Below are 230,686 nucleotides of genomic sequence, written 5' to 3'. Positions count from 1 at the left end.
AGCCACAGCTGGCTGTAAAATAGAATTGATATGGTATAAGTCATTGCCGTATGGCGTAATATCCTGCGTTGTAATCGGGAAGGTCACGGGCAGCTGCCCTGTGGTCATCTCCATAATTCGGAGCAAATCATCGCTCACCCGTAAAATATATCCCTCTTTCACCGTTGGCGAAATGGCGATGCCTTTATGGTTAATCACCCGGTTTCCTTTGGTTGTATCGATGGACAAAATAGCTTCCATCTCAGGCAGAACCTCATGTTCGTTCATCTGTAAAATGTCGACCGGAGAGTCCATAAAATCAACCGGTTCATGCGGAAGAGTCGGGGCATCTGGACAGATATGCGTAGTCACAATGACATCACCTTTGAGCGAATCACCCTTGGTCTGCATATCGGCGAGTTTCAGTCCTGCTGCAACAGCAGCGACGGCGCCATCGGCATCCGAAACGAGTCCGATGCGTGTTGGACGGGCGCCAATTCCACCCAGTCGTCCGACAATCCCCATGGTCGGAGCCTGCCCTCCTGACAACTTGCCGTTTGTACCAGGGATGATGATTTTAACAAAATCCGTGCTCCCCTTTTCCCCTTGTACGGTCAGCACTTCAACGGAAACCTGTGGATATTGAACAAATAGTTGCTTTACACTTTCACCATTTACATAAGCGCTGTCCAGCGCGTCCAGTGCCAATAACGTTTTTTGAAGTGGCATCGTACACATCCTCCTCTTAGCTGTTGATCTTGAGATCAAGTCTATCGCAGTTCAGAAGAGGGTCACAATGTACTGCCTTGCCAAAATGAGCATCGTTTTATTGTGCGACAAGTATAAATGGGAGTGAAAATAACGCTTTCACCCCGTTTATCTAACTGTATGTGTAATATAATTTAACATTTTATTATCGAGTACACTGAATATTGTATATTTCTTGGAACGCATACTCTGTTTTTCACTTACCTTCTCTTCATTTGCCATTCCACAAGCAGCGAAGCTGTTTCTTCTGCATGAAATAGTGGGAATTGGTGTCCATAGGGAAGTTCCACACGTTGAACGGATGAATGGATATTTTCGGGGCGCGAGTATCCCTTATCGTTCGTCCCCCACACCATGAGTGTGCGCTGCGCATCTGCACTTGTCTGTGACACTTTATCGTTTGAATGAGACTGTATCCAGTGGAGCAAATCAGCATTCGCTCCTGCAATGCGGGGAGACTTCAAACCAGAAGAGGCTCTCCTCGCATAGCCTTCCAGCAGGGTTGGATCGATCTCCGAAGCTTCTGCTCTTTTTAACTGTCCAGCCACTTGCTGTGGAGTCATCCGAGATAACAGTCCTTGCACCATTCTTCTCGGAAACCTTGATATCAGTCGCTGCATTCCGGCCTTCGGAGCCCCCCATACAGGTTGCAGCATGGCAAGCTGGATATCTTCACGTCCACTCCCCTGCATGACCCCAGCGACTATCGCTGCCCCAATGGAATGTCCTATCAATTTGATTGGCCCTTGTATCTCATCCAGCACACTTCGCACCGCTTCGACCTGCCCTTTGAAGGCCGCCCCTCTTGCCTTGTTCCGATGAACCGGAGAACGCCCAAATCCGGCTAGATCCACAAGCCATATCGGGTTTCCCGTCATACTCCATAACGCTTCTCCCAGCGGGATCATATCGTCAGCACTGCTCATCAAACCATGAACTATCACCCAGGGCTCCCCTTGACCCTCATGGACCAGCACCGCAAGACTGCCCTTACGTGTCCGAGTCCAGCTCTTAGGCAGATCCTCCTGTGAAGGATAGCTGAAACGATAGTCCAAATCGGCTATTACGTAAGGTAATAACTCGCTAACTTCAGGCAACTTTTGGTCCATTCGCTGAAACAATCGTTCCGTTTGCTGAACTTCAAACTCCTGTTTGGTAATAAACGCGATTGATTCAGGCGGTATCCCGCTGATCTTTGTGCCACCAGCCTTCATCGCTGCATGAATCATGGGCAGGGGCACTGACCATCGAGGTGCAGATACATCCAACTCAGCCGCCAGTAAACGAATCAGTTCCTTCATATCCGGACTGTCCGCTTTTCTGGACAACAGGGGATATGTGCCGCCAGACGGATTGCTGTCTTGAGTCAGAAAAACAAGGGTCTGGGCAACCACGTCATTCGATACGAGTGGCAGCCAGTGCTCTCGACCACCAGGAATCACCGGCATTCTGCGCCTTCTCATCGCCTGTATCATCATGCCAATTCCGCCCGTTTGTTCGGTTGCCCCTGTAGGATATGGACCCACGATTGTACTCGGATTAACAACAGATAAGACATACGAATGCTGCTCAGCGTGCTGTCGAATATAGCGGTCCGCTTCGAATTTCATATGTTCATAAGCACTTTCCGAATGGAACACTTTACTAATCAATGAGTTCTTCCCGCTCGACTTATCCCCAACACCTTCATTGGATGATGATATGGACGGATAATCCTTCCTCCCATACGGACTCATAAAACCAACCACGTGGATAAAATGTCTTAATCCGTGTGTACGCTGGATATCTTCCGCCAGTTCGGCCATGCCTCTTGCTCCATTCATAAAAATCTGTTCTGCCACCTTCGGTTGCAATGTGACATCCATCGTCCCACCTGCATGAATTATGATATTGGCCTGAAGAGCACGTTCACGATCAGCTTTGGTTAGACCGAGGCCTGGAGCTGACAAATCCCCCTGAATATACGTTATTCGGCTGAAATCCGTTACTCCATATGCATTCAGAACCATCCTCGCTTTTGATTCCGAGCGTACAAGCAGTAATAACTGCGCTTCACTGTTCCCAAGTTGTTTTATTGCCTCTTTGCCTATAAATCCGGTACTGCCCGTCATCAAAATAGTGGTTGATTCAGTCGCCATGTTGTTCTTAGCTGGATTGGGGTCAGTCTCACGTTCTGCGTTTAATGATGATGATGAATTATGTATACTCATTTCTAATCTCTCTCCCTTTTTAGTATTATTTATTTTAGTACTATATAGTACTAATTTCGATCAAAAAAAGAGCTTCGTTTACCGAAGCATCTGACAAAAGGTACGTGCTGATTGTTCAATAATCCCTATATCACGCGCAGTCTCCGCGAGTACAAGTGAACCCTCGAATGCAGCGATAAATAATGCAGCCGCGGGTCCCGGCTCAATCCCTTTACGAAATTCGCCACGATCCACCCCTTGCTGCAACAGCTTTTCCATCATCGGCTGCAGCTCACGAAAGAAACGGGCTATGTTTTCTTTCACTTCGGGTGCGCTGGCTGGTGTCTGCATATACAATGTAATAAACGGACAACTTCCTTTATAATCGCGCCCTTCCATGCCTGCGGACAGTAACGCCATGAACGAATAGATCCGTTCTGTGACCTCTCGTTCACGCTGACTGAGCAGCAAGTAGAGCTCCGATTCATACTGGGCAATCCAGTACTGCACCACGGCTTGGAGCAATTCCTCCTTGTTTTTGAAATGGTAATAGATATTCGATTTGGATACCCCGCTTGCCCGCACGACCTCATCCATGCTGACATAGCTGTATCCCTGACGCAAAAATAACTGAGCAGCCACTTCGACTGCCTTGGTCCGATTAACCGGATTGGAACTTTTGGATTTCACAGAACCTGAGATCGATTTTTGATTTGTCATAAATAGAACTATACAGTACTAGTTAAACAAACACAAGTTATGTGGCTAACAAAAGATGATCTTTGCCCCAATTTTCTCGAACTTGTCCACATTTAGAACACTGTACTCACAGGATATCCACATATAGTATTAACTCTGTGTTAAATAACTTATAGGGCCACTACATATGATGGAGTTATCCACATTTCAGGAGCAGTATCTCATGTTATTCTTTCGATCTGCGCTAGCGGAGTCCCAAAACTAAAAAATAGGTCAACCAGAATACAATTCTGATTGACCTATTTGAGTTGACGACTCATCCAAATCATGTGCGAATGGCTCCATTAGCCTGTGGATACTAGTATGTGGATAACCATTCAAGGATGAGACAGCACTATTTTACTTATACGGATAGCTATTCCGAGTAATTATTTTTTCAGACTATCCCAGTTTTGCTGCAATGCATCAAGCAAAGCTTTTTTGTCCGACTTGCCTGCCACATATGCCTGAATCGTGCTACCAAATTCTTGTGGAACACCTTCAGGGAAACGGTTGAAGTTCCAGCTTAACGCTTTGTTTTCTTGGCTGTACTTCATGATATCGGTTGCGAGGTCACCCAGATCCTCTTCAGATGCCTGAATGGAACTAAACGCCGGGATAAACTTGAATTCTTTGGTCATATACTGTTTTCCGGTATCGGATGTCACGAGCCATTCCAGAAACTCTTTTGCTTCCGGTTTCACTTGCGAATTCTTGTTCACTACCCAGTAGTTCGGTACGCCAACAAACAATTTGTCGTTCGGTTCATTCGTGATTGGCATCGGCAGAATGCCCAGATTCAGATTAGGATCGATTCCATCAATTTGTACTTGTGTCCAGTTCCCTTGCTGCATCATCGCTGCTTCCCCACTTGCAAACAGGGTTACCTGAGTGTTGTAGTCGGTTGTGAGCGGGTTTTTGTTGCTGTATTTCAGCGTCAAGTCGAGCAGGTTCATCCAGTCCGTAAACACCTGATTGCCAGGGATTTTCTCCGTACCTTCGTTAAGACCTTGAATAAATTTCACCGGATCTGCCTGATTCGCAAATGCTACGTTTACGTTATGATTGCCGAGCACCCACCATTCCTGATATCCATTGGAGAACGGGGTAATGCCTGCGGCTTGAAGTTTCTGTGCAGCCTGATCCAATTGTTCCAGTGTCGTCGGAATTTCGGTGATGCCTGCTTTTTGGAAAAGATCTTTGTTATAGATGAAACCATAGCCTTCCAGTGCCAGCGGCTGTCCATACAGTTTGCCGTCTTTGATCATCGGCTCTTTGGCAACATCAAGCACATCTTTTGCCCACGCTTCACCTGACAGATCTTCCAGGTATTCGAGCCATGTGTCCAGCTCACGATAACCACCAACGTTGAAAATGTCCGGTTGCTCGCCAGCAGCGAACTTGGCTTTCAATGCAGCGCCGTAGTCACTGCCGCCGCCCACGGTCTGAATGTCCAGCTTAATTCCTGGATGGGAGGACTCATATTCCGCTTTGAGACGGTTAAACGCTTCCGCAATTTCGACTTTGTACTGGAATATTTTAATCGTTTTGTCGCCTGCAGCAGCCTCTCCGCCACCTTGGGTGTCTGTGTTGACAGGACTTCCACTCTTATCTCCGTTGCCACAACCCGCAAGCATTACAGAAAAAGCAATCAGCATAAGCAACGTCAACTTGGTCATTCTTTTCATACATACACTCTCCCTATAGTAGTTTCAGTATAACAGCTTCGTTGCATTTTTTATTCGGGCCACCAAGGAGCAGCAGCGACCGAAAGCGCACATGATTCCGGAGCGGCTCCTACCCCGCACTTACCCTTTAACAGATCCCGCGGTAATTCCCTGAATGATGTATTTCTGCATCAGCAGGAAGAAGATGATAATTGGCATGATGCCAAGCACCAGTGCAGGCAGGGCAAGATCCCATTGCTTCGTATATTGTCCGAAGAGCGCAAAGGTCGCAATCGGAATTGTACGCAAATTGGAGCTTTGCAGAATCAGGGATGGCAGCAGATAGTCATTCCAGATCCAGAGTGTATTCAGGATGATGACGGTAACATACATCGGCTTCATGAGTGGGAATACAATCCGGAAGAACACGCCGTAAGCGGAGCTTCCATCCACCCGAGCTGCCTCTTCAATTTCGAGCGGAACCGATTTGACGAATCCGTGGAACAGGAAGATGGACATCGGTGCGCCAAAACCGAGATAACAGATGATGAGTCCGAAGAGACTGTCGATCAGTCCAAGATTACTGGTTACGGTAACGAGTGGAATCATGATAGACTGAAACGGAATCACCATGGCGGCAATGAACACGCCGAACAAAATCCGGTTGAAGAGCGTATCGCTGCGTACCATTCGGTAGGCGGCCATGGAGCTGATCAACACGAGCAGCAGGTTGCTGACTACGGTGACGATAAGCGAGTTCATCAGCGCTGAAGGGAATTTGATTTTCTCCCAGGCGTTTGCATAGTTGCCCCATTGGAACACCTCCGGCCATGCGGCCGAATTGGTAAGCAGGTCACCGAATGTTTTGACCGAATTGACAAACAGGAAGTAAAACGGAACCAGGAACAATAATCCAATGAGCACCATAACAATCTCAGTTACAATGGTACTGAAGCGGTAATTTTTTGACGTTTCCATCTATGCCTCCACCTCCTTGCTCTTCGTCACACGTACCTGAATCATGGTGATAATGGCAACGATTACGAAGAACACAAGTGCTTTGGCTGTACCGATGCCGTACCGATTATTCACAAAAGCCTCATTGTAAATATTCAGTGCTACCGATTCTGTTGATCCAAACGGTCCGCCTTTAGTCAGCGACAGATTGAGATCAAACATTTTGAATGACCAGGAGATTGCAAGGAACAGACAGATTGTGACTCCCGGCATAATGAGCGGGAAAATAATGCTGCGCAGTACCTGCCAGCGGCTGGCACCATCAATTTCGGCAGCTTCCAGCAGATCAGGTGATACGTTGGTCAAGGACGAGATGTAGATGACCATCAGATACCCTGCGGTCTGCCAAACAAATACAATGACGATACCCCAGAAGGCCGTTGGCTCGTCTCCCAACCAAGGGAGGTTGAAGAAGGACCAACCTGTTACGTCGCCTACTGCTGAAAACCCTTTCACAAATATGAACTGCCAGATAAAGCCGAGCAACAATCCACCGATCACGTTAGGCATAAAAAAGATCGTGCGCAGAAAGTTTCTCGTCTTGAGCGGCTTGGTCAGGAAATACGCCAGAAAAAAACCGATAACATTGGTCAAAATTACACCAACCACGGTGAAGCGCACCGTAAACCAAAACGCAGATAGAAACTTGGGATCATTCGAAAAAATTTGCTTGAAATTGTCGAATCCTACCCAATGAATGTTCGCCGACACCCCGTTCCAGTCGGTAAAGGAATATACCATGCCAAGCAGGAAAGGGACCACGATAATGAGAATAAAAAAGACGATGGAGGGACCCACGAACACAAGCTGCTGTAACAGCTGTGAAGATTTGCGATGCTTCATATCGTTCTCCCCTTCTATAGATGGATGAAATTGGTCTCTTGTTCTATTAAACCCCATTCTCGCACAGGGAAACACCGACCCTGGTGAACAGTTGGGTGTAAAATATTGTCCTTTCTTAACCTGCAACCAGAAGGGGTGTCACGATGTCAAAATACTACAGCATTCGTACCAAACTAATCGCTTTTATGCTCATTGCCACAACGATCCCGCTGCTGGCATCCATCAGCATGACGTTTATCCAGACCAAGACCGCCCTGCGTGAGCAGGCCGTGGCGGAGAACAAACGTCTGATCTTTCAGGCGTCTACCAATCTGAACAATTACGTGGATAACGTGGCAAGGGCTTCGCTTGCTGTGTACAATGATCCGAATTTCCTGCGAAATCTGGCGAAAATCCCTGGCGACTATCGTGCAGTTGCCGAGGTATACACCACTCTGCAGACGATACGTTCGGCTGTACCCGATGTATTCCAGCTGTATCTGCACTCTTTTGCTGCCAATCAATCGACATTAATTGCGAATCCTTTCCCGAAGCGGGAAGAACGCAAACAGGCCTACTCTGACTCACTTCATGGAAAATCGGACGAAAAAAGCCCGGATATCTGGGTCGAATCGGCGCACCTTAGTCATTCCTACGGCTTCAAGGCAGCGTCAGCGGATGATCCTCCAAGAACGGTGATTACCCTTCACCGTGTGATCAAGGATGTGCCATCGACAGAACGATTGGGCGTGCTCGCCATTGATTTGAATATGGATACCATTGCCGAGATCTGCAGCAGACTGTATGATCCAGCAAAGGAACAGATCTATGTCATCGACAATAAGAACCAGATCATTTTCGAAGGAAAGTCGGAAGTAACCGGAACGGATGCATTACGGCAGGAAGCAGCGACTGAGCTGAATTCAGCACGTTCCGGTGAAGGGACAGTACAGACCGCTGCAGGGCATTTTGAACAAGATCATTCAATGTATGTGTATCAACAGTTAGGAAGCCAATTTGCAGACTGGACCATTGTAAAACAGATTCCAAATGAAACGCTGTACGCGAGTGCCACCACTTTAACTTGGAATAATGCCATGATCGCTATTGCTGCGCTATTATTAGTCATTGTGGCAACCCTGTTCATCTCGATCCGAATCACCGGACCGCTCAAGCAATTAATGCGTTATATGAACCAGATTCAGGCAGGACGCCTGCATGTGGATATCCGTTTAACGAGTCGGGACGAGATCGGTGTGCTGGCCCGTCATTTCCGGGATATGATGGATACGGTGAACAACTTGATTTTACGGGAATATCGCCTTGAAATTGCGAATAAAACGAATCAGCTCAAAGCGTTGCAAGCCCAGATTCATCCCCATTTTCTGTATAATACGTTGCAATCCATCGGTACACTTGCGCTTCAACAGCAAGGACAACGGGTGTATGTGCTGCTCTCTTCCCTATCCAAAATGCTGCGCTATAGCATGCGTGACCAGACAAGAGTCACTTTGAACGAAGAAGCCGAGCATGCACGGCTCTATCTGGAACTACAAAAAGAGCGGTTCGGTGACCGCCTGGAGGTTGAACTGGATTTTGCCGAAGATACCCTGCGCGCCGAAATGCCGAGGATGACCTTGCAGCCTTTGATTGAGAATTACTTCAAGCATGGAGCGGATGTCCGGCCTGGCAAAGGCAGGATACGAATATCCAGTCAGCGAACGTCTGACGATTGGATTCAGATTCGGCTGGAAAATAACGGACCGTGCATTCCGGAAGACAAGTTGTCCGAAATACAGCGTTGGTTGCATCCGGCATCTATATCTTCCGAGTCCTCACAGGAACCGGACGAAAGCGATTCGATTGGACTGCGTAATGTGATGCGCCGACTCCAACTGAACTCCCCTCCGGGATACAATGCAACGCTTACGATTGGCAATCTTGAACCGAATGGCGTGCAGATCATAGTCAAAATATACGCGGGAGAGTGAACAACATGAAAGCCTTGATTGTCGATGATGAAAAACACGTCCGCGATGCGATTAAGCTGCTTGGTCAATGGGAAGCCGCAGGAATTGATACCTTGTATGAAGCGGCAGATGGTCACGAAGCGGTCGCTGCCATTACGGCTCATCAACCGCAAATTGTACTCAGCGATATGCGAATGCCTGGCAAGGATGGTATGGCTCTGCTTGAATGGATATCTGTGCATGCCCCGCACAGCAAGGTACTGGTCATCAGCGGGTATGATGATTTTGAACTGGTCAGACATGCGATTCGATATGGAGGTACGGACTACCTGCTCAAACCAGTCGAAGCAGACGAACTGAATTCTTCCTTATTTAGAGCAGTCGAAGCCTGGAAAGAAGACGATGCTGTTCGTGTGCAGTCCACAAGACAATCCATGGTGGTCAATCAGATGCGTCCGCATTATCATGACAGACTGCTCACAGAGCTTGTCGTGGGACGCGGAAGCAACAATACCCAATTCCAGCGGCTGCGGGATGAATTAAATCTGCCCAAGCAGATCGACAGTTGCAGTGTGGCAGTCACCAGCCTTTCCCATCTCGATGCTCAATGCTTGGCAAAGTATCGCAGCCAGCCTGATTTGCTCGTATTCTCTGTGCTAAATATTTGTGCGGAGATGTTATCCCCACCTGCCGAAGGTGTCGTATTCCGCCAGCTTGATCAGCCGGATGAAGTGGTTCTCCTATACTGGGGTCAGTGCTCGACACTTCAAAACATTCTTGAAAAAGTGAACGATGGTTTGGAGCAGACCATTCAACGCCGTCTTCATTTCGGTATCTCCAGCTGTGAGTTTTATCCTACCGGAACCTCGGGAGCCTATCAGGAAGCTAGTATTCGGTTGTGGCGACGCAATGCCTTGCAAACGAAACAGTGCATTCACGATACAATGGAGTCCTCCAACGGAAACAAAGGGCTGCGGTTATCTACCTTTGAGGAGTCCTTACGACTGGCATCTATGAGTGGGCGCGCTTCCAGCGTGTCCAATGCGGTTGCAGAATGGATGGATCCCATCACCCGGCTCGATGTCATAACAGCGGAGCAGATACAGCAATGGATGGATGAAATGGAATGGATGATTGGCCGTTGGCTCGACGATGCCGCAGGCGCCCCACCGAAGGATGAAGATGAAGCGATAGATGAACAATCCATTCCATTCGCCGAGTTGCCTTTGGACCGTGACGGACTATTATCGCTGCCCTTGCTCCGCTCCCTGCTGGAACAGCGGTTGCTCGCAGCCGGAAAGGCCCTCACTGCACATCATCATGCAACACCGGATCCAATGAGTGAGATTGCACGTTATATGGATGCTCATTATCAGGAGGACCTGTCTCTGCAGCAGATTGCTGCACGGTTCTATCTGAGTCGCGAGTATATATCTCGCAAATTCAAACAGCAGTTCGGATTGAACTGGTCCGAGTATTTGGGCAAACTGCGAATCAATAACGCCAAGCTGCTGTTACAGAACCCTTCCCTACGAATTGCCAAAATCTCGGAGATGGTCGGCTATCAGGACGAGAAGTATTTTAGTAAAGTGTTCAAAAAAATGGAGGGCATCACACCGGGGGAATACCGTAAAACATTATCTGACGGAAATGCTTAATTGAGCCGCTGGATCTGTGGAAATTCGTCTAATAGAACGTGCTCGATTCGTTAAACGATAAAAGGGGCATCCCATCATGTTCATGACTCCGGGAACAGCCCCTTTCCTTTTTACATATATGGATGAATCTTAATGGATACACCCTGACTTCTTTTCTAAAGGAATCAGCGATCCCGTAGTACGACGGAAGGAATAATACGAATATAGATTAATTCTCCCGCCAGCTCAACGATCGTCTGGGTTACAATCACTGCGGCAGCAAATGTGGCCCACTCTTGCGGCAATGCAAGTGCCAATGGCAGAACAACAAGCGAATTTCGGGTTCCTGCACTGAAAATAACGGCCCTGCCTGCGCCTGTGTCCAATCGGAATAGAGCCACTATGATTCGTGAGATGAGGGGCATAGCAATCAGAAAAATAATATAGATGGGCAGAACATCCACAATTACAGCAAAATCATTGTAGACCTTCCCGATTTGCGACGCGACGACCACTATCAAGGCCAAAGCCATCATGGGTACAGGCAGCCAGGCGGTTGCGTTCATCACCCGTTCTCCTCCGGTCTTGCCTTTGGTCACAACTTGCGTAAGAATAGCCAACAGCAACGGAATAACGATCAGGAACAGAAAAGCCTCCACGAAAGGCCCCACTTGCATGACCTGTACCGCTTCCTTCCCTATGAACAGCCACAAATATACTGGCAATAAAACCATTTGTATAACAAACAGAATTGGCGTTGCAGCCAGCATCAGTTTCTCATTGCCCCGACCCAACTGTGTAAAAACAATGACGTAATCAATGCAGGGCGTTAGCAGTACCAGATAAACGCCAATGAGCACGGCAGGAGGTTGCGGAAACGCCAGTGTTAACAACCACACGACCACAGGCACTACGATAAAATTAGCCACTAGCAAAGCTCCAATAAATCGCAGGTTGGATAAGGATTCTTTAAGCTGTAAAAAAGGAATCTGTGCAAACATGCTATATAGCAAAATGGCAAGCACAGGTGAAACCGTATAATGCAGCGCTGCTCCCCATTCAGGAGTGCCCAGCCCGATCGCTGCTCCCACGAATAGGACAACGACATATAACCATGTTTGTTGCTTCTCCATCGTTTCTCTCGTAAACAACCTTCTTCCTCTCCCTCTGAGAATTAGCATTTTATCACAATATCAAAATGATAATTGTACGTATGTAGTGAGTTGTAGTGAATTGAAGTATATGTTATTGTCATATTAGATAGCAGTTCTGGGTAATATGAAAATATCCGCAATGCGCTAACATTGCGGATATCCAGACAAAAGACCGATGGGTGACCACGGCGCGAATTTCAAATGCATGAAAAACCACCGAATTAAGGGGCCAACCTATCGTCGGTGGTTTTTCTTGTTCTTACGTGTCTTCTTAACACTGAATAAAGTCCTCAGGCCAGTACAAATACTGACGATCTTTAATAAAGCGTCCAGAATTTTCACGATCAAATCAAGGGACACGGCTCCACCTCCTTTCGGAGCAGCTTCGCCGTGTCTTCCCACCGATTACATTTGTCCTAAATTTGAGTATAGCAGAACGTTGTGAACGAATATAGATAAAATTACCAGACAAATGAATAAGAAAGAAGTTCATATGCTATTAACATATTTCTGCTTCAACCAGCGTACATTGAGACGTAGCACAGCGGATAAGAGAGCGGCAAAGCGCAGGGTATCCAGACAACGATCCTGTGAATTTTTTGCGGCTTCTTATTAGAATGCGAAAGAACTGGGTATATTCATTGTAGACTGACCCGTGGTTCATTCATTTTTGTAAAACCAAGGAGGAAACACAATGTCACGTAACAATCCGTACAAGTGGTTAAACGCGATTGGATTCATCGCTGTTATCGTAGTAAACTACCTTTCCAACGCGCTGCCTATTGGGGGCAGAACCAACAAGGAAGTATCGGATATGTACCCTGTATTGCTCACCCCTTCGGGCTATGCTTTCTCCATATGGGGACTGATCTATCTGCTGCTCGCTGGCTTTGTCATCTATCAGTTCGTTCCCTCTTCTTGGAAAAGGGACTCTATTACCCGCCTCGGTTACTGGTTTTTAGCAAGCTGTGCCTTTAATGTAGCGTGGATCTTTGCTTTTCAAAATCTCAAAATCGGTCTCGCCCTAGTCGTCATCGTTCTGCTTCTGTTGTCCCTGATCATGTTATATCTAAAAACGCGTGCAATCACCCTTCCCACAACTGCCGAAATCTGGCTCGTGAAGCTGCCGTTCAGCATATATCTTGGCTGGGTTAGCGTGGCAACCATTATCAATGCGGCTGTTTTATTATATAAAATCGGCTGGGATGGCTTTGGACTCAGTGAACCTACTTGGACCATCATCATGTTAATTGTAGGCCTGGTGCTGGCTGTACTGGTAAGCTTCCCTTACCGGGATAGTGTATACCCACTTGTCTTTACATGGGCATACATTGCCATCGCACTCAAACAAAAAGACGTTACCTCCGTATATTATACGGCAATTATCATTGCAATCGTGCTAGCCATTTATGCGGTATGGCTGTTCTTCGCCCGTAATCAGGATCGGGATTGACCCGCCTCTGTTCATATAAAAAAAAGCCGATTTCGGTCATCTGACCAGAAATCGGCTTTTTATGTAACTTTCCTTGCTTGGCAAGTATCAGTCTTCCCTATTTGAGGGCAATAACCTCGATCTCCACAAGTGCATCCTTCGGCAGACGAGCGACTTCAACCGCGCTGCGTGCTGGATAAGGCTGTTCGAAGAACGTGCTGTACACTTCATTCACCGGAACAAAATCATTCATGTCTTTCAGAAAAACCGTCGTTTTCACGATTTTGTCCATACTCGTGCCTGCTGCTTCAAGAATGGCCTTTACATTGCTCAGGGACAAACGAGTCTGCTCCTGTACATCGGCTCCGAACTCTCCTGTTTGCGGGTTCAGGCCAAGCTGACCGGAAGTATAGATGAAATCGCCTGCTTCAACAGCTTGGCTGTATGGACCAATGGCGCCTGGCGCCTGATCGGTAGAGATTGGTTTTTTCATGGATGAGTTCTCCTTCATGTTCGCTGTCCTGCCGCCGCGAGGAGACAAGCCTCGAACTCATTTTTGAAGCTTATTATACCACGATCCCGCCCAGGCAAGAAACGGCTATCCTTACCTCTCATTCCGATAGGGACAAACCATGAATTCTCAGGACTCATCCAATCCCAACACGTGAATAACGTCATTGGAATACACATGATTTCCTCTGGTTTGAACAAGTGCAATGTTCATCATGGCCCGAGCTATGGTTGAAGCCTGGATTGCCCGGTATTTATCCACTCTGCCTTTCATCCAGCGATCCAGAAACTTCATGGCATGAGCTGCCAATTGCTCACCCAACCGTTTTTCTTTGCGATCTCCAAGGATTAACGACGGACGGAATATATGCAGTGAAACGAAACCGATAGCCGATAATGCCTCTTCCATCTCTCCCTTGGTCCGACTATAAAATATACGTGACCCGGCATCGGCTCCCATGGAAGAAATGACGAGCATTTGGGATACCCCATGCTCCTTGGCAAGTATGGCGGCTTTTAGGGGGTAGTGAAAATCCACTTGGCGGAAGTTTTCCTGACTGCCAGCTTTTTTAATCGTTGTACCCAAGCAACAGTATAGGTCATCAACATCGCGAAATAGATCTTTTTGCTCTTCATGTTGTTCCCAGTCCACGACATACTGCTCCAGCTTTGCATGTTCCAATTCGAGTGGTCGTCTGACCAATACACGAATCCGGCCATAAGCCGGGTTCTGGAGCAAGCTGCGTACCAGTAGTCCACCCACAAGCCCGGTAGCTCCAATCACAAGGGCTTGCCGTTCGTGATTTTCCAAGTACATCCCTCCACATATCTCTATTTCAGAAGCACACGACGTCCAAGCGTAAACGTAAGAACCAGCATCGCTGCACCAACACCCACTTGGAAGCCATAGGCGGAAACCCAATTCATCGCTTCCGGCCAGGTTTCCATTCTCTCATACAACCAACCACCGATCAGCGGTCCAAGAAACGAGGTCACTCCGGTCATAGCCGAATACACGGCGACAAACATCGGTCTTTCGCTTTTTGGTGTATCTCCGATTGTGAAGTTGAAAGCAAGCTGGTTGAATCCACCCACACCAATACCGAGAAAAATATGGGATAAAAAAAGCGCTATCAAAACAGGCATAAACGACATCAATCCCCATGACAGACAGGAGAGTGCGATGATCGGTAATGTCCAAAATAATAAGGTTTTGTTGCTGAATCTCGCGTTCAGATTTCCCCAGATATAGAATCCGGCCATCATAACGAGTGTCTGCACCACGGTAATTATGGATATAGTCTGATAATTAATGTTAAGCAGGTCAAGCATCACGTAGGAAAATAGCGGAACGATCAACGTCTGGATCAGTAACCAGGCCGCGAGGAACAGTGCAGCCCTCAGAAAGGAAGGATCCTGAAACGGCTTCTTGAACATCCCCCAAAAAACCTTTTCAGTTGAACGTTCAAAAGGTACATCCGGGTAAAAGCAATAAATAATCGTATTAGCTATGGCGCAGATCCACACAGGTATGAACAGGATTAAGAAACCCATCTCCCCAGGAAAACGGTCCAAAACGATGCCTCCCGCAAATAAGCATACGCTTCCAAGTGCGTTCAGAATCGTATTTCGAATCCCGAAATAACGTCCTCTCACCTTGGCAGGAACGATATCTCCAATCAACGAGGTCCAGATCATACCACCAATGGTATTGGCTATGAATGCAACCGTATACACACCAATATAAATGCCTACCCACCACTCCTTGGGGAACAGGAACGGTATCAGTCCCGTCGAACTCCACAGGATGCGATGTATCCCCACAAACAATACAAGCATGCGTTTGCGGCTGCGAATGCGCTGCATCCAGTAAGCCGCTCCAATCTGAGCGATATTGACAAACGTCGTAATGGCGAGCACAAAGCCAATATGTCTTGACCCGGCCCCAAGGTACAGCAGAAATCCGGTTAAAAATGGGCCTCCCAGCAACGTCTGCAAAATAATTGCCGGTACACCCTCCCATGTTGCAATGGATAAATTCGTGCGTTGTGTCGAACCCTTGCGCCGTGGTTTGCCTGCAAACGGAGGAGGGTTAACGTTGACCGTCTTCTGTATGGGGATACACTCCTTAGACCGGGTTTCAAGTGCCGGTCGATGCTAGTTGTCACCCCAAATTCTACTCACAGCGTGATGGTTGTCAACTCATTTTTTCACGGTTCAACGGGAGATAGAGGTAGAAGGTACTGCCCTTGCCCTCAGCGCTTTCAAGTTCAATCGATCCGTCTAGCAATCTGGCCAAATCCCGACTGATAGACAGGCCGAGTCCTGTTCCCCCAAATTTGCGGCTAATGGACCCGTCCGCCTGTTGAAATGCTTCAAAAATGGATTGATGTTTGTCTTCAGCAATGCCAATTCCCGTATCTTGCACCGAGAAAACAATCCATTGGCTCAGAATACCTGACTTCTTCATTTGCTTGGTGCTTACGGTCAGTGTGACCTTCCCCTGATGTGTAAACTTGATGGCATTGGACATGAGATTACGCAAGATCTGTTGGACTCGTTGGGGATCAGACCATAGGGTCTCTGGTAGCCCTGGCTTCTTGTCCAACTTCAGCTCTACTCCCTTTTTCTCGGCAACCAACTGGAAATGAGCCATGGCATCTTCCGTGAGTTGTGCAACACTGATATCCTCCAAGACGATATCCAGTCTGCCCGCTTCCACTTTGGACAGATCGAGAATGTCATTGATTAACGTTAGCAACTCCTGACCAGAATGCTCAATCATTGTGGCAAAATGTACGATATCCTCCTGTTCCATCGTATCTCCGTTCTCGCTGATCATCTGAGCAAAGTTAATGACACTATTCAGCGGTGTCCGCAGTTCATGCGACATATTCGCCAGAAATTCCGATTTGTACTGTGAAGCAATCATCAACTGCTTGGCACGATCCTCCAGCACAATCTGAGCCTTCTGCAATTCTTCTTTTTGCACAGACAATAAACGATTGGTACTCTGGATGAGCAAAATCCGATTTTGTTCATTCTGGAAGTCTCGTAAAATAAATGCAAAAATAAGACTAAGCAAAATACCAACAGGAAGGGTATACGGCATAATATGAGAGAAAAAATATGTAGCCGGGATAACGCCGACAATAGCTATGTTCACACTATTGACCACATTTACAATCAATATGACGATAACACCTTTAATAATTAACCTATAGTCACTGCGTCTCATCCATATATTCAACCCTGCACACACCACGCCCAAAATGGACATATTAATCAGTGCAGCCACCGTAGCATCATTGATACCAAAAGTTAGCCGGGTCAGTCCAATCCCAACACCCACGATAATAACGCTATAGGGTTGTCTATACGTCAAAACGGCAACAATTAAAGGAACAAAACGAAGATCAAAGACAACTTCATCATTAAGCTGAAATCCAAATACCGTGCTGATCCAGCCTGCAAAAATAAGTACGAACAACGAACATATCTGTTTTACTCGTGATGAAGCTCGTATTACGATGTATTTATAGAACACACTAGCAAGGTAAGCGATGGTTATGAGCATCCCCATATTTAATACGAACATTTTTGAAAATTGCATTCACTCACTCCTGTTGTCGTGTATTCATTGACAGAAAACCTATAGTCCGTATACATCTCTATCATATCATGCCCATTCAACCTTCGACATTCCTTCGTCGTCAAAAAAATGCACAAAAATACACAAATCAGGATTCAATTTGTGCGCTGAACGTAGTAGAATATATTGTTGTTCGATTTTATTTGCTGTGATCCAGTTCCTTGCGAACCTGGATGAAAGGAGAAACGGTGTTGTGCACGTATTAAAAAGCAAATCCTACTGGCTGTCGTTAAGCTTGATGCTTTCCTTGGCTGTCATGGGGATGTTCTATGATATTTTGAATAGTCCGGAGCGCGGGTTCTATGTTCTTAATTCCCCGTTGGACCGGATCATCCCTTATGTACCTTCCATGTCCATACCCTATCTGGGTTGGTATCCGTTTGTCTTCGGCGTCTTGGCTTATTTATGTGCCAAAGATCGGCTCACTTATTATCGCGTCCTGTTATCCATGAACATCTGTGTCTGGATCTGTTACCTGATCTATTTTAATTTTCAGACCATGGTGCCGCGTCCCGAATTAACAAGTACAGGTCTCGGCGCATCTCTCCTTGGATGGCTCTACGGCCAGGACCGTCCATATAATTGTTTTCCAAGTATTCATGCCCTTCATTCTTATCTGGTTATGCGTGCTGTTCTCTCCGTTCAGAGTATTCGCAAACATGTTAAGGTGTTAGTTGCTGCTGGTGCAGCATTAATTATATTGTCCACCTTAATGATTAAACAACATGTAATCTATGACGCCCTGGGTGCGGTCGTACTCGGCGAATGCGTTTTCACAATTATCACCGGGCTCTCGCTGCACCGTCGTCGCAGAAAGGAATCGAAGTGGACAGAGGGGATCAGCTGACCCCTCGCTCCGACGTTTTCTGGAGATGCTGTTGCCTTCTCCACTCATCAATAAACAAACTTGCAAAATAGGGATCCCACTGGGTCCCTTTTCCTTCTTCCAAAATAGATAGCGCTTTCTCATGACTCATCCCATTCCGATATGGACGATCAGACGTCATGGCATCAAAGGCATCAGCCACGGCAATGATACGACCAAACAGCGGAATCTCTTGGCCTGCTATGCCATCAGGATATCCTTTGCCATCATATCTTTCATGATGAGACCTTACACCCGGTAGGAAGTCTGCCATCGCATCAATCGGTTCAATCTGTAACAAAATACTCTCCCCAAGAACAGGATGTGTGCGAATGATGGCGAATTCCTCATCGGTGAGTTTCCCATCTTTCAACAACACCTCATCAGGTATGCCGATTTTTCCAATATCATGCAGCAGTGCTGACTTGTATAACAGATCGGCTTGTTCTTCATTCATGCCACTCAGCTTACCAATCATTATGGAATACTCCGCGACTCGCATGGAATGACCGGCCGTGTATTTGTCCCGTGCGTCCAATGCAGCCGCCAGGGTGGAAAAATAACTTTGCAGCAACTGCCGATTACGTTCCTGCCTCATTTCCAGCCGATTAATCATCATATTGAATCCAGAGATGAGCGCAGAAAATTCGTCCGCGTACAAATCAGGCGTTCTTCTGCCCAGATCTCCCTCTTGAATTCGGTTCATCTCCTCAGTCAGCTCCGCAACCGGTCCGCGTACATCCCGAATCAGCAGCCAGCTTCCCACAAGGGCGAAGCCCCCGCCTAACACAACGATAAGAACTGCCCACAGAATATACTCTTTCGCAAACTCACTATCCATATACTGAAGACGGATCGATGTAGCCAGAAAGAACAGAAATAATGGAAATAAACCGATTAGCGCTGTACTCAGCTGAAATTTACGCTGAATGGACACCAGGACACGTCCTCCAAGCGATGGCTCCATGCCATGCTGTTCTTTGCCTCTGCGGCGAACTTCCAGCAGCAACGGTCGAACGGTTCGAACGGTCAGAAAATATTCAATCAGGGCATGCATCACAGCGATCAATAAGGCGCACGCAGCTGCAACTGCGACGTATCCATATGGGAATTCCAGCCATCCTGTAGAGATCATCCATAGCGTTAATCCGGCAGCAGGTAAGGAAAACCCAAGCATATGCGGACCGAGAATGCGATAGATCGTTTTTCCCGGAAATCGGTGAATGCTTTCATACATCTTTGTCAATTCGGCCTTCTCATGATGCTCGGCGGCAAAAAACTGCCGGATGGGGCCAAGTTGAGCCCATAGCGTCATCAGTTCAGCAACAAGCATAAACAATAGTGAAATCAACACAATGATAATGAGTCGTACAAATTGAATGTTTGGTATTTGTAAGGTAGACACCATAACGACTGTACCTACCACAAAAACAGCTCCCAATGAACCGATAAGATAATTTCGCATCAGACGAAAGATAAATGAACGGTATACTTCCACCCTAACCCCTCACTCTCTAGCTGCAAACCAGTTCTCCCCATTGATGATGACAGAGGGAGATTAAGGGTACAGCCTCCTATTTGTTATCGGTTACTCGGACTGAAAAAATTAATTCATTTCACGGATGGGAAACCTCCATCCTGGAATGAACTATGAATCGCTCATTTAACTTATATGTACGCGTACAACCATACAAAAAAGACTGCTCCCCGTAGGAAACAGCCTGATATGGCAAGACATTTCTTATCCTTTAATCTTGGCAGCCAGAATCATTGTACCACGCGGCTCATCACCCATCGCATCCGGTTCAAGTGTGATGGCGACCGTGTCGTAATCGTTGGCAGAGTCTAACGTATAGTATACCGCTCCCGTTCCATTATGACTTAGGAAGGTCCCCGCATTCTGAGGTGTATCGCCCTTGATCAGCCAAACCTGGAACGCCTCATTCCCTTCCAAAGTAGGCAAATTCTCCGCCTGTACGACCAGGTGAGTGCCTTTGCTGTCAATAACGATGGTAGCCAGACCTTGGGCCACAATGTCCTGTGTTGCAGGACTAAGCTTAACGGCTTCGCCTGTCTGCATTCCCTGTGCAGGCTGCAGGGATGAAGCAAGCTGCTCTTGCAGCTGAGCATTCTGTGCCTGCGCCTGAGCAAGCTGCTCTTGCACCGTCGATGAGCCCGCAGCTTGCTTCTTCAGCGAATCGACCTGGCCTTGCAGCTGCCCGGCGTAGATGCCGAGCACGAGCGCCGCTGCCGCGAGGGCTGCGCTCGCTATGCGCCAGGCGCGGCTGCTGCGCGCACGCGCGCGCCCTTGAGGCTGCCACGGCTGTGCCCGTGCAGCCTCTTCTGCCCGGGCTGCAGGCACCACCGTCTCCGGCGGCAAGCCTTGCCCGGGCTGCGCCGCTCCATGCTGCGGCGCAAGGTCCCCCTGAAGCACCGCGGGTGCTTCAGGCTGCGCAGGAGCAGCCGCCGGCTTCGTTCCGGCGCTCTCCTGCGCATGTCCGAGCACGTTGCCCAGCACACGTGCTCGCATGCCAGGCGGCGGTGCAACGGGTTCCGCCGCGAGTGGCAGGAAGCCTGTTACTTCCTGCAATTCCCTCACCTCCAGGCGACAAGACTCGCAATTGGCCAAATGCGCTTCGAATGCTGCCACTTCCTCCGCTTCGAGTCCTCCCAGCACATACACCGGTGCCAGATCAGACCATTCCTCATGTCGTTCTATCATGGATGTATGCCCTCCCTTCCCGCGTCCGGATGCATTTCAGCATCGGCGAGCAGCTTCTGAAGCTGTCGCATCGCAAGCCTGACACGGCTCTTTACCGTACCCAGCGGAATCCCGAATCTGCTGGATACCTCCTGTTGCGTTAAACCTGCATAATAGATCGATTCAATGACCTGTTGTTGGTCACCATTCAACTGGGACAAGGCTTCTTTAATTCGGACACCTTCCCATTTACGCTCTATTTCTTCTTCTGTATTTGTATGTTCATCGGCATATGCCGCCAGTGCTTCGTTTTCCATTGAGGTCGTAGCTGCGCTTTTGGATTTTCGCCTCAGCATGTCCACTGCAATGTTGCGCGTAATGGCGAACATCCACGTGGTCAGCTTCCCCTGTGAGGCCTCATATCGTTCAGCATTGTTCCAGACCCGCAGGAATAATTCCTGGACAGTCTCTTCTGCTGTCATTGGATCACCAACGATCCGATAAGCAAAAGAATACACCGCCCGCTCGTAGCGGTCATATAAAAGCTCCAGTGCGGAAGCATCTCGCTCTGCAATCTGCCGCATTAACCTGCTGTCCTCTATTGGTTCAGTCATGCGAGGGCCCCTTTCCGTGTCATCCCTCTTATTATAACCTACGCAGAATCATTTGAAGAGGATTACCTTATTGAAGAAAAAATCTGAAATGTTTCCGCAATTGTTTTCAAAAAAAGCTTCAACCTTCCTTTTTATTGCAAAAAATTACAGCCTGTGGTATACTCTAAGAGTTGGTATTTAAACAACCTCATATGATTTTCTGTCTTCTTTAAACCCCGGAATATTTTCTTCATGCTGCGACCGCAGCGAACATGCACATTAACCTATGAAGATTGAAGAACCTGAATCACAATAACCCGGTAGTACAGAGTTTCACAAGATGTTCCCATTCACACTGGCGCGGTCATCGGAGCCGCAAGGACAAAAGAGAGGTAGGGCTTTTGTTGTTTTGGATGTCACTTATTCTTGAGAAGATTGAAAACATACACAAAGCACCCGGAATTGGGTTCCGGGTGTTTTTCCATGTCCACTTTTAATAAAAAGATGGACAGACAGCCAAAAGGCGCCGATACAATCTCGGCGCCTTTCATCGGAGTTGTATGGATCAACTCCCTGATACAGTTGCTATTGTAAGATCTAGATAAACATCGTTTTGGAGATGATGACCAACAGGATGAACAGTACAAGAATCGTACCCATGGATCCCCAGCTTCCTCCGCTATGTCCATAGGAAGTTCCACAACCATGGTGATACCCGTGCAGCACTGGAGCATGATTGGGATGATGAGCGTAGCCGTAGCCATACCCCGTTGGCATTGTACAACCATATCCGTACCCATGCATTTCATGACCTGTGTATTGGTATCCTTGCATATGCTCATACCCTCCCATATGTCCGTATACGTGTCCCTGTCCGTTCGGTGAATTCGGTTTTACTTCGCTCATTGTTCATTCCTCCTTAACATTTGCCTACACCCCTAAGCTATGTATTTTGCCTACCTCTGGACCGGGCTATGGCCCTACTTTGACAAAATAGGCGTTTTCACTATTCCTGTAGGCTTGTCCCCAAACCAAAAAAAACCCCACCGGTTACCCGGCGGAGTTCAAACATATTATACCCAGAAAGATTTAGTGATGATAACGAGAAGAATGAACAGAACCAAGATGGCACCAGTTGATGTCCAGCCGCCGTATCCTGTGCCTCCAAGTACTTCGCTCATGGAGATTCCTCCTTTACCAATGGTTTAGGTGTTAAGGGTCTATTAGATGAGGAATGCTTTGGAAATGATAACCAACAAAATGAAGAGAACCAAAATGGCACCAGTCGATGTCCATGCGCCGCCGTATCCACCTACAACTCCACTCATGCAAAACCCTCCTTTTATTTGAGGTACAGTTCACTATATGCAAAAGTCACTCGCGAGACCGGGCTCTTGTTAAAAATGGGCCAGGGTACAATTGAGGTATGACTATGAACCGAAATACACATCCAGTTTCCCTGTTGGCTGTGTTGTCGCCATCCAAACGGCGGCCAAGCTATCAGGTGACTGTGTATAGGCTGTGATGTAGTCACCAATGAGCACTGTTGGTACGGGTGAATTCCCATTCGGATTGAAGGATGTCGTTGTGAGTCTTCTGTTCGTAAATGTCGCTCCCCCATTAGAGGACTCAGCTACATATACATCTAGCAAAAATCCATTTATCTGGTTGGAATAATAGATGACTCGGATTACTCCCGTAAATGGTGATACGGAAATCGAAGGAAAGAAATTCTGTGATCCTACAGGTGCTCCCGTTATACTTACCGGTTCGCTCCAAAGCAAACCATCTGGCGATTGACACATGAGTACATCCGTATATCCATTTCGGGCGTCATTCCAGACTGCATAGACTGTCCCACTGTAGATACTGTTGGAAATATCTGCACCCAGACTCAGATTCGTTTGAACACGGAACGCATAATTGGGTACAGGTAAGGGAGAAGGTGCAGGTACCACCGAAGAAATTAGGGTCGACTGATTATTTACTGGAGGCTGAAATGTCGCACCTCCGTCGTAAGATATCCTTAACAAGGCATACGGGCTCGTCGGACCCGTGGTTATATACCCGGCATAGACTTCACCCGTAAATCCAATTGCGATTGCCGCCCGATCATGGAAGCCTCTCGGACTGGAAATCCGGCTTGGCGATTGCCAGGTCGCAGCCTGATCCAGAGACCTTTGCAAAAAGATTGATGATGCCGCTGTTGCCAGCGGCGTGTATCCAACATAAGCATTACCACGATACGGGCTACCAGGTGTTCGATCACACGCTATATACGGTTCATCATTGTGAACGATGAGACCATATCCTCTGTTTACAAACACCGGGGGAGCCCATGTGAGACCGTCATCCATTGAAGTATAACTAATAATGGTCCCGTCATTATCCCCATTAAAAACATGAACCGTTACAATAAACGTACTGGGGAATGTGTAATCAATCGTGGGGGCTTCAGCTCCGGCGTAACCCGCAGGTTGAGGCAAGGTAGTCGTTGACCAGGTCTGCCCTCCGTCAATGGAGCGATATAATCCAGTAAGTGTTGGCCCAGTACTTGTATCGACTGCCACAACACACATTATATTGGGTAACAATTCATTTACTGCAATCGACGGTTCAAACTGGTTCCCACCCAATGCTCCTGTAATATTTACAACCGGCATTTCATTCACCTCCGTTATATTTGGGTTATGGAATATTTGTGAATCGGTCTACCCATACCATCTCCGATTGCAACACACGCTGCAGGATATTTCCGGTGGAGTCCAAACTGAACACCTGAATAACCGTGCTTGTTGCACTGAAATAATCGCTCTGAACCTCAAAATAATCTGCTGTGTTTAGCGTATATAACAACGTTCTAGATGCCTGGGGAGTCAATTGGAACAGATCATGACCAATAGGGATTCGGGTTGTCTGGGAAGTATCCCAGCGAAAGACCTGAAGCTCGATATTGGCTGGAATATTGAGAGAATCATTCAAACAGGTGACAATTAATTGAGTAGCTCGATCACTCCCATTAGGAGAGTTAAAGAGGAGACCTGTAGTGTAAGGCATTGTAATCCCTCCATTCCTCTATACATCTGCCGACAAAGGTTGTCAGTTTAATGTAAAATATGTAACCCCCAGATAAATGCCACGGCAAAACTCACGTATGTCCTACAAAAATCCGCCCTTGTTGAGCCAATGAAATGCGAAAAACTGCAAGTCCCAGATACAGGACTTACAGTAATATATAAAACTATTTTCTATTCTCTATTCTCTATTCTCTGCTGACTTCCATTAATTGGGCCGTGTCTGACGGGATACCAGTTTCTCCTGAACAGATTGCAACTTCTGCACACTGGAAGCGTCGGGTTTGTCACGACGATCGTCAATCTTGACAGAAGTGGAGACACGCTGGGCCCCGGATAGAAACGGAGCTTCGTGCAAGGCCGCAATTGCTGTAAATACTTCATTGAGCGGGCCTTCGATAATGGTACTCATGGAGGTCAACTGATATGTAATGCCCCGCTGTTTTTCCAATACTTTCTGCATGTCTGCCACATAACTGCTCAAGCTGGTCGTCCCGGTGCCAATTGGAATTACGGTCACTTCTGCTATTGCCATTTCGCTCGGCCTCCCTTGGGCCCCGCAAGATACCGGTGCCGCTCATTTTTAGTCGATTTTTGCCTATTTTTATTCTACCAGTTGAAGGAACCACAATTCAAACTGACGTGATAACGTCATCTGATTTGAACAAAAATTTTTTTTGATAAATCTTCAAATCTTCCAGTCCTTTTCCTTTGCGGAATCCTGGCTTAAATGGTATACTCGGAATTACGTTTTACTGTGTTGACCCTGTTTACAAACACTATATGTTGGGTTACAGTAAGAGAACAGCAACAAAATGTAGTAAAATTAAATCACCCCACTTCTATTAGTCATCTTCTGAAATCTCGCGAAAAACAGGATGAAATCACCTCCAAAGGCACGTCCCTGTAGGTGTAAATCGCTTTCTCGAAACAGACTTGACTCGGAGGTTAACGGGGCTATTTGGACTGCACCGGTATCCTCTAATTACAGGCGTGTCTGCTATAGACAAAAGATTACATAAGCACCCTTTTCTGTCTTTTTTTGAATCATTATAGACAGCAAGGAACTCAGGGCATCCATGGGCATTTTCAGCCGCGAGGCAAGGGGAATGCTTTTTATGTGACCATGTTCTGAGTGCTGCTCCTATGTGCAATATGATGCAAGACTCGCTACTACCGCCGTTCAGTCCATAATATGCAGCTTATATCTTTATCTCACCGTAAGAAGACACTCAATTCTTTATATAAAGAATTTCTCCAATTTATCTCTTAAACATGCGAAAGCGAGGAATATTCATGCCACAAGTTGTGACCAAGCCGAACAACCGCCAGCTTGCCTTTGATGATATGCGCATCTCGGTATATGCAGATCGTATTCTGGAAGGACTGGACATGCTCGACAAGGAACGTCTGGTACGCGGGGTAAACAGCAAGCTCCGTCGTGACGAAGTTACCGGAGACGAGATCAGCAACGCTTTTATGATGAGCGCTCTGGAACTGGTAACGAAGGAAGAGCCTAACTGGAAATTCGCAGCGGCACGCTCCCTGCTTACTTCCCTTTACAAGAAAGCGGCAACCAACCGCAGATACAAATCATACCCGGAAGAGCCTTACGGTGCTTTCCACCCCCTTCTAGTGGATCTTGTGAAGAAAGGTATCTACCGCGAAGAACTGCTGGAATGTTACACCAAAGAGCAGATCGACGAACTTGCTGAATGCATCGATTACCGAAACGATCTGTTGTTCGACTACATCGGTTTGCTCACACTGGCAGAACGTTACCTCGCTCACGACTTTGACGGAAAAGTCATGGAATTGCCCCAAGAGCGTTACATGGTTATCGCGATGTACCTGATGCATCAGGAGCCTGCTGAGAGACGTATGGATCTCGTTAAGGAAGCTTACTGGGCAATGAGCAACATGTACATGACAGCAGCTACACCTACAATGTCCAATGCGGGTAAAAAAGTGGCTGGACAACTCTCCAGCTGCTTCATCGATACCGTGGATGATTCCCTTGAGGGCATCTTTGACTCCAACACAGATGTAGCACGTCTCAGCAAAATGGGTGGCGGCATCGGCGTTTATCTCGGTAAAGTCAGAGCTCGTGGTTCGGACATCCGGGGTCACAAAAATACAAGTTCTGGTGTAATCCCTTGGATTCGCCAACTAAATAACACTGCGGTCAGCGTAGACCAACTCGGAACACGTAAAGGTGCGATCGCTGTTTATCTGGACGTTTTCCACAAAGACATTCTGGCATTCCTCGACCTGAAGCTGAACAATGGTGACGAGCGGATGCGTGCGCATGACGTATTCCACGGCATCTGCCTGCCTGACCTGTTCATGGAGCGAGTAGCGAGCCGCGGCGAATGGAGCCTGTTCTGCCCGCATGAAACGAAAAAAGTGATGGGCTGGAAAGATGAGAACGGTCGTCCACTCGGACTGGAAGATTTCTATGATGAGTCCGTAGGCGAAGGCGCGTTCCGTGAGAAATATGAAGAAGCGGTCAACCACCCGCTGTTGTCCCGTATCACGGTTCAGGCGATTGACATCATGAAACGTGTTATGAAATCCCAACTGGAAACCGGTACGCCTTACATGTTCTACCGGGATACGGTTAACCGTTCGAACCCGAACAGTGCACACGGCATGGTATACTCTTCCAACCTTTGTACCGAAATCATGCAGAACCAATCTGCAACTGTAGTTGAAAAGGAAGAGCTCGTAACCAAAGATGGACAAACCCGCATCGTGATTTCCAAAGTGCCGGGCGATTTCGTAGTCTGCAACCTGAACTCCATTCACTTGGCACGTGCTGTGCCTCATGATGTATTAGAGCGTCTGGTACCGATTCAAGTTCGTATGCTGGACAACGTTATCGATATCAACAACATTGAAGTGCTGCAAGCCCAATACACCAACAGTCAATACCGTGCGGTTGGTCTGGGAACATTCGGACTTCATCACCTGCTTGCTCTCGAAGGCATTCGTTGGGAATCGGAAGAAGCAGTCACATATAACGATAATCTGTATGAAAAAATTAACTATCTGCTCGTGAAAGCCAGCATGGAACTGTCCAAGGAAAAAGGACATTATCCGAAATTCCAAGGCTCCGATTGGCAAACAGGCAAATACTTCGACCAACGGGATTACACTACAGGTGAGCGCGTAGGCGAATTCGTTACAACTGAACAATGGAAAGAACTGCAAGCCCAAGTACAGCAAAACGGTGTACGTAACGCTTGGTTGTTCGCTATTGCACCAAATGGTTCAACGTCCATCATTGCAGGTTCAACAGCCAGCATTGATCCGCTTTATGAACTGTTGTCCTATGAAGAGAAAACGACATACAAGATTGCCAACCCGGCACCTGACCTGTCCGAAAAAACGATCTGGTATTACAAAACAGCGTTCATGGTGGACCAACATGCTTCCATCAATATGGCCGCTGCCCGTCAACGCCACGTCGATCAGGGACAAAGCTTCAACTTGTATGTTCGTCCAGATATCAAAGCAACGGAGTTCCTGGAACTGCATCTGCACGCCTGGAGAGCCGGCATTAAATCAACTTATTATGTCCGCAGTCGGGCATTGACTATTGAAGAATGCGATTCTTGCGCAAGCTAAGTTTTATCGTGATGCTGAAAGCTCACTAGATCTACGATGACTACCAGGGCATCCTGTTTTGAATGCAAAATGGCGTTGCCCTGGTACTTTTTTGCCCAAAACACGATCACAACATCATGAGATGTTGATATAGATGCCACATTATACAACCCTAATATATAAAAGAATTAATGATTACACGATAACGAAGAGGACAGAACAAAGCTGAAGATGCGGAGCTAAAAGCTTTCTGAAAGAAAGCTGCATCGGAAGCATACGCTTCGCCTTTATCACCGGATTTCCCCTTATAAAAGAGGGAATCAAAAAATCAGGGGATAACAGCGATCGGAAGGTTGTTCTGTCATCGTAGTTATACAGTGTAAATTCATTCAAGGAGTGAACGGATTATGCAATTGCAGAAAATTTTTAATACCGAAGCGCCTAACCAGTCTACCCGTATCATTGAAGGGGAATGCTCAGGCATTCTGAACTGGAACGATATTCGTATGCCTCATATGTACAAACTGTACAAAGTACTGCTGCTCAACCACTGGATCGCGGATGAAATTCCTATGTCCAAGGATGCTTCCCAATTTGCCCAATTGGACCCGGAAGAACAGCGTACATTCAAAGTCAACATCTCCCTGCTCGCTGTATTGGACTCCATGCAAACGATGTTTGTAGGTGACGTGAAACGTTATTTCACGGATTCTTCACTGGAAGCGATCTCGGCAATCATCGGACAACAGGAAGTTGTACACAACCAATCGTACTCTTACGTCCTGTCCTCCATCGTATCCGATCGGGAGCAAAAGGAAATCTTTGAATACTGGAAACATGATCCGGTGTTGCTTGACCGTAACCGGTTCATCGCCGACATCTACCAAACCTTCCGGGATAACCCGTCTCCACAGACGTTCTTCCAGGCCATGGTAGCCGATCTGGTACTTGAAGGTATCTTCTTCTATAGTACATTTGCCTTCTTCTACAACCTGGCCCGTGACCAGAAGATGATGGCAACCAGCCAAATGATCTCTTATATTCAGCGCGACGAGAACCAACACTGCTACTTCTTCGCTGAAGTGTACAAACAGCTGCTGGTAGACTTCCCTGAACTGAACACACCAGAGAACATGGACTATGTGTACAAAACAATCAACCGTGCCGTTGAACTCGAAACCAACTGGGCGCACTACACTCTCAGCAACGTACGCGGGATTGACCTGAACGAGTTGGAAGACTACATCAAGTACATTGCTAACAAACGCTTGCGTCTGATGGGAATGGAAAAAGCATACGAAGGCGTGGATGTAAACTGCATGCCTTGGATCAAACCTTTCTCCGACGAAGCACTGAATGCTACGAAAACAGACTTCTTCGAAGCCAAATCCCGTAACTACGGCAAAGTCGGCGACGATAACGGATTTGACGATCTGTAAGTTGATTGATACAGTAAGCTTAATTTAATGAACGCAATCTAATAAAAATTGTACAACACTCCCCTTATTGAAATGTCTTGATGGCTTTCTGCTTGTGGGAGTGTTTTTTCTATACGACTGGATAGGATACTGTACCCATCCATCCTGCAAGTTTGTAAGATATAATGGAAAAAGGTTCACATTCCCCTATTGAAATGAGGCATAGTGATGGAAAGAGAACTGCTGGAGCAACTAAACAAATGGCATGAACAGGACCAGTTCCGTCTCATTATTGAACGTATTCAACAAATCCCCGAATTCGAGCGGGATTATGAGTTAATTGGACAACTTTCCAGAGCGTATAACAATGAAGGACGTTACCGTGAGGCTGTCCAACAGTTACTATCCGTCCATGAACAGGGGGCAAGAGACCCTCTCTGGCAGTACCGGTTGGGTTACGCTTATTATCATATGGCAATGTATGAGCAAGCACTCAAAGCTTTTGAGATGGCAAACGAGCTCTTGCCCCATGACGAATCGACTATCGAATTTCTCGAATGGACACGGCCCAAAGCAGAAAAAATGCAACAGGATCGACAGCGCCATCAAGAGATATTGTTGGAGTTAGAGCACAGTGGCAGGCTGAACAACCTTAGAGCCGCTTCCGGGTCCTACGATCCATTTTCATTCTGGGAACAGAGTGAATATGCGTTGGAAAGTTATGTATCTCCACCGTTTGACGAGGAGATGATCCAAACCATGGAACAAGAGCTAGGCTACAAATTACCTGCCTCCTATATCCATTTAATGAACACACAGAACGGTGGAATCCCTGCACACACCGTTTTCCCAACCAAAGAAGCCACTTCATGGGCCGAAGACCATATCGCCATTACGGGGATTATGGGCATTGCACGGGACAAGTCCAATACACTGGGCGGAGAATTTGGAAGTCGTTTCATGATTGAAGATTGGGGATATCCTGATCTCGGTATTGTGATCTGTGATTGTCCATCTGCCGGACATGATGTGGTGATGCTGGATTATCGATTCTGTGGCCCTGAAGGCGAACCTGCGGTGGTTCATGTGGATCAGGAAGACGATTATGAGATTACATATCTGGCGCCTAATTTTGAAGCTTTTATTCGCGGATTGGTTGATGCTGATACGTTTGATCTATCTGACGAAGAGGATGAAGACTGAGAGCGCAGGAGGGGCTTATGACAACCCGTATTTATTTTGGCTCCAATAAACTTGGTGAGATTGAGCGAGTATCCTTGCAAAAGGCGCTTCATGACTTTAATTTGGGAACGCTTATGGATTATAAGCGAACCGATGAGGGTGTGATGGGTCAGACACTTCTTATTCGCTCTTCAGAGGGAGAATATATTCTGAAAGGCAACCCATTATATGCGGGACAACTTCAGGAAGAGCAATTCTTTGTAGAACAGCTGAGAACTCACACCAACATTCCTGTACCTGATCCATATTTATTACATGAAGATACCGATATATTGGGCTGGAGCTATGCCATCATGCCCCGATTACCTGGAATGCACCTGCATGATCCGTCATTCCAGGCTTCACTTTCACAGGAGGATCAGGAAAAGATCGCTACGATGCTTGCCCAGTCGTTAGCAGAACTTCACCGCTGGAAGGTCCCTGATGCGGGAGAGTATGATCCTGTAGCAAAGCAAATCGTTCCCTTTGCAGGCAAATATCTGGACTGGCTCTATGGCACAATCCATCACTGGCTGCAAGATGCTGCAAAGTACTCCATGATAACAGACGAGGATACACAGTGGGTGGACGAGCAATTAAAAAACGCTGAATCTGCATTTCAATCCATGCCTGTTCCTGGATTTGTGATGGGTGATTTTAAGGTCGAGAACTTTGTGATTCAGAGGAATGATGATAGCCTTACTTCGGACTGGGAGATTAGTGGTCTGTTTGATTTTACAACGGCCTATTTTGGAGATGGCACAGCCGACCTAACCAAAATGACAGCCATGTATGTACGCGAAGGTCAACCCGAACTTGCCAAACGATTCCTTCACGGTTACCGGGAGGTTGTATGTGCAGCGGATTCGGAGCGATACCAGCACTTTGCCACACGTCTTAGGGTGCATCTGCTCTATCAGCGTATTTTGTTATGGGGTGAATGCAAAGCAACAGGCCGAGTGACCTGGGCAGCGGATATGCCTTTTGCAGATTGGGCGGAGCAGTACATGGATTCGGTAATTGCTTTGCTAAATTAGCACAACAAAAAACCGCCAGAAGGATGAGATACACTCACTCCTGGCGGTTTTCTCAAACCATCATATATTTAAATCGGATACGATCCTATGAATTAAGGTTGTGCAATCGGCAATTCTTGATGTTTCTGCAAAAACTCCAGCATCCGCCGATAAACGAGAATCTCATTCGTTTTTCTGGAGAAGCCATGGCCTTCATCATCCAGAACGATGTATTCCACGTCTACCCCTTTCCCCTGCAACGCGGCCACAATCTGATCCGATTCCGCCTTCACGACCCTTGGATCATTGGCACCTTGAATAACCAGCATCGGGTTGACCATCTTGTCCAGATACGTAATCGGAGAATCCTTCGTTAATCGTTCGCGATCACGGACCGGATCACCCAGCCAGTTGTCCATCATCGGTTTCCAGTCTTCCGGTACGGATTCCAGGAAGGTAAACAGGTTGCTTGGTCCAAAAATATCAACCGCAGCGCGGAATAATTCCGGATGACGTCCTGCCAGCAGCAAGGTCATATACCCGCCGTAACTGCCCCCCACCACGAACAGCCGATCCGGTGATGAGATGCCCTCGTCAAACAGCCAGTTTATACCGGCAACACAATCTAGCCTTGGGCCCTCACCCCAATCCCTCTCAACCATTTTGCCAAACTCGGCGCCATATCCAGTGCTTCCCCGGAAGTTCGGAGCAAAAATATGATAGCCCTGAGCCAGCATCATTTGGAACATCGGACGAAAGAATTTCGCTTCCGATGCCTGTGGCCCGCCATGCGGCCAAAATACCGTGTAACCATTAGCCTGTTCCGGTTTTGCTTTGAAAAAAAGCGCCTCGATCTCCAGTCCATCGTAGGAGTTATATCGAATGACATCCGGGTAGACAAGATCGCTCGGATCAAGCCCTGTTACCCGATTCGCAGTCAGTGGTTCCCAGGACTCATTACCTGCCATCAACCGATAGATATTATGCGGCTGGATAGCTCCACGCCCCAAGATATACACATTTCCAGCTTTGGTGACTGTCACATCCTCCACCGTATCGAGCGGCATGTCTACACGTCGAGGCTGCTCAGAGCCTTTGTCCAGCGCGTACATCCGATTCTCGGGACCTGTAAACGTCCAGAAGTATAACGTCTCGGAATCCTTGTGCCAGCGGATGATATCCACGTCTTCTCCCTCCACTTTGCACAGCGGACGAAATTCATGAGTATCCAACCGATATTCAGCCACATAGGTGTACGGCTCGTTATCATTGGTGATCATCAGCAGCCGATTATGGTCTGCAAACAGAACATATGAGACCTGACTCTGCCGCTCAGAGACCGGAATAATGGATTCTGACTCACCGTTCCGGTACACGTATGCTGTCTGGTAGGTATTGGAATATACATTCAGGATTACGTAGGCTTGTTCATCCGGGCTCACAGCAGCCAGATTGCTTGTCACCTCTTCCCCCTGATGCAGAAGCTCATCCTCTCCCGTTTCAAGGTTAATTCGGCGTGAATTGAGATAGCTCGGGTTATCCCTGCTTGTCATATAATAAAGACGCTGTCCATCCTCGGACAGATAGGAGAAATAACAACGATCATCGGGCTCTGCCGGCACAACAGGAAATGGAACCCCACCTTCCGGTTGAAGGGCATACAGATGATAATTCTCATCGCCATCCCGATCAAACGCCGTGAGAATATGACGTCCTTCCAGGTCTGGTTTGATAAACTGGCTGCTCTGATTCAAATACGTCAAAGGATACGGGTAGCCACCCGGCAGATCCATCGCCCAGATATTGGGCTGTCCATTCAGATTGCTGTCAAAAAACAAACGTTTCTCGTCGGCTGATACGGCAAAATGGGAAATCCGATACGTCTGGAAATATTGTTCCACATCCGGTTTGGGAAACTGAATCATGACAAACCTCCTTGAGTATGAACGAAGTATCAAACAGTGGTAAATTAAGGGTGTATTTGTCCATATTATATGTACATCCATTGTTTGCACAATAGATATGTCATATTTTTTCCATTTCAGATCATTCGATTACGTATAAAAGGTCATATGGGGTTTATCCTCACGGTAATAGTCAAGTCTCTGCTTCATATTTCCGGTATGTAGCTCGAACAGATGACCATCGGGATCGGTAAAATAAATGGATAATGCATCCTTCGGATCGCGTGGTCTTCCGGGAAGAATGTGAGCCCCGGCTGCTCGCAGCTGCTGTACAGACTCGTCGAATTCATCTTCTTTTACGGTAAATGCAATATGTGTATACGTTCGTTCCGTATAATTGCGAATGACATCTTCCTGATTCAAAGCAATCCATAGTCCGGCAAGTTCGAAATATGCCAGCTTCCGGCCTTTCACCTGAATACGGGCACCGAGAGCCTGCTCATAAAAGGTAATGGACCGTTCCAGATTGGATACGGAAAAGCACAGATGATTAATCCCCTGAATATTCATTGGGCTCCTGACACCTCCACATTTTAATGAACTGTTGTAATAGCTACATCCTTATTATGGTATATTTTGCACCAAAAACAAATGCCCTTCTTCCTCCTTGCGCACCTTCTTCTGGGCGAATGCATAGTTTAGGCGTATGAATGAATGTGCGAGGAGGATGTAAATCGAATGAATCCTGTCTATCCTTTTTACGGTGAGAAAACGGTGTGCAAGCCACAAAAGCTGGCTTTCCCACCCCAGCATCAGGACCAGCAGCCTGGTCTGGAAACCCTGATGGTGCCTGAACCGATCAGCGAAGATCCTGCTTATATTGGCAGCTGCAAGCTGAAAGGCAAGGTTGCGATTATTACCGGTGGTGACAGTGGAATCGGCAGAGCGGCAGCTATTGCTTTTGCCAAGGAAGGTGCAGATATCACCATCGCTTATCTATATGAACGGACCGACGCCGAAAGGACACGTGAACGCATTGAAGAGCTCGGACAACGGTGTCTGTTAATCGAGATTGATCTGCGGTTGAAGAAAAACTGCGAGGCTGTCATCCGTACGACCATGGAAACCTTCGGAAAGATCGATGTCCTTGTAAACAATCATGGCGTGCAGTATGTACAGCCAAGCATTGTCGATATTACGGAAGAACAGCTGTACCATACGTTCCAGACGAATGTGTTTGCCTATTTCTTTCTTATTCAGGCGGCTCTCCCACATCTGTGTAAGGGTGCTTCCATTATTAATACAGCTTCCATTACGGCCTATAAAGGTAACGTGCAGCTGATTGATTACTCCTCCACCAAAGGGGCTGTGGTTTCTCTGACACGGGTACTCGCCAAATCACTCGCATCCGAAGGAATCCGGGTGAATTGCGTGGCTCCGGGACCCATATGGACACCACTCATTCCATCCAGCTTCTCCGCTGAAGACGTGCAGGTATTTGGAACCGAGACGCCGATGGGCCGGGCAGGCCAACCTTATGAACTTGCGGCTGCCTACGTTTATCTCGCTTCCCGCGACTCCTCCTATGTCACTGGTGAGTGCATTCATGTCAATGGCGGCGACATGGTAACGACCTAGTCATCTGGAGAACACCTTAAATCTTTGAGAAAGATATAATGGCACTGAAATGAATGCAACTGTATCATCCCCGTTCACGGGCTATGTTAGGTTTGATTTCGCGTTGGCAGCAGGAGATCACGTTACCTGTTCCGAAGAGGGTTAGGAGTAATTGATCCGGCGAGCCGGAACCTGACATCTTGCGACAAGGAGCTGAACAACCTGATGAACTACGATCCACTCTACCAACCGTATCCGTCTTATCGCGTGCCCGTTTATGCCAAACAAGGCATGGTCGCCACTTCACAGCCTTTGGCTGCACAAGCGGGTCTGGACGTGTTAAAAAAGGGCGGCAACGCCATTGATGCCGCTATCGCCACCGCTGCTGCGCTCACCGTGCTGGAGCCAACGTCTAATGGCATTGGGGGCGATGCCTTTGCCCTCGTCTGGACCGAGGGCAAGCTGCATGGCCTGAATGCCAGTGGGCCTGCGCCTCAAGGTATATCGATTGAGGCTCTCAAAGCGGCAGGCCACTCGGAGATGCCGAAGCTGGGGGTCATCCCGGTGACGGTGCCTGGCGCACCGGCGGGTTGGGCTGAGCTGAGCCGCCGATTCGGACGGCTCACGCTGGCGGAAGCGCTGGAACCGGCTGTCCGCTACGCGGAAGAAGGTTACCCGCTTGCGCCGGGACTGGCCCGCCATTGGGCACGGGCAGCCGACATATATGCACGTCAAGGCGATGCGGAAGCCGGGCGGGCATGGTTTGAGACGTTTGCCCCAGGCGGGCGTGTTCCGGCCGTGGGCGAGATGTGGCGTTCGCCGGATCATGCGTCTACACTGCGCCGGATTGGCGAGAGCGACGCGCGAGACTTCTATGAAGGCGAACTCGCGGAGCGTATTCACTCTTTTATGGCAGAACACGGAGGTTACCTGACCAAAGAAGATCTGGCTGCATTCCAGCCTGAATGGGTTGATCCGATCTCGGTCTCCTATCGCGGATATGACGTGTGGGAGATCCCACCGAACGGTCAGGGGCTGATTGCTCTGGCTACGCTCAATCTGCTGAAGGGCTTTGATTTTGAAGAAAAGGAATCCGTCCTGGCATACCACAGGCAGCTGGAAGCCATGAAGCTTGCGTTTGCCGATGGGGAGAAATACATTACCGAGGAACGCAAGATGGGCGTAACGGTGCAGGAATTATTATCCGAAGCGTATGCAGACGAACGGCGCAAGCTCATTGGTGATATGGCACTTCCGCCTGAAGCAGGCGACCCAAGGGCAAGCGGAACGGTGTATCTTGCAACGGCAGATGGTGAGGGCAACATGGTTTCCTTCATTCAGAGCAACTATATGGGCTTCGGCTCAGGGCTAGTTGTGCCAGACACAGGCATTGCCCTCCAAAACCGGGGACATAATTTCTCGCTTGATCCCAATCACGCCAACGCACTGGAGCCGGGCAAACGGACATTTCATACAATCATTCCGGGTTTCCTCACTCGCGGTGATGAAGCGGTCGGACCATTCGGGGTCATGGGCGGTTTCATGCAGCCCCAGGGCCATGTGCAGGTCGTCATGAATACGGTGGACTTCCACCTCAATCCACAGGCTGCGCTCGATTCTCCGCGCTGGCAGTGGACCAAAGGCAAAACGATCCTGGTTGAGCCCGGATTCCCTCAGCATATTGCACAAGCGCTTGCCCGCAAAGGGCATGATATACAGAACGCCCTCGATCCATCGATGTTTGGACGAGGCCAGATCATCTGGCGCAACCCGGACAACGGCGTATTGTGCGGCGGCACGGAAAGCCGGGCAGATGGCTCAGTAGCAGCGTGGTAATACGCGCTGCAAGTGCAGCTGAATGAGAGCGGGAACCCTACGCTCAGGAGTATTGCATATGCTGCGGGAATCGGGAAAACTGTTCATATATATGAATGTATTTATTCATGATATGTAGTCATTCATCATTCGTTTGGTTTCAAGGAAAGGGTAAAGAAGAGATCTAATCGGTCTCTTCTTTACCCTTTTTTTGTCTTTCTTTTTTCCGTTGACCAGCAAGACGTAGTACAGGTTGTGTATAGAATTCATGCCTCTTCAGATGTAAATTCTATGTGTAATTTATGGGTTTCATTGGAATTTCATTGAGTTTTCGTAAATTTTCATCCTTACCCATTATGGAGACTCTGCTCTCATCCGATATACATATAGAGGAATTGCTCACCTCACACGTCATCTCCATCTTATAGAAAAGAGGGCATACGCACATGAAAACACAATGGAAAATCAAATTTGGGTTCACCATGATGATGGTTCTGGTTGTTCTGATGCTGGGAGCATGTTCGGCAACCGATAAGGTGTCCCCCGCAGATCAGCGAACCAAAGTCGGAATCGTTCTTACGGATGTCGGGCTAGGTGATCATTCTTTCAGTGACGCATCTTTTGAGGGATTGGTACAGGCAAGAAACGAGAACAGTATTGTTTTTGATTACAAGGAACCGGGAAAGGATTTGACATCCGAGGCAGCTTTTGAGCAATTTGCGAAGGATAAAGTTGATCTGATTATTGGTCTAAGCGACACGATAAAAACCGATCTGGAGAAGGTTGCTCAGAAGTATCCCGATCAGCACTTTCTCATCATTGACGGGCATTCCGATCTCCCCAATGTGACCTCCATGTCCTTCAAAGCAGAAGAAGGCAGCTATCTTGCAGGTACCATTGCTGGCTTTGCAACAAACGATGACCATGTTGGCTTCTTGGGTGGAATGGATATTCCGGTGCTTCACGATTTCCAGCAAGGTTTTGAGCAAGGTGTAAAGGCAGCCAATCCGGATGCCACAGTCCATGTCGTATACGCCGGGGATTTCGGCAATCCTGATCTTGGAGGAAAGCTCGCGGCGCAGATGATTCAGGAACAGCGTGTTGATGTCATTTACGTTGCTGCTGGACTGACAGGCATAGGCTCAATTTCGGAGATTCAGCGATTGGGTAAATACGCTATTGGCGTGGACCAGGATCAGTTCTTTTTAGCAGAAAAAGCAATACTCACTTCCATGCTCAAAAATGTAGATGTCTCTCTTCATAACGCCATTAATACGTTCATTCAGAACCAACATTCATTTCCCGAAAAAGAAATGTTCTATGGTCTGGCAGAAAACGGCGTAGGTTTAACCGCCCTACATAACATCACACTCACGGACGAACAAGAGCAAACATTCGAAGATTTGAAAGCACAGATCGCTTCCGGCAAAACCAAAATTACCCTAGATCAATAAACCAATTGCTAATATGGAGGCACGCTTATGAAATTGCAGGGAAAGCTGATATTGAATGCTATAGTATCGTTGCTGTTATGCCTTTTGCTTGTAGCCTATATCATTATTCAATTGCTAAACATGAATGCCAAAAATCAAAATCTGGTGCCTGCCATGCTAAAGGTCACGGAGCTGAACGCTAACCAGATACAGACCGAGCAGGCGCTCGATGTGTACTCGTTCTCCATGACAGCTGGCAATCAGGATAATGTAGCACGCTTGCTGAATGAAGGTAAAACCATGGTAAAGCAGCTCACAGAAGGCTTGCTGGAAACGGATGAACAGCTTCGCCTGATTCAATCGATCCAAACCAAATTAACGGCTCTGGACACGGGCGCCACCGAAGCCATCACAGCCATGAACAGTTCGGACGCCAAACGTTTCAGCTCACGGGTCAAAGGCATACAAAATGATATTTATATGCTGGATGAGGTGACCCGGGATAGATATGACCAATATACAGTAGATCTTGAACAAGATATTCAGCGGACCTGGCAGATTGCTCTCGCCGGAGCCATCATCCTGCTTGTCGCTGTTCTGCTGTTCAATATGTACACTTCACGCAAATTGGCGAGACGCATCCGCACCTTAAAGGAAGCCGCAGGACAAATTGCGAACGGCGATCTTACGCAGCAGCTTCCGGAGACACGAGGCAAGGATGAACTGGATGACTTAAACCGCTCCTTCCGTCTTATGACTGGGAACATACGCAGTATCATTCAATCCATTGGTGCCGCAGGAAACCGTGTGGACGGGATGGCGCAGGACATTGACCGCGGTAATGATACCGTGCAGGCCATTGTGCAGCAAGTATCCAGAACAACCGAAGAGCTATCGATCGGCAGTCAGAAAATTGCTGAGGATCTAAGTGACACGGTAATGGTCGTGGACAAGATGCAGCATATGTTTGAAAGCAACCTTCAGGCAACTTCACAATCGGCCATCTATGGTAACGAAGTTTTGACTTCTGTGCAGGAGGGACACATTGCCGTACAGGAACAGCTTCGACTAGCTGAAGTAAACCGGATTGCCATGTCTGAGGTAGAAAGGACTGTCCAGGAATTGGAGGAGAGTGCCTCCCGGATCGCAACGATGACTGCTTATGTATCAAGCATCGCTACACAGACAACCCTTCTGTCTCTGAACGCCTCCATCGAAGCGGCACGTGCAGGTGAAGCCGGACGCGGCTTTGCTGTCGTCGCGGGGGAAGTGAAGAAACTGGCGGAGCAATCGGAGCAATCGGTACAGCATATCTTTGGGGCTGTCGGCGAAATCACAGCAGCTATGGGTAAAGTGAAAAACTCTGTGACACAGAGCATTCAGCTCTTTGCAGAACAGGAGCAGGCCACCGGAAAAACCGGTGAATCCTTCTCCGGCATTCGTCACAGTGTAGAGCGAATTAGCACAAGCATTAACCAACTTACGGAAGACATGCAGCAGTCCAGTGAACTAAGTGCACAGGTTCAGCAGGCGATTGAAAGTATAAGTGCCATTACGGAACAATCTGCTGCAAGCAGTGAGGAAATTACAGCTTCAACGGCCGAACAGCAACGTTCGTTCGCCGAAGCAAGCACTAAAGTGAAAACTCTGCGGGATATCAGTGCAGAGATGCATCAGGAACTTTTACGGTTCCGGTTGTAGTTGAACCATGATAAAAGAATGAAGGGAAGCGGCTGTACCGGAGGTTGGAAGGGACTTCCTTTCTCGGGTCGAAGCGCTAATCCATTCTAACGAATCGACCACACCTTAATTGGAGGATTTGGGTTGAATGCACATATTAATGAACTTCAATCACGTTATTCTCGTTATAATGGTACAAACTTAGGCCAGAACCTGCCGATCAGTGAAATCACGTCGCTGGGATTCGTTAAAGCGCAGATTAATGGATAATGCAGCTCATAGCGTGTGTTTGATTCGTTAAAAGTTAATACCACTAAAAAGGGATGTCCTCGTCATGTTTATGACTATGGGACATCCCTTGCTTTATGTTATGAGTGGTTTATATCTTTGTGCTGTGTGCAGAGGCATGCAGCACATGAAGGATATGTACTCTCTAACTGCACCTATCACACGAGCTCAAAGCAGTGTACATGCAGCTTATGAAGTAACGATTTACCAAGAGTGCTGCACCAATCATGCCAGAGATTTATAGGGCATCCACGATATCCCCGGCGAGCAGGGATGCCGGATCACCTCGCAGCAGCGCGGCTCTCTCCCCTGCCTGGCCGTGGAGGAACACGCCAAAGGCTGCAGCCTGCTCCGCGCTGAGCCCTTGGGCGAGAAGACCGGCGATGATGCCGGTCAATACGTCTCCTGCACCGCCGGTTGCCATGCCGGCGTGCCCCGTGGTGTTGATATACGCCTCGCCGGATGGCGTTGCGATGACCGTTCGTGCTCCCTTGAGCACCAGGGTCACGCCCTGCTCGCGGGCGTACCGTGCAGCGTGTTCGATTCGGTCACGCTGCACTTCGGGGGTCGACATGCCCAGCAGTCGGCCCATCTCCCCGGGGTGCGGCGTCAGGATAGTCGCCGCACTTCGTTTGCCCCAGTCGCGAGGCGCTGTTGGGCCAGCGTCTGCCAGCATGTTGAGGGCGTCCGCGTCGATGACGAGCGGGCGATCCGAATGTTGCCACAGACGGCGCAGCCAGTCTGTGTCGCCTTTGAAGCGGCCGAGGCCCGGGCCGGTCGCGAGCACGTCGCGGCTTTCCGCGAGACGCAGCACAGCGTCTGCGGAAGCCGCGTTCCACTCGCCGCTATCGCCATCTGCGGCGGCAGCAAGCATGAGCTCGGGCACGGTGCCGATGACATGCGGCAGCAGTGCCGCTGGCAGCGCCCATGTGGCGAGCCCGCAGCCAGCGCGCAGCGCGGCTTTGGCCGAGAGCAAGCCTGCGCCGCTCATCGGCAGACTGCCTGCGGCCAGCAGCACGTGGCCGTAGGTGCCCTTGTGGCCGTCCGGTGCCCGGAGACGGCCAGTGTCCACGCGCAGCGCACTGCGCAGCACCTCTTCCGTCAGCAGACGGACCGAGGGGCCATGCTCCGGCGCAAGCCGCGCGGGTATGCCGATGGAGCGCACCACGATGCGCCCCGCCGCAGATGCGCCCGGGTACTGCACCAACCCGCGCTTAAGCAGCGCGAGACATACGGTCACCCGGGCTTGAATACAGGGCTCATATACCTCTCCGGTGTCGGCATTCAGCCCACTTGGCACATCGGCGGACACGACCGGCTTGCCGCTGTCGTTCGCCGCCGCAATCAGCGCCGCGTATGATCCACGCGGCGCCCCACGCGAGCCGGTGCCCAGTAGCGCATCTACGATGCCTGTGCACCGGCTGAAGTCCACGGCTTCGCGCCCATGGACCAGAGCAGGGATGCCGAGCTGCGCGGCGGCATCCCGCTGCACTGCGGCTTCGCCCCGCAACGCATCAGGCGCATCGGCGTAAACCAAAGTCACGCCGAGCCCCGCTTCAACCAAATGGCGCGCCGCAACCAGCCCGTCGCCGCCATTATTACCCTTGCCGATCAGCATGTACCACTGCTGATCGCCGGGCTGCTCCATCACGAGCGCCGGATCGGCGATGATGTCACCACCATGAGCAGGCCGATCCCCGGGCCCGGTGTGCGCCCGCTTTCCGTTTTTGTTCCAGCAGCCATGCTGCTCCGAACGGCGGTTAGCATCGTCTTCCCGGCACAGCCGGATAACTTCCTCGGCGATGGATCTTCCTGCATTTTCCATCAAACTAGCAGCAGGAATGCCAAGCTTGTGAATCGTATGCTCATCCACAGCTCTCATCTGTTCAGCGGTTACGATAAACAATGCGCATCCCTCCCCGGGGGTCTCTTCGGAAATTCACAGAAATATTGCTAGCTTACCTACAACTCTTAATAACCTACTGTAAAGCGGGATTGAATAAATTGCGGATCGTCCAGCTCATCCACCAATGCCGCTGCAAAATCACCAACGGAAATCGAACTCTCTCCAAGATCATCTGTAATCACACGATTCATACCAACCCGGAATAGGCCTGTCCGTCTTCCTGTTGTGATCGTAGCCGCAGGACTCATGTAAGTCCAGTTAATATCCGATGCCTCGATCAGGTTATACGCATCGACATGAGCCTTCGCTAGTGGTTTAACTTCTTCAGGGAATCCTGGTGTGTCCATCAGCATTTCTCCAGAATCCGTAAGTAAGCTTCCTGCTCCGCCAACAACAACCAAACGTCCTGCTTTTGCACGGCGAACACCCTCAATTAATGAACGTGTAACTTCCAGCATCTCTTCCTCCGCACCAAACTTCGGTCCATAGGCACTCACAACAGCTTCCTGTCCTGCTGTAAAATCGGCAACCTGGTCTGGGTTAAGCAAATCCCCCTGTACCACACGCAAACGCTCATGCTCCATCTCCACCTTCGAAGGATCACGAACAATCGCCGTTACCTCATGTCCACGGTCCATTAACTCCCATAGTATCGTCTTTCCAATCGCTCCGGTTGCTCCAAAAATGGCAACTTTCATATCAAATCCCTCTTTTCAGTAGATATCATCTTGTCAACTTACCGTTATTTTAATACTTAATCCCATTGTTATATACCTTAAACGGCTCACGCCATCTTAAACCGTCTTCACCTACTTGTAAACCATTGTGAAAAAATCTCTTCCAGCTCTTACTCCATACTAAAAAAGCCGCATATGCGGCTCAGCATCAATTACTTCATATTAGTTTGAGGTTATACATACTTCCCTCATTTCACTTTACAACGAACTGCGATTTATTCCTGCCCTATTCCCCTTGCCTCCACCACATACCTTCCGATTTCGGACTGGTGTAGGTGAAGCCAAATTGAGCGTACAGACGATCGGCAGGGACATCAGCCAACAGGCTTACCAAGCCACGAGCAGGCACATGTGCACGCAAATAATTCATGATCTCGCTCATGATCAATTTGCCATATCCTCTTCCCTGCTGGTCCGGGCGCACGGCGATATCCACCACCTGAAAGAAGCAACCTCCGTCCCCGATGACCCGGCCCATGCCTACGATTTCATTCTCTTCACGCAGACATACGGCAAAAAGACTATTGGGCAGCCCAATCTCCGCCCCCTCCTTGCTCATCGCACTAAGACCTGCGCTTTTCCGTAACGCTAGGTATTCTGCTGCTGAGGGCGGTGTATGTTCAATGTGGATCTGGTCCATAGATCATGCTCCTTTCCTATTAAACCAATGATTATGTGCAGAATTTAAAATTCATGGAAATTACATCTTCTTTGCTTGGGTGCTCAGGTCCTTCTTATAACAGTAAATTCCTACTGTTCCTGCTTGAATTCACGCAATTCCTGTGTAATAGTGAGAGAAAGCTTATGTGAACCGTGTTTCATGCTACACTACAGTTTTTGCAAAGGAGGAACCATTGTGCTTCAACGCTGGATGCTTGCTCTATTCTCATATCCGGGCTTCGTGGCGGTACTACTCGGAATGATCGCTGTGCTGCTTGGACTCTACATATGGTCAGCAACTGAGGTCAGACGAAGCCGTGACAGACGAATGCACGCGATACGAGATACATTATACATAAGTACCACCCTATTGGGACAACTCACAGCCAAAGAACATCGGAATATTGCCCTTACGGAACATGAACATCATGAATTATTAACGGCCATGCTATCCTGCAGAGCCGCAGTGCATCTGTCTCCACAGCTTCAGGATCAGATCCGCAGCTGTATCATCGATGTTGATCCCGCTCGTCTCGCATTGATGCACAGGGCTCTGGAACGAGAGAGTGCAGCATTGTCTGATGAATTGAATCGATACGCACATCCTGACCATTGGGGAAAATCAATCTGGAATGTCATTCGTCCAGCTGCTGAACCTGCCGCTGTCGCGGCTGTACTGTACCTGATCGCTGATTTTGTGTTTCGTCAACAAGGTCTGTTGTATCCTTTCTGGCATTCCTGGTTCGATGCTTTGCCATGGATACGCTTCGTTTCTTTGATCATCACGGTGTTCTATGGTTATTTGCTCTGGTCCAGCCCAAGACAGGGTTCATCGGGCACAGTAACCAGAGCACTTGTTACGCTAATTGCCATGTGCTCCCTACTTCATCTGATTGGACTGGCTGCTGCTCCCTACGCATTGGGATTGCAACTCATTCTGTTCATCTCTGGCTTCAGCCTGACAGGAACGCCTTCTCGCAGTGATCGCCCCTATGCGGGACACACCGATTCGGATAAGGAATTGAATAGCAGTGCAGAAGCACATGAGGATGAGAACCTGGATATGGAGCTAAACCTCTATAAACCACGCACATCCGGAGCCATTTCCGAAAAATAAACCTTCTTTTAACTTGGTTTGCCTGCATCATCAGACTCAGTTCATTCAACACCAAAAAGAGAAGCCCGCAAAATCGGCGGCTTCTCTTTTTGGTTTCTACTATTTTTTGCATTATGCCTAATTCAACCCTGGATTACATGATGCCTATCCCTTCGCGCTTGCATTCGATGAGCGCAATGAACGGGGTGAGCTGCTTCGTGCAGTGCTGCCGGATTTGGAGGCGCTGCCGGAGGGCGTATTTTCAAAACGCTTGCGTTCGGTGCGCTCCATCTGCACAATCTGGCCTTCGTGTACAACGATGTGTAATGAGCCAAACTCCATGTCATTCAGTTGTCCGGCAATTCGATCCATCCATACCTCATCCACTTTTAACGGCTTAGCCATAGAGCCGCCTCCTCTTCTCGGGCTACTGCCCGCTATATTCCTCAAGTGCGCTGTCATCCAACCCGACTTATAATTCATTCTTATCCAACCTATATACTTGGTTTATACATTAGCAGGGCTTCCAGTAGCTGTCAATCCGAATTTTCATGAAGTTTAAACAAAATCCATTTTCATTCGGAACCCTCTTCAAAACCAAGATGATCGGCATGGATACAGGAGTGTTACATCACTTTTCGGGAATCGTTTTATGACCCAACCAGCTCTTGAGCAGCAACGTTGCCAGAGCCAAAATCAGCAACAAGGAGGCGACGGCAAACGAAGCGGAGAATTGATATTCGTTATACAGGATCTCGACATGCAGCGGCAAGGTGTTAGTCTCCCCGCGAATATGTCCCGATACAACAGACACGGCCCCAAACTCGCCCATCGCCCGCGCATTACACAGAATAATGCCATACAGCAGTCCCCACTTGATGTTGGGAAGTGTCACATTCCAGAAAATCCGCCACCCCGAGGCCCCAAGCGTAACCGCCGCTTCTTCCTCCCTCGTGCCCTGATCTTCCATTAGCGGAATCAGTTCTCTGGCAACGAAGGGAAACGTAATGAACAACGTTGCGATGACAATGCCGGGCAGGGCAAAAATAATTTTGATATCATGCTCGGCCAGCCAAGGTCCAAACCATCCATTCGACCCAAAGACGAGGACAAAGATCAACCCGCCTACCACAGGCGAAATCGAAAAAGGAAGATCGATCAGGGTGATCATGAGTCCTTTGCCCCTGAATTGGAACTTAGTAATGACCCACGCAGCCGCCACACCAAATATCGTATTGAGCGGTACGGTGATTCCGGCAACCAGCAGCGTAAGTTTCAATGCCGACATCGCGTCCGGCTCGGTAAGCGCGGCGATGTAGACACCCCAGCCTTGTTTTAACGCCTCCATCAGCACGATCACCAGCGGCAAGATGAGCAGCCAGAGCAGCACCAGACTTGCCAACCCGATCAACAACCATTTAACCCACGGTGCTTCCGTCGTTGCTCGGTTTGGCCCCGGCCCGGTTCTTACACGGGAAGCAGGCGTTAATGGAACGGAACCCGCCATATTCTGTACCTCCTTTTGGTTTAGGTTGGTTCACTGCTCACTAAGCTCTGCCTGCCTTACGGCTCCAGCGTTGAAGTGAATTAATGATCAAGAGCAGGACAAAAGAGACCAGCAGCAGCAGCAAGGCTACCGCCGTAGCTCCCGCATAATCGAACTGCTCCAGCTTCGCCATGATCAGCAGGGGCGCAATCTCCGTTTTCATCGGCATATTGCCTGAGATAAACACCACTGAACCATATTCGCCAATACCTCGGGCAAAGGCTAACGCAAAACCGGTCAGCAGCGGCGGGATCAGATCCGGAAGCAGGATCTTTCGGAATATCCGCCATCTTCCCGCTCCGAGCGTAGCCGCAGCTTCCTCCACCTCGGTCTCCAATTCCTGCAATACCGGCTGCACCGTACGCACCACAAACGGAATCCCAATAAACATCAGCGCGAGCGTAATGCCCGCCTGTGAATAGGCCAGCTTGATGCCCAGAGGTTCCACAAACTGCCCAATCCAGCCATTCCCGGCATACAGCGCCGTTAAGGCAACCCCCGCCACTGCTGTCGGCAAGGCAAAAGGCAGATCAATGACGGCATCAAACAGCCGTTTTCCAGGGAACTCATACCGGACAAGTACCCAAGCCAGGAGCAGCCCAAGGACCAGATCGATCAGGGCTGCTGCACCTGCAGTCAGAAAACTCACCTGGAAAGAAGCCAGTACCCGGGGATTGGTCGCCACCTCAATCAGTGTGGACCAGGTCAGCCCCGTCGAGTTAAACAAGAGCGCTGCGAGTGGAATAAGTACAACCAGGCTCAGGTAAAGCACACTGTAACCCATCGTTAATCCGAATCCCGGCAGTGTGCGACTCCGGGCCACCATCACCTTGCTCATGCACGTTCATCCTCTCTGCCTTCAGTCGGTCGGACTGGTTGGCCGCTTACATGGTCATGCAACATCATCGACGTCAGATGCATTAGCTGCCCGGAACATAAATCTGGTCAAAGATACCGCCGTCATTAAAGTGCTTGGCCTGGGTATCGCGCCATGTACCAAATACATCGTTCAATGTGAACAGCTCAAGCTGCGGGAACTGATCCTTGAACTTTTCCTTTACGCTGTCCAGGGTTGGACGGTAATAGTTCTCGGCAGCAATGGTTTGCCCCTCTTCGCTGTACAAATATTTCAGATAGGCATCAGCCACTTCGCGGCTGCCTTTTTTGTCTGCATTTTTATCTACAATCGCTACAGGTGGTTCAGCCAAAATACTGACCGAAGGCACAACAATATCGAATTTGTCCGGTCCCAACTCTTTAACTGACAAGAAAGCCTCATTCTCCCATGCAAGCAGTACATCACCAATACCGCGCTCTACAAACGTAGTCGTCGCCCCACGTGCTCCAGAGTCAAGGACAGGCGCATGTTTGAACAGCTCTGCAACAAACGCTTTGGCTTTCTCTTCATCATTGTTGTTATGTTTGAGCGCATATCCCCACGCCGCCAGATAATTCCAACGTGCCCCGCCGGACGTTTTTGGATTCGGGGTAATGACTTGGGTATCTCCCTTGATAAGATCATCCCAGTCCTTAATACCTTTCGGATTGCCTTTGCGTACCAAAAATACGATCGTTGAAGTATACGGGGAGCTGTTGTGCTCGTATTTGTCCTGCCAACCCGCATTGATCAGACCTTTATCTTCAATAGCATCGATATCGTATCCCAATGCCAGAGTAACCACATCCGCGTCCAGCCCATCGATAACAGAACGACTTTGTTTACCTGACCCACCATGAGACTGCTTAACCGTTACTTCCTGACCTTTCTCTTTCAGCCAATACGCCGCAAACGCCTTGTTATATTGCTCATAGAGTTCACGTGTCGGATCATAGGATACATTCAGCAGCTCGATCGCTTTTGCCCCTTCTTTGCCACCTTCCGTTCCCCCCGATGTTCCTGTCGCATTCGTGCCACCGCTATCCGATCCGCATGCCGCCAGTACCCCTGTTAACACCAATGCCAGACCAACCAGAATACCCTTATGAATTCTCTTTTTCATAGATAACACTCCCCCCGAATGGATCTGCAAGATTACCCCAGGCAGGCTGAACAGCATGGAACGCACCGAAAAAAAACAAAAAACGGAGGAACCCCCGCGCACTTCTCCCTCATAAAGTCATGCCGACCCAAAGGCCGTGTATGCTTCATCCAGAAATGATGCGCTGCGGTGTTCCTCCGTCTATACGGTGAGAACGTTATTCTGTTCACGTTACGATCTCTCATGTGACTGTAAATGACTGCTCCCGCAAATAGAGCAAGGTCATTTTTATTATTCCTACCTGTTTAGTGAGTTATATACGTATCATAAGGGCAGTACATATGACTGTCAAACGTTTTTTTCCGATTTCTACCGAATATCTGTGTAAATGGCAGAAAAAGAAGAACAACGAATCAAAGTCCGTTGTTCCTTATCAGCGGTAAGTTTTATTCGCTGTAACATCATTCCTGGGGTTGGCATGAGTCCATGCCCTTTCCCTCTTATTTGCCTGCGTACCGGATATTCGGTACGGGAGGTGTGCTCATGCCATCTCCCAAATAAAAGCCCGTGTGTGGCGGTTGGTTATAGGCTACATTTTGCCAAGCTACGCCAAGACGGTATACCGGATCATGCATCAGGGTGTAGATCCGTTTGTCCGTAATGGCTGTTGTTGTGTAGATGCGCAGTGCAGAGCTATCATTGGTCCGCCATACCACTTCTTCTCTCCAGTCGCCAAACAGGTCAGCCTGCAGATTCGGTGTGGATTTCGTTCCATTATTGGAAGAAACACCGGATGCGGTCAACAGATTAACCGTTTTGCTATTGGCGTAGTCCCATTTATCAATCCTGTTGCTGTCCAACAACTCGCGGAGCAGGTCACCGTCCCACCAGATGCCAAAATTCGTGGAGGAAGGCAGGGTTGTCCCAATTTTCTGCCCTTTGGCTGTATACAAACCACCATCTGCCCACACTTCGGCACCCTTATAACGTGGATCAATATCGGCTGCCATGCCGCGTCCAATATCTTTTGTCGTAGGTATGCCCCAGATCAACTGACCTGTACGCGCATCACGGAATTCCACTCCGGCATTGGACGCTGTTTCATGCACCTGGAATACTTCAAGTCCCGCACGATCGGGGTCCAGATCACTTAGATGCATCGCATCCCCATGATGAAGCCCTGTCGTGTAAAGTCCTTTGCCGTTATCATCCACCGCCATCGCTCCGTAAACGATTTCGTCTTTGCCATCGCCATCTACGTCCGCAACGCTCAGATTATGGTTGCCCTGTCCTGCATAACCTGAATTACCTGACGTGTTGGAGTCAAACGTCCACTGCTTGGCTAGTTGTCCATCCCGCCAGTTGTACGCCACCAGCACGGTTCGAGTGTAGTATCCACGCGCCATGACCAGACTTGGCCGTTCACCATCCAAATACGCAATCGCGGCAAGGAACCGATCGACCCGGTTGCCATAGTTGTCTCCCCAATCGGACACATTACCGCGCGCCGGTTCGTAGTTCACCGTGGAAAGTGCTTTGCCGGTCTGTCCATTGAAGATCGTAAGGAACTCCGGTCCGGACAGAACGTATCCGCTGGAGTTACGATAATCCTTGCTGGCATCCCCGATGACAACGCCCGTACCATCCTTGGTACCATCAGCCGTTTTCATCGCGACTTCCGCCTTGCCGTCTCCGTCCAGATCGTACACCATGAACTGGGTGTAATGGGCACCCGCACGGATATTTTTACCCAGACTGATACGCCATAAGCGCGTTCCATTCAATTTGTAGGCATCGATAAATACTTCACCCGTGTAGCCGCTTTGGGAATTATCCTTGGAGTTGGACGGGTCCCACTTTACAATCAGTTCATACTCGCCGTCCCCGTCCACATCGCCTGCACTCGCATCATTGGCACTGTACGTGTAGGCTACACCATCCGGTGTTGTGCCTCCTGCGGGTACACTGAGAGGTACAGACAAATAATTATTGCCCCATACGCTCGCTGCCGTCGAAGCAGCCTGTTCGGTTCCACTGACTACGGCTCGAACCGTATATTTGGAACTGCTTGTCCCGCTTGTATCCTGGAGGTTGGTGCTGTTCGTTATGGGCGATGCGTTTACCTTGGTTCCATCCCGATAGACATTAAACGATACATTCGACCCTTCCGTACCCAGAAGCCGCCAGCTAACGAACACACCTGTGCCTGTCTTCACTGCAACTACACCTCGGTCCAGAAACTCCATCTGACGGGCACCCGCAGCATGAGTGACCGACGTGTCTCCAAGACCCAGCGAAGTAACCAGTAGCGCAGAACTCAGCAGTGACACACCTGCGGTCCGCAATGTACGCTTCCATAACGATCGTTTTCCCATAAAGCCATTGCCTCCCCAATCGAATTGGTAAGCCCGATGCCCTTGGTAGCGCCATCTCGCATCCATGTAAGCGCTTTAATATATTCATTTTAAATTAAACATATAATTCCATCTATAGGTCTAATTTAGTAATTTTATGTATGAAAAAAAGGAAAAAAGCCGAAAGATGAATCTTTCGACTTGGATGCTTCTTTCTCACAAGCTCGATCGGAATTTGAACGTAACAAAGAATGTTGTGTCATCCCACCTTATACTACCGGAGCAATACACACTGGGCGGGGTATCTCCAGCTTGAATCCGTTGTGTGTTAGACGTCCATCTTCACCATTGATCTGGAAAGCAACCAGGTTGTTGCTGTCCTGATTGGCCACCAGCAGAATACCACCGGGAAGCAGGTTGAAGTTACGCGGAGTCTGACCGATAGTGGAAGTCCACTCTATAGCCTCCAGCTCACCGGATTCCTGGTCAATGTGATACAGCACAATGCTGTCGTCCCCACGATTGGAAGCATACAGGAAACGGCCACATGGGGAGACACGGATATCCGCTCCCGTACCTTCACCAGAATGTCCTTCAGGCAGTGTGGTGATATGCTGCAACGTAGTGAACTCACCTCTGCGTTGATCATACATGAATGCCGTAACGGTGTTACTCATTTCATTAATCACATAGGCCCATTTCGAGCTTGGGTGGAAGACGAGATGTCTCGGTCCAGAGCCTGGAGGCTGATTCATCTCACGATGCGTTACCAGGCGACCTTCTTCCTGACGATACACAATAATCTGATCCAGACCCAGATCACAGACAACGGCATACTGACCGGAAGGGTCTGGTTGGATCGAGTGGGCGTGCGGCCCTTCCTGACGGTCATCATTCTGCCCTCTTCCGGTATGCTCAATCAACGCACTCATCTCTTCAAGCGTGCCTTGATCTCCTACCGGAAATACGTTCACACTGCCGCTGCTGTAGTTTGAAGTCAGCACCCACTCGCCATCCTCCGTGACAGATACATAACAAGGCGATGCGCCCTTCGTCAATTTGCGATCCATCAAGTGCAGCTCACCCGTTGCGGCATCCCTGCGATAGACCAGCACCTCTCCCTCATCCGTCTCACTTACCACGTACAGACCATTCCCATCCGGAGATAAAGCCAGATAAGACGGATTATCCACCCCATCCATATGATTTACAATCCGCAACTCGCCTGTTTCCTTGTTCAACGCACATAGAAAAATTCCTGGTTGATCTGCTGATGCATAAGTACCTGTATAGAAAAAAGCTTCATTCGTTGCTGTTGGTTCCATCGTTTCATTCTCTCCTTATTGATTCAAATGATTGATCTCACACTCTAATTACATGCAATTATAAGAAGTTGTAACCCGAATAGTTGATTCCACTGTTATGTACTTACCCAATTCACAGACTTTTGCTTCAGTGGTTATCTACCCTCAAGATAATACAAAGTGTAAGGCCTTACAATAGTCCATTCCCTTTGTACATATTCCAACGGAATATGTCGTGGAGAAACAATGGAAAATTACAGCAACCTTTTGAGGAATAGGGTCGTCTATAGGGACAAATAACTTTTATACAAAGGGATACTCCCTGGAAAAGTGAGGCGAATCTGATATGAAAAAAAATATATTGGCTACATTAACAGCCGGAGCTTTACTTACCTTATCTCTGAGCGCTGGTCCGATTCATGCCGCTCAAGCGGAATTCACTGATATTCAAGGTATTGCAGGGGCAGATAAGATTGAATCCCTACATCAGGATGGTTTAATCAAAGGCGTAAGTGATAGCTTGTTCAAACCGGAACAGGAGCTAAACACGGCTCAGGGTATACAGCTCATTGCAGATGGTCTGAATCTGAATTTGGACACGATTCGTTTTATTAAGCAGCCGCTGCCAAGTGACTACTTTTCCAACGTAAAAGATGGCGTATGGTACAGTGATGCTTTTGTCCGTGCCCAGTTCAATGGTATTAAGATGACCAACGATATCGACCCTTCCAAGGCGTTGACCCGTGAACAGTTTACCCTTTTCTTGATGCAGGGCATTGAAGCCAAAGGTGGCTTGCCAATGATTAACATCAAACCTGTAGATATCACGGACGATAAAGAGCTGACTCCAGAATTTCAAGGTGCTGTTCAACGCTCCCTTGTCTTGAAGATTAACACGCTCGATGGAGAGGGCAACTTCAATCCGAAGGAAACGATTACCCGCGCCGAAGCTGCGGTTATGATGTATAACGCAATTGAGTATCTGGAAGATTTCAATGCACCGAAAATCCCGGAAACACCAGAGAAATAATGACCTCCTTCATCATTTAAATACCAAATAGCCGCATGTTCCCTTTAGAGGGGACATGCGGCTATTTATGTTATATCTATTGATACCTATAACAATAACTGATCCAAAATCAGTCTCAGAAAGAACCTTTAACAACAACCTCAGACAGTGGGAAACGACCTGATGGACGAGCTGGAACTGCAGCTTTACCTACAGTGATCAACAACGTTGGCAAATAACGCGCAGGGATGTTGAACGTTTCGATCAATTGTTGCGGGTTGTAACCACCCATTGGGCAAGTATCATATCCCAGGGAACGTGCAGCAAGCATAATGTTCTGTGAAGCAAACGATGCATTGCGGATCGCTTCATCGCGGGCGATTTGCGGATTTTTGTAAGCACCATTGATCTGTCCAACCAATGCGTCACGAACTTCAGCCGGGATAGCACCCGCTTCAACAGCCTGATCATAAATCACGGCGTTGCGGTTCGCTTCCAGATCCCCGAGTACAGCGATCGTAACGGAGCTGTCTGTGATTTGACTTTGGCCGTAAGCGATTGGCAGCAACTTGGCTTTGTCTGCTTCGGATTCGATCACGAGGAATTTCCAGTGTTGCAGGTTCCATGAAGACGGAGCTTCGGAAGCGGCAGTCAGAATAGCGTTCAGATCCGCTTCAGGCATAACAAAACCACTTTCGTACTTTTTGACAGCGTGACGTTCGTTAATCACGCGAAGTGTTTCATTGTTTTCAATGCTGGACATGCGTTCCACTCCCCAAGTTCTTTTTTATTTTTTTACGTTCGCAAGGCCAAACTCTACCGAGTACTCACCTTCCGAAAATAACATCAGCGCAGACGATCGCTTCCATCTGTGTTCACGTTATGCCCGGAATCGCCTGAAACATCAACGGATCTTACAACCGGAGCAAACGCCCTTATATAGCCTGTCCACCATGCCTGACAGCAACAGTCCAAGGCCAGGTCATGAAGAGCTGTTAACGATCAGTTCTGTCACGACCTATCCTTCATGGACAAGGGTTCCATAGACAAAGAACATTCTTCCCCATTACCGATACGATGCTTCACATCCTCAATGGATATACGGTCAAAATAAGCACTCAGTGCCTCTTCGCCTCCATCGTAGATGCTTCCCATCACACCCTGCATATTGGAAGAAACAACGCATGTTGAACCGGATTCTCCCGAACACCAGCTGGGACCAAGTGATCCACCCGCTACCAGTCTGTACAGTTCTCCAAGCTTGATTTCATCACTCGGACGGCTGAGCAGATATCCACCGTGAGCACCTTCCTTGGTTGTTAGGTATCCATGCTTCCGCAGCACACTAAGCACCTTGCGTACTCTGGCTGGATGCGTACCCACACTTTGAGACAAGTCTTCACTATTGGCCATACACTCATCCTTCATGGACAGAAAGACCAGACAGTGCACAGCAATGGTAAATTCACTGTTCATTACTTACTCCCTTCCCGGCATATCGTTCACCGATGAAAATTCAATCCAAGGTAAGTATAACTGTTATTATAGGAATAACAGTTATGTTTGTCAACACTCTCAACTTAGGGGTTAGAAAACCCAATATCCCCTGTCATACCAGTATATACAGGCCCTTCACAGGCTTAGTAAAAAGGTTGAGTTCCTCCGTGTTTTGAGGGAACAGAACAAAAAAAGTGAGCCTATCGCTTCGCGAAAGGCTCCAATAAGATAGACATATGAAAGGGCTTACGAGATTATTATAATCGGTTATTCCTATTTTGAAAACGCTTTTTTTGTAAAGTGTTTTGGGATTTTAAAATATCCTATTTTTTAAGCAAATCTACATGGGGTATTGCAAAAACTAATGCTATTAGTTATATTACTAACAACATTAGTTTTAAGGAGGATTTAATGATGCGAATTACACGTGAGCATGATGTTGTCCAAGTTTCATTCCTTCCGCGCCTCTTTCCTGTGAACGTATATCTTGTTGAAGAAAAAGATGGGTTTACCCTTATTGATGCTGGAATGCCATTCAGTCTGAAGGGGATTCTGTCTACTGCACAATCCCTGGGTAAACCGATTACCAGAATCATTCTGACTCACGCCCATGGCGACCATGTTGGTGCACTGGATGGCCTTAAGGATGCGCTGCCTAAAGCCGAGGTCTGCATCTCCAGAAGAGATGCCCCGCTGCTGGCCGGAGACGCCTCCCTGCTTCCCGGCGAGCCGCAGACTCCGGTACGCGGCAGTGTACCCAAAGCGATCCGCACCCGGCCGGATCGCTTGCTCGATGACGGCGACCGGATCGGATCCCTGGTCGCCATTGCTACCCCAGGCCATACGCCGGGCCATATGGCCTTCATGGATACGCGCAGCCGCGTGCTCATCGCAGGCGACGCGTATCAGCTGCACGGTGGCCTCGCCGTATCCGGCCGCCTGCGCCCGCTCTTTCCGTTCCCCGCGCTGGCGACGTGGAACCGTGAACTTGCTCTTGCCAGCGCCAAGCGCCTGGCTGAGCTGGAGCCGTCCGTGCTCGCTGTAGGGCACGGACGAATGCTGCGTCAGCCCGCCGCGGCTATGCGCGCAGCTACGGCAGACGCAGAGCAGCGGCTGCGCCCTGCCGGGGGGCATCTGTGAGCCCCCGCCAAGGGCTGGATCGCGGCGCTCTGTTAAGTGCCGCCGCCCAGCTTGCCGACAGCGACGGATTCCATTCGCTAACACTGGCCGCTCTGGCCCAGCGGCTGGACGTGCGCTCCCCGTCGCTTTATAACCACATCAACGGTCTTCCCGGGCTTCGCCAGGAAATGGCGTTGATGTCCGCACAGCAGCTCAGGCTTGCATTAACTGAGGCTTCTGTCGGCCGTTCGGGTGACGAAGCCATTCAGGAGGTCGCTGCCGCATATATCGGCTTCGTCCGCAAGCATCCAGGGCTATACGAAGCCTTTTTCCATGCCCCGGACCGTCAGGAACCGCAGCTCGTTGTGGAGAGTACAGCTGCCCTAGATCTGCTGCTCCGCCTGTTGCAGCCCTATACGCTAAGTGAAGCGGAAACGCTCCATGCCGTTCGCGGTTTACGCAGTCTTTGCCACGGCTTCGCCTCCATGGGTGAAAAAGGTGGCTTCGGTATGAACTTTGACCCGGATGAGAGCCTGCAACTGTCCGTGGCCGCTTTCCTGAATGGGCTGCGACATCTTCATTCTTAAAACCTGATATATCTTGATGCCAAATGGAAGAGGGCTGCAGATGATCTGCAGCCCTCCTTATGTATCCTACCGTCCCGCTACCAAAGGAACGGTTTTTCTATTGCCAGGGTGCTTGCCCTGTCTGGACTTCCTGCAAAATCTTCTTCATCACGGGTACATATACTTTCCAGTAAAACCGATCCGGGACGCCCTTTTGATCCGGTGTGAGCCTCGTTTTCACCACATCCCACCCCTTAATACGGCGCCAGAACGAATAATGCTCCAGCTCACCGAAGGACCCTGCCATATAATATGTCCGATTATATCCCTCATGCCGGATAAGAGCAGCGAATTCCACCGGAATACCTGCGTCCATCAGTTTCTGCTGACCATTCTCCGTTAGATCCGTCTTATACCAGGCCAGTACAGTAGCCTGTTGCTCGGGCACAATGATGTCAAACCATTCGCTGTAATGGATATCCCGGGTAATTCCACTCCATTTCCCACCTTCCTGTGTAAAGGAGAGCTTTATGTCACCGGTTTTTACATCACGGCCTTGCTTCAGTACAATCACACGTCCATCCTCATGAATCAGTACAATACCTGCTCCATGATAGGGCCACTCCTTTTTCTCCCTAAGCTCATAGTTCATTCGTACCTTCTGTGGCACTTCATCCAAGCTCTGCAGATCCGATACCGATCTCCCCTGCCATCCGCTGCTTTTCATGCCCAGAATCGGATACAATTGCTCTCTTGTCATGTTCGAAACAGAATTCGACAAGGCGCTAAACTCAGCGACAATCGTTACGCCTTTGGTTGCAGCTTCACGAATTTTGTGCGCATCATATATCGTAAGACCTTCATAAGCTTTGCCTTGTATACGTTCATTCGTATCTGTAGATGAAATATGATGATTCGCCGTCAGATAGATCAGGTCCGTGTCGGTCACCTCATCCGGCAATTTCCGTTCAATCCGGGAGATTCCGTTCTGTATATCATATCCGTAGTAGTCTTCTTCATACGTATAATGTTCCCCTGTCTGTTGGACAATCTTCTGCTGATTCAGAATCCAGACTAGTCCCTTATGCCCTACATAGGACAAGTCCGGTTTACTTTTGTCAACAATCATGATGTTAAGCGGTGTCGGTGCCTGTGATTGCCACAAAATCCAGGGGATAACCAGGACCACTGATACCACGGTCAGACAAGCCAATGTCCATCCCGTGAGCGGCCTGCGACTTCTATTCATGAAGCGTATTCCTCCTTGCTCTGTTCCAAGGTATTACTATGATCGGCATAATACTCCTTTCCCTTATTACTGTCGTTCCTTCTGTAGCCCATCCACCCATAGACCGGATCGGGAATGTATATAATACGTCCACGCCCTTTCATCTGTTTCATATGTTTGTGCATTCGCATGACAAGCTCTATATGACCCACGTGGTTATCTGTCTTGTAACCGTCGATTTTTATGACCCTACATGTTCGTTCATTTCCTGAATTCCCTTACTCGAATAAACCGCCTCACACTGGGTACAATAATACAAATTTTTCAAATGAACCCTCTATATACAAACCGGGTAAATGATACACTAAGCATTCTATCGGCTTTCTTCGTTTGTGATATAATAGAAACAGAAAATTCCGGTAATTCGCATCATATTCCGGATGTCCGGATAACATATTATTCCAGAAAGAGGGAGTTTTACGTGGCTCAAATCAGTCCGTCTTACCTTCAGATCGGTGCAACTCTGGGTATGCTCGTCATGGCCCTACTTGCCATTTTTATTCGAATGAAAGCCAGCCACCGTCCGGTGACCATTCGCAAAATACTTATTCCTCCGTTAGGAATGAGTACGGGTTTTCTCATGTTTGTTGTACCTGAGACACATGTTCCGCTTCTATGGGCACTTATCGCGCTGTTGGTGGGCTGGTTTATATTCTCGTATCCCCTCATTCGCAGTACTCGCTTTGAACGAGTTAATGAAGAAATTTTTGCCACCCGTTCACGAAGCTTCGCGTTCATTCTGCTTGGATTGCTTGCAATACGTCTAATCCTGCATGAAGTCATTCAGCGTTATGTGAGCATTCCTCAAACGGGTGGATTGTTCTTCCTTCTGGCCTTCGGTATGATCGTACGCTGGCGGGTATATATGTACAAGCACTATAAGGAAGTTGTTGCTGCCGAATCTTAGCTTCATCGCAACATCCTAACAACTAAAAAGACACGTTCTTTGCACTTCACCGTGCGGAACGTGTCTTTTCCTGTTCTGGCATATATTCAAGGAATTCTATATCTATTCGGGGTCCGCAACCTTTACAAGCTGTTTGCCCAGGTTATCTCCAGAGAAGAGGCCCATAAATGCTTCAGGCGTCTGGTCAAAACCTTCCACAATGTTTTCTTCAAACTGAATGTGGCCTTCCTTGATCCATTTTGCTAGTTTGGCTCGGCCTTCCTTAAAGGACTTAGCATAGTCACCCACCAGAAAGCCTTTCATTAACGCTGTATTCGTTAACAGTAACGTCTGCGGGCGCATGCCTATGTCAGGTTTCTCCAGATTATATGACGAAATCTGTCCACAGAGTGGAATACGTGCATTCCGATTAATATGGCGCAATACTGCATCGGAGATTTCACCGCCAACATTGTCGAAATAAACGTCTACCCCAGCCGGGCAAGCCCGTTCAATGGCAGCGGACATATCCTCTTCGTGCTTATAGTTTAACACCACATCGAATCCTAGTTTTTCTTTCAGATAAGCACATTTTTCGTCAGAACCTGCAATCCCGATTACACGCGCACCTACAATCTTGGCGATCTGGCCCGCAATCATACCTACCGCTCCGGCTGCTCCCGATACAACTACCGTTTCGCCGTCCTTTGGCTTACCGATGTCTTCCATGCCAAAATAAGCGGTCAAACCGGTCATGCCAAGCGCGCCCAGGTAAGCCGTAATTGGAGCCTCTTCTGTATCAATCAGTGAAATATCCCCTGTATTTACGGCTGCATACTGCTGCCAGCCCCACATGCCGGATACCAAATCCCCTTTGCGCAGATTGGGTTCTGAAGACTCCACCACCTGCCCAATCGTTCCGCCCTTAATCACTTCATTCAACGCATAGGGGGGAGCATAGGATTTTGTATCTTTCATGCGGCCCCGCATGTATGGATCTACAGACAAATATAGCGTACGTACCAGGACTTGTCCTGCATCCGGTTCAGGAAGCGGTGCATCAATGAATTTAAAGTCTTCTCTGGATGGGGCACCTTCGGGACGAGACGCAAGTACGATCTGTTTATTTTCAGACACCAAAATGACCTCCTTCTTGCCAGTGGACAGGGGTTAACCCTCTGTCAGCTGATATCATTCACCACCGGCTCTATGTGTATCGCCTCTAAATAGTTTAAACCGAAACAGGCGGATCACAAACGTGGGCCGCCTTGAAATATGCAAATATCATCACATTGGAGACATTTGGAGCCATTATTGAGCAGTCAGAATGACAGGACCATCTGCTGTAATGGCAATCGTATGCTCATATTGGGCTGACAGACTCCCATCCTGAGTACGCGCTGTCCAACCATCCGAGTCCAGCTTGCTACGGTACGTACCAATGTTCAGCATCGGCTCAATCGTAATAACCATGCCTTCCTTGAGACGTGGACCACGATGTGGTGGGCCGTAGTGAGGCACCTGTGGTTCCTCATGCATTTTCTCTCCAATTCCGTGACCGATAAATTCACGGACAACCGATAGACCTTCACCTTCCGCATACGTCTGAATCGCATTGGAGATATCACCGATCCGGTTGCCGATCACAGCCAGTTCAATCCCTTTGTAGAGAGATGTTTTGGTAACGTCCAATAGATGTTGTGCTTCCGGAGTCACCTGACCCACCGCATACGACCACGCGGAATCGGCCAGCCAGCCGTTCAGATTCACGACCATATCAATCGTAACGATGTCTCCATCCTGCAGTACATATTTCCCCGGAAATCCATGACAGATCACATCATTAACCGACGCACATGTCGCATATTGGTACCCGTTGTATCCCTTTTGTTCCGGCGTGGCGCCATTTTTCTTCATAAAAGCTTCTGCAAACTGATCAATTTCCTGTGTCGTGATCCCTGGACGGATCATTCCAGCGATTTCTCTATGGCATGCGGCAAGAATTTCTCCGGCCTTCTTCATAAGTTCGATTTGTTCTTTGGTCTTCAACGTAATCATTACAACTACTCCTGTCCGTTAAAATCTCATCCTGTCTTCTATTGTAACGCGAAATGCTCAAAATAAAAAATTCCGTGTAATCCTCGAGCATCCTATTATACGCCTAGCCCCTGTCCAATGAATATAATCCCTTAAAAAAACCGAAACCCACTCCAACAGAGCCCCGTATATGCTTAAAACGGTTGAAGACGAAAGGATGAACTTTCATGTTCAAAAAGATTATCGGCAAACTCCTCGATTCTAAATCTTCATCTCATCATAGGCGTAACAGCTCATCGGATAGACACTCATATAAACGTCACAGCAGTTCCTCAGGCAAGCGTGCCTATCAACGCTATTCATCTTCGGATGCGAAGCGTCGGGATAGCCGCCACGGCTCCGGTTATTATAAAAGCAGGAAATACAGCTCCAGCTAGACTGGCGCTAAGTCATCGTATATGTATTAAAAGGGTTGTTCTGCCAGCCGTTTTCACGGTTAGCAAAACAACCCTTATTTATTTCTTCAGCACAATTTCATCAGCACACGGTCAATATCCGCCTGTAATTCCAGCGCCCCACCTTCATAGCCTGGACGAAGTCCAAGTAGTCGTTCCAGCATATTGCGAACTTCCGGCGTGAGCTTGAGCTCTTCCTGCCAACTGGCCGGTTTGCGGCCCTTCTCTGGCTCGTAAGCGGAATACAGCATGAACAAAAGAAAATGACCGAGATCCTGCAAATCCTGGTCAGGTGCAGCCAGTTCATATTCAGGCTCAGGTAATTCACGCATCCGACGTTTCAGCTCAGGCAACAACGGCTCCCCCATGCGCCTTGCCAGGCCAAAATCAATCAGGTGCATCTGCCCGTCACGTAAAATGACATTCGGAATACGGACATCCCCATGAATATATCCCTGCTCATGAACATGCATAATGGGAGCCAGCAGTTGTTTTACCAGCTCCAGACAATCCTGTTCCGTATATTTGCAGCCTTGCTCGAATATGCACTGTTCCAGTGTCTCCCCAAGGATATACTCGGTGACAATGTAACTGCGCGCCCGGTATGTGAACACGTCCAGCAACTTAGGGATAGCCGGATGATCCATCCGATTCACCACATCTGCCTCCCTGTTCAGCAACTGTACAGCGAGTCTACCTTTGCTGGGTTTGGATTCTTTTAACGCCACATCCTTGCCGGTCTGTTCATCGGTACACAGGTATGTCAGTCCATAACTCCCCATGCCGAGCAAGTCATATATCGTATAACGTCCGGCGATCTTCGTACCTTTCCGCCGGGGACGATCAGTCCATAGGCCGAGCAGTCTTTGCCAGCTTCGTCGCAGCTCCACAGATCCTCCCACGCCAGCCATCTGATCTCCTGTTCCCCGTTTAAGCAAAGCAGATCAGTAGCCAGTCTTGTTGTTGTATGGGCTCATTATATCAAGCTATCTGTGTAAAATCACGACGAGCATGGGCCGAGTTCTCAGGCTTCTTTGTGCTTTTTGGGCAGCAGCCCAAACAACATTCGGAGCGATGTTCCTTTGGGTTTGCGTTTTCTTCCCTGAAAGCTGCGCAGATTGGTGACCAGTTCACGGTCCCGCTCTTCTTCCAGCTTCTCATTCATCCATAGGCGCTGCTTCTCCATCTGCTCCTGGAGAGCAAGATGGGTATCCGCCAGATGTTGCAGCGTTAACTCCAGTTCGTCCACCCGATGCTGCAGCAGCTGGACCTGATCATCCTGCTGTCCGACAGCACCGTAAGTCACTTCACTCACCAGTTGTCCCAGACCTTCATAAGATCTCAATGCTCCAGTTGGTTCAGGTTCCTCAGGAAATATTGCAGGCATCACTGTTGCCGCACATTCCGCCACTGAGGCCTCCTCCATTACCATCACAGGCACGTCTGGAGTCAGTACGGTCACCACAGCATCTGCAAGTGGCAGGTTATGTTCCCTAAGTTCTGTCATCAGGCGTTCTATGCACTCGATATCGTCCGACTTGAACAATCTGGATTTGTTGGCGGAACGCTCGAATCGATACCCTTGTTCCTCCAGCGCTGCCGCATATTTACGAAGAGTACTGGCACCAATGCCCAGGCTCTTGGCCGTTTCCGTCGTTGCTCCCACTTCTTCAATCATTATTATTCCCTCCCGGAATGAAGTCTTTTTGATACAAGGTAGTGGCTTCAGCGTTCCCTTCTGGAACTGTCATCGGATCGGGTTAACCTGTCTCATAGATCAAGTACGCATATTTCATTTGCTTGTCGGTATGTATTCGTCAGTCTCTTGGCAGATCCCTTTGACGCTTTTCTTCTGTTTCTGCGGATTCATAAGAACTTTTGTCAGTTGCCTCATTCGTAAAAATAACCCTTCATCCGACAATGAGCATGAATGCTGTCATGTCGAAATTCGTTGGTGCAAATGCCGTCACTTTTTATGAGGATGAATTATTCATGTCAATTTTGTTAACTCCATTGCTCCAATACGCTCCCGCGACAGAGGAAATCATTGCTGCACAGCTTTTCCATGTGTTATCTTATGTAACGTAGAAGCAGTTATTCGCATAAAATAAAGGACTATACTTAACATATGTATCATTATGAACGGATAAATTAAATGTAAATGGGGGCTGAACGGCAGTGTTAGGTAAATCAGGTAAAGTAGCGGTGATCGGGGCGGGACTTGTCGGTTCAAGTTGTGCGTATTCCATGATTAATCAATCGATATGCAGAGAAATTATGATGGTTGACCGGACGTATGATCGCGCGGTTGCACAGGCGCTGGATTTTTCCCATTGCATGGATTTCACACATAACCGCACGAAGGTATATGCTGGCACTTATGCAGATTGCGGCAGCATGGACGTCATTGTCCTAACTGCCGGAGCGAATCCGAAGCCAGGGCAGACTCGTCTGGATATTCTGGAAGAAGCGGAGTCTATTGCTAAAGATATCGTTGTTCCCATCATGAATAGCGGATTCCGGGGGATTTTTGTCGTCGCGGCCAATCCGGTTGACATAGTAACTTATATGGTATGGAAGCTGTCCGGTCTTCCGCGTGAACGAGTCATCGGTACAGGTACGTCTATTGATTCCTCCCGGCTCAAAACGCTGTTGTCCGAAGTCTTCTCCATCGATCCACGCAGCGTGCACGGATATGCTCTAGGGGAACATGGGGAATCCCAGTTCGTGGCATGGTCCCATGTCACCATCGGAGGTAAACCGATTATGCACATTATGGAGCAGCATAAGGAACGCTTCAAACATCTGGACCTGGAAGATATCGCTCGCAAAACAAAAGATGCCGGTTGGGAAATTTTCACCCGTAAAGGTTCCACTCAATTCGGAATCGGTAACGCACTCGCACATATTACCCGTTCGATTCTCAACGATGAACACAAGATCATTGCTGTCTCCGCGATTCTCGATGGCGAGTATGGACAGAGCAACGTCTGTGCAGGTGTTCCAGCCATTATTGGCGGCGATGGGATCCAGGAGATTATCGAATTGAATCTGGATGCATCTGAACGTGAGAAATTCGAGCGTTCCTGTGAAGTTTTGTCAGGCAACATCAATCGTCTTACCCTGGTTTGATCTATCCATTCAAAGACGGTCCATAACAAAATAATTAAAAATACAAAAACGCCAATAACCTCCTGATTCAGAAGTGTCATTGGCATTTTTGTGTTTGTTTGTTTTTTTCCACCTTGGTAGTACGGGTTTCAGCTTGGTGCAAGCTGAGGTTCATCTGCTGGCCCCCATTGCTGCAATACCCGCTTTAATTCACTTAGCATGATTGGTTTGCTGATGAAGTCACGCATCCCAATTTCCAAACAAGCTTCCTTGTCTTCACGTTTGGCATTTCCGGTTACCGCTATAATAGCTGGAATACGCTCCTGTGGAATTAATCGATGTACAAGGTCTGTCGCTTTGAGTCCATCCATAACAGGCATCTGAAGATCCATAAGGACAATATCATAGGCATTTTGCGAAATGGCTTCAATCGCTTCAACGCCATTGGTACATACATCTGCTTGGTAACCAAGCTTCTCCAGATACTCTGTCAAAATCTTTCGGTTGACCGGGTGGTCCTCGGCAACGAGAATACGGATCGCCACCTTGTCCCCCTGGCGAGTTCGATCATGGCTGAATTGACGTGCAGATTGCTCTGCAGTCGCATCTACGCTTGTAGCAGGCACGGCGAAGCGGAAGGTTGATCCTTTTCCATCTTCACTCTCTACACTGATACTGCCACCCATAATCTCCACGAGCCGCTTCGAGATGACCAATCCAAGACCAGTCCCGCCATATTTGCGGTTAATGACAGGATGCAGTTGAGAGAATGACTGGAACAACTGATCCAGCTTATCTTCTGGAATACCGATCCCCGTATCCTTCACAGCAAAGTCCAGCACACTCGCTTCCGGTCTGCTGCCGCGAATAATATCCACGGTAACATCAATGCTCCCCTGATCCGTAAACTTCAAGGCATTGCTCACCAGATTGACGAGAATTTGCCGAATACGCATCGCATCGCCCACCATAAACTCAGGAATGTCGGGATTGAGACGATATCGGATCTTCAACTGCTTCTCCTCCGCCTTAGACGAGAAAAGTTCTGCAACCTGTTCCAACATGATGCGCAGCGAGAACGGTTCGTAGGCCAGAGCCATTTTCCCGGACTCCAATTTACTGAAATCAAGGATGTCATTCAGGATATTCAAGAGTGCATCGCCGCTCTCACGGATAATCTCGGCGTATTCTCGCTGTTCCTCTGATAAATCCGTTCCAATGAGTAATTCAGTCATGCCTACGATGCCATTCATTGGTGTGCGAATTTCATGACTGACCATGGACAGGAATTCCGACTTAGCCTGCGCCGCAAGTTCAGCAGTTTCCTTTGCGCGCACAATTTCGCGATCACCAGTCACATCATTGAACACGATAACGGCACCACGAATCTGACCTTCATCGATAATCGGTGTAACCTGATATTCCACCAGAAAGCTGGTTCCATCTTTGCGCCAGAACACATCCTCCTTCACTGTACGGCGCTGCCCATCCATCACCGTCATATGAATAGGGCATTCACTTTTTGGAAAATAGCTGCCGTCTGCACGTGAATGATGAATGATAGGATGCGAGTTTTTGCCGACAAACTCTTCCGCTTCGTAGCCGAACATGGAAGCAGCAGCCGGATTCATAAACCTGGTGATGCCATCTGCGTCCAGTCCATAGATGCCCTCTGTAACCGAGTTAAGAATCAGGGCATGCTGTTTGCTAAGCTCCTGGATCTGCTCTGTATAATCCTTACGCTCCGTAATATCAGACAAGATCCCATACACACCCACGAGTTCCTGGTCCACAATGATGGGAACATTAATGATAGACACATCAACCTTACGGCCACTGGAATTCACGATCCGCGTTTCATAATGTTGGGGTTTCCCCTGCTTCACCAGTTCGAAATATGCTTGCCCGCCGTGCACTTCACATTTATCCAAATGCGAAAGAAAGGACTGCCCGATCAATTTGCTTCGAGGTACATCCAGCATTTTGACCAGATTGCGGTTCACTGCCGTATATTTGCCTTCGAGATTCAGCGAGTACACCGCTGCCGGATTATGTTCGAAGAGAGATTTGTAACGTTGACGACTCTCTCTAAGACGTCTTTCTGCATTTTTATGCTGGGTAATATCCCGGCTGACACTGACGATCTGAGTATTCTTGCCCTCTTCTCCGGCCACCGGCTTTGCCAGCGTTTCCATCCAGATGTAGTGCCCCTTCTTATGAAGCACTCGCATCTTGCAGCCATTCCCACTCGACGACATCTCTAGAAGTTCAGGGTAATCCTCAGGATAACAGTAATCCTTCAGGAACTTTCCCGTTACCTCTTCCGGACGATAGCCCAGCAATGAATAGACGGAAGGAGAAACATAAAGCAGCTTGCCGTCCATCGAACTTGTGGTGATTAGATCCTGGGCATGATCAGCCAACATCTGATATTTCTCTTGCGTTTCGTGCAATTTACGTTCGACTTCTACGATTTCGGTTACGTCTCTGGCAATACCGTATATCCCCACGATAACTTCTTGTTCCGTTATGGGTACATACGTAATCTCGGCCTGTTTCAGAGAACCGTCTCTATGATAAAACGTGATCGACTTACTGACTGAATGTCCAGCCAGTACTTCACGAATGTATTCTTTACGTGACTCCTCACTCTCGGGAGGGCAAATCCTATCTCGATTCAAGTTGCGAAGTTCTTCAAATGTATATCCTGAAATCCTCTCAATCGAGGGATTGGCATCAATATAATTTCCATGGATGTCCATCACATATATGGCATCTGGGTGATTAAAAAACAATGATTGGTAAGAACTTCCTTCAGAAATAATGCGCTTCAGGGTTTCCGTTTTATTAATATCCAAGGCTTACCCCTCTTTTCTCAGCCTATATCTTCATCTAACAACCAAAAAATATAATTTCCGGCGAAATGGGCCTACCCTCGAATAACCATGTAAGCCTTCCTAGAAACAGCTTTTTTTATTTTACCAGATTCCAGTTCGAATTTGCTTACAATCTCTTCACCAAAACCATGTATAAACGACAAAAAATCCCCTTTAAGCGACATAGCCCGTCAATAACTGAGGTCTATGTTTGCTTAAAAGGAATTTATTCACAACCAATTTGTGAGAAAATTAAATTTCTTTTTTTCTAAAGTATAACACTCCGATTAAAATGAAAAGAACTGCACTGCCCCCGACCACTGCCAGCATAGTCCCAAGCGGAACATTGTAAGCTCCGAAACCTCCACCTTCAAACGGTGTCATTAGAATCATCGGTTGCGCCCAAGGATAATACGGGCCAAATGTAGCCGAGTTCACGATCAGAATGTTCGGTACGGTCAACGCAAAATTCAATGCCAGCGGTGCGGCAAAGCTGCTCCATACCAAGGAAACGAACATTTGTAGTGCAGCGAGCGGCACACAAGCGAATAGCCCCAGCAGCAGCTTACCTGTAAGCAATCCCCATGGGATGGGATCCGTCATGCCCTGGATCATACCCGCCAACAGGATGGACCCGAGCAACAATAATTGCGTGCCTGCCAGAAGCAAGATCACGATGGTCAGTTTACCTGCATATACGCCCGTACGGGTGAGCGGCAGCACCAGCATTTGTTTCCATCCTCCACCCGCATGCTCGAACCGACAGACGAATGACGTAAATACGCCGGTCAGGATGGGCAGCAATAACAAACCATGCAGAAAGACCATTGAACCCATAAGCACATTCCATTGACCTGATGGTGTGGATAGCAGCCCGATAAGCAGTGCGATCAATGGACTAAGCAGAATCAGAAGCCAGACAGGAGATTTGCCCATTTTTAGTCGTTCAGAGGATAGGATTCGAAAATAAGTAGTTGCAAAACTCATCTTAGGCCACATCCTTCCGGCTAAAGTGCACCATCCCCAGCAGCATGATCAAGAGACCCGAACCTACGCCCAAACCGACATACACGAATGGTGTCGGGCTGGCCCAAGCCATCTGTGCCCAAGCAAGCGGAAAGTACGGTGAGATACTGAGTGCGAACATCCCCATTACTGCGAGTACAATCCCAAGCGTGACGGGAAGAGCCTGATTTTTGTTTACCATTGTAAGCCATAGCTCCAGAGATAACACCGGAAGTGCGCCAGCCAGCGGCAATAAACCCAGCTTGATTGCATGTATCCAAGGGATCTCACCAGCGTCGAATCCAAGCACCAATCCCAGACCAATAATTCCCGCTGTTAATAACAAACAGGAGATGATGAGCAGCATACAAGCGAGCAGGAACTTGGCCAGGTAGACCGCAGGTCTTGTGATCGGCATCGCCAGCAGCTGCTTCCACGAACCCTGTTCATGCTCCACATTTGCGATCATTGAGCTGAGAATCGTCGCCCCCAGCATCAAGGCAAGCGGTACAAAAACAACCACATTATCCAGCAAACTCTCCCACAGATGACCCCCATACTGTTCTTTCAGATAGTCCAAACGAAGCCCGAAATTCAAAGCTTGCATCGCTGTTAGTCCAATGGGTGCCAGGAAAACGAGAAACCAGATACCTTTGCCACGAATTTTGAGCCAATCGGACGATAACGCACGGCCCGTCATACCGTTGCCCCCTCACCGATGACTCGCATGAACAAGTCTTCTAGAGATTGACGGTGCTCTTCCACACGATAGACCGCGTGATCCTGCTCAACCAATCGGCGAACCAGCAATGCAATCGCGCTATTATCCATATACGGGAACGTGAGCGCGGCTCCTTCACGTTGACCGAACTGTCCCTGCTCTCTTGCCAGCTTCATCGCCTCTTCCGGCTCGGAAACCGTCAGTCGAATGGAGCTGCCCGTCTGGCTATGCAGATTGGCGATCGTATCCTGAAGGACCATTTTCCCCTCACGAATAATGCCAACCCGGCTTGCCATCTGTTCCACTTCACTCAGCAAATGGCTCGACACCAGTACGGTGATACCGTGTTCCAGCGGCATGCGTTTGATTAATTCCCGGATCTCCTGGATGCCTGCTGGATCAAGACCGTTCGTCGGCTCGTCCAAAATCAGCAGCTCCGGCTGACCCAACAAGGCACTTGCAATCCCCAGACGCTGTTTCATCCCAAGCGAGTAACCTTTTACGGAACGTTTGGCATCCCGGGTCAGATCCACGATGGAAAGCACTTCGGCAATCCTCGATTTGGGTACATTTAATATCCGGCGCAAGGTTTCCAGATTCTCCACCGCGTTCAGATGTCCATAGTATGATGGATATTCAACCAACGAACCTACACGTCGCAGAATGTCCATGCGATCCTTGCGGATATCCTTGTCGAATACACGGATGACACCTTTGGTTGGCTTGATTAAGCCAAGAAGCATACGAATAGTTGTTGTTTTGCCAGCGCCGTTGGGACCAAGGAAGCCATAAATATCTCCCTTTTTAATATGCAGATCAAGTTCACGGACCGCCGCACGGTCCCGGTATGTTTTCCATAAGTTAGCGGTTTGAATAATGTTGTCTGTCACTGTTTAATCACCTCGGATATCATCGTAACCTTCCAAGGTTAAAGCTGAAGTCGGCTGAAGTTTAAGTTTAGTTTAAAAAAAGGTTAGGGCCTTGGTTTTCCAATACCCACACCACTATAGAGGCACACCCGCAGTCCGTTCTCGGAACTGTCCATCCTCTTCCGCAGACCCATCTCACGAATCAGTAGATCCACGATAGATAACCCCAGACCTGTTCCCTTGGTATCCGAATCTGCCTGCAATCCTGGTCCCCTATCCTGAATAACAAGAGATATCTCCCCATGAATCTGTTCTGTCGATATGCCAATATATTTCCCACTCGCTGCATGACGGATGACATTCTGGAACAGGTTATCGAGAACACGACGCAATCCCTGTTCATCCACCTGCCAAATCAATGGTTCATCCGGCAGATCAATATCAATCTCAAACTGCTCTTTCTCCCACACAGGATACCAGGCTGCTGCCGTTTCTCTGACAATTCGAAGGACGTCCTTCTGTTCCAGCTTCAATGTATATTTTCCGCTGGTGAGCAGGTTGTACGACAACATGTTATCGATCAGTCCGCTCAAGTCATCCATCTTGGCTTCCATACGACGCAATGAAGTATCCGCAGCCGTGCTTAGGGGTTCTTTGTGAAGGGAATGCATATGTCCACGAATGACAGTCAACGGCGTACGCAAATCATGCGATAAGCCTGCGACAAGACGTTTGCGGAGCTGCTCTTCCTCCCGCTCCCGATGACGACTATCTGTCAACTGATGCACCATTTCGTTGAACGATTCCTCCAGATGTCCAATCTCGTCCGATCTGCGAATCTCCACAGGAAGTGGAATGCCTTCCTTGCCCGGCGTGATCATCGCCGTCTGGAGACGGATGAGCCGCTTGCGAATTCGCGCAAAGAACAGGATCGACATGATAATAAATAAGAGGAAAATGATCATCATTAATCCACCCAAATACAAAAGTTCCATAGGCCAGTTGTTCTGCGGCTTTTGCATAAGATACCTCGGAACCTCAATCACCATAAAGCCTTGTCCCTTGTTTTCGCTATCTCCCCCTACAAAAGAAACCACCGTTAGCGGATCACGATAGGACGCTTCCTTCATAAATTCCAGGGTAGTGTTTGAATTCCATATCGCTGGAATCTGGGTCTCTGTTCTCTGATGATTCAACGTCCACTTCAATGTTGTCATTGTTGTTCCATCCACGGTGGTTTCAGACACATCAACATCCTCTCCAGCGAGAATAAATGCCGTTTCACCGTTTTGGTCCACACGGTACATCGAAGATTTGGGATATTTACGGTGCAGCTGTTCCATACGTTGTTTGATTTTTTCAGATGTCGCCCCATCCAGCTTCTCGGATTCCCGGGTCCACAGGTTGCTAATTTTCGTGCTATCGCCATAAGGTGCCGTATTTTCTTTATTTGTATTGTTCACCACCACCACATAGATGATGGATGTAATGGGGAGAACGACCGGTACAAACAAAACCGCTGCCAAGATCAAGAGGATATACCGGGACATCAGGGTCCGTCCAAAACGCATTTTCCGTTTGCCTGTAAGGCTACGTTTCACTACCCTATTCCTATCGGATGGATCGCGCATCGTCGCTTTTTTGCTCATGGCTTCTTCACACGATACCCAACACCGCGAACGGTTTGAATGATAGTTGGGTTCGCCGGATCACGCTCCAGCTTCTCGCGCAGATGCCGAATATGTACCATTAATGTCTTGTCCCCATCCAGATAAGGCTCGTTCCAAACGGCTTCGTAGATCTGTTCCTTGGTTCGAATCATGCCCATATGCCTGAGCAGGTAGGCGAAGATATGAAACTGTTTGCCTGATAAAATAATTTCTTCCCCCGTCTCCTCATTCACGATCCGGTGATCCTTCTCGTAGATGGACAAGTGGTCCAGTTTTACCACAGTATCGGCCGAGATTGCAGTTCCTGCCTTTCGAAGCTGGACTTCAATCCGTGCGGCGAGTTCATCGGGATGGAATGGCTTGGTTACATAATCATCGGCAAAATCAAGCCCATGCAGCTTATCGTCAATGGACGTTCTGGCCGAAAGCATGACAATGGGTACTTCGGGATGTTCCTTTTTGAGTCGCTGTCCTACCGTAAATCCATCCAGCCCCGGCAGCATGACATCCAGAATAACCAACGAACAACCCCCGGCAGCCTCAGCCGCACCTTCACCACTTCCGAGCCATACCACTTCATATCCGCGCTCCTCCAAGTCGGCCCTAACCCATGTAGCAATTTCCGTATCGTCTTCAATGTATAACAGTTTCGTTTTCATGCGCGCATTCGTTTCCTTTCTGCACCCTTTGGGTTAATTATATATTTGAAACATAATGAAGTATCTTGTTTATATAAAATGTACGAATGATAATCACACGGCCATTGATATCCTTTTATTTTAAATTATACCTTAATCATCCGCTTCGCATAATTCTGCATCGAATGCTGCGACTTGCTCACATAATACATGTGTATACGACGGGAGGAAATTCATTATGCTGCTGGAAGCCATCTTTCATCAACCGAAACGGAACTGGGCCTACGCCTACGATAAGGATACCATTCGTCTGCGTTTGCGTGCCAAAAAGAATGATCTCACCGAGGTATATGCCCTGACTGGCGACAAATACGCCTGGGATCGCACCAAAGAGCTGGTTCCTTTAACCAAATATACATCCGATTCCATGTTCGATTATTATGAGGGGCAAGTAAAACCTCCGTATCATCGGCTGAAGTATTCCTTCCTGCTGAAAAGCGGTACAGAACAGATCTGGATGACCGAGACGGATTTCCAAACGCATGAACCCGACGATCCTGGTCACATGTTCCAGTTTCCATATATCCACCCCGGAGCTGTATTTACACCGCCTGCATGGGTGAAGGATGCGATCTTCTATCAGATCTTCCCTGAACGATTCGCAAATGGCAACCCTGACCTCAATCCAGAACATGTGGAACCCTGGGGTGGTGAGCCAACCCCGTTTAACTTCTTCGGAGGTGATCTGCAGGGCGTCATCGACCATCTGGATTACCTTGAAGAGTTAGGCATTAATGCCATTTATTTTACACCGATCTTCGAGGCAACTACCAATCACAAATACGATACCGAAGATTATCTGCGAGTAGATCGTCATTTTGGTGATGCAGATACGGTTAAACGGCTTGTTGAGCTGTGCCATGCACGCGGAATCCGGGTGCTATTGGATGCGGTGTTCAATCATTCTGGTAAGACCTTTGCGCCGTTTGTCGATGTGCAGAAGAACGGGGAGAAGTCCAAATATAAGGACTGGTTCCATGTGCATGAATTCCCGCTGGACGTGAAGGATGGCATTCCTACGTATGAAACTTTTGGATTCGAAGCTCATATGCCGAAGCTGAACACGGAAAATCCGGAGGTGAAGGCGTATTTGCTAGAGGTGGCCGAATACTGGATCAAGGAAGTGGGTACCGACGGCTGGCGGCTGGATGTCGCGGATGAAGTGGATAATGCGTTCTGGCGCGACTTCCGCCGTGTAGTGAAGGCTGCGAATCCGGATGCCTATATCTTGGGTGAGGTATGGAATGAGTCCTCCTCCTGGCTGCAAGGTGATCAGTTCGATGCCTCGATGAACTATCCATTTACGGAAGCCGTAAATCGTTTCTTTATAAAAGATGCCATGCACGCCGAACAGTTTGCGAACTCGATCGGTCGACAACTGTCCCGCTATCCGCTGCAAGCCAGCGAAGTGGCGTTCAATCTGCTGGACAGCCACGATACACCACGGCTACTCACCTTATGTGAGGGCGACCAGCGGAAGATGAAACTGGCTGCGCTGTTCCAATTCACTTATATGGGTACTCCGTGCATCTATTACGGAGACGAGATTGGGCTGGACGGAGAGCATGATCCCGGTTGTCGGAAATGTATGGAGTGGGATGAGACGAAGCAGGATCGCGAGCTGTTCACCTTTTATCAAAAGCTAATTGCACTTCGCCATGCCCATCCTGCCCTGCGTGCAGAAGGCAGCATTCGATTCCTGCAGGCCCGTGAAGGCGGAAGCCAGCTTGTGATGGAACGACAGGATGAGGAGGAGCGTATTCTGATCCTCTTCAATCGTTCGGAAGAAACAGCTATCGTCGAGCTCGAAGCGGGTGCCGGGGAATGGACGGAGTTATTTGGCGAGAATTATCGTACAGCCAAGGAAGAGGGAATCCTCGCCGTTGAGCTGCCCGCATATGGATATGTTGTACTAAGTACAGATATCACGTAGCTTCTTAATTTTATTGTTTCCTTACAATTCCAACGCATTGCAAGCAACGCCGAATAAGCGCTCACAGACCTGTTACTGATCTGTAGAGCGCTTTTCTGTGTTATGGATGGATCGTCAATTGATTTAATGACACGGATACTATAGAAAGCTACTGAGGGGCGGCCAGCTGTTCCTTGAGCAATCGGATGGTAGCCTCATATTGCACAAGCCCCACTTGCATACACAAACGCTGTGCAGGTGAGATCTGTTCACCAAATTGCCTCATCTGGCGCTGCAGCTCGGCATACAGCAATTCTTTACGATTCAGCTCCGACCGGACCCACCCTGCGACAGTATCTTCATCCGCCAGCTCTCCGAAATACAGACGCATCAGAAAATCAGAACGGAACACCTCTGCTTCCAAGGGACTCATCAAATAGGTATTGAACTCCGCAGACCCTTCCGGGGTTAAGGTATACACATTTTTGTCAGGTTTCCCTTCCTGTCTAACGGATTCTTTGGTCAATAACCCCGACTTTTCCATCTTCGCAAGTGTGGGATAAATGGTGCCAAAGCTGGCATCGAAGAAAAATGAAAAATATTGTTCAAAGTACTGCTTGATCTCATATCCGGAACATGGCTGATTGTGCAGTATTCCGAGGATGACATGCTGCGTGTTCATCGGTGTACCGCTCCTTTCCAATTGCTCTTAACGTATCACATCCTCCCTTATACGTTCAACATCATCAGACGTTCACGGATTGGCTAATCCGGCAAAAGGATGCTTATCTTTATCCATGTTATCCACGATCAGGTGAAGGCAGGTTTCCAGTCAGAGGGACAGGTGTCGCAGCAGACTTGGACTCCAAAGGTATGCCGGATTGTGCAGGACCTGAGCGTTTGATCCACGTGCACACCGCTCCCAGAACCAACGTCGCCGCTCCAATCACTACGAGAAGCAGAACATCATGACTAATCCCATCTCCGCCAAGCACCAGGTTCATCATGCCCTCCACCGCGTAGGTTGCCGGCAGATAATGACCGATCTGTTGATAGAAGTCAGGCATGACATCGCGCGGAATGGTTGCCCCTGATGACAACATCAGCAGAGGCAACAAGGCACTGTTTAACCATGCTCCAGCATTTCCAAGCAGCAGCAAGCTCAATTGCGCCACGAATAGAAAAGATAAAGTAATCAACAACTGAAATAGCCATAATATCCACCAGCCATCTGCTGAAGATACACCCATAACATGCATCATCCCTGCTCCAACGAGCGATACGATAAATGCAGCACCAACATTGATGATATTGCGCGCCCAAAAGCGTTCCCATTTTCCTACCCTGCTACTGAGTTCACCAGAAACCTTTTGCAGATTCATGCCAAGCAGCATTGCACCTGTAAACGTAGCTGTCACAATCAACATTGGTACCATGGAAAAAGCAAAATTGTTAACTGGATTCAGCCGTTCCACTTCTGCCTCCACCCGGGAAGATAACCCCACTGCCATCGTATTCGCCTGATCGGCAGCCATACCTGATTGATTCAGCACTCCCCGAATGCTGTTTTGCTGTACTTCACGGTTCAACGTCGCTGTGACTTGTGCGGATACGGTTTGCATCACACTTTTTACGGTAGCCACGTTGGATTCATTCATCACATACTTCACCGCTACTGGACCCGACAAGTCTCCCGCCTGCTGCATGAAACCGGATGGAATCTCGATAATCATGTATACATCCCGGTCCGTTAACATCTGTCTGGCTTCTTCCATAGTTGACGAAGGTTTAATCTCGAAATGAAGACCCGTTGCAAGAGACTTTGCCACTGGCTCCGCCGCAGCGCCATCTTCATTTACGATAGTTACTGCAAGCTGATTCATCCGTGCATTTACCTGATCATACCCACTAAGCCAAATGGTATTAAAAAAAACCTGGAACAATACGGCTGTAATTAACCCGACTACTGTAGCTCCATTTTTCAAAAACAGAAGACTCGTTTTAAAAACACTTTTCATGTTACCCATCTCCTTAAGTTCTATAACTTTTTCTCTGTCCTATATATATCGTATTGATATATGACAATTAATAATATATCTAATCGATATATAAACGTCAATACCTATTTTTCTTTGTGGCAAAAGCAAAAAAAGCCGATACGCTTCTTCACCAGGAAGAATTCGTATCGGCTTTTCGTATCAAGATGGGAGCTCATCACCTTTTTTTATATTAAAAGGCACACCAAGTTAAAATTGATTTCAGGCCAAAGGCGTTATGCCTTGGCTTCTGGCTCATTTTCAGCAGGAGACTCAGCTTCAGTCTCAGGCTCCGCACGCTTCGCCTTCGGTTTAGCAAGCTTCTCCATCATTTTCCGTCCTGTCGGTGTTTGGGCAAGCCCACCTTGGGCCGTTTCACGGTGCCTACTCGGCATCGCACTGCCCACTTCCAGCATGACATCAATGACTTCGTCAGAAGGAATGGCACTTCGTACCCCGGCCAGCGCCATGTCGGCCGCAGCCAGCGCAGTTACGGCACCCAGTCCGTTACGGACGATGCAAGGGATTTCCACGAGGCCTGCGACAGGATCGCAGATGAGCCCTAGTGTATTTTTTAACGCGAGGCCAACTGCATGAACCACTTGCTCCGGCGTCCCTCCACGCAGCTCCACCATGGCTCCAGCGGCCATACCGATGGCAGAACCCACTTCAGCCTGACAGCCACCCTCGGCACCCGAGATAAATGAATTGTTGGCAATCACATAACCGATCGCTCCCGCACAGAACAGACCGTTCACCAGATGCTCGTCACTCCAGCCAAAACGCTCCTGTGAGCTGATAAACACACCCGGAATGATGCCGCAGGAGCCAGCTGTCGGTGTGGCTACAATCCGGCCCATCGAGGCATTCACTTCCGATACACAAAGGGCATACGCCATGGCCAGTGCAGAGGCATCTCCAGAACAAGTCTCGCCTTTACGAATGTACTCAGCCATTTTTTTGCCGTCTCCGCCAGTCAAGCCGCTACGTGATGTCGTATCTTCTGTCAGCCCTTTGTGTACAGCTTCCTTCATCACCTGATAGTAATCCGACATCTGCCGTACAACATCCGCTTTCGGGATATTCGTCTCCTGAACCTGCTCTTCGATCATCAGCTCGGCAATGGTCTTGGACTCTGCTGTGCAGATGGTATTCAGTTCATGTAGATGTTTAAACCGCATCAGGCTCGACCCCTCTCTTCAAATCAATCACGCGAATGTCCAGCATATGATCCAGCGACCGCAGACGGTTCAACATCTCAGGATTCGGCACACCATCCATCTCCATCGCTGTCAGTGCTTCACCATCCCGGGCTTTCCGATCCACTTGCATGTACCCGATGTTCACCCCGGACGAACTGATAGTGGAGGTTACCGAAGCGAGCACCCCTGCTTTGTCCGAATGGCGCAGTACAAGTGTGGGGAACTCTCCGCTGATCTGTACACGAAAATCATTCAATGCATGCACCGATACACTACCACCGCCGATGGAAGCACCGATTAGTGAGCATTGACGGTCTCCATGCCAGAGTTCAATCTTGACCGTATTCGGATGAGGAGCAGGCAGGCCGCTTGTGAAAAACTCTACCTCCATACCCGCTTCCTCTGCATATTGTTCTGCATCCGGTATACGTGGATCATCAGTCACATAATCAAGCAGGCCACCGATCAACGCAAGATCCGTACCATGCCCCTGATACGTATCAGCAAACGAGCCGTACAGAGTTAAACGGGCGCGTTCAGGCGTGCATCCCAGCCACTGACGGGCAATTCGCCCCAATCTTGCCGCTCCAGCCGTATGTGAACTTGATGGACCTGTCATGGACGGACCAATAATTGAAAAAACGTCTTTAAAACGCATCGCAAACCCTCCATTTATAATCGTCATTTTCATCCAGACGTACACCCATAATGTTCCTTTATTACTGAATGATGACATAAGAAAAGGACAGAAGAAGGCCCTAGGCCCTCTCTCTGTCCTCGATACCTGAGAGTTTCATGATAAGCAGCGCGGCGAATCGATGCATCCCTGTATTCACAGGTGATGTCACCCTGCACACCGTGCTGCTTGATCATATACCCCTTGGGTGGCGCAGTTCGCGCACTCTCCAGAGTTGCGTCCAACGATGGTACATTTACCTGAGAGATTAACCGCTGCGCCGGGTGCGTAGCAGCTTGCTCCTTCGGTGCCCGACAGCTGCCATTTTACTCGACATGCCCAGGTCTCTCCCGCTCGCTATCATTCGCTGTATGGAACCATTCTGATCTTGTACCAGAACGATAATTGAAGTTTTTAATACTTTCTCATTAAGATTAATCGACCGGAAGATCAGTGTCAACAAACTTAACGATTTCTTTGCGAATATTTGCTTATTCCCATTTTATACACAAGATAAACGAATAAACTGTAAACTTTCATCACATGAATGTGTTAATGCGTTTCATCTCGAAAGCGTATACATTTTTCATTTTCTATCAGCCATTATCTGTGTTTAATACTATTTATGTTATGTTCCACTGAACGGTTCGGGTATTCAGGCAACCTTTATTCTGTACTAGAATTGCCGTATTTCTGCCTGTCACCCCACCATCGCCTTGGGCTTCGCCGGTTCATCGTAATACCTGCTTCGGGAAGGAAACATGCTCGTCACCCACAATCCCAACGCAGCTAACAGCATGACCCCAGATACAACTGTATATACCATACGAAGCGACAACTGCTCTGCTATTACCCCTGCAATCAAAATGGAAGCCACCTGCAACACACTTAACACAAGTCCAAGTACACTACTCATTCGCCCCATCAGATCGACAGGGATATTATTTTGATAAAAGGTAACCAGGCCGGTATTCGCCAGTGCGGAGCACAGACCGAGCAGAATAAAGGCAACAGCCGCCAGTTCAAACGAGAATGAACGGGCGAACAGGAAATAACCAAGCGCAACCAGAAGTACACCGCCACCCATCATGTGACGGACCGGCAAATGTTTGGCGAACATCCAAACCAGCATGGAACCTGCCAAATAACCGATTCCGGTGATACTCATTAATGCTCCGTACTGTGATTCAGGCAGGTTCATCACCTGACGGATAAACACCACTTCCTGAGCATCCAGCGACATGCCGACCACCAGAATAATCTGGAACAGGGCATATATACCGACAACGTAGCCCGACTTTCGGCTGAAGCTCAGTACAGCTCTCCAATCCTGGGCAATCATCCGAGGTGTCAGTCTGCTTCCCGTCCCTATATTCTGTTCTCCAAAGCCCAGTTTGGGAAGAAACATTAGAATCAACGCAGAAGCAGCAAAGGAAACCGCATTGGCATAAATGGCTGCTGCCGGAGATAAATATATCAGCATCACTCCTGCAACTGCCGGGCCGGTAATAAATGCCCCTGAGCTGATCAAAGCTTGTAGGGAATTAAAGCGCTTGCGCCGTTCAGCAGGTACCAGCCGGGTAATGTATACCTGAGAGGAAGGGACAAATATAGATGAGGACATGCTGATCAGAAACATCACTGCGTACATCATCCATAGACTGGACATCAGTGGCAGCATCGCCACCAGCATCGCCCGTAGCATATCGGCACCAATCATCAACTGCCGCTGATCATAACGATCAATCAGGCTGCCTGACCAAAACTTAGTGCACACCGAAGCAATCGGCGAGATAATCCACAACCCTGCGACTGCCGCTGGAGACTGTGTCATATTCAATACCATCAGGTTAATCGCCACAATATATATGAAATCACCCAGATTGGATATGCCCACTCCGCTAAGTAGCAATCCGGCATGCTTCCAGCCACCACACTGCCCTTTCGATGCAACTCTCTTTGCACGAATGTTCTTCATAGCGCTACCCACCCACTAGAAATCACAATTATAACTCATAGAAAATACTCTCGTTCTGTACATATGGTTTGCAAAATTTGCTGCATATAAGAGGCATTCGCTCTTTCATCCATTCGTACCTGGACTCATTCTCCATCTGGAATGCAAAATAGCCAAACGTAAAAATCAGCATGAATCCTTCTATTAATCGAATATCACGCTTCGTTAGTGGTCCTGTCTGCTCCGTATAACCCGATAGGAAGACACCCCGTTCCTCCCGATTGAAAATCGTAGCCGCACCTCCGGCATCAAAGAGATAGTAGCCATAACCGTATAAACAAAAATCAATCATGGAAATGCCCTGATCCGTAACTAACAGATTGCCGCGGGTAATATCTCCGTGAATTACTCCCCATGTCTCGGCATTGTGCGGATACGTTTCGAGTTGTCTGTTAATGTTCTCAAACGTCTCACGAATCAGATCGAAATCCTCAGGAGTAAAGATGCCACGTCTAACGCCTTCCTCCAATTGCTCCAGCATGACCAGATTCTCTTTGATCGAACCATAGGCTGGTCGTACTTCCGTTTGCTTCAAGGTAGGGTTATCGCTATCGGTATACATCTCTGAGATGATCGCCTTATCAGCATGCTGTTCACGGTCATTCATCTGCTGCCCGCTTTCAGACTTCAGTGAACCCACCTGTGGCTCAGGAGCTCCCGTTGGTCGTCGTCCATATTGGTGCAATATCTGCAACTGTACACCCAAATCATGAATCTGCGCTGTCGTCAGATGTTCTCCCTGCTTGATATCCCTGCCCTCAATCCATTCCAGAACGGTACAACAGATCTCTTCTCCTGTTTCGTCCAAACAGACAGTGACCCAATCATCCAATGTATTGCGTACAGGTATCTGCACTCGCAATGGGCTGGTAGCCCGTAATTCATGAAGTAGATTCATCTCCGCTTCAAGTGCAGGTCGTGTATGCTGGATTCCCGTCATGCTTGCAAAAGCGGCTTTATGTATTCGCAATAGATACTTCTGTCCGGTTGATTCATCAACCACCTGATACGTTAGATTTTCATTATGTCGGATAAAGGAAATTGCAGGCTTTTCTATGGAATAATGCGAGATAATTTCAGTTGCCATGGTGTCATGGGAAATCTTATGGGTAGTTATGATCCACATCTCCTTCTCTTATCAAATTAAAGGCAGTGTTTACAAATATCGTAGCATGATTGTTTTTATTTTGGCAAACTATTCCATATGTAGAATGATGTAAAAAAGCATAACCCCCGAACGACCTCGCCCGAGTGTTATGCTTCCTTCTATCTCTATAAATCTATCTCGATCTCATACTCCATCCAATGTAACAATTAACCGAAACGTCCCATAATATATTCTTGTGTCAGACGATTGTCCGGGTTGGTGAAAATATGTTCCGTATCTCCGTGCTCAATCATGCTTCCCAGATAAAAATAAGCCGTATAATCCGAGATGCGTGCCGCCTGCTGCATATTATGGGTAACAATCACGATCCGCAACTCCTTCTTGAGCTCCGAGATCAACTCCTCCACCTTACCCGTAGATACCGGGTCAAGCGCAGATGCCGGCTCATCGAGCAGCAAAATCTGCGGATCAACCGACAACGCGCGGGCGATACAGAGCCGTTGCTGTTGTCCACCCGAAAGGGCCAGGGCAGATTCATTCAGTCTGTCCTTCACTTCGTCCCAGAGCGCAGCGCGGCGCAAGCTTTTTTCCACAATTTCATCTAGTGCCTTCTTGTTCTTGATACCGCGGTAGCGGGGGCCAAACGCGATATTGTTGTAGATAGACTTGTGGAAAGGATTCGGCTTCTGCCAAACCATGCCGATCTTCTGGCGAAGCTTGATTACATCTGTGCCCGGCTCATTCAGATCATTGCCATCCATCCAGATATGTCCCTCCGTGCGAGAACCGGCAATCTCGTCGTTCATTCGGTTGAGCGATCGTAGGAACGTGGATTTACCACAGCCGGATGGTCCAATGAGTGCCGTTACACTGGCTTCGGGAAAAGTCAGGCTGATCTGCTTAACTGCCTGAAAATGCCCATAATATATGCTTAACTGTTCCGTACCAAAAGGTATGGCCATGTTGGTTCCTCCTTATTTCGAAGCTGTCATGCGGCGGTAAACCACCCGACCGATCCAGCGTGCACTTAGATTGAACGCCAGTACAAGAAGTACAAGCACGGCTGAAGCGCCAGCTGCTACTTCTTTGGAATCCGGGCCAATGCCTTCACTGTTTACTTTCCAGATGTGCACAGCCAGTGTCTCTGCCGGACGCAATGGATTGATCGGCGACCTAGGACTCGTTGGATTCCAGTCCGTGAAGTCCAGCGGTGGACTACTCATACCCGCTGTGAACATCAGGGCTGCTGCTTCACCGAAGATCCGGCCCGATGCCAGGATCGTACCCGTGATCAAGCTTGGCAATGCCACAGGCAGCAGAATGGAGGTAATAATTTTCCATTTTGACAATCCGAGTGCAAGACCCGCTTCCTTCTGCTCTTTCGGAACGGCCCGGAACGCTTGCTCTGTTGTCCGCACCATAAGTGGAAGATTGAATATAGCCAAGGCCATGGCACCCGATAATAAGGAGAATCCAAGACCAAATGTATTAACAATTAACAAGAGTCCGAACAAACCAATAACGATAGATGGGAACGAGGATAACACTTCGACAACGAGTCGAATAAAACTTGTGATCCGGCCCGGCTTGGCGTACTCAGCCATATAAATACCGCCGCCCCATCCGAGCGGAATTGTAATAATCAAGGTCAGAACAAGCAGGAATATTGAGTTGAATAATTGCGGTCCAATCCCGCCTCCACCTTTGAGCAGCTGTGGTGCACTGGTCAGGAAGTGCCAGTTAATCTGTCCGATCCCACGTACCAGAATGAAGCCAAGCAAACCGAGCAAGAGAACAACAATGAACAGCGCCAGAACAACGATAACGGATGTGGCAACTTTATCTACCGTTTTAGCCTTCATTTTCATACTCGGTTCCTCCTTTCAAGCAGGCGAACCAGAATGACGAAGACAAAGGTCATCACCAGCAGGACAAGCGCCATACTCCACAGTGCATTATTATGAACAGATCCCATGGTGGTGTTACCCATACTCAGGGTGATTACACTCGTTAACGTTGAAGCGGATTCGAGCAGTGATGTCGGTACATGCGGTGCATTCCCGATGACCATCTGTACGGCAAGAGCTTCACCAAATGCGCGAGCCATACCGAGTACAATCCCTGTCAATAAAGCTGGAAGAACGGTCGGGATAATGACACGGTAGATCGTTTGCCAGCGAGTTGCCCCCAATGCGTAGGAGGATTCACGCAGACCTTTCGGCAGTGCAGACAGCGCATCTGCCATAATGCTTGTTACGGTAGGCAAAATCATAACAGACAGAACCAAACATCCGGCTGCAATCCCGACGCCGGCTCCGCCAAACATGCTGCGCAATAAAGGAACGATCACACTGAGACCGATAAACCCGTATACAACGGAAGGAATACCGGACAGCAGCTCAATCGCAGGTTGCAATATCTTTTTACCTTTACCCGGTACAATCTCGGTCATGAAGAGCGCTGCACACAAGCTAAGTGGACTTGCAATCAGAGCTGCAAGCAATGTTGTTATGAATGAACCGGTAATGAACGGCAACGCTCCGTAGGCAGCGGGTTCCCCCGTTGGATTCCACGTTTTTCCGGATAAAAATTCGCGTAAACTTACGCCATTCTGGAAAAAGGTCGACAAGCCTTTGGACGCTACAAAATAAACGATGGAAAACATGACAACGATCAGGAAAACGACACAAATCGACGTATAGATCCGTCCCGTCCACTCTTCCCAATAATGCTTCTCTCTCAAGGGCCGGCGTGGTTTCAACTTGTTGTTCATTACCGTTCCCCCTTCGGTCTGTTCCATAACAACCATCCTTCTATAGTAGAATTCATGCAAAATATGGGATTAATCCAGAGCAAACCGCGCAAAGAGGCAGGACCTGGGTCCGCCTCTCTCGCTGTATGCGCAAGTTCAAAGATTATTGAGTCACAGTGCCTGCTGCGTCACGTTTTACTTTCATGCCGGATACCGGGATGTAGCCAAGCTCCGTCACGTCGTTTTGTTGAATTTCGTCACTCAGGATGTAGTCGAGGAATGCTTTTGTTGCTGCATCCGGATCACCTTTAGTGTACATGTGCTCGTAAGCCCATACCGGATAAGTTCCTGCTTCTACGTTCTCAACCGTTGCTTCTACACCTTCGTATTTCAAAACTTGCAGGCTGTCATCCAGATAGGACAGAGCCAGGTAACCAATAGCGCCAGGCGTTTCAGCTACGAGCTTTTTAACTGTACCAGAGGAATCTTCCTGAATGGAACCTTGGATATCTTCTACTTTTGTTCCCAGAGCAAAGTTCTCGAATGTTGCACGAGTACCGGAGCTGCTAGGACGGTTTACGATAACGATCGCTTGATCTGCACCGCCAACATCTTTCCAGTTTGTGATTTTACCAGAGAAAATGTCGATCAGTTGTTGCTTCGTCAAATCTTGTACACCCGCATCTTTGTTGCTTACTGGAGCAATGGCTACAACAGCCACTTGGTGATCTTTCAGTTCGCTTACTTTTGCTGCGTCATCGATTTTCTCTTCTGCAAATACGTCAGAGTTACCGATTGTAGCTTGTCCGTCAGATACTTGTGTCAAACCAGTACCACTACCGCCGCCTTGCACTTGTACTGTTACGTTCTTATATTCATCAACTGCCATAAATTTTTGTCCAGCTTGCTCTACCAGAGGTTGCAGTGCTGTTGAACCAACAGCCAGAATGTTACCGCTAAGTTCAGTAGCAGTTTCTCCTGCGGAATTATTGCTTCCCTCTGTACCAGCGTCATTTTTTGATCCGCATGCTGCGAGAACCAGTACGAACGTTAAGGTCATCAAAATGAACGGCAACTTTTTAAACATGTTTTGTTTTCCTCCCCCAATTTAGTGACGGTGATTTGGCTTTTATTTTTGTTCACCATCAACTCTTTATTCATTGTAGTTTCGTTATGTCATCTCAAAATCAATGTTTTGTAAACGCAATGTTAAAAATGTTTACTGTGGATTGAAATACATCTGGGACAAATTGCGCTGAAGTGGCAGCTCCGGAAACGGACGTTGTTTCAAACCGTATTGTGTCCAGATTTTCATGAAGATTTTACACATTACTAAAATAAATTTTAAATAAATCACTCTGAGTGGCCGTTCCGGTTACGGATCGTTCTTCCGATCGCTGTTGTCTCCAATTTTTTTTTATCTGATATGTCTAATGTTAAAACTCGGAGACAAAGGCGAACGCTCCCGCTTCTTCAGAATCGATTCCGTCCCCTCCACTACGTTCGGTGTTTTAAAATTCTTACACAGAATACGCTTCGCTTTTACACAATCGTTCCGTTCCCTGCGCTGTGTCAGCGCTGGTTGTGTCTCAGGCATTTTAATCCTCAGCCTGGGGGAAGGTAAAAAAAGAAGGCCAGCTCTATAGAAGGCTGGCCTTTATGTACATGCTTTAATGTAGAAAGAGAATTTGTTTCTTCTATAGAAGAAACAAAAAAACTGCCTCATAGCTAGTAGGTAGCACCAGCGTATGAGAGCAGCTTTTTACAATAAGTTAGATCATATCATAATTGTGAATGTAAAATGCGATTTTACTAACCCAGAATCCATAGCCATAACGCTAATCCGGCCAAGGTGATTAATAGTGTGGGGATAGTTAAGATGATGCCTGCCTTGAAATAATATCCCCAAGTAATTTTTACACCTTTGCGGGACAGCACATGCAGCCACAGTAATGTGGCAAGTGAACCAATTGGCGTCATTTTGGGACCCAGATCGGAACCAATCACATTGGCATAGATCAGCGCCTCACGCACAATACCTTCGGTGTGTGCACCCTGAATCGCGAGTGCGTTAATTAACACGGTGGGCAGATTGTTCATTACAGATGATAATATCGCAGCGATCATGCCCATTCCCACTGAGGCAGCCAACAAACCATGGTCTGCGATGGCATCTAGCCAACGGCTCAAATGATCGGTTAAGCCGGCATTACGCAGCCCATACACCACGATATACATGCCCACCGAGAACACGACAATGGACCATGGTGCTTCTTTGATCACGCGTTTCAGATCCACAGCTTCGCTCTTTCTTGCCAATATAGCGAACAAAAGAGCTACGGCACCTACGATAACCGATACGGGAATCGGCAAAAACTCACTGGAAGCATAGGCCACGAGCAGCAGCACCAGCATGAACCAGGCGATGCGGAACATCCGCGGATCACGAATAGCTTCCCTGGGATCACGTGCTGCAGAGATATCGTAGCGAAGCGGGATGCTTTTGCGATAAAACAAGAACAACATCCCTGTACTTGCCACGATGGAAAAGAGATTGGGTACGATCATCCGCACCGCATATTCCACAAATGTAATACCAAAATAATCCGCAGATACGATATTCACCAGGTTGCTGACGACCAGCGGCAACGACGTTGTATCCGCAATAAATCCACTAGCCATAACAAAAGCAAGCACCATGCGCTCATCGAACTTCAATGCACGTACCATCGCAAGCACAATCGGGGTAAGGATTAGCGCTGCACCATCATTAGCGAAGAGAGCCGACACCGCCGCTCCGAGCAAAATGGAATAGATAAAGAGCCTAAGTCCATTTCCTCCTGCCAACCTTGCCATATGAAGAGCGGCCCATTCGAAGAAACCTGTCTCATCGAGTATTAATGAAATCATAATAATGCCGACAAAAGCGAGCGTTGCATTCCATACAATGGATGCCACATCAGAGGCGTCATTCAGACTGACGACACCACACATCAATGCTAGCAAAGCCCCACCCATGGCGGACCAACCAATACCTAATTCACGTGGTTGCCAGATAACCAATGTGATGGTCAGTACAAAAATCAGAATTGCTACATATGTCATAAAGCCTCCTGCGCCGATATATTCATCATGTTTTGGAGCATGATATGAGAATGGCCTGCCAGATATGATTACACCGCAATTCCTGCGGATAAACCAGACGCTATAGTTATACATGGCTGCAGGAGAAATGTCTATCTTTATTTCCTTCTAATTTCTATAAAAACTGCGATAAAAGATATCACTAATGATTTAGGACTTATCCTCATCCTTCGGCGTGTTCTCCACCATTTTGAACATACCCAACAATCCTTGTAATTGCTCCGCCATACTGTTCAGATGTGCTGAAGACGAAGCGATCTCCTCCACAGATGCCAGCTGTTCCTGAGAGGATGCCGAGACGGATTCCGTATTCGCAGCAGATTCTTGAGTCACGATCGAAATATCGTTCATTGCTCTGGCAACATGGGAAGCACCACTCTCCAATTGCTTCGTTGTTTCGGACAAATCATCCAGCGTATGAACAGCATCCTCTACAGCCTCCCGAATCTGTGCAAAGGATTGCCCAGACGTATTCACGGCCTGAATCCCGTCTCCAACCCGAGTCTGAGCTGAATTCATAGCTTTCAGGGCAGCATCCATATCCTGACGGATATTATGAACGAGTTCACCGATCTGCGCAGCGGAGCTCCCCGATTCCTCTGCAAGCTTCCGCACCTCACCCGCAACGACTGCGAAACCACGGCCAGCATCTCCCGCTCTTGCCGCTTCAATGGAAGCATTCAGAGCTAGCAGATTGGTCTGCTTGGAGATGGTAGCAATCACATCTACCATGCTGCCGATCTCAACAGACCGTGCATTCAATGACTGAACCACCGTCGCCAGCTGTTCCACCGTTTCCTGAATGCTATTCATCTGCTCTACTGCCTGACCTGCAGCCTCATTACCTGAATAAGCCGCTCCGGATGTATGACGCATATTCGTTGTAATGGATTGCACACGCTCAGACATCATGCGAACATCTTCCGCCATTCGGCTCATTTGTCCTGATCCATCCGATACACTCTTCACTTGCTGCTCGGCACCCTCGGCAAGTTCCTGAATAGCCAGCGTTGAATGCTCAATGGCTTTGGTTGTTTGATCTGCACTGGCGGACAATTCCTGCGAAGAGGCAGATACCTGCTCTGCCGTTTCCTGCACACCCAGAATCATCATGCGCAGATTGTCGACCATCCGTTCAAAGTACTTCGCCAGATCGCCTACCTCATCTTTGCGCCCTGTGTCCAATTTTACCGTAAGGTCGCCTTTACTTACGGATCTGGCGGATTCCTGCAGACGTTTAATCGGACGCAGCATCGAACGTGTAAACCAAATAATAAATATCAACGTTAGGAAGGTTGCCGTCAGAAGGACCAACAGGGTAGCCATCCGAATGTCTTTACTTGCATTTAATATTTCACCCTTGAACATTGTACCGCCAATTTTCCACCCGGTTTCCTCATTAGTAGAGAAAATCATGGTCTTTGAATCACCATTATAGATATAACTAAATTCGCCTTCCTTGCTCTCGAACATCGCATCCAAGGTAGTCGACTGCTCCTGTGTACCAGCTTCCACGACTGGAGATACGATATAATTTTTGTCCGCATCCATAATGATGACGTACCCGTCCCTGCCCACTTTAATCGAAGCCTGCTCACGCAGTTCGGTCAGATCCAGGGAGAGACCTACTACACCGGATTGATCATCAAGCGTTTTGGAGACAAATACAACTGCAATGCCGTCCGTATTCTTGGATACAGGTGACACTACTGGAGTACCCGGTTTCTCCATCGCGAGCTTGTACCATTCTCGTTCCCGAGGATCATAAGCGGACCCTTGTGAGCTTCCCGCAGATTCCTTGCCACGAACCATGACTCCCTCTTTGGTCCCCACAAAGATATTTACAGCATCCGGATGCATCCCAAGATACTCTTTCAATTTCGTCTCAAGCTCGGGGCTTTCATCTTGCCCTCTAATCATGTCAGTCACAATCACACTGGCAAAATAATTGATATCATGGATCTTTGCATCCACTTGTGTTCCAATAATTGAATTTGTTGTGTCTACACTTTCTTTGGCACTATCCATCAGCTGGTTTTCCACCGTATGATCAGCGATAAGCATCGTAACGATCCCAATGGTTAGACTCGGCAAAAGTAGTACCCCCAGGAAGGATACCAATAATTTGTTCCTTATGCTCCAGACGAAGCCTTTTTTCTTTTTGTTTTTCTTCTTCGGTTTATTATCTTTTGGCTTGGCTGGCTTGATTGCTGCCTTTTCTTGCTCATTCCCCCGAATGTTCGCCATCTTGCTTCTCCCCCTCCAAATATACATCTGACCTTTTTCTTTTTTTATGTAGGACCTCTCCAACCTGACTAAATAAGGTGTCACATAGACCCCCATCTAATCTAAAGGCCTATCCTATATATCGGCTGAGGGAGCGTATTTATAAATTTACATAGCATGTTAAACAAGCCACTCCAATCATACGAAGTGACTTGTTGGTACAACTATATTTTATTGCATTCACGCAGAGGTTTTTCCATAGGGACCTTGTGGTGGATATGCGGTTGGCTTACCAAAATAATACCCTTGTGCCAAATCAATACCCACGGATCGACAGAATTCAAATTCCTCGATTCGTTCAATGCCTTCAGCAAGTACCCGCCCGCCAAATCGACGCGACATCTCAACAATATCGATAATTTGCTGCTGTTTGTTCAAATCATGATCACAATGATCAATGAGGCTCCGATCTATTTTGACAAAATCCGGCTTCAGCCGATTCATTACTTCGATCGTCGAGAATCCGGCCCCCACGTCATCCAAGGCAACCGACATTCCATGAGAACGATACACCTCAAAAATATGCTGCAAGATGGACATATGCTGAATCTGTTCCGTTTCCACCACTTCAAACACAAAATCCTTAGGGTCTAGCGAAAGGCGTTCAATCGTCTCAAATGTGTGTGTCAGGCAATATTCGGGGTTATAGATAGAGGAAGGCAGGAAATTCACGAAACGTTTGACACCATGCGGTAAAAGAACGGCACTTGTCTCGATAGCAGCAACACGTGCTGTCCGATCCAGAAAAGAATGCAGTCCGGTATCCCGTGCAACTTCAAATAATTCATACACACTGAAGGGTCTACCCTGTTCAGCAGGACGAAGTAAAAATTCAAATCCGATAATCTGCTCCGATGCATCTACGATCGGCTGCATATGACTGCTGAATTGATGCTCCAGGATAATGGAGACCAGATCCGCATGTTTGAGTCGAGCTGCCTGCATGGAGAGACTAATCCAGCTATCAGCATCTGCCTGGCCATACAGTGGAGTGATCTGAACCGTTAACTTCTCTGGCAGGGTTGCTTCAATCTTGAGAATGTCCTCAATACAATGTTGTGCAGATTCAAGATTCATAAAATGCATCCAGATGAGTTCATCCGAATGTTCGACATGTCTTCCCTGCTTTTGCAGTGCTTCAAGCAAAGCGGGGGAGATGGGACGCATATACAGGGTACCTTGATCCTCTATAGGATGAATTGGACTGCAGCCACTGCAATTCATGTAGAACCCCCTTGCCAGTTTGTGATTCTATCTCATTAATGTTTACTGGTATATACCCAAAGTTTGTAAATATTATAGCATGGGTCTTAAAATTTATCTCTACTGTTTTGGTGACTTCAACTATGACGGTTACTGAAGCATTAACGTATCAGCATAGCATGAAAAAGACCGACAGTCTGATGACTGTCGGTCTTCATTTACCGCTAAATAATCTTAAGAAGCGGGAATTACGATTTTCTGTCCAACTTTAAGGTTGTGCACATTTGTAATTTTATTTACGGAAACCAGCTTGCGCCAGTCCACACCGTATTTCAAGCCAATGCGGTAGAGGTTATCTCCTTTTTTCACTACATGTACCACTTTGCCACCAGCTGGTTTCTCAGGTTGTGGTTTGGTTGTAGGTTTAGTTGGAGTTGGGTCTGGTTTCGTAGGCGTTGGAGTTGGCTCCGTACCTGTTTCTGGAGTCGTTGTTGCTTCTCCTGTCAATTTCAAACCATACTCAGCAAAACCATCATCGTTCGTACCGATGAAGGACATCGCCGGGTTCGCTTCAACCAGCGCTTTGGCATCTGGGGAAGAAGCGAATACCACTTCAAGATCGTTAATTGCAGCTGCCGTTACTCCTGCTGAAGGCTTAATTGGTGCAAGCGACCAGTTGCCGTCTGCTGTCGGGTTAATCGTTTTGTTCTCACGGATGTAATCAATGATAACTTGACGGTTCTCATCCGGTGCAGCCAAGACGATACGTTTACCGTCCGGGTTAGCCAGTTTGGACGAAGAAGCACGATAGTTATTCGTTGCCACGATGAATTTTTGTGCTGGATCAACCGGTTTACCATTGAAGCTCAGGTCTTTAATCCGGTTAGCTGATGCATTTACAATCGTTGCTTTACCATCGTATTTCGCTGGTTGAGTTACATCAATTTGGTACGTAACACCATCGATAACGTCGAAGTTATACGTTGGGAAGTCCATATTGACCAATTGTTGCTGTCCACCTTTTGCCGGATCGATCTGGTTAAATTGGCCAGCAGACCATTCCAACCATTCTTTCAGCTCAGCGCCATTAACCAACACAGCATGTACCGTATTTGGATACACGTACAAGTCAGCTACGTTTTTAATCGCAATGGTGCCTTTAGGGATATTCGTGTAGTACGAAGCACCTGAACGTCCGCCTGCTTTGAACGGAGCTCCTGCAGACAATACAGGGATATCTTCGTATTCTGTTCCTTGCATATGTTTTTCGACATACCATTTCTGTGCATTGGTTACGATCTGGATGGATGGATCATCCTGAACCAGTGCAAAGAAGCTGTTGATTGGAGCTGTCGTTTCGCCGACTGGGCCACGCACATACTCAAGCGTACCTTCATGTTCGTCATGAACAGCGTCAACGATCTCTTGATCAGCATCTACCAGAGCTTTTTTGTTAGCTGTGTCATAGATAGGGCGTGCCTCCACTTTGGAGTCTGCCACTTTCCACTTACCGTCTACCAGTTCCAGATCCAGATCGATAATTCCAAGATGGTCACCCCAGAAGCCTGGTTCAACGGAAGGAACACCATTGATTGTACCTTTTTCAAGGTCTACACCTTTTTTACCAGCAAAATCAGCGCTTGGGAATACTTTATGGGCATGTCCGAACAGAATGGCATTAATGCCTTCAACCTGGCTCAGATACAATACCGAGTTTTCCATCAGATCCGTTTGCGGAATATCTTCAAAACCGGAGTGAGGAATAGCTACAATAATGTCGGCACCTTCAGCCTTCATTTTAGGAATGAATTTCTTCGCAGTAGCGATAATGTCTTTGGCAATGACTTTGCCTTCCAGATTAGCGCTGTCCCACTGCATTACTTGTGGTGGGACAAATCCGATCACACCCACCTTGATCGTGTGCTCTTTGCCACTCTCGTCGGTAACTTTTTTGTCTAAAATTTTATACGGGGTAAAGTAGTTCTTGTCATTCGTCTCATCGTCGTCACCGTCATCTACATAAACGTTGGCATTGATGTAAGGGAAATTCGCACCTTCCAACGTCATGTCGAGGAAGTCCAAACCATAGTTAAACTCATGGTTACCGATGTTTCCTGCATCATAATCGAGCAGGTTCATCGCTTTATATACAGGGTGAGTCTCACCCTTTTTGAGTGGATCAATCTTCGCTACATAATCCCCGAGCGGGTTACCCTGGATCAGGTCACCGTTGTCGAACAGTAAGCTATTCTTCGCTTCGTCACGGGCTTTTTTGATCAGTGTAGCTGTCTTCGCCAGACCATACTGGTCTGTCTCTTTGTCGGAATAGTAGTCATAGTTAATCAGGTTGTCGTGAATGTCCGTTGTTTCCATGATCCGCAATTTAACCTTGGTAGCGTCCGCAGCCGATACAGGTACCGGAAATACCGCAAGCACGTTTAATGCAACCAAAGCGGCAGTCAGGCTCGATAATACTTTTTTACTCTTTCTCAAAATAACCCCTCCCGGTTATGTACATTGAATCATGCATTAGTGGGCAAACGAATAAGCGCAGAAATGCGAAAGATCTCATGGGTTGTGCGTACTGATTTTCCGATCGCTTGGTTCAGAATCTCAGGTTAGTTTATCTCACATGAACATCTATTCATATCTGTGCGTATCGTTTACATTCCAAATCATAACGCAATGTTCAGCCATTGAAAAGCATTATTTTTTACGTTATCCGCACATACCTGCCCAAGTTTACAATAACATGCGTGATTTCGACATCTTTTGCATGTTTTTGGATGAAAATAGATTACTCACGCTGTTAAAAACGTATATTACATGTGGCTTACATCTATATCCATATTAGCTGAATCGACCCATATTAAAAAACCGTGAAGCCTGGCGTTCACGGTTAGCTATATCTTTTCCAAATAGTTGGCATGGCCTTCCTCTCAGAAAAGGTGATTTTCAATATGCGAAGTTACTGCTCCCACACCTGATGCTCATGATCCTTGCCGGTGTATTCAATCCGATTTGGGGTAATGTCCAGAATGACATAATTGGGATCGTTCGGGCCGTCAAACCAAGCTTTTAGTTCATCATTCCATACCTGTTCACGCAAACCTTCATTTTTTGTCACTTCACACGTTCCTTCAATCTCGACCACTTCCTTGGAGCCACCTGCTTCATAACCTAACAAAAGGCTGACGTTCGGATTATTCTCCAGCTCCTCAACCTTGTGCGTACGGCGGTTTGTCGCCAGATGAATGTTCATTCCGTCGTTGAAAAGTGCCATATAGCGAGATTTCGGTTTACCATTCTCTACCGTGGAGAAACTGCAAAAAGGGTTGTTTTCCAATGCTTTTACAATGTTTTGTTCCAATTCAGTCTGGTTCATGGGAAGTGCTCCTTTCGATTTGGGGGATATTCGAAGAACGTTGTAGGCGGCCGTTACGGGTACGGATCGTTCTTTCGATCGCTGTTATCCCCAGATTTTTTGATTCCCTTTTCTCAAGGGAAAATCCGGTGATAAAGGCGAACGCTGCCGCTTCTACAGAATCGATTCCGTTCCCTCCACTACGTCTACAGTTCTTTCAAATGAAGGAGTGGGTAAGTTAAAGTTCAAACCGAAACCTATCAACGCCTAAAATTTTGAAGGTTTTGCTTCTTTAATTTTTATCCGCTCCATTGTTGTGTATAAGTACTGTCAGCTTACCTTAGGTATAATAAGCCTGTACTTATAGTGTACCCACCTCATCTATGGTGAATCCATGAACCCGTTCGTAAACGTGACGGTTTTAATTCAAATCTCCAAGATAAATGCGTGATGTATTCTTATTCTGCAACAACTCACCAATTGTTTTCGGATATAGGCGAACCTTGGACAGCTCTTCAAGTGGAATCCATTCTACAGCTACCTGATGGTCATCAGGACTGGAGCCTTCGAAGATCGTAGCTTTCTGATCAATCAATCTGCATTCAAAATAAAATTCAACCTGGTGGACATCGGCATCCCACTCGGCAAATTCATGGTTTTTTCCGATATACTCCCGGATATGCAGCAGCTCTCCCACCGTCACCGCCTGTCCAATCTCCTCCAGACATTCACGGGCAACGGCATCCTTAAGTTCTTCGCCTTTCTCTTGTCCTCCGCCGGGGAAAACATAAGCGTCACCATATTGATCCTCCAACCGGATCACCAGCAAACGTCCATCCTGTACAATAACAGCCTTCGCCGAATTACGTATCGGTTTCATGCTCTACTTTCACTCCTTACGGACTCGTATAGTTCGATCTCTGGCCCTCGAATACTGTAGCAATCATCTAGCAATTCCAGGAGCAAACAGATTAACTCCCTCAGATTCAAGCAACGTGCGTATCTCTTGAGCAAATGCTAGTGCATAAGCTCCGTCACCGTGGATGCAAATCGTCTCTGCCTTTATGGATACAGGTGTACCTTCCGTCGACACAACAATGCCCTCTTTCACCATACGCAGCACTTGAGCAAGAGCTTGTTCCGTCTGCTGAATGACAGCTCCTGGATGACTGCGTGGGGTTAGCTTCCCATACGGGCCGTAGGTTCGATCTGCAAAAACTTCACTGACGCTGCGCAGTCCAATTCGATCCGCTGCTTCTATCATTGCACTTCCAGCAAGGCCATAGAGATACAGTTCCGGCTGCACCTTATAAATCGCCTCTGCGATCCCCTCAGCAAGCCGATCATCTTCAGCAGCCATATTATACAAGGCTCCATGAGGTTTTACATGATGCATACGCCCCCCGTATGAACGGACAAAAGCATCCAGCGCACCCATTTGATACACAACCATGTCATAGGCTTCCCTTGGTGTAATGTCCATACGTCTTCTGCCAAAACCCTGCAAATCCGGCAGACCGGGATGGGCGCCTATAGCGACTTGATGCTCCAATGCTTGCTGCACCGTTTGTCGCATCGTTGCCGGGTCACCCGCATGAAACCCACAAGCGATGTTGGCTGAAGTGATTAGCGGCAGAATCGACTCATCCGACTCCATCCGGTACACCCCGTAACTTTCGCCAAGGTCACAGTTGATATCCACCGTGTTCATTAATGGTCCCCCATTTCTACCAATCTCTTGCGAATCAACTGATCGGTTAGCCGCCACTCCAACTCCTGCTCTATAAATAGTTGCTGTGCTTCTTCATATGTAATCCGTTCAAAAGCAACCCGTGTCCCCGGCCTAGCCTGTGCCAGTATCGGCAAATCTACCCGGGCCACCTGTGCAATCACAGGATAGCCCCCAATGGTCTGATGATCGGCCATCAATATGATGGGCTGACCATCTGCTGGCACCTAACTGTACCATAGGTGACAGCTTCGGACAGCCGATCCATTGGTTGACCGAGTTCCAGCTTCAGCTTTGCACCCTCCAATCGATACCCCATCCGATCCGATTGAGGAGAGATCACATATCGTTCTTTATGGAATCGTTCCAGGCTATCTTCATTAAACGCTGCGCTGTCTTTGCCCGGCATGACACGAATAACAGGTTCAGCATGATATGCTGGCCATTCCCTGCTGGACAAGTACCAGGCAGGTGCATACATCCGACGGTTGCTCTTCTCGGCTTCTACACTCCATCCATGCAACGCCGCTTGCGCTTCCCAAGAGGCTTCTCCCGCAGACAACCTGTCTCCCCCCTTCAGGGCACGACCTTCAAACCCACCAAAACCTGTCTTAAGATCCGTGCTTCTACTGCCCATGATCTCAGGTACTGCGATTCCACCAGCAATCGCCAGATAAGACCGCAAACCGGAACGGCATCGCCCAAATCTCAGCAAACTTCCAGCAAGCAACGCGACCGGACGCCATAGCGGAACAGGCAGGCCATCCACCGTTGCCGTAAGATCGGCACCACATAAAGAGATCAGCAGATTGTCATGAAAACGAAGCTCCGGTCCTGTCATCGTCATCTCCAGCACAGCTGCATCACGGGAATTCCCAACCAGTGCATTGGCTACTCTGGCTGCAAAGGTATCCATAACCCCACCCGGATGAATTCCATACCGGCGAAATCCCATTCTTCCTTCGTCCTGAACGGTGGATAACAAACCTGGGCGAATGACTTCAATACTCATCGTTCGCCCTCCTTTTGTTCCAGATACTCCTGAAGTGATATCGATGCAAAACGAACTCGATCCCCTGCTGCCAACAGGCTTGGTGGATTTTCCGTCGGACGAAATAGCGCCAGCGGTGTGCGGCCGATACATTGCCATCCGCCGGGAGTCGTCACCGGATAAACTCCCGTTTGTTTGCCACCAATGCCCACCGTTCCCGCCTCAACTCGAAGCCGAGGTGTAGATCGTCTGGGCGTAGCGATCTTATCCGATAACCCGCCCAGATAAGGAAAACCCGGTGCGAATCCAATCATGTGAACCAGGTAATCGCCGGATGTGTGAATAGCTATGACCTCATCTGGCGTAAGCCCATGTTCAGTAGCGACATATTCCAGATCGGGACCCAGTTCACCACCATAACATACGGGAATAATAATCGTTGTGGGTTCATCCAACGTTGCCTCTTCCATCTTGCTCAACTCATGAAGCAGCATTCCACATATCTCGTGGTACGGGGAAATCAACGGATCATAGAACAGTGTGACCGATGCAAACGAAGGTAGCCACTCCAAGATGCCCTGCGGTTGGCTCTTTTCCAGCAAAGCACATACCGACATCACCCTCCGGTGCACCGCTTCCGATATGGTATCCCCACAACGAATCATAACCCCTGTTTCGCCCAGAGGAGACAGCACATCCTCAGTCCATGAATACGACAGTCCAGTCATGCTATCACCCTCCTTGTCCACAAGTTTATAGTCCCTTGATCATTTTTTCTCCAAAGCCTGCAAAATAAGTGAACGGACAGCCGGAAAGGGCTCTGCTTCTTCTGTCCGTATGGCAAGATAGAGCGTCTGTAGAAAGACGCGCACATTCAAGCTCATCTGGCTGATCTCCAGAAGAGATTTCCCCTCCGTCTTGTCGTTTGGATTCAGTGAATCGAACCAAGACGAAATATCGTTTTGCTCCAGCAGATTGCGACGAAGGATGGTGACCACTGCATGAGCAATCCGCTGATCCTCATCATGGATGTAGACTACACTTGATTCGGTAATTTTCACAGTGAGCGCATGCAAAAGCTCCAGCAAGGCTGCCCGCTCCATATAAGGTGACTGTGCAAGATCTTCAACCGCATCTGCCGCGTGTGCCGGAGCGTGCGCCCAGCCCTTTTCATCGGCATAGCCACGAACATCTTTTTCATGCTCCAGATACGTGGTCAACCGATGATGAATAACCTCGATATCTTCCTTTTTCAGAAAAGGCCTCTGACGATCTACACTCAGAATTGGAGGCAGGAGCAGCACAGAGAAGGTTCGGGTAAACACACTGTCCGTGCCTTGTTCTCCAATACCATGAAAAAGGTGCTGATCATCCAGCGCCATCTGCAACAGCTGACTGAGCTGTTCTTCCGAAAATACGCCCTGTCCAATCCAGGTCGCAAACGTAACATAGATCAGTTCATCCCGCAGAACCGGGTCTGGACTGCCAATATGCTGCATCATATGTAGAGCCAATTCGTAAGGATGTTCCACTTCATGGGCGGATAGGTTAGCCGACTGAATCTGCCGCAATTTCTGTTTTAATGCCAGAGCGTCCATCGATCACAACTCCTTGGAGGAATTCAGATGCACGCTGCAATTGTATAGCTCGCATTGCCAAGAATTCGTTTCCCAAGAAATCCGGGTGATCGACGTGTTGGACAGCTTTGCGCTCACATCAAGTTCAGGCACCAAACCTCGCAGTGTATTACGGAGAATGGCACCATGGCTGACAACGATCACTCTTCCATTGGGATGCTGACATACAATATCTTCTATCGCGGCTCTACCCCGAATCGTACCTGCATCCGCAAGCTCCCGACCTAAATCCAGAGTGTTCCAATCCGCTCCCCATTTGGCTAGACGTTCAGCTTCGGTCGTACCCTCCACCTGCCCACCGCCCATTTCACGCAACCTCGGGTCCAAATGAATCTCCTGTATTCCCAATCGATCTCCAATGATACGAGCCGTCTCACTTGCACGCTCCAGGTCACTTGCATAGACGGCATCCCACGTTTCCTCACTCAGTCTTGCAGCAAGCAATAGTGCCTGTTCTCTTCCTTCCTGATCCAGTGGATTATCCGTTTGTCCCTGCGAACGTTTTTCCTTATTCCACGCCGTGCTTCCATGGCGAATCAATGCGATCTTTGTCATTGCTGTTCCTCACCTTTACCTTTTTCTATGCTTAATTCATCATCTGTAAAATATTTTCGTGCCTTCGGCTTGGCAAATTTGCCGCCATTATATTGGTCCGAACCATTTCTCGGAATGGAAAGACTGTTCCATGCGGTTTCTTTGAGCATTTTGGCTGCATAGATAATCTGCCCCACATGATAGGGGTAATGCGCCAATTGCCGGATAATCGCTTCCATGACGGTATGTCCTTCATTGCGAATATATATAATATGAGACAATTGCTCCGGTGTAAAAGAACGAATGGCTCCAAATAGACAGTTCCAGCCTTCCTCCCATTTGGCGAGTAGCTCTTCCCGGGTCGAGATATCATTCACAAATTCCGCATCACGTTCACGCCATGGCTTTTCTCCATCAGTTGTCAGCGCATCCGTCCAACGGGACAGCATATTGCCCCATAGATGCTTAACAATAACCGCAATGCTGTTGGCATCTTCATTCCAGGATTGAAATAACTGCTCGGATTCCAGTTGCTCCATGGCCTTCTCCCCAAGCTGCTTGTAATACAAAAATTGCTTTTCGGCTGTATCCAGAAACACCTGATTCATATCCACACGTTCACAACCCTTCGCAAAATGTGTTTATTCAGGAAAAGAAAACGTCCCGTCATCATTCGGTTCAAAGGAAATAACTTTCCGCACGGCATCCAAATTAAGTTCACCATAAATATGTGGAAATAGTTCATTCAACTCATACAGGTCCTCATACACCAGTTCCGGCTTCAAGGCTCTCTCATCAATGCCAATCAATAACAAATCCGTACGTCCTTGATAAAATTGAGCGGCTACCCATGGAATCTGTTCTTTAGTGGAACAATGAATGAAACCGTCCGTCTCCAGGCTATCCGGTGCATACACGCTCTGCTTGGATACCTGCTCCCATACCGCTTGGGGAATAATACTGTAGATCATTGTTCCGCCTCCTTCAATTTCTTCTATGTATCGTGCAAGTCATTGGAAGTATTATAGATCATCCCGGATACGGGAGTACAATTTTTGATCTGTAAACACACCTTTGATCTTCAATTGTTTACGCATCAAACCTTCATATGACATGCCCAACTTCTCCATCACTCGTGCAGAACCGATGTTGCCTGCATTGCATTTCCCCTCCAGCCGATTGCAGTCCAGTTCTTGAAAACAGTATTCAACAATCGGTTGCATCGCTTCTGCGGCAAGGCCTTTGCCCCAGCAACTGCTGGCAATCGCGTACCCCAGTTCAGCACTTTGCATGGATTCATTCAGATGAAAAATGCCACCTCGCCCGATCAGCTTCCCCGTTTCCTTCAGAATAAAGGCCCATATATAGATCGTTTTCTTCTCATAATTGTCTAACACTCTTTGAATATATTGGACAGAATCATCCAACGTCTCATGACAGTTCCACAGACTTTGCTGACTCACTTTAGGATCGGAGGCAAACCTAAAATAATCATCGAGGTCGTTGAGCGTAAGACGTCTCAGTACCAACCGATCTGTCTCAAATTCGGGTGATTCCGTAAAAAGCTTATCTACATTCACTTAAGTCCCTCCCCATTATCAAGCCTTCTTATTTCTCAGGAAATAACGATCCATCCCATACACGCACAGAATGCCAACAGCATACCGCAATAGATCCATTACCAGAAATCCACGTCCCAAAATAAGCGCACCCAGTACCGTTGAACGCACTTCGTTCAGCAAAGGGGTCTGAATCATTTGCGAACATTCGACGGCCCAGCTAAAAATCAGGCTCACGATTAACGCCAACTCTTTGCTGCGATTAATCCAAACCATGCGTACCCCAAAATAAATCATAGCCGCCCACAAGGCATCTCCAAAATGCTCATGCACAAAATTCGGTAAAAGTTCTCCAAAGCGTCTGGACGCCAGTCCTGCCGCCATGGTTATGATCACTGCGATGAAATAAATCAGCCTCTCTTTGAAAAATGCCTTCATAATGGATCAAACGCCTTCATCAAGCACTTGTAAAATAAAATCTGTTTTGGCAGCGGTATACGCTTCTCTGTCATCCTTATTCTCATCAGCAAGTTTAGCTTTCAAGGCCGCGTAAACCTCTACCAGATCCGGACGCTGTCTCAGCACATCCCGGAACTGGATTTGGCGATCCCAACGTTCCTCGCCTGGGCGCATCAAATGAAGATGTACAGCCCTCTTATCATCCTTCACTCTGACCCAGAAACGTCTATATTCCCGACCATCCAGTTCAGGCGGAACGTAGTTCCAGCCTACCGGATTCAGCTGATCGGCAATCAAGTCCATGTCCTCCCACGACTGCACCTCTCCCATCAAATCAATAATGGGCTTGGCGGGCAATCCGGGAATGGACGTGCTTCCGATATGTTCAAATCGATGAATATTGAGCTGCTGTAATAGTTCTCTGAGCTGGCGAATCTCTTCCTGAGCCTGTAGGCCCCACATAGGGTTGGCTTCAACAATCTCTACCGATTCTGTCGCCCATTTAGGCCAATTTTCCGGTTGCAGATGAACTGTCATTCAGATTTTCCCTCCTTTGCAGGACTGAATTTCAATCGATATTGTTCCAGGTACTTCATATGGGATCGTTTCTTCGCGTCCTCAACTGTGGCAATCCTCCCAAGTGTCAGTATCGAAAGTAGGGTCAGAAGAAGATACTTCATGTAAGCCAACCCACTGAGATCGGTATCTGAGCTTATAATTGAAGAATTCAGTTTTCATCACATCCAATTTTTTATACTTAAAAGGGGCGTATATCTACGCCCCATCTGTTTCTGTTCACGATGATGAATTTACCTCAATTGATATATTTCATTCGTTGAAACTTTATTTTACCGTCACCGGTATAGTAACTTTTTTATTGCCCCATTTGGCGGTAATGGATGTTTTGCCCTTACCCACGGCCACAATCTTACCACCTGTTACTGTGGCTACACTTGGTTTGGTGCTGCTCCACACGGCACTGCTCGTTACAACCGTGGTTTTGCCTGTATCATACTGCGCCATCACACTCAGTGTTGTACTTGCTTGTGGCGATAAGACGAGTGTTTTCTGGCCTGTGATCAGCTTTTTGAGCAAAGGAACAACGGTAACCTCTGCCTTTATTGTCTGATTTTGATAAGTTCCTGTCAAGGTGGCTTGTCCTTCCGTCAGTGTTTTGACTGTACCATTCTTGACGATGGCTACATTATTGTTGGAAGAGGTCCACGTTACCTGTTTCGAAAGATTAATCGTTTTCCCATTGGCATATGTACCGATTACCTTCAACGCTTTCGATTTCTTAATATTCAGCTGCATGATAGCAGGAGTTACTTCGACTTTGGTAATCTCGTCCGTGATTGCTACGGGAACTTTAACTGTCTCTGAGCCATATTTGCCTTGTAACAGCACTCTGCCAGGCGTGATTCCTTTGATTTTACCACTCTCCAGCACAGCGGAAGCACTCGATACCGTCCATACAATCTCAGATGTCACGTCTTCTTCCTTGCCGTTTGCACGCACAATGCTTACTTTAGGCAGCGTACTTTCACTACCTTTGACAAAATTATAGGAACTTGGCGAAGCTTTGATGCTTTTAATTTTATCCTGAACCTTAACCACCAATTGCGCTTTGGCGCCATCTACCTGTGCATATATCGTTGCTTCTCCTGCTGCCACAGCCTTCACTTTGCCTTTAATAATGGTGGCAACAGCTTCGTTACTCGTGGACCACGTGACGCCTCCCGTAACATCCTGCTTGTTATCAAACCCTTCAATCACCGCCATCACTTGAAGTGTAGTTGTCTGGGATACACTCATCTGTTGCGGACTACTGTTGGTAATCTCGATAGATGTCACGTCACCCATGGCTGCTAGGGCAAACGAAGGAGCCAGTAATGCCAATACTAAAATAAAGGCCAAGCTGCCTCGTATTGCTAATTTCATTCCACTCATTGCAATTTTCATCTCCTGTAATCCAATATTTTACTTCTATTATATTATATCGGAAACTCATTACATAAAAATGAATCAGGTTGGAGCAGAATCGCGGATAAGAGGAACTTTCGACATTTGTTACTTGCTACAGCCCTCCCCTAAATTCCGAAATAAGTAGAGGCATTCTTCAAGTCATATGGAAGTGACTGAAGAATGCCTATTTATTCAGAATAAGAACGGGATTGTAACAGGCTGCAATCCTAGTTTAATACAATAAATGTTTTGAGATAATCAGGATAGATACGATGAGCAAAAAGAACATGACCAGCAGCAGCTCGGGAAATCTTTTACTCATGTTCAGCTCTTTCTACCGAAGAAACCGTTGTACGAATAAGCTGCAGAACCTTGTCAACGGCGTTGTCCGTTCCACTCGCCCTCATATGGCCCACCATACGATCCCTCTCCATATATACAAGGTTAATATCTCGCAGGAATGTCTGAGCAGTCAACTCCTCTTCCTGGAGGACCCTTGCATAACCTCGCTCCTGAAAATACTTCGCGTTCAGCGTCTGTCCAACACGTGACCCGCCGTTGGCATGGGGAATCAGGAGCATCGGCTTCCGTAGCAACAACCACTCATGGATCGCATTGGAGCCAGCACGTGACACGACCATATCCGCCATAACCATTAAATCCGCAAGTTCTTCATGCACATATTCAAATGCCTTGTAGCCTGCAAAACTTGGGAAGGATGAGTTCAATTTACCTGTACCACATATATGAATGATTTGATAACGCTTGAGCAGTTCCGGCAGTGTTTCAAGTACCATACGATTAAGCTTTTCCGAGCCCTGACTGCCACCCATAATCAACAGAATAGGTCTGTCGGAGACAAATCGGCAAAAATGAATCCCCCGTGCTCGGCTGCCAAGCTTCAACTCCTCCCTGATTACAGGTCCCACGTACATCGTCTTTCCTGAACCTTTCGTGGAGGCGAACGTCGCGGTATCCATAAACGTAGTACACATCATTTGGGCGTATCGCCGTGACAGCCTGTTGGCCAGACCCGGATGTAGATCCGGCTCCAGAATCAGCACCGGAACCCGGTTCCACCTGGCACCCACTACAGCAGGAACAGCTACGAATCCCCCTAACGAAAAGCAAACATGAGGTTTAATTCGTAAAATGAGCAGATAAGCTTGCAGCACTCCAAGTATAATTTTGAATACATCGGAAACGTTCGCCCATGCCCAATACCTTCTCAACTTGCCTGTTGCAACCGCATGATAGTGAACAGCCGGGATTTTGCCGATTAATTGACGTTCGATGCCATGCTTGGAACCGATATAATGGATCTCCCATTGCTCCTGAAGCAATCTGGAGATCAGAATGAGATTAGCTGTTACATGACCGGCGGAGCCGCCTCCTGTAAATATGATCCTCCGCTTGAACACAGAAATCCCCCTCTCCACAGCATATCGCGAACCTCTGCCTTGGTCATGATGACATCCTCCGAATGATATCCTCTGCCAGGAAGAATAGATGTCCCACAACCCTCTTTATCCGCTAATTCGGGTGCAGGAGAGGCGGTGACAACAAAGTAGGACTTCTCCGCTTCCACTTCCCTAACGTTTTCCCAATCTGAAATCAGCGTTTCATAAAGCCGTTCACCCGGACGGGCACCGATAAAATGTATCGGGACATCCTTTTGTCCAGCATCCTCTGCCAAAACCCGTGCGATATCCGTTATTTTGCAGGATGGCATTCGGGGTACAATAATCTCACCGCTCTCACATTGCTCCATGGCCGACAGGAGAATTTCCACGGCGTCACCAAGAGGAAGAAAAAAACGTGTCATTCTGGAATCGGTAACGCTAAGTGGCTGCTTCAACTCAAGCTGGCGTTTGAATAACGGTACTACGCTCCCCGTGGATCCAAGAACATTCCCGCTTCGTACACAAGCAAAGCTTGTAGCGGAACGACTGTCAGCCATTAAAATCAGTTTTTCTCCGATGGCTTTGGTCATCCCGTACATACTGGAAGGATTCGCTGCCTTGTCCGTAGAGACATATACCACCTTCCGCACGCCATACTCGATTGCAGCATCAATGACGTTCTGCGTTCCGATAATATTGGTTTTAACCGCACAATCCGGTTGGTCCTCGCAGACCGGAACATGTTTAAGCGCCGCAAGATGAAAGACATAGTCTACATCCTTGCAGGCACCTGCAAGCTCCCATCGGTCTCTGATATCCCCCAGTACAAACTTCACTCTCGGGTCAGGGATGGCTTGTCTCATTTGAGCCTGAAGTGACTCATTTCGTGAGAAAATACGTATCTCTTTTGGCTCCTGAACGAGCAATTGTTTGACCAATTCTTCTCCCCATGAGCCTGTGCCTCCCGTTATTAAAAAGGTTTTATTGAACATCGGATATCCCTCCATGAATTAAGTTCTGATTTGGTGATAGGCCTATCCTAAGGCAATTGTGTTACATCAGTATGACAGGGGAACAATCGGCTTCTCGCAACGTGAACAAGCTCTAATTCAGGTTGCTTCTCACACAAAAAAAACCACCATTTGCATGGCGGCTCCTTCATTAACGTTGTATTAAAGGTAAAGAAAAATAAAGCATAACTTTTCCATCGGCTACACTAAGGCCATAGTCAGCATGGTGATTCTCCAGAATCGTCCGGGCAATAGACAAGCCCAGTCCCGTGCCGCTAAACTTTTTGCTGCGCGAACTATCCATTACATAGAAGGGCTCCCAAACCTGATCCCACTGTTCATGCTCTTCCTTATCCGTTTCATTGGCGATACCGAAATGTGCCGCTTCCCCTTTCAGTTCAAGTGTAATGGTTATTCGGTCACCGCTTGTATATTTCACCGCGTTGGTCATCCAATTGTGCAGAACAGACTCCAGCTTCCGTCGATCAGCCAGCACCCATGTCTCGGCAGTCCATCGATCCTCCACTTCCACATGCAAGCCATGCTGCTGAAATACGGTTTCATAGGTATGAAGTGTCTCCGTGAGCAGTTGGCGAAGATCAACAGGTTCAAAATCATATACTTCGGCCTGCAGACGGGATAACTCCAACAGACGGTCAATTAAACCAGCCAGCTCTTCGCTCTGTTGCTGGATTACCCTAGCATAGGTTCCGTCATCCAGGCCATCTTGAATGCCAGAGGCATAAACTCGAATCAGGGAGAGCGGTGTTTTCAACTCATGCGAGATGTCCGAGATGAACGTTCGCAGGTTAGCATTTTTCATTTCCAAAGAATGTTGCGCCTGCTGCAATTTGTCGCTCATCACATTGATGCTGCGTCCTAAAGACTCTATCTCATCACCTGTCTTTATATCCACCTTTGTAAACGATAAATTGGAAATGGCTTCAGCCGTTTCGCTTAGTTTTCCGAGCGGTTTAACGATCCGGGCGGTATACAGCACGGAAAGCAGGATAAGCAACAGCAGCATGCCGAGCCATATGTACGCATTGAACTGATTAATAATTCGAATCGTCTCCGATGAATGGGAGATGGATTCGCCAACAGCAAACACGGTATCCCCCACCTTCACAAAGTTCACCAGAAAGCTTGATTTCAACTTGGTCTGATCATAGAATTTATTAACCCGGGCACCCTCACGCAGCGCAGAGATACTCTCTTCTGTCAGCCAAAATTTACTGAGGGCAATGCCCTTGCGGTTATATTGAAATAACAATTGATCGTTAATATCATCCACACTATCCTTCAACGATGCATAAGCGATAGCGACCTCGTATTGCGTTTCAAGGCTCTCAATCTGTGATATTGGAACGCCGTGTTCTGAAGCAGAGATTTCGGTCGTTAACTCGGCCAACTTCTGCTTTTTCTGATACAAAAAATAGCTAGGCAGGAAAAACGTATTGACGATAAAGGATAGGAAAAAGACAACACACAATGCACCGATAATGCGCACGAGCAGTTTTCGGGTCAGTTTACTCATTTTGATCCTCTAGGCAGTAGCCCATTCCCCGGTAGGTTTTGATCGAATCTTCTCCAATTTTCTCACGCAGTCTGCGGATATGAGTGTCTACGGTGCGTTCCTCGCCGAAATAATCGAAACCCCACACCTGATCCAGCAAAATTTTACGGGTTACAATCTGCCCCTTATTCATTCCCAGTACCTTCATTAATTCGAATTCCTTATGGGTAGCTCCTACATCCACTCCACCACGGTAGATCTTCTGGCCTTCCAGATCCACGGTCAGCTCCCCCACAATGATCTTGGAGGAAAGTTGCAGCAGCTTCTTTACACGCAATAGCAGGATACGCGAATCAAACGGCTTGCGCAGATAATCATCCGCCCCGGCCTTCAAGGCAACAAACTCATCATCCGATTCCCCTTTGGCTGTCAGCAGCAGTACCTTCGCCCGACTCGTACGCTTGATTTCCCGACATACCTCGACACCGCTATGTCCTGGCATCATCCAATCCAAAACCGCCAAATCGATTTGATTATTATAAAAAAGATTCAGGGCTGCTTCCCCATCCTCGGCCAAAAACACTTGAAAGCCCTCTTTAACGAAATAGGCTTTTAATATTTGCAGCATCAGCGGCTCATCATCCGCGAGCAGCAGGTTCATATCTGCGCCTCCTTTCCAAACTGGATTCTACTATACAATCTGTACGTTACAGCTGTGTGACATACCCTTCTGGTTTTTCCCTTTTCCACATCCTATACTGCGGCCTCCGTAACACAAAAGCGCTGAACACTCTCCACTGGTCCCAACATCACAGGCAAAACAAAAAGGAACCCCCACAAGGGTTCCACTTTTTACTTCTCCACACAGCTTGTAATCTGTTTAATTCTCTTCATCCTGGTGAGGCAAAACCAAATATTCAGCACCGCCCATATAAGGCTGAAGTGCAGCTGGAATACGAATGCTTCCATCCGCCTGCTGATGATTCTCCAGCAATGGGATCAGTATACGTGGCGAAGCCACAGCCGTATTGTTCAACGTATGGCAGTATGCAAGCTTACCTTGGGCATCACGACAACGAATATTCGAACGCCGAGCCTGGAAGTCATGCAGATTCGACGACGAATGTGTCTCCCCGTACGCATTGCGGCTTGGCATCCAGGTCTCAATATCGTACTGTTTGTACGTTTTCTGCGACATATCCCCTGTACACACAGCCACTACACGATAAGGCAGTTCCAGCAATTGCAGTAATTCCTCGGCGTGTCCCGTAATTTCCTGTAGCATTCGCTCCGATTCTTTCGCATCCGGTGCACAGATAATGACTTGTTCCACTTTGGCAAATTGATGCACCCGGTACAATCCGCGTACATCCCGCCCGCCTGAGCCAACCTCACTGCGGAAACATGTCGATGTGGCTGCCAGCTTGATTGGCTCCTGTACATCCACAATCTCATCCGCATAATACGAAACCAGCGGCACTTCCGATGTTCCCACCAGCCACTTGTTCTCGCCCACTAATTCATAGACCTGATCCCGTCCTGTGGGGAAGAACCCCGTGTTCAAAAGGGTATTCTCCCTCACCATCAGAGGAACTTCCATTGGCGTAAATCCATGCTTGAGCAGCAGATCAAGCGCAAGTTGCTGTACAGCCCGGTGCAGGAGCAGCCCTGCTCCTTTGAGCACATAGCTTCGTGTTCCGCCGATTTTCACCCCACGTGGGATGTCGATTAGGTCATGCCGTTCACCGAGCTCTACGTGATCCTTGGCCTCATAATCGAATACCGGCAGCTCACCCACACGTCTCAGCTCCACATTATCCTCATCCGATGCACCCACTGGCGTGTCCGGCGATACAACATTGGGTACCAACCATTGCAGCCTTGTCACTTCCTCTTGCACAACGGCAAGCTTGGCTTCAACTTGCTCTAACTGACCATTCAGCTGTTTCACCTGTTCCCTTAAACCCTCGGCTTGTTCACGCTCACCAGCTTGCATCAGTCTGCCAATATCTGCAGATAACGAATTACGTACTCTACGTCCTTCTTCCGTTTCCAGTAAAAGTGCTCTGCGTTCCTCGTCCCGTTCCAACAATTCGCGAATACTGATATTCATTCTCTTGCCAACTGCCGCAGCTTGCACCTCTTCTGCATGCTCCCGAATCCACTTCATTTCCAACATGGTCACCGTCTCCTTTGGCTGTAAAAATACAAAGAGCGCCCTCATCCCTTGGGACGAGGAGCGCTCTGCTCGCGGTGCCACCCAACTTGCCAAACCAGAATATTCTGGTTCAGCCTCTTGGTCCGCGATAACGGGCGGTTCCGGTTAACTTGGGGAATGGTTCGCTCCCCTGGCGAAAACGCCTCCGAGTTGGATGCTCTTCAACGGCATGGTCCGATCTGTAATTGTTGTTTTTCAGTATATACGAACTTTAGCCTCCATTGCAAGTTATCCGTGCACACCCTTACATGTCCTGTTATGATAGAGATTGTTTGTTTTTAGGAAATACTCCTGAATGGCAGACTTACTACATAACATAATATCTAGAAGGAGTTTTTCTTCATGAAAAAATTGCTTTGGATTGGATGCTTATCCTATTTCCTCATCGGACTTGCCCATGTGGTTCTCGGCTCCATCCTACCCGTTGCTCTTGAACATTATGGCAAGGATTATAGTCAGGGAGGCACACTGATATTTGCCCAATTTGCCGGGTTCCTGGGTGGTGTATTGTTATCTCCGTGGTTGAATAAACGCTTCGGGAAACGAGGCGGTCTATTAATTGCCGCAGCTCTGCTCTGCATCGCAGAGTTATCCTATATGCTGCTGCCTCCTTGGGGCTGGATGTTCGTCATTGCACCTGCAGCCGGATTCGGATTCGGTATGATAGAAGCTGTCATCGGTACAATCATCATTGCTGCAATTAAAGATAATACGGCGGTTGCCATGAGCCGACTTGAAGTGTTATTTGGTATCGGCGCCATGGTCATGCCTCTCATTGCAAGCGGTCTGATTTCTGCCGGGTACTGGCGCATGTCGTTCCTCGTGGTTGCCGTCTGTGCAGCGATGACTTTTATCTTCTGGGCCAAAAGTTCATTCGGTGAGCTGGACAACGAGCTGAGTCGCCGTAGCTCAGACCAGACTCCTGTACACACTCACGCTGCTGAATTGCCAAATGGAACGAATCCTGAAGACATTAAACCAACTCGTTCAACCTATCACGGCCGTAATTTGGCTCTTCTGTCTTTATTTGTTTTATTTTTCTTTCTCTATGTCGGCACTGAAATGAGCCTTGCCAACTTCATGCCAGCCATTCTGATTGAGAAAATGAACATGAAGGAAGCAGGTGCTGCACTTAGTGTTACCTGCTTCTGGATCACCATGTCTGTTGGACGACTGTTTGCCGGATATATTGCGGAGAAATTCCAATATCGCGTCTACGTTCTGTACAGTTGCCTTGCAGCAGTTGTACTGCTGATGATCTTTCCTTTTACCAACCAGATCTGGTCGGCATTTCTGATCATTCTGTTGCTCGGGCTCGCATTATCGGGCGTATTCTCCATTGCCCTCGTCTTCGCCAGCAAAATGCTGCCTGGAACAGAAGAATCGACGCCCAGCATCCTGATTGCATCAGGTGGGGTTGGTGGTGCCATTCTGCCTTTGGTTACAGGCTGGAGTCTCGATCATCTGGAGGTTAACCAGTCAGCATGGATGCTTGCCATTTTTGCAGTTGGTCTGCTGATTATCAGCGTGATTGCGTATCAATGGCAGCGCAGGCATACTGTGAGTTCAGCATCGTAATATCTACCGAACAGAAGATAAATTAAATTCAATGAATCATAGCTGTAAAAAGTTAGGCGTCGTAGCGTGAATGCTACGACGCCTTTTTTGATTTAAAAATGCACAATTACTTCTTTATCCTAGACCAGTGGACGATTGCCCAGGAAATACTTTCAGATGCTCTAAATCGGAACTAACGTTATTAGGTTGAAGGGACTACACTCCCTTTATCCTTAATGAATTTACCAAATACATATCGAACGAGTGGTCCCAGAATAATGATTTGGTAAGGAAGCGCCAGGCTGAAATTACGAGCAATCGTATGAAGATACGTATTTAGTACGGATGCTCCACTTAACTGATTCGCAAGGTAAGCGGAAATCATTCCGTACAAGGACATGATCAGAACCATTCCAATGACCATGAAAAATGACATAGCGAGCACGCCCAAAATTTTATTGGATTTGTCAAAAGGTAAGGAAAATGCAATTTTTCTCGCTACAGGTCCAACAATGAAGGACTCCACCAGGAACGCAATGACAAAACACAATATGAATTGAAACAGTATTTCAAGCGCGGACATCTTGCTCAATAACCCATTGTGCCATAAATTGAAAGTCATCATGACGACGACCATCCCTGTGCACATCATCATTCCAAAAATAATCTGTTCTTTCTTCGTTGTTGGCAATTCTCTCATCCTCTCTGTTTACCTTCGTAATTATAGAGATAATGACCCCCTCCTCATAAGTGAACATTCTGTGAACAATTATAATTTTTCCAAATTAAAATCTTATTTGACAACCTCGTAGTACAGCCCTATCATATCCCTTAAAATGGTAGAAAATATTCGCTACATATAAGGAGGATTTTGATTATGAGTTTTCAAAAGCGCATTGACCACGTCGGCATTGCCGTTCGTGATCTGGAGACCACGCTGCGTTTCTATACGGAGATTGTTGGTCTTGAATTGAAAGACCGGGTAACCCATACCAACGGTGTCATTCAGCTCGCCTTTCTCGGCTTCAACGGAAGCGATGAGACCGAGATTGAGTTGATTCAGGGATACAGCGACAAGCTGCCTTCCGAAGGTACGGTGCACCATTTTGCCATCCATGTCGATGACCTTGATTCTGAGTACAACCGCATTAAGGCAACTGAGGCCGAATTTATTGATGGAGAGATGATTACACTGCCTAACGGTTACCGTTATTTCTTCATCTATGGACCTGAAAAGGAATGGATTGAGTTCTTCCAGCGCTAAGAATTGGAGCTGATTTATGAACATTTTAATTACCGGCGCAGCCGGAAAAATTGGACGTGACTTGTCCCAACACTTGTCAGAAGCATTTCACCTTCGACTAACGGATTTGAATATCAACAGACTACATACGTATCAAGGGACAGCCATGAGATCATGACACTTGATGTGACAGATCCCGAAGCCTGTCAGCACGCTTGCGAAGGCATGGATGTGGTTGTTCATCTGGCGGGAGATCCTTCCCCGCATGCCGGATTCTATGAATCGTTGTTGGATATTAATATCAAGGGTACATTTAATGTATTCCGTGCAGCTAAGGACCAAGGTGTGCGGAGAGTCATTCTGGCAAGCAGTGCACAGACGATCGAGGGGTATCCCATTGATGCTCAAGTCTATCCGGACATGCCGACACGCCCACGGAATTTGTACGGAGTTAGCAAATGTTTTGGTGAATCGCTCGCTTCCTATTTTGCGTATACCGAAGGTTTACAAAGTGTAGCAGTACGTATAGGTGCATATGATGATTTTCAACCAGACGGACCCGCGCTGGAGGCAAGGGATATGAGCGCGTATATTAGTCCGGCTGACTTGTGTGATTTGATGTTCAAAACAATTACAGCTACAGATCTGGAGCCCTTCACCATACTGCATGGGATCTCGAATAATCGATTTAAACGATTAAATCTGGAAACCACTCAGAAACAGGTAGGCTATGACCCGAAATCCGATGCTTTTGCACTCAGTCAGATTTCCTTATATGATTCGCCAAGATAATTGTTAAAAACCACACATCTAGAGAGGCCGTTATACGCATGTATAATGGCCTTTTTGATTCATTCATACGTGCCCCTATCCAGTTCCTGACTGGACATGCATGGGCCTCTGGCCTATAATTACACCTAGTAATGCCCGTAACTTCATAGTTTCCCAGGGGAGTCGGAATAGGCCGGCTGAGAGTGTATCCCACCAAGATACTGACCCTTAGACCTGATCTGGATCATGCCAGCGTAGGAATCGGAGTATATCGAATTGGCCCAGCCTCTTTGCTGAGTGCCACATCTCTAACGCCTGCACGCGTCCCGGATTAACGGGGCGCTTTTTTAATGTTCTTTTATATAGCCAGAGAGCTAAAAAAAGTGACGTCATCCGGATCATAGCTGGTATAAATCTGTCGATTTATGCAAGAAGCTTGGATATGAAGCCAAGGAGTACCCCGCGCCACTGGCCGGACAACATGAAGGAGAGAAATGAAGATGAGATGGCGTAAAATGATGGGCCTAATGCTCTTGTGCGTCCTACTAGTGGCTGTGGCCGCATGTGGCGGCAAAGAAGCTGCACCTTCAGGAGAAAATGGCAACAGCAACACCGAAAACAGCAATGAAGGTGACAACGCAGCCCTCAAGGACGTTAAAGTGGTGCTGGACTGGACACCAAATACAAATCATACCGGCCTGTATGCGGCCGTAGATCAAGGTTTTTACAAAGCCGAAGGCTTAAATGTCGAGATTGTACAGCCAGGTGCTGGAGGCGCGGATACGATGGTAGCTTCGAACGAAGTGCCTTTTGGCGTAAGTTATCAGGAGAGTGTAACCCAGGCCCGCACACAGGGCGTACCGCTCGTGTCTATCGCTGCAGTCATTCAGCATAACACGTCCGGATTTGCCGCTCCGGCGGATCGGAACATCAAATCTCCCAAAGATTTTGAAGGTAAAACCTATGGTGGCTGGGGCTCTCCAGTGGAAGAAGCTGTGATGCAATCCATTATGGAAGGCGAAGGCGCCGATGTATCCAAAGTAAAAAATATTAGCATGGGCGATGCAGACTTCTTCACCGCTGTGAAACGCGATATCGACTTTGCATGGATTTTCTACGCATGGACGGGTATCGAAGCCGAACTGCGCGGCGAACCGATCGACATGCTGTATGTAAAAGATTATTCCGAAGCTCTGGACTACTACACACCGGTACTCGTTACCAATGAAAAGACGATTCAGAACGATCCCGAGCTGGTTAAAGCGTTCTTGAAAGCGACTTCCGAAGGATATCAATATGCGATTGAACATCCCGAAGACGCTGCCAACATTCTGATCAAGGCCGTACCGGATCTGGATAAGGATCTTGTACTCGCAAGCCAGAAGTGGCTGAGTCCGAAATACCAGGATGACGCACCACGCTGGGGTGAGCAGAAGCAGGAAGTATGGCAGAACTACACGGATTGGATGTTTAGCAAAAAACTGCTCGATGAGCAGGTAGATGTATCCAAAGCGTATACAAACGAGTTTCTACCCCAATAAAATTATCCATATAAAATGAACTTAGTATTTATACGAGGACGAAGAGGACAGAAATAACGTGAAAAAGCGAAGCGTTCGCCTTTATCACCGGATTTTCCCTTTGGAGAAGGGAATCAAAAAAATCTGGGGATAACAGCGATTGGAAGGTTATTCTGTCATCGAAGTGGCAAGTGTAACAGTCATTAGTTCATTTTATACATTTCGAAAGGAAACGTGATCTCTCATGGCAAGCACACTACTTAGCATTCAAGTCATTCCCAAAACGCCAAATGGCGAAAATTCCTATCCTTATGTTGATCGTGCCATTGAAGTTATTCAGCAGTCCGGCTTGAAATATCAGGTTAATCCACTGGATACCACGATGGAGGGAGAACTGGAGGAACTGCTCGAGGTTGTCCGCAAAATGCACGAAGTTCTCGTGCAAGCTGGCAGCCCAAGCATCATCTCACAGATCAAGATCGCCCATAGCCCAAGCGGCTTCAGCATGGACACCCTGACGGAGAAATATCGCTAATGCATGCCTATTGGAAAAGTGTATGGCCGCCCTTTGTGGCGGTTATTCTCTTTATAGCGATATGGCAGGGAGCTGTCTCCCTGTTCCATATTGAGAAATGGATGCTGCCTGCGCCTTCAGACATCGCCCATGAAGCAGCGTCCCAGGCCGAGCGACTTGGCATGCATGCATGGGCAACAATCCAGCTGACATTGATTGGGTTTGCAGCAGGTACACTTGTGGGATTACTGATTGCGATGGTGCTGCATCTGATTCCATTTTTGAAATCTGCACTCTATCCATTACTTATTCTTAGTCAAAATATACCGACCATTGCGCTTGCTCCGCTCTTGCTGATCTGGTTCGGATTTGGGCTGCTGCCCAAACTGATTACCATCATCTTGGTCTGCTTCTTCCCGGTGGCTGTAGCTGCCATGGACGGATTGACCCGCACCGATGCGGCCATGATGAACTATATGCGCATGGCTGGTGCAAAACGCGGCCAAATTTTCTGGAAACTCGAACTTCCACATGCATTGCCCTCGGTGTTCTCGGGGATTAAAATTGCCGCTACGTACAGCGTCATGGGTGCGATTATCGCCGAATGGATCGGTGCAGATAAGGGCATCGGCTATTATATGATGCTGCAAAAATCAGCCTATCGGACGGATCGTCTGTTCGTGGCAATCATGATTATTGTGGCATTGAGTCTGCTGCTCTTCCTGCTCATTGCGCTACTGGAAAAGCTGCTCGTACGCTGGCGTCCACAAAAGCGATAACTTTGAAATATGCACCATATAAAGGTTAGGAAGTGATGACAAGATGACACCCGAACACAACGAGCGGGTAGCTGCTGCGCCGGATGAAGGTGCAACCACTCCAACGAGTAGCGGAAGTCCTGAGTATGAAACCGTGGCCTTACCTGCACATCATTCATCACCAGCGTTGGAAGTTCTGAACGTGAATGCTTCGTTCCGAGAGCGACGCAGCACATTGCCCGTTCTGGATGGCCTGTCCCTGACCGTGGGACAAGGAGAATTCGTAGCCATCGTCGGTCCTTCCGGCTGCGGTAAAAGCACCCTGTTTCACATCATCGGCGGTCTGCTGAAACCTCAGGAGGGCCAAATCCTGATGAATGGTCAGGATGTTACCGGACAACGCGGCAAGATTAGTTATATGCCACAGCAGCCTGCACTATTTCCATGGCGTACCATCGAGGACAATGTGCTGCTTGCAGGTGAAGTGTCTGCGGACGCACCACCCCGAGCAGAAGCGCTTGCAGATGCCCGGAAGTGGCTGAGCAGTGTCGGTCTGGCCGGATTTGAACAAGCCTATCCGCATATGTTATCGGGCGGCATGCAGCAGCGGGTTGCCTTTCTGCGCGCCCTGCTCAGTCCGCAGGAGTTGATGCTGCTGGACGAGCCTTTTAGTGCGCTGGATGCACTGACCCGTAGCGACATGCAGCGCTGGCTGCTCGATATCTGGGAACAGAACCGCCGCTCGGTGCTGTTCATCACGCATAATATCGAGGAAGCATTATTGCTTGCTGACCGTATCTATGTTTTATCGAATCGGCCTGCAGCTGTACTTCACGAAGTCGATGTTCCCTTTGATCGTCCACGTCACGAAGCGATCACGGAGGACTCTGCTTTTCTTGAACGGAAACGGCAGATTTCCCAGTGGATGAGAGAAGAACAGCAGAAAACCCGCCTATCCAAATAGCGCGGGTTTTTGAGTTATTTTTTCCCTAAAATGGGTGATCCAAGACAAACTACGCTGCGTATCATTGGTAAAAGACAAAAAGGAGGGATCCATCCATGCAATCAACCGCTTTTGCACCCTTGATCGATGCTCATCTTCACCTGGACAAATATACACCTGAAGAACAACGTGAGATGCTGCATTCCTTCCCATCCCAACAGGTTGAGGCGGTCATCGCCGTTTCCATGAATCTGGCATCTGCCCAGACTAACCTGGAACTAGCATCACAATACCCTCGTACCGTATATCCAGCCTTTGGGTTCCATCCTGAGCAGCCCATGCCTACCCTGGCAGAGCAGAATCTGTTCTTCGAATGGATCGAAAAGCATATGGGACAAGCCACAGCGATTGGGGAAGTTGGATTGCCCTATTACAACCGACAGGAAGCCGAACAGGCAGGACACCAATTTGATCAGAGCGCCTATATCGATCTGTTAGAAAGATTTATCCAGCTAGCCAAGCAACATGGAAAACCGATTGTACTGCACGCTGTATATGAGGATGCCGATATCGCCTGTGACCTATTGGAACAATATCATCATCGTCGGGCTCACTTTCACTGGTTCAAAGGTTCCAAGCGGACCGTCCAGCGAATGGCTGACAATGGTTACTTCGTCTCATTCACACCTGATATTGTGTACGAAGAGGAAATTCGTGAATTAGCGCGCCAGTATCCTTCCGAGCAGGTTATGGCAGAGACCGATGGGCCTTGGCCTTTCGAGGGACCTTTCCAGGGAAGAATGACGCATCCGGCCATGACGAGACAGGTTATTCAGGCATGGAGTGAAGTGACCGGTATGGGAACGGAGCGGGCAGCGCGTCTCTTTTATCAGAATACGAAACGCTTCTACGGTCTTCCTTAGGTCCAAATTGGCATCCAGTCTTGTAATGATTCCTTAACTAAATAGGTACAGTTTACAAAAAAAGAAGTCAGTCGGCATCCGCCAAACTGACTTCTTTTGAATTCACGCTTAACGTTTCAAGAATCCTTTGCCTTCGAGGAATGGCTTCATCTGTAGACGTACCGGTTCAGTGAGGCGTTTCGCCATCATTTCGGACCACGGTGTAGAACGTTCCCCTTGGGTGCGCTCCTTCATGTATGCAGCGGTCGTTTCGTCATAGATCTCGACGCCTTTGAGGGTCTGCTCAGCGTTATAGCGGCCATGGTGTAAGACGGCTTCCAGCGGTAGACGCGGACGAATACCCGTCTCCTGATCAGCAACACCAATGCACATACCATATACTGGATAGACGCCGTCAGGCAAGCCCAATACTTCGCTAACTTCCTCAATGCGATTGCGCAGCCCACCAATATATACAATTCCGAAACCTAGTGACTCTGCTGCAAGCGCAGCATTTTGCGATGCGAGTGCAACATCAATTGTGGCCACCATAAAGTTTTCAGTGGAGTCCTCATAGGATTCTTTTTCAGGCAAATAACGCTTGGCAGCATCACTCAAGCGATAAAGGTCAGCACACCATACAAGAAACACAGGGCATTCGTTGACGTAAGACTGATTACCTGCCAATTCAGCCATTTTGGCCTTCTGCTCCTGTTCGGTTACAGCAATTATAGTATAGGCCTGCACACTACTTGAAGAGGAAGCCATCTGCCCAGCCGCCACGATTGCTGCCAGCTGCTCCTTACTTACCGGGTCTGGCTTGAATTTCCGCACAGAGCGGTGCTTCATCATCAATTCAATGGTTTCGTTCATTGCTATTCACTCCCAATCCTCGTAGTACGAATTCAATGGTCTGCTCAGCCAGCTCATCTGTGTTCATATCCTGATAGTCAAAGCTAAATCGTGAGTTTTTGGCCCGTTTGTGCGCCAAAGCTACACCCATGACCTGAAGCATCGCATAAGATACGGATTCGATCTGAAATACGCCCTGCTCCTTGCCTTCTTGCAGTAGTTCTCTCACTCTGGTCCAGACGGGGTCCAAAAAACGAAACACGGTATCTGTGCGATGGGTACGCAGCGTAATTTCAAGCTGCACAATATCGCTCATCTCCCGGTCCGTCATTGTGAACTTTACAACTTCACCTATGATTCGTCGGATACCCTCCACGGGGGAGGACATGGACTCTTCAGCCAACTCATTCATCATATGATCAGGAAAAAAGTGCTCAAATAATGCTTCGAACACCTTTTCTTTTCCGCCAAAATGATACGAGACAAGCGATACATTCGCACCCGCCTCATCACAGATTTGACGAACACTCGTCCCGTCATACCCCTGCTGTGCAAAAAGTTTCTTGGCTGCAAGCAATATCCTCGTTTTTATATCCAATTCCGGTTCCGTCATTCCGTCCGCTCCTCTTGTCCGTTCTATTCATTTGCTCCAGCTCACCGGGCTGCAGCGAGACTACTCTATCGTTTCATTATGAAAGTTTGTGCATCAAAGCGCAAGGTGTGCCGCCTGTGTTCCTGCAAAGCTAGCCACCTCAACCTACTATTAAACCAAGCACCCCGGTGAAAATCACCGGGGTGCTTGGCCATATCCTATGAAGAACAACCATGATGACAGGAATATTAGCTGTTCATTTGTGCCGGGCTTGGTGCCCCAGCTGGCATGCGTTGTTTTTTCAACAACGTCACCACCAGGGAGAGGGCTACAGCAACCAGCAAAACAATAACAATCGAGCCAGCAGCGGATTGAACTCCTGGTCCGCCCAGTTGAGCGCTCAGAACACCTTGAACGGCATATGTGGCTGGCAGATACTGACCAATACCACTGTAGAAACTGTTCAGCAATTCACGTGGCACCATTGCACCGGAAGATACCAGTTGCAGCGACAGTGAGATGATGTTGAACAAGCTTCCTGCTGGTCCAAAGCAGATCAGGAAGAACTGGGAGAAGAACATGAATGTGCAGAGGAACAGCGCCTGGAACAACCAGAATGCGATAAATCCTTGCTGGATCTGTCCGCCCAGCGACACAATCAGTGATGATCCCAGCAGAGAAACCACAAGAGCAGACCCCAAATTAATGACTACTCTGGCACCAAACAATGTCCAGCGGGAGTGAGTAGCAGACAGCATACCCATCGCGGTCTGCAGATTCATCCCCATAATCATGGCTCCCACATAAGAAGCGAGTACCATCATCATCGGAACCATCTGGTTGTTCATGCCGTTAACCGGATTCATGGAAGTGGTTGTACCTTCCACTCGTGTAGTCAGGTTGGCAGCAGCTTCAGCTGCCTGATCTGCAGGCGCTCCGGAAGCCGTCAACACAGCTTGCACACCTTGAGCGGTTGCTTGCTTGTTAATCGTGTTCGTCACGCTTTGCGATACACCTTGCATCATGCTTTTGATCGTAACCGGATTCGCCTCGTTGATGGTGTACTTGATTTCGGCAGTGGAACCGGCTGTCTGAATCAGCTGGTTAAAACCTGCAGGAATATTGAGCACCATATGAATCTTACGATGATTTAACTGGTCAAGTGCTTCGGCAGCACTCAGATTCGTTACGGTATGAAAAGGAAGCGTCTCAGCCATACGATCTGCGATCCCTTTGGACTGTTCTCCATCCTCATTGACAACGGCAACCGTCAATTCATTCATCCGGTCATTCACTCCGGAATATGCTGTCATCCAGATCACGCTGAAGATCACTTGGAACATAAGTGCCGTCACGATCCCCACAATTACTGGCGGTTTTTTCAACAATATACGTAAAGCCTGCAACATAAATGATGTCCTCCATTACTAATTAGTTCGAATTTGATGTAAACGATTGTTTAAATCAAACGATCGTTTTAAATTTTAAGTCTATATGTCTATATTGTCAATCTATTTCTGAAAGGTTCAGAAATATAAAGATGTGTTTCGCAAACAATGAATTCCATTTCATAAGAGGACATCACTTCACACGCTCACCTTCCATTAACAAGGAAAGGACCATTCCTTTAACATATTTCAAACACCTTTTATCAACAAAAAAGGCACGATCCGCCGTAGCGTACCGCACCCTATGCTTACTCTTGAGTATAATGCAAAGTTGAATTACGTCCCTCAATGGACATCAGTCATTGCTTTTAAGTTTCATTCGTTGCAGACGCAGCGAATTCAGTACAACCGACACGGAGCTGAACGCCATGGCCGCACCTGCTAACCAAGGAGCCAGGAAGCCCACTGCTGCAATTGGAATACCAATCACGTTATAGCCAAGTGCCCAGAACAGGTTCTGCTTAATATTGCCCATCGTACGCCGGCTCATCTCGATTGCATCTGCAATACTGTTCAGATCGCCGCGCATTAACGTAATATCCGCTGCTTCCATCGCTACATCAGTTCCGGTTCCAATGGCCATACCGATATCGGCTGTAGCAAGGGCCGGAGCATCGTTGATACCATCTCCAACCATCGCTACCTTGAGGCCACTCTCCTGAAGTTTTTTCACTTCTGCCGCTTTGCCCTCTGGCAGTACCTCAGCCAGAACTTTATTAATTCCGGCTTGCTCTGCTACAGCGCGTGCTGTCCGCTCATTATCTCCCGTAATCATGATGACATCGATTCCCATAGCATGAAGCCGCTGAATGGCTTCCCGTGAAGTATCCTTGATGGTGTCCGCCACGGCAACAAGCCCAGCCCATTGACCATCCACCGCGACCAGCATCGCTGTGCGCCCTTGTTCTTCAAGGTTGTTCATCTGTTGCATGGTTTCCTCGGAGACATTCACCTTCGCATCTGTAAGCAGTCGGCGTGTCCCGACCAGGACCTCTTGTCCCTGAACCCGAGCTCGCACACCATATCCCGGTATGTTCTCGAATTGCTCTGATTGGGTTAACTCCAGACCTTTACCTCGGATTCCTTCCACAATCGCCTCAGCCAAAGGATGCTCCGAACTCTGCTCTGCCGCTCCCACCCGTTGCAGCAGCTCTGCCTCCGTCCATTCTGGAGCCGTCACCACATCCGTAAGCACGGGCTTGCCTTGGGTAACTGTGCCTGTTTTGTCCAGTACAACGGTCTGGATCTGCTGTGCCGATTCCAGATGTTCGCCGCCTTTGAACAACACACCATATTCCGCCGCGCGCCCTGATCCAGCCATTATGGACGTTGGTGTTGCGAGTCCAAGCGCACAAGGACAGGCAATAACAAGTACAGCAATCGCCTTCTCCAGCGAACCAGCAAAGTCACCAGGACTGGCGAACAGATACCAGATTAGGAACGTGACTACCGCGATGCCTACAACAATTGGAACAAAGATGCCTGAGATCACATCGGCAATCCGCTGAATAGGGGCCTTGGAACCTTGCGCTTGTTCAACCACTTTAATGATCTGCGATAACGCCGTGTCCGAGCCCACGCGGGTCGCACGCAGTCTTAATACTCCATTTTTGTTCAGCGTAGCGCCTGTAACGGCATCCCCTGGTTTTTTATCCACGGGCAGGCTCTCTCCGCTTAACATGGATTCGTCGACAGAAGATTGCCCTTCCTCCACGATGCCATCCACAGGAATGCTGTCTCCGGGTTTTACCAGAACAAGATCACCTACCGCAACATATGCCGACGGTACAATAACTTCCTGTCCATCACGAATCACTCTGGCTTCACGCGGAGCCAGTTCGATGAGGCTTTTAATCGCCTGAGAGGAGCGCCCTTTAGCTACGGCCTCAAACCATTTTCCCAATAGGATCAACGTAATCAGGATTGCACTCGTCTCATAATAAAGCTCCACGGTTGGCATGGCTGTTGTAGCCATTCCCGTCCCACCATGATCCATCATGGTCGAAGCTGCATTGCCACTGGTCAGGGTCAGATACAGACTGTAGAAGAACGCCGCACTTGTACCCAAAGCAACCAGTACATCCATATTGGCACTGCCATTACGAAGTGCTTTATAGGCTCCCACATAGAACTGCCATCCGATGACAAACTGTACCGGCGTTGCCAACACCAGTTGGAACCATGGGTTCATGAAAAGATCCGGTACCCAGATCCACGAGGTGAATGAGAAGTGGCCCACCATGGCCCAAAGCAGCGGCAAAGATAACAGGGCGGAGATCATCCACTTCCACTTTTTGCGCTGTAATTCACGCTCACGCACCGACTGGGTATCTTCCTGTGTCTGCTGCAATTCCGCACCATAACCGAGCTGCTTGATCTTCGCCGTAATATCGGTTGCCTTCAATACTCCTGCTGCAAATTCCACATGTCCCGTTTCCAGCGCCAAGTTCACGTTTGCACGGGATACACCTGGCAACCGGGAAAGACCTTTTTCGATTCGGGTAGAACAAGCGGCACAGGTCATGCCTGTAATGTCCAGATCCACGGATTCCGTTACTGTACCATAACCAAGTGCTTCCACTTTATCCCGCAAAGCATTGATGTTCGTTGTCTTCGGATCATAGGATACCGTCGCTTGTTCTATAGCGAGGTTAACATTCGCCTGATTGACCCCTTCCATTCGGGACAATCCCTTCTCAATCCGGGTAGAGCAGGCAGCACAGGTCATCCCTGTAATTTGCAGTGTTGTCTGTAATCCCGCCGTTTCCGGTGATGGTACGGGTTCTGATGCAGTTGTGTTGTCCGTTGTTGATGACTTAACCATGTTGTTAGCTCCTTTCTCTATGAAATATTTTTATCTATCCAATACCCCCAAGGGGTATATAAAAGACAGAAAATCAGGCTTAAACAATGAACTCATTTATTGGAAAAGAGATCTATTGAATTCCTTTCCATGCTAAGGGAAGTTCAGTTTAAGCCTGCGATGATTAGACTACGTCATACCCTTGATCTTCAATGGCTGCCTTGATCTGATCCACATTGACTTTTTGCTCGTCATATTCAACTGCGACAGTTCCTGCTGCCAGATCAACCTGACCATTCGCTCCTGCATTCTTCACGGCTTCTTCAACCGATTTCACACAGTGATTGCAAGACATTCCTGTAACGTTTAACGTAATATTTGACATGGGTAGTTCCTCCTTAGATATATAAATGATGAGTTCATTCAAAAATAGTTACTTCATTAACTTCCTTACCGTTACCAATAATTCATCCACAACCTCATGCTCTCCGGCCTGAATGCGCTCAACGATACAGCTCTTCATATGACCTTCCAGCAATAGCTTGCCTACTGAATTAAGAGCAGACTGAGCCGCCGCGATCTGCGTCAGCACATCATCACAATAGGTGTCCTTCTCGATCAATCCCTTAATCCCGCGAATCTGTCCTTCAACACGGTTCAAGCGAGAAATCAGGTTGCCCTTCATCTCTTGGGAGTGATGGCTCTTGCGCACATGCTTTCCATCACTGCCTGACGTATGACAAGAATTGGCTTGCTGATCATCTGTCTGTGAGACTTCGCTAACCTCTGTTACGGATGACTCCAAAGGTTCCTTGGGATGGCTCTGATGTTCCATCGCGAACACCCCTTTTCTTTCGTTCTGTTATAAGAGTAGCATACCCCATGGGGGTATGCAAGTCTGTTTTATTTTTTTCTCAAAATGGATGTTTTCCATCCTTCTTGAGCTGACTATCTCGCCAGACATCCCATTAGTCTTCGTAGAGGCTTATTATAGTATGTATTCCATTCTGCTGCTGCGGACAGCCAGACCTAGTTGCTCATAGAAAGCTTGAGCACCAATATTAAATGTAGACACGGTCAGTTCAACACTGTCGACCTGTATTTCTTTGCCTAGTTCGATTAATTCGTGCATCAACAGTTTGCCTGTCCCATGTCCGCGATGTTTGCTGCCAACGATGATCTCATTGATATATAACATCTTTCGATCCTTTAACAAATCCACATTCTGAATAACATTCAACTGTGCGCTCGCATATCCAACAATCTCACCCCGATCCAGCAATTCCGCAACATAGAGATAACGATGATCGGCTTCCAGCAGTTGTTCATATTCCTTATAACTCATTCTCGTTTGTAACTCTCTGTATACGTCTGGCCTGGCCTCTACATGCAAGTGATGAAGCTCATCCATTAATGCAGATACTCCCGTGTAATCTCCGATGACAGCCCGTCTAATATTGATTCCACTCATCTTTACATTCTCCCCCCACAAATGTTTCCATGATTATACAATAAATAAACATCTATCGATGTGATTCATGAACCCAGACTGCGTGTAGCGGATATTTCCCTTAAATATCAGAACGATGATACTCCAAAGCATATCCTTTCTTATTTTATAAAAAAAGCAGATACCTTAACGGTACCCGCTTCTTATTAAGCTATATCTGGTTTCTCTTATTCTTTGGATGATTTACCTTCATCAAATGCTACAGGTGACGGTTTGGCAGACCACTCGTCCGCTTGCGGCTCAATATCTACACCGCTCAAAATTTTCTTTTTCTCCATCAAGGAATCCCCGTCTTCATCCAGTTTGTTGCGAATTGCCGCCTCATCCTGAGGTTGATTGTTCTGTGTCATGTTGGAGTCCTCCTCTTCGTAATCATGGTGATGTTCCTATATATAACTTACCCATTTTTTGCATTGTCATTCTGAATGTATACAAGGTTCATCAACCACTTGAAGAAAGTTCACCACATAACTTTATATTTTCGCTACCTTGCTACCCTTCACTTTAACATTCACAAGCAGGATGCTGGCAATAATCATGACCAGACCTGCGATCAGATTGACCGTCACCGACTCTCCGAGGAACAGCACACTGCATAACAAGGCGATCAGCGGAATCAGGAACGTGAACGATCCTACTTTACTGGCTTCGCCGGAGCTGACCAGTTTGAAGAACGCGAGCCAGCCCATCGCAATAACAAACACCGAAATAAACAACGTATCCAGTATAAAAGGAAGCACCCACTGCACATCAGCCCAGCTCTCTGTGACCGTACCTGTCAACGTCAGAACAACTCCGCCGATCAAAATAGGAATGGCTGTCATCCAGATTCCATCGACCTTCATTGAATTTCGCTTCATATATACGGTCCCGATCGCCCAGCTAATTGCACTGAACAGCCCAAGCATAACCCCTTCAGGGGATACTTTGCCTGTCATGCCGCCAATACTGATCGTAGCCACCCCTGCAAAACCGAGCACCAATCCGGCAATTTTCAGTCCATACATGGACTCACCCAGCCACAACCATGCCCCGATTCCGAGCAGCACAGGCTGTAGGAACACGATGGATGAAAATAAGCCTGCCGGCACTTCCGTCAGCCCGACGGTCTGAAAGCCGTAGAAGAAGATGATATTAAGCACCGCCGATATGGCATAAATATGCCAGGTTTGCTTTAGTCGTAGCGTTTTGTAGCGGGGAAAAGCATACAACCCTAGCACCAGACCCCCAATTAACAGGCGCATGCCTGCGAATATGAGTGGCGGTGTAAAATTTAACGCGTATTTGGTCAGGGGCCAGTTTACTCCCCACATGAGTACCAGAAAAGCCAGGACCCAGCCTGCTTTTGCACGTGATAAAGCCATATGTTTATTCTCCTATCCGGCACACATCTACAGCTGCAGTTTAATCAACCGTACACATTATCCTGCGCTCTTTCTGTGCCTGCAAACCATTTGGAATTCGATCCAGAACCATTTTACATTCATTCTTTGATCGTTCCGTTTCTTCATGATACAATAATGATTGAAATAATTGAAATGCATGTTAATCATAAGGAGCATACCATATTTGTTATGAACAACTCACAGTTGCAGTTATTTGTGAAAATTGCAGAGACGGGAAGTTTCACCCGCGCAGGCCAGGAACTGAATATGACACAGCCCGCAGTCAGTCGGGCCATCTCTTCGCTGGAGAATGAACTGGATGTCACTCTAATCATACGGGATCGTAGGAACGGCATCGTGCTTACGGATGTGGGACAGCGAATTCTGGTCATTTTCCGCCGCATTTTACAGCAATTTGATAAGGTACAGCAGGTCGTTGCCGCCGAAAAAGGGTTGGAGATTGGTACGATTCGTATTGGCTCTTTTCCCATGTCATCTGCCCATCTGCTGCCGAAAATCATCCGCTCCATTCGGGACCGCTATCCTCAGATTCAGTTTGAACTGCACGAGGGAAACATCCTTGAAATTCAGGAGTGGCTAAGCTCACGCGCTATTGATGTAGCTCTCATTATTGCCACAGACAAAGAGTCAGTAGATGTGGCTTATGAGACGCTTCCACTCTATAGCGAGGAGATGCTTGCGGTGTTTCGGGACGATGAACCTTTTGCGAATCAGGAAATTCTGCCCGTACAAATGCTGGACAAACACCCCATGATTATTTGCAAAGGCGGCTATGAGGTACCGATTGTTGATCTGTTCAATCGAGCAGATGCAGAATTACATTTTGGATTTGTCGTGTATAACGTAAACACTTGCCTTAGCATGATAGAGCAGGGACTCGGAACAGCCATGCTACCTGCAATCTCTCTATCCTGGCTGCCTCCGGGTGTCAAAGCACTTCCCACAGAGCCGAAAGCCTACCGCAATATTGAGATTGCTGTTCCTTCACTTGTCGATGCTTCTCCCGCATCCCGGTTATTTATTGAGACGGCGCAGCAGTTGTTCGGACAACGCTAACCAATTGATTGCACCTTCCAATCTAGCGCCAGTCGCTTCTATCTCAAACTCAAAAGGGCGTCCCAAAGTCATGAACATGACCTTATGGGACGCCCTTTTATATTGTCCACCTCAGATGGACATCATTTGCTTATTTTGCAATTTTACCAGCAGTAGTGCTACAAAATGCCCTGATGATCTCAGCTTTACGCCTGATCCTGACGAGCGAGTGCAGCCAGTGCACGCAGTGCCGCTTCGATCTCACGCTCAACTGCATCAGCTACCGCATTTGTGTGCGGATCATATTCGGCCGCCAGGTCGCTATCTGCGAATCCATCGATAGCGACAATAGCTCCAGCACGAGCGCCGCGCAGTGTGCTGACGATGTAAAGCGCGGCAATTTCCATCTCAGCGGCAAGAGCACCCGCCTGCTTGTACTTGCGGTGAGGAATCTCTTCAACCCCAGTGAAGAAAGCATCTAGGGTTACGGTAATGCCTACGCCAACTTTACCCGCACTTGTAGCTTTCGCTCCACTTGTATGCTCACGAGTCGCTTCAATTAACGCTTGCGTAACACCAAGGTCCGCAACCGCAGGGAAACCATCCGGTACCAGCTGACGTGTCAGCCCGTCCGTACGAACAGCAGCCGTGCTGACGATTACACTGCCCGCTGGGTAATCCGCTGTATACGAGCCAGCTGTACCTACACGAATCAAGGTCGTTACCCCTGCCCGAATCAGCTCTTCGAAGCAGACGGCTGCTCCCGGTGATCCTACGCCATGGCTGACCACGGCCATTTGTACACCTTCATACAATCCTACAAACGTGCGATACTCCCGGCTGAACGCCAGTTCTCTCGCCTGCTCCAGCTTGCGGGAAATTTTCTCCGCACGTGCCGGATCACCACAAACAATGGCATACGCAGGCATATCTTCGGAATGAATTTGCAAAATAGGCATCAACATCTTAATCAAACTCCTTCTTCGTCCATTCGTCTTCTGGAATCGGAATATCTTCACCAGAGAAGCGCTGCTCCTTGAACGGATCGGCAAAATGATGGAAACCATTGACTTCCCAGAAGCCATTGCGATCTTCTTTCATGAATTCCAGACCGCGTATCCACTTCGCACTCTTCCAGAAGTAGAGTTGTGGAACAACCAAGCGCAGCGGATAACCGTGCTTCGGTGTGAGCGGCTCACCGTTAAATTTAAAAGCAAGCAATACATCGTCATGCATCAATTCTTCGAGCGGAACATTTGTCTCGTAATCATGATCTGCGTGGATCATGACGTATTTCGCTTCCGGTTTAACGCCAAGAAGCTTGATAAAATCCGAAAACCGGATGCCTTCCCACGGCGTGTCGAACTTGGACCAGCGGGTAACACAATGAATATCGCTCACCGTGTTCACTTGAGGCATCGCCTGAAGCTCGGCGAAGGAGAATACCTTCTCCTCTTCAACTTCACCGAATACCTTCAAATCCCAAGTGGAAAGGTCGTATTCCGGCACTTCACCTTCATGCAGAATCGGGAATTTCTCGGTCAGTACCTGCCCCGGCGGCAGCCGGTCTCCGTGCTCAGCACCCGCTTTGGATGCCGGGATTTTCGTTTTTTTCAGACGTTCAGCCTTATTATGCAAGCGTGATTCCTCCTTCTTTATATGCTTCCAGCATAACATTCAGGAATTAACGCGAGCTTCCGCCCGCTTTCAGTGCGTCTTGTGCATAGGTACGGTCCTTGAAGAAGAACATCGCCACCAGTGTCACAATATACGGCAGCATCATGGTAAAGTGAGTTGGTAGCGCAAAGCCCTGCAATCGGATACTAAGAGCTTCCATGAACCCGAACAGCACACTGGACCCCATAACGCCAAGCGGATTCGCTTGACCCAGCATCGTTGCTACTAATGCGATGAAGCCGCGACCTGCGGTCATGCCTTCGGTAAACATCGTAACCTGACCGAGCGATAACTGTGCACCCGCCAGGGCGCACAATACGCCACACATCAGAACTGCACCATATTGAATACCGCGCACCTTGATGCCGATACTCTGTGCCGCTACCGGATTCTCGCCAACCGAACGAAGGCGGAAACCGGAGACACTTTTGAACAGATAAAATTGCAAGGCAATTACGATAATAATCCCGAGATACACGAGCGGGCTGTGCCCTGAGATGACATCACCTACCCACGGAATGTCCTTAATAAGAGGAATGTCCCATTTGGGGAGTCCCACCATATCCTTGTCATAGTAAGCACCTTTTACATCAAAAATCGCACGAAGCGCAAAAGTCGTCAGTCCTGTCGCCAGAAAATTAAGCGAGATCCCGACCACAATGGCGTTGGCCTTCAGATTAATACTGATAAAGGCAAATAGCGCAGAGAACAACATGACGATCACAATCGAGAATAGTACGGCCAATAGTACATTGCCGAACAGATAGTTACCGACAATAGCGGAGAAAGCACCGATCAGTACGAGTCCTTCCAGACCCACGTTGAACAGACCGACACGAGAGCATAAAGCCCCACCGAGCGCTGCAAGCAGGATCGGCGTCATAATCCGCAAGGTAGAGCCAAACATGGCTGCATCAAACAGTTGTTGCATTGGACTTTTTCTCCTTTCTCCGCTTCAGGAATGAATATCCGATCTGAGCCGATACAAATAACGTCAATACCGCTTGGATGACACTGCCGACTTCCAGCGGTACATCCGTATTACGTTCCATCCCCATAGCACCTGTCTGCAACGCTGCAAGCAGGATTGCCGCCACAGCTGTTCCTAGCGGATGCGACCGGGCAAGCAAAGTCGCCATAATGCCGCTCCATGCATAACTTGCCGATGACAACGACCCATCAAGGAAACGGTACTGTGTACCCAGCACTTCCCCTGCACCCGCAAGGCCTGCAAGTCCACCACTGATGATCATGGACAGCATCATCATGCGGATACGGCGCACACCGCCATACGTTGCAAACGAAGGATTGCTTCCCAACATGCGAATCTCATAACCGGTTACTGTCTTGTGTGTGAACCAGTAGATGAGAATCGCTGCCACAATAGCAATGATGAAGCCGGCATGCAGTCCCATGCCCTGGAACAGCTTCGGCAGCCAGACACTCTGATCAATCATAGGCGTCTGAGCCATTGCCGCCGATCCCGTGCGGTCTTTAAACGGGTAGGATACCATGTATCCTCCAAAATATATTGCAATATAGTTGAGCAGCAGCGTTGTGATCAACAGATTCATGCCAAAGCGCGCATCCAACCAGCCTGCAAACAGTGACCAGACTCCACCGGCGATGATTCCTGCCACAATAGCTGCAATACAGACAAACCAGCCTGGACCCGGCAGGTAGAGCGCCGTCAGCGCTGCACTAAGTCCGCCAAGAACCATCTGTCCTTCTGCACCCATGTTGAAAAATCCGGCACGGAACGCCAGGGCTACGCCCAACCCCGCAAGAATAATGGGCGTCGAACGTGCCAATGTGTTGGTGAAGAAGTAGAAGTTACCGAAGGCTCCTTTCCACATCTCCGCATACGTATCCACCACAGACCCGCCAACGACCAGAATGGCTACAGCACCTGCCAGCAAACCGATGAATACGGCGAGCAGCGGCTGTACGAGTCCGCGAAGTGTTTCTTTTACCCGATTCATATCCGCTCTTTCCCTCCTGCCATCAACAAGCTGATCTGTTCTTCTGTTGCTTCATCTGCCTTCAGTTCCCCGGCGATTCCGCCTTCATACATAACAATGATCCGATCCGATAATTGCAAAATCTCAGACAATTCCGAGGAAACGAGCAGAATACCCGCACCTTCATTCCGTTTGCGCAGCAATTCAGCGTGGATGGTCTCCATCGCTCCGATGTCTACACCCCGTGTAGGTTCAGCCGCAATCAGAAACGGCGTATCCTGGGCAAATTCACGCGCAGCAATCAGCTTCTGCAAGTTACCGCCGGAAAGGAACTGCGCCTTCGTTTCTGCAGAACCCGTTTTGATGCTAAACTGCTTGATCCAGTTCTCCACCATGTTCCGTGCTGCCTTCGCTTTAATGATACCTTTTGATTGAAGCCGGTGATGGTGGCCCATCAGTCCATTTTCACGAACGCTCGCATCCTTCGCCGCTCCCCACATATAGCGGTCTTCTGGGATATGGGCAAGTCCATGCTCCCGAATGCGCCGCACTGGCCAATTGGTTGTATCCTGCCCTGACAGCAGGACGCGGCCACTATCTGCCTTTCGCAGTCCCGCAATGATCTGGATCAGTTCAGATTGACCGTTTCCGGAAATACCCGCGATTCCAACGACCTCGCCGTTCCGAACTTGCAAATGGATATCCTTGAGCGCAGAACGATCCTCTGCTCCTGACAGATTTACCGCTTCCACCTGAAGCACAGCTTCTCCCGGAACGGATGGCTGCTTGTTCATGCGAACCAGCTCACGACCTACCATCAGGCGGGACAGTTCCTCTACATTCGTGTCTTTTGCTTCCAATGTACCTGTCACCTGACCATCACGAAGAACCGTAATCCGGTCTGCTACATCCATGACTTCCTGCAGCTTGTGCGTGATCAATACAAAGGTTTTGCCCAACTTGGCAAGGGATTTCATATTCGCGAGCAGTTCTTTCACTTCCAGCGGTGTCAGTACTGCTGATGGTTCATCCAATATAATGATATCTGCGCCCTGATGCAGCACCTTGAGAATTTCAACACGCTGCTGCATGCCCAGAGGGCATTCGAATACTTTTTTCCACGGATCAACTGGCATACCATACGTTCTGCCCAATTCATTCACCTGGGCCGCCGCTTGTTTGCGGTCAAATACCCCTGCCGCAGACGGCTCACGGCCAATCACGATGTTCTCGGCAACCGTAAAGGAAGGAAACAGCATGAAATGCTGATGCACCATGCCGATACCACTTGCCATGGCCTGAGACGGAGTTGCGAAGCTTACCTCGCGTCCACGAACTTTGATTGTGCCTGATGTCGGTTGCTCCATACCATACAACATACGCATCAGGGTTGTCTTACCAGCGCCGTTCTCACCCACGAGGGCATGAATCTCTCCTTCTCGCAAATTAAAACGGATGTCCCGGTTAGCGGTGAAGCCGCCGTATTTCTTCGTAATCTGCTCCATCTCCAACAGCATATCTCGCGTTCTCTCCTCTCGGTCTTAAATAGCAGCAAAACCGGCTGCCTGATCGGGCAGCCGGCTGATCAACTCAATCACTCAGTCCTATGGGACAAAGAATACTATTGTTGCAATGGATCTTTCACAACGATTTTGCCAGATACGATATCATCCTTGATCGCTTTAACCTTGTCGATAACCTCTTGTCCAACAAAAGCACTCAATGGAGATTCGCTGTCACGTGTTACATACGTCAGGCCTACGCCATCTTCTTTCAAGCCATAGTTCACAGCGCCTGCTTTGAAGTTTCCTTCTACAAAATCCTTCACTGTTTGATAAGCAACCGTATCGGTCGACTTCAATTGAGACAATACAATATGTTCCGGATCTTCAACGGTACGGTCTGTATCCTGACCGGAAGTATAGAAGCCTTTTTCCTTCGCGGCTTCGAACACGCCCAGATCACCTACAGCAGATGCTCCAGCGATGAAGTCAGCACCTTTGCCGAATTGTACCAACGCAAGTTCTTTTGCTTTGGCCGGGTCGTTAAATCCACCAACGTAGTTCACAAGGAATTCCGCTTTCGGGTTAACTGATTCCAGACCAGCTTTGAAACCTTCTGTATATTTCTTGATCAATGGAACGTCCATCGCGGCAATCATACCGACTTTGTCTGTTTTCGTAGACAGTCCGGCAGCTGCACCAAGCAGGTACGCTCCTTCATATTCATGGAAACCAACGCTACGAACGTTAGGCAGATCAACCGTTGTGTCCACAATAGCAAAGGACTTGTCCGGATTTTCAGCAGCCACTTTTTTCAATGCATCTTCTGCCTGGAATGTCGCTGTAATGATCAAATCATAGTTCTCAGCAACTGCAGCACGCAGGTTTTGCTCAAATGCGGCCGGGTCAGTCGATTCAATTGTTTTGGTATCTACCTTGAATTCCTCGCCTGCTTTTTTGAAACCTTCATCCATCTGTACGAAGAACGGGTTTACCCCGATTTTTTCAGGAAGTACAAGCGCCATGCGCAGTGATTTTTCACTGTCGCCACCTTGGGCCGATTGTTCGTCTTTGGAAGCAGAATTTCCACAAGCCGCCAGCAATATAGCCAACATGATGATCGATAAGACGAACGATAAACCTCTTTTCATTTTGAAAATTCCCCTTTTCACTATTCTTTTTTTATAATCCTAGCGGATACTGTCGATCCTTGTCAATAAATCTTTGAGCAGATACACTAAATGGAATATAATAGTTGATTTGCCTTCGGCAGAGTCTCCGAAGCCTCTCTATACCAAGGTTTTTTCCGTTGACATCCAGAGCTGCTCCATGCTAAAGTCAATCCAATTATTATATTCATATAGGATTTGTCAGAATTATAACGCAATCTTATTTATTTTCCAACCCTATTTTAAGGAGGCTATTCATTTGAAAAAAATCACCCAGATCACACTGGCCGCTCTGCTCGCCGCTCCGGTTACACTCGGCAGCCTCAGCTTGCCCGCTTCGGTATCCGCAGCATCCGCCACTCCCGCAGGACAAACGACCTCACAGGCTGTTAAAGGACCGGTAGCACAAGCTCCTTCAGTCTATACCGAGAGTGCAGCCGATTACGCGCAATTCCTGCAAGCCAAATACAATATCCAATTACCGAAACAATTAACGAAGGGTGACTTCATCAAGGCGATTGCTACCATTCTTGAAGCCGATCAAGCTGCTCCTGCTACAGATGAAGCAAGTAACAGTGAAGTTAAGGCCCCAGCCTTTACTGATCTGAACTCGAATGATTCTACTTATAAAGCTGCCGTTTCCTTATATAACAACGGCATCCTATCCGGTACGGAAGTGCGTGCCAATGACCAACTGAGCACTTATGCTGCTGTCTTCATCGCAGTCAAAGCAGCCGGATTCAAAGAGCTGGCCTATACATATCCTGAAAACAAAACAGCAAAGGCACTTGCGAAACTGGGCATTAGCTCAAGCCGAGTTCAGGGACAAGCCGCGCAGGAACTGGCCGCTGCCATTGATACAGGTCTGATTCCTGAAAGTCTTTACCCCGCTCTCCGTAAGGGTGGCGAAGCGAGTTCCGATTTTGCCAACATTTTGCTTGGACGGGTATTAACCAGTCAGGGTAAATATAAAAATGAAATTGGCCGTTCCGGCGACGCTGACATTTACTCCAAATTGTACGCTGCCTATCGCACTGCTGATTTAATAGAAGCACCGGAGCTTCGAACCATTGTGGATCAAGCTCTGCGGAATGATCTCGTCACAGGTTACAATCTTAAGGATAGTCGCTTTGATTCCAACTTCATCGATGAACTGACTTTAACTTACGGTCATGATGATATTAAACATGCGGTGCAGTTGATTGGACTGTTGCGTAGTGAAGGCATCGATGCTGACGTACAGTTCCAACCGAAAACATCTGCCTTCATCTATTTGAAGGAATGGGGAGAGCCCAAAGAAACACCGGATTACAAAGTAACCCAGATCGAGAATGGCAACTACATCGCCTACGCCAAAGAATATGACATTCAGTTCGAGTTCAATAACACAGCGGACAAAGCCCGTTTCAACGACATTATATTGAAGTATGCCAAAAAGAATAGCGATGACACCTCTGCCTTGATCCATGCCTCCTGGTGGCAGCCGCTCTATTATTCACCGACTGCTCTCGCGGAATATCCGGTCATTGCCAACAATAAAATATCACTTGGCAACTATTACGCACAATCCTTCTCCCTTAAGGAGAATTCCAAGGCAATTCAGGAAGGTTTCCGTAAGCTGGCCCCTGATGCGGACATCTCCAGTTATACCTTCTGGGTTGACCACCCGTTCTTCAATTATCTCAACGGGGAATCGGAATAAACTGAACATATGCTAGGTGCATTAAAGCTCGCAATTTGACATAATATAAAGCCGTCTTTACCGAACTTTACAATGGATTCGACCCATTGGTTCGTAGAGACGGTTTTTTATTTATCTTTTTACAAATTTCTTCTCAAAAAATTATATTCCATTGCAGGATTTACCAGTAAAAGGTCGAATAACATAGGTACACAAACACGCAATCACGTTTACACATATCTGTAAGACAGGAGTTAATCATGGTATACGACGGCATTCTGCTTGGCTTGATCGTTGGACTGTTCCGGGGAGGATTTCGGTATGGTCTCCACCAGTTTGCAGCACTCAAGCTGCGAGGCGGATGGATTTTTCCGCTATTGCTGCTGGCCCAGTTCTTCATCTTTTTCTTGCAGGAAAGGCTTGATTGGGTTGCATCTATCAACGGGTACCTGTTTGCTGCCGTTTATGTCACAGGTTTAGCATTTTTGTGGCTTAATCGACATTACAAAGGTTTTACGTTGATCTGGATCGGTGTATTTCTCAATTTCATCGTCATGGCGGTGAACGGTGGGCGTATGCCAGTTTCTGTGGAAGCCTCTGCTGTTCTTGGTCCCTATTATGTGGATATGCTGCGCGAAGGTGGAGCGGTATCGAAGCACTATATGATGGATGCTTCCACACATCTTTCATTCCTAGGTGATATCATCCCACTGTCCAGCCCTTATCCACGGACTCAAGTGATCAGCATTGGTGATGTGGTCATGAACATTGGCATATTCCTGTTTATCCAGTACATGATGGTGAATCGAACCGGAGAAGCTTTGCAGCCAGTGAATTCCATCAGGCCTGAAGAGATTCGGACAGACTCCAAGGAAGGGAGGTCTTTTCCATGAAAAAATTCGAAGGCATTAAATATTCCCGTCTCGTCATCAACGCAATCATCGTAGCTTCTGTCGTTGTTGCTTTGACTTCGGGATACAAGCTGGGTGGCTAGTACATATACTTCGCCAACCAAGACAAACAGGCTGCCAGCGGCCTGTTTTTTCTTTCTGGATTTTTGGGAGGTAACTTGTTATGTTATACATCAATATAGTACAAGCCGATATATTCACATCAAGAGCAGACTAAACCAAGCAGGAGAATTTTTATGAACTTTATTCGTAACCTTATCCATAAAGCAGATCGGAGCAGCATGTATGTCGTCTTGCTTAGCTGCACCGGCATCGGTATTTTTCTGTATATGAACAAGTGGTCTTATCTCCATCTATCCTCTGACGAATGGGTAATGGTATACACGATGCTCGGTGCGGCGCTGATTTTGGATTATTTCACGTTTCAAATTCCGCCCAAAGGCAATCAGCAATCCATGGACTCTTCCGTGTACCTCGCCTGTATCTTCATGTTTGGTGGTGCATTCAGTCTGTCTGTACTGCTGCCGGTTTCCCTCATTCTGTTAATCAAGGATCGCAAACTCACCTGGTGGAAACATATCGTCAATTTCAGCATTTATAGCCTTATGATTGCTGGAGCGGCTTATGTATTTACTTGGACTGGAGGAATTCCGGGAGCACTGGATGGATATAACTTGCTGCCCTATTTTGCGGCACTTGCAGCCTACTTCATCATCAATACAATCACGCTTGGCCTGTTTTTTCATTTCTCAACCAAGGATGCATTACAGCAGATGAAGCGTGTGTTTGTTACCGAATCGCTGCTGGTCTATTTATGTACATTGATTTTGGCGCTCGTGCTGACCATTCTCGTTGTGCATAACGGCGTTCTCGGCCTGCTGCTCTACCTCAGTCTTAGCATTTTGCTATCGCATGCGTTCAAACAGCTGTTTGTGATGTATCAAAGTATTGAGGAAAAGGCCAATACGGATCAACGCACAGGTTTATTTAACCACAGCCATTTTGAAAGTATGCTGGAAACCGAGCTTGGTAACGCCCGTTCTCAGGGAACCCCGCTTTCACTGGGTCTCATCGATATTGATGATTTCAAAAAGTATAACGACCGCTTCGGTCATCTCCAGGGTGACAGCCTGCTGGCTCTTCTCGGAGATTTCCTCAGTCGGAAGACAGAAGGCACTCCCGTTACCGCCTTTCGTTACGGCGGAGAAGAGTTCACCTTACTCATGCCAGGTATGGACCTGGACGAGGCCTATGCGTTCATGAACAAGCTGCGCAAGCAGCTGAACGATACACCTTTTGAAGGAGTGGAAGTTTTTCCGCACGGTTGTCTCTCGTTCTCCGCAGGTGTTGCTCGTTATGAGATCGATATGTACAACAAGTCACAACTTGTGGATCAGGCGGATAAAGCACTGTATTATGCCAAAAAACAGGGCAAAAACAATGTGCATCGCCACGGCAGTAACGACGGTATGGAGCAAGAGATTGATCTGGTGCAGGATGTGCGCGACATTGAGCAGCAGCTCAACTTGTTCAGATATAAGGATATGGATACATTCAAACATTCCAAACGCGTATATAAGTATGCTCTCGATTTAAGTGAGTTGCTGGAACTCGATAATGTGGAGAAGCGAAATTTTGTACTGGGCGCACTAATTCATGATATCGGGAAGCTGGAGATTCCGTGGTCCATCCTGAATAAGAAAGAGAAACTTACCGCTGAAGAGTGGGAAACGATCAAGGGACATGTCATTTGGGGCAAAAAGATGGCCATGACCAACGAGCGTTTTGCCGATCTCATTCCCTATATCGAATTGCATCATGAACGGTATGACGGGGCAGGCTACCCTTATGGTCTGAAAGGCAGTGAGATTCCAAGGTTGTGCCGGATGCTCACGGTGATTGATTCCTTTGACGCAATGACGACAGAGCGACCGTATCAGGAAACGAAAAATGTGGACGAAGCAATCAAGGAACTACAGCTGTGCTCCGGTTCTCAGTTTGATCCCGAGCTAGCCGAATTGTTCATCCGATATATTCAGAAACGAACGGTGCAGCAACAACTTGTGTAACACCCGTAGAATCACCCCTTACAAAGCCAAAAGCGCTACCCCCGGCCTAATCGGGGATAGCGCCATTTTCATGTTCATCATGGAATGAATCATGCACCAGACTATTTCATTCTTGTGCAGATTCTGCGTTATCGAGTGGTATTCATTTCGTGTGAAGTCTGATGCAGCTCTTTAATCATCTGCTGCAAAAACATGTTATCCTGACGACTGATTCCGTGCTGATTGTCTTGAAGAAGCATTTGATGAATGTTCTTCTTAAGCAACTCGCTGCGACGTTCCAATACCTCTTGATTCATGTTGTTGCGTTCACTCCTTAACATCTTTTGTAATGAATTTGTGTTCTATATAAGTATAGAGGACCTTCTTCAATAGGGAAAATGGATACAGCTCCACTCATCTGTACTCATCAAGGCTCACCCTGCGTGACATAATTTCACCCCATGTTGTTCTTAGATATCCTTCTAAATGCTCCCTTATCCACCCGAACTTCCTCCGAAGAAAGACAGACTAGGGTCTGAAGCAAGCATGCGTTATAATGGTGCCAACCCTTGAAACAGATACATATAATTGGACCTTATCTCAAAGGAGTTCTGTATTCATGTCATACAAACAGATTAAATGGATGATTCTGTTGGTCCCCACATTCACGGTGGGACTCTGGGAATACATCCGTCATCAATTCCTGATGCCCTACCTTTCCATGGATGCAGGCAACTGGCTTACCCCCCTTATCCTTTACCTCATAAGTGTCACCTTGCTAAGTCGCTTATTTAAAATGCTGGAAAGTGCCAGGGCTGCTCTGGAGCAGGAGCGCGCTTCCAAAGTGGCACTCGAAGCTCGGGACCAACTGGCCCGTGAGCTTCACGATGGCATCTCGCAGTCTCTTTTTCTCCTGTCGGTAAAAACAGACAAGGCCGAGCGCAGTATGGCTGGAAGCGGCCACGAGAATGACATTCGGGAAATACGCAAAACCGTACATGAGGTCAACGCTTACGTACGGCAGGCCATCGCCCAGCTCCGCTACGTGCCTGGACAAGTGGCAGTACCGGAAGGAACCTCCCTGCTGTCACAGGTGGAATTACTTATAGAGGAGACGGTTCCTTCGGCGCGTCTGGAATGGAATCTGGAGAGCACCTTCTTCTCCCCAAAGGAGCAGGTAGAGCTGCTCGCCTGCATTCGGGAAGCACTACTTAACGTTCGTAAACATGCCCGGGCTACAGATATTCAAGTGATTGCAGATGGGACTCCTTTTGTCTGGTCGATCTTCATTCAGGATAACGGTGTTGGTGTGAGCGGGGATCCACTGCATCTGAAGGATCGGTACGGCTTGAGAATTACGAAGGAACGTGCAGTTCAGATGGGCTGGTCTTTCGCCCTTGATTCAAGGCCAGGTTACACACGAATAACCATTGGGAAGGGGCATGCTTAATATGGAACTTGTACGGGTATTGGTTGTCGATGATCACGCGCATGCGCGTGAGGCGATCTGCAGTATTTTATCCGAGGACAGCCTATTTGAAGTTATTGGTACCGCTTCGACTGGACTCGAGGCACTGGAGCTTACCGGGCAATGGATGCCCGATCTTATTTTGATGGACGTGCAGATGCCGGATATGGATGGGCTGGAAGCCACCCGCCAGATCAAACTGCGCTTTCCTTATGTCATTATCGTCATGGTCACTGTATCGGATGATGTCACGTACCTGTTCGAAGCACTGAAGCAGGGAGCTCAAGGATATTTGCTCAAAAATCTGGCTCCTTCCACCTGGCTTGAATACCTTCGCGCCATCGTCAGTGATGATGCACCCTTGAGCAAGGAACTTGCCTATCGAATCCTTCAGGAATTCCCTGCACCTCGCACGGAAGATGTACCCGATAATCCCCTGACTACGCGGGAGCTAGAGATCCTGCAATGGGTATCTGCGGGTTATACCAATCGTGAGATTGCCGACCAACTTGGCATTTCGGATCAAACGGTGAAAAATCATCTGAAGAATATTTTACAGAAACTACATCTCGAAAATCGTGTGCAATTAACCCGCTATGCATTGGAAAGCGGACTAGCAGGGCGTAAGCTGCGTAAATAGCGGCACATTCATGTTTTTGTCACAATTCTATGGATCATTTCGTTTTTTTATAGCCCAATGTAGTCATACGGTGTTATTTTGGACAAAGTTATAATGGTATAGATTGTGCTCGGATAACAAAGAATGACTTACAATTCTAGACCTAAGGGTGATGATTTTTTGATTTTGAGTAGGTTCACCACGAAATTGGGCAAACGGCACTGGGCATTGATGGGCGCCCTGATGTTATTATTTTGCCTTGTTATGCCACAATGGGCATCGGCCCATGCTTATATCGTGCAGGCCTCACCAGGTGAAAATGAACTGGTTGCGACTGCACCTGAACGCCTGACTCTCGAGTTCAACGAGTCTTTGCAGACGGCCTTTTTTGATATTAAAATCACCGGACCTGACGGAACACAAGCAGATGACGGCAATGTGCATGTCGATGAGGATCGTCCTCATATTCTGGAGACCGGACTGCGGACCGGACTTGGAAACGGAACCTACGCCGTGAATTGGAAGGCTGTATCTGCGGATGGCCACCCCATTCAGGGAGCCTATGTGTTTCATATTGGGGAACCATCTGGCGCTCCTGCCGGTCTCGCGGATTTAACCTCAGGTTCAGGCCAGGTTGGCGGACCGTTAAAATGGATTTTGTCGCTGACCGACTGGATTCAATATCTGGGGTTGTCTGTGATTCTGGGCACACTTGCTTTCCTGCTGTTTCGAATTGCGCCTGCTTCCATGGCGAGAGAACCACTGGAAGTGCCAAGAAGCTATAGGTTGTTATGGATCAGTTATGGCGCCGCTTCTGTTGCCGCTCTGATCAGCCTGCCTCTGAACACATTGTATGAATCAGGCGTTTCCATCGGGGAGTTCAGCTGGGCACTGATGGGCAGTGCACTTAAATTGACGTCATTTGGCCAGATCTGGATGGTACAGATACTCATTGTGATGTTGCTGGCGGTTACCATCCTCTCGGGATATGACCGGGATCGCTCGCTGCGTATCCGGATCTGGTCATCATACGGATCACTGATTCTCGTTCTTGGCTGGTTGTTCACTCATGCGATGACAGGACATCCAGCTGCAGCGGAACAACGCACACTCGCCATTGCAATGGACTTCGTTCATCTGATCGGAGCCGCTTTCTGGATCGGCGCTTTAACCGCCATGGCTGTGTGTCTACCTCCGCTCGCGGATAAACTGCCTTCCACGGTGCGAGGAGAAGTCTATTGGACGGCGATCCGACGATTTACAGCTTGGGGTATCGGTGCTGTTGCTGCTCTCGTCGCTACAGGGATATATAGCAGCCTGATCATTTTGCCTGCACCTATACTTACGTCCCTGTTCACAACGGGATATGGTCTCGTGCTTATCGCTAAAGTTGTCTTGCTTGTTGTAATGCTTGTATTGGCTGGGCGTCATGCCAGAATGGCACGTGCAAGCAGCGGCAACCGACTCGCTGGCAGTCTCAAGGCCGAACTGATTGCTGGAGCCGTCGTGCTTGCGCTGGCTGCCGTGCTGACACACTTGTCTCCCGGACAACCGGCAGCCGCAGGACCTTATAAAGAAGTACAGACTACGGATGACGGGACCACAATTACACTTCAGGTAAGCCCAAATCGTACCGGAGAGAATCAGTTCAAAGTCGACGTGAAAAAACCGGACGGCACTACAGTTAACGATCTGGAACAGATCACACTTTCACTGACCCACCTGGATATGGATATGGGCATTTACGAGATCACGATTCCGAAAAATGATACTGGCGTGTACGAAGCAGAAGAATATATCTCCATGCCAGGACGCTGGAACATCAAGGTACATCTGCTAACCCGATCTCTGGATTCGCTGGATACCGAATTTGAGATCGACACCGCTAATCCGTAGGTATAGACCGATTCAGATTTGAAACGCGACTCAATCTAAAATCAGTGTCTCAATAAGCTGCAATTGTAGTGAAGGGGACGAAATCGATTCTGGAAAAGTGTAACGTTCGCATTTATTCCCGGATTTTCACTTATAAAGTGAATCAAAAAAATCTGGAAATAACAGCGATTGAAAGAACGATTCGTAACCGGAACGGTGACTTTGCAGCACATCAGGCACTTATTTTAGAAAATGGGCCGAAACATAAATGATAAGAATTGAGAGGGGTAAATTATTTTGAAGAAAACATCATGGACTTCCAAACTGACATCCAGCCTTACTGCTGGAGCTGCTGCACTAATGCTGTTTGCTGGATTCGCCAGCGCACACGTTACCGTTAACCCAACCGTGGCACAGACAGGTGCATGGCAGACGTATAGCATCAAGATTCCATCCGAAAAAGAGCTGCCTACCACCAAAGTCACGCTGAAAGTACCGCAAGGCGTTGCATTCAAGCAATACCAACCACTGGCAGGCTGGAAAATCACTACTGAAAAAAATGATTCCAATGAAGTGACGTCAATTACTTGGGAAGTGGACGCAGATAACGAAGGAATTCTGGCTGGTCAATTCCAGCAGTTCAACTTTGTAGCACAGAATCCGGATGCCGAAACGGAAGTAGCCTGGGATGCGTTCCAATATTATAGCGATGGCAGCATCGTGGAATGGACAGGCGGACCAAGTGACAGCAACCCGCACAGTATCACGGCAATCAGCCAAGATCCTGCTGCTGCAGGTAATGCCGCTGCAGGCGGAGGTCATGATAGCGCAGGTACAGCCGGCAATGCGGGTCATGATGATGAAGCAACGGGTGATGATACGAAGGCAAACGACGATACCACACTGGGTGATGCGTTGAACGACACCGTTACTGGTGAGCCAAACAACACGGATTCAGACCCCGGCACATTGAAGCTGCAACAGGCAACACTGATCGTATCCATTCTGGCGTTGATCCTGTCCTTCCTGGGTATCGCTCTGGCAACACGCCGCAAAAAACGTTAAGAACTAACATGCAGTCTTGTATGTAGACATAAAAAGAAAGGAGCCTTTGGCGAACGGGGTCTATCCCGATGTGCCGAGGCTCCTTTTTGTTATCTGTATACATACGCTAACTCGATTTCAAACTCATGCTTACGATCACTGATGATGAACAGCGTCACTTACCGCCCTTTGCTCTACCGTTCCTGATCCGTCTGGATCATGATTTCAATGTATTGCAGCAAGCTCTTCTTCTGTTGTTCAATCGACTGTATCCGTCCAGACAGACCTGCGAAGAACGCTTCGATCTGCTGCCTTGTAAAATCAGCCGATTGTCCCTTCCAGTCGTCGAGACGATTGTATAGGCTTCTCGCCTCCTGCTCATCTGCCTGGAGACGGGCAAGCAACTGAGTCAATTCTTTTTCAGCAATCCGAAGATCATTCAACTCTACCAGCAATTGTCCGCTCACTCGTGATCCCTCCCTTTATGTAAGTTCCAATCGCCAGGCCCTTCATGCAAAATTCTAGTTAAAACTGACTTGACTCTCATCTGCCTGACGGAAGGCTTCCGCCTTCTCTTCGATAAAGTTCAAGAACTGACCCGTATGCTTCATATGCCATGTGCTCAGCTCGTTAATAGACGCATCCAGATGAGTGACGATAGGCTCAAGTCTGCGACTGCGGCTGGAATGCAAGTATTGAGCCATCCGGCTCCGTACTATGTTCAACTCTGCATTACACTGTTGTGCATTTTGCTTCCACCGAGCAGCGACACTTTTGAGTTCCTCAGGCGTTACCTGAATCAGGCCAGACGCTCCTGCTGCCGCGGCCATACCTCTTGCAAGACTGCCCGCTTGCCCACCCAAGTTCCGCATGAATGCTGCGAGATCAGACAGGACATTGGACGGCTGACGCGGGGAATAACCGATGTGCTCGCCTGTAACCGGATCGTAAAGATCGTTGGAAACATAGCCATTCTCGAACTCATACTGCTTCAGACTGTGGTACTCCTCGCCACCAAAGGTGTTACTGATTTTATCCCACATGCCCATGTCATCATTCATATCCTTGTAGTTGGAATTGATGTAATACATGGAACCTACATGACGATCATATCCACCAAAAAATCCGCTGGTCACAAAATCTCCGGGATGTCCATAGTTAATGATTTGGCTATCAAACCCACCCTCTTCAGCCTTTCGCTTCGCCTCTGGTGTGAGACTGGAGATCACAGAAGGCGCGCTGAAGGTCACTGCGGAGAGTCCCGTGTATGCGGCCGCATATTGGGCATTTCCCCCTCCAAGCGAATGCCCTGTCAGCGAGAAATCCAGATCCTTGTATTTTTTCTGCATATCATTGGCGTAGTCTTCCGCCTCATACATCTGGTTTGGTCCCAGACTGAACGTTTTATCCAGCTTTTTATCCAGTTCTCCCACAGCATTCTCGACTGTAGTGATCCCCGTAACATCTCTTACCTTCTGAATGCCATTTGCCAACCAATCCGGTGTAAAATCCGTACTTTGTTCGATCTTTCGACCAAGCTCAGGCAAACCGATTTGAGCGTCTGCATAATAATCGGGGGCGCTACGATCCAACGAAGCACTTCCCTCCGTGCCACGATAAGCGATAACCGCCTGTTTGGTCTCCGAATTGTAGAAGGTCACCGCATCAAAACCGGATTTTTTGTTTCCATGCGTGTCCTCAAGAACTTGCCATCCAGGAAGATTCTCAAACTCCATACCTGATTTCAGATTCTCATATGCTAATTCAGACATCTTGTTGTATGTCTCATCATCAATTTTTGGTGAATTACTCACAACCTCTGCACCTCCAAGAAAATCAATCCTGAATTATGATTTATTTGTTAAACGGATCATATCCCTTAGCTATAATCGCTTCCTTAATTGCCGGACTCATGCCAAAATTTTTGATCTTTTTATCCTCATAGTCGTACGAGATTGTAAACTCTTGCTCTTCATGTTCAACCACATGTCCTTCCATAGCTATAGAATCAAGCGCCATCTCGGGTAACAACTCTTTATTTGTGATGACTACATTTAGTTCATATTTATTTTTCAGATATTTTACGGCTTCTGCTTCCGCTTCTTTAAAATAGGCCTGTTTTTCACTTTCCTTCATGTTCTGACACCCTCCCAAAATAAAAGTGGATAGTATGATCAAAAAAAATATACTTGCGAATCGCCGCTTCAATCTCATTATCAATCACCTTTTCTTTTTCATTAATCATTAAAATATATTCCTGTATCCACTCTATTCTCCTGTTAACTGCATCATAGTACAAAATCAACATGATCACATCGGCTGTTGGCATCGTTTTTATGTAACTTTGTTCCTAAATGATTCCATTAGAGCATTCGGGTGTACATTACCCAATTCAACTGTTTTTGCATCAGTTGTCTATTCATAAATTTCCCAGACGAAAAAGAGCCTGCTCCAGAGAGCGGCCCTAATCTTGCCATTTCAATGATTTACTCCAATACCATCCGCAGGGCGGTCAGTGCAATCCCGATTATAAATCCGGTAACGGCCCCGTTAATCCGAATCCACTGCAGATCCTGCCCTACTTTATCCTCAATCAAGGAGATCAGTGAGGCATTATCCATTTTGTCGACATTTTCGCGCACGAGGTTGCCGATTTTGGAATGGTTTTTCTCCAGCAGCGTCGTTACACCTTCCACAATCTTGGCATTCAATCCTGCCAATAAAGCATCGTCTGACCGCAAATCAGACAACACCCGCTCAATCGCAGGTAAAGCAAACGTCTCCACATATTGACCATCTTCCATCGCAGCGAGCGCCTTATCCCTCAATTCTATGAGTTTGTTCAGCACGGTTTCCTCTGCGTTCCATCCATCCAGCATGTTGTTTTTCCAGCCGTTGACTCCATCCTGCACACTTTCACTCATCGCCAGCCGGATAGCTTGTGTTCGCAACAGATCGAGCACTTTGTAACGAAGAGCGCTGCCCTCTCGCTTCATGTCCTCTACTCGGTCAAACAGATACCCTTGCAAAATGCTGCCCAGACGCTCCTCGTTCAGATAACCCATGAACGCATTCATCGCAAATTGCATTAATCCATTCATCTGGATGCCACTGATCGCCTTTAAGCCACTTTCACCCAAAAACATAATGGTCTCTGGCTTCACCAGCCATTCTTCTGCCTGCTTCAAACCGTAGTCCAGTGCTTTGGCATCATATCCACGCTCACTCATCTGGATCGAAGCCCGTTCCAGAATCGGACCCAGGTCGAAGGCTCCCGCCTGTGATTTGATCTCACCCGCGACCAGTGGAGCAATCTGCTCCAACGGAAGGCCTGCAAGGATTCGTTTGCAGAGCGTATCGATCATGGTCTTGACTCCATCGTTGTGAAGTTCTCTTGTCATGGTATCCAGAACGATTTCTGCCGCCTTGAAACCCGCAATTTTCTCGGTGATGCTATCCTTGTTCAGCAAGTTATTTTCGACTGCGGAGACAAGGCCTTCGGTCAATTTGTCCCGATTTTTGGGCAGCAATGCCGTGTGGGGAATCGGAATACCCAGTGGATGACGGAACAACGCTGTTACGGCGAACCAGTCCGCAAGTCCACCTACCAACCCCGCTTCAAATGACCCTACGAGCAGTTTGCCTACAACACCGCCCTGAAACGGCAATGATGCGGCAAATCCTGCTCCCATAACAACGAGAGACCAGGCTGCTGCTTTTTTGGTTTGTTTAGGTTTAGCCATTGTATTCTTACTCCTTTATCGTTAATCACACGGGTTCAATGACACCCAACTTTCCCGTGCTCCTCTGTTCTTCATGTGATCCATTCCATAGGAAAGCTTCTCTTTCCATATTTCGTATACTTCATCTTATCACCCGTAAGCGTCAAAACCAAACCTCTGGCTGGCCAAAAAGGATAAAAGAGGGGTTTTTCCTATCGAAATGGTCGTATTCTTTTCCATTACCAAAAAGGTTTTAGTATAATCAATACAGACGGCCCTCCATTCAGGATTGGCCGGCGGTCAACAGGGTAATTACATAATGGAATAATGAATGAATCAGAGGAGGAATTTCGGACCATGAAACACGTGCAGGACACAACGACACTTTATAACGGAGTCAAAATGCCTTGGCTGGGTTTTGGTGTATTCAAAGTTAAAGATGGAGAAGAAGTGGTTGATGCCGTCAAAACGGCCATTCAAGCAGGTTATCGCAGTATCGATACAGCAAAAGCGTATAACAACGAAACGGGTGTAGCTCAGGGTATTCGTGAATCCGGAATCGCCCGCGAGGATCTGTTCATTACCACCAAAGTGTGGAACGGGGACCAAGGTTACGAATCCACACTGGCGGCTTTTGAAGCAAGCATGGAACGACTCGAACTGGAATATCTGGATCTCTATCTAATCCACTGGCCTGTCAAAGGCAAGTACAAGGATACCTGGAGAGCGCTGGAGAAGCTGCATAAGGAAGGACGCATCCGCGCCATTGGGGTGAGTAACTTCCAGATTCACCATCTGGAGGACCTGATGACCGATGCCACCATTAAACCTGCTGTGAATCAGGTCGAACTGCATCCGCTGTTGATCCAAACGGAGCTAAGGGAGTACTGCAGCAAACATCAGATCCAGATTGAAGCCTGGTCTCCACTGGGTCAGGGACACCTGCTGGAGCATCCGCTTCTGCAGGACATCGCGTCCAAGTACAGCAAATCTCCGGCACAGGTCATTCTTCGTTGGGATCTGCAAAATGGTATTGTGACCATACCTAAATCCGTTACACCACAGCGCATTCGCGATAACGCGGACCTGTTCGATTTTGAGTTGACTACAGAAGAAATCGAACGCATTAATCAATTGAACGAGAATAAGCGCTTTGGTTCCGATCCGGACAACTTTAACTTTTAACATCAATATATAATCAAAGCTAGAAAACATCAAAAAATCCCGATCCGGATGCACACGCACTCGGATCGGGATTTTGCTTGTTCATTTATGGTTATATTAGCCTTTGGAAACCAGTTTGAAATCATCAAAGTGGAAACCTGGAGCTACAACACACGTTACCAGTACAGGCTCATCACCCAGTGGACGTGCGGTTTGCCATACTCCGGCTGGAACGAGTACCTGCGGCGATTGCCCCGCAGCAATATCCATTCCCAGCACAAGCACTTCTTCATTTTCCGGGTTTTCCCCGTTGCCGCCCAATTTCAATTCAATCGGACTGCCGCTATGCCACAACCAGAGCTCATCAGACAAAACAGTATGCCATTCCGAGACTTCATGCGAGTGCAGCAGGAAGTATGTCGAACTTGCCGAGAATCGAGGGCCTGAGTATGTATCCGGCAGTACGGATTGTGGAATTTGATACGATGCCTTCCATTCTTCCTTATACCAACCGCCTTCAACGTGTGGCTGCATATTCAATGCAGCAACGAGTGGCGATAATTCATGTGTCGTCATATTCTGTTTCCTTCCTTCCAAATCGAATTGGAGACACCCCTATCCAGAGGTTAGCCTCACTCCCCCTACTGTAAAACATGAATAGACTTTTGTCACCTTTACACCATATCTAAGCTTGCCGAAAATCATTCTACCCGCATTCTATTCATTTCGTCTGGTCGGACCCACACACAAATGATAGCGTTTACAACAAACTGGATTTTCCGTTATGATATGGATATTAACCGTAAATCAGCTGGCGCAGAGGGGAGACGTGTTATGAGTGTTATAGAGGATCGGATTGGACCCAAATATCGAATTGGCGAGAGTTCATTCACCATTGAACACATGAGCAGACACGACGGGAACGCCATGCCACAGCCTCATGCACACCCTTTTTACGAACTGTATTATCTGCTTGAAGGAGAACGCGTCTATTCCATGAATGGTCAGCTTCTTACCGCCCGCAAAGGTGATTTGATCCTGATCAATCCCCATGATGTACATTCGACGTCCAAAGGTAGCCTTCCCGGCTTTGAACGAATCCTGATCGGATTCTCACCTTCTTTTGCAACCGGGATGGAGCTTGGAATATGTGGTCTACTTCCCTTCGATCGTTCAAGGCTGCTGCACTTTCCTGATGCGGAACAGCCCGAGATCGAACGAATGCTGTGGCAGATGCTGCAAGAATGCCGGGAGCGGCGCTCTCATTATGAAATCGTGGTGAGAAGCCTGCTTGCCCAGATCCTGATTCAGATCCACCGGGTTGAAGAAGATACCCGGAAATCTTCTCCAGTCCCGCATCATCCCATGCAGGATAAGATCAGTGAAATCGTCACTTATGTGAACAATCATTATACCGAGCCCCTCACATTAGAAGAGGCCGCAGCGCGATTTTATATCAGTCCATCCTATTTGAGCCGGATGTTCAGCCGTTTTACCGGATTTCGCTTCAGCGAATATTTACGTGTTACCCGGGTTCGGGAGGCACAGAGACGTTTACTGTCCACTCAGGAACGGGTGCAATTGATTGCGGAGAAGGTAGGATTTGAGCATACAGCCCATTTTAATAAAACGTTTAAACAGGTGACCGGGACCACGCCGCTTCGCTATCGCAAAGAACATCGATAGATCTTCAAAACGACTGGTCGAAGCCAGACGTCTGTCATGCGACGACCTGTCAGGACACCGCGAGCCAGGAGATGCCCGCGGTGATATGCTAAGCGTATACTAGTTTGGCCCCTTTTTACCTGCGGATAATTACACCACTTCTTACTTCAGGACCAACGGAGATTTGGCGTCCCTCTGTATCTGCATCACTTTCCCGGCATACGATCCCTGCCGATTCATGTCCTGTCACCATTAGAAGCCGACCATCCGCGCCCACTCCCTCAATCGCTTCCAGCTCCGCACCCTTACACTGATGCAAATGAATCAACGATCCTTCAGTAATATGTGCGTTCATTTCGGCGATTCGCAGGTGCTTCGCATGGGCGCATTGCACCCCGTTACGAGCCGTCACCGTATATCCCTGAATGACCAGACCATCCAGCGGCATTTCCGGCAGTCCACTCACCAATAACGCGGTTTCCGCTCCTGCACAGACCACATCCGATATCTGAATATCCCGGAACACCGGAGTTTCCTCACTGACCTCCTGAGTCAAGTCGCTACCACGAGCGGAACCCTCCTGATTGGCATAGAAAAAGGAAAACGAGATAGCTTCCATTATGATATCTTTCATATAAATGCGCTCCACCTGAATATCCTCAACGACCCCGCCGCGCCCACGCGCGCTTTTGAAGCGAAGCCCAATATCCGTTCCAATAAACGTACAATCCGAGACCCGGACATGCCGCACGCCACCGGACATTTCACTGCCAATGACAAAACCGCCATGGCCGTGATACACAGTGCAATTGCGGATCGTAATATATTCCGAAGGCAGACTGAGTTCACGGCCTTCTGCATCCTTGCCGGATTTCAGGCAGATCGCATCATCACCAACATCGAATACACTCTGCTCCACAAGGACATGACGGCAAGATTCAATGTCAAGCCCATCACCATTCTGGGAAAACCATGGATTCCGTACACTCACATTACGAATTGTGACATGCTCGGATGCCCACGGATGCAGATTCCATGCAGGCGAGTTCTGGAACGTCGGGCCGTCCAAAAGCACTCGTTTACATTGACGTAAGCTGACCATGTTAGGACGCAAGAAGTCTCTGACTTCCTCATAAGCAGCCACATCACACACTTGCTCCAGATGCAGACGATTCGCAATCGCACCACCTTCAAGAGCAGAAGTCGATGGCCACCAGATGGCTTCGTCTCCGCCAGCATGATCCACTACACCACCCGATGAGACCAGTCGATTCCACTGCGAGGCGGTCATCTTGGATCGTTTTACCGGACGCCATGCCTCTCCACCGCCATCCCAAATCCCCTCACCCGTGATCGCAATATCCTCCAACTGCTCACCATCAATGGGCGACTGACATCGCACTGCCTGCCAGCCTTCGAAGCTGGACGCAATCAGGGGATATTGATCGAAATTACGGCTGAACGTAACCAGAGCCCCCGCCTGGACATGAAGCTCAATTCGACTGCGGAGAACAATTGGACCCGTTAACCAAACACCCGCTGGAATGACAATTCGGCCACCTCCCGCTTCTGCACAAGCTGCTATAGCCAGTCGGAACATCTCGGTATTATCCGTCAAGCCATCCCCTACCGCACCATAATCCGTAATCTGAAAATCCCGTGCAGGGATGACAGGTAAACTCACTTCATAAGCCTTCGTATCGGATTCAACACCTTCTCCTGTACCAAGTGGGGAGTAATATGTATTCATCGTTCAGAACATCCTCTCTACCTATAATTGGATCGGACTATTTTTAGTAATGTATCGCTTACTGGAAAGCGCATTCTCGCTCCATCATATCAATGCCATAGGGCATAAGGTTGAGCTTTTTTGCCATGTACGATTCAGAATTTGATGTTATTTGTTTTTATGATCAGAGTCATAAAGTAAACATCTCTTCCAGTATACTCTATACATCTATTCCAATGGTTGTAAAACAACTAGGAGAATGGATTCATTTTTCTGTCAGGATTCGTCACAAAGAGGCTGTCAATATAACAAATATATAACATAATTACTGGCTATGGCCCTATAAAACCCATTACTTATGTCATGTTTTATCACAAACTAATTGCCTTTAGCAGGATGAGTATGTATGATTAAATAACTAGTTTCAATTTATTCCTTAATATTCCTTTTACAAACAGACGTTGCAGAAAGGATGGGGTCTCTTGATTGAATTTAGGGGTGTCCAGAAACATTTTGGCCATTTTCATGTCCTCAAAGATATTCATCTTCATATTAAAGAAGGAGAAGTCGTTGTCATTATCGGCCCTTCCGGCTCAGGCAAAAGCACACTGCTCCGCTGCATCAATCGTCTGGAGACGATTACCGAAGGTGAACTTGTCGTCAGTGGTGTCCCTTTACATCAGAAAAAGGTAGACATCAACCTCTTCCGCCGTGACATCGGCATGGTATTTCAACACTTCAATCTCTACCCTCACAAAAAAGTCATCGACAACATTACCCTTGCACCCATGAAGGTGCGTAAACAACCCAAAGCACAGGCAGCCTCTACGGCGATGAAGTATCTGACCCGTGTAGGCATTGCCGACAAGGCAGACAGTTATCCTTCCCAGTTGTCCGGTGGACAACAGCAGCGTGTAGCCATCGCAAGAGGTCTTGCCATGGAGCCCAAAATCATGCTTTTTGACGAACCCACCTCTGCACTGGACCCCGAAATGATCGGGGAAGTTCTGGATGTTATGAGGTCTCTTGCCCACAATGGGATGACGATGGTCGTCGTTACACATGAGATGGGATTTGCGCGCGAGGTCGCAGACCGAGTCATCTTTATGGATGAAGGCCGAATTGTGGAAGAAGCCTCCGCCGCTGAATTTTTCGACAACCCGAGAGAAGAACGGGCCAAGCAATTCCTGAGTCGTCTGATTCACCACTGAGAATAATCCATTTTGAAAGGGGTCTTTACCAAATGAAAAATGTATTAAAGTGGCCGTCGTTTATGCTTGTTTTGATTCTATCCCTTGTATTGTCCGGTTGTAGCACCGGAGAGGAAAGTAGCAGCAGCGGTGGTTCTGGTGGGAGTAGCGAAGCCAAAGGCACGATTGAACAAATTAAAGAGCGCGGTAAGCTCATTGCCGGCGTGAAATACGACACCAAATTGTTCGGTTTGAAAGACCCCGCAAGTGGCGAAGTCGAAGGATTCGATATTGATATCGCCAAGGCACTCGCCAAACAGATTCTTGGAGACGAAACGAAGGTAGAACTGAAGGAAGTAACGTCCAAAACGCGCATTCCGATGCTGCAAAACGGCGACATTGATCTCATCATCGCAACGATGACGATTACGGATGAACGCAAGGAACAAGTGGATTTCAGCGATGTCTATTTTGAAGCCGGGCAATCCCTGCTTGTGAAAAACGATAGCGCGATTACCGGTCTGGAAAGTCTCGACGGTGTGAAGGTTCTTGCCGTCAAAGGCTCGACTTCTGCGCAAAATATTCGCGAAAAAGCCCCGGATGCCGAGGTGCTCGAATTCGATAACTATCAGGATGCCTTCACAGCCCTCAAGGCGGGTAAAGGCGAAGCTCTGACGACCGATAACATCATCCTAATCGGCATGCAGCAGACGGATAACAACTACAAGCTGGTTGGTGGCAATTTCACGAGTGAACCTTACGGCATAGCGATTCGCAAAGGCGACACAGCCTTCGTCGAAGAAGTAAACAACCTGCTCAAAAACCTGAAGGACAGCGGTGAATATGATACGTTGCATGAAAAATGGCTGGGCAGCAAGCCAGAGTAACCCCGATTAATGATGGTGAAGCGGCGACTTAGCCTGTGATATGCAATGTATGAGCTGACGCAATCGCCGCTTCTACACTGGAGAACGGAGGCTTCGCCTACATGGGCAAATTGGACTTCAGCGTACTGATCAAACATTCGGATCGATTCCTGGAAGGGTTCCTCAACACCATCCAGGTGAGCATCATGGCCTTGATTGGCAGCTTTATTCTAGGTGCAATCATGGCTATCTTTCGGATATCCCCCATCAAACCACTTAACTGGATCGGCACCGCTTTTGTGGAGTTTATCCGTAACATCCCGCTGCTGCTCGTCGTGTTTTTCTTCTATCTCGGATTGCCGGCACTCGGCATTTCACTGGATGGGTTCATCTCGGGTACACTCGGTCTGACCATCTATACGGCCGCTTTCATTGCCGAAGCGATCCGGGCGGGCATTCAGACGGTCCCTCGCGGGCAGTTAGAAGCTGCGAGATCTTCCGGTCTATCCTACGTACAGGCCATGAACCTGATCATACTGCCACAAGCGATCAAGATTGTATTGCCGTCCATTGGCAACCAGTTTATCAATCTGGTCAAAAATTCATCCATCCTTGCGGTCGTAGCGGGCATGGATCTGATGTATTTTGCCGATCTGATCAACTCGGATACATTCCTGCCGCTGAGTGTCTACACCATTGTTGCGCTGTTCTACCTGGTGCTGACTTTGCCGCTCAGCTTCCTGGTTCACTATATGGAGCGCCGTTTTGGACAAAGTGATGCGGACGCCAGCCGTGCCAAAGGCAAACCAAAGAAGACCAAACCAACGGGCCAGGTCACCATGTAAACAGACATTCATTCTAACCCTTGTCCTACTCACAGAAGGAGGCCGATGATCCATGGACTTTAGCGGGGCCTATGCCTGGCCCAACCTTCGTTTCCTGCTGCACGGATTCCTGATTACCCTGCAAGTGGCAGGGTTGTCGATTGTATTCAGCTTTGTTCTCGGCACTGTGCTCGGAACCGTTCGATACACGCGAATTCCGGTACTGTCACAGATTGTGGCCGTTATCGTGGATACGATCCGGAATCTGCCGCTGCTGCTGATCATTTTCTTCATTCATATCGTACTTCCCCAGCTCGGAATCAAGATGTCTGGCTTCTGGTCCACGGTCGTTGGACTGAGTCTGTTCGAAGGCGCCATGATCGCAGAGATCGTCCGCAGCGGACTCAAATCGATTGAACGTGGTCAAGTGGAAGCCGCCCGTTCCTCCGGCCTAAGCTATATGCAGACACTTGGCGGCATCATCATGCCCCAGGCTTTGCGGCGCATGTCGCCACCGATGGTGAGTCAGTTCATCTCTTTGCTGAAGGATACTTCACTGGCGATCATCATCTCCCTGCCGGAACTGATGCACAATGTGCAGATCCTCGGGGGGCAGAGCTTCGATTACGTCATCCCTGCCCTGCTACTCGCAGCCGTATTATACTTCGTCATCAACTACACGTTGTCCATTGTGGCACGGCGGCTTGAAGCACGAATGACTTGATGATCGGATGATTGATGCTTCTATCACAACCCCCATTACAACCCAAAGAAGACTCCAGCTCCACTTCAATAGTGGTTTTGGAGTCTTCTTTGGATTTCATCATAGTCTGCTCGCACGGGAATCATTCCTCAAATCGCTGCTCCGTTACGGCGTAGTTCCTTTTGCAGCACCGATACCGGCAGCTCCAACGGATCTAGCTTCAACTGAACAGCTAAAGCCGCTGCCGTTCCTGCCGCCTGGCCTGTAGCCATGCAGCTTGGCGTCAGCCTTGTCGTTGCGTGCGCCTCATGTGTGGTGGATATGCAGCGTCCTGCCGCAAGCAGATTGCGGATATTTCGGGAAATCAGAGAGCGATACGGAATATCGTATGCTCCGTCCCCTTCAATAAAAGCCGCTACGACGCCTTGCCCCGAAGGATCATGAATATCAATCGGATAGCCACTTCTGGCGATTACATCATCAAACTTCCGACCTGCAACCACATCGTCCTTGGTCAACGCATAATGCCCGATGATTCGCCTGGATTCACGGATACCAATCTGTGGCGCTATCGCTGAGATCGAGGCCCGCTCGAATCCAGGCACGTCACGCTGCAGAAACTCAGCAATCATCAGCACCTGCTTCCTGCCTTCCTGTTCAGCAGAGGTCAGATCTTCTGCATCTGTAGCATCCAACCCCTGCACCCGGGTGCAGTTAATCAATACCTCATCTTCAGCCGGGCCGGTAAAAAACAATACCTGATCACGGTTAATCGGTACACCTGCTTTTTTCCATTGGGAATAGAAGCCGCTCACCCCGGTTAACGGAATACTGTCCAGTTCGGAGAAAGGGGTTTTGGCATAGAAATCCTCCGGGTGCTCCTGCATGTATTGTTTCACTCGTCCAAGGTCCACACCACGCATTCGAAATTTCATGGTCATCGGCTGTGACTGGTGATCGCCATCTCGCCCCTTTGCAATAGAAGCTCCCGCAAGATAAGCCGCATCCGCATCACCGCTGGCATCCACAAATACGTTCGCTCTTAGCTCCATTCGGCCAGACTTGTTCGTCAGACGTACCGCCTCTACCCGATCATTCACCATAACCACTTCATCCACGAAGCTGTGCAATAACAATCGCACACCTGCTTCCTGCAGCATCTCCGCCGCAACCACTTGATAGATCGCCGGATGGTAAGGCGTAACCGTATGCACAAATCCAACCGTATCCCGAAGATGCCCCGGAGAGCCGCCGCGCGCCTGTAGTCGGTCAACAATTTCCTGGGCGATACCCTGAATCACCTGCTCACCACTCTCCGTATGGAAGGTCATCCAAGGATAGACCATGGCGGCAGTCGACATTCCACCAACGAATCCGTACCGTTCCACCAGTACTACTCGAACACCTTGTCGTCCAGCAGCGATGGCTGCCGCTATACCCGCCGGACCCCCTCCCACAACAACCACATCCGCTTCTTCCTTTTTCATACTCATACTTATCCGTTCACTCAAGCTATCACTCCTTCCGTTCTATTGCAGGGGTTACTCTTTCAGTCCTGTCATGGCAACTCCCTCAATGAAGCGCCGTTGTGCCAGGAAAAAGACAATCAGCAGCGGCAGGGTCGCCATGACGGTGGCACTCATCAGATATTGCCAGGCTGTGCCCACTTCATCCGTGAACAAGGATAATCCAAGCGGCAGCGTCATCAGTTCTCGCGAGTTAATGAAAATCAACGGATCGAAAAACTCATTCCAGATCGTCACAAACGTAAAGATCGTCAGCGTAGCCATACCGGGCTTGGCAATCGGGAGCATAATACGAGCATAGATCCGGAAGCGGTTGCAACCGTCAATCATCGCCGCTTCTTCCAGCTCGGTGGGTACCGTAATGAAGAACTGCCGCATCACAAAGATGCCAAACACGCCGCCCGCCCCAAAGATCGGGAGTAAAATCAGCGGAAGATGTGTATCAATCCACCCCAGCTGCCGCATGAACAGAAACATGGGAATAGCCGTCACCTCATGGGGAATCATCATCGCACTCAGCAGGATGAGAAATACCACATTACGTCCCTTGAACGGAATTTTGGCAAATGCGTACCCGGCGAGAGATGCAAAGAACACCGTACCCAGCACAACCACAGCAGCAATATATACACTGTTAAAATAAAAACGATGAAACGGAATTAATCGAAAAACATCGATGTAGTTCTGAAATCGGAAGGTATCCGGTATCCACTGTGGTGGATAGGTAAATATGCTCTGAGGTTCCTTGAATGACGTCGATATCATCCAGATAAATGGAACAAGCATGATCAGCGAGATCAGTGTCAGCAGCAAGTACGTCCCCAGGGCACTGCCTGTCTTGCGAATCGAAGGATTAGGCATCGCCTTCATTGAATACCCACCTCTTTCGAAGCTGCCATTGCAGCAGCGTCAGGATTAGCACGATAAAGAACAACACATACGCAAGCGAAGAGGCGTAGCCGAACTGAAATAATTTGAATGCTTTTTCCCAGATATAATAGACCAATACCTTCGTGCTGTTGCTCGGCCCTCCCTGTGTCATGACGTAGATCTGTCCAAACACCTTGAGCGAGCCAATCACAGTCATGACCATGGTTAAAAACACCGTTGGCGTAATCATGGGCAGTGTGACGTGAAAGAAGGTTCCTCTTCTGCCCGCTCCGTCCAGTGTTGCCGCTTCGTAAAGTGAACGCGGTACCTGCTGAATGGCTGCAATGAACAACACCATATTCAGACCCACATTTTTCAGTACACTCGTCACAATAACCGCAGGCATCGCCAGATCCTGATTGTAGAGCCAGGCCGGACCCTTGATGCCTATCATTAACAGAAGCTGATTGATCAGTCCCGACTCTGTGGCATACATCAGCTTCCATACGATGGACCATACAATCAGCGAGGTCATGACCGGAACAAAGATGGCTGTTCGAAAAATCCCGATGCCGCGCAAACTTCTGGATAGCAGCAACGCGAGCAGCAGCGCGAGCACAATATTAAGCGGCACAAGCCCCGCAGTGAAATAGACCGTATTGGCAAGCACCTTCCAGAACATGGCGTCTGTCATCACATTCCGGTAATTCTCCAGTCCAATAAAATGATGATCCCCCAGCAGCGGCCAGTCGGTCAGGCTCATGTACAGAGCCAAACCCATGGGAAACAGCAGCAGCAGGGTAAACCCGAGCACCATTGGCGATACAAACAGCCATCCCGCGATCTGGGCCTCTCTGGCGAGCGGACCTCTTCCTGTACGCTTGCGTGAATGGGTCACAGTCAGGCCCTCCCCTTTATCAAATTTCTTCCCTTGAAACGAATATTTACACTTGCCACTCCAATGACAGAACAACCTTCCGATCGCTGTTATCCCCAGATTTTTTTAATTCAATTTTACAAAGGGGAAAATCCGGGGATAAAGGCGAACACTCCGTTTCTTCAGGTTATTTCTGTCCTCTACGTTCTCTTGTAAATGTTTAGTTCAACTTATATAGTCTGAACGGTTCAGATTGTCCACCGCATTACGGAAGGCGTTAACAGCCCTTCGCAGCTGCTCCTCCGCTCTGCATGTTACGACCGCTCCAAGCATGATCGCCTTGACCCCGGTATCGTGCAGCACCCGAACATCCTCCGGCACCAGCTTACGCTGAGAAGGAACCAAAACCGGAATTTGCGCCTGCAAGACCAGACGGCGATACTTGAGCACGTCCGCAAAGCTTAGCGGTGTACCATATTCATTCCCAGGCACAATGGATGCCTCCAGGGCTGTGAATCTGTAATGAGCGGCTGACGATACAAGGGAAGGTTCATATTCGTCATTGATCGCAAACGTTCGGTCCAGCCCCAGGTCATCCAGCATGAAGGACGGCAAGTGATGTGCATAGATGGAATAGAAGTCAAAACCCAGCCCGGAGAGACGCTCCACGTCCTCCCTCCGTGCTCCATCTATACTACCGGATGGTACGACCCCAAGCGGGCCGCCAAACTCGCTACGGATCGCCTGAAAAACTTCGGCATAGTTGTCCAGTGGACCAAAATGATTCCCGCTGGCGCGATGGCCGACATTATAATGCACCTTCAGTGCATCAGCGCCCTCTTCGATTGCTGCCCGGGCCAAAGATAGATCGTTCTCGGGTAAGCTGACCACAAGTGACAGCGATTTCTGATCAAGCAATTCCTTGAATTTGCCCATCATGCTCACCTCCTGTTTCTATGAAATTATTTATTGTTGCAGCACGCCTTGGATTTCTTCCTGCATTTGCTTCAGATTATCCTCAGGTGTCGCTGAACGGGCGAACAATCGGTCAAATCCCTGCAACACCGCATTGTCGATATCCTGCCAACGGATATGACCGGGAATTAAGCGCGCTTTTGGCATTTCATTAATCACCGCCTGCACAATATGCTCCTTGCTCGGATTATTCGGCTGATTAATGAACGCATCGGAGTTCAGCACAGAGGTACGCGGAGGCACAAAATAGGTGGCCGTCGCCTGAATACCCTGCTCGCTGGCAAAATACTTCAACAGCTTCTTGGTTTCCTCCGGATGTTTGCTATCGTTGAACATGGCATATCCAGCCTGCCCTAGCATCGGTACGCTGCCCTGTGAGCCGGAAGGCATGGGAGCGATACTCCACTCAAAATCGGTAATCTCTCTTGCTTTGGAAACATAGCTGTAGTTATCGAAGAACATGCCTACATTGCCAGCATCGAAGCTGACCTGCTCACCTGCTTTTGGATGCGATTCATCAGTGAACATCATGCGCTCCAGCAGTTCAAAAGTCTGTACTCCATAGGCATCGTTCCAAGTGAACTTCGTCATGCCTTCGTCGAACGGACCACTGCCATTGGACCATGAATACGAGGAGAGCACTGCCCAGGTCTTCCAGTCGCGAAAAAAGTTGGCGCCATAGATCCGGTTGGTAGCCTCCTTGCTGGTAATCGCCTTGGCAGAATTCTCGAACTGTTCCCATCTCCATTGTCCTTGGCTGGCAAGTGTATTGGGGTCGGTCAGGCCGGCTTTGTCGAACAGCGTTTTATTGTAGAACATGACCACCGGAGGTGTGGAAAAAGGCAGCCCCAGCAGCTGATCTCCATCACGGAACAAATCCAATGTACTTGGTATATAATCATCCAGCTTGAACTGGGCATCATCCTTGAACTCGGATACATCAGCCAGGATGTGATTGGATTTGAACTGTGGCACCATCCGCTCCGATACCCATGCGATATCTGGGAGAGAGCCGCCAGCGGCAAGCACCGAAATTTTTTGCTGGTATTCTGCGAAAGGAACGGATTCCATCGTCACCTTGATGCCTGGATTTTCCTGCGTGAAGCTATCAATCAGCTTGTTGTATACATCCATATGTGCCTGATTGCCCCACATCATGAATTTCAGCTCAACCTCTCCATTCTCCCCGGCTGCTTGCCCAGGATCACTTCCGGAATTGGAGCTTGTGCACCCGATTGAAGCAATCATCATGAGTAAGAGTATCAATATCAGTCCTGCTTTTTTCATGAAAATCCCCCTTATGGACTTAGTGGTATACATGTGCAACCAAAGTATAACGAAGGCATCGCCCGCTCATAAATCACGTCAATTACAGAAATGGTATGGTATTTCAAGAAATGCTGAATCGGTCACGATATTCCCCTGCTGTCCATCCCACCTGCTGCTTGAAGACCAGCATGAAGTGCTTGGGACTCTGATGCCCGGATAACCTTGCAACATCATAGATTTTGAGTCCTGTGTTAACCAGCAGCCACTTGGCCCGCTCCATACGAGCCTCAGCGATGTATTCGGAGTAATTGGTTCCTGTTTCGTTCTTGAACAGTTGGCTTAGATAGGTGGGATTCAGATGAACCAGTGCTGCTATGGTCTGAAGTCGCAGATCCCCATCGGGGTGCTGCTTGATGTGCTCCTTCACATCTCGGATAATCTTCCGCGTATCTCCGCCGGAGTGCTCTGCTTTCCCAGATGGCTCAGTGACTGGAAGGGTTGAAATGCCGTACCTGCGATCCAGCAGCAATTGAATTTTTTGGATGCATAATGCCAGTTCATGACGTTCAATCGGCTTCAGCAGATAGTTCAACACTCCGTATTCCATCGCTCTACGTGCATATTCAAACTCTCCGTACCCGCTAATGATGATCATCAGCAGTTCAGGGTACATATCTCTTGCTTTGGATACGAGTGTCAGCCCGTCCATTTCACGCATGCGAATATCTGTGATTAACACATCCGGCACTTCACACCTCAGAAAATCCAGTGCCTCGGCTCCGCTCGAAGCTTCACCTGTTATCTCGAACTGAGGAGCCGCCTGTACAATCAGCTCTCTCAGTCCCTGGCGGATGACCGTCTCATCCTCCACAAGCAATACTTTATACATGCGCTTCATTCTCCTTTCGGTTGAAGTTGAATGGATATCGTGACCGCCAGGCCCTGCCCTGGACTGCCATCGACGCTCAGGCTGCCACCTTCTCCATACATGAGGCGGAGCCTTTGGGCGATATTGTTAAGTCCCAGCCTGTCCCCCGCATGACAGCGCAATGCCTCATTGGAAGGCTGCCGAGCAATGGATTCATTTAATTCATCAATCTCCGCCTGAGCCATGCCTTTGCCATTGTCACGCACAATAATCAGCAGCTCATCATCGAAATTCAATGCAGATACCCAGATCACCCCGCCATCCGCCTGCCCTTCAATGCCATGATAGACAGCGTTCTCCACCAGCGGTTGCAATACCAGCTTGGGAATCAGACACTCTGTAATGGCTTCATCGATGTCATAGATTACCTCCAGCTTGCCGTCATAACGTACTTGTTGAATGCGTACATAGGATTGTACAAAAGCCAATTCTTCCTGAAGTGGAACCCTCCGGTCCACCTTATCAATCGTATAACGCAGCAGCTTGCCAAGTGCCGTCACCATATCAGACACCTCAGCGTGTTTCTGGCGGACCGCCATCATGTTGATGGACTCCAATGTGTTGTATATAAAATGGGGATTGATCTGGCTCTGCAATGCTGACAACTCCGCCTCTCGCTCTTGAATGCCCAACAGAAATACCTCGTTGAACAGTCGATTGATCTCTTCCATCATTCGGTTAAAACCCCGGCTAATCTGTCCGAACTCATTATTGCTAAAGTGCGCTACGCGCTGGCTAAAATCTCCCTGCTCCACCCGAATCATATTGTGCTTCAGTCGGATTAGCGGCCTCGTTATGCGATAGGATAAGAGCACCGCGAGAACTGCTACAGCCGCCATACATAACACAGCGAATCCAAACGTAAACGTGAGCATCTCGCCCGACTCCTTCTGAATAACGGCAATAGGCGTAAGGCTGATCACCGAAAGTCCTGAATAGCTGGAATGGTGCTGTACGTAGAGATAGGGCTTCCCATCAAGGACAACCTTCTGGTTGCCTGCGTAGCCTTGAAGCTGGCCATGTTTTAACAGCTTGTCGTATGCGGATAGGCCTCCAGCAGAGGTCCGTTCGAACAAGAGACGCTGCTTGCTGTCGACAATCATCAGACTCGCATTTTGCTCAAAATTCAGATTGGACAGGAGCTGACCGAAAGCTTCCAGCCGGATGTCGATCAGAATATAGCCCAGTCGCTGGAGTGTACCCGGATCACGTATCTCACGGGCAACCGATATATACGGCTCTTCATGACTGCCCGTGTAATAGCTTGGTTCGTGTGGAGGAAGCAGACGCCATTCCCCTTCCGAGCCGTTAAGCTCTGCAAACCAGTCATCCTGCCTGCTGTCCCATACCGGATTCACTGCCAGTGAATCCAGATTGGAGAACAAAATGCCGCTGTTGCTGATCAGATGGATGCCACGAATTTCAGGTCGGTCATACGCCTGACCGGATGTGTAGAGCTTCATTTTCAGATAATCATCGGATCTCGCCCATGTACCCGATCCCATCGGAGCGTTGTATTTGCCCAGAATGCCAAGCACCATCTGATCGTAGAGCGGCAAGAGCGACAACCGCTCGAAGTCCTTGAGCAGCCTATTCAGATTGGTATTAATCTGGCGAACAATATCAATGGTGAACTGCTCCGTCTTGCGATCAATCGTCTGCGAGAAATGCAGGTAATTCACTACTCCCTGCAAGCTCAGCGGCAGCAAGGTCAACGCCAGGAACAACAGAAGCAGCTTGGTGCGCAGATTCATATTTCTTCCGAAATAACCCTGTACCTTGTCCATCATTTCCGTTCATCCCTCCCCCTCCGATCATTGTATGATCCCCCTTCACAGATCAATCTGGATATAACTGGGGTTCATCATATCCAGTTTTAATGATCATTGACTATCCTGCCAACCATGGGATTGGTACGGAATTTCAAGATTGAAGCGCAGGTCTCGGGGAAACACAAAAAAAGCCGACTGTATCGCTACAGTCGACTACTCTTCTATTGCATCAAAAAACCGACTGCATTATGCAATCGGTTGTCTTTTCATAAAGTGTTTTTTATATTTGAAGCGATTATATTCATTAATTAACTCGTCCAATACCATCGATTGTTGAAGGACTTTGTAGTCTTGCATGCCATGATATTCCGCCAAACGACTTAACTCATGCCTGTTCTGTTCGATTTGGTCTCTAATCTGCTTCGGTTCTCTCACAGCATGCACCCCCTCTTTTTAAAACATTTTAGGATACATTGCCAAAAAATTCATATTTTATTCCTTTGCAAAATAAAATGTTTGTTTACAGAGGAATACTTTCATAACACTACATTTTGCATTAATCCGTGAAAATCGTCACAACTACAATATATAGATGTGTATTCCTCACACCCAGCTACATATCGAACTCTCGAAGAAATAGAGACTCTTAACCCAGAAGCAAAAGACAGAAACACGTTATAAATTATGTTCCAATCGTATGCTGAACTTTACTCACTCTGGAGCGGAATAGAATGCCTGCTACTCGCACCAACACCATAGCAGCAGTCATGAATATAAATGCTGGACCGATATTCTGAAGATCCAATTGATGCTCAATGGCATACTGATATGCTTGCTGCGGATGATGCGTGATCCATTCCACCGGAATGATGCGTAGCAGGAATGCTGCCCCCCAAACGACCACACTGCCTATCCCCACTCGGGTATACCATTTACCTGCCGTTGCATCGAATTCCATACGTGTTATTCCCAGCACAATTATTCCGAACAATGCCCCTACAATCACGGCCACCAACAAAAACAGCACGTTGTTGCCCGTAAAAGTCATGTCTTTAAGGAATTTGGCTGCATAATAACCCATAATAACGAAAGGCAGCAATAAACGATAATAACGTACTGGCTTTCGTCCAATTGAAGTCAATACTAATACCGCAAACATGATGATCATCTGAACCCACATGCTCGTCGTCATACGTTGTTCCCCCTGTATTTGCTTGATTTGATGCTTTAAGCATAGCAGGGAGAACGTCGCTCTAGCGTCCACAACCTGGTGGATAAAGAGGTCCACCTATAGGTGGATTTTAGAAGAGGGTACTAGCTTTTATCATTAGTATTTCTCTATTAGTCGAGTATATTTATTAATCAGTTCATCCAGTAGCATAGACTGCTTGAGGACCTTATCATCATGCATGCCATGTCTCTCTACCAACCGACGCAAATGTTGCCGATTCTGCTCGATTTGATCTTTGATCTGCTTGATTTCTCTCACAGCATGCACCCCTTTTTCAACCTATTTTAGGGTACTTTTATCTAAAAATTCATAATGGAATGCTTTGCAAAATTGTTGTATTAGGTCTTTTAGAAAAGGTGGTAATGTTGAGCCATATTAGCTCCCAGTAGTTATACACTTTTAATTCTAATTCCAAAATTTTGTGAGCTCAGGCCCTCTATTAACCTAGTGTACTGCTCGTCCTGCTGGTTCGTTACATACATTCTGAATTTCCCATATAAATCAATAGATTTAATAGACATTAGGTCATCGTTACTTGAAGATGAGAGCTCCAGGCTCATGAGTAACGTGTCAATCCCCGTTGCGTATCTTTGTTGGTTGAGCCTATACTTCCCTAATTCATAATAAAAACGTATATATCTATGATTCAACATTTGCATATTGTACGTCCCTTTTAAATGCATATCCGTGTTGAATTGTTTAATATAAGGTTCGAATCTATCCAATACAGAATCAATATCCAGTGAGTGCTGGTTAGCTGCTTGCACAATATTCACGAATGCTATTAAAATCTCATGTGGATTAGCATCCAGGTAATTCAGATAAGGTTCAATAACCTCATGGTTCCCATTCATCAAATGGTATAAATACCGATTTCCCTCCGCCCATCCTTTGAAACGTTCTATTAATTCTTGCTCTTCTTCTGTTGGATTAGAGATTTCAATAACAGTCACGTAAACATCTGTATATTCCAGAGCTTTTTCATATTGCTTACACGCTTCACAGACACTTGCCTTCAATAAATTCGCATATGCCTTATACGTAAATATGGGGTAAAAGGCGGTTCTTTTTCTATTTTTACGTCTTCGAGATTGAAGTTCAAGTTGAAAATCAACTTTTCGTTCCAGTTCTTCGGCCAATTCATAAACCTTATCCCAATGATGTATTGTATTATATACATTTGCTAAATCTTTAACAGCATCCAGTTGTATTTCTTCATCCAATTTCTCAATATAGGGTTCCAATTGGACCGCTGCTGCCAGATTATCGAATTTGCTCATTGTTTTATGAAGCAAAAAAATACGGTACTGGCATAACGCCAACCGTTCCGAGTGCTGATATTTCTCACCTGCGGCTACGCATTCATATAAAATAAGCGCCGCTTCATTCATTTCTTTGGAATACCAATTCTCTGCCATTTCAAACAGTTCTGAAATATAGGATCGATCATCTGTTACCTGATAGACTACCTTTTTAATACAGCCTAGCTTGTTAAGTTCAGCGCAGCGATACAGGAACGGTTCCAAACGCCTCCAATGAGGTGCGGATTCCACAAAACATTCCACACTGTACATTTCGTAGAAGTATCCCTTCTCCAACCCCATACCAGATGTAATTTGATCCAACTGATTCATAGCTAGAGGTCTGCTACCCTTGAGGATGGCACTTAAAGTGCCAACGTTGACACCCGTAACATCTGAGAATTGCTGAAGTTTATATCCTCTTTCTCTTATGTGATTCTCTATATATGTGCGTATCGTAGGTGCAAGTTTCAATTCTCCCACCCCCATCAACCAAACTAACTTAAGGATTGTTCAGTTCTTAATAAATGTAATTTTAATCCTGAATTTTACAATGGTCAATGTGCGCAAAATAAAAAGCAGTATAGTCCTTAGATAGGATCAATACCGCTTGCCTAGTTTGGAGATTGGAGTATAGTGCAATTACAATCCTGCACCACCATGAGTGCTTGGACTATACATCATAGTATTACTGGGAATAGGTTGAGGATACAAACTAAATAATAAAACAGCACTAAACAAAACTACGATCAAAACTGCTTTTTTTCTCATAATTACTGTAGACCTCCTCAATTAAAGTTTTATATTTAATTTCTAAATCTATTGAAGCTCTGACTCTATGTCTTTCAAATAGAGCTACACACTGTATAATGATGGATTCACTCTTCATACTTTTGGCTAGAGCCAAACAGTTTAACAAGTACTGAAATCCTATTGTGTATCTTTCTCTCTGAAGTTGATATATCGCTACCTCTTTAAGGAATTGCACGTATCTTCCACTCGTAATCTGTTCCGTATAACTCCCGATATCCCCATAAGTTTTGGCGTACATTGAAATGTATGACTCCAACCGATTGAGAACTGCATCAACATCTATATTATGATGATTTGCTGCTTCCATTATTTTGACTAATGCAGGCAAAATCTCTGCCTCATTCTTTTCAATAAAGGCAATATAAGGCCGTATGACCTCAGAATCACCCATCATAAGTCTGTATAAGTAATGGTTTACCTCAGCCCATCCACTAAACTTATTAATGAATATGAGATCTTCTTCATTTGGTTGTTCAATTCTAATTAATTTAGAGTACGCTTCAGTATATCGGAGGGCTTCAGAGTATTCTTCCCTTCCATCACATGCGGCTGCCCGTAGCAAATTTGAATATGCGGAATATACAAAAATAGGATAAGCTGCGATTCTTAGAGTTTCCGACTTTCTCTTTTTATAAGAGTTCAAGAAACTTGTTTTCTGTTCCAACTCTCCCCCAAGATCGGACACCTTGTCCCAATATCTCAAAGCCAAATATGTATTCGCTAGATCCTTGATCGCATCCAGTTGCCGCTCTTCATCCAGCCGATTAATATATGGCTCGAAGTGCACGGCTGCCCTGAGATTTTCATGCTGATCCTGACCCAGAGATAGTGTGAAAATACGATACTGGCACAACGCGAGACGTTCCGAGTGTTGGTACTTCTCACACTCCGCAACGCATTCATATAACATGCGGGCCGCTTTCTTTTGTCCTCGCTCGAGCATGCCTTCTGCCATCTCGAACAATTCGGAAATATAGGATCGATCATCCGTCACTTGCTGGATCACCCTCTGAATACATTCGAGCTTGTCCAGCTCGGCGCAACGTTGCAGAAAAGGCTCCAGTCTTCTCCAATGTGGTGCAGACTCCACAAAACACTCAGCGCCGTAAATTTCGTAGAAATGACCTTCTTCCAGCTTCATGCCTTTGGTAATCAGATCCAGTTGAGCCATGGCGATTGGCCGCGTCCCTTTGATGATCGCACTTAACGTTCCAGCGTTCACACCCGATATATCGGCAAAGTATTGCAGGGTATAGCCCTGTTTCCTGATGTAGTCCTCAATAAAGGAGCGTATCGTAGTTGTAGGTCCCATGTCTCCCACCTCCACAATGAAAATCCATAAATTTGAATTTATATGATATGTACAATTTTAATCCTAAATTTTACAGCGGTCAATAAAAATCGTGGCAATTTTCTGCCCTTATGCCCAAGGTTGAGCGGCTTTAATCCGCCTTATAGAAAAAATCCATTAGAAGAATGCATGGCAACATGGTAAAGTTAGTTTCAGCTTGAATATCCTACTATTTCCATAGGATTAGACAACCCAGGTGCTTTTCCAATCCAATCCAAGGGGATGGTTAGATGAAATTTGCCCTATTTAGTCTCATGATGAATCTTCCAAATGCCGTAACTGGTGAATCACTAACGACACAACAGAAGTTCCACAATATTTTGGAACAAGCCAAACTGGCCGAACGGCTGGGATTCGATGCATACGGGATCGGCGAGCGGCATGGTGCACCTTTTCTGTCTTCCTCACCTCCCGTCGTGCTGACCGCCGTCGCTACTGCGACTTCACGTATCCGGTTGCTAACGACAGTAACTGTTCTTAGTATACTTGATCCGGTACGGGTTGCCGAGGATTATGCCACGCTGGATCAATTATCGGGTGGGCGGCTGGAGATGATCATCGGGAAAGGCAATGATCCTCGGCACTATCCCCTGTTTGGCATTAGCGAAGAGGAACAATGGGATTCACTCGGTGAACGCTACGAACTGCTGAAACGGCTGTGGACTGAAGAGAATGTAACCTGGCAGGGAACGTATCGCCCTCCCCTTCAAGAGGTTACCACTCAGCCGAGACCACTCCAGCAATCCATTCCGATCTGGCATGGCAGCGCATCGAGCACCCGCTCTACCGAGCTTGCAGCTAAGTATGGCGAACCGATATTTAGCTCGAATTCCTTCCACCCGCAGGCAAAATACAAAGCGTTAATTGACCATTACCGGGAGCGTCTCGATTATTATGGTCATGATGCGAACCGAGCGGTGGTTGGCTCCGGGGCAGGTAGCCTATACCTCGCGAATACACGCGAAGAAGCGATCCGGCGTTATACGCCTTATTATGAGGCCTTTCATGCTACGGCCGCTGCGCAGCACAACCAGTCGCCTTTTAAGGACCTGGAGGATAACATTGCGCATGGCCCTGTACTGATTGGTAGTCCAGAGCAGGTCATTGAGAAAATCCTCAATTACCATGCCGCATATGGACATCAGGTACTGAGTATCAGCGTGGATGGACTCAGCCATGCGGAGCAGCTGGAGCAGGTAGAACGCTTCGCCCAGGATGTAGCGCCAGTGTTACGACGCGAAATCCCCAGTTTCATTTGGAACGAGCCTCCGCTCTTGAACGAATCTCTTCCTTCTTCCACTTCGCATTCTCCTGATTCATGGCCCCCAGCCATCTCACCGATCTTCCAGGTATAGTTCTCAGTTCTCCACACATTCCCCATTCATCCACAAGCCTTTTGCATCTAGGGTGATTCTTGCGAATCGCCCTATCCCTCCCTCAAGATGTCTTTCTCTATGATCCAGATTTAATACCTTCAAATAAGGAAATCAACGAACGCTGCACGAATTCAGTATCTATCGGTTCGCCAGTCACCAACATGCGATAGAACATCGCTCCATAGACGAGGTCTATGCACAGTCCGATGTCACAATCCTTTTTCAACTGTCCCCGTTCTATACCTTTTTCAAAAATCCCCCACGCTTCGCGTCGACGAGGCTGAATGTATCTGGTTCGGTATTCTTCTGCAAGCCCTGGATCAGACTGTCCCTCTCCGACAATCTGTGTAATCACTTTTCCTTCCCGGCTGCTCAAAAAATCAACCAGATTGCTCGCATGAATACGCACATCCTCAAATACCGATCCTGTATCCGGTACAGGCAATCTTGCCGTTGCCGCAGACATGTACCCATCCATAATGACAGCACCTTTATTAGGCCACCATTTATATATCGTTGCTTTGCTCACCTTAGCACGTTCAGCAATTTTTTCGATCGTAACCGCTCCGAAGCCATGTTCCAGTAATAATTCATAGGAAGCTGCAAGAATCGCATTCTGGGTTTCCACATTGCGGGGACGCCCTCTTTTGGCTGTCATCATAAGCCCTCCTTGGTGTAACAAATGCATCTGTAATTCATAAAAACTGTACGTTCATTATACTAAAACATCGATACATTAAACAATTTCGTCCTTACCATTCTTCGACATAAAAAAATCTCATGTCTATTTACAATACTAAACGTTTAGTTTATTATATGTTTGTGATTAGTAAACGCACCGTTTAGTAATTAACAAGTTCAATACAAGTGTACTTTAATAAAATATAATTTGAGATCAAGTGGAGGGTGAAACTTATGGATATGCAACCTGATGTGAAGGCAAATTCAGTTCCAAGCTGGTTGATTTTACTTTTGGCTGCGGCGTGCGGGCTGATTGCGGCAAACCTGTATTATGCACAGACGGTTATAGGACCAATCGGCGTTACAACAGGGCTTTCCTCTGCTGCTGCGGGACTGATTGTGACGTTAACACAGATCGGTTATGTTATTGGCCTGCTGTTTATCGTTCCGCTTAGTGACATTCTGGAGAATAAGCGACTGGTAACTTTTTTTCTCATCATTCTAGTCGTTGCATTGATTGCCGCTGCCTTCTCTTCCCATGCCGTATTATTTCTGACTGCTTCCCTCGTCATCGGGATCAGTTCAGTCGTTGCGCAAATTCTGGTTCCTTATGCCACCTACCTCACTTCTGAGGAGCAACGCGGACGGGTTGTCGGCAATGTGATGAGTGGTCTGCTGTTGGGCATCATGCTGGCTCGGCCTGTCGCCAGTTTTATTACGAGCCTGCTCGGCTGGCAAGCGGTCTTTGTCTTCTCGGCAATCGTTATCGGATTGCTTACACTGCTCCTGTCACGCGCACTTCCTGCACGTCAGCCACAACCCGCGATGAAGTACGGACAATTAATTCTGTCATTGGGCTCCCTGCTCAAAACATTTCCCATGCTTCGCCGCCGAGCCCTCTATCAGGCCAGTCTGTTTGGCGCCTTCAGCTTGTTCTGGACTACAGTTCCCTTGCAGCTCGCCAATGAGTACGGCATGTCCCAACAGGGAATTGCCTGGTTTGCACTGGCTGGTGTTGGGGGTGCCATCGCAGCACCTATTGCCGGAAGATGGGCGGATAAAGGTTTAACCCGCATATTAACCGGACTCGCCATGGTTATCGCAGTTGCATCTTTTGGGCTCGCCTATCTGTTCCAGGGTCACTCTACCGCTACCCTTATTTTGCTTGTGGTCGTTGCCATCACGCTGGATATGGCGGTTTCGGGTAATTTGGTGCTGGGACAGCGCATTATCTATTCGTTGAGCGAAGCAAGAGGACGCGTAAACGGGATATTTATGTCGATCTTTTTTGTAGGGGGCGCAATTGGATCATCTCTTGGCAGTTGGTCCTACGCGCATGGAGGTTGGAGTCTCACGACATTGATTGGTCTGTTAATGCCTCTGCTTGCACTCGTATACTACTTAACGGAAAAGAAAGTCACCGTCGTCAGTAACCCATAACCATCCTTCCATACGTAAACAAAGGGCAGAGTGATCTTTAAGATCAGCTTCTGCCCTTTTCTTTCTACATTCACACCAACACAGTCAGATGTGCATTGGCATCATACTTGATCAACTGCTGCCCCGTACGCAATTTTTGCACCAGATCAGGATTGGCGATAAACGGTCTGCCGAACGCTGCCAAATCAATGCTCGAATTTTGCACTGCCTGTTCTGCGGTTGTTGCCTCAAGATCCCCTACGCCAATGATGATTCCATCCCACTGCTGGCGAATCGCCTCATGGAAATTCTGTTCCCCATCCCAGACTCTGGTATATCGATCTGTTGAAGGATGTAGGATTGTAATGCCTGTCTCGCGGAAAAGACTCAGATAGGCATTCAGCACTCCAGCCTTGTCTGACCAGACATAGGAAGGGTCATCATCTTTTTTCTCGGAAAATCGTACCGAAATGCGATCCACGCTGATTTCTTTTTGAACTGCAATAATGATCTCCTTCAGAAAACGCAATCGTCCCTGGATATCGCCTCCGTATTCGTCTGTTCTGTGGTTCGTCTTCTCATTGATAAACTGGTCGATGAGATAACCATGTGCTGCATGCAGCTCAATTCCGTCGAATCCAGCCAGTACCGCATTGCGGGCAGCCGTTTGAAATTGTTGAATGCTATCCTTGATATCCTGCGCACTCATGGCTTGAGGTATCTGATATGGCTTATGCAATTTATGAACTCTTCCTTGAGCCGGGATGCTTGAAGGTGCCAGTGGCAGGGTACCGATCAGATCGGAGTGAGACAGCCTGCCCACATGCCACAACTGAGCGATGATGGTCCCTCCGTGTTTATGGACGGCATTTGTTACCTTTTTCCATGAGTCGGTCTGTTCAGCCGTATATAATCCGGGAATACCATATGTTCCTTTGCCTGCCAGCGAGGGATTAATCCCTTCTGTAATGATCAACCCCACCCCATCCTGGGCACGTCGCTCATAATACGCCACCATCTCTTCCGTCGCGGTCCCATCCTGATCACTGGCAAACCCTCGGGTAAGAGGTGCCATCACCAATCTGTTTCTCAAATGCCACTCGTTGATCGTCACCGGGCTCAGTAATGTAGACATATTTTTCATCACAACTCCTTCTCCAATATCAGCGTTTTGCATGATTCCATGCGCTGTAAAAGCTCTTGATAACGATATTGTAAGCTGGCATATATATATCGTAAAATGATTGAAATATATAGATGTATCTCTCATAGAGATACCTAACACTTCATTTCATTACAGCTCAGGAGGCCAGAGCCATGGAACTCTCAGATATCGATATTATTCTCGCAGTGGCACGGTCCGGCAAAATCTCACAGGCCGCCAAAGAATTGAATTACGCACAATCCAACGTCACCACACGCATCAAAAAGCTGGAGCAGGAATATCAGGTGCAGTTGTTCAACCGTTTTCCCAAAGGGGTGGTGCTGACTTCCAAAGGAGAACAGTTTGTCCAGTATGCAACACGCATCCGTGACCTGTTAAACGATCTGGAGCAGGATATGACTGATCCCGGTGAGCCTTCAGGTACGTTGAAAATCGGGATTGTGGAGACGGCAGCATCCAGCCGGTTCATGGAAATTCTCAATGAATACCAGGTGACCTATCCCGAGGTCTCCATCTCACTTGTTAATGCCACTTCACCCAAAGTGCTGCGCAAGAAAATACAGGAGTATGAGATCGACGGTGCTTTTATTAGTGGTGCGTGTGTAAAAGAGGGCCTGAAAGTGGAATATGAAATGCAAGACACGGTGCATATCATCTCCAAACGAATGGACGTACCACCCGAAAGCCTGTGTCAGGTTTCGTGGGTCGTTTTCCCAAAAGGCTGCCCATACCGTGAAATTACGGAGGAATATTTGCAGGAAGAAGGTTTGTCTGCTCGCAATATAATTGAAGTCAGCACGATGGATAACCTGCTTAGCTGTGTGGAGTCGGGGGTTGCTTTTACCATTATGCCTTGCAGCGTTATTCACAAGAAACCGGATGAGTTCTCTGTATATGATCTGGCCGAACGATTCACACATACCACAACAACCTTTGTCCGTGGCGAAGATCGATACGTCAGCAGCGCGCTGGATCGATTTGTGAAGCTGCTGAATCAGAAGTGTATTACATTTTGAAATAACATTTCGTTGCTCTCGGGTTATAAGAATTTTTAATATTAGCCGAGCCATACGATGAACGCCTTACAAGAAAATCTTTAAACTCAAAGAGAAGGCAGGCATCCATTGCATTGCACTGCACCTCCTCTCTAACAAATGGGGTGCAGTTCACCATGGGGATGCCTGCCTTTAGCTGTTTTACATTTTATTGTAATGTGAATCCTTAAAATTTACCCGCGCAGTCTGCGGGAACTCAGCGCGTGATGACCATTTTGCAGAAACGTGCTGCGTGTATTTTTCATCAGTTCAATGCGGCGTTCAGCCAGACGATCCGCAGCAATATACGTTGCGATGCCTTCGGTCCGCGACGTGTCGAAGATTTTCTCCAGATTATTGTAGATCTCCCCAACCTTGCTCCACGCACGATCTGCATTATAGCCGTTCAGCTCATCCGCAATATTAATTACGCCACCTGCATTGATCACATAGTCTGGTGCGTATACGATTCCCATCTCATGCAGCTTGTCACCATGACGCGGCTCCAGCAGTTGGTTGTTGGCACAGCCTGCCACAACCTTGGCCTTAAGCTGTTTCAGCGTATCGTCATTAATTGTACCGCCCAGTGCACATGGAGCATAAATATCACAATCCACCCCAGTAATGTCGGCAGGGTCTACCGCTTTTGCACCGAATTGATCCACAGCCTGTTTCACGGAATCCTTATGGATATCGGTAACGATCAGATGCGCACCTTCTTCGTACAAATATTTGCACAGACGCATCGCCACGTTGCCCACACCCTGTACAGCCACGGTTTTGCCTTCCAGCAGATCCGTGCCGAATGCTTCTTTCGCTGCGGCCTTTATGCCCCGATATACACCCCAGGCTGTTGCCGGGGAAGGATTACCGGAGGAGCCGTAGCTTGGCGATATGCCTGTAACATAGTCGGTTTCCTGATAGATCAGATTCATATCTTCTTCTGTCGTTCCCACATCCTCGGCGGTGACATAACGTCCGTTCAGTCCCTGAATGTATCGGCCAAAAGCCCGGAACATCGCTTCATTTTTGTCACGGCGCGGATCCCCGATAATTACGGCTTTGCCTCCGCCCAGATTCAGTCCGGATACAGCATGTTTATATGTCATTCCCCGCGCAAGGCGCAAGGCATCTTCAATGGCCGCTTCCTCAGAAGCATAGGTCCACATCCGTGTGCCTCCCAGCGCAGGACCGAGTGTTGTATCGTGAATAGCAATAATTGCTTTTAAACCAGAGGCTCTATCCTGGCACAGTACCAGTTCCTCATAATCGTGATGTTCCATTGCTTCAAACCAGCTCATGTGTTAACCGTCTCCTCCAACCATTTTTGCGATCAATTCGCCTTCTTCAGTTCGTCTTCCATCCTCTATTGTACCCATGATGATCAAGTTTGTGCAAAATCACATCACGATGTAACAAAAAAGACCTTTCTCTCTTCACAGGGAAAAAGGTTCATTTACTCCAGCATGAAATCGGTAAAAAAATCTAGCAATGAGTGATCATGGCAAGGTTTCAACCACGTTGATAGGATGCAGATCCCCACCCACGGCGAACGAAGCTTGACCGGTCTCTTCCGAGACAACCAGCACAACCGCATCCGTCAGCTCACTCAATCCAAGAGCAGCCCTATGCCGTGTGCCAATCTTCCGTTCATGTGCAATGGCCTGCGACAAAGGCAATACATTGCCCGCGGATACAATCTGATTGCCCCGAATCAGCACCGCTCCATCATGCAGAGGTGCACCCGGTATAAACAGCGATTCCAGCAACGCATGCGTGACTCTGGCATCCACTGCAACCCCTGAGTGAATAATCGGTTCAAGCGGTACTTCCCGTTCAATTACAATGAGCGCACCATATCTGCGATCCGACAAATGCTGTACACTGGCAGTCAGCTCGGCAAATTTCTCCGTGAAGGGAGACAGATAACAATCCAGATAGAAGGAAGACGCCAGCACCTCGATCTGCTTGATCTCGGCCCGAATTTCCGCAAATTGGCCCAGCAGACACACACTGTCATGATCAAAGGTGGATAACGTCTGGTTCATTCGATCTGCCACACGATGGAGGTCCCCTTTGAGTTTGTGCCTCATGGTCGAGCTGTCGCAGTCTGCTTGCCGATTCATCATCATTGTCTTCCTCCTCACCTTGGCATCTCACTCATCATTTCATAATTATCCATACGTTTCCCTCTGCTCCGGGCATTTATGCAAAATAAAGCCTGTCCGCAATCGTGGCGGACAAGCCGATTATCCGTATATTTTCCTTACTACTTATCTTATTGAGCTTTGCCGTACGAACCTGCCTTAAACGTTGTAGGATCGTACCATTTATAGCCTGCAGCCGGTACAGCCCATGGCTCGGTTTGCGGCTCGGTAGAAGAAGCCGGAGCTTCAATAGCGAGCAGACTTGTCGGCGTATCCAATGTCAATCCAGATACCTGAGACAGACTTGTGTAGCTCTCTTTTAGTGCAAGCCATTTCACGGTATTCACAAGGAATACACCGTCATTCACTTCTTTGAAGCCATCATACGTTGTTTTGGCAGCGCCTGTTTCTTCACGTAGATATTTTGGCGTAGCATCCTCAACTGGTGAGGAGTCACCGATAAACGCTGCTTTACCTGCCCCGATCTTGGCGATCGCTGCGTAGGCTCCTTCAGCTCGTCCGCCGCCATTGTATACGCCCTGATCTACCGCGTTGCCCCATTTGGATACACCGCTAGGCACATACACCAGACCTTTAGCTTTGTTCGGGTCAATAATGGCGAGTGTGGAACCAGCATGCATGGCCACTGCGCTCACTCCAGTTGTAATGCCGAACGACTGCGAAGGTGCAACGATATCTGTGGCATTAACATCTCCAAGTGCATTGTAGCGGAAACGAATACCGAAATTGGATGCCAACCAGTCGGAACTGGTCACGCCTTGCATGGCTGGAGATTCGGCTTCTGCTGACGACATGCCTTTGGCTGGATTCAAGAATGCACCACGGCGATAGCCGTTGAATACTTCGGAGGAATCCCAGCGGTTTTTGTTCCGGTCTGCGTTATAGTGGTCCGCAATGAAGAAGACACTGCCACCATTCTGTACATATTGCAGCAGCGCAGCCTGCTCTGTCGCTTTGAAAGGCACGTTCGCTTCGCCGATAACGAAGACATCATAATCTTTCAATTTATTAAAGGTGATGGCTTGCTCACCAAAGGTATACGGGATGCTGCGATTCAGCTGATCCACGGTAAAGCCTGCGTTTCGCAAACCATTCGCAAAGTCCGAAAATGCCCCATCAATAACCCAGTCCGCAGCCCCGGCTGTCTGAGCATGCGTGTTATCAAACAATACTTTCTTCCCTGTACCATCTGGCAGCGTTGTGCCTGGATCAGGATCAGGATTAGTTGTTCCAGAGGAGAGAGCGATTGAGGTAGGATTCTTAACTCCGGCATAACTGTTGTATGCGCCAAGTGTTCCGGTTACGATAACCTTCTGCCCCACAAGATTCGGGTTGGTGGCCAGTCCATATTGCGAACGGTACGACGCTGGAATCTGCACGTCGAGCAGTTTCGCGTTGGTCTTCTCTGTTGCTGAATCTGCAATCAGGAAGTTAAAATCATTGGCGTAAGGAGATGTAAACTTGGCTGTAAGCGAACCGGTGGCATGTCCAACAATATATCCTTCCACCGTTGCCGTTGCTCCGCCACTCTGGGCAGCGATGGCCTGCGATACCGTAATGGGTGCTGCAGCGGCCTGTACCGGACCTTGTGAACCAGGTTGAAGCAATGCCGTCGCCATCATGATGAAGATCAGGAATCCCCCGATCCAATGCTGCCATATCGCTTTCTTCATACTTGCCTTCTCCTCCTCGTAATTACCTGATAATGGGTTATCCACCTTTAATTTAATCGTTCATATGATGAATTCCTCTTTCTTTTTGTAAAATGTTTGCAAAAACTTTTGGAAATTCTACCAATTGCCCATACTGGTTAACAAAAGTATTCCAAAGGAGACCTGTATGATGAAATTGCTATTTCTTCTGCTCCTGCTGATTATTCCACTGATTATGGTTTTTGTTGCGCTTCGCTCCCGGATGGTAACCCGCATTTTCCATGTACTTGCCCTGCTATGTTTTTATAGTGCGGCGACTGTCATTGCCGGTGATGTGTACGCTACGAATGCCCATATGACGACGTTCACCACAGAAATTCACCATTTCCTGTTGAATGGATGGTTCCTTTATCCCTCTGCATACCTGGGTGTGTACGTTCCCTATCTACTGTGGATGAGCCTTTTTTCAAAAAAAGTTGAGTACATTCGAGCCTTGGCATTGCATTTTGCCATCGTTCATTGCATAATGATAATATACTGTGATAATGATTATCATTCTTGAGCCTGTCTCAAGTCTTCTGCCTACTGTACATGACTTAACGATTTTATAGATAAAGGGGAACGAACATCGAATGAATACAACTCTGCAAAAGGCTGATCTGCAGCTTGACGATTATTTGGATCTTCTGAACCTGGCAACCAACCTGGGTGACACCAAATGGCAAAAGGAAATTATTCGCAAGCTGGCTTATACTTATCCCGCAGTTCAATGTAAACAACCACAATAGCATGCTTATACTTACATAGCTCGTAACCCATTCTTTACACGAATCGGTTATTGGGCTATTTTTGTTTTACTATATAATTGAACTAAACATTTACACGAGAAACGGAGAGGACAGAAAAAACCTGAAGAAGCGGAGCGTTCGCCTTTATCCCCGGATTTTCTCCTTTGAAAAAGGGAATCAAAAAAATCTGGGGATCACAGCGATCGGAAGGTTGTTCTGTCATCGAAGTGGCAAGTGTAAATATTCTTTAGTTCACTTTATATAGGAGGGAATAGCTATGCAATTGGAGACCGAACGACTCATCATCCGGGATATTCTGGAGACAGACTGGGAAAGTATACATAGCTACACATCCATGACAGAAGTTACTCAGCATACGGCATGGGGACCGAATACGGAAGAAGATACGCGAGATTATGTGGAATTTGTGCTAAATTCACAGCAAACACAACCACGAGAGGGCTTCGAACTGGCGATATGCTTGAAAAAGGAGGGCATCCTGATCGGTGGTGTTGGCCTTCACATCGAAAAGACGAACGCAGAAATCGGTTATGTGCTCAATCCCGTTTATCAGGGAAAAGGGTATGCTGCCGAAGCAGCCCGAGCCATGCTTGGCTTTGGCTTCAATACACTTGGTGTACACCGCATTTATGCAAAATGCCGCCCGAATAACAAGGCTTCAGAGAACGTTATGCAGAAGATAGGTATGCAGCGTGAAGGTTTGATGCGAGAGCATTGGTTTTACAAAGGGGAATATCATGATTCGTGTCTATATTCGATTCTTGCAAAGGAATATGCAGGTGAGTGAATACCATGGGTATAATGCAGGAGGGCGTTAACACGTCCTCTTTTGTATCATGGATTAGTTATCTTGGATGGGAGTCTCTAGATATAAAAAAACCACCTAATGATTAGGTGGCTAATACTTCTATCGATTCCCGTTACTTCAATGACGCTTCTCTCTGCATGATTTCTTCCAATATTTTTATACCTGTAGAGTCTATCATCGTTCCTTGTGAAGGCTCTTTTTTTGTCATCCATTTTCTGATTTGAGCAAGATAATGATCCATAAGAGAATTTGAGAAAAAAGAATAATTGGATAGCAATACAACTCCTACACGGAGTTCCTTATTGAAAGCTAGATAACTATTAAAACCAGCTGAACCCCCGTTATGCCAGAGGATAACTTTATCTAGAAGATTATCCTCACCCCAGCCAAAATAACGGTTTGAATTTCCGATCGATATAGGGAGATGACTTTTTTGTAGTGTAGAGGCTATCGGATTATCATCATTTAGATTAGCTTGGACAAATAAACTCAAATCGCTAACAGATGACTTAATCCCCCCAGCTCCTACATGTATAGAAAGATCCCAATGAGGGACTCTTTTCCCAGATGAAGCATGTCCATTCAAAAACCTGCTATTCTTTTCTGCATCAAGCATAACGGCTGTCTCATTCATCTTTAATGGACTTGTTATATATTTTTTTAACAGTTCGTCATACGTACTTCCTGACACCTTACATAGTATGTATCCCAGTAAACCCACAGCGATATTGGAATATCCAAACGAACCAATGCTATCCGTGTAATCAGCAGTAGATAAAAAAGCAGTTAAATCTTGCTCGGTATACATTGAATAAGGATTCGATCTTTTTTTAGCCAAATTGTGGTTGGTTGCCAATATAGGTAATCCAGAGGTATGAGTAGCAAGGCTTCTCAAGGTAATCTTATTCAAATAATCGTTTTCAACGTTTTGCACAAACTTACCAACACTGTCATCCGAGGATAGCAGTTTTTCTTTTTCCATTTCTAATAAAAGTATGGATGTAAAAACTTTGGTTATGGAGCCGATCTCAAATAACTTATGCTCAGGAGGAATCATGCTTTTCTTATTATTATTATCAAATGAATAGTATTCAACATCTCCCTCCCTAACAATCCCGATAACAAGCTGTAAATGCTTCTTATCTTTTGTGTAATCTGAAACTAAACTTTGTATATCCTTCATAGTAAAAATTACTCCTTTTTATGATTCATTTATTACTCGAATGTTGAAATTACGTTGATCAACCTATTTTGGGTAAACCAAACTATGTATTCGTTTCCATTTCTTGATTTCCTACCCCGTTAACTGAACCCTCTAAACTTTTTATTCAATACCACTTCTTCAAGCCGCTCATATCACGCCAAAAAAACTGATCCCGAGTAAATCGGACATCAGCTTTTTTGAATTCTCCGTAACGACCCCAATCGCCATGGAAGGAAACAACCCTATTCAACTTGATTTCATTACAATCGGCACAACTCTACCGGGCAGCTTGGAAATGTAGGACATCCGCACATGCAGCGCAAGGCTGCCAGGTCACGAATCATCAGCTTTCCATCCACGGTGTCCAGCGTCCCCTGTTCTTTCCAGGCTCCCAACATACGCGTTACACTCTCCCGCGTGGCACCAATCATTTCCGACAACTCGGTATGATTCAGCTTCATGTCGAGCACGATGCCATCCGGCGTAATTCTGCCATACGAGTTGCTGGCACGAATGAGCGTCGATGCGAGTGCACCTGCCTTGCCATAGAGCAAGAGGTCACGGAAACGCGACTGGGTGATACGCTGAGCGAGCGCCATCCATTGCAGGAATTTCAAGGCAAGGTCACCGTGTTTGCTGAGCACACTTTCCAAGTCGCTGAGCGAGATGATCCCCAGCTCCCCTTTTTCTGCCATCTCAGCACTGTAGCTATGGGATAATCCACCGATGCCGCCAAACTCTCCAATTAGATCGCCGGTTTGCTGAATCGATAAAATGATTTCTTTCCCATCCTCAGTCGACTTGGTCAGCTTCACTCTTCCCGAGCGAATGTAGTACAGGTATCCGGCTTCATCGCCTTCCAGAAAGAGACTGTACCCCGACTTTACCCGTTTCGGCTGCATCTTCGCTTCGATCAAGCCCCATTGTTCAGCTGTCACGAACGAAAGGATTCCACCTGTCTCCCGTGTCATCTTGCTCGCCTCCGTCTGTTCTTGTTGTGTCGCCTGGGTTGTTCTTTCTGTAAATACCGTACCCATTACCTTCGTCCCCCTCGGTGTTTCCTTATGTATCCATCATACCGCGAATATAGCATGGGGGTTATCGGGGGATTACCTGAACCTCACGAAGAAACTCCCTGAATTTGCTGTGAGATAAATCACACTTATGAGGTGCCTTTACGACTCTGCAATCGAAAAAAGCCTTGCTGTTCCTGGCCAGAATACCTGTCCATACACAGGATCAGCAAATTGCAGAACGGAAATAGGGGTTTTCCCTGAATTACAATACTTAAAAAAGGGGCTACAATAGAAGCAGCAGCGAAATACCCTTATTTTAAGATTTCCCTGACCACAGGTTAACGATATTGATATTGATTACACCGTAACGTACGGTATGATTCCAAAAAAGGAAGTGTCCTCTCATGCATGATGAACTGCCATCTGGCATTCAGGAGATGATCGACGGCCTGCGCCTGAGTACCTCCAGCGATTTTTGCGGACTGGCCTGTCTGTCCGGTACGATGCTGCGCTGGAAGTATACATCCGGCACCAGCAACGAACGGGTGAAACGCATGGAGATGCGTCCCGGACAAGATCTGGTTGGCATAGCGCTTCGAACTGGACGCACCGCTCTATCTGATGCACAATCCACCGGGAAGCATACACCCGGCCGTTGCCCGTTAATGCTTGCGGAGCGGTTGGTATGTGCCATAGCAGTGCCTGTGTTCCAGCAAGGAAGTGTTCCTGGCGCAGTGTTGCTCCTTGGCAGCAGATTACCCTGCACGTTCTCACAGGAGATGGTCCGTCAGACCGAACAGGTCGCTATACAGCTGCAGCCAAAAGTGTACGGATAAAGACAGCTGTCTGGAATACGCTAAAAAGTCTTGTTATTTCCTAATGGGAGTAACAAGACTTTTTTTGATTATGGTTTATTCTTAGTTGGACAAGCGTTAATTAGTCACCTTGCCATCACTACTCTGTGTACGTCGACGTCTCTCTCACAGATTGATATAATCGAGTCCATACATCGATATGTTCAAGATAGAACATACGGCTAGGAGGCTACAGATATGCTTGTACTGACAAATGCCAGTGTGATTCCTTGGGAAGCTGCACAGCAAACCGGATTTATTTCCATAGAATCTCCTTCCCTGGTGACTTGTACAGCCACGGTGAACTTCCAATATGGGCAGGTACATGGCGTTTTACATAAAGGCCAGACCCTTTTCCTCTATCCCCCATGCTCCCTGGAGCTTATACATACTCCGGCTTCTGCCTTCACGGTATATCATATAGGCTTTCTGGAATACGGATTAACGAAAGAGTCCCATGAGAAGCGTGTCTATGAACTTACATCAGAGAACTTGCCTGCACATGGGGCAAAGACTGGAGCCAGTTCACAAGGGTTCCGGATTCTTGCCATTATCCAGGAACTTACCGACAAACGTTCAGGTAGCATCCAGACCGAAGAAGCCCGATCCCATTTTCTACTGTGTGAGCTGCTTGAGTTATTCAGGCTGGCGGTGAAACCTGCCACAGAAATGGTGGACAGTGTAATTCGGGATGCTCTTTACTATATTAATCATCACTATGGCGATCATCTCACCCGGGAAGACATTGCCCGCATGACCGGATTTAACGCAAGCTATTTCTCTAGATTTTTTCAAAAACAGGTGGGGCGCAGCTTCCAGGCTCATCTGACCCGAGTTCGGATGGATAAGGCAAAGCAATACCTCCTATCCACACAGGCCACATTGAAGGAAATTGCCTTGCTAGTAGGCTATGCTGACGGTTTATATTTAAGCCGCAAGTTTAAGCAGTCCACCGGGATCAGCCCAAGTGAGTATCGATTGCAGCCACGTGCGAGACGGATTGCAACGGTTCAGTATACAGGGGATCTGCTTGCCCTCGGCGTTCAACCCGTTGCGGCCTCCTTTCTTCCCTGGGCCCTTTCTCCATTGATCCAGGATGAGCTGCATGACGTAATTGATCTGGATGAACATGGCGTGGAAGAATTACTGCGCGCTGAACCGATTGATTTGATCATCGCACCAGATTATCTGTACTATTTGCCACACAAGCTTGAGCAACTTGAACGTATATCCCAGGTTATTGTTCTCCCTTGGAACCAACTGGATCGACTGGAGACGGTCCGTCTGATTGGCCGAATTGTAGGACGAGAACAGGCAGCTGAAGATTGGATCGAACACTACACAACACGGGCCAGAACCGAATCTGATCGACTAAAAGATTTTATAAAACCCGGAGAAACCGTTGGTCTGTATGAGCTGTGGGAAGACGGCACCATTTGTATCTGGAATGCAACCGCCAGAGCAGCCTATAACGTGTATTATGGACTTCATCTTACTCCCCACCCCAACATCCTCCGTGATGTTTTGGAACCTGACAATCATCAATACATTGAAGAAGACCAATTAACAGAATATGCAGCAGATCATATGTTTCTTGTTCTTCCGGCACATGAAGGTGGCCTGTATCACGATTCAGCAGATAAACTTAGCGAGCGCCCAGGCTGGCACAAGGTTATGAATAACGGAAATCGTCGCATATACCCTCTGCAACTGGAACAATTCTGGTGTAATGATGCCTTGTCTCTGGAGAAGCAACTTGAACTTATGGTAGAAATCCTGATTCGGGAGAATAGCGTTAAGGACAGGTAACATTTGTCCATGCTCAATGGGTCACATTTTGAGATAGACGATACTTGTGCACAAAAGCTACGATACATAGGAGGTTTTATTGAGAAAGATAATCATTATTGATTGGGGAGAAGCAGAATGACAGGGGTTAAATCAAAATGGTGGGCCGGGCTCATAATCCTTTTACTTGTGATAGGAATTATTGGCTGCTCAGGTCAAGCGGAAGAAACGACAGAAAATAAAGCCTCCGCACCTGCCGTAACAGAAGAACAACCAGCGACCAGCGAAGCAGAAACACAGGTCATATCGACGGTTAACGGAGATGTTGAAATCCCCGTGAATCCTCAGCGTATCGTTACGCAAGGTTACCTTGCTGATTTTCTGGCACTTGGCGTCAAGCCTGTAGGCGCGCCAGATTATGAGCTAGAAAGCCCGTATGTGCTTGATCTCGTTGAGGGCGTGGCAGACATTGGCCGGATTGACGGCGGATCAGTAGAGAAAATTTTGGCACTTCAGCCTGACCTGATCGTTACTGTGGGTGGAGATGAGAAACTGAACGAGCAATATCGTAAAATCGCACCCACACTCATCATCCCTTACGGAACATACGACAATGTCCATGAGGAAATCACCGCTTTTGGTGAAATCATTAACAAACAGAAGGAAGCCAAAGATTGGTTATCCCAATTCGAAGTAAAAGTGAAGGCCGCCAAAGAGTCCATTCAAGGACTGGTCAAAGAAGGCACAACCTTCTCCAACTTCAGTCTGTTCGGCAAAGAATGGTACATCAATGGGGATGGTGTCAATCGCGGTGGACAGGCCATCTATCAACAGCTCGGACTGAAAGCACCAGACATTGTACAGAAAGAGCTCATTGATCAGGATAAAGATACTGTAGCGATATCCGAGGAAAAGTTGGCAGATTACGCAGGTGACTATATCTTCCTGGATTTGTCCAACGGAGGTTCACTGGATGAGGGCTCAGCAGTTTGGTCATCCCTGGACGCAGTGAAGAACAATCGCGTGTTCAAGCTTGACGGAGAACGCTTCTGGCCCTATGATCCACTTGCCGTGGAAGCACAGGTTCAGGAAATTGCAGACATGATTAAGGAGCGTTTCGGTAAAACAGAGAACTAAAGTTTAATTCCTCTTGTGCGATATACAGAGAAAAGAAGCTATTCAGAGATTCCCCTCTGAATGGCTTTCTTTTTTGGTATGATAAAGACAGAACTGTGGAACCGGACAGGAGGAAAATGATGTGATTCAATTATTAGTTGTCGATGATCATGTAGTTGTACGCTCCGGGCTGATCGCCCTGCTCGACGGAAAGAATGATATACATATTGTTGGAGATGCAGCCGATGGCGATGAAGCTATTGCCAAAGCACAAGAACTGAAGCCGGATGTGGTCTTAATGGATTTCAGCATGCCGCCAGGCAAAGACGGTCTGACCGCTACTGCTGAACTGAAGAAATTGATGCCGGATGTCTCCATTTTGATCCTGACCATGCATGACGATGAAGAATATCTGTTCCGCGCTATCCACGCTGGAGCATCCGGATATATTCTCAAGAGCGCGCCGCATGAAGAATTGCTTGCCGCTATTCGTTCTGTAGCAGAGGGTAGCGCCTATCTGTACCCAAGTGCGACCAAGCGGCTGATGAGTGAATACCTGGACAAAGCGAAGCAGGAGAACGCCGGTCCGTACGACACGTTATCTGAGCGGGAGAAAGAGATTTTGTCCTGGATTGCCAAGGGTTACGCCAACAAGGAAATCGCTGAACATCTGGTGATTAGTGTCAAAACAGTCGAATCCCACAAAAGCAATCTGATGGAGAAGCTCGGCCTTCGAACCAGACCGGAACTGGTGAAGTTTGCGATGAAAAAGGGGTTGCTGAACTTTGAGTAGCACACGTAAAAACAGACTTAGCGGATTTGCCGACCAACCTGTGCGTCAGTTATTAGAGGAAATCGACAGTCACATTACAGATAATGAATTCCGCAGCAGACTGAAAGGCTCCCTGCATCAGCTCAGTGATCTGAAATTTGCCCTGGATGAGTCGTCCATTGTAGCCCTCACGGACCGCAAAGGAAAAATCCAGTATGTAAACGATAAGTTCTGCGAAATTTCACAATATAATCGGGAAGAATTGATCGGTCAGGATCATCGGATCATTAATTCGGGTTATCACGGCAAGAACTTTATGAAAAACCTGTGGGAAACGATCTCTTCCGGACGAGTGTGGAACGGAGAGATTCGTAACCGTGCCAGAGATGGCAGCCATTATTGGGTGAATACAACCATTGTGCCTTTTCTCGATAACGATGGTGAGCCCTATCAGTATTTGGCTGTTCGTAGTGAGGTAACCAAGTTGAAGCGGGTCGAAGCCGAGTTACAGACGATGATGACCCAGGTCATGAACATCCAGGAAGAGGAACGGCGTCGCATCTCACGCGAGCTGCATGACGGCATTGGACAGAGTCTCTTCTCCCTCGTCATTCAGATGGATCGTCTGCTGGCGGACCAACCTCATTCTGGTGTGGAAGCACTGCGGAAACAAGTTACGGGCATTATGGAGGATGTACGCGGCATGGCATGGGAGTTGAGACCCTCCGTACTGGATGACCTTGGTGTCGTTCCGGCCATTCGCACGTATATCGAGAACTATACCCGGCACTACGGGATTGAAGTGGAGCTGGAATGTAATCTGCGAAAACGGCTGGAGATGAACCGGGAGATCGCCATGTATCGCATTATCCAGGAGGCGTTAACCAATGTAGCCAAGTACGCCGATGTGTCAGAAGCTCATGTGACGGTGGAAGATTCGGAAGAGGCAACCGTTGTGAGAATAGAGGACCGAGGCGCAGGGTTCAACAGTACGACGGCTGGTAACGGCGTTGGTCTATTTAGCATGGAGGAGCGAGCTCGTGGAGCCGGAGGTACACTTGTAGTATCTTCGGAGCCTGGCGAAGGAACTGTTGTTACCTTTTGTCTACCCAAAACTGTTCATTAAGTCGCTTCAACCTGTACTTTATATAGAAGACTGTTTACGGATGTGCTCCGTGAACAGTCTCTTTTTCGATCCATGCCTGTATCCTGCTCCCATTCATCATCTCTATTGGTAAAAATGACAAAATGAAAGCTCTGAATCGGATAAATTCAACATTTACAATAAATATATTGACTCCAATTACGATTCGTCATTAAAATATGAATGCTGCATACAAATTGTACGTAGATTATATCGAAATTTTTTATTCTATATAGTTAAAAAAAGGATGGTCAATCATGTCAGAGAAACGCTCCTCCAAAGGGGTAGAAATCCCGCAAATGCACAATCTGGATGCAATCGATCGTAAAATCATTGCCGCCCTTCACCAAAATAGCCGGATATCCTACACCGATCTGGGTGCACAGATCGGTTTGTCCCGTGTGGCCGTTCAGGCCCGCATTAATGCTTTATCCGAAAAAGGAATCATTGAACGCTTCACCGTGGTTATCAATCCGGGCAAAGTTGGACTTCAGGTCTCTGCCTTTTTCAATGTCGATGTAGAACCGCTATTCCTGGATGAAGTGGCCGCGAAACTGGACGAAGAACCCGCAGTAACCAGCCTCTATCATATGACAGGCCCGAGTACCCTGCACATGCATGGTATTTTTGCAGATATGGAAGAGATGGAGCAGTTCCTGCTGGAGAAGCTCTACAAGATGCCCGGCATCGTCAAGGTAGAATCACAGCTGTTGTTAAAACGATATAAAAGCCGAATGGGCATGAGACTCTAGGAGGAAATCAGCATGAGTTGGAAAGATTACAACGGTCTCGTCATTGGGATGGTACGAACCGGAATTTTGGGATATGGCGGCGGCCCCTCAGTTATTCCGCTGATTCGTTATGAAGCCGTTACCCGCTATAAGTGGGTGAGCGATGATGAGTTTGGCGAGATTTTGGCCATTGCCAACGCTCTGCCTGGTCCCATTGCGACCAAGATGGCCGCGTATCTCGGGTATAAAACGAAGGGCGTGCTGGGCGCTATTGTGTCCGTCCTGGCCCACATTTTGCCGACGAGCATTGCTATCATTGCGCTTCTTGGTTCCATGTACGCACTCCGCGAATCGAAAATCGTAGCAGGCATGGTGGCAGCTGTTCGCCCGGTCATTTTTGTTATGCTCGGCATGATGGCATACGAATTCGCCAAGAAAGCATGGAAGGGACTGGGTACAACCTTTGCCGCCCTGTTCGGTGTCCTTGCATTTGTACTGCTGCAGCTGCTGGATATTCACCCCGGTATTGTGATTGCCGTCTTCCTCGGATATGGCGTCTTCCATCTGGATGTGGTCAAGCGTTTCAAATCCAAACGCGATTCCGACAAGGGGGTGTCCTAAGCGATGCTTCAGACATGGTGGGAATTGTTTTGGGGATTTTTTGTAGCCAATATCTTGGGATACGGGGGCGGCCCTGCCTCCATTCCATTAATGCAGGAGGAAGTCGTCAACCACTACAAATGGATGACCACCGAGCAATTCGGTGATGTACTGGCCATCGGCAATGCTCTTCCCGGTCCAATTGCGACCAAAATTGCCGCATTTGTCGGTTATCAGGTAGCTGGCTGGTTTGGCGCATTTATCGCCAGTTTTGCCACAGTTGTACCTTCGGCTGTCGCGTTAATTCTGCTGCTTCGTTTACTGAACAAGCATCGTACTTCACCAAAGGTGAAAGGGATGACGCTGCTCGTACAACCGGTTATTGCTGTACTTATGATCTTACTTACATGGGAATTCGGTCAGGTATCCACTAATTCCATCGGCATTTGGCAGACATTGATCATTGCAGGGATCTCGCTTTGGGTCATGACCAAGACTAAGCTGCATCCAGCCATCCTCATCGTCATTGCTTTTGCATACGGAGCGCTTGTTCTGTCTCATACGATGTAATTCATTGATTATTTAGATTCGGTGAACGTCTTGGAACAATGTGTTTTATATCCAAAGTGGATATATGCACATGTTTCAGGGCGTTTCTTTTTTTGTATTGTTAGTTCTCTTGTATTTTTCCCATTAAAAAAAAACGGTGATGCCAGCATTTAAGCTGTCATCACCGCACATAGAATTGCTTGTTTTATCTTCGTACTTGAAGATATTATTTCGCTTCAACGACTACAGTCACTTTGGTTTTCACACCTGCATAAGTCACGGTAATGGTTGCTTTACCCTTACCATTAGCCTGAATGATGCCATCTTTCACCGATGCTGTCGCAATACGGGAAGATTTCCACAGTGCCGGCTTGGATACGTTCGCTTCGCTGCCATCGGCATACGTTGCTGTAGCAACCAGGGTTGCTTTGTCACCAGGCTTCATGGTCAGGGTTACTTTATCGGTTTGCAAATATTTCAGTGTATCTACATCGACTGCAATCGTTACCGTCTTGCTGCCGTACTTCGCTGTAATTTTTGCTTTACCTGAACCTGTAGCTTTTACTTTACCTTTGGTTACCTGAGCTACTTTGTAGCTGTTGGTTTTCCATTCCGCTTTGTCCGTGACATCACGCTCACTGCCATCGCTCAAATATGCAGTAACCGTAAGATCAGCGGAATCACCGGTTTTCAGGGAAAGAGCCGGTTCGGATGCTTCAATGCGTGAAATAACGTCCACTTCAACCTGAATGGTCACTTTGTTGGAACCATATTCAGCCGTGATATTGGCTTTACCGCTGCTGTTCGCAGTGATAACCCCTTTTTTCACATCGGCTACGCGGGAGTTGCTTGATTTCCATGTTGCATCGGATGACACGTCCTTGGTCAAGCCATCTTCATCCGTTGCTGTGAGTACGATTTGCTGTGTTTCCTTGGAGGACAACACCACAAAGTTCACATCTGCCTCCAGCCCACTAGCCATGCCTACTTCAACAGGCAGAGTTAACGTTTTACCTTCAATTTTGGCTGTGATGGTTACTTTACCTGTTGCAATACCTGTCACGACACCTTTGCTGTCCACTTCAGCGAGTTTCTCACTGCTGCTGCTCCAATCCGCATCTTCGGACACATCTTTGGATGTATCACCGTATACAGCCAATACTTTCACAGACAATGTACCACCAACGGCTACAGAACCTTTTTTCTTGTCCATTTCATACTTGTCCGGAACATCTACATTCACTGTGAATTTAACGGTTTTGCCGCCGTATGCCGCAGTGATGGTTGCTGTTCCCGATTTATAAGCGATCAACTCGCCGCCAGATACATATACAACATCCGCATTGCTGGATGTCCATGTTGCTTTGGAAGTTACGTCTTCTGTACTTGCATCAATATATTCTGCATTGGCTACCAGTTTCTTGGTTTTGTTATCACCTGTAACGCTCATAGCCAGTTTATCCTCGACACCCGCAATATCCAGATATCTTGCCGTATCAACATCCACAGTGATTTCCACTGTTTTGCCGCTATACGTTGCTTTGATCGTCGTAGAACCCGCACCAATCGCAGTGACTTGTCCCTTAAATACCGTCGCTACCTTCTCGTTGCTGGATGTCCATGTTGCTTGATCCGTTACATTCACATCAGCACTGCTCGGGTAAGAGGCAGTCAAGACTACATTTGCTGTTTTATTGGACTCACTCAAACGGAAGAAAATGCTCTGTTTCTCCACACTCAGTTTGCTTGTCAGATCGACATCCACATCTATGGATACGGATTTCGTTCCGTATTTGGCTGTGATCTTAGCAGAACCTGCGGAGTATCCTGTAATTTCACCTTTTAATGCATCTGCTACTTTTTCATTACTTGACGTCCACTCTGCCAGATCCGTTACATCTTTGGTTGTGCCATCTGGATAGGTGGCTGTCAATTTTACAGTTTCGCTTTTGTTCAAGAGCAGATTGACCTGCTTCTTGTCCACATCCACACGCTTAACAACCTCAACGTTAACATCCACAGTCACACTTTGACTGCCGACTTTACCTGTGATGACAGCTGTACCGGCGCTTTGTCCAGTAACTTTACCATTCACAACCGTTGCCACTTTCTCGTCATCGGATGACCATTCGGCTACTTTGGATGCATCTGCATTCGTCGTATTATCACTGTAAGTTGCTGTCAAAATAATGTCTTTGCTATCCCCTGTGCGCAAGTCCAGCGACTGTACGTTTTTGGATAGGGCTTTGACCTTTTTGGTTACATTCACTTGAACCGTTTGACTCTGAGACAGATACGAAGTTGTAATGGTTGCCGTACCTTCCTTTTTGGCAGTAATGGCACCATTATATACAGTCGCTATCGAAGTATCACTGCTACTCCATGAAGAACTGATTGTTACGTTAGCCGATGTATTATCGGTATATACTCCTGTCACCGTAACCGAACTGGAATCACCCACTTCGAGCGACAGCTCATTTTTGGAAACTACAATTTTGGACAGTTCTTTATCTGCCGCAGCGGCCAAGCCTACGTTGGAAATACTCAGCACCAATACCAGCATCATCACCATGTACTTGGTCAATCTTGGCTTTAACATCATTTCCCCCCGATTCTTATCATTTTGTTCCTTAGTTTAATGTCGGCAAGTTCTTTCCAGATGTTTAGACTTTCAGGGAATTTTCAGGGGAATTCGTGGGAATTCATTCATCCGATCTATCGATTTTCAAATGATTCATACCTGCAAATATTACGCATAACCTATGTATAGTCACTATTTTGAATTCATTTATATGATCGGGGGAGAAACATGAGTCAGCCTTTTGACTACAAAGGATATTGGGAACAAACGTATAGCTCAGGCGAGACATCCGGAAGGGGTTCGTATGGCGTATTGGCTGAATTCAAGGCAGAGGTGGTAAATGGACTGATTCAGCGTGAGGGTATTTCCAGTGTCATTGAATTTGGATGCGGGGATGGCAATCAACTGCAATATATGAATTATAATACGTATCTAGGTGTCGATGTAGCCGGCTCGTCGGTGCGTCTATGCGCCTCCAAGTTTGCTAACGATACCTCCAAGAGTTTCATGTTATATACACCCGGTCTGTGGATTAATCGCGGCTTCCTGCAAGCTGATCTCACCGTCTGTCTGGATGTACTCTATCATATTACGGATGAAACGGATTTTCGCAATACACTCTACGACATTCTGCACTCTACGTCAGAGTGGGTTGTGTTGTACACTCGTTTGAAAGAAAACGGTAATCCAGGGGTTAGCACCATTCAGGACCGAAATATTTTTAATTATCTCTTCGACTATCCCGAATTCAAAGTACATGAAATTATCCCTCAGCGATATCCCGACCAATCCTCGGCCGATTTTGTCATCTTAAGACGCAAACCCGGCATTGAAAATAAAACAGACTGATACCGAGGGTGTGCTCCGCCTCCAAAACAGGAATACCCTTTCCCATTAGGAGGCAGGCACACTCGAACGGCTGTATGGTAGGTTGCATACTCATGCCCCCTAACGCATACTCGCCGCTTGAAGTGTAACATTCCTGATTCCCTGATTCTCGTTTCCCTAAAATAAACCCGGGCGGCCACGCAGCTTCGCCAGCGCCTCCATATAGAAATAATCGCCATATATAATCGGCACATTTAAGCCACGACCCTCTGGATAATGCACCGTGCCCTGCATGATTAGACCTTCTTCCGCTGCCGTATCACCGGAGCTGTAGTTCTCATGCAGCCCGCGAAGGATACGCTCTGCCGCAGCTGCATATTCCTCGCCGCGCGGCGACAGCTTCGCCAGCTCCAACAGTCCGCTTGCGGCAATTGCCGAAGCGGACGAGTCCCACGCCACCTGATGCTCGGCAGGTGCGCGGAAATCCCACACCGGCACGATCTCTTCGCCAAGCATGGCGAGGAAGAAATCGGCCGCCCGCTCCGCTGTCTCCAGATAGCGGGCTTCGCCCGTATACCGGAAAGACAGCGCAAACCCGTGCAACGCCCAGGCGGTACCCCGCGCCCAGGCTGAACCTGGCGCATGGCCCTGCCCGCCATGCTCCTGCAGCTTCTGCCCCGTGAGTGGATCGAACTCCACCACGTGGCAGATGGACCCGTCAGCGCGGACGAATTCGCGCGCCACGGTGTCCGCATGCGCTTCCGCCAGGCAGCGGAAGCGCGGGTCGCCGCTCTGCTCGGATGCCCAGTAGAGCAGCGGCAGGTTCATCATGCTGTCAATGATGGCTACGCCGCGCGTATCCATGGTTGACGAGCTGAAGTTCCAGGCGCGGATGAATTCACCGCGCACGTTAAAGCGGGCAGCGAGCAGATTGGCGGCGAGCATGCCCCGCCGCCGGCCATCCGCGCTGCCGGTCTGGCGGTAGTTAGCTACGCCACTAAGCAGCCAGATGAACCCAAGATCGTGATCCACCGATTCGGGATCACGCAGACAACCTTCCAATTGCCGCTCACAACTTTCGGCAATGCGGGATAACGAAGCGACAGCTTCGTTTTCCGGCGACTCGCCATAGACAAGCCATAACAGCCCTGGCCAGAAGCCAGCGGTCCACCATTCGGGATCATTTCGGTCATATATGCCCTGCGGGGCCGTGTGCGGAAATGTATCCTTGATGCGCTGCGCGTTGCGAACCGTTTTGGCCGCTCCTTGCCGCCAGGCTTCCTCCAGCCATTTCACAGATGTTGATGTATTCATAAACCTATCCCTCCTCTAATTGATACCCAATCTGATCGTAAACGTTATACTTCGCACGCCGCTTAATTCCATCCTTGCTTCCTTCAGCAGCCCGTTGCGGGATGCTACAGGCTGTTCCTTGAGATGAATAGTGGCTCCTTCATCCAGCACTGTGGATTCCACATAAGCTCCCCGGTACTCGCTGCGCACAGCCTGCTTGGAAGGAGTGATGACAGCCTGCTCGCGTCCATCACTGAACATCAATGGAATGAGTGCCCCGACAGCCTCAAGCTCACCATCGAATTCATATGTTACAGTAAGCAAATCCGCCTGCTGTACATAGCGGGTACGCAGTGAATCGAGCCCGGTTAGTGGGCCAAGCCATGTCACTGTAAATGCATTGGCCTGATCCTGATGCTTCCCGTCATATCCCTCTGGGGAGGCTGAATCATCTCGGACCTCTTGATCTACCGTTTCAAATAAAATCGAACCTCCGCCCTCGGCAGGATCAATCCCCGCATCCCGGTCATAATCAGCACCTGACGGAATGCCCCCGGCAAGACTGTGCCAGTTTCCATCTGCCGTCTTCCAGACAGGACAATAGCTCAGCGGACCAACTTCCCCTTCCGCAAACTCCGTGAATCCGGATTGCACATGTCCAGCAGCAGAAGGACCGATCAGCCCTGGCAATCCCACCTGTTGTATGCGCACAAGACCGGGAACCGTGTATGGATCATTCATGGCCGTATGCAGAATCATTTGTTGACCTGGTACAGAGGCGATAATCGTTTCAAACCATCCATCGACCTGCAATACACGGTTACCCACCTCGGAAGGAAGGTATATCTCCGTTACATCTTCACCAGGATCGCTAAGGCAGGCATGGGCCAGCGCTGCTGCCGTCCACAGATTATAACCCGTATGATTCGTATAGATTTCGTAGCCATGACGTGCCTCAGGTGCATACTCGTTGCGAACTATTTTCAGACGTCCATCATCCATCTTCCAACGCTCCACCGCTTCGAAACACCGATTGGCCGCACGAGCGAACGCTCCAGCCATCACCCGATCTCCAGCCTGTAAGGCCTGTGTTGCATGGGCAGAACATACGTAGGCTGCTGCCGCTTCATTCCATTGATGTTGGGAGCTGCGTCCACGCGGAGGAATCTCCCCCAGCGGTGACAGTGTAAGCAGGGTACTGAATGCACCATGACGTAATTGTTCCTTTAACTCACCAGCGCAGGCCCCGTCATATCCCGCTTCAAGCATGACATCCAGATGATAGCGGGTTGCAATATCATAGGAAAATGGACAATTCGGTCGATCCAGCGGTCCGTCTTGATATAATCCAAGCGGCGTAAATCGTGGCAGATGATACAGATTCAGATACCGATCCATCCAATCCGTACCCTCACTTGCAAGCTGCTCCCTCAAGCGCAGATATTCTCCGGAGATCATGATGGCGTTCCAGTTGATCATGCGATTGGGATTGTTCATTTTGCTCATTGTAAAAACATAATCTTGTTCTGGCTGTATCTTCTTAAGAGCCTCTGCCCAGACCTTTGCTTGCTCAGGCATATGCGGCTTCAACAGGATGTAAGCTCTCATCATCAACACAGGGAAAAAGTCAGGATGATGATCCGGTGCACAACCCTTCACAACAACATCGATACTGTGTGATAGGGCCGATGCGGCCGAAGCAAGCAGGTCCATATGTCCCGCTTGAACAAGAACCGATGCAGCCATTGCATAAGCTGGTGTGGAATAATATCGCTCGACCTCCGAGAACGGATCGATAATGGCGCCGCTACTATCCTCGTAAGGGGTATAAGCCCGAACAACACTCTCCACAAGGGCCAATTTGCGAGCCTGATTCCAACCATCTGACGGGGCAGGTCCCGCCTCTTCCGCCAATTTACGGTACTTATCGAGTGCATCTTTCCATGGATACGTTGATGCGGCTGTATACTCACTCACGTATGCTCACCTCCATCTTTCACTTTGGTTCAATCGTGAACTTCAGCTCACACACCGTCTCCAGCAGATCGGTTTCATCACTTCCCGCACCGGAGTTATCCGACTGCTCTCGCCATTCAAGTGATGTCCGATAGAATGTAACTGGAACATTGCCATGATCAACCGTATTAATGATCTCTATATCCGCCTGCCACTGGTTTGCATCGTACGTCATACATACCGTTGCTCTCTCGCCATGCCATTGAATCTGCCCCTCATGTACCTTCTCAGGTACCTTTCTGCTCACAAACCGCTCCGTCACACTCGGCCGTTGCAATTCTCCCACCGAATGTAACGTGCTTGATGAAGACGCTGCTCTGTTTTTCCATTGAAATCGATCCTTCAGACGAAGTTCTGCCACGCTCCCGACATCATTAGCAGGAACGCTCCAATGCAGCTGGCGTGTATAACAAGCGAGCGAAGTTGCTTCAGGATAAGCTGCTGTCAGTTCCAAGCAGGCATCCAGTATACGGTCATCGTCCGAAACCTTCGCCTCAAGAATCTGTGCTTGCGCCTCGCGCCCTGAGCTCTGCTCCTTCCCCTCAATCCGGGGCACGCTATGCCCGGACGAACTAATGTGAAACAACTGCTCTCTACCCGGAGCAAAATAGGCTTGTGTGTACAGCCCTGCTCCCGGATCACAAAGAATGTTTTCGCCACCACAATGGATCATAAATTGCCCAAGATCATTATGGTTATGGGGTTCATCGTTATGCCCGGCCTTGACGGAAAAAGCAATAGCTAGAGGTTCATCTCTGGTAAGATCTGAGCTTGGAGAATCAAGTTCTCCCTTTCCAATCATCCAGCCCAAATCTTCGAAAATGATCACTCGTTCCGCGGGAACAGCCCGCACTTCTTGAAGGTACATTGCCGGACTACTCCACATCACGTTACGCAGCAGGTGAGCCCAACGATGACAGGGATCATCGGTAAACAATGGAATATGAAACGGCAGATCCACCTGTATACCGAAACGAGATGCCAGAAGTGAGAGCAAACCCGAAGGAACCTCTTGCTGCTCCGCACTATCCGAATAATTCACGAAGGTTCCTCCTGACAGATGAACCCGTAGTGGGAAGGCTGCTATTGCCGCTATTTTCGAATCACTCAGCAGCAGATCCAACTTACCTTCACTGTATTCACGCAGCATGTCGGCATAATAGACGAAATAGCCGAACCCATACACCCAGTAACCAATGCCTTCTGCACAGCCGCCATCCATGCCATATCCACTCAGAAATGCCTGCATGGAACGAATTGTCTGACCAACCGATTCCGTCAGAATCGCTTCTTCTTCCAGCAGTAATAGTCCAGCCATGCCACAACATCCGCTGCACACAGCAGACCAGTTATGCTCTGCATCTTGCCAGTGATAGGTACGTTGTTCCCGATAGAGAGGTGTGAAGATGCGGCGCTCGGCCTCGGACCTAATCCGCTGGATGATACGTGGATCCAGTCGATCCGCGTGAATCGTCACGATTTCGGCCAGCATATGTACCGTCTCCGCGGCAAACAGATCAATATTACCGGTGACCTGTTCCACTCCCCCCGAACCCAAATGTGCAGGCAAACACCATGTATACTCACCACATACATCCCACAACATATCTTCCAATGTCTCTATCCATTTCGGCGCATTCGAATCCACAGCAAGCAACGCTATTGCCGCCAGACGTCCCCTGCGTTCAAAGTACGCATCCTCATACAACTTTCGTTCCCCTGTATCCCCAAACTTCCGATAAAGACCGAATGACAGCGAAGGCAAACTTTCGTTCAAGGCACGTTCCCCATAGCTGCTCAGATCTGTGTAAAAAGAAGTTAGCTCTGGTTGCAATAATGCCTTCCCAATGGCCTCGATAGAGTAGATTGAGGGTGTTGAAGCAAGCAGAACCTGCTGGCTCCTCTTTCTGCCTTGTACCATCTGATGTACTGCCTGTTGAATGACCGTAGAATCCGGTATGGAGATGGAGCTGACCTTACTTTGATTGGTGTTTTCCATTGAATTCACCCTAATCTATATGGAATACGAAACCTTCATTATATGTAACCGATTTCATTTTACCGGATAATGCTGTACATTTGAAGAGTTATCCATCATATCCATCCAAATTAACCACACAATTCCTGTCCCAAATATAAAAAAACGAAGAACCCACCTGGGTTCCTCGTTACAATCAGCTTTTTAGCGCAAACTGGATATTTCCAATTCTATTAACCAATCGCAAGTGGAGAATTCTGTACAACGGACAGCCACTGACGTGCAATCAGCTCATGGCCGGCTGCGGTTGGATGCACACCATCCCATAACCAGTAGGCTGCGTCAGCCTGTTCAAGAGCATCGTTGAATGTTTGCTGCAAAGGTACCCAGACCGCACCGAACTCACTGGCGAGTTCACGGACCAGATTCTGATACTGCCCGATACGCTCCTGCCAAGTGTCCCAACGCTCCACTGTAGCTCCGGTTTTAAGAATGAACGGCTCCATTAAAACCAGCCCGGTATTCGGCATCACTTCGCGTGTCTCCTCCAGCAAATGACGATATGCACGTCCAAGACGATCTGTCACTCCACTGGGTTCTTCATTCACGGTACGCCATGCATCATTAACACCGATTAGAATGCTGATTAGATTCGGCTTCAAACTAAAAGTATCCTCGTTCCAGCGTGCATAGAGATCGGAAGCGCGGTCCCCGCTAATTCCTCTGTTATAGAACGTTGGCTGTTTGGCTGCCAGTTCCACACCCAGTTTGCTTGAGATCAGATACGCATAGCCATGCCCGAGAAAATGATTCGGATCATCATTGCGCGATCTTCCCCCGTCTGTAATGGAATCTCCCTGAAAAAGTATAACGGATGAATGTGTACTCATAATCAGAACCGTTCCTTCCTGTATGTAAAATGAAAACATCAACCCTTTAGTCTCCATTTTATCCCTTTCGGGCGCAATAGAAAATAGCGTTTTCAGAACGATAGTTATCAGTTAACTCTCCGCGCTGTACTGCCCACAATGTCACCCGCAGTTCTCTCCGTCTATGAGACGTTTCAGATCTTTAAGATTCGATGATTTCAGGATTTCAGGATTTCGGGTCCTTCGCAACATATCCTCCGCCCTGATATTCCGTCTCATCCTGCTTATCCGGCGCTCCCTTACGTTTCGCTTCTTCCCATAGTTCTGCTGCGTCGTCCTCCGGCCGGTACCCAATCTTCTGTGCCAGATACCCAATATCATAATAATTGTCCGTATTCGCTGATGTTCCATATAGATTAACATACTTCATGCTCGAATCCGCCTCAATGCAGCACTCGGCAAGCTGGACCATATCTCTGGGAGAGATCCAAATGTGTGCGGAACGCTCAGAGTGTGGATGTGCATCGCCCGAGAAGTTGCCTATTCGAATATTGAATGACGACAAGTCATATTTATCCACGTAATATCGCCCAAGCAGCTCTATATAACATTTGCTGAGCCCATAGAAACTGTCTGGCCGATATGGATCATCCACTTCGATATCTTCTCCTGTTGGATAAAACCCTGTCGCATGATTTGAACTCGCAAAAATGACCCGCTGTACACCGTTTAACCGTGCAGCTTCATACACATGGTAGGCCCCTGTTACGTTGATCGGCAGGACTTTGCCCAGAAAATCTTCTTCATCCTTGGCCCATGCAATATGCAGCACCGTCTGAACCCCCTGCATTAGCTCTTTCAGTCGTTCTCCGTCGGTCACATCCATCGCTACAATGCCTGCTTGAGGATCATCATGAAGATCGGCAGCCACAATGTCATACTTGCCCTTTCCCCTCAGTCCCTCCAGCAGACTGCGACCAATGATTCCCGCTGCTCCCGTAATCAATATTCTGTGCTTCGAGTTGCTCATGGATTTAGCTCCCTTCGCTCTATTACGATCCTATAGAACATTATTAACCGTTAGAGCGAAGGATTTACCTGATCCAATAAAGGCCCCGTATATTATCCCATCAAGTACCGCAAAATCATCATTGCCACAATACCGACAAGTACGGTTCCGAGCAGACTTCGTGTCCAGATGGCTACTGCAATCGTAGGCAGTGCTGCCCACAGAGCTGGATTGTGTGTAATCGGCACCAACTGGTTTTCCGCCATAAACAGTTCCTGACCAATCAGTGCCGCCATGACCGCCACGGGTACATACTCAAGCCAGCGTAATAGCCATATCGGAATCTGTATTTTACTGAACAGCATGAGCGGCAATACGCGCGGGATGAACGTTAACAAAGCCGAGCCCATAATAATCCAGAATACATCCCATCTTACTTCCATCGTTCCATCACTACTCCCATCGTTGCCGCAATGACCGCAGCCACAATGACACTCATGCTGCCAAGCGAAGCCATGCTGGCGAAGATTACACAGATCACGGCGATGATCGCCACATTGATGTGCAATTTTTTATTTTTACGCTGCATCAGTTGAAGCACTACCAGACCAATAAACATTGCAGGCAGGGCAAAATCAAGTCCAAGCCGCTCGGGATTGGTTATCCAGCGTCCAAAGTACGCCCCCGCCATATTCGCCACAAACCAATTCAGATATGCTGTAATATTCAGACCGTGCATCCAGCGCTCACTCAGCGTTTTCCGGCCAATCGCTCGCGTCATCGCCACGCCAAAGGACTCGTCGGTAAGCAGCGAACCGATCCACATATTTTTAAGCGGCGTCAGATGACGAAAGTACGGTGATACGGCTGCACTCAGCAGCAGATGGCGAAGATTCACGAAGAATATGGTGAAAATGATAGCAGTCGCTGAACCACTCGAGGCAAGCATGCCTGCGGCGATAAACTGAGCCGATCCGGCGTATACAATCAGACTGAGCAGAGCCGTTTCCGCCAAACTTAAGCCTGCCGTCATTTCAATGACACCCGCTGCAAACCCAATACTTAAATATCCAAGCAGTGTTGGGATACAGTCCTTAACCCCTTGCATAAATGAAGCATCATCCAACACCTCTTCGGTATTTGCGGGCCCGGATGTCAGTGGTATGGATTTATCCAAATCCGGTTCATCCCCTCTCCATGTCATCCACATCTTGCGGATTACTTTTAATTTAGAAATATACCACAGGATAAGACATTCAGGGAGAGACAGATTCACTTTTACAGAACAGATGCGTTTCGAGTCTTCATAAAACGTTGATTAACGAAGAACACCAACGAGAAAAAGACTGCAGGGTTTACAACCCCACAGTCTCCTTCGAGAAATGCTATTCAACTATAACTTGAATTTCTCAATCATGCTTTGCAGATCTTCAGCCATACGGGACAATGCCGCAGAAGAAGCTGCAACCTCTTCCATTGTAGCGAGCTGCTCCTGAGCAGCAGCTGAACCATCCTCGGTTCCTGAAGCAATCTGATTGGATAATTCAATGGTGGCGTTCACTTCCTTGGACACATGACTCATGCCTCCATCAATCTGACGGGAAGCTGCCGACACTTCTCCAGCTTGTGCAGCAACCAACTGCACGGCACTACGGATATTTTTGAAGGCCTCTCCAGCCTCCGTAATCATTTGCGTACCTTTAATCATGCCTTCTCCTGTAAGGGCAAAGGTAGACTGTACCGCATTTGTCTTCTCTTGCATCTCACGCATAAGTTCATTAATACGTTCGGCAGCACTGCCCGAATTGTTGGCTAGCGATTTTACTTCATTGGCCACGACAGCAAAGCCTCGACCTTGTTCGCCTGCTCTTGAAGCTTCAATGGATGCGTTCAAGGCAAGGATATTGGTCTGTTTGGCGATGTTGGTAATCTCGGCCACAATCTCAACAATCTCTTCATTTTTCGCTCGAAGATCCTGAATGACAGCAGCCATGGCCTCACTCTCATTATTCACCTTCTGAATATGAGCAACCGCCTCTTCCACCGTAACCATACCCGCTTCGGACTTGGAAGATGCTTCTACAGCTATGCGAGCCGTGTCTTCAGCACTCGATGAGATTTCTTTGACACCTATGGACATTTCTCCGACGAGTTGACCCGTTGCAGCAAGACTGGCGTTTTGTTTGTTCGTTCCTGACGCTGCATCCTGCATCAATTCGGCAACCTGTTCCGTCGCTCTGGATGTCTGTTCAGAACTCGCCATCAGCTCCTCAGAGGATGCTGCTAGCTGGCTCGATGTATCATGTACTTCGCCCAGAACGTTACGAAGCGATGAGGTCATGGTATCGAAGCTTGCCCCGAGTTGTCCAAACTCGTCACGGCGCTGTAAACCTACACGAACTGTCAGATCACCCGCGCTTACTTTGGATGCCGCTTGCGTTAGTTGCAACAATGGACGATGAATACTGCGAATAATGAACACGAGCAGAATAATACCAATGATCAACGAGGTCCCTACTAGAGTGTAGGCACGAATCAAGATCGGTCTTACTGCATCCGCTGCTTCAGAAGGAACCATCTCACCGACAATTTTCCAGCCTGTTTCGGGATTCGTGTAGAATACGGCTTCCAATTCTTGTCCATCATACGTGTACTTTACAGTTCCTTGTTCTTTTGTATACATCTCATTAATGTAGCTCTCATTGGACTGCACACCGGATTCGATATTGTAATGGAACAGGAACTTCCCGCCGTTATCCAACATATACAGTTTTCCCTTTTCACCAATATGTATCTTATCAACGGATTCTTTCAAATGATTGAGACTTACATTGGCTCCAATTACCCCTTTACCATCGGCCAGCTTGGCAGCGGCGGTGACAACCCATTCACCTGTGGTTACCGACTGGAACGTGTCGGAGATAATTGGTTCATCCTGTGACATGCCCATCGTATACCAGCTGCGTTCCCGTGGATCATAGATCTGCGCTCCGGGATCAGGTGATTTCATCCAGCTGCCATCTTCAGCACCTACTGTTATTACACCCAATTCTTTGTGAGCTTTGGACATACGATCCATTTGTCTCTGAACAGCTGGTGATTTATTGATAATATCTGTTGAAGTAATACCCGCTGCAAACTGTGCTGCGTTATCCTTCTCCATATCCAGCATTTGAGTAATCTGCAGACTGAGCATTTCCGTTTTGGCCTGTGCAGAATGAATGATTTCTTCTCTGACCTGGTCTGCTGCTTTTAAATAAGACAACCATCCCACACTAATGCTCGGTACAATCAGGAACAAGAGCAACGAAGCGATCAGACGTTTCTTAACCGTTAATGTAAACCAATTGCGAATCCTTTTCTTCATTTAAATATCCCCCATCATCATCTTCACCCCTTTTTTATCGGACAAACGTAGTAAAAATATTATGTATGGATACTAAAATGAATCGAAATTACATTATTTTTGTTAGGATAATAGAAAATGATGCTCATTCCCCGTTTTGACCCCCTCTTCGAGATCGTTTACAATATCTCATAAGCTGGTTATCCATGAAACGACTGGAAGGAGAGGATTCGAATCTTACGCAAGTCACATGTGCAACAACCTGTTACCAGATTATATTCATCTATGTTCCGTATTCTGTTAGCCCTCATTCTTTGTGCAGGCCCCATTATGGGTCAAGGCAGTTTCACGGCATCTGCAGCACAAGAGGCGCAAACAGTTCACATTGAAGTAAACGGTCAAGAGCAATCGTGGAAAAATGCTCCCCTTGTATACAAAGGTACAACGTATGTTCCATTGCGAGATGTGGTTACCTCTGTAAATGGCACCTTGAAGTGGGAAGCTCGTACCAAAACGGCTACGATTACCGTTGGTCGAGACAAGCTGGTTCATCAGGCTGGCAGTGACTTCATCAAGGTTAATCAGGTTCGTCTGTCCTCCGGTGTGCAATCTCGCACTATTAATGGCACCCTAATGTTACCTGTCCGTGCGCTTGCCAATGCACTCAAGGCGGATATTAAAGTACAACGTATAGCCTCAGGGCAGATGAGTGTTAATATTGAGACGGACAAAGTAAGCCTATTAAATAGTCAAGTCGCCAGTGTAGACAGCTATTTGCGCGAAATTAATTTTCCCGGCATGGCTCTGATTGCCCGCAATGGAAAAGTCCTGCTTCGCCAAGGCTACGGACTAGCGGATGAACAGACGCTGAATCGTCCGGATCAGAAGACCAGAATCGCCTCTCTGAGCAAATCCTTCACCGCAGCTTCCATTCTCAGCTTGGTGGAAAAAGGAAAGCTCGATGTGCAAGATCCAATATCCAAGTACATTTCCGGTATACCGAAGGGAGATCAGATCACGCTCCATATGCTGTTATCCCAGACTTCAGGTCTTCCATCCGCCTTTGGCAGGGGTGAAGGCACTTCATTGGAAGAAACGGTAGAGGAAATCCGGCACAAAACATTGAAATTTGAACCGGGTAGTGCTTATTTGTACAGTAACAGCGGTTATGTTCTGCTGGCCTATGTTATTGAACAGGTGTCTGGCATGAGTTATGCCGATTATGTACAACAGACCATTCTGAAGCCGCTCGGCATGAAAAACTCCGGAGAAGCTTCCCGCAAGGTCCATACAAATAGCGGATTCGTTGCGGAGAATAAACAGTGGGTGACTGCCCCTTATTATGTTTCACAATCAGGTTCAGGGACGATCTACTCCACTGTGGACGATTTGCTGAAGTGGGATCGGGCACTGTACACGGACAAAATTTTGAGCCAGGATACGATTGAACAGATGTATGAGCCGTATTCGGATAAAAATTATGGCTACGGCTGGATTCTCAAGGAAAACGATCAGAATCGTACCGTCTTCCATAACGGTAGCGGCGGTGGTTTTGCCACAGCGTTCTCACGCAATTTAACAGACGATGTTACCATTATTCTGCTTGGTAATCATGCGGGTATGGATATGACTTCGCTCATGGATGAAGTCGAGGCTAAGACAGCTCAGGCACTGAATCTGCAATAATTTTGTAATTATTCATTAGATATAGCAGAAGGGACGGTCCATTATAGGATCGTCCCTTCTGCTATATTGGTCTTCATAATCCGGATTATACTTTCGCTCGTTCGTCATTTAACGCCTGTCTACTTAATAGATACAGGAAGTTTCCCGGCAAAAGGAATATGCCCCATTAACGCCCGAGCGGCGCTATCCATGGCAAGCGGCCTGCTCTCGTACGCTGCCACATACACCTGTACCTCCGGGATCGCAAGCAGATCATAGGGACTGCGGAGCGCCACAACAGCGAGTGGCTTGCCCAATTGCTGCAGCCAGCCGATCAATCTGCACTGCGGATCACCAGAGGCACTGCCTGCATTATACGTCCCCACCACAATCTGGCGAACGTCATCCTCTTCGGCAGCTTGAAGCAGACGGGCAGAACGAATGGCAACCTCCTCTGGCGTGACTGTTACTTCGACCACATCCAGACCGCAGTGCGACAATGCCGAACCTAGAGTAACCGTCTGAGTCAGCTGTTCGTCGGCAATCGTTGTCACAGATGTAGCAACTGTTATGACCAATGTGCGTTCCGGCTTCAAAGGCAGCATGTTCAGTTGATCACGCACCAGCGTGATGCTGTTCTCACTGATTCGTCGAGCCACGGCTTGGTGTGCCGGTTGGTTACGCTCTTGACGCTTTAATGAAGCCGGGGCAGTTGATACCTCAGCGGAGAATGAAGTCGACACCGCACCGCGCACTTCATCTTCACCTGTGCTTATTCCCTTCTCCAGCAGGCCTCGTTTTGCCTTGTACTTCAGCAACCGGGTTACAGATTCGTCAATGCGAGCCTCGCTGATTCGCCCGCTCTGCACGGCTGCCAGCAGCGCTTCAAACGCTCCTGCCTGAAGATGAGCTGTGTGGCTGATTAACACCAGATCTGCGCCTGCCTCTACCGCCATCACAGCTGCATCGACCGTGCCATAGTTGGCGGCAATCGCGTCCATCTCCATACAGTCCGTTACAATCATGCCGTCATACCCTAGCTCCTGACGAAGCAATCCACTTAACACGGTTCGCGATAGTGTCACAGGCAGACGCTCCGCTTCCAGAGCCGGAAAATAAATATGTGCCGACATCATTGCATCAACACCTGCTGCTATGGCAGCCCGGAACGGAATCAGCTCCACATGCTCTACCCGTTCCCGATCATGGGTGATGACCGGGAGATCCAGATGCGAATCGGTATCCGTATCCCCGTGACCCGGGAAATGTTTGGCTGTCGCAGAAATGCCAGCATCTTGTACTCCCGCAATGCTGCTGGCCCCGTACGCTGCCACGGTCTGCGGTGATTCTCCAAATGAACGCACACCAATTACCGGATTGGCAGCGTTGTTGTTTACATCCAGGACCGGAGCAAAGTTCATGTTAATTCCCATGGATCTCAGCTCCACCCCACTGATATAGGCTGCCTGGTATGCATCCTCGATGGAACCCGCTGCGGCAATCGCCATCTGTCCCGGCATCAGGGCGATCCCTTCGGTAATCCGCGCCACCATGCCGCCCTCCTGATCAATGGATATCCAGAGCGGCACATTACCGCTATCGATAGCAATCCGTTGCAGCTCCGACGATAGCCGCTCTATCTGCTCGGGTGTCTCAACGTTGCGCGCAAAATAGATTACGCCGCCAATGGGATACTTTCGCAGAAAAGCATCCACTTCACCGACAGCCTCGGTGCCCTGAAAGCCGCAAAGCAGCATTTGTCCAATTTTCTCACGCAGGGTCATCTGTTTCAGCTTCAACGCGTATATCTCTTTTGGCTTACTCATTCCATGCCTCCTCCCCATGACAAACATCATCCGTACATTACGCGACATTCTATTGATGAATTTCACTCTTTATGGGTATAGCAAAAACGGCTTCCGCCGTTCCTTCCACTCCTCTGCCTCTGCGTTCCAATCTTCCATCAAACGTACTAATTCTTCACGGTCATGAATGATGTCCCTGACTTTCCTACCTCCGGTCAACAGATCAATAAAATAACGGGAACCCGGCTGTGGCGGCTCCAACCAGCGAAATTGCTCCGGATAGAGCGACGCCAGTTCATGCAAAAGTACCAGACCTGTATCTACCGCCCGGAATGCCCTGCTGTCTGTCACGAAAATCCTCACACCTCCACACAGCTCACCTGCATGTTTGGAGAAGGTTGGCGAGATGTACACTGGATGCACATGTACACCCTCCAGTTTGTGTTCCCGAAAGCGTTCCGCCAGTCGTTCACCCTCAATCCAGGGTGCTCCAATCCACTCAAATGGGCGGGTTGTGCCCCTGCCTTCCGATACATTGGTGCCTTCGAACAGGCAAGTACCCGCATACACCCGCACACTGTCCATTGTGGGCATATTAGGAGAGGGCAGCATCCAGGGAAGCTCACAATCCGTAAATTCCATGGAGCGCCGCCATCCTTCCATTGCGATCACATTTAGTTCGCAGGGCACCTCCATCTCACTGTTGACCAACAGAGCCAATTCACCGACCGTCAGTCCGGTGCGGACAGGAACACGCCAAGCGCCAACGAGTGATTCATACCCTGCGCTCAGCAGGCCGCCTTCCACACTATTCCCACCCAGCGGATTGGGGCGGTCCAGCACCAGCAGACGTTTGCCGGCTTCGGCACAGGCCTCCATCATGTGGAACAAGGTTGATGTATACGTGTAATAACGGACGCCCACATCCTGGATATCAAACAGCACCGTATCCACCTCAGCCAGCATCGCAGGTGTAGGTTTCTTGTGTTCCCCATAAAGGCTGAGCACAGGGATGCCCAGACGTGGATGCACTGTATTCCCGAATCGGACACCAGCTTGAAGTTCACCATCCAGCCCGTGCTCGCACGCATAAAGCGCTGTAAGCTTGGCACCTGCCAAGCTGGCACAAACATCCACCGTAGAGACAAAGTTGGCCGTAATACCCGTAGGGTTTGTCATCACTCCAATACGCGCATCCGTTAACCATGGGTGGGAGAATCCTCCCGACAGAAGATCAACTCCAGTTTTTACACTCATCACACATTCCCCTGGCTGATCCACCCCGTATGTTGGTGGTCATTGCCGCCAGATGTGGCTGCTTCCTCTTCGGGTTCAAGCACATTAAGGGCGACCTTATGCTGATAGATGGCAAACATGCCCGCGAACAGCGCTCCGAAGCCAACAACCGTCAGCATTAGCAGAGCCGTCAGGCACAGCGCCTGAAAACAGGCTCCCATCGTGTATCCCGGATGACGGAAGAATAGCTTCACACTCTCCCCCATCGCCTGAATGATGCCCATATTCTTTTGCAGGACAAGCTGCCACGTATAGAACTGCGACATCAGCGCCATGAGGACGAAGAACGTTTGGAACATACTCACTGCTGTACCTGTAATCCCGCCCCGTCCGCCGTAATACCACCAGGTAGACCACAGAATGAAGCCGAGCACCGCGAAAAGAACACCGACTGCTCCTCCCGGGATGAATCCCTTCATCGTTCCGTTCCAGATATCCTTAAGCCCATTGCGGCGTTCCTTGCGTTCCAGCCTGTGATGCACGGTATAACTGACACCGAACAGGATTGGCATATAAATCACGGCCAAAAGCAGCACCGCGATTGGCAGCGGAGCAAACATCAGAATGGGCACCAGCACAATGGAGCTGACAACACTGTACAGGGCCACCGGAATAATATCCCGATAGATTTCCGCCCCCGTCTTGACCAACACTTCACTCAGCTTACGCATTTTCATTCTCCCTTCTATATAAGTTGGACCACACATGTATTCGATAACGGAGAAGGTAGAACCAATCTGGAGAAGCGATGCGTTCGCCTTTATCCCCGGATTTCCCCTTTGTATAAGGCATTCAAAAAATCTGGGGATAACTGCGATCGGAAGATGGTTCTGACTGCGCAGTGGTACAGTGTAAAATCTCTGATTCAGCTGATATAGCTTACTCCCGTCCAATCGCCAGCTCCGTCTCCGGGTCAAAAAAGTGCGCCTTACGCAGGTCCAGCACAAAATTTTTGTCCATGCCTACATAAGCATGTGTTTCCGGGTGAACCTTGGCCGTAACGGTACGGGCACCCGAATGGAAATACACCAGATTTTCGGAACCCAGATGCTCTACTACCTGAACCCGCGCCTGCAGCATATGATCTGTCGGGATATTCGGAGCGACATCGTCACCAAAAATATGCTCTGGACGCAGCCCCATAATTACCGGCTTGCCTTGATGGCTCTGAAGACGAGCGAGTATATCCTCTGGCAAGGTGAATGATGCACCGTCCACGACAACCTGTGTGCCTTCAATTCGGGCATCAATGAAGTTCATCGCCGGGGAACCGATAAATCCGGCAACAAACATATTACGTGGATTCGCATATAATTCTTTCGGTGAAGCCACCTGCTGAATATCTCCATGATTCATGACCACGATGCGCTCCCCAAGTGTCATGGCCTCCACCTGGTCATGCGTGACGTATACAATTGTGGCACCGAGCCGCTTATGCAGCTCCCCCAATTCCACCCGCATCTGTACCCGCAGCTTCGCATCCAGATTGGAGAGCGGCTCATCGAACAGAAACACCTGCGGATCACGGACGATCGCACGCCCTACCGCCACACGTTGGCGCTGACCACCGGACAGCTCGCGCGGTTTGCGCTCCAGCATCGCCTCCAGCCCCAGAATGGCGGCAGCATTCTGTACCTGTTCATCGATATAGGATTTTGGCTTCTTAAGATTTTTCAGGCCAAAGGACAGATTTTCACGGATGGTCATGTGCGGATAAAGCGCATAATCCTGAAATACCATCGCGATATCGCGATCCTTCGGATGCAGATCATTCACGACCCGTTCCCCGATGACAATATCGCCGCTCGTCTGTTTTTCCAGTCCTGCAATCATCCGCAATGACGTTGTCTTGCCACAGCCCGAAGGACCCACAAAAACCACGAATTCCTTATCTTCTATAACAAAGTCCGAGCCGGCCACAGCCGTGAACGTTCCTTTATGATCGTCTTTGAATTCTTTGCGCACTTGGCGAAACTCCACGCGTGCCATAGGTAGATCCCCCTTTACGTTGTCGCTTGTCCTGAACTATATAAGCTCCACTAACGAATATTTACACGGGCACTCCGATGACAGAACAACCTTCCGATCGCTGTTATCCCCAGATTTCTTTGATTCCTTTATAAAAGGGGAAATCCGGTGATAGCGTATGCTTCCGATGTAGCTTTCTTTTAGAAAGCTTTTAGGCGAACGCTTTCGCTTCTTCAGGTTATTTCTGTCCTCTCCGTTATGGTGTAAATGTTTAGTTGAACATATATAGGAATTAACCTTTTACTGCACCGATCGTAATACCCTGTAGGAAATAACGTTGCAGTGAGAAAAACAGAATGATCATCGGCAGCGCACCAATCGTTGCTCCTGCCATCATTGCGCCGAAGTCCGTTGATTCGGCAAATACGAACGAAGCCAGCCCCACCTGAACGGTGCGCATCTCGTTGGAGTTAGTGATCAGGAATGGCCAGAAAAATTCATTCCACGAAGCTACAAACGTGAAAATCGCCAGCACCGCGATCCCTGGCTTCGCCATCGGCAGGATTACTTTCCAGAAAATGCCGAACTCACTGCATGCATCAATACGTGCCGCATGAATCAGCGATGTGGGCAGCGTTGACATGAACTGTTTCATCAAGAAAATGTTGCCCACACTGACCGCAGCAGGCAGAATAATGGCCGTATACGTATCCCCCAAGTCAAACACGTTGACCATCAGAATGTACAAGGGAATCAGCGTCACCTGTGCCGGAATCATCATCGTGCCCAGCAAGGTCCAGAATACCGCCTGACTTCCCGGAAATTTCAGTTTGGCGAACGCATATCCCGCCAGGGAAGCGAAGAACACATTTGTTACGGTCAGAATGACCGCGATAAGCAGCGAGTTAAATAGCCAGCGCCACGCATCGGTTTTGGCAAAAAAGCGCTCATATGGTGATAACGACAGCTGCTCCGGGATCATCTGCGGTTTGAAGGAAGCCGACATCGCACTATCCTGCACCGAACCGACCAGCATCCAGTACATCGGAATGACCGTCACCAGTGCCCAGACCACCAGCAAAATGGATGCAACGACAAGCAGTGTCTTTTTCTGAGTTGATTTCATGGATTTCATTCACCCCCGGATGCTTAATACTCAATATCGCTGGAGAAATATTTGAACTGTATGACGGAGATGACAATGATGATAATCGCCAGTACGAACGACTGCGCAGAAGCCAATCCGAACTCATAGAACTTGAATGCCGTCTCATAGATCAGATAAGCGATTGTTGTTGTCGCAAAGTTCGGTCCACCCTGTGTCATCAGATACACCGAGATGAACACCTGGAAAGACGTGATCACACCTGTCACGAGCAGATATAGCGTCGTTGGTTTGAGCAGCGGCCATGTAATCTTGCTGAACTGGGTCCAGCCGCTGGCATGATCAATATCCGCCGCTTCGTACAGCGATTTCGGAATACCGCCCATGGCTGCTAAGTACAGAATAATGCCCGCTCCGTGCGATCCAAGCCAGTTCATCAGAATGAGTGAAAAGAGTGCCGTTCCCGACTGGCCTAGCCAGATCACCGGATCAAGGCCGAACAGGCTGAGGAAGCGGTTCAGTAGTCCCGAATCTGTCGGGTCAAAGATCGCCAGCCATACGATGGAGATGGTTACCCCAGATGCTACCGCAGGCAGGTACAATGTTGCTTTGAAGAACGTCTGCCATTTGCTTTTCATCTGGAAGATGAAGTAGGACAGTACAAATGTAATGAGAATATTGACCGGTACCGTACCCACAGTAAAGATGAGTGTATTTTTAATCGACTTCCAGAACGTCTCATCCTTCACCAAACGCTCGTAGTTATCCAATCCAACCCACGTGGAATTCATAATGTTGTATTTCTGAAAGCTCATCACGAGAGCCGTCAGAACGGGATACAGTGTGAAAATGAGAAACAGCAGGACAGGCGCCAAAATAAACAAATACGCCCACCCGTAGTCTCGCCAAAACCGGGCAGCCCGGGAAGTCCGGGGCACAGACGGTTTTGGCGCAAGGGCGGTCTGCATGGCGAATCCTCCTCTCCTAATCAGTGTGGTTTTGCGTTATGTTGTATGGTCCGAGTTATTGTCCAAACATCTGCTGGCCTTTGTTCTTGAAGTCTTCTGCGATCTGCTCCGGTGTCTTCTCACCCGAGAACAGCGCCTGAATGTTAGGCTTCACAACTTGTTCCTTGAATTGTTTTTGCTGTGATGCTTTGTCGATATCCAGTTCCAGTACAACCGGCATAGCGATATTCTCTGCCATGACTTTCGCAGCAGCCAAATTATCCGGTTGACCAAGTTCTTTTCCTTTAAACAGATCTACCTGGGATTGTCTTACGAATGGGAGCGCCAGTTCATTGGCCGAGTTCCCTGCTTTGGCACCACTAAGCGCCTCCATGACCAGGAACGTATTTTTGGCATGCTGCTCACCTTTGTCCTTCTTCTGTTTGAAGGCTACATACCCTTCGCCGCCCATCGTTGTTGCCGCAGATTGATCGTCATTATGCGGTACAGGCAGCAGGACAAAATCAATTTTCTCCCCTTGTACCTTGCCGTCGTCAATATCCTTGTTGCGGTTCTGAATCATCACATCATAATAAGGAATCGCTTTGGAGATGATCGCCGTTTCCCCCGCGTAGAACATATCCGTCCGTTTTGCTGGAGCAAGAGCAGCCGTTTCCTTCGGCATATAACCTTGATCCATCAGATTTTTGATAAAAGAGAGCGTATCCAGAATGCGCCCATCATTCCATTGGAACGTGCCAGCTTTGTCCAGAACATCAATCATGCCGTTGTTTCGGGACAACATTTCAATGAAATCAAGCGAGGTTCCGTCGGTAACCAGTGCATATTGTTTAGCCCCACCATCCAGCGTTTTGGTCAGCTTGGCAGCGACAGCGTTGAATTCGGACCAGGTCCAGCCATTTTGCTGAATGGATTTCCAGTCAATGCCCGCTTCCTCCAGAATGCGTTTGTTGCCACCCCATGCCCATTGGAATTGATACAACGGCAGTCCGTACTGTTTCCCTTGGATCTGACCTAATTCAAGCGTACCTGGCAGATAGTCATCCTTGATCTCAGGTGTCAGGTAGCTGTCCAACTCAAGTGCCAATCCCGTATTCACATATGTGCCGTCTACACTATGAAAGTAAAGATCCGGCGGGTTGCCCGCATTCAGAGCGACATCGAATTTTTTGGGCCCTTCCGCCCAGGAGAGCATTTCCGTCTTCACGGTAATGTTCGGGTGTTCTTTATTGAAATCAACGATCAGATCCTTCAGTTCATCTTCATATGTCCCATGTACTGGATAAGTCCATACGGTCACCGTATCTTCCGCATTGGGATCATCTGAAGCAGCGCCCCCGCTATTCCCGCAGGCAGTAACCCAGACCATCATCAACAACATTGCCCATACCAGACCCTTCTTTTTCATCCCTTCATCTCCTTCGCGTGTCGTCTCCCGATAATTGCATTGCCTAACCATGCTACCCCTTTTGAAATGATCCATCCTTAAACGACTTAACAGATTATTGAGCGTGGCAGTAAGGAAAATGCACCTCCCTTATGGATTAGACCTGAACGTACGCAGGATTAATCTCTTAAATGCAATATTAACGTCAACTTAGTTAACATTAACAGTATTAATTCCTTCCAAAATTGTAGATTGAGTTCATTATATGAGCTATGAAATAAAAATTCAACATTATTTTTTATTATAAAATTTAATTTTACTTTTTCATTTTGTGCCTCTATACTATGTAAAAAGAAAACTCAAGCAATCGAGGTGAGCCACTTTGCGAGTATATGTAGGCGTAGATGGAGGCGGTACCAATACTGATGCAGCAATCATTTCTGAATCTGGAGAAATTCTCGCCCGGCTCAGAGGCGGTCCCACGAATCCTCACAGCGTACCCCTGGAACAGGCCCTTTCCGAACTGAAACGAGTGCTGGAACAGCTATTCAATCTAAAAAGTGAATTATCGACAAATTGTGAAGGTATATGCCTCGGCATGTCAGGTGTAGATACAGTTCAAGAGCGGCAACTTATAGCCGACGCAGTAAATAACTATATGAAGAGCCGCAATCGACGGGGATCAGAGGATTGTCCAGTCTGGATTGTATCCGAAGGAGAGATTGCTCTGATGGCCACTCTTGGACATACTCACGGTGTATTGTGCATCTCTGGAACAGGGTCCATCGTGTACGGATTTACGCTGGAAGGAGAGCGATACCGTGCAGGAGGCTGGGGTCATCTGCTCGGAGATGAGGGGAGCGGCTATCGTATTGGGCAGCGTGCACTCCAAGTGGTGATGCAGAGCTATGACGGTGTTCTTCCGCCCACCCGTTTAACCCCGCTTCTTCTAAAGCAACTGAAACTTCGGGATATCTCGGAGCTAAAGACACGGGTGTACCAGACAGACTGGGGTAAAACCGAGACAGCATCCATCGCCCGCCTTGCTATAGAAGCAGCTGAATCCGGGGATGAGGCCGCGCGGGCACTGATCATCGATGAATCCGCACAACTGGCGGATACCGCCAAGGCGCTGATTGCCCGTCATCCCGAATTTGCATCCACTCAGGTTGTCCTGTCCGGATCGTTGTTTCGATACGCTGCGCTTTTCCGAAATACATTTATCCAGAAGTTGTCGGGATATTATGGAGAGTTGGACTTTGTATATCGTGAAGATGCCCCTGCTCCAGTGATTGGTGCAGCACAACTGGCAAGAAGACGCTGTTCCCTGAATGAATCATTTTAAAAGAGAGAAGGAGGCCATACGGATGAATCACATGCTGAACTCATTACTAACGGAACAACCCAATCCACTAACGGATCATATAGATGAATTGCCTTCGGCAGAAATTATGGAGCTAATTAATAAGGAAGATCAACGGATTGCAGAGCTCATTCAGCCCCTGATTCCGGTCATTGCCCAAGCGGCGGACCTGATCTTGGAGGCCTTTCAGTCTGGCGGCAGGCTATTTTATGTAGGCGCAGGTACCAGTGGACGATTGGGAATACTTGACGCTTCGGAATGCCCTCCTACTTACGGAACCCCTCCTTCCATGGTGCAGGGTATTATTGCAGGAGGATTCCGGGCAGTGAAGGACCCGGTTGAAGGTGCTGAGGATAGCGAGGAATTGGGAGCCGCAGACCTTGATGAACATGGAATAGACGAAAACGATGTCGTGGTTGGCATTGCAGCCAGTGGCCGGACGCCGTATGTACTGGGTGCGATGAGACACGCCAAGGAGATTGGAGCTACTGTGATCAGCCTGAGTAACAACGCAGGTACGCCGATGACCCTTTTGGCTGATGTGAGCATCGAGGCTGTTGTCGGACCAGAGGTTGTTATGGGTTCAACACGTATGAAGGCCGGCAGCGCCCAGAAAATGATTCTGAACATGCTCACCACTACCGCCATGATTCGTCTGGGCAAGGTTTACCGTAATTTCATGGTCGATCTGAACCCTTCGAACGAAAAGCTTGTCCATCGGGCCAAACGCATGATCCATCTGGCAACCGGAGCGAACGAAGCGGATATTGAACAGGCTTTTGCCGGTGCAGACGGTCATGTAAAAACAGCAATCGTCATGCTAATGGTAGGCGTGGACGCCGTGGAAGCTCAGCGAAGACTTGATCTGGCTGACGGATTTGTCCGCAGCGCCATTGTAGGTCCTTCCTGAGCCGTACAAGGGTATTTCTAGAGGTTGAAAGAGAAGAGCCCGACATTAGTCTGGGCTCTTTTAATATTTTTTTTTATTATAAAAGCCGCTATAATCCGTCAAAAAAATCCCCTCCTGTATAAACAGAAAGGGATTCATATGGCTCTACTTCACTTATGCTCCAGAATAGCCTGCCGGCTCTTCTCCAAATATTCCACCGATTGGTTGTAGTCGCGGCTGGCAATCGCCAGATACAAAATGTCGATCACGTTCAGCTGTGCGATGCGTGACGAAGTTGCTCCGCTCCGGATATCGCTTTCGGTGGAAGTAATCATCAGGGGTACATCCACCAGACTACTGAGTGTATTGCTCCCCCACTTGGTAATGCTAATCGTTGCAGCGCCGCCTTCACGAGCATGCTTCAGACAGGAAATCACGTTCGAAGTCTCCCCTGAATACGAGATACATACAACCGCATCATCTTCGCGAAGCGTCGTTGCGGACGAAATCTGCATATGCGGATCGGCGAACGAAAAGCTTGTGCGATTGATTCGCATGAACTTGTAGTGTGCATCCAGCGCAATCAGGTTGGAGGCCCCCACCCCGTAGAAAAAGATTCGGTTCGCCCGATGAAGCACATCCACTGCCTGCTCCACCAGACGTGGGTCCAAAATATGAACGGTATCCTTCACCGATTGAATATTATTTGCGGACACGTGCTGAATAATGCTCTCCATGGAGTCCTGGGGACGAATCTCCGTATATTGGTATTGCTCACCTGTCTGCAAATCTCCGGCAATCTTCAGCTTCAGCTCCTGAAAACCCGTTACACCCAGTGACTTGCAGAGACGGATAATGGCAGCCGGGCTGCCCCCGCTCCGTTCAGACAGCTGTGCCACCGAGGATTGAACCGTCTCTTGGGGATGATCGAGAATGTAAGCTCCGATCTTCCGTTCCGACGGTGTCAAGTCATCCATTAATGCGCGTAAACGTACAAGTCCACCTTTCATGCCTTCCATCCGCTCCTCCTTTCCGTACTGCCTTCATGTACAAGCATTTTATCCTATAATTCCAATAGAGTCTAATTGATTAAACGTCCTTGCATCACCAACTCATTCAAAAGCCTTGCTGCACTACAATGTCAGGTGGCCCGATATGACGGCGTGTTTTGCGCCGGTTACTGCCGGGAGCGTGTTCGCTCTACCCATAAGTGCCTCATGACCAAGGAGGGCAAATCCAATCGCTTCGCGGGCATCATCCGGTATACCATAGTCTGCTGTTCGCTCCAAACGAATACCTTCCGGCAGTCTCTGACGGATCATCTCCATTAGCGTGGCATTGGAAGTGCCGCCACCGCAGGCGAGCATAGCCGATATGTGCACCTTGGGCAGGATAAAATCCTTCACTGCTCTCACGATCGTCTCCGCGGTCAGACAAGTGGCGGTAGCCAGCGTATCTTCCAGGGATAAGGAACGCGCAGCAGCCATCTCCATCAAGCGTGCTGCATATGCCGCACCGTACACTTCACGACCGGTACTCTTGGGAGGCAGCCTTTTGAAATAGGTATCGTCCAAACAAAGATCTACCAGATCCTGATTGAACCTTCCCTGTGCGGCGATGCTTCCATTTGGATCATAGTGCTGCCGCCCACCTGTCGCCTGGCGTACGATCGCGTCCATCACCATATTGCCAGGTCCCGTATCAAAAGCCGAAATACCTTCATTAGAAGACGCTGATGGTAGCACCGTAACGTTGCCAATACCGCCGATATTTTGCACCAGACGTCCTTCCTCCGGACTGCGGAACATCAATGCATCGGCATAAGGGGTTAGTGGAGCGCCTTCCCCGCCTGCCGCCATATCCCGTGCCCGCAAATTACCGACCACTGGCAGGCCGGTTCGTTCACGTACAACGGCGCTTTCGCCAATCTGTAACGTGGACACCACTGGAAGACTCTCGCCTGCTGGCCCTGGAAAAGCTGAAGCTACAGGTGCGTGCCATACGGTCTGTCCGTGCATGCTGATCGCATCCACCTGCCCGGACGAGATTCCTGAGGATCGAATAAGCTCTTTGACACTGTGAGCATACCACTCCGATACACCAAAATGTGCAGCCGTCAGCTCATCCACACGTGCCGTCTCCGGTAAACATAGTCGAATTAGCACTTCTCTCAATTCATTGGAGTACGGTACGCAGACGAAGTCAACCAGAGCGATCTTTTGCAATGCCCCGCTGTCATCTGTCAGAATACGCACCAATGCCGCATCCGTCCCGTCGAGGGACGTGCCTGACATCAGTCCAATAATGTAATGCTCCCGTTTCAAGCGATATTGCTCCCACATCGGATAGCTGCCTGTATCCATCCATTCACAACCTCCCGCCAGACCCGATGAACACGTCATCCTGCCATAATTTCACCCAGTATATGATATAAAATTTTACAAGTCAAATATTTTATGAAATTTAATTACACTATTCCAGCCTTAGCTAGTCTTTGCTCAAACTGGAATGCTCCCAAGAAATTTTCTATGAATAAAAATAGATAAATAACGATCAAAAAAGAAACATTTTTACAATTTTACCGTTTATATAACGAAGGTATATTTTGGAATCGATATATTGAGGGTTATAAACTGTCACCAGCGGAGGGAGATACCAAGATGAATAACGCTGCTATTTGGTTTTCGACTGTGCTATTACTGGGGGGATTGACGGCTACATCGTCATCCATTGTTGGTGCCAAACCAGCTGCACCAGAACGAATTTCACAACTTTCCGTTAATACGACTTCTGTAACTCCTTCCATCTATTCAAGCATCAAACCGTTTAAAAAGAGCAACAGTACCAACAAAATCATCTGGAAAGGAGGAAATATTACTTTAACCGCTACTACATTGAAGTTGGAAGGTAAGCCCACATTTGAACAAAACGTCATTCAATCCATTGTCGTCACCAAGGGGAACCAGAAACATACGATTGAAACGAGTGATTTGGAGGACAATTGGCTCGATATCACAAGTGTTGTTGCCTCCAACTCCAATACATGGCTTGCTGTAAACGCAAAACGCAGCTCAGGAAACACTCTGATGCTGCTTAACCTTCAAACGGGTGAAGTGACGGACTTAAATGAACGATTGAAAAAAGCAGGCAAGAAAAACTTAGAAACCATTGCCACCTATAACTGGGCACCCAACGAAGATCAGATAGCTTTCTCTTACGGAGATCCCTCCAAGAGCTCACTAGCCATCTACAATGTTCAGAAAGAGAGCTTTATATACCTGCCAAGGGCAACCAATTATATTAGTACCAATCTGATTCTGTGGCAAAAAAACGGAAAAATACTGGATTACATCAGTGAGTACCCATCTGATCAAATGATACTTTATAGGTATAGCATAGAGAGTAACAAGGTGAAGCCTGTTAAGAAAATTAGCCGTAATGAGTTTGCCGAATGGTTCCAGCTGGATAAGTATCCATACAGTAATGATAAATAGTAGAGGTGCATAATGAAGAAAACGATTTTACTCCTGTTTTTAAGTCTGTTCTTTCTGGTTGTACTCCCTCATCAGGGAAATGCCGCTGCAAGCACGTCGAAAATCTTCTTGGACGGCGAGGAATTAATCCTCCCAAGTGACGTTCAGGTGACCATCGTGAATAAGAATGTTATGATTCCGATTCGTGTTGTTGCCGAAAATTTGAAATTCAAAGTGGATTGGAATCAAAATACACGTAATGTAAAGATCCAGCAAAATGACAAAACGATTTCTTTAACCGTTGATCAAAAGCAAGCTATGGTTGCTGACAAGCAAGTTACCTTGAACACAGCCCCACTCATTTTAAATAACACCACGGTGGTACCCATTCGATTTGTCAGTGAACAAATGGGACTCAACGTGAAATGGAACAACAAGGAGAAGATTGTATACTTAATCAACACCGACACCAGTAAAGTGCCCAATGTTGAGCCGGGCAACGGTTCAGGAAACGGTAACCCAGCAGCACTAACACGTGTTACCGATATCCAATTTGCCAACAATCAGCTGGTTGTGTCTATGGATGGTGAATCCAAACCCGTGATGACGACTTTGAAGAATCCCGATCGTTTGGTCGTGGATCTGCCCGGAGCAGTGTTTGGTGATCTACCGCAACCGTTGAATCAAAACATGAATGGCAAATTGGATGTGGACGCATACCCCAATGTAACGGAAGTTAGATATTCTCTTTTTAAACAAGACCCTGGTCAAGTTCGAATTGTCGTTGAATTGAATCAGGTGAAGGATGTACAGTACAGCCAGAACTTGATTGCCGATAAACTAATTATTGATCTGAATGTTACAGGAGATAATGTCGCCACAGTTCCTGTAACTCCTGTAGGCGATTCAGGACGCAAGGTCGTTGTCATCGACCCAGGCCATGGGGGTAAAGATCCAGGCACAACCAGCATTACCAACAAACCCGAGAAAGAATACAATCTGGCATTGGCTCTCAAAGTACAAGCACTGCTTCTCAATGAACCGGATATCGAATTGGTGATGACTCGTGACGGTGATACTTATCCCACTCGCCCGGAGCGTGTTCGACTCGCCAATCAATTAAACGCAGATGTTTTTGTATCTATCCATGGCAATAATGTAGAGTCCTCGCCCCAGGCGACAGGTACAGAGACGTTCTACTATCAACGCAGCAGCAGCAAGGAATTAGCCAATATTATTCATCAACGTTTAGTTAAAGCCATGGGACTCAAAGACCGTGGTGTGAAAAATGGCAACTTGGAAGTGATCAGAGATACGACCATGGCTGCAGTACTTTTGGAAGTGGGATTCCTGAGTAATGTTATAGATGAAGAACTAATGTCGTCCGATGTTGTTCAGATGAAAGCCGCTCAAGCGATAGCAGATGGGATTAAGGAATATCTGGGTATAAATTAAATGATAAAACATAATGTAAATATGCTGGAGGATGTGATCCATTGAAAACGAAATTGGGATGTGCACTCGTCTTATCCTTCTTAATGATAGTTGGCATTGGTTGTGCTCAGAAACCAGTCAGTGAATCCGGATCGGCCGAACCTGCTGTTCAGGGGGGACAGTCACCAAACCCCTCCGAAACAAAGGTGGATCTGGGCACAATGAACACACAAGCGGTTGAGGTGTATTTCGCAGACGCCCAGGTACTGGAACTTGAGAAAAAAGAGCAGGAAATTGAATACAAGGACGATTCCGAGAAATACAAAAAAACATTTGAAGCTTTACAAAACAATACCGATTCGGAGCTCGTATCCCTCTGGGAAAAAGTTGAATTGCTCTCCCTACAGTACGGCGAGGGCAAAGTCACTTTGGATGTTCATATCCCGGATGAGGCCAAATTGGGAACCAGTGGCGAGCTGCTTGCATTGGATGCACTGACCCAGACGATGTTTCAATACGATGAAGTAGAAAGTATCGATATTCTGGTAGACGGTGAAGCCCTGGATAGCTTGATGGGCCATTCAGAGCTGGAACATCCTATTCAGCGCGAGCCCTAATCTAATTTTAAAAGCCATTGGATGATTTCCGGATGATTCTCTCCTTGAATCATCTTCCGTGCATGATGAGAAGCATATCTTCTCATCATGCTTTTTTTATATAGAAATCCACATTCAAAAAGAAGTCCACAGGGACGCCCTAACAATAGATCCAATCTTTATCAAATTCAAATTACAGATACAGCTCATCTCCAGGAGATAGCGAATGCAAAATCCCTTTCCCCGAGACTGATTTTTCGCTGAGTAAGCCTTCTCTCAGTTTATCCGTCTCTGCCCGGTCCGCATGCACAAGCACCGTATGCCTTGCAGGAACCTGATGCAGCATTTTCTCGACATCCTTCCATCCCTGATGCACCTTATAACGAATTTTCCGTACCTCGCACGCTCCGTGTGTTGCAGGATTCTGCAACAGCCTGTAAGCATAGGTGCCAGCAGAGACATGCCCAGTGAGCAGTACCAGATTATGTTCATCGTCCGCAAACTGGCTATAGTACCAGCGAGCAAGCGAGGACTGCATCATCCCGTCCGGAATGAACCACAAAGAGGCAGCATGTTGATGCAGTAGCCGCTCTCGCTCTTCCTTTGTCACAGGCATCTCCCATCCATGACCCCTCAGGAATCGCCCAATCGCTTCCTTTACAGAGCCCGGAATGTGGTCTTCCTCTTCCTTTAGCCAATATGGCGCACGTAATAGCTGCTTCAGACCGTCCACCAGCCCTTGTTCCACTACAATCGGAACGTCCGGGAACTGCTGCTGTGCCCACAGCATGATTTCCTGACCACGACCTACTGAGGGCATAGGCAATAGCACCTTTCCACCCCGGGCAATCGTCTCATGAATGGCCTGCTCCAGCTGTTCCAGCTTGTTGGCCTGCGTATCGCAATCTGTTCCATAGGCAGCATCCATAATCGCCAAATCCAGAAGACCGGATGAAGATGGATGGATCACTTCTACTCCCTTGGATACGGCATAGGCATCCCCTTGCTGCACCGTTCTACCTGCTGATACGTGAGACCGCAACCCCCCTTCGGATGCAGCAAAAGGAAAAGTCTGCGACGCGGATGGCTCTCCTGTCAAGACATGCCCACCATTCACGGCGGTTCGTATATCCGTTTTCCAACGTTGACTAACTGGAGTATCGAATCCACGCCTGTTACGTGGTAACTTTGCCTGCCAGAGCGTATCCGCTGGACAATCCTCCTGCAAAAGCATGGATTCGGAAGTGTAATCACCGGAATAAAATATGCGCTTATCCTCCATTTCCAGCCCGAACCATACCGATCCTGCAAGGTGCCCACTACGCCCCCACACCACCGAGACGCCAGGAACCATTTCAAACCAGATTCCACCCTCGGCTTCATCCTCCAAAAATCGGTAGCGAATCAGTTGTTCATCGCCTTCTTCGTATGGGAGGGTGTGTCCTGCCCGCTCCATATTTCTTCGCCAAGCTCTGAAGTAGGTGTCCAGTTGCTCTCTGGTTTCCCGCGTCGTCCATACTTCACCCTGATACCCCATCTTATAAAGCAATGGAATAGCGACAGAATGATCCTCATGGGCGTGAGACAACAAAACCACATCTAACTCCTTAACGATTTCCGATTCAATCAACGGATATTCGCCGGCTCCTTCTTTTTTCACGCCACAATCCAGCAAAAGTTGAACCCGGCTCCCTCTCAGGAGATAGGCAGAGCGCCCGTGTTCCCCGGCGCCGCCCCATACCTTCAGTTTGATCATGATGCATTCCACTTTCTCTTCGAATTCAGAACTTCAATGCCGAGCAGCATCAGTACCGTCATGCCGACAGTAACCACGGCCATCGCCATTCCCAATGAAACCTGACCTTGTTCAAATTGAGCAAAAATATACGTTGCCGATGTCTGCATCGATGGAGGCAAAATTAACAACGACCCTACCAGCTCCCGCGTGGCGATGGTGAATGTCATCATCCACCCGGCCAACATACCGGGGATAATCAGAGGCAGAAGAATGCGCCGCAGAATATATAGCGGTCTACCGCCAAAGACCTGACCCGCCTGGAACAACGTTCCGTCGATCTGGGTGAAGCTTGATTTGACATACTGCACCGTGTACGGCAAGAAGAGTACCACATACGTCAGAACAACCATTCCGTACGAGTTGTACAGAGTGAACGGCATCCATGGTGAATTCCAGAAAAGGATGAGACCCACCACCATGACAATGCCAGGTACCGTATTCGGTAGCAGACTGAACAGGTCAATGACACGCTGCATAAAGGAAGACGATTTACCAATCGCCAGTGCAAAACCTGTACCGATAATAACCGCAACCGTCGAAGCTGCTAATGAGAGCCCCAGACTGTTCCCGATTGCTTTCATACTGACCGATCCCCAGGACAGCAATTCCCGGTAGTGATCCAGCGTCAGATTGTCGAAGGACAATCCCGCGCCGCGCAACTTCATGGTCGATGCAGCAATAATGGAGAAATACGGAATGCCCACCGACAGAATCAGCAGCAACGCGAGATACAACCCGCACAACCAACCCGCTCCGCCACGTAGGGAGTATCGTTTGGATCGCTGCCCCTTGCCCCCTACCAGACGGTACGTGAACTTCCGACTCATGGCAGACTGCATGTACCACATCACCAGACAGACCGACAGCAGCACCGATGCGAGCGAAGTTGCCTTACCAAAATCAATCGGCCAACTAGAGATATACTTGTGGATTTCAGAGGTCATGACATAATAACCGATACGCCGCCCGAAGGTAGCCGGTGTTCCGAATTCCGCAATCGTTTTGACAAAGACGAGCATGATCCCCATGCCATAGGAAGACAACAGCAGTGGCAAAATAATGCGTCTGAATCGGTATCCCGCACGTCCCCCGTGCACCGCCCCCGCTTCTTCCAGATTGCCTCCAATGCGAATGATTGCATCCCGAAGCAACAGATACAGGAAAGGGAACAGATGCAGGCTCATAATGAGCACCATGCCCCAGAAGCTGAAGAACAACTCACTCCAGCTCGCAGCGGAAGGCACCCATTGCTGCAGGTATCCCCCTTTTTGCATAAACAGAATCCAGCCCATGGAGCCGATATACGGCGGGGTCATGAACGGAATTATCAGGATCACGTCCACCCAGCGATGCTGACCCATGCGGGTCTTCGCCATCATCCACGCCAGTGGCAATGCCAGCAGCGTTGTTACAGCTACCACGCAGATCCCCAGCCAGACGGAATTCAGCAGAACCCCGGATAAATGCTGTCCGGTAATGGTTCGAATCGGAGCCATCCAATCCCATTGCCCATTCGGATACACACTTTGCCAGAAAATCAGCAAGAGCGGTACACCAATGCTTATCGTTAGCAGAAAGAGGGCCAGAATCACGCCCACTCTCCGAAAAATACGGTTGTTGTCTACTACAACAGGTTTCACTACAATTTCACCTCACATGACTTCCACAAGACACTCTCTGTGTTGCTTACTTTCCATTACTTTCAATATTCAGTCGTTACATTTATTCAAAGTTGCTCGGGAAGATACATAATCTTATTTAAAAGTCTCGGAGAACCTTGCTGCTATCTCATCTCCGTGTTCACTCATCCAGTTCCAATCCACTTTAAGCTGCGGAATATCTTTCAGATTTGCCCGGTTAGTCGCCTCGATGTCTTCACGACCCGGAATCAGGTAAGCATCTGCAACAAGCTTTTGTGCCTCATCAGACAACAGGTAGTCGATAAACGCCTTGGCATTCTCCACATTCTGACTCGATTTCAGAATCGCTGCCGGTCTTGGACTGATTACAGTCCCTTCCTCTGGATATACGATGTCCAGCGGTTCACCTTTGGCTTTAGAGGAATACGCCATGTAGTCTACACCAGCTGCTACGATGCTCTTCGCTCCCGTAATGACCGGGTCAAGTGCTTCCTGATTCGCTCCTGCCATTGCTACACCATTCGCCTTGTAGCTGTCCAGCAAGTCCCAGCCTTTATCTCCATTCACACTCAGGTATCCCGTAATGAAGTCCAGCGCGGAACCGGACAGTGTAGGATCAGGAATATTCACAACGTCCTTCCAGGCAGGTGTTGCCAGCTCAGCCCAACTGGTTGGTGGCGTGGACACCAGCTTCGTATTGTAGACAATTCCGAGTGCCGAAGCACTGGAGCTGAAATAGTTTCCGTCGGCATCCGACCAGTCCTTGTTCAGCTTGTCTGCATTCTCCGCATCAGGATATGGGAGTGTCAGACCATCTGCTTTCAGTGCTTGTGCCGAAGGCAGAGAGGCTAGAATAACCACGTCCGCTACGGGATTGGATTTTTCAGCTTCCATGCGAGCCAGAATTTTGCCTGTCGTACCCTGGAACATCTCCACTGCAATGCCCGTCTTGGCTGTAAATCCGCTGATGATATTATCCGCCAGCTTCTGAGGTCCTGCACTGTACAAAACCAGCTTACCGCCGGCTGGTTTTGTTGTTTCCGCCGATGCAGTAGCCGTACTGCCTTCCCCAGCAGCTTGACCCGCATTCCCGGTAGTTGAATTACCTGTGCTGCATCCGAACAAACTGATGCTCATTACCGCTGATAATAACAGCATTGCGCTTCTTTTCCGTGTTTTCATACCCAACATTTTCATTCCATCTCCCTTGGTTTCTGATTATATTTGTATTCACGTTTCTGTAAACTCACGCTGTATGCTCATCATGATCAGTTGGCTGCTGCAATGAACTCTCTCGGCTTCACAATCGGAGTGTCTTGTCCGTTCATTCGGCAGATCCGCTCCGGGACTACATAGAGCTGAACCTTCTCCCCTACGCGTACTCTTCGATCCAGATAGGCTGTCCATACACCCAGCCCCTCCATCTGCACCCGAATTTCATAACGCTCTCCTACATAACTGACGCTGAGCACTACCGCCTGATAACACAGATCGTCATGACCTGTTTTGCTCCAGGAGACATGTTCCGGTCTCACCATGGACTGATTAGGCGTAAGCCAATTGGACTTTCCGATAAACGAAGCAACAAAAGGATCGCTTGGTGATGCGTAGATCGTTTCCGGGTTCCCCTTTTGCAATATACGCCCCTTCTCCATCACCACAATCTCATCGGACATCGACATCGCCTCAACCTGATCATGGGTGACGTACAACGCTGTCAGTCCCATGTCCCGTACCAATGACATCATCTCAATTCGCATCTCTTCCCGCAGCACAGCATCCAGTGCACTTAGCGGCTCATCGAACAGAATAATCCCCGGTCTTACTGCTACCGCTCTGGCAAAAGCAACCCGTTGCTGCTGTCCTCCCGACAGCTGATGAGGATAACGATCCTCCATGCCTTGCAGGCGAACCATGCCAAGTGCTTCGGTCACCTTCTGGCGCAGATCAGATTTCTGCTTTCCGGCCTTCAGGCCGAACGCCACATTTTCGTATACTGTCATATGCGGCCATAATGCAAAATCCTGAAACACCATGCCCAGATTACGCTTATGTGTCGGTACATCTATTCGCTTCGTCGCCGAGTAAAAACTCTTGCCATCCGCGACGATTTCTCCCGCATCCGGTTGCTCTAGCCCTGCCAGCATGCGCAGCAACGTCGTTTTGCCGCAGCCGGATGGGCCGAGCAGCGTCGTAAACTGTCCATGCTGGAGTGTTAAATCCGTGGGCAGCAGCGCGGGAGTGCGATTGAATGATTTTTGAATTCCCCTAATTTCCATTTTCATAAGCATCCCTGCCTGTCTTCTTGTACTGTTCTCAGTCTAACGTCCGCTTTCGCGAGTTGTATGTTAGAAATGTAAAATTGGAATTAACTTTTTAGATGAATTCTGTTGATCTTCATAGATTAAATCTATATAAGGTGATTCAAAGTTACCGGAGAGGAGTGTTGGATTCGTTGAACCTGATTAAACTGCAAATTGTTGAACTCATTGATAAGCATCATCATATGACCAGCGTGGCCGAGCTTCTCGGCATCAAGCAACCTACCGTTACCTTTCATATGAAGTCTTTGGAGGAAGAGATGGGGGTGCGATTATTCGAATCGCGTAGTGGAAAGACTTTTCTCACCGAGGCTGGACAAGCCCTTTTACACTATTCCGTCAAAATCAATGCCCTGACCCAGGAAGCACGCCGGGTAGTACAGGAATATGACAGCCTCTATCGGGGCACCCTGCACATTGGAGCGAGCTATGTACCTGCAACGTATCTGCTGCCGCCTATTTTGAATACATTTTCTCAGGAATTCCCCGGTATTCGAATTATGTTATCGGTTAAACCTTCACCCGTTATCCGCGAAATGCTGATTCGTCACCAGATTGATCTAGGTGTTATCTCTTCAGAGCCGTTTGTAGGTCCGGTACTGCAAGCAGAAACGCTGTGTGAAGACGATCTGGTATTAATCTGCTCACCACAGCATGCCTTGGCTCAGAGGGATGTGCTGAAACCTGAGCATATGGCACAGGTTCCTTTTGCACTGCATGGGGATGAATCCAGCACTCGACGTTTAACGAACCAATGGCTGGATCAGCATGATATTCGTTTGCGAAGCACCGTTGAGATGGACTCTCTGGAAGCGATCAAGCAGTTGGTTCTACTCGGCGGTCATATCTCGTTCATGTCACGAATGGCTGTACAGTGGGAAGAGCAGCATGGACTGATCAAGGTCCTCCCCATTCCAGGGGAGCAGGCTCCGCGGCATATTTATACCGTCCACAACAAAGATCGTCATCCTTCCGTCCAGGTCAACCGCTTCAAGGAAGTACTGCGGGACATGAGCCACAGCCTCTCTCTTTTTAATTCATGATCCTGCTATCCCATATAAACTATCGTTTGGCATTCATCAAATCTATGCAGGGTTAACGCAACGAGTCCTTCTATTTAATCGCTTTCATATACTCGGACGATAAAGTGGGTCTGTACGTTAATCCAGCCTAGGGAGTGATTGGTTTTGAAAAAATGGAAAAAGGTAACCGCCTCATTCATGCTGAGCATCGTGACATTGGGAAGTGGACTGACGTTTCTGGAAGCACCGCAGGCTTCTGCAGCAGCCAACGCCGTTCCTGCTTATGAAGTGAAGTTCCTGGCTAAGCCGGAGCTGGTATTGAACACAGATGGGACACCACGCAGTGAAGTCATTCAGACGCTTGGCTTGAGCTCCACAGCAAGAAACATTAGCGCAGAGTACTTCGACACCAATGCACTCAATCTGAATCAAGCAGGGTGGGATGTACGTTTTCGGAAGAAGGATGACAAGAATAATTATGAACTGACTTATAAAAAGCGCTATCCTGTCATCAATGGTGATGTGAATGCGGCGTTGACTCTGGCTAACCAAGAGGGATTTGATGCGTCAGATGATAACTACGAGGCTGAAATTGACTGGGGATATGGCAAACAAACATTGAGCTTCTCCAACACTAAAAAGGTGGATACCAAAGCTACAGGCGTACAACTTCCATCACAGCAGGAAGCCTTGAGCATGTTGTTGGACAAGCTGCCTGGCAAATTAAAAAACTGGTCCGCCTCCAACTGGGGTAAACAACAACTCACGGCATCCCGTGCCTACGGCCCAGTAACATTCCAACGTTATGAAGGCACATGGAATGGACAGGAACTCACCCTTGAAGTATGGCCGATTCGTAACGCAGCAGGCACAGGTCTAGAGAATATCGTAGAGATTTCGTTCAAAACAGCAGATTCTACAGCTGTTTCGGGACTGCGTACCCAACTGATGCAAGTGTTGGAAAACAAAAACTGGCTCATTCCAGCCGATGGCCTGAAAACTCAGCTTATCTTGGAAAGATACTAAGTGGTTGTTGCTATCCATACCGTATATGTCTAAGTATGGTATCTAGCGGTTTATGAGACAACGAGCAAAATGGACATGTCTTTGTTCTTAATGAAACGAAAACCCAAAACAAAAGGAGATCAGCAGGAACATTCTGCTGATCTCCTTTATTTAATATTCCATACAGTTAATATATTTTAAAGGTCTGGGCTGTTTCGATCCCAAGTGCACTCTGAATAAATGTATTGGCGACCCGCTCCACAGGAACCGGATTAAATCCAATAAACACACCCTTATATTTCTCTGCGGATTCAACAAACAGGTTAGGACTAACCGAATTCAGACGTATACCTCGCGGCAACTCATACGCTGCTGCTTTGGCAAACGAATCAATTGCACCGTTGACCATAGCACTGGATGCGCCTTTCAGAATGGGATGGTCCTGTATAATGCCGCTGACCAGCGTAAAGCTTCCCTTATCGTTGATGTAGTGCTGCCCAATCAAGACGATGTTCACTTGACCGAGTAATTTCCCCTGCACACTAATCATGTTGTTCTCAGGAGTCAGCTCCTCCAACTTCGCATAATGGGTCTGGCCTGCTGCAACAATGACATAATCAATATTAGTTACCGTTTCAAAGAGGGATGTAATACTCTCAGTCGAGGTCATATCTACATGGTAATCCCCGGATTGCCTGCCAGCTGTAATGACCTCAACGGAATATTCCTGAAGCTTCGCAACAACAGCCTTGCCTAATGTTCCATTTCCTCCAATAACCAGAGCCCTTTTCATAATCCGCCTCCTTTTTATCAGTGAAAGCATGATATTGTACATTCATTGATCTCTTCATTTAAACAAAGATCACTCGCATAATCAAACTTACTTCACAATTAAGCCTAATAATCCAACAAAAGAGGCGGCCTGAGCATCAGAGATGATGCATCCATCCAGATCCTCAATATCTACATTTAACCTTTCAAAGCTACAGTCACTAAGGTCCACTCCCTTAAGCTTTACACCCGACAAAAGAGCTTGATCTATATTGCATTCAGAAAACTCCAGTTTTTGAGCTGTAGCTTGAAAGAAATCGCCACTCACCAGAGAACATTCCGTGTACTTCACCTGTTTAAACTTGGAAAAACGAAATAAAGAAAGGTCAGCTACACAGCCCTGAAAGCTTGCATTTTGGAGCCTGCTATTTGAAAAATTAGTACCAAGCAATTTACAGTTTCTAAATTCTGTCCGGTGGAGGAAAGAACCGTTAAAGTCCATATTGGACAAATCACATTTATCAAAAATCACATCAGTAAGCTCGACTTCGGGGAGAGAGGACTGGCTGAAGATCACGTTCTCAAAAACCACTTTATCGAATGAAACCCGGTTGGCGCTCTGATTCTCAATAGAGATATTGGCAAATCGTCCATGTTTGATTTCTTCTTTACTCTCCCATGCTTCTAAAGTTAACGATAAGTCTTCGAGTTCCAGGGGAATCTTTGGCGTTTCTATTTTATTTTTCATAAGTCCTCCCACTATTTTCTTATATGAGCTTACTATATCAAAAAGAGCCCTTGCAATAAGCAAGAGCTCTCTTTGTTGTTACCATGAAGCGGGTGATGGGAATCGAACCCACGCTATTAGCTTGGAAGGCTAAAGTTCTACCATTGAACTACACCCGCATATAAAAATCGGGATGACACGATTTGAACATGTGACCCCCTGTTACCAAACCAGGTGCTCTACCAATCTGAGCTACACCCCGATACTTATGAAAATAATGCCGCGCCCTGAGAGATTCGAACTCCCGGCCTTTTGATTCGTAGTCAAACGCTCTATCCAGCTGAGCTAAGGGCGAAAATATTGGAGCGGAAGACGGGAATCGAACCCGCGACCCTCGCCTTGGCAAGGCGATGCTCTACCGCTGAGCCACTTCCGCAAAATATATGGTGCGGTCGAGAGGACTCGAACCTCCACGGGGGTTAGCCCACACGGACCTGAACCGTGCGCGTCTGCCAATTCCGCCACGACCGCAAAATATAATGGTGAGTCATGAAGGGCTCGAACCTTCGACACCCTGATTAAAAGTCAGGTGCTCTACCAACTGAGCTAATGACTCAAACTAAAAACTAAAATGGCTGGGGATATAGGATTTGAACCTATGCATGACGGAGTCAAAGTCCGTTGCCTTACCGCTTGGCTAATCCCCATTAAGAAAACATGGGGCGATCGAGGGGAATTGAACCCCCGAATGCCGGATCCACAAACCGGTGCGTTAACCACTTCGCCACGATCGCCATAAGCTATCCCTTACATTCGCTGAGAGTATCTCAGTATTCCCATCTGAAACCTACAATATACATTCTATTATAAATTCAGAGGTAAATGCAATAAATGGTGCCGGCGAGAGGACTTGAACCCCCAACCTACTGATTACAAGTCAGTTGCTCTACCAGTTGAGCTACACCGGCACGGTGTAAAATGTTACTTGAGTAAAAATGGCGGAACCGACGGGATTCGAACCCGCGATCTCCTGCGTGACAGGCAGGCATGTTAGGCCAACTACACCACGGTTCCAGATCACTTTCTTGATAGAAAGTATAATTGCGGGGGCAGGATTTGAACCTGCGGCCTTCGGGTTATGAGCCCGACGAGCTACCGGGCTGCTCCACCCCGCGTCGTTATT

General features: G+C 48.0%; 207 protein-coding genes, 11 tRNA genes, 2 pseudogenes and 3 riboswitches (1 of these 223 cut by a window edge). Of the genes and pseudogenes, 65 read left to right on the top strand and 155 right to left on the bottom strand.

Features of this window, described 5'->3' with window-relative positions; all coding sequences use genetic code 11:
- The 6 genes from HP548_RS15300 to HP548_RS15275 all read right to left on the bottom strand — a co-directional run.
- Window positions 1–708, bottom strand: partial view of a DUF1177 domain-containing protein gene (locus HP548_RS15300; RefSeq protein ID WP_072734897.1) — the 5' portion only. The gene continues 243 nt to the left of window position 1, outside the view; 708 of the gene's 951 nt are visible here — the first part of the coding sequence; the start codon lies at window positions 706–708; the stop codon falls past the left edge of the window.
- A 239-nt stretch (window positions 709–947) separates the two neighbouring features.
- Complete coding sequence (locus tag HP548_RS15295; protein WP_175382137.1) at window positions 948–2,957, bottom strand: alpha/beta fold hydrolase; 2,010 nt, start codon at window positions 2,955–2,957, stop codon at window positions 948–950.
- A gap of 78 nt (window positions 2,958–3,035) precedes the next feature.
- On the bottom strand, window positions 3,036–3,656 hold the full coding sequence (locus HP548_RS15290; RefSeq protein ID WP_175382136.1) for a TetR/AcrR family transcriptional regulator: 621 nt from the start codon (window positions 3,654–3,656) through the stop codon (window positions 3,036–3,038).
- A gap of 407 nt (window positions 3,657–4,063) precedes the next feature.
- On the bottom strand, window positions 4,064–5,362 hold the full coding sequence (locus tag HP548_RS15285; RefSeq protein ID WP_175382135.1) for an ABC transporter substrate-binding protein: 1,299 nt from the start codon (window positions 5,360–5,362) through the stop codon (window positions 4,064–4,066).
- 120 nt (window positions 5,363–5,482) lie between these two features.
- Window positions 5,483–6,319, bottom strand: coding sequence for a carbohydrate ABC transporter permease (locus HP548_RS15280; RefSeq protein WP_099858811.1), 837 nt, complete (start codon window positions 6,317–6,319; stop codon window positions 5,483–5,485).
- The gene (locus HP548_RS15275) at window positions 6,320–7,201 is read right to left on the bottom strand and encodes a carbohydrate ABC transporter permease (protein ID WP_076290579.1); all 882 of its coding nucleotides are present in this window, start codon (window positions 7,199–7,201) and stop codon (window positions 6,320–6,322) included.
- A 143-nt stretch (window positions 7,202–7,344) separates the two neighbouring features.
- Here HP548_RS15275 and HP548_RS15270 point away from each other — a divergent pair, with 143 nt between their 5' ends.
- Complete coding sequence (locus tag HP548_RS15270; protein WP_175382134.1) at window positions 7,345–9,171, top strand: cache domain-containing sensor histidine kinase; 1,827 nt, start codon at window positions 7,345–7,347, stop codon at window positions 9,169–9,171.
- A gap of 5 nt (window positions 9,172–9,176) precedes the next feature.
- Entirely contained in the window at window positions 9,177–10,808 is a 1,632-nt protein-coding gene (locus tag HP548_RS15265) for a response regulator (protein WP_175382133.1), read from the top strand.
- Window positions 10,809–10,972: 164 nt separating this feature from the next.
- Here the strand turns inward: HP548_RS15265 and HP548_RS15260 are convergent, their stop codons facing one another.
- Window positions 10,973–11,920, bottom strand: a complete 948-nt coding sequence (locus tag HP548_RS15260; RefSeq protein ID WP_246318077.1) for an arsenic resistance protein — start codon at window positions 11,918–11,920, stop codon at window positions 10,973–10,975.
- Window positions 11,921–12,635: 715 nt separating this feature from the next.
- Between HP548_RS15260 and HP548_RS15255 the strand changes: the two genes are divergently transcribed.
- Window positions 12,636–13,394 carry a tryptophan-rich sensory protein gene (locus HP548_RS15255; RefSeq protein ID WP_175382131.1) on the top strand — a complete coding sequence of 253 codons (759 nt, stop codon included), beginning with the start codon at window positions 12,636–12,638 and terminating at the stop codon, window positions 13,392–13,394.
- Between the two features lie 97 nt (window positions 13,395–13,491).
- Here the strand turns inward: HP548_RS15255 and HP548_RS15250 are convergent, their stop codons facing one another.
- The 4 genes from HP548_RS15250 to HP548_RS15235 all read right to left on the bottom strand — a co-directional run bounded on the left by HP548_RS15250 (window position 13,492) and on the right by HP548_RS15235 (window position 17,496).
- Entirely contained in the window at window positions 13,492–13,866 is a 375-nt protein-coding gene (locus HP548_RS15250) for a RidA family protein (RefSeq protein ID WP_076290583.1), read from the bottom strand.
- Window positions 13,867–14,013: 147 nt separating this feature from the next.
- A complete protein-coding gene (locus tag HP548_RS15245) occupies window positions 14,014–14,694 on the bottom strand; it encodes an oxidoreductase (protein ID WP_246318076.1) in 681 nt (226 codons plus the stop codon).
- A gap of 20 nt (window positions 14,695–14,714) precedes the next feature.
- The gene (locus tag HP548_RS15240) at window positions 14,715–15,872 is read right to left on the bottom strand and encodes an MFS transporter (RefSeq protein ID WP_217504723.1); all 1,158 of its coding nucleotides are present in this window, start codon (window positions 15,870–15,872) and stop codon (window positions 14,715–14,717) included.
- Window positions 15,873–16,080: 208 nt separating this feature from the next.
- Window positions 16,081–17,496 carry a sensor histidine kinase gene (locus HP548_RS15235; protein ID WP_076290586.1) on the bottom strand — a complete coding sequence of 472 codons (1,416 nt, stop codon included), beginning with the start codon at window positions 17,494–17,496 and terminating at the stop codon, window positions 16,081–16,083.
- Between the two features lie 232 nt (window positions 17,497–17,728).
- Here HP548_RS15235 and HP548_RS15230 point away from each other — a divergent pair, with 232 nt between their 5' ends.
- Entirely contained in the window at window positions 17,729–18,382 is a 654-nt protein-coding gene (locus HP548_RS15230; protein WP_175382129.1) for a phosphatase PAP2 family protein, read from the top strand.
- On the opposite strand, the gene HP548_RS15225 is transcribed toward HP548_RS15230, so the two are convergent.
- The 9 genes from HP548_RS15225 to HP548_RS15195 form a co-directional block, all read right to left on the bottom strand.
- Entirely contained in the window at window positions 18,375–19,898 is a 1,524-nt protein-coding gene (locus HP548_RS15225) for an HD domain-containing phosphohydrolase (RefSeq protein ID WP_175382128.1), read from the bottom strand. The genes HP548_RS15230 and HP548_RS15225 overlap by 8 nt on opposite strands.
- Window positions 19,899–20,141: 243 nt before the next feature.
- On the bottom strand, window positions 20,142–21,122 hold the full coding sequence (locus HP548_RS15220; RefSeq protein ID WP_175382127.1) for an anti-sigma factor: 981 nt from the start codon (window positions 21,120–21,122) through the stop codon (window positions 20,142–20,144).
- Window positions 21,119–21,715 carry an RNA polymerase sigma factor gene (locus HP548_RS15215; RefSeq protein WP_175382126.1) on the bottom strand — a complete coding sequence of 199 codons (597 nt, stop codon included), beginning with the start codon at window positions 21,713–21,715 and terminating at the stop codon, window positions 21,119–21,121. The genes HP548_RS15220 and HP548_RS15215 overlap by 4 nt, the downstream gene beginning before the upstream one ends.
- A gap of 576 nt (window positions 21,716–22,291) precedes the next feature.
- Window positions 22,292–22,600 (bottom strand): hypothetical protein, encoded by a 309-nt coding sequence (locus HP548_RS33395; RefSeq protein WP_076290590.1) that lies wholly within the window; start codon window positions 22,598–22,600, stop codon window positions 22,292–22,294.
- A gap of 167 nt (window positions 22,601–22,767) precedes the next feature.
- A complete protein-coding gene (locus HP548_RS33090; protein WP_217504721.1) occupies window positions 22,768–22,875 on the bottom strand; it encodes a YjcZ family sporulation protein in 108 nt (35 codons plus the stop codon).
- A gap of 42 nt (window positions 22,876–22,917) precedes the next feature.
- Entirely contained in the window at window positions 22,918–23,022 is a 105-nt protein-coding gene (locus HP548_RS33085) for a hypothetical protein (RefSeq protein ID WP_017690880.1), read from the bottom strand.
- Window positions 23,023–23,124: 102 nt separating this feature from the next.
- A complete protein-coding gene (locus HP548_RS15205) occupies window positions 23,125–24,357 on the bottom strand; it encodes a sialidase family protein (protein WP_076290591.1) in 1,233 nt (410 codons plus the stop codon).
- 25 nt (window positions 24,358–24,382) lie between these two features.
- Window positions 24,383–24,751 carry a hypothetical protein gene (locus tag HP548_RS15200; protein WP_076290592.1) on the bottom strand — a complete coding sequence of 123 codons (369 nt, stop codon included), beginning with the start codon at window positions 24,749–24,751 and terminating at the stop codon, window positions 24,383–24,385.
- Window positions 24,752–24,976: 225 nt separating this feature from the next.
- Complete coding sequence (locus HP548_RS15195; protein WP_175382125.1) at window positions 24,977–25,303, bottom strand: MTH1187 family thiamine-binding protein; 327 nt, start codon at window positions 25,301–25,303, stop codon at window positions 24,977–24,979.
- Window positions 25,304–26,064: 761 nt separating this feature from the next.
- Here HP548_RS15195 and HP548_RS15190 point away from each other — a divergent pair.
- The 4 genes from HP548_RS15190 to HP548_RS15175 all read left to right on the top strand — a co-directional run bounded on the left by HP548_RS15190 (window position 26,065) and on the right by HP548_RS15175 (window position 32,053).
- Window positions 26,065–28,398 (top strand): ribonucleoside-diphosphate reductase subunit alpha, encoded by a 2,334-nt coding sequence (locus HP548_RS15190; RefSeq protein ID WP_163759014.1) that lies wholly within the window; start codon window positions 26,065–26,067, stop codon window positions 28,396–28,398.
- A 386-nt stretch (window positions 28,399–28,784) separates the two neighbouring features.
- A complete protein-coding gene (locus HP548_RS15185; RefSeq protein ID WP_024632189.1) occupies window positions 28,785–29,816 on the top strand; it encodes a ribonucleotide-diphosphate reductase subunit beta in 1,032 nt (343 codons plus the stop codon).
- Between the two features lie 207 nt (window positions 29,817–30,023).
- Window positions 30,024–30,998: an SMI1/KNR4 family protein gene (locus tag HP548_RS15180; protein WP_175382124.1), complete on the top strand. Its 975-nt coding sequence runs from the start codon at window positions 30,024–30,026 to the stop codon at window positions 30,996–30,998.
- Between the two features lie 17 nt (window positions 30,999–31,015).
- On the top strand, window positions 31,016–32,053 hold the full coding sequence (locus tag HP548_RS15175; protein ID WP_175382123.1) for a phosphotransferase family protein: 1,038 nt from the start codon (window positions 31,016–31,018) through the stop codon (window positions 32,051–32,053).
- 92 nt (window positions 32,054–32,145) lie between these two features.
- Here HP548_RS15175 and HP548_RS15170 read toward each other — a convergent pair whose 3' ends face one another.
- Together HP548_RS15170 and fosB are read right to left on the bottom strand one after the other, a co-directional pair.
- Window positions 32,146–33,957 (bottom strand): S9 family peptidase, encoded by a 1,812-nt coding sequence (locus HP548_RS15170; protein WP_175382122.1) that lies wholly within the window; start codon window positions 33,955–33,957, stop codon window positions 32,146–32,148.
- 129 nt (window positions 33,958–34,086) lie between these two features.
- Entirely contained in the window at window positions 34,087–34,506 is a 420-nt protein-coding gene (gene fosB / locus HP548_RS15165; protein WP_099858607.1) for a metallothiol transferase FosB, read from the bottom strand.
- Between the two features lie 168 nt (window positions 34,507–34,674).
- Between fosB and HP548_RS15160 the strand changes: the two genes are divergently transcribed.
- The 4 genes from HP548_RS15160 (at window position 34,675) to HP548_RS15145 (ending at window position 40,502) form a co-directional block, all read left to right on the top strand.
- Window positions 34,675–35,574: a glucose 1-dehydrogenase gene (locus tag HP548_RS15160; protein WP_175382121.1), complete on the top strand. Its 900-nt coding sequence runs from the start codon at window positions 34,675–34,677 to the stop codon at window positions 35,572–35,574.
- 204 nt (window positions 35,575–35,778) lie between these two features.
- Window positions 35,779–37,389 (top strand): gamma-glutamyltransferase family protein, encoded by a 1,611-nt coding sequence (locus HP548_RS15155; protein WP_175382120.1) that lies wholly within the window; start codon window positions 35,779–35,781, stop codon window positions 37,387–37,389.
- Between the two features lie 425 nt (window positions 37,390–37,814).
- The gene (locus tag HP548_RS15150) at window positions 37,815–38,822 is read left to right on the top strand and encodes a BMP family lipoprotein (protein ID WP_246318075.1); all 1,008 of its coding nucleotides are present in this window, start codon (window positions 37,815–37,817) and stop codon (window positions 38,820–38,822) included.
- A gap of 27 nt (window positions 38,823–38,849) precedes the next feature.
- Window positions 38,850–40,502 (top strand): methyl-accepting chemotaxis protein, encoded by a 1,653-nt coding sequence (locus HP548_RS15145; protein ID WP_175382119.1) that lies wholly within the window; start codon window positions 38,850–38,852, stop codon window positions 40,500–40,502.
- Between the two features lie 505 nt (window positions 40,503–41,007).
- On the opposite strand, the gene HP548_RS15140 is transcribed toward HP548_RS15145, so the two are convergent.
- From HP548_RS15140 to HP548_RS15130, 3 genes are all read right to left on the bottom strand, one after another.
- Window positions 41,008–42,675 carry an NAD(P)H-hydrate dehydratase gene (locus HP548_RS15140; RefSeq protein WP_175382118.1) on the bottom strand — a complete coding sequence of 556 codons (1,668 nt, stop codon included), beginning with the start codon at window positions 42,673–42,675 and terminating at the stop codon, window positions 41,008–41,010.
- Between the two features lie 65 nt (window positions 42,676–42,740).
- Window positions 42,741–43,373, bottom strand: a complete 633-nt coding sequence (locus tag HP548_RS15135) for an NAD(P)-dependent oxidoreductase (RefSeq protein WP_076290604.1) — start codon at window positions 43,371–43,373, stop codon at window positions 42,741–42,743.
- A 265-nt stretch (window positions 43,374–43,638) separates the two neighbouring features.
- Window positions 43,639–44,052, bottom strand: coding sequence for a GNAT family N-acetyltransferase (locus HP548_RS15130; protein ID WP_099858612.1), 414 nt, complete (start codon window positions 44,050–44,052; stop codon window positions 43,639–43,641).
- Window positions 44,053–44,268: 216 nt separating this feature from the next.
- Between HP548_RS15130 and HP548_RS15125 the strand changes: the two genes are divergently transcribed.
- Window positions 44,269–45,189 carry a hypothetical protein gene (locus HP548_RS15125; RefSeq protein WP_099858613.1) on the top strand — a complete coding sequence of 307 codons (921 nt, stop codon included), beginning with the start codon at window positions 44,269–44,271 and terminating at the stop codon, window positions 45,187–45,189.
- 144 nt (window positions 45,190–45,333) lie between these two features.
- Here the strand turns inward: HP548_RS15125 and HP548_RS15120 are convergent, their stop codons facing one another.
- The 6 genes from HP548_RS15120 to HP548_RS15095 all read right to left on the bottom strand — a co-directional run bounded on the left by HP548_RS15120 (window position 45,334) and on the right by HP548_RS15095 (window position 52,372).
- The gene (locus tag HP548_RS15120; protein ID WP_062322628.1) at window positions 45,334–45,573 is read right to left on the bottom strand and encodes a YezD family protein; all 240 of its coding nucleotides are present in this window, start codon (window positions 45,571–45,573) and stop codon (window positions 45,334–45,336) included.
- Between the two features lie 226 nt (window positions 45,574–45,799).
- On the bottom strand, window positions 45,800–46,675 hold the full coding sequence (gene cysW / locus HP548_RS15115) for a sulfate ABC transporter permease subunit CysW (RefSeq protein ID WP_063566190.1): 876 nt from the start codon (window positions 46,673–46,675) through the stop codon (window positions 45,800–45,802).
- 40 nt (window positions 46,676–46,715) lie between these two features.
- Window positions 46,716–47,552, bottom strand: a complete 837-nt coding sequence (cysT, locus tag HP548_RS15110) for a sulfate ABC transporter permease subunit CysT (protein WP_063566191.1) — start codon at window positions 47,550–47,552, stop codon at window positions 46,716–46,718.
- 82 nt (window positions 47,553–47,634) lie between these two features.
- The gene (locus HP548_RS15105; protein WP_099858614.1) at window positions 47,635–48,714 is read right to left on the bottom strand and encodes a sulfate ABC transporter substrate-binding protein; all 1,080 of its coding nucleotides are present in this window, start codon (window positions 48,712–48,714) and stop codon (window positions 47,635–47,637) included.
- Window positions 48,715–49,193: 479 nt separating this feature from the next.
- Window positions 49,194–51,068, bottom strand: coding sequence for a rhamnogalacturonan lyase (locus HP548_RS15100; protein WP_175382117.1), 1,875 nt, complete (start codon window positions 51,066–51,068; stop codon window positions 49,194–49,196).
- Between the two features lie 248 nt (window positions 51,069–51,316).
- Window positions 51,317–52,372 carry a lactonase family protein gene (locus HP548_RS15095; RefSeq protein ID WP_175382116.1) on the bottom strand — a complete coding sequence of 352 codons (1,056 nt, stop codon included), beginning with the start codon at window positions 52,370–52,372 and terminating at the stop codon, window positions 51,317–51,319.
- 325 nt (window positions 52,373–52,697) lie between these two features.
- On the opposite strand from HP548_RS15095, the gene HP548_RS15090 reads away from it, so the two are divergent.
- A complete protein-coding gene (locus HP548_RS15090; protein WP_175382115.1) occupies window positions 52,698–53,381 on the top strand; it encodes an S-layer homology domain-containing protein in 684 nt (227 codons plus the stop codon).
- A gap of 115 nt (window positions 53,382–53,496) precedes the next feature.
- On the opposite strand, the gene HP548_RS15085 is transcribed toward HP548_RS15090, so the two are convergent.
- Window positions 53,497–54,123, bottom strand: coding sequence for a nitroreductase family protein (locus HP548_RS15085; protein ID WP_076290610.1), 627 nt, complete (start codon window positions 54,121–54,123; stop codon window positions 53,497–53,499).
- Between the two features lie 248 nt (window positions 54,124–54,371).
- Window positions 54,372–54,836, bottom strand: a complete 465-nt coding sequence (locus tag HP548_RS15080) for an Rrf2 family transcriptional regulator (protein WP_076290611.1) — start codon at window positions 54,834–54,836, stop codon at window positions 54,372–54,374.
- A 435-nt stretch (window positions 54,837–55,271) separates the two neighbouring features.
- On the opposite strand from HP548_RS15080, the gene HP548_RS15070 reads away from it, so the two are divergent.
- The 3 genes and pseudogenes from HP548_RS15070 (at window position 55,272) to HP548_RS15065 (ending at window position 56,563) form a co-directional block, all read left to right on the top strand.
- On the top strand, window positions 55,272–55,997 hold the full coding sequence (locus HP548_RS15070) for an MBL fold metallo-hydrolase (protein ID WP_175382114.1): 726 nt from the start codon (window positions 55,272–55,274) through the stop codon (window positions 55,995–55,997).
- Window positions 55,994–56,122, top strand: a pseudogene (locus HP548_RS33740) (TetR family transcriptional regulator); the annotation flags it as partial. The gene HP548_RS15070 and the pseudogene HP548_RS33740, both read left to right, overlap by 4 nt.
- Before the next feature lie 51 nt (window positions 56,123–56,173).
- Window positions 56,174–56,563 carry a TetR-like C-terminal domain-containing protein gene (locus tag HP548_RS15065; protein ID WP_246318088.1) on the top strand — a complete coding sequence of 130 codons (390 nt, stop codon included), beginning with the start codon at window positions 56,174–56,176 and terminating at the stop codon, window positions 56,561–56,563.
- Between the two features lie 97 nt (window positions 56,564–56,660).
- Here HP548_RS15065 and HP548_RS15060 read toward each other — a convergent pair whose 3' ends face one another.
- Window positions 56,661–57,791 carry a hypothetical protein gene (locus HP548_RS15060; protein WP_175382113.1) on the bottom strand — a complete coding sequence of 377 codons (1,131 nt, stop codon included), beginning with the start codon at window positions 57,789–57,791 and terminating at the stop codon, window positions 56,661–56,663.
- The gene (locus HP548_RS15055) at window positions 57,788–57,943 is read right to left on the bottom strand and encodes a hypothetical protein (RefSeq protein WP_175382112.1); all 156 of its coding nucleotides are present in this window, start codon (window positions 57,941–57,943) and stop codon (window positions 57,788–57,790) included. The genes HP548_RS15060 and HP548_RS15055 overlap by 4 nt, the downstream gene beginning before the upstream one ends.
- Window positions 57,944–58,251: 308 nt before the next feature.
- Here HP548_RS15055 and HP548_RS15050 point away from each other — a divergent pair, with 308 nt between their 5' ends.
- A complete protein-coding gene (locus HP548_RS15050) occupies window positions 58,252–58,737 on the top strand; it encodes a CcdC family protein (protein WP_175382111.1) in 486 nt (161 codons plus the stop codon).
- Window positions 58,738–58,839: 102 nt separating this feature from the next.
- Here the strand turns inward: HP548_RS15050 and HP548_RS15045 are convergent, their stop codons facing one another.
- The 4 genes from HP548_RS15045 to HP548_RS15030 all read right to left on the bottom strand — a co-directional run bounded on the left by HP548_RS15045 (window position 58,840) and on the right by HP548_RS15030 (window position 62,886).
- Window positions 58,840–59,853 (bottom strand): NADP-dependent oxidoreductase, encoded by a 1,014-nt coding sequence (locus HP548_RS15045; RefSeq protein ID WP_099858621.1) that lies wholly within the window; start codon window positions 59,851–59,853, stop codon window positions 58,840–58,842.
- Window positions 59,854–60,027: 174 nt separating this feature from the next.
- On the bottom strand, window positions 60,028–60,774 hold the full coding sequence (gene map, locus HP548_RS15040) for a type I methionyl aminopeptidase (protein WP_063566201.1): 747 nt from the start codon (window positions 60,772–60,774) through the stop codon (window positions 60,028–60,030).
- Between the two features lie 502 nt (window positions 60,775–61,276).
- On the bottom strand, window positions 61,277–62,119 hold the full coding sequence (locus HP548_RS15035) for a serine/threonine protein kinase (RefSeq protein ID WP_175382110.1): 843 nt from the start codon (window positions 62,117–62,119) through the stop codon (window positions 61,277–61,279).
- A 113-nt stretch (window positions 62,120–62,232) separates the two neighbouring features.
- On the bottom strand, window positions 62,233–62,886 hold the full coding sequence (locus HP548_RS15030; RefSeq protein WP_083679019.1) for a MerR family transcriptional regulator: 654 nt from the start codon (window positions 62,884–62,886) through the stop codon (window positions 62,233–62,235).
- A gap of 500 nt (window positions 62,887–63,386) precedes the next feature.
- Between HP548_RS15030 and HP548_RS15025 the strand changes: the two genes are divergently transcribed.
- Window positions 63,387–64,340, top strand: a complete 954-nt coding sequence (locus HP548_RS15025; protein ID WP_064642616.1) for an L-lactate dehydrogenase — start codon at window positions 63,387–63,389, stop codon at window positions 64,338–64,340.
- A 128-nt stretch (window positions 64,341–64,468) separates the two neighbouring features.
- On the opposite strand, the gene HP548_RS15020 is transcribed toward HP548_RS15025, so the two are convergent.
- The 6 genes from HP548_RS15020 to HP548_RS14995 form a co-directional block, all read right to left on the bottom strand.
- Window positions 64,469–67,177, bottom strand: coding sequence for a PAS domain-containing hybrid sensor histidine kinase/response regulator (locus HP548_RS15020; protein WP_175382109.1), 2,709 nt, complete (start codon window positions 67,175–67,177; stop codon window positions 64,469–64,471).
- Window positions 67,178–67,447: 270 nt separating this feature from the next.
- Entirely contained in the window at window positions 67,448–68,182 is a 735-nt protein-coding gene (locus HP548_RS15015) for an ABC transporter permease (RefSeq protein ID WP_099858626.1), read from the bottom strand.
- A 1-nt stretch (window position 68,183) separates the two neighbouring features.
- Complete coding sequence (locus HP548_RS15010) at window positions 68,184–68,900, bottom strand: ABC transporter permease (protein WP_076290621.1); 717 nt, start codon at window positions 68,898–68,900, stop codon at window positions 68,184–68,186.
- A complete protein-coding gene (locus HP548_RS15005; protein ID WP_099858627.1) occupies window positions 68,897–69,811 on the bottom strand; it encodes an ABC transporter ATP-binding protein in 915 nt (304 codons plus the stop codon). Before HP548_RS15005 ends, HP548_RS15010 begins: the two co-directional genes overlap by 4 nt.
- A gap of 83 nt (window positions 69,812–69,894) precedes the next feature.
- On the bottom strand, window positions 69,895–71,439 hold the full coding sequence (locus HP548_RS15000; RefSeq protein ID WP_175382108.1) for a HAMP domain-containing sensor histidine kinase: 1,545 nt from the start codon (window positions 71,437–71,439) through the stop codon (window positions 69,895–69,897).
- The gene (locus HP548_RS14995; RefSeq protein ID WP_099858628.1) at window positions 71,436–72,119 is read right to left on the bottom strand and encodes a response regulator transcription factor; all 684 of its coding nucleotides are present in this window, start codon (window positions 72,117–72,119) and stop codon (window positions 71,436–71,438) included. Before HP548_RS14995 ends, HP548_RS15000 begins: the two co-directional genes overlap by 4 nt.
- A 217-nt stretch (window positions 72,120–72,336) precedes the next feature.
- Between HP548_RS14995 and HP548_RS14990 the strand changes: the two genes are divergently transcribed.
- Window positions 72,337–74,091 carry an alpha-glycosidase gene (locus HP548_RS14990; protein ID WP_099858629.1) on the top strand — a complete coding sequence of 585 codons (1,755 nt, stop codon included), beginning with the start codon at window positions 72,337–72,339 and terminating at the stop codon, window positions 74,089–74,091.
- A gap of 148 nt (window positions 74,092–74,239) precedes the next feature.
- Here HP548_RS14990 and HP548_RS14985 read toward each other — a convergent pair whose 3' ends face one another.
- The 32 genes and pseudogenes from HP548_RS14985 to serS form a co-directional block, all read right to left on the bottom strand.
- Complete coding sequence (locus HP548_RS14985) at window positions 74,240–74,752, bottom strand: PadR family transcriptional regulator (RefSeq protein WP_099858630.1); 513 nt, start codon at window positions 74,750–74,752, stop codon at window positions 74,240–74,242.
- A 118-nt stretch (window positions 74,753–74,870) separates the two neighbouring features.
- Window positions 74,871–76,088, bottom strand: a complete 1,218-nt coding sequence (locus HP548_RS14980) for a YhgE/Pip domain-containing protein (RefSeq protein WP_175382107.1) — start codon at window positions 76,086–76,088, stop codon at window positions 74,871–74,873.
- Between the two features lie 254 nt (window positions 76,089–76,342).
- Entirely contained in the window at window positions 76,343–77,287 is a 945-nt protein-coding gene (gene sdaAA / locus HP548_RS14975; protein WP_175382106.1) for an L-serine ammonia-lyase, iron-sulfur-dependent, subunit alpha, read from the bottom strand.
- Complete coding sequence (sdaAB, locus tag HP548_RS14970; RefSeq protein WP_076290630.1) at window positions 77,277–77,966, bottom strand: L-serine ammonia-lyase, iron-sulfur-dependent subunit beta; 690 nt, start codon at window positions 77,964–77,966, stop codon at window positions 77,277–77,279. Before sdaAB ends, sdaAA begins: the two co-directional genes overlap by 11 nt.
- A 111-nt stretch (window positions 77,967–78,077) precedes the next feature.
- Window positions 78,078–78,219: riboswitch (glycine riboswitch) on the bottom strand.
- A gap of 4 nt (window positions 78,220–78,223) precedes the next feature.
- Window positions 78,224–78,347, bottom strand: a riboswitch (glycine riboswitch).
- A gap of 337 nt (window positions 78,348–78,684) precedes the next feature.
- Window positions 78,685–79,962, bottom strand: a complete 1,278-nt coding sequence (locus HP548_RS14965; RefSeq protein WP_099858632.1) for an MFS transporter — start codon at window positions 79,960–79,962, stop codon at window positions 78,685–78,687.
- 28 nt (window positions 79,963–79,990) lie between these two features.
- Window positions 79,991–81,088 (bottom strand): phosphotransferase enzyme family protein, encoded by a 1,098-nt coding sequence (locus HP548_RS14960; protein ID WP_175382105.1) that lies wholly within the window; start codon window positions 81,086–81,088, stop codon window positions 79,991–79,993.
- Between the two features lie 227 nt (window positions 81,089–81,315).
- Window positions 81,316–82,071, bottom strand: a complete 756-nt coding sequence (pstB, locus tag HP548_RS14955; protein WP_063566217.1) for a phosphate ABC transporter ATP-binding protein PstB — start codon at window positions 82,069–82,071, stop codon at window positions 81,316–81,318.
- A 12-nt stretch (window positions 82,072–82,083) separates the two neighbouring features.
- Entirely contained in the window at window positions 82,084–82,971 is an 888-nt protein-coding gene (gene pstA / locus HP548_RS14950) for a phosphate ABC transporter permease PstA (protein WP_063566305.1), read from the bottom strand.
- Window positions 82,972–82,973: 2 nt separating this feature from the next.
- Window positions 82,974–83,882, bottom strand: a complete 909-nt coding sequence (gene pstC / locus HP548_RS14945) for a phosphate ABC transporter permease subunit PstC (RefSeq protein WP_099858708.1) — start codon at window positions 83,880–83,882, stop codon at window positions 82,974–82,976.
- A 142-nt stretch (window positions 83,883–84,024) separates the two neighbouring features.
- Window positions 84,025–84,948 carry a phosphate ABC transporter substrate-binding protein gene (locus HP548_RS14940; RefSeq protein ID WP_076290633.1) on the bottom strand — a complete coding sequence of 308 codons (924 nt, stop codon included), beginning with the start codon at window positions 84,946–84,948 and terminating at the stop codon, window positions 84,025–84,027.
- A gap of 725 nt (window positions 84,949–85,673) precedes the next feature.
- Entirely contained in the window at window positions 85,674–86,966 is a 1,293-nt protein-coding gene (locus HP548_RS14935) for an arsenic transporter (RefSeq protein ID WP_099858634.1), read from the bottom strand.
- A 189-nt stretch (window positions 86,967–87,155) separates the two neighbouring features.
- Window positions 87,156–89,252, bottom strand: a complete 2,097-nt coding sequence (locus tag HP548_RS14930; RefSeq protein ID WP_175382104.1) for a methyl-accepting chemotaxis protein — start codon at window positions 89,250–89,252, stop codon at window positions 87,156–87,158.
- 219 nt (window positions 89,253–89,471) lie between these two features.
- The gene (locus HP548_RS14925; protein ID WP_076290635.1) at window positions 89,472–90,515 is read right to left on the bottom strand and encodes an EAL domain-containing protein; all 1,044 of its coding nucleotides are present in this window, start codon (window positions 90,513–90,515) and stop codon (window positions 89,472–89,474) included.
- Between the two features lie 213 nt (window positions 90,516–90,728).
- A complete protein-coding gene (locus HP548_RS14920; RefSeq protein ID WP_076290636.1) occupies window positions 90,729–92,987 on the bottom strand; it encodes a bifunctional 2',3'-cyclic-nucleotide 2'-phosphodiesterase/3'-nucleotidase in 2,259 nt (752 codons plus the stop codon).
- Between the two features lie 475 nt (window positions 92,988–93,462).
- Window positions 93,463–93,879 (bottom strand): pyridoxamine 5'-phosphate oxidase family protein, encoded by a 417-nt coding sequence (locus HP548_RS14915; protein WP_076290637.1) that lies wholly within the window; start codon window positions 93,877–93,879, stop codon window positions 93,463–93,465.
- A 400-nt stretch (window positions 93,880–94,279) separates the two neighbouring features.
- Complete coding sequence (locus tag HP548_RS14910; RefSeq protein WP_076290638.1) at window positions 94,280–94,738, bottom strand: NUDIX domain-containing protein; 459 nt, start codon at window positions 94,736–94,738, stop codon at window positions 94,280–94,282.
- Between the two features lie 63 nt (window positions 94,739–94,801).
- Window positions 94,802–95,569, bottom strand: coding sequence for a LamB/YcsF family protein (locus tag HP548_RS14905; RefSeq protein ID WP_076290639.1), 768 nt, complete (start codon window positions 95,567–95,569; stop codon window positions 94,802–94,804).
- A pseudogene (locus HP548_RS14900) lies at window positions 95,569–96,503 on the bottom strand (5-oxoprolinase subunit C family protein). Before HP548_RS14900 ends, HP548_RS14905 begins: the two are co-directional and overlap by 1 nt.
- A gap of 92 nt (window positions 96,504–96,595) precedes the next feature.
- The gene (pxpB, locus tag HP548_RS14895; protein WP_175382103.1) at window positions 96,596–97,306 is read right to left on the bottom strand and encodes a 5-oxoprolinase subunit PxpB; all 711 of its coding nucleotides are present in this window, start codon (window positions 97,304–97,306) and stop codon (window positions 96,596–96,598) included.
- A gap of 39 nt (window positions 97,307–97,345) precedes the next feature.
- Complete coding sequence (locus HP548_RS14890) at window positions 97,346–98,176, bottom strand: DUF2785 domain-containing protein (RefSeq protein WP_099858640.1); 831 nt, start codon at window positions 98,174–98,176, stop codon at window positions 97,346–97,348.
- A gap of 3 nt (window positions 98,177–98,179) precedes the next feature.
- Window positions 98,180–98,770 (bottom strand): histidine phosphatase family protein, encoded by a 591-nt coding sequence (locus tag HP548_RS14885; RefSeq protein ID WP_099858641.1) that lies wholly within the window; start codon window positions 98,768–98,770, stop codon window positions 98,180–98,182.
- On the bottom strand, window positions 98,767–99,363 hold the full coding sequence (locus HP548_RS14880; protein WP_175382102.1) for a DUF1572 family protein: 597 nt from the start codon (window positions 99,361–99,363) through the stop codon (window positions 98,767–98,769). Before HP548_RS14880 ends, HP548_RS14885 begins: the two co-directional genes overlap by 4 nt.
- A gap of 27 nt (window positions 99,364–99,390) precedes the next feature.
- Window positions 99,391–99,720 (bottom strand): DUF952 domain-containing protein, encoded by a 330-nt coding sequence (locus HP548_RS14875; protein WP_099858643.1) that lies wholly within the window; start codon window positions 99,718–99,720, stop codon window positions 99,391–99,393.
- A 51-nt stretch (window positions 99,721–99,771) separates the two neighbouring features.
- Window positions 99,772–100,329, bottom strand: coding sequence for a GNAT family N-acetyltransferase (locus HP548_RS14870; RefSeq protein ID WP_099858644.1), 558 nt, complete (start codon window positions 100,327–100,329; stop codon window positions 99,772–99,774).
- A gap of 18 nt (window positions 100,330–100,347) precedes the next feature.
- Window positions 100,348–100,746 (bottom strand): ribosomal maturation YjgA family protein, encoded by a 399-nt coding sequence (locus HP548_RS14865; RefSeq protein WP_099858645.1) that lies wholly within the window; start codon window positions 100,744–100,746, stop codon window positions 100,348–100,350.
- Between the two features lie 6 nt (window positions 100,747–100,752).
- Window positions 100,753–101,304, bottom strand: coding sequence for a GrpB family protein (locus tag HP548_RS14860; protein WP_099858646.1), 552 nt, complete (start codon window positions 101,302–101,304; stop codon window positions 100,753–100,755).
- 306 nt (window positions 101,305–101,610) lie between these two features.
- Window positions 101,611–102,708 carry an Ig-like domain-containing protein gene (locus HP548_RS14855; protein ID WP_246318074.1) on the bottom strand — a complete coding sequence of 366 codons (1,098 nt, stop codon included), beginning with the start codon at window positions 102,706–102,708 and terminating at the stop codon, window positions 101,611–101,613.
- A 338-nt stretch (window positions 102,709–103,046) separates the two neighbouring features.
- Window positions 103,047–104,153, bottom strand: coding sequence for an undecaprenyldiphospho-muramoylpentapeptide beta-N-acetylglucosaminyltransferase (locus HP548_RS14850; RefSeq protein ID WP_175382100.1), 1,107 nt, complete (start codon window positions 104,151–104,153; stop codon window positions 103,047–103,049).
- The gene (locus HP548_RS14845) at window positions 104,102–105,127 is read right to left on the bottom strand and encodes a polysaccharide biosynthesis protein (protein ID WP_175382099.1); all 1,026 of its coding nucleotides are present in this window, start codon (window positions 105,125–105,127) and stop codon (window positions 104,102–104,104) included. The genes HP548_RS14850 and HP548_RS14845 overlap by 52 nt, the downstream gene beginning before the upstream one ends.
- A 169-nt stretch (window positions 105,128–105,296) precedes the next feature.
- On the bottom strand, window positions 105,297–106,682 hold the full coding sequence (locus HP548_RS14840) for a sensor histidine kinase (RefSeq protein ID WP_175382098.1): 1,386 nt from the start codon (window positions 106,680–106,682) through the stop codon (window positions 105,297–105,299).
- Window positions 106,675–107,322, bottom strand: coding sequence for a response regulator transcription factor (locus HP548_RS14835; protein ID WP_175382097.1), 648 nt, complete (start codon window positions 107,320–107,322; stop codon window positions 106,675–106,677). Before HP548_RS14835 ends, HP548_RS14840 begins: the two co-directional genes overlap by 8 nt.
- Before the next feature lie 219 nt (window positions 107,323–107,541).
- Entirely contained in the window at window positions 107,542–108,840 is a 1,299-nt protein-coding gene (serS, locus tag HP548_RS14830; RefSeq protein WP_175382096.1) for a serine--tRNA ligase, read from the bottom strand.
- A 381-nt stretch (window positions 108,841–109,221) separates the two neighbouring features.
- Here serS and HP548_RS14825 point away from each other — a divergent pair, with 381 nt between their 5' ends.
- Window positions 109,222–110,457: an MFS transporter gene (locus HP548_RS14825; RefSeq protein WP_175382095.1), complete on the top strand. Its 1,236-nt coding sequence runs from the start codon at window positions 109,222–109,224 to the stop codon at window positions 110,455–110,457.
- A 181-nt stretch (window positions 110,458–110,638) separates the two neighbouring features.
- On the opposite strand, the gene HP548_RS14820 is transcribed toward HP548_RS14825, so the two are convergent.
- On the bottom strand, window positions 110,639–111,127 hold the full coding sequence (locus HP548_RS14820) for a hypothetical protein (protein WP_175382094.1): 489 nt from the start codon (window positions 111,125–111,127) through the stop codon (window positions 110,639–110,641).
- A 186-nt stretch (window positions 111,128–111,313) separates the two neighbouring features.
- Here HP548_RS14820 and HP548_RS14815 point away from each other — a divergent pair, with 186 nt between their 5' ends.
- The 7 genes from HP548_RS14815 (at window position 111,314) to HP548_RS14785 (ending at window position 117,108) form a co-directional block, all read left to right on the top strand.
- Entirely contained in the window at window positions 111,314–111,700 is a 387-nt protein-coding gene (locus HP548_RS14815) for a VOC family protein (protein ID WP_076290655.1), read from the top strand.
- 153 nt (window positions 111,701–111,853) lie between these two features.
- Entirely contained in the window at window positions 111,854–112,471 is a 618-nt protein-coding gene (locus HP548_RS14810; RefSeq protein WP_246318073.1) for an NAD-dependent epimerase/dehydratase family protein, read from the top strand.
- Between the two features lie 145 nt (window positions 112,472–112,616).
- Window positions 112,617–112,729: riboswitch (TPP riboswitch) on the top strand.
- A gap of 221 nt (window positions 112,730–112,950) precedes the next feature.
- On the top strand, window positions 112,951–113,991 hold the full coding sequence (locus HP548_RS14805; protein WP_099858653.1) for an ABC transporter substrate-binding protein: 1,041 nt from the start codon (window positions 112,951–112,953) through the stop codon (window positions 113,989–113,991).
- Between the two features lie 223 nt (window positions 113,992–114,214).
- Entirely contained in the window at window positions 114,215–114,505 is a 291-nt protein-coding gene (locus HP548_RS14800) for an MTH1187 family thiamine-binding protein (RefSeq protein WP_099858654.1), read from the top strand.
- Window positions 114,505–115,263, top strand: coding sequence for an ABC transporter permease (locus HP548_RS14795; RefSeq protein WP_063566244.1), 759 nt, complete (start codon window positions 114,505–114,507; stop codon window positions 115,261–115,263). Before HP548_RS14800 ends, HP548_RS14795 begins: the two co-directional genes overlap by 1 nt.
- Before the next feature lie 43 nt (window positions 115,264–115,306).
- On the top strand, window positions 115,307–116,206 hold the full coding sequence (locus HP548_RS14790; protein WP_246318072.1) for an ABC transporter ATP-binding protein: 900 nt from the start codon (window positions 115,307–115,309) through the stop codon (window positions 116,204–116,206).
- 95 nt (window positions 116,207–116,301) lie between these two features.
- A complete protein-coding gene (locus HP548_RS14785; RefSeq protein ID WP_175382093.1) occupies window positions 116,302–117,108 on the top strand; it encodes a TatD family hydrolase in 807 nt (268 codons plus the stop codon).
- A gap of 108 nt (window positions 117,109–117,216) precedes the next feature.
- Here the strand turns inward: HP548_RS14785 and nfsA are convergent, their stop codons facing one another.
- The 9 genes from nfsA to HP548_RS14740 form a co-directional block, all read right to left on the bottom strand.
- Window positions 117,217–117,960 carry an oxygen-insensitive NADPH nitroreductase gene (gene nfsA / locus HP548_RS14780; RefSeq protein ID WP_099858655.1) on the bottom strand — a complete coding sequence of 248 codons (744 nt, stop codon included), beginning with the start codon at window positions 117,958–117,960 and terminating at the stop codon, window positions 117,217–117,219.
- Window positions 117,944–118,552, bottom strand: a complete 609-nt coding sequence (locus HP548_RS14775; RefSeq protein ID WP_076290660.1) for a TetR family transcriptional regulator — start codon at window positions 118,550–118,552, stop codon at window positions 117,944–117,946. The genes nfsA and HP548_RS14775 overlap by 17 nt, the downstream gene beginning before the upstream one ends.
- Window positions 118,553–118,779: 227 nt before the next feature.
- The gene (locus HP548_RS14770) at window positions 118,780–119,940 is read right to left on the bottom strand and encodes a YhgE/Pip domain-containing protein (protein WP_076290661.1); all 1,161 of its coding nucleotides are present in this window, start codon (window positions 119,938–119,940) and stop codon (window positions 118,780–118,782) included.
- Window positions 119,941–120,274: 334 nt separating this feature from the next.
- A complete protein-coding gene (locus HP548_RS14765; RefSeq protein ID WP_175382092.1) occupies window positions 120,275–122,803 on the bottom strand; it encodes a heavy metal translocating P-type ATPase in 2,529 nt (842 codons plus the stop codon).
- Window positions 122,804–122,966: 163 nt separating this feature from the next.
- Complete coding sequence (locus HP548_RS14760; protein ID WP_053779829.1) at window positions 122,967–123,167, bottom strand: copper ion binding protein; 201 nt, start codon at window positions 123,165–123,167, stop codon at window positions 122,967–122,969.
- 48 nt (window positions 123,168–123,215) lie between these two features.
- Window positions 123,216–123,617 (bottom strand): metal-sensitive transcriptional regulator, encoded by a 402-nt coding sequence (locus tag HP548_RS14755; RefSeq protein WP_076290663.1) that lies wholly within the window; start codon window positions 123,615–123,617, stop codon window positions 123,216–123,218.
- Between the two features lie 153 nt (window positions 123,618–123,770).
- Complete coding sequence (locus HP548_RS14750) at window positions 123,771–124,253, bottom strand: GNAT family N-acetyltransferase (RefSeq protein WP_175382091.1); 483 nt, start codon at window positions 124,251–124,253, stop codon at window positions 123,771–123,773.
- Window positions 124,254–124,459: 206 nt separating this feature from the next.
- Window positions 124,460–124,642 (bottom strand): hypothetical protein, encoded by a 183-nt coding sequence (locus HP548_RS14745; RefSeq protein ID WP_063566250.1) that lies wholly within the window; start codon window positions 124,640–124,642, stop codon window positions 124,460–124,462.
- A 123-nt stretch (window positions 124,643–124,765) separates the two neighbouring features.
- A complete protein-coding gene (locus HP548_RS14740) occupies window positions 124,766–125,656 on the bottom strand; it encodes a DMT family transporter (RefSeq protein WP_076290665.1) in 891 nt (296 codons plus the stop codon).
- Between the two features lie 210 nt (window positions 125,657–125,866).
- On the opposite strand from HP548_RS14740, the gene HP548_RS14735 reads away from it, so the two are divergent.
- Window positions 125,867–126,754 (top strand): LysR family transcriptional regulator, encoded by an 888-nt coding sequence (locus tag HP548_RS14735; protein ID WP_099858710.1) that lies wholly within the window; start codon window positions 125,867–125,869, stop codon window positions 126,752–126,754.
- 185 nt (window positions 126,755–126,939) lie between these two features.
- Here HP548_RS14735 and HP548_RS14730 read toward each other — a convergent pair whose 3' ends face one another.
- The 6 genes from HP548_RS14730 to HP548_RS14705 form a co-directional block, all read right to left on the bottom strand.
- Window positions 126,940–127,698, bottom strand: a complete 759-nt coding sequence (locus tag HP548_RS14730) for a nucleoside phosphorylase (protein WP_076290667.1) — start codon at window positions 127,696–127,698, stop codon at window positions 126,940–126,942.
- 1 nt (window position 127,699) lies between these two features.
- Window positions 127,700–128,371, bottom strand: a complete 672-nt coding sequence (locus HP548_RS14725) for a sulfite oxidase-like oxidoreductase (protein WP_076290668.1) — start codon at window positions 128,369–128,371, stop codon at window positions 127,700–127,702.
- Window positions 128,372–128,417: 46 nt separating this feature from the next.
- The gene (locus tag HP548_RS14720) at window positions 128,418–129,341 is read right to left on the bottom strand and encodes an ABC transporter permease (RefSeq protein ID WP_076290669.1); all 924 of its coding nucleotides are present in this window, start codon (window positions 129,339–129,341) and stop codon (window positions 128,418–128,420) included.
- Window positions 129,325–130,392, bottom strand: coding sequence for an ABC transporter permease (locus HP548_RS14715; protein ID WP_024632283.1), 1,068 nt, complete (start codon window positions 130,390–130,392; stop codon window positions 129,325–129,327). Before HP548_RS14715 ends, HP548_RS14720 begins: the two co-directional genes overlap by 17 nt.
- Window positions 130,389–131,888 (bottom strand): ABC transporter ATP-binding protein, encoded by a 1,500-nt coding sequence (locus tag HP548_RS14710; RefSeq protein WP_175382090.1) that lies wholly within the window; start codon window positions 131,886–131,888, stop codon window positions 130,389–130,391. Before HP548_RS14710 ends, HP548_RS14715 begins: the two co-directional genes overlap by 4 nt.
- 104 nt (window positions 131,889–131,992) lie before the next feature.
- Entirely contained in the window at window positions 131,993–133,024 is a 1,032-nt protein-coding gene (locus tag HP548_RS14705) for a BMP family lipoprotein (RefSeq protein WP_076290671.1), read from the bottom strand.
- A gap of 277 nt (window positions 133,025–133,301) precedes the next feature.
- On the opposite strand from HP548_RS14705, the gene HP548_RS14700 reads away from it, so the two are divergent.
- The 3 genes from HP548_RS14700 (at window position 133,302) to HP548_RS14690 (ending at window position 137,703) form a co-directional block, all read left to right on the top strand.
- On the top strand, window positions 133,302–134,744 hold the full coding sequence (locus HP548_RS14700; RefSeq protein WP_175382089.1) for a hypothetical protein: 1,443 nt from the start codon (window positions 133,302–133,304) through the stop codon (window positions 134,742–134,744).
- A gap of 239 nt (window positions 134,745–134,983) precedes the next feature.
- Window positions 134,984–135,616, top strand: a complete 633-nt coding sequence (locus HP548_RS14695; protein ID WP_076290672.1) for a DUF5317 domain-containing protein — start codon at window positions 134,984–134,986, stop codon at window positions 135,614–135,616.
- Between the two features lie 254 nt (window positions 135,617–135,870).
- A complete protein-coding gene (locus HP548_RS14690) occupies window positions 135,871–137,703 on the top strand; it encodes a bifunctional diguanylate cyclase/phosphohydrolase (protein WP_099858660.1) in 1,833 nt (610 codons plus the stop codon).
- Between the two features lie 128 nt (window positions 137,704–137,831).
- On the opposite strand, the gene HP548_RS14685 is transcribed toward HP548_RS14690, so the two are convergent.
- Window positions 137,832–137,999: a hypothetical protein gene (locus HP548_RS14685; RefSeq protein ID WP_162842449.1), complete on the bottom strand. Its 168-nt coding sequence runs from the start codon at window positions 137,997–137,999 to the stop codon at window positions 137,832–137,834.
- A 302-nt stretch (window positions 138,000–138,301) separates the two neighbouring features.
- On the opposite strand from HP548_RS14685, the gene HP548_RS14680 reads away from it, so the two are divergent.
- The 4 genes from HP548_RS14680 (at window position 138,302) to HP548_RS14665 (ending at window position 142,709) form a co-directional block, all read left to right on the top strand.
- On the top strand, window positions 138,302–139,132 hold the full coding sequence (locus HP548_RS14680) for a sensor histidine kinase (protein WP_175382088.1): 831 nt from the start codon (window positions 138,302–138,304) through the stop codon (window positions 139,130–139,132).
- A gap of 1 nt (window position 139,133) precedes the next feature.
- On the top strand, window positions 139,134–139,790 hold the full coding sequence (locus tag HP548_RS14675) for a response regulator (RefSeq protein WP_090904095.1): 657 nt from the start codon (window positions 139,134–139,136) through the stop codon (window positions 139,788–139,790).
- A gap of 243 nt (window positions 139,791–140,033) precedes the next feature.
- Complete coding sequence (locus tag HP548_RS14670; protein WP_175382087.1) at window positions 140,034–141,665, top strand: copper resistance CopC/CopD family protein; 1,632 nt, start codon at window positions 140,034–140,036, stop codon at window positions 141,663–141,665.
- A gap of 276 nt (window positions 141,666–141,941) precedes the next feature.
- On the top strand, window positions 141,942–142,709 hold the full coding sequence (locus HP548_RS14665; protein WP_246318071.1) for a YcnI family copper-binding membrane protein: 768 nt from the start codon (window positions 141,942–141,944) through the stop codon (window positions 142,707–142,709).
- Between the two features lie 173 nt (window positions 142,710–142,882).
- On the opposite strand, the gene HP548_RS14660 is transcribed toward HP548_RS14665, so the two are convergent.
- From HP548_RS14660 to HP548_RS14640, 5 genes are all read right to left on the bottom strand, one after another.
- Window positions 142,883–143,155 carry a hypothetical protein gene (locus HP548_RS14660; protein ID WP_175382086.1) on the bottom strand — a complete coding sequence of 91 codons (273 nt, stop codon included), beginning with the start codon at window positions 143,153–143,155 and terminating at the stop codon, window positions 142,883–142,885.
- A gap of 54 nt (window positions 143,156–143,209) precedes the next feature.
- Window positions 143,210–144,460 (bottom strand): hypothetical protein, encoded by a 1,251-nt coding sequence (locus HP548_RS14655; protein ID WP_076290755.1) that lies wholly within the window; start codon window positions 144,458–144,460, stop codon window positions 143,210–143,212.
- 82 nt (window positions 144,461–144,542) lie between these two features.
- Window positions 144,543–144,824, bottom strand: coding sequence for a hypothetical protein (locus HP548_RS14650; RefSeq protein ID WP_076290678.1), 282 nt, complete (start codon window positions 144,822–144,824; stop codon window positions 144,543–144,545).
- Entirely contained in the window at window positions 144,811–145,017 is a 207-nt protein-coding gene (locus HP548_RS14645) for a hypothetical protein (protein WP_175382085.1), read from the bottom strand. The genes HP548_RS14650 and HP548_RS14645 overlap by 14 nt, the downstream gene beginning before the upstream one ends.
- A gap of 157 nt (window positions 145,018–145,174) precedes the next feature.
- Window positions 145,175–146,431 (bottom strand): DUF445 domain-containing protein, encoded by a 1,257-nt coding sequence (locus tag HP548_RS14640; RefSeq protein ID WP_163761634.1) that lies wholly within the window; start codon window positions 146,429–146,431, stop codon window positions 145,175–145,177.
- A gap of 336 nt (window positions 146,432–146,767) precedes the next feature.
- On the opposite strand from HP548_RS14640, the gene HP548_RS14635 reads away from it, so the two are divergent.
- The gene (locus tag HP548_RS14635) at window positions 146,768–147,595 is read left to right on the top strand and encodes an aldo/keto reductase (protein WP_175382084.1); all 828 of its coding nucleotides are present in this window, start codon (window positions 146,768–146,770) and stop codon (window positions 147,593–147,595) included.
- A 96-nt stretch (window positions 147,596–147,691) separates the two neighbouring features.
- Here HP548_RS14635 and HP548_RS14630 read toward each other — a convergent pair whose 3' ends face one another.
- The gene (locus tag HP548_RS14630) at window positions 147,692–148,150 is read right to left on the bottom strand and encodes a cupin domain-containing protein (protein WP_024632300.1); all 459 of its coding nucleotides are present in this window, start codon (window positions 148,148–148,150) and stop codon (window positions 147,692–147,694) included.
- Between the two features lie 258 nt (window positions 148,151–148,408).
- On the opposite strand from HP548_RS14630, the gene HP548_RS14625 reads away from it, so the two are divergent.
- Window positions 148,409–149,260: a helix-turn-helix transcriptional regulator gene (locus HP548_RS14625; RefSeq protein ID WP_175382083.1), complete on the top strand. Its 852-nt coding sequence runs from the start codon at window positions 148,409–148,411 to the stop codon at window positions 149,258–149,260.
- 115 nt (window positions 149,261–149,375) lie between these two features.
- Here the strand turns inward: HP548_RS14625 and HP548_RS14620 are convergent, their stop codons facing one another.
- Complete coding sequence (locus HP548_RS14620; protein WP_175382082.1) at window positions 149,376–150,989, bottom strand: glycoside hydrolase family 28 protein; 1,614 nt, start codon at window positions 150,987–150,989, stop codon at window positions 149,376–149,378.
- A gap of 461 nt (window positions 150,990–151,450) precedes the next feature.
- Between HP548_RS14620 and HP548_RS14615 the strand changes: the two genes are divergently transcribed.
- The 4 genes from HP548_RS14615 to HP548_RS14600 all read left to right on the top strand — a co-directional run bounded on the left by HP548_RS14615 (window position 151,451) and on the right by HP548_RS14600 (window position 154,572).
- A complete protein-coding gene (locus tag HP548_RS14615; protein ID WP_175382081.1) occupies window positions 151,451–152,179 on the top strand; it encodes an amino acid ABC transporter ATP-binding protein in 729 nt (242 codons plus the stop codon).
- Window positions 152,180–152,211: 32 nt separating this feature from the next.
- A complete protein-coding gene (locus HP548_RS14610; protein ID WP_099858664.1) occupies window positions 152,212–153,045 on the top strand; it encodes an ABC transporter substrate-binding protein in 834 nt (277 codons plus the stop codon).
- A 101-nt stretch (window positions 153,046–153,146) separates the two neighbouring features.
- The gene (locus HP548_RS14605; protein ID WP_099858665.1) at window positions 153,147–153,869 is read left to right on the top strand and encodes an amino acid ABC transporter permease; all 723 of its coding nucleotides are present in this window, start codon (window positions 153,147–153,149) and stop codon (window positions 153,867–153,869) included.
- Between the two features lie 52 nt (window positions 153,870–153,921).
- Window positions 153,922–154,572, top strand: a complete 651-nt coding sequence (locus HP548_RS14600; protein ID WP_076290687.1) for an amino acid ABC transporter permease — start codon at window positions 153,922–153,924, stop codon at window positions 154,570–154,572.
- A gap of 128 nt (window positions 154,573–154,700) precedes the next feature.
- Here HP548_RS14600 and HP548_RS14595 read toward each other — a convergent pair whose 3' ends face one another.
- From HP548_RS14595 to HP548_RS14540, 12 genes are all read right to left on the bottom strand, one after another.
- Window positions 154,701–156,038 carry an FAD-dependent oxidoreductase gene (locus tag HP548_RS14595; protein ID WP_099858712.1) on the bottom strand — a complete coding sequence of 446 codons (1,338 nt, stop codon included), beginning with the start codon at window positions 156,036–156,038 and terminating at the stop codon, window positions 154,701–154,703.
- A 54-nt stretch (window positions 156,039–156,092) separates the two neighbouring features.
- On the bottom strand, window positions 156,093–156,947 hold the full coding sequence (locus tag HP548_RS14590) for a carbohydrate ABC transporter permease (protein WP_076290688.1): 855 nt from the start codon (window positions 156,945–156,947) through the stop codon (window positions 156,093–156,095).
- Window positions 156,931–157,845 carry a carbohydrate ABC transporter permease gene (locus tag HP548_RS14585; protein ID WP_079695868.1) on the bottom strand — a complete coding sequence of 305 codons (915 nt, stop codon included), beginning with the start codon at window positions 157,843–157,845 and terminating at the stop codon, window positions 156,931–156,933. Before HP548_RS14585 ends, HP548_RS14590 begins: the two co-directional genes overlap by 17 nt.
- Before the next feature lie 204 nt (window positions 157,846–158,049).
- A complete protein-coding gene (locus tag HP548_RS14580; RefSeq protein WP_175382079.1) occupies window positions 158,050–158,760 on the bottom strand; it encodes a beta/alpha barrel domain-containing protein in 711 nt (236 codons plus the stop codon).
- Window positions 158,761–158,790: 30 nt separating this feature from the next.
- A complete protein-coding gene (locus HP548_RS14575; protein ID WP_175382078.1) occupies window positions 158,791–160,086 on the bottom strand; it encodes an ABC transporter substrate-binding protein in 1,296 nt (431 codons plus the stop codon).
- A 103-nt stretch (window positions 160,087–160,189) separates the two neighbouring features.
- On the bottom strand, window positions 160,190–160,957 hold the full coding sequence (locus HP548_RS14570) for a response regulator transcription factor (RefSeq protein ID WP_099858669.1): 768 nt from the start codon (window positions 160,955–160,957) through the stop codon (window positions 160,190–160,192).
- Between the two features lie 5 nt (window positions 160,958–160,962).
- A complete protein-coding gene (locus HP548_RS14565) occupies window positions 160,963–162,786 on the bottom strand; it encodes a cache domain-containing sensor histidine kinase (RefSeq protein WP_217504718.1) in 1,824 nt (607 codons plus the stop codon).
- A 228-nt stretch (window positions 162,787–163,014) separates the two neighbouring features.
- The gene (locus HP548_RS33385) at window positions 163,015–163,203 is read right to left on the bottom strand and encodes an aspartyl-phosphate phosphatase Spo0E family protein (RefSeq protein WP_064642743.1); all 189 of its coding nucleotides are present in this window, start codon (window positions 163,201–163,203) and stop codon (window positions 163,015–163,017) included.
- Window positions 163,204–163,450: 247 nt separating this feature from the next.
- On the bottom strand, window positions 163,451–163,960 hold the full coding sequence (locus HP548_RS14555; protein WP_099858671.1) for a DUF1453 family protein: 510 nt from the start codon (window positions 163,958–163,960) through the stop codon (window positions 163,451–163,453).
- A 135-nt stretch (window positions 163,961–164,095) separates the two neighbouring features.
- Window positions 164,096–164,257, bottom strand: a complete 162-nt coding sequence (locus tag HP548_RS33735; RefSeq protein ID WP_099858672.1) for an aspartyl-phosphate phosphatase Spo0E family protein — start codon at window positions 164,255–164,257, stop codon at window positions 164,096–164,098.
- Window positions 164,258–164,388: 131 nt separating this feature from the next.
- The gene (locus HP548_RS14545) at window positions 164,389–165,774 is read right to left on the bottom strand and encodes a transcriptional regulator (RefSeq protein ID WP_099858673.1); all 1,386 of its coding nucleotides are present in this window, start codon (window positions 165,772–165,774) and stop codon (window positions 164,389–164,391) included.
- A gap of 259 nt (window positions 165,775–166,033) precedes the next feature.
- On the bottom strand, window positions 166,034–167,425 hold the full coding sequence (locus tag HP548_RS14540; protein WP_175382076.1) for a transcriptional regulator: 1,392 nt from the start codon (window positions 167,423–167,425) through the stop codon (window positions 166,034–166,036).
- Between the two features lie 269 nt (window positions 167,426–167,694).
- Here HP548_RS14540 and HP548_RS14535 point away from each other — a divergent pair, with 269 nt between their 5' ends.
- Window positions 167,695–168,819, top strand: a complete 1,125-nt coding sequence (locus HP548_RS14535; RefSeq protein ID WP_163753664.1) for an LLM class flavin-dependent oxidoreductase — start codon at window positions 167,695–167,697, stop codon at window positions 168,817–168,819.
- A gap of 97 nt (window positions 168,820–168,916) precedes the next feature.
- On the opposite strand, the gene HP548_RS14530 is transcribed toward HP548_RS14535, so the two are convergent.
- Window positions 168,917–169,498, bottom strand: coding sequence for a TetR/AcrR family transcriptional regulator (locus tag HP548_RS14530; protein WP_175382075.1), 582 nt, complete (start codon window positions 169,496–169,498; stop codon window positions 168,917–168,919).
- A gap of 257 nt (window positions 169,499–169,755) precedes the next feature.
- Between HP548_RS14530 and HP548_RS14525 the strand changes: the two genes are divergently transcribed.
- The gene (locus HP548_RS14525) at window positions 169,756–170,961 is read left to right on the top strand and encodes an MFS transporter (RefSeq protein ID WP_076290698.1); all 1,206 of its coding nucleotides are present in this window, start codon (window positions 169,756–169,758) and stop codon (window positions 170,959–170,961) included.
- A 70-nt stretch (window positions 170,962–171,031) separates the two neighbouring features.
- Here HP548_RS14525 and HP548_RS14520 read toward each other — a convergent pair whose 3' ends face one another.
- The gene (locus HP548_RS14520) at window positions 171,032–172,075 is read right to left on the bottom strand and encodes an alkene reductase (RefSeq protein ID WP_246318070.1); all 1,044 of its coding nucleotides are present in this window, start codon (window positions 172,073–172,075) and stop codon (window positions 171,032–171,034) included.
- A 182-nt stretch (window positions 172,076–172,257) separates the two neighbouring features.
- Between HP548_RS14520 and HP548_RS14515 the strand changes: the two genes are divergently transcribed.
- Window positions 172,258–173,121 (top strand): LysR family transcriptional regulator, encoded by an 864-nt coding sequence (locus HP548_RS14515; RefSeq protein ID WP_175382073.1) that lies wholly within the window; start codon window positions 172,258–172,260, stop codon window positions 173,119–173,121.
- A gap of 212 nt (window positions 173,122–173,333) precedes the next feature.
- Here HP548_RS14515 and HP548_RS14510 read toward each other — a convergent pair whose 3' ends face one another.
- The 3 genes from HP548_RS14510 to HP548_RS14500 all read right to left on the bottom strand — a co-directional run bounded on the left by HP548_RS14510 (window position 173,334) and on the right by HP548_RS14500 (window position 176,926).
- Complete coding sequence (locus tag HP548_RS14510; RefSeq protein WP_099858677.1) at window positions 173,334–174,440, bottom strand: Glu/Leu/Phe/Val family dehydrogenase; 1,107 nt, start codon at window positions 174,438–174,440, stop codon at window positions 173,334–173,336.
- A gap of 198 nt (window positions 174,441–174,638) precedes the next feature.
- Window positions 174,639–175,268, bottom strand: a complete 630-nt coding sequence (cdaS, locus tag HP548_RS14505) for a sporulation-specific diadenylate cyclase CdaS (protein ID WP_175382072.1) — start codon at window positions 175,266–175,268, stop codon at window positions 174,639–174,641.
- 149 nt (window positions 175,269–175,417) lie between these two features.
- On the bottom strand, window positions 175,418–176,926 hold the full coding sequence (locus HP548_RS14500; RefSeq protein WP_409347659.1) for a DUF6359 domain-containing protein: 1,509 nt from the start codon (window positions 176,924–176,926) through the stop codon (window positions 175,418–175,420).
- 223 nt (window positions 176,927–177,149) lie between these two features.
- Between HP548_RS14500 and HP548_RS14495 the strand changes: the two genes are divergently transcribed.
- From HP548_RS14495 to HP548_RS14485, 3 genes are all read left to right on the top strand, one after another.
- A complete protein-coding gene (locus HP548_RS14495; protein ID WP_175382070.1) occupies window positions 177,150–177,521 on the top strand; it encodes a hypothetical protein in 372 nt (123 codons plus the stop codon).
- A gap of 70 nt (window positions 177,522–177,591) precedes the next feature.
- Window positions 177,592–177,747 (top strand): hypothetical protein, encoded by a 156-nt coding sequence (locus HP548_RS14490; RefSeq protein ID WP_175382069.1) that lies wholly within the window; start codon window positions 177,592–177,594, stop codon window positions 177,745–177,747.
- Between the two features lie 277 nt (window positions 177,748–178,024).
- Complete coding sequence (locus HP548_RS14485; protein ID WP_076290703.1) at window positions 178,025–178,555, top strand: GNAT family N-acetyltransferase; 531 nt, start codon at window positions 178,025–178,027, stop codon at window positions 178,553–178,555.
- Window positions 178,556–178,688: 133 nt separating this feature from the next.
- On the opposite strand, the gene HP548_RS14480 is transcribed toward HP548_RS14485, so the two are convergent.
- Window positions 178,689–179,759, bottom strand: coding sequence for a serine hydrolase domain-containing protein (locus HP548_RS14480; RefSeq protein WP_175382068.1), 1,071 nt, complete (start codon window positions 179,757–179,759; stop codon window positions 178,689–178,691).
- A gap of 281 nt (window positions 179,760–180,040) precedes the next feature.
- Window positions 180,041–180,817, bottom strand: a complete 777-nt coding sequence (locus HP548_RS14475; RefSeq protein ID WP_246318069.1) for a Crp/Fnr family transcriptional regulator — start codon at window positions 180,815–180,817, stop codon at window positions 180,041–180,043.
- 383 nt (window positions 180,818–181,200) lie between these two features.
- Between HP548_RS14475 and HP548_RS14470 the strand changes: the two genes are divergently transcribed.
- The 8 genes from HP548_RS14470 (at window position 181,201) to HP548_RS14435 (ending at window position 188,371) form a co-directional block, all read left to right on the top strand.
- Window positions 181,201–181,632, top strand: coding sequence for a GAF domain-containing protein (locus HP548_RS14470; protein WP_099858681.1), 432 nt, complete (start codon window positions 181,201–181,203; stop codon window positions 181,630–181,632).
- 216 nt (window positions 181,633–181,848) lie between these two features.
- Complete coding sequence (locus HP548_RS14465) at window positions 181,849–183,459, top strand: helix-turn-helix domain-containing protein (protein WP_175382067.1); 1,611 nt, start codon at window positions 181,849–181,851, stop codon at window positions 183,457–183,459.
- Window positions 183,460–183,576: 117 nt separating this feature from the next.
- Window positions 183,577–184,575, top strand: a complete 999-nt coding sequence (locus tag HP548_RS14460) for an ABC transporter substrate-binding protein (RefSeq protein ID WP_217504717.1) — start codon at window positions 183,577–183,579, stop codon at window positions 184,573–184,575.
- A gap of 121 nt (window positions 184,576–184,696) precedes the next feature.
- Complete coding sequence (locus HP548_RS14455; protein WP_053780067.1) at window positions 184,697–185,347, top strand: response regulator; 651 nt, start codon at window positions 184,697–184,699, stop codon at window positions 185,345–185,347.
- On the top strand, window positions 185,340–186,452 hold the full coding sequence (locus tag HP548_RS14450) for a PAS domain-containing sensor histidine kinase (protein ID WP_076290708.1): 1,113 nt from the start codon (window positions 185,340–185,342) through the stop codon (window positions 186,450–186,452). The genes HP548_RS14455 and HP548_RS14450 overlap by 8 nt, the downstream gene beginning before the upstream one ends.
- A gap of 275 nt (window positions 186,453–186,727) precedes the next feature.
- Window positions 186,728–187,222 (top strand): Lrp/AsnC family transcriptional regulator, encoded by a 495-nt coding sequence (locus tag HP548_RS14445; protein ID WP_064642788.1) that lies wholly within the window; start codon window positions 186,728–186,730, stop codon window positions 187,220–187,222.
- 12 nt (window positions 187,223–187,234) lie between these two features.
- On the top strand, window positions 187,235–187,822 hold the full coding sequence (locus HP548_RS14440; protein ID WP_175382065.1) for a chromate transporter: 588 nt from the start codon (window positions 187,235–187,237) through the stop codon (window positions 187,820–187,822).
- Between the two features lie 3 nt (window positions 187,823–187,825).
- Window positions 187,826–188,371: a chromate transporter gene (locus HP548_RS14435; RefSeq protein ID WP_053780063.1), complete on the top strand. Its 546-nt coding sequence runs from the start codon at window positions 187,826–187,828 to the stop codon at window positions 188,369–188,371.
- Window positions 188,372–188,576: 205 nt separating this feature from the next.
- Here the strand turns inward: HP548_RS14435 and HP548_RS14430 are convergent, their stop codons facing one another.
- Window positions 188,577–190,949: an Ig-like domain-containing protein gene (locus HP548_RS14430; protein ID WP_076290709.1), complete on the bottom strand. Its 2,373-nt coding sequence runs from the start codon at window positions 190,947–190,949 to the stop codon at window positions 188,577–188,579.
- Between the two features lie 210 nt (window positions 190,950–191,159).
- On the opposite strand from HP548_RS14430, the gene HP548_RS14425 reads away from it, so the two are divergent.
- On the top strand, window positions 191,160–191,780 hold the full coding sequence (locus HP548_RS14425) for a class I SAM-dependent methyltransferase (RefSeq protein WP_175382064.1): 621 nt from the start codon (window positions 191,160–191,162) through the stop codon (window positions 191,778–191,780).
- 156 nt (window positions 191,781–191,936) lie between these two features.
- On the opposite strand, the gene HP548_RS14420 is transcribed toward HP548_RS14425, so the two are convergent.
- The 8 genes from HP548_RS14420 to HP548_RS14385 form a co-directional block, all read right to left on the bottom strand.
- Window positions 191,937–193,073 (bottom strand): glycoside hydrolase family 88 protein, encoded by a 1,137-nt coding sequence (locus tag HP548_RS14420; RefSeq protein WP_175382063.1) that lies wholly within the window; start codon window positions 193,071–193,073, stop codon window positions 191,937–191,939.
- Window positions 193,074–193,088: 15 nt separating this feature from the next.
- A complete protein-coding gene (locus HP548_RS14415) occupies window positions 193,089–195,029 on the bottom strand; it encodes a glycosyl hydrolase (protein ID WP_175382062.1) in 1,941 nt (646 codons plus the stop codon).
- A 19-nt stretch (window positions 195,030–195,048) separates the two neighbouring features.
- On the bottom strand, window positions 195,049–197,067 hold the full coding sequence (locus HP548_RS14410) for a heparinase II/III domain-containing protein (RefSeq protein ID WP_175382061.1): 2,019 nt from the start codon (window positions 197,065–197,067) through the stop codon (window positions 195,049–195,051).
- Window positions 197,068–197,279: 212 nt separating this feature from the next.
- A complete protein-coding gene (locus HP548_RS14405; protein WP_175382060.1) occupies window positions 197,280–197,936 on the bottom strand; it encodes an SGNH/GDSL hydrolase family protein in 657 nt (218 codons plus the stop codon).
- 205 nt (window positions 197,937–198,141) lie between these two features.
- Window positions 198,142–198,945: an NAD-dependent epimerase/dehydratase family protein gene (locus tag HP548_RS14400; protein ID WP_175382059.1), complete on the bottom strand. Its 804-nt coding sequence runs from the start codon at window positions 198,943–198,945 to the stop codon at window positions 198,142–198,144.
- A 92-nt stretch (window positions 198,946–199,037) separates the two neighbouring features.
- The gene (locus HP548_RS14395; RefSeq protein WP_175382058.1) at window positions 199,038–199,367 is read right to left on the bottom strand and encodes an AzlD domain-containing protein; all 330 of its coding nucleotides are present in this window, start codon (window positions 199,365–199,367) and stop codon (window positions 199,038–199,040) included.
- The gene (locus tag HP548_RS14390) at window positions 199,358–200,032 is read right to left on the bottom strand and encodes an AzlC family ABC transporter permease (protein WP_076290761.1); all 675 of its coding nucleotides are present in this window, start codon (window positions 200,030–200,032) and stop codon (window positions 199,358–199,360) included. Before HP548_RS14390 ends, HP548_RS14395 begins: the two co-directional genes overlap by 10 nt.
- 285 nt (window positions 200,033–200,317) lie before the next feature.
- Window positions 200,318–202,291, bottom strand: coding sequence for a methyl-accepting chemotaxis protein (locus HP548_RS14385; RefSeq protein ID WP_175382057.1), 1,974 nt, complete (start codon window positions 202,289–202,291; stop codon window positions 200,318–200,320).
- Between the two features lie 309 nt (window positions 202,292–202,600).
- On the opposite strand from HP548_RS14385, the gene HP548_RS14380 reads away from it, so the two are divergent.
- Complete coding sequence (locus tag HP548_RS14380) at window positions 202,601–203,956, top strand: serine hydrolase (protein ID WP_175382056.1); 1,356 nt, start codon at window positions 202,601–202,603, stop codon at window positions 203,954–203,956.
- A gap of 119 nt (window positions 203,957–204,075) precedes the next feature.
- Here HP548_RS14380 and nagZ read toward each other — a convergent pair whose 3' ends face one another.
- The 7 genes from nagZ to HP548_RS14345 form a co-directional block, all read right to left on the bottom strand.
- Window positions 204,076–205,761, bottom strand: a complete 1,686-nt coding sequence (gene nagZ / locus HP548_RS14375; RefSeq protein ID WP_175382055.1) for a beta-N-acetylhexosaminidase — start codon at window positions 205,759–205,761, stop codon at window positions 204,076–204,078.
- Window positions 205,762–205,830: 69 nt separating this feature from the next.
- Entirely contained in the window at window positions 205,831–206,997 is a 1,167-nt protein-coding gene (locus HP548_RS14370; RefSeq protein ID WP_175382054.1) for an exo-beta-N-acetylmuramidase NamZ family protein, read from the bottom strand.
- On the bottom strand, window positions 206,997–207,707 hold the full coding sequence (locus HP548_RS14365; RefSeq protein WP_175382053.1) for a hypothetical protein: 711 nt from the start codon (window positions 207,705–207,707) through the stop codon (window positions 206,997–206,999). Before HP548_RS14365 ends, HP548_RS14370 begins: the two co-directional genes overlap by 1 nt.
- Before the next feature lie 208 nt (window positions 207,708–207,915).
- Window positions 207,916–209,025: an ABC transporter ATP-binding protein gene (locus HP548_RS14360; RefSeq protein ID WP_175382052.1), complete on the bottom strand. Its 1,110-nt coding sequence runs from the start codon at window positions 209,023–209,025 to the stop codon at window positions 207,916–207,918.
- A 271-nt stretch (window positions 209,026–209,296) separates the two neighbouring features.
- Window positions 209,297–210,130: a carbohydrate ABC transporter permease gene (locus tag HP548_RS14355; protein ID WP_076290721.1), complete on the bottom strand. Its 834-nt coding sequence runs from the start codon at window positions 210,128–210,130 to the stop codon at window positions 209,297–209,299.
- 23 nt (window positions 210,131–210,153) lie between these two features.
- The gene (locus HP548_RS14350; RefSeq protein WP_076290722.1) at window positions 210,154–211,077 is read right to left on the bottom strand and encodes a carbohydrate ABC transporter permease; all 924 of its coding nucleotides are present in this window, start codon (window positions 211,075–211,077) and stop codon (window positions 210,154–210,156) included.
- A gap of 55 nt (window positions 211,078–211,132) precedes the next feature.
- A complete protein-coding gene (locus HP548_RS14345) occupies window positions 211,133–212,485 on the bottom strand; it encodes an ABC transporter substrate-binding protein (RefSeq protein ID WP_099858698.1) in 1,353 nt (450 codons plus the stop codon).
- Window positions 212,486–212,846: 361 nt separating this feature from the next.
- On the opposite strand from HP548_RS14345, the gene HP548_RS14340 reads away from it, so the two are divergent.
- Together HP548_RS14340 and murQ are read left to right on the top strand one after the other, a co-directional pair.
- A complete protein-coding gene (locus HP548_RS14340) occupies window positions 212,847–213,809 on the top strand; it encodes an N-acetylglucosamine kinase (RefSeq protein WP_076290724.1) in 963 nt (320 codons plus the stop codon).
- A gap of 22 nt (window positions 213,810–213,831) precedes the next feature.
- The gene (murQ, locus tag HP548_RS14335; protein WP_175382051.1) at window positions 213,832–214,737 is read left to right on the top strand and encodes an N-acetylmuramic acid 6-phosphate etherase; all 906 of its coding nucleotides are present in this window, start codon (window positions 213,832–213,834) and stop codon (window positions 214,735–214,737) included.
- A gap of 149 nt (window positions 214,738–214,886) precedes the next feature.
- On the opposite strand, the gene HP548_RS14330 is transcribed toward murQ, so the two are convergent.
- Both HP548_RS14330 and HP548_RS14325 read right to left on the bottom strand, forming a co-directional pair.
- Window positions 214,887–215,726 (bottom strand): MurR/RpiR family transcriptional regulator, encoded by an 840-nt coding sequence (locus HP548_RS14330; protein WP_175382209.1) that lies wholly within the window; start codon window positions 215,724–215,726, stop codon window positions 214,887–214,889.
- 123 nt (window positions 215,727–215,849) lie between these two features.
- Window positions 215,850–217,079, bottom strand: coding sequence for an anhydro-N-acetylmuramic acid kinase (locus HP548_RS14325; RefSeq protein WP_175382050.1), 1,230 nt, complete (start codon window positions 217,077–217,079; stop codon window positions 215,850–215,852).
- A 297-nt stretch (window positions 217,080–217,376) separates the two neighbouring features.
- On the opposite strand from HP548_RS14325, the gene HP548_RS14320 reads away from it, so the two are divergent.
- The 3 genes from HP548_RS14320 to HP548_RS14310 are packed head-to-tail and all read left to right on the top strand — an operon-like array spanning window position 217,377 to window position 220,240.
- Window positions 217,377–218,210 carry a hypothetical protein gene (locus HP548_RS14320; RefSeq protein ID WP_175382049.1) on the top strand — a complete coding sequence of 278 codons (834 nt, stop codon included), beginning with the start codon at window positions 217,377–217,379 and terminating at the stop codon, window positions 218,208–218,210.
- A 12-nt stretch (window positions 218,211–218,222) separates the two neighbouring features.
- The gene (locus HP548_RS14315) at window positions 218,223–219,644 is read left to right on the top strand and encodes an N-acetylmuramoyl-L-alanine amidase family protein (protein ID WP_076290728.1); all 1,422 of its coding nucleotides are present in this window, start codon (window positions 218,223–218,225) and stop codon (window positions 219,642–219,644) included.
- A gap of 41 nt (window positions 219,645–219,685) precedes the next feature.
- Window positions 219,686–220,240 (top strand): GerMN domain-containing protein, encoded by a 555-nt coding sequence (locus HP548_RS14310; RefSeq protein ID WP_083679029.1) that lies wholly within the window; start codon window positions 219,686–219,688, stop codon window positions 220,238–220,240.
- Window positions 220,241–220,412: 172 nt separating this feature from the next.
- Here the strand turns inward: HP548_RS14310 and HP548_RS33080 are convergent, their stop codons facing one another.
- The 4 genes from HP548_RS33080 to HP548_RS14290 all read right to left on the bottom strand — a co-directional run bounded on the left by HP548_RS33080 (window position 220,413) and on the right by HP548_RS14290 (window position 225,942).
- Window positions 220,413–221,975: an MBL fold metallo-hydrolase gene (locus HP548_RS33080; RefSeq protein ID WP_246318068.1), complete on the bottom strand. Its 1,563-nt coding sequence runs from the start codon at window positions 221,973–221,975 to the stop codon at window positions 220,413–220,415.
- Window positions 221,972–223,657, bottom strand: a complete 1,686-nt coding sequence (locus tag HP548_RS14300; protein WP_175382048.1) for an ABC transporter permease subunit — start codon at window positions 223,655–223,657, stop codon at window positions 221,972–221,974. Before HP548_RS14300 ends, HP548_RS33080 begins: the two co-directional genes overlap by 4 nt.
- Window positions 223,658–223,771: 114 nt before the next feature.
- A complete protein-coding gene (locus HP548_RS14295; protein WP_175382047.1) occupies window positions 223,772–224,848 on the bottom strand; it encodes an ABC transporter substrate-binding protein in 1,077 nt (358 codons plus the stop codon).
- A gap of 77 nt (window positions 224,849–224,925) precedes the next feature.
- Complete coding sequence (locus tag HP548_RS14290) at window positions 224,926–225,942, bottom strand: ABC transporter ATP-binding protein (RefSeq protein ID WP_175382046.1); 1,017 nt, start codon at window positions 225,940–225,942, stop codon at window positions 224,926–224,928.
- 170 nt (window positions 225,943–226,112) lie between these two features.
- Between HP548_RS14290 and HP548_RS14285 the strand changes: the two genes are divergently transcribed.
- On the top strand, window positions 226,113–227,021 hold the full coding sequence (locus tag HP548_RS14285) for a LysR family transcriptional regulator (protein ID WP_076290731.1): 909 nt from the start codon (window positions 226,113–226,115) through the stop codon (window positions 227,019–227,021).
- Between the two features lie 144 nt (window positions 227,022–227,165).
- Complete coding sequence (locus HP548_RS14280; RefSeq protein WP_175382045.1) at window positions 227,166–228,026, top strand: CYTH domain-containing protein; 861 nt, start codon at window positions 227,166–227,168, stop codon at window positions 228,024–228,026.
- 166 nt (window positions 228,027–228,192) lie between these two features.
- On the opposite strand, the gene HP548_RS14275 is transcribed toward HP548_RS14280, so the two are convergent.
- The 13 genes from HP548_RS14275 to HP548_RS14215 form a co-directional block, all read right to left on the bottom strand.
- Window positions 228,193–228,798, bottom strand: a complete 606-nt coding sequence (locus HP548_RS14275; RefSeq protein ID WP_076290732.1) for a short chain dehydrogenase — start codon at window positions 228,796–228,798, stop codon at window positions 228,193–228,195.
- An 87-nt stretch (window positions 228,799–228,885) separates the two neighbouring features.
- Window positions 228,886–229,524: a pentapeptide repeat-containing protein gene (locus HP548_RS14270; RefSeq protein ID WP_099858705.1), complete on the bottom strand. Its 639-nt coding sequence runs from the start codon at window positions 229,522–229,524 to the stop codon at window positions 228,886–228,888.
- An 87-nt stretch (window positions 229,525–229,611) separates the two neighbouring features.
- Window positions 229,612–229,682, bottom strand: a tRNA-Gly gene (locus HP548_RS14265).
- 9 nt (window positions 229,683–229,691) lie between these two features.
- Window positions 229,692–229,765: transfer RNA gene (locus HP548_RS14260), tRNA-Pro, on the bottom strand.
- 19 nt (window positions 229,766–229,784) lie between these two features.
- Window positions 229,785–229,857: transfer RNA gene (locus tag HP548_RS14255), tRNA-Arg, on the bottom strand.
- Between the two features lie 7 nt (window positions 229,858–229,864).
- Window positions 229,865–229,939, bottom strand: a tRNA-Gly gene (locus tag HP548_RS14250).
- A gap of 8 nt (window positions 229,940–229,947) precedes the next feature.
- Window positions 229,948–230,034: transfer RNA gene (locus HP548_RS14245), tRNA-Leu, on the bottom strand.
- A gap of 9 nt (window positions 230,035–230,043) precedes the next feature.
- Window positions 230,044–230,119, bottom strand: a tRNA-Lys gene (locus HP548_RS14240).
- Window positions 230,120–230,135: 16 nt separating this feature from the next.
- Window positions 230,136–230,210 (bottom strand) — tRNA-Gln (locus tag HP548_RS14235).
- Window positions 230,211–230,221: 11 nt separating this feature from the next.
- A tRNA-His gene (locus HP548_RS14230) sits at window positions 230,222–230,297 on the bottom strand.
- Window positions 230,298–230,395: 98 nt separating this feature from the next.
- Window positions 230,396–230,471: transfer RNA gene (locus HP548_RS14225), tRNA-Thr, on the bottom strand.
- A gap of 28 nt (window positions 230,472–230,499) precedes the next feature.
- A tRNA-Asp gene (locus HP548_RS14220) sits at window positions 230,500–230,577 on the bottom strand.
- Between the two features lie 27 nt (window positions 230,578–230,604).
- A tRNA-Met gene (locus HP548_RS14215) sits at window positions 230,605–230,678 on the bottom strand.
- Between the last annotated feature and the right edge of the window lie 8 nt (window positions 230,679–230,686).

This window comes from Paenibacillus taichungensis (assembly GCF_013359905.1).
GTDB classification, from domain to species: Bacteria; Bacillota; Bacilli; order Paenibacillales; family Paenibacillaceae; genus Paenibacillus; species Paenibacillus taichungensis.
This window is presented reverse-complemented; position numbering and strand designations above follow the sequence as displayed.

Coding starts and splice junctions, on each gene's coding strand:
- HP548_RS15295 (WP_175382137.1), bottom strand. CDS start 2,957: ATGAGTATACATAATTCATCATCATCATTAAACGCAGAACGTGAGACT.
- HP548_RS15290 (WP_175382136.1), bottom strand. CDS start 3,656: ATGACAAATCAAAAATCGATCTCAGGTTCTGTGAAATCCAAAAGTTCC.
- HP548_RS15285 (WP_175382135.1), bottom strand. CDS start 5,362: ATGAAAAGAATGACCAAGTTGACGTTGCTTATGCTGATTGCTTTTTCT.
- HP548_RS15280 (WP_099858811.1), bottom strand. CDS start 6,319: ATGGAAACGTCAAAAAATTACCGCTTCAGTACCATTGTAACTGAGATT.
- HP548_RS15275 (WP_076290579.1), bottom strand. CDS start 7,201: ATGAAGCATCGCAAATCTTCACAGCTGTTACAGCAGCTTGTGTTCGTG.
- HP548_RS15270 (WP_175382134.1), top strand. CDS start 7,345: ATGTCAAAATACTACAGCATTCGTACCAAACTAATCGCTTTTATGCTC.
- HP548_RS15265 (WP_175382133.1), top strand. CDS start 9,177: ATGAAAGCCTTGATTGTCGATGATGAAAAACACGTCCGCGATGCGATT.
- HP548_RS15260 (WP_246318077.1), bottom strand. CDS start 11,920: ATGGAGAAGCAACAAACATGGTTATATGTCGTTGTCCTATTCGTGGGA.
- HP548_RS15255 (WP_175382131.1), top strand. CDS start 12,636: ATGTCACGTAACAATCCGTACAAGTGGTTAAACGCGATTGGATTCATC.
- HP548_RS15250 (WP_076290583.1), bottom strand. CDS start 13,866: ATGAAAAAACCAATCTCTACCGATCAGGCGCCAGGCGCCATTGGTCCA.
- HP548_RS15235 (WP_076290586.1), bottom strand. CDS start 17,496: ATGCAATTTTCAAAAATGTTCGTATTAAATATGGGGATGCTCATAACC.
- HP548_RS15220 (WP_175382127.1), bottom strand. CDS start 21,122: ATGATAGAACGACATGAGGAATGGTCTGATCTGGCACCGGTGTATGTG.
- HP548_RS15215 (WP_175382126.1), bottom strand. CDS start 21,715: ATGACTGAACCAATAGAGGACAGCAGGTTAATGCGGCAGATTGCAGAG.
- HP548_RS33395 (WP_076290590.1), bottom strand. CDS start 22,600: ATGAGCGAAGTAAAACCGAATTCACCGAACGGACAGGGACACGTATAC.
- HP548_RS33090 (WP_217504721.1), bottom strand. CDS start 22,875: ATGAGCGAAGTACTTGGAGGCACAGGATACGGCGGCTGGACATCAACT.
- HP548_RS33085 (WP_017690880.1), bottom strand. CDS start 23,022: ATGAGTGGAGTTGTAGGTGGATACGGCGGCGCATGGACATCGACTGGT.
- HP548_RS15205 (WP_076290591.1), bottom strand. CDS start 24,357: ATGCCGGTTGTAAATATTACAGGAGCATTGGGTGGGAACCAGTTTGAA.
- HP548_RS15200 (WP_076290592.1), bottom strand. CDS start 24,751: ATGCCTTACACTACAGGTCTCCTCTTTAACTCTCCTAATGGGAGTGAT.
- HP548_RS15195 (WP_175382125.1), bottom strand. CDS start 25,303: ATGGCAATAGCAGAAGTGACCGTAATTCCAATTGGCACCGGGACGACC.
- HP548_RS15190 (WP_163759014.1), top strand. CDS start 26,065: ATGCCACAAGTTGTGACCAAGCCGAACAACCGCCAGCTTGCCTTTGAT.
- HP548_RS15185 (WP_024632189.1), top strand. CDS start 28,785: ATGCAATTGCAGAAAATTTTTAATACCGAAGCGCCTAACCAGTCTACC.
- HP548_RS15180 (WP_175382124.1), top strand. CDS start 30,024: ATGGAAAGAGAACTGCTGGAGCAACTAAACAAATGGCATGAACAGGAC.
- HP548_RS15175 (WP_175382123.1), top strand. CDS start 31,016: ATGACAACCCGTATTTATTTTGGCTCCAATAAACTTGGTGAGATTGAG.
- HP548_RS15170 (WP_175382122.1), bottom strand. CDS start 33,957: ATGATTCAGTTTCCCAAACCGGATGTGGAACAATATTTCCAGACGTAT.
- fosB (WP_099858607.1), bottom strand. CDS start 34,506: ATGAATATTCAGGGGATTAATCATCTGTGCTTTTCCGTATCCAATCTG.
- HP548_RS15160 (WP_175382121.1), top strand. CDS start 34,675: ATGAATCCTGTCTATCCTTTTTACGGTGAGAAAACGGTGTGCAAGCCA.
- HP548_RS15155 (WP_175382120.1), top strand. CDS start 35,779: ATGAACTACGATCCACTCTACCAACCGTATCCGTCTTATCGCGTGCCC.
- HP548_RS15150 (WP_246318075.1), top strand. CDS start 37,815: ATGAAAACACAATGGAAAATCAAATTTGGGTTCACCATGATGATGGTT.
- HP548_RS15145 (WP_175382119.1), top strand. CDS start 38,850: ATGAAATTGCAGGGAAAGCTGATATTGAATGCTATAGTATCGTTGCTG.
- HP548_RS15135 (WP_076290604.1), bottom strand. CDS start 43,373: ATGAAAGTTGCCATTTTTGGAGCAACCGGAGCGATTGGAAAGACGATA.
- HP548_RS15130 (WP_099858612.1), bottom strand. CDS start 44,052: ATGGACCAGATCCACATTGAACATACACCGCCCTCAGCAGCAGAATAC.
- HP548_RS15120 (WP_062322628.1), bottom strand. CDS start 45,573: ATGGCTAAGCCGTTAAAAGTGGATGAGGTATGGATGGATCGAATTGCC.
- cysW (WP_063566190.1), bottom strand. CDS start 46,675: ATGGCGGGTTCCGTTCCATTAACGCCTGCTTCCCGTGTAAGAACCGGG.
- cysT (WP_063566191.1), bottom strand. CDS start 47,552: ATGAGCAAGGTGATGGTGGCCCGGAGTCGCACACTGCCGGGATTCGGA.
- HP548_RS15105 (WP_099858614.1), bottom strand. CDS start 48,714: ATGAAAAAGAGAATTCATAAGGGTATTCTGGTTGGTCTGGCATTGGTG.
- HP548_RS15100 (WP_175382117.1), bottom strand. CDS start 51,068: ATGGGAAAACGATCGTTATGGAAGCGTACATTGCGGACCGCAGGTGTG.
- HP548_RS15095 (WP_175382116.1), bottom strand. CDS start 52,372: ATGGAACCAACAGCAACGAATGAAGCTTTTTTCTATACAGGTACTTAT.
- HP548_RS15090 (WP_175382115.1), top strand. CDS start 52,698: ATGAAAAAAAATATATTGGCTACATTAACAGCCGGAGCTTTACTTACC.
- HP548_RS15085 (WP_076290610.1), bottom strand. CDS start 54,123: ATGTCCAGCATTGAAAACAATGAAACACTTCGCGTGATTAACGAACGT.
- HP548_RS15080 (WP_076290611.1), bottom strand. CDS start 54,836: ATGAACAGTGAATTTACCATTGCTGTGCACTGTCTGGTCTTTCTGTCC.
- HP548_RS15070 (WP_175382114.1), top strand. CDS start 55,272: ATGCGAATTACACGTGAGCATGATGTTGTCCAAGTTTCATTCCTTCCG.
- HP548_RS15065 (WP_246318088.1), top strand. CDS start 56,174: ATGTCCGCACAGCAGCTCAGGCTTGCATTAACTGAGGCTTCTGTCGGC.
- HP548_RS15060 (WP_175382113.1), bottom strand. CDS start 57,791: ATGAATAGAAGTCGCAGGCCGCTCACGGGATGGACATTGGCTTGTCTG.
- HP548_RS15055 (WP_175382112.1), bottom strand. CDS start 57,943: ATGAAACAGATGAAAGGGCGTGGACGTATTATATACATTCCCGATCCG.
- map (WP_063566201.1), bottom strand. CDS start 60,774: ATGATTACGTTGAAGACCAAAGAACAAATCGAACTTATGAAGAAGGCC.
- HP548_RS15035 (WP_175382110.1), bottom strand. CDS start 62,119: ATGGCTGGCGTGGGAGGATCTGTGGAGCTGCGACGAAGCTGGCAAAGA.
- HP548_RS15030 (WP_083679019.1), bottom strand. CDS start 62,886: ATGATTGAAGAAGTGGGAGCAACGACGGAAACGGCCAAGAGCCTGGGC.
- HP548_RS15015 (WP_099858626.1), bottom strand. CDS start 68,182: ATGAGTTTTGCAACTACTTATTTTCGAATCCTATCCTCTGAACGACTA.
- HP548_RS15010 (WP_076290621.1), bottom strand. CDS start 68,900: ATGACGGGCCGTGCGTTATCGTCCGATTGGCTCAAAATTCGTGGCAAA.
- HP548_RS15000 (WP_175382108.1), bottom strand. CDS start 71,439: ATGAGCAAAAAAGCGACGATGCGCGATCCATCCGATAGGAATAGGGTA.
- HP548_RS14995 (WP_099858628.1), bottom strand. CDS start 72,119: ATGAAAACGAAACTGTTATACATTGAAGACGATACGGAAATTGCTACA.
- HP548_RS14990 (WP_099858629.1), top strand. CDS start 72,337: ATGCTGCTGGAAGCCATCTTTCATCAACCGAAACGGAACTGGGCCTAC.
- HP548_RS14985 (WP_099858630.1), bottom strand. CDS start 74,752: ATGAACACGCAGCATGTCATCCTCGGAATACTGCACAATCAGCCATGT.
- HP548_RS14980 (WP_175382107.1), bottom strand. CDS start 76,088: ATGAAAAGTGTTTTTAAAACGAGTCTTCTGTTTTTGAAAAATGGAGCT.
- sdaAA (WP_175382106.1), bottom strand. CDS start 77,287: ATGCGGTTTAAACATCTACATGAACTGAATACCATCTGCACAGCAGAG.
- sdaAB (WP_076290630.1), bottom strand. CDS start 77,966: ATGCGTTTTAAAGACGTTTTTTCAATTATTGGTCCGTCCATGACAGGT.
- HP548_RS14965 (WP_099858632.1), bottom strand. CDS start 79,962: ATGAAGAACATTCGTGCAAAGAGAGTTGCATCGAAAGGGCAGTGTGGT.
- HP548_RS14960 (WP_175382105.1), bottom strand. CDS start 81,088: ATGGCAACTGAAATTATCTCGCATTATTCCATAGAAAAGCCTGCAATT.
- pstB (WP_063566217.1), bottom strand. CDS start 82,071: ATGGCCATACCTTTTGGTACGGAACAGTTAAGCATATATTATGGGCAT.
- pstA (WP_063566305.1), bottom strand. CDS start 82,971: ATGAAGGCTAAAACGGTAGATAAAGTTGCCACATCCGTTATCGTTGTT.
- pstC (WP_099858708.1), bottom strand. CDS start 83,882: ATGAACAACAAGTTGAAACCACGCCGGCCCTTGAGAGAGAAGCATTAT.
- HP548_RS14940 (WP_076290633.1), bottom strand. CDS start 84,948: ATGTTTAAAAAGTTGCCGTTCATTTTGATGACCTTAACGTTCGTACTG.
- HP548_RS14935 (WP_099858634.1), bottom strand. CDS start 86,966: ATGACATATGTAGCAATTCTGATTTTTGTACTGACCATCACATTGGTT.
- HP548_RS14930 (WP_175382104.1), bottom strand. CDS start 89,252: ATGGCGAACATTCGGGGGAATGAGCAAGAAAAGGCAGCAATCAAGCCA.
- HP548_RS14925 (WP_076290635.1), bottom strand. CDS start 90,515: ATGAATTGCAGTGGCTGCAGTCCAATTCATCCTATAGAGGATCAAGGT.
- HP548_RS14915 (WP_076290637.1), bottom strand. CDS start 93,879: ATGAACCAGACTGAATTGGAACAAAACATTGTAAAAGCATTGGAAAAC.
- HP548_RS14910 (WP_076290638.1), bottom strand. CDS start 94,738: ATGAAACCGATACGTAATTCGGCGAAGGCTGTTATTGTACAGGATGGA.
- HP548_RS14905 (WP_076290639.1), bottom strand. CDS start 95,569: ATGAACACGGTGGATATCAACTGTGACCTTGGCGAAAGTTACGGGGTG.
- pxpB (WP_175382103.1), bottom strand. CDS start 97,306: ATGACTGGACTGTCGTATTCATGGACTGAGGATGTGCTGTCTCCTCTG.
- HP548_RS14890 (WP_099858640.1), bottom strand. CDS start 98,176: ATGGACGCTCTGGCATTAAAACAGAAATTGCGGCAGATTCAGTCGGCT.
- HP548_RS14885 (WP_099858641.1), bottom strand. CDS start 98,770: ATGACAAAGATCGCATTGATTCGCCATGGAAGCACGGCGTGGAATAAG.
- HP548_RS14875 (WP_099858643.1), bottom strand. CDS start 99,720: ATGATCTACAGTATTATTCCCCAAGCGGTATGGGAGCAGGTATCCAAG.
- HP548_RS14865 (WP_099858645.1), bottom strand. CDS start 100,746: ATGAAGGCATTTTTCAAAGAGAGGCTGATTTATTTCATCGCAGTGATC.
- HP548_RS14860 (WP_099858646.1), bottom strand. CDS start 101,304: ATGACAGTTCATCTGCAACCGGAAAATTGGCCTAAATGGGCGACAGAA.
- HP548_RS14855 (WP_246318074.1), bottom strand. CDS start 102,708: ATGAAATTAGCAATACGAGGCAGCTTGGCCTTTATTTTAGTATTGGCA.
- HP548_RS14845 (WP_175382099.1), bottom strand. CDS start 105,127: ATGTTCAATAAAACCTTTTTAATAACGGGAGGCACAGGCTCATGGGGA.
- HP548_RS14840 (WP_175382098.1), bottom strand. CDS start 106,682: ATGAGTAAACTGACCCGAAAACTGCTCGTGCGCATTATCGGTGCATTG.
- HP548_RS14835 (WP_175382097.1), bottom strand. CDS start 107,322: ATGAACCTGCTGCTCGCGGATGATGAGCCGCTGATGCTGCAAATATTA.
- serS (WP_175382096.1), bottom strand. CDS start 108,840: ATGTTGGAAATGAAGTGGATTCGGGAGCATGCAGAAGAGGTGCAAGCT.
- HP548_RS14825 (WP_175382095.1), top strand. CDS start 109,222: ATGAAAAAATTGCTTTGGATTGGATGCTTATCCTATTTCCTCATCGGA.
- HP548_RS14815 (WP_076290655.1), top strand. CDS start 111,314: ATGAGTTTTCAAAAGCGCATTGACCACGTCGGCATTGCCGTTCGTGAT.
- HP548_RS14810 (WP_246318073.1), top strand. CDS start 111,854: ATGACACTTGATGTGACAGATCCCGAAGCCTGTCAGCACGCTTGCGAA.
- HP548_RS14805 (WP_099858653.1), top strand. CDS start 112,951: ATGAGATGGCGTAAAATGATGGGCCTAATGCTCTTGTGCGTCCTACTA.
- HP548_RS14800 (WP_099858654.1), top strand. CDS start 114,215: ATGGCAAGCACACTACTTAGCATTCAAGTCATTCCCAAAACGCCAAAT.
- HP548_RS14795 (WP_063566244.1), top strand. CDS start 114,505: ATGCATGCCTATTGGAAAAGTGTATGGCCGCCCTTTGTGGCGGTTATT.
- HP548_RS14790 (WP_246318072.1), top strand. CDS start 115,307: ATGACACCCGAACACAACGAGCGGGTAGCTGCTGCGCCGGATGAAGGT.
- HP548_RS14785 (WP_175382093.1), top strand. CDS start 116,302: ATGCAATCAACCGCTTTTGCACCCTTGATCGATGCTCATCTTCACCTG.
- nfsA (WP_099858655.1), bottom strand. CDS start 117,960: ATGAACGAAACCATTGAATTGATGATGAAGCACCGCTCTGTGCGGAAA.
- HP548_RS14775 (WP_076290660.1), bottom strand. CDS start 118,552: ATGACGGAACCGGAATTGGATATAAAAACGAGGATATTGCTTGCAGCC.
- HP548_RS14770 (WP_076290661.1), bottom strand. CDS start 119,940: ATGTTGCAGGCTTTACGTATATTGTTGAAAAAACCGCCAGTAATTGTG.
- HP548_RS14765 (WP_175382092.1), bottom strand. CDS start 122,803: ATGGTTAAGTCATCAACAACGGACAACACAACTGCATCAGAACCCGTA.
- HP548_RS14760 (WP_053779829.1), bottom strand. CDS start 123,167: ATGTCAAATATTACGTTAAACGTTACAGGAATGTCTTGCAATCACTGT.
- HP548_RS14755 (WP_076290663.1), bottom strand. CDS start 123,617: ATGGAACATCAGAGCCATCCCAAGGAACCTTTGGAGTCATCCGTAACA.
- HP548_RS14750 (WP_175382091.1), bottom strand. CDS start 124,253: ATGAGTGGAATCAATATTAGACGGGCTGTCATCGGAGATTACACGGGA.
- HP548_RS14745 (WP_063566250.1), bottom strand. CDS start 124,642: ATGACACAGAACAATCAACCTCAGGATGAGGCGGCAATTCGCAACAAA.
- HP548_RS14740 (WP_076290665.1), bottom strand. CDS start 125,656: ATGGCTTTATCACGTGCAAAAGCAGGCTGGGTCCTGGCTTTTCTGGTA.
- HP548_RS14735 (WP_099858710.1), top strand. CDS start 125,867: ATGAACAACTCACAGTTGCAGTTATTTGTGAAAATTGCAGAGACGGGA.
- HP548_RS14730 (WP_076290667.1), bottom strand. CDS start 127,698: ATGTTGATGCCTATTTTGCAAATTCATTCCGAAGATATGCCTGCGTAT.
- HP548_RS14720 (WP_076290669.1), bottom strand. CDS start 129,341: ATGCAACAACTGTTTGATGCAGCCATGTTTGGCTCTACCTTGCGGATT.
- HP548_RS14715 (WP_024632283.1), bottom strand. CDS start 130,392: ATGAATCGGGTAAAAGAAACACTTCGCGGACTCGTACAGCCGCTGCTC.
- HP548_RS14710 (WP_175382090.1), bottom strand. CDS start 131,888: ATGCTGTTGGAGATGGAGCAGATTACGAAGAAATACGGCGGCTTCACC.
- HP548_RS14705 (WP_076290671.1), bottom strand. CDS start 133,024: ATGAAAAGAGGTTTATCGTTCGTCTTATCGATCATCATGTTGGCTATA.
- HP548_RS14695 (WP_076290672.1), top strand. CDS start 134,984: ATGGTATACGACGGCATTCTGCTTGGCTTGATCGTTGGACTGTTCCGG.
- HP548_RS14690 (WP_099858660.1), top strand. CDS start 135,871: ATGAACTTTATTCGTAACCTTATCCATAAAGCAGATCGGAGCAGCATG.
- HP548_RS14685 (WP_162842449.1), bottom strand. CDS start 137,999: ATGAATCAAGAGGTATTGGAACGTCGCAGCGAGTTGCTTAAGAAGAAC.
- HP548_RS14680 (WP_175382088.1), top strand. CDS start 138,302: ATGTCATACAAACAGATTAAATGGATGATTCTGTTGGTCCCCACATTC.
- HP548_RS14675 (WP_090904095.1), top strand. CDS start 139,134: ATGGAACTTGTACGGGTATTGGTTGTCGATGATCACGCGCATGCGCGT.
- HP548_RS14670 (WP_175382087.1), top strand. CDS start 140,034: ATGCCACAATGGGCATCGGCCCATGCTTATATCGTGCAGGCCTCACCA.
- HP548_RS14655 (WP_076290755.1), bottom strand. CDS start 144,460: ATGTCTGAATTAGCATATGAGAATCTGAAATCAGGTATGGAGTTTGAG.
- HP548_RS14650 (WP_076290678.1), bottom strand. CDS start 144,824: ATGAAGGAAAGTGAAAAACAGGCCTATTTTAAAGAAGCGGAAGCAGAA.
- HP548_RS14645 (WP_175382085.1), bottom strand. CDS start 145,017: ATGCCAACAGCCGATGTGATCATGTTGATTTTGTACTATGATGCAGTT.
- HP548_RS14640 (WP_163761634.1), bottom strand. CDS start 146,431: ATGGCTAAACCTAAACAAACCAAAAAAGCAGCAGCCTGGTCTCTCGTT.
- HP548_RS14635 (WP_175382084.1), top strand. CDS start 146,768: ATGAAACACGTGCAGGACACAACGACACTTTATAACGGAGTCAAAATG.
- HP548_RS14630 (WP_024632300.1), bottom strand. CDS start 148,150: ATGACGACACATGAATTATCGCCACTCGTTGCTGCATTGAATATGCAG.
- HP548_RS14625 (WP_175382083.1), top strand. CDS start 148,409: ATGAGTGTTATAGAGGATCGGATTGGACCCAAATATCGAATTGGCGAG.
- HP548_RS14620 (WP_175382082.1), bottom strand. CDS start 150,989: ATGAATACATATTACTCCCCACTTGGTACAGGAGAAGGTGTTGAATCC.
- HP548_RS14610 (WP_099858664.1), top strand. CDS start 152,212: ATGAAAAATGTATTAAAGTGGCCGTCGTTTATGCTTGTTTTGATTCTA.
- HP548_RS14605 (WP_099858665.1), top strand. CDS start 153,147: ATGGGCAAATTGGACTTCAGCGTACTGATCAAACATTCGGATCGATTC.
- HP548_RS14600 (WP_076290687.1), top strand. CDS start 153,922: ATGGACTTTAGCGGGGCCTATGCCTGGCCCAACCTTCGTTTCCTGCTG.
- HP548_RS14595 (WP_099858712.1), bottom strand. CDS start 156,038: ATGAAAAAGGAAGAAGCGGATGTGGTTGTTGTGGGAGGGGGTCCGGCG.
- HP548_RS14590 (WP_076290688.1), bottom strand. CDS start 156,947: ATGAAGGCGATGCCTAATCCTTCGATTCGCAAGACAGGCAGTGCCCTG.
- HP548_RS14580 (WP_175382079.1), bottom strand. CDS start 158,760: ATGGGCAAATTCAAGGAATTGCTTGATCAGAAATCGCTGTCACTTGTG.
- HP548_RS14575 (WP_175382078.1), bottom strand. CDS start 160,086: ATGAAAAAAGCAGGACTGATATTGATACTCTTACTCATGATGATTGCT.
- HP548_RS14570 (WP_099858669.1), bottom strand. CDS start 160,957: ATGTATAAAGTATTGCTTGTGGAGGATGAGACGGTCATCCGCCAGGGA.
- HP548_RS14565 (WP_217504718.1), bottom strand. CDS start 162,786: ATGATGGACAAGGTACAGGGTTATTTCGGAAGAAATATGAATCTGCGC.
- HP548_RS14555 (WP_099858671.1), bottom strand. CDS start 163,960: ATGACGACGAGCATGTGGGTTCAGATGATCATCATGTTTGCGGTATTA.
- HP548_RS14540 (WP_175382076.1), bottom strand. CDS start 167,425: ATGGGACCTACAACTACGATACGCTCCTTTATTGAGGACTACATCAGG.
- HP548_RS14535 (WP_163753664.1), top strand. CDS start 167,695: ATGAAATTTGCCCTATTTAGTCTCATGATGAATCTTCCAAATGCCGTA.
- HP548_RS14530 (WP_175382075.1), bottom strand. CDS start 169,498: ATGACAGCCAAAAGAGGGCGTCCCCGCAATGTGGAAACCCAGAATGCG.
- HP548_RS14525 (WP_076290698.1), top strand. CDS start 169,756: ATGGATATGCAACCTGATGTGAAGGCAAATTCAGTTCCAAGCTGGTTG.
- HP548_RS14520 (WP_246318070.1), bottom strand. CDS start 172,075: ATGTCTACATTACTGAGCCCGGTGACGATCAACGAGTGGCATTTGAGA.
- HP548_RS14515 (WP_175382073.1), top strand. CDS start 172,258: ATGGAACTCTCAGATATCGATATTATTCTCGCAGTGGCACGGTCCGGC.
- HP548_RS14510 (WP_099858677.1), bottom strand. CDS start 174,440: ATGAGCTGGTTTGAAGCAATGGAACATCACGATTATGAGGAACTGGTA.
- cdaS (WP_175382072.1), bottom strand. CDS start 175,268: ATGATGAATCGGCAAGCAGACTGCGACAGCTCGACCATGAGGCACAAA.
- HP548_RS14500 (WP_409347659.1), bottom strand. CDS start 176,926: ATGGCGACGGCATTGCTTCAACCTGGTTCACAAGGTCCGGTACAGGCC.
- HP548_RS14495 (WP_175382070.1), top strand. CDS start 177,150: ATGAAATTGCTATTTCTTCTGCTCCTGCTGATTATTCCACTGATTATG.
- HP548_RS14490 (WP_175382069.1), top strand. CDS start 177,592: ATGAATACAACTCTGCAAAAGGCTGATCTGCAGCTTGACGATTATTTG.
- HP548_RS14485 (WP_076290703.1), top strand. CDS start 178,025: ATGCAATTGGAGACCGAACGACTCATCATCCGGGATATTCTGGAGACA.
- HP548_RS14480 (WP_175382068.1), bottom strand. CDS start 179,759: ATGAAGGATATACAAAGTTTAGTTTCAGATTACACAAAAGATAAGAAG.
- HP548_RS14475 (WP_246318069.1), bottom strand. CDS start 180,817: ATGGGTACGGTATTTACAGAAAGAACAACCCAGGCGACACAACAAGAA.
- HP548_RS14470 (WP_099858681.1), top strand. CDS start 181,201: ATGCATGATGAACTGCCATCTGGCATTCAGGAGATGATCGACGGCCTG.
- HP548_RS14465 (WP_175382067.1), top strand. CDS start 181,849: ATGCTTGTACTGACAAATGCCAGTGTGATTCCTTGGGAAGCTGCACAG.
- HP548_RS14460 (WP_217504717.1), top strand. CDS start 183,577: ATGACAGGGGTTAAATCAAAATGGTGGGCCGGGCTCATAATCCTTTTA.
- HP548_RS14445 (WP_064642788.1), top strand. CDS start 186,728: ATGTCAGAGAAACGCTCCTCCAAAGGGGTAGAAATCCCGCAAATGCAC.
- HP548_RS14440 (WP_175382065.1), top strand. CDS start 187,235: ATGAGTTGGAAAGATTACAACGGTCTCGTCATTGGGATGGTACGAACC.
- HP548_RS14435 (WP_053780063.1), top strand. CDS start 187,826: ATGCTTCAGACATGGTGGGAATTGTTTTGGGGATTTTTTGTAGCCAAT.
- HP548_RS14430 (WP_076290709.1), bottom strand. CDS start 190,949: ATGTTAAAGCCAAGATTGACCAAGTACATGGTGATGATGCTGGTATTG.
- HP548_RS14425 (WP_175382064.1), top strand. CDS start 191,160: ATGAGTCAGCCTTTTGACTACAAAGGATATTGGGAACAAACGTATAGC.
- HP548_RS14420 (WP_175382063.1), bottom strand. CDS start 193,073: ATGAATACATCAACATCTGTGAAATGGCTGGAGGAAGCCTGGCGGCAA.
- HP548_RS14410 (WP_175382061.1), bottom strand. CDS start 197,067: ATGGAAAACACCAATCAAAGTAAGGTCAGCTCCATCTCCATACCGGAT.
- HP548_RS14405 (WP_175382060.1), bottom strand. CDS start 197,936: ATGAGTACACATTCATCCGTTATACTTTTTCAGGGAGATTCCATTACA.
- HP548_RS14400 (WP_175382059.1), bottom strand. CDS start 198,945: ATGAGCAACTCGAAGCACAGAATATTGATTACGGGAGCAGCGGGAATC.
- HP548_RS14395 (WP_175382058.1), bottom strand. CDS start 199,367: ATGGAAGTAAGATGGGATGTATTCTGGATTATTATGGGCTCGGCTTTG.
- HP548_RS14390 (WP_076290761.1), bottom strand. CDS start 200,032: ATGCAAGGGGTTAAGGACTGTATCCCAACACTGCTTGGATATTTAAGT.
- HP548_RS14385 (WP_175382057.1), bottom strand. CDS start 202,291: ATGAAGAAAAGGATTCGCAATTGGTTTACATTAACGGTTAAGAAACGT.
- HP548_RS14380 (WP_175382056.1), top strand. CDS start 202,601: ATGGGTCAAGGCAGTTTCACGGCATCTGCAGCACAAGAGGCGCAAACA.
- nagZ (WP_175382055.1), bottom strand. CDS start 205,761: ATGAGTAAGCCAAAAGAGATATACGCGTTGAAGCTGAAACAGATGACC.
- HP548_RS14370 (WP_175382054.1), bottom strand. CDS start 206,997: ATGAGTGTAAAAACTGGAGTTGATCTTCTGTCGGGAGGATTCTCCCAC.
- HP548_RS14365 (WP_175382053.1), bottom strand. CDS start 207,707: ATGCGTAAGCTGAGTGAAGTGTTGGTCAAGACGGGGGCGGAAATCTAT.
- HP548_RS14360 (WP_175382052.1), bottom strand. CDS start 209,025: ATGGCACGCGTGGAGTTTCGCCAAGTGCGCAAAGAATTCAAAGACGAT.
- HP548_RS14355 (WP_076290721.1), bottom strand. CDS start 210,130: ATGAAATCAACTCAGAAAAAGACACTGCTTGTCGTTGCATCCATTTTG.
- HP548_RS14350 (WP_076290722.1), bottom strand. CDS start 211,077: ATGCAGACCGCCCTTGCGCCAAAACCGTCTGTGCCCCGGACTTCCCGG.
- HP548_RS14345 (WP_099858698.1), bottom strand. CDS start 212,485: ATGAAAAAGAAGGGTCTGGTATGGGCAATGTTGTTGATGATGGTCTGG.
- murQ (WP_175382051.1), top strand. CDS start 213,832: ATGAATCACATGCTGAACTCATTACTAACGGAACAACCCAATCCACTA.
- HP548_RS14330 (WP_175382209.1), bottom strand. CDS start 215,726: ATGAAAGGTGGACTTGTACGTTTACGCGCATTAATGGATGACTTGACA.
- HP548_RS14325 (WP_175382050.1), bottom strand. CDS start 217,079: ATGGATACAGGCAGCTATCCGATGTGGGAGCAATATCGCTTGAAACGG.
- HP548_RS14320 (WP_175382049.1), top strand. CDS start 217,377: ATGAATAACGCTGCTATTTGGTTTTCGACTGTGCTATTACTGGGGGGA.
- HP548_RS14315 (WP_076290728.1), top strand. CDS start 218,223: ATGAAGAAAACGATTTTACTCCTGTTTTTAAGTCTGTTCTTTCTGGTT.
- HP548_RS33080 (WP_246318068.1), bottom strand. CDS start 221,975: ATGATCAAACTGAAGGTATGGGGCGGCGCCGGGGAACACGGGCGCTCT.
- HP548_RS14295 (WP_175382047.1), bottom strand. CDS start 224,848: ATGTTGGGTATGAAAACACGGAAAAGAAGCGCAATGCTGTTATTATCA.
- HP548_RS14290 (WP_175382046.1), bottom strand. CDS start 225,942: ATGAAAATGGAAATTAGGGGAATTCAAAAATCATTCAATCGCACTCCC.
- HP548_RS14275 (WP_076290732.1), bottom strand. CDS start 228,798: ATGAAAAGGGCTCTGGTTATTGGAGGAAATGGAACATTAGGCAAGGCT.
- HP548_RS14270 (WP_099858705.1), bottom strand. CDS start 229,524: ATGAAAAATAAAATAGAAACGCCAAAGATTCCCCTGGAACTCGAAGAC.